The sequence below is a fragment of the Ralstonia sp. PBBBR1 genome (assembly GCF_002256165.1).
Classification (GTDB): Bacteria; Pseudomonadota; Gammaproteobacteria; order Burkholderiales; family Burkholderiaceae; genus Ralstonia; species Ralstonia thomasii.
This window is the reverse complement of sequence record NZ_NKIL01000006.1, coordinates 283404-479651: the sequence shown is the minus strand read 5'-3', so window position 1 is coordinate 479651 and position 196248 is coordinate 283404. Positions and strand designations below refer to the sequence as shown.

Here is a 196248-nt window from a genome sequence, read left to right as displayed (position 1 = left end):
GTGGCGCAGGCCGTGCATATCTACAACCACGAACGGCCTCATCTGGCCTTGAAATACAAAACGCCCGATGCGGTGCATCGGGCGCTCGGAGACTGAGCACAGTGTCAACCTATGGCAGGACTTGACAGCGATGGCGCTTCGGCCGATCAGCCCTTGGGCCGCTCCAGATACGCCAGCAGCATCTTGATATGCAGCTGTGCGAACGCCTCGTGCTCGTCGGCCGAGGCAATGTCGCGGCCCACCACGGCACTGATCGTGTAGCGGTTGGACAGCACGTAATAGCCGAGCGCCGAAATCGTGAGGTACAGGCGCGACACATCGATGTCGTCGCGAAAGATGCCGGCGCGCTGGCCGCGCTCCACCACACCTCGCAGCACCTCGATGACCGGGTTGACCAGCTCGCCCAAGTGCGGCGAGGTCTTCAGATGCCGCGCCTCGTGCAGGTTTTCGCTGTTGAGCAAACAGATGAACTCGGGGTTCTCGTAATAGAAATCCCAGACGAACCGCGCAAGCTGGATGACCGCTTCACGCGGGTCGGACGACTCGATCTGTACCTGCTCTTCCGCCTGTTTGAAGCGGAAATACATGTGCTCGAGCACGGTCAGGAAGAGTTTTTCCTTGCTGCCGTAGTAGTAATACAGCATGCGCTCGTTGGTCTCGGCGCGACGGGCGATGGCATCAACGCGCGCGCCTGCAAACCCACCGCGCGCAAACTCTTCGATCGCAGCAGCAAGGATGCGTCGGCGCGTGCCGGCGGGGTCGCGACGCGTGCGGGGTGCGGCGGATTCGCCGTGAGCATCGGCTTCGATGTCGGCGAGTGGCGCGGCTGGATGAGACGGCATGGCACGTCGGTCCGTTTAGAACGCAAGAATTATGTCATACGGTCAAGACATGCCCGCCGTATGCGATGTCAGGGCATGCACGCCTTGCGCGGGGGCCAAATCGGCGATAATGGCAGGCTATTCAAACGACAAGTCCCATCGTGGTTTCCTTGGTCCCCGCAGTGGCCGCATCCTTGGCCGACCGGCTCGAAAACCTCTTGCCGCAAACGCAATGCACCAAGTGCGGCTACAACGGCTGCCGCCCCTACGCTGAAGCCATGGCCAGCGGCGAGGCGCTACCCAACCGCTGCCCACCTGGCGGCGCTGAAGGTATTCGCCGGCTGTCCGACGCGCTCGGTCGCACGGGTGACCTGCTCCCGCTGGACCCTTCCAACGGCATAGAACAGCCTCGCGCCATCGCAGTCATCGACCCGGAACGCTGCATCGGCTGCACGCTGTGCATCCGGGCGTGCCCGGTCGACGCCATCGTGGGCGCGCCCAAGGCAATGCACACGGTGCTCGAAGAGTGGTGCACCGGCTGCGATCTCTGCGTGGCGCCCTGCCCTGTCGATTGCATCGACATGGTCCCTGTCACCGGCGACCGCACGGGCTGGGATGCCTGGAGCCAGCAACAGGCCGATGTCGCGCGGGACCGCTACGTGTTCCGCAACGCACGCCTCAAGCGCGAGCAAGCCGAGAACGAAGCGCGCCTCGCCGCGAAGGCCGCAGCCAAACTCGCTGCCGTCAGCGCCGAACAACCGGCCGATGACGCTGAACTCGCCGCGCAAGCGCGCAAGAAGGCGATCATCCAGGCCGCCATTGAACGGGCGCGCCAGAAACAGGCCGAGATGGCTGCGCGCGGGCAAGGCCCGCGCAACGTGACCGACGTATCGGCGGATGTGCAAGCCCAGATTGACGAGGCTGAAGCCCGCCGCAAGCGCATCGCCAGCCAGATCGAACACAGCGCCAAACCCGACGCAGAAAAACCCTGACCCCTGCCCCGACGATGAATCCCGCCAAGCGCCACGCCATCTTCGAGACCCTGCGCGAGAACAACCCGACGCCGACCACCGAGCTGGAATACACCACGCCGTTCGAGCTACTGATCGCAGTGCTGCTGTCCGCACAGGCGACCGACGTGGGCGTGAACAAGGCGACGCGCAAGCTGTTTCCGGTGGCCAACACGCCTGCCAAGCTGCTGGCGCTGGGCGAGGACGGCATCACCGAATACATCAAGACCATCGGGCTGTATCGCACCAAGTGCAAGCACATCCTGCAGACGTGCCGCATCCTGCTCGACCAGTACGGCGGTGAAGTGCCGCGTGAGCGCGCTGCGCTAGAAAAGTTACCCGGTGTGGGCCGCAAGACAGCCAACGTGGTGATGAACACGGCCTTCGGTGAGCCGACGATCGCGGTGGACACGCACATCTTTCGCGTGGCCAATCGCACCGGGCTGGCGCCGGGCAAGAACGTCCTTGAGGTCGAGCTGAAGCTGCTGAAGGTGGTGCCGGAAGCGTTTCGGCAGGACGCGCACCACTGGTTGATCCTGCATGGACGCTATGTGTGCAAGGCGCGCAAACCCGAGTGTTGGCATTGCGCCATCGAGCCGCTGTGTGAATTCAGGCCGAAGACGCCAGCGCCGAAGGAATAAAAAACGGGGACTGCACCGTCTGATGCGAGTCCCCGTTTTCTTTGCGCGACCGGTCGTCGATCAAACGATCTTGCACGCCTCTTCAAACGACAGGCGCGGGTTGCGCGGGTGCAGCTTCTCGGCGTCGCCGTAGCCGATGTTCATGATGAAGTTGACCTTCCACTGGCCATCGGGGAAGAACGTCTCGTTCACCTTGTTGGCATCGAAGCCGGCCATTGGGCCGCAGTCCAGGCCGAGCGCACGGGCGGCGAGCACCAGATAGCCGCCCTGCAGCGAGCCGTTCATCAGCGCGGCGGCATTGATCTTGGCTTGGTCGCCGGCGTACCACGAACGCGCATCGGTGTGCGGGAACAACTTGGGCAGTTGCTCGTGGAATTGCGTGTCGTACGCAACGATCACGGCCACGGGCGCCTGGCGGGTCTTTTCCTGATTGCCGGCCGACATGCACGGAATCAGGCGCTCCTTGGCGGCGGCGCTCTTGACGAACACGAAGCGGGCCGGCGTGCTGTTGGCTGCGGTCGGACCGTACTTCACGGTGTCGTACAACGTGTGCAGCAGTTCGTCATCGACCGGCTTATCCAGCCACACGTTATGCGTACGGGCTGCGTGGAACAGTTGGTCCAGCGCGGACGGTTCAAGCATCGGCATTGCAGGGTGCTCCGGAAAAAGTTGAGGACCGCATTGTAATGCGCCGTATCCGCATGCGCCGGACACCTGCCCCCCCGATGAGCACCCCCGCCCACCATCGGCAGTCCCGTGGCTTTAGAAAAAACGGCATGCCCTCTTTGTATTTAATCGCAATTGCCGCGATGCGCCTGCATCAACAAGGTCATTTTTACAGTGCATCGCGTACGATAAAAAAACAGCCGTTTACAACGGTTTGCTTACGAACTACTTTTTCGTTCGTCATTGCATTACCCGCAGAGTTGGACGTATCGGATTCGCGCCCGAGTTAAATCAGGCGCGTAACCGCATTCATCCCGACGCTTTTGCACGGACCGTTGCAGACTTTGCGCAAATTAGCTGCGGGCTTGACTCCAGAGCTGTTTTATTTTTGAAATCCGATCGGATTTCGGGGGCTTCTTTTGCCAAACAAAAACCGATTGCATTAATTTCCGCAAACAAGGCGGGAAATCAGAATATTAGTTTCGCGTCGTATAGAAATGACAAAACGCAAATCGAATATGGAGCCCACTTAAAACCACACGTTTTAAGTGATGGTGTTCGTCACCCTGAAGAAGGCCATTATCGCCATGAAAAAATCCAGGTTATCGACCAGTGATTTTGCAGGATTGTCCCGGACCCTCGGTGTATCGTTTGCGGCCGCAGCGCTGTCCGCGGTGCTGCTGGCGGGTTGCGGCGGCGGAGACTCGTCCGCCGCGGCAAACCAGAGCGGCGTTGCCACCAACGCCGGCAACGCAACCACGCAACCGGTGACGGCCGCCGTGCCGCCCGACCAGCCCTACGTCGACCCGAACGTCTACGGCACCGGGCCCAACGACGCGCTTGCCGCCGATCCGGGCGAAAGCGCGGCCATCACGCACCATACGGTGACAATCGGCGGCAAGAGCATCGCCTACACAGCTACCGCCGGCCACCTGACGACCATCGACCCAGTCACGTCGCAATCGAACGCGACGATGTTCTACGTGGCTTACACGCAAGACAACCTCGATCCGGCAAAGCCGCGTCCGGTAACGTTCTTCTATAACGGCGGCCCGGGCTCGTCGTCGGTGTTCCTGTTGCTGGGCTCGTTCGGGCCGAAACGGCTGCAGTCGTCGTTCCCGAACTTCACGCCGCCGGCGCCGTACAAACTGCCCGACAACCCGGACAGCCTGCTCGACCGCTCCGATCTCGTGTTCATCAACCCCGTGGGCACCGGATATTCGGCCGCGATCGCCCCGGCCAAGAACAAAGACTTCTGGGGCACGACCAGGACGCTCGCTCCATCGACCGCTTCATCCAGCGCTACCTGACGAAGAACTCGCGCTGGAATTCGCCCAAGTTCCTGTACGGCGAGTCGTATGGCACGGCGCGCAGTGCGGTGCTGTCGTGGGTGCTGCATGAAGACGGTATCGAGCTGAACGGGATCACGCTGCAATCGTCGATCCTCGACTACGCGAATGCTCTCTCGGCCGTCGGCACCTTCCCGACGCTGGCCGCCGACGCGTTCTACTGGAAGAAGACGACGCTCAACCCGGCACCGACCGACCTCGACGGCTACATGGTCCAGGCCCGCAACTACGCCGACAACACGCTCGCCCCGCTGGCACAAGCGCCGAGCGCCGCAGATGGCGGGTTCGTCAACGTGCGCCTGAACCTGAACCTGTCGACGGCGCAGACGATGGGCTCGTACATCGGCACCGATCCGGTCTCGCTGATCCAGACGTTCGGCAACCCGGCGGCGCTGGGCAACGTGCCGTCGCAGAACAACAACCCGCCGTACACGTTCTTCCTGACGCTCAACCCGGGCATCCAGATCGGCCAGTATGACGGCCGCGCCAACTACACGGGCCAGGGCATCGCGCCGTTCATCCTGCCGAACTCGGGCAGCAACGATCCGTCGATCTCGAATATCGGGGGCGCGTACACGGTGCTTTGGAACAGCTACCTGAACACCCAGCTCAAGTACACGTCGACCTCCTCGTTCCTGGACCTGAACGACGCCGTGTTCAACAACTGGGATTTCAGCCACGTCGACCCGACGGGCGCCAACAAGGGCGGCGGCAACACGCTGTACACCGCCGGCGATCTCGCCTCGACGATGAGCCTGAACCCCGACCTGAAGGTGCTGCAGGCCAGCGGCTATTTCGACGCGGTCACGCCGTTCCACCAGACCGAGCTGACGCTGGCGCAAATGCCGCTTGATCCGACGCTCAAGGCGAAAAACCTGACGACCAAGAATTACCCGTCGGGCCACATGATCTATCTGAACGATGCGTCGCGCACCGCGCTCAAGGGTGATCTGGCTTCGTTCTACGATGGCGTGATGGCCGATCGTCCGGCCCTGATGCGGGTGCAGAGCCTGCAACGCCTGCCGAGCGGCCCGAAGAAGTAATCGCCTCAAGGCCGAAAGCAAAACCGCCCAGTTCTTGCTGGGCGGTTTTTTGTGGGGCGTGAAGATTCCGCTTCAGGCCATTTCGTCCGCGCTGTGACCGGCAGGCTTGGCATCTGCGCGGGTCAACCACAGCACGCCCGCCAGGATCAATGCGCCGCCAGCCATCTGCATGGGCGCGATCGACTCGCCGAGCAGCAATGCCGCCAAGAGCACCGTCACCACCGGCTCCAGCGTAGACAGCATCGACGCCTGCGCGGCCCCCAACTTCTGCAAGCCGGCAAAGAACGTCAGGATCGCCACCACTGTCGACAAGCCTGCGATGGCCAGCGCCGCTGCCCAGCCGCTGAACGTGCCGGGCAGATGCGCAGGCGAGCCGAGCAACGCCATCCCCGTGTACACCACGGCCGCAGCGGTACAGATGACGGTCGTGCACGCCAATGGATCCAGCCCGCGCGTGACCCGTGCACCGACCGTGATGTAGATCGAGTAAATCACTGCGGAGGCCACCCCCAGCCCAATGCCGAGCAGGCTGCCGCCCGACAGGCCCGCGCCGCCCACCGTCAGCCCCGCCCCGACCGAGCACAGCACCAGCGCGATGATCGCCGTGGTGGTCAGCCGCTCGCGCAGGAAAATCGCCGCCAGTACCGTCACGAACATCGGATACAGATACAGCAGCAACGCCACCAGGCTGGCCGGCGCGTAGTTCAACGCCGTAAAAAACGCGAACGACTGCCCCGCGTAGCCGATGCCGCCCATTGCCGCCAGCCCCGCCACGCGCGACCACGGCGGTATGCCAATGCGACGAACACGCATCACGACCATTAGCGCCGCAGCCGCGATCACAAAGCGCACGATCAGCAGACCAACCACATTGGCACCGCTCGCATAAGCGTAATGCGTGAAGATGGCCATCGCACCGAATGAAGCGGCGGACACGGCGATCAGCATCACGCCGAGGAGCTTGTCGGCGGCGCGTGCGGCGAGGGAGGAATCGGCGGCTTGTCTCATGGCGTGCGGCGTTTTTGTTTGGGGTCGCCGTCTGCGGGTGCGGGGCGCCATTGTAGCGTTGCCGTCTCGCCAAGCTGCCCGGCAGGCATGAAGGCGCGCCGGTACAATGGCGAAATCATGTTCAATCCCTCCCGCGACGAAGTCCGTCAATTCTTCTGCGGCGCGTGGCGCAAGCACCGCCAGGCAGAAATCCTCACGCCGCTCGAAGCCATGGCGCTCGACTGGATGCTGCAGCATCCCGAATACCACGACACCCTGGAAGCCGGCGAAGAAGCGCTCGCCCGCGACTACACGCCGGAAAGCGGCCAGAGCAACCCGTTCCTGCACCTGTCGATGCACCTGTCGATCAGCGAGCAGGTGTCCGTGGATCAGCCGCGCGGCATTCGCGCTGCGTATGAAGCGCTGGCCCAGCGGCTCGACTCGCCGCACGAAGCGCACCATCAGGTGATGGAATGCCTGGGCCAGATGCTGTGGACGGCGCAGCGCACCGGCCTGCCGCCCGACGGCGACGCCTATATCGAATGCGTGCGCAAGCGCGCAACTGCCCGCTGAATCTGATGCTCGAACGCCAAAAAAAAACCGCTCCGAAGAGCGGTTTTTTTTTTGACCGGCGATGCCGCATCACTTCTTCAGCACCAGCGAGCCCGGCAGCGATTCGATGTACGCGGCAATATCCTTCAGCTCAGCCTGCGTGAAGGGACGCGGCTTACCGTCGGCACCGATCGTGGCAGGGTTGCTGTTGACCTGGCCCGCCATGATGGCGTTGCTGCGACCCACCAGCGGGTTGTTGCTGGTCTGATAGGCCAGCAGCGCGTGATAGATATAGTCGCCGTGCTGGCCGGCGAGCTTCGGATAGTCCGGCGAGATCGGCGCGTTCAGGCCGGCGCCATGGCAGGCCACGCAAGCGCCCTTCTCCACCAGTTGCTTGCCCTTTTCAATATCGGCAGCTTGCGCCGACATAGCGGCTGCCAGCATCAGCACGCCCAGATTGAACGAGATTGCGAGCGAGATCTTCTTCATGTTGTTCCTCGTCACTTCTGGGGATTGTTTTGGGTGGCCGGCGTCTGCGCCGCGTAATAGGCGGCCAGGTCGGCGATGTCCTGGTCAGTCAGCGACCCGGCGATGGCGCGCATGGTCGGGTGCTTGCGGTCACCCTTTTGATACGCATGCAGCGCGCTTTCAATGTATTTGGCGTTCTGGCCGCCCAGATAGGGCACGCGATACACCTCGGGGAACGACGTCTTGTAGTCGGGGATGGCATGGCAGCCGATACACATGGCGACCTTGTTCTCGGCGGCGGCCGCGTTGCCCTGAACGTCGGCAGCGGCGGCGCTGTTGGCTGCGGCGGACAGTGCGCCTAATGTGCCCAAGGCGGCCACCATGGTGAGGATCTTTTTCATCTCGTTCTTAAGCGTGGAGTTTCAGAATCCTGCTCGCCCTGCCGGCTTGGCTCGTCTCCGCCGGCTGTCTCGCTGGGCGCATTCACCCGCCGTTGGCAACAAGCCAGAAGACGGTCATTTGAGGTGCGTCAAACCGGCGCATTGTACCGCACCGCTTTTTTGCCAGTCCAGTTAGGGCTCCCGTGACTTGACAGCAAGGAATGGCACGACGCATCCGCCCCGCTGCCGCCCGGCGTCAAACGCCCAAATGCTCTTATACTGGCCGTTTCCAAATCTTTTACCGCTCAGTAGGCTTGCACGATGAACACCACCACCTCGCCTGCCCCATCCAACCAGCGCTCACGCTTCGAAGGCTCCGACCAGTACGTCGCCACCGATGACCTCAAGCTTGCCGTCAACGCGTCGATGACGCTCCAGCGCCCGCTGCTCATCAAGGGCGAGCCGGGCACGGGCAAGACCATGCTGGCTGAGGAAGTGGCCGCCGCGCTGGGCATGCCGCTGCTGCAGTGGCACGTGAAGTCGACCACCAAGGCGCAGCAGGGCCTGTACGAATACGACGCCGTCTCGCGCCTGCGCGACTCGCAGCTGGGCGACCAGGAAAGCAGCAACCGGGTCCACGACATCCGCAACTACATCGTCAAGGGCGTGCTCTGGCAGGCCTTCGAGGCGGACGAGCCGGTCGTGCTGCTGATCGACGAAATCGACAAGGCCGACATCGAATTCCCCAACGATCTGCTTCGCGAACTGGATCGTATGGAGTTCTACGTGTACGAAACGCGTGAAACCATCCGCGCCAGACACCGCCCGCTGGTGATCATCACGTCGAACAACGAGAAGGAGTTGCCCGACGCCTTCCTGCGCCGTTGCTTCTTCCACTACATCAAGTTTCCGGATGCCGAGACGATGCAGGCCATCGTCGACGTGCACTACCCCGGCATCAAGCCCGCGTTGGTCAAGGCCGCACTGGATGCGTTCTATGAGATGCGCAACCTGCCGGGGCTGAAGAAAAAGCCGTCGACATCCGAGCTGATCGACTGGCTCAAGCTGCTGCTGGCGGAAGACATTCCGCCGGAATCGCTGCGCAGCCAAGACAAGAACGCTGCGATTCCGCCGCTGCACGGGGCGTTGCTCAAGAACGAACAGGACGTGCACCTGTTCGAGCGCCTGGTGTTCATGAACCGCGCCAACCGCTGAGCCAGCCCACACCATGCCGCGCCTGATCGAGCCCGTCACGCTGTCCGGCCCGCACGCCTGGCTGGAGCCGCTCGGCCCAGAGCACGAGGACGAGGTGCGCGCCGCGGCCGCCGATGGCGAGCTGTGGAAGCTCTGGTACACCTCGGTGCCCTCGCCAGACAAGACCGGCGAGTGGCTGGCCATTGCCCTCGACATGCGCGAACGCCTGGGCGCCATGCCGTTCGTCGTGCGAGAGATGCACGATGGGCAGCCGGGCAAGGTGGTCGGTGCCACGCGCCTCTTCAACGTGGACGAAGCCAACCGCCGGCTCGAAATCGGCCACACGTGGTACGCCAAATCGGTACAGCGCACGGCCGTCAACACGGAATGCAAGTTGCTGCTGCTCACGCATGCATTCGAAACCCTGCACTGCATTGCCGTGGAATTCCGTACGCACTGGATGAACCACCAGAGCCGAGCCGCCATCGCCCGCCTCGGCGCCAAGCAGGACGGCGTGCTGCGCAACCACCAGCGCATGCCGGACGGCAGCTTCCGCGACACGGTCGTGTTTTCGATCATCGAATCGGAATGGCTGACCGTGAAACGCCATCTGCAATACAAGCTGGAGCGGCCCTCCATCTGAGCGCCGAAGGACACCATGCTGATCGACTTCTTCTTCACCCTGCGGCACGCCAAGCTGCCGGTTTCGGTCAAGGAATACCTGACGCTGCTTGAAGGGCTCAAGCAGCAGGTCATCGCGCCGTCGCTCGACGAGTTCTACTTCCTGGCGCGCATGACGCTGGTCAAGGACGAAAAGCACTTCGACAAGTTCGATCAGGCATTCGGCGCCTACTTCAAGGGCGTGGAAGGCGCGGTGGATTGGCGCGCGGACATCCCGCTGGATTGGCTGATCAAAAAGCTTGAGCGCGAACTGTCGCCAGAAGAGAAGGCCAAGATCGAAGCCATGGGCGGCCTCGACAAGCTGATGGAGCGGCTGAAAGAACTGCTGAACGAGCAGCACGAGCGCCACGAAGGCGGCAACAAGTGGATCGGCACCGGTGGCACGTCGCCGTTCGGGCACGGTGGCTACAACCCGGAAGGCATCCGCATCGGCGGGCCATCGAAGGGCAACCGCACCGCGGTCAAGGTGTGGGAAGCGCGCGCGTACAAGGACTACGACGACACCGTCGAACTCGGCACCCGCAACATCAAGGTGGCGCTGCGCCGCCTGCGCAAGTTCGCGCGCGATGGGGCCGATATCGAGCTGGACCTGGACGACACCATCCACTCCACCGCCGCCAACGCCGGCCTGCTCGACATCAAGATGCGCCCCGAGCGGCACAACAACGTCAAGGTGCTGATGCTGATGGATGTGGGCGGCTCGATGGACGACCACATCAAGCGCGTGGAAGAACTCTTCTCCGCCGCCAAAACCGAGTTCAAGCACCTCGAGTATTACTACTTCCACAACTGCGTCTACGAATGGCTGTGGAAGAACAACCGCCGCCGTCATGCGGAGCGGTTCTCCACCTGGGACGTCATCCGCAAATACCCGCCCGACTACAAACTGATCTTCGTGGGCGATGCGACCATGAGCCCGTACGAAATCCTGCAGGCGGGCGGCTCGGTCGAATACAACAACGCCGAAGCGGGCGCCACGTGGCTCAAGCGCCTGATCGAACAGTTCCCGAAGTTCGTCTGGCTCAACCCCGAGCCGGAGGGCCTGTGGGAGTACCGCCAGTCCATCTCGGTCATCAATCAGATCGTTAAGACGCGGATGTATCCGGTGACGATTGCCGGGTTGGAATCGGCGATGCGGTTGTTATCCAAGTAACGCGCCTCCTCTCGTTTCTCCGGGCATGGACGCGGCGATTACCTGACGCGTAATCGACACCATCCACGGTGGCGCCGAAGATGAAGCCATCCAGCGCATGATCCGTCACCGCGCTGGGCAAGCGCCCCACTTCGAACGGAGAAACGTCATGACATCCACCCAACTCGCCGCCAACGACACGCCCGCCGATACGCTGGTCGACCGTTACATCGCCGCATGGAACGCAACAGACGCTGCGCAACGCCGCACCCTCGTCGCGCAAACCTGGACTGAGAGCGCCACGTATGTCGATCCGCTGATGCAGGGCGCCGGCCATGACGGCGTGGAGGCGCTCATTGCGGGCGTGCAGGCCAAGTTCCCGGGTTTCCGCTTTGCGCGCGACGGCGGCGCGGATGTGGTGCAGGACACGATCCGCTTCCGATGGACGCTCGGCCCCGATGGACAGGCGCTGGTCAAGGGCACCGACTTCGTGCGCATTGAAGGTGGCCGCATGCAGGCGGTGACCGGCTTCATCGATCAAATGCCAGGCATGGGCGACGCCGCCTGAGTGCGCGCCTCCAAACAAAAGCAAACGCCCCGCAAATCGGGGCGTTTTGCATGGGACGGCGCGCAGCACCGATCAGATCGACAGCGCGTCCTCCTGGCCGGCGTTGGCACTGCGCAAACCGTCGGCCCAGCCCTTGGTCGGCAGCTTGAGCGAGGCCTGCAGCGCGGCAGCCCGCGTCTGCACATCTTCCCAACTGACGTGCAGCGGCGGCCCATTGAACGCCAGCGCGATCACATTGCCATCGTGCACTTCAGGGAAGACAAGCACGCGATTGTCGAACGCGTCACAAATGCGCTCGATATTGCGCGGAAAGCTGGTGTGATCGCCAAACAGGTTGATCGTCATCACACCCGGCGAGCGCAACACCTGGCGGCAAGCCTTGTAGAACGCGGGCGTATCGAGCACGGGGCCGCGCGCGGTGGCGTCGTACAGGTCGATCTGCAGCGCATCGACTGTGCCGTGGTGGCTGGCGTCCATCACCCAGTCGTAGGCGTCCTGTTCGAGCACGCTCAACCGCGCGTCGTCAAACGGCAGGCCGAACATGCTGCGCGCCGCGACGATCACGGACGGGTTCAGCTCCACCGCCGTGACCTGCGCAGGCGCGAGATGACGATGGCAGAACTTGGTGAGCGCGGCAGCCCCCAGACCGAGTTGCACGACGTGGAAGTCCGCTCGTGCGGCCGGGTCGAGAAACAGCAGCCACGCCATCATCTGCTGCGCATATTCCAGTTCGATGGCATCGGGCTTGGACAGGCGCATGGCGCCCTGCACCCATTCCGTACCAAAGTGCAGATAGCGCACACCGGCCAGTTCAGAGAACGTGACCGGCGCAAAGCGCGGGGCCATGCGCTTCGGTTCGTCATCGTGGCCCCGGCGGTCCTCACGCTTGGCGCGGGCCGGGCGGCGCGAGGCGACGGCCTCGATGGATTTACGTTTCAACAGCGTCATAAAGCGGATCAACGGGAAGAAGACTGAGCGGCTGCAGCGCGCTGCAGCCACTCGCGATTGTGATCTTTGGCATAGCGCGTCCAGTGCTTGGCGTCGCGCAGGATTTCTTCAAACAGGGCCTGCGCGCGCTGCTTGTCGGCATCGCTGTTCTGGGCGAGCAGCCATTCGCCGAAGAGGCAACGGGCAGCGGCATCGTTCGCGCAGGTCAGCGCTTGCTCGAAGGCTTCACGCGTATTCGGCGCGTTGGTTGCGGCCAATGCGCGTGCGTACAGCAATGTCGGCTCGGGCTGCTGGCGCGTCACCCGATGCGCTTCGAACAGTTTGTCGAGCGTGTCCCTGGCGAGTGCCGCGTCGCCGGTGGCAAACTGCGCGCGAGCCAGGCCGAGCAGCACGGCCGGGTCGCCAGCAAATGGGCCGGTGGCCGCCTGCTCGAAGTGCTGGCGTGCTTCCTTCGCGTCGCCGGCTTCCAGCAGTGCTTCGCCCAGACGCAGGCGGTGCTGCACGGTCGGCGCGCGGTCGAAATCGTTGCGGGCTTCGCGCACGGCGCGGTTCGGATCGATCAGTTGCGTCACAGCGCGGCTGGCAACGCGGGCGCCGCGCGAGTGGCGCATCTCCGGAAGATAGATCGCGAAGAAATACACCACGCTGCCCAGCAGCGGGAACGCAAACAGGATGAACAACCAGTACATGTTCTGGTTGTTGCGCACGACGTGCACCGCAAAGAACAGCGCGACGATGACGTGAAACCCGATTCCAAGAAACGGCATGTGAAGGCCCGATAGAGAAATGCACCGACGCCCCCCGCGTCGGCCTCGGGCGCGATTGTGACAGATGCGCTGCGGCGGGGGGATGCCGCGCCCTTGACGTTTGCGCCCTGCTCGCCCGGAAGCCGCATAGAGCCGGTCTTCAGGGTCGATGGGGCAATGGCCTGAGCGAAGCGAAGCTCAGGGATGACCCAGGAAGTCCAGCTTGCCGATTTCCACGCCGTTGTGGCGCAGCAGCGCATAAGCCGTGGTGACATGGAAATACAGGTTCGGCAGCACGAAACCGCGCAGGTAATCGATGCCCGTGAACTGCAGTTCGCGGGTCGGGCTCTTGAGCGTGATCTGGCGATCTTCGCTGCCGGCAAATGCCGCGGGGTCGATGCTGTTGACGAACTCCAGTGTCTTGGCAATGCGCGCCTTCAGCTCTGGAATGGTCGTCTCCACATCCGGGTACGACGGCACCTCGTTGCCAGACAGGCGCGCCGCGCCGCCCTTGGCCTGATCACAGGCAATCTGCACCTGCCGCGTGAACGGATGCATGTCTGGCGCCAGACGCGCGGTCATCAGATTGGCCGGGTCGAACTTCTTCGCTTCTGCGTGGGCAGCCGCCTTGTCGAGCAGGGCCGACAGGTTGCCGAGCATGCGGTTGGCAGTCGGTACGAGAAACTCGTACATCGAAGGTGTGGTCATGGGAGTGCTTTCCTTGGTATCCATCGTTGTGGCCGCCGACGATCTTCTGCGCGACCCTGCGGCAGCGCGCTCTTGCGCAGGGCACAGTGTAGGCCAGCGATTCGGCCGGTGCATGGCGCACGCGCATGCCTCGTCATGAGGCATCTGGCACGAGATTAGTGCGGCAGAACCTCTTGGCGTGTGCGGATCGACGGGCCCGCCGGCCTCTCTTGCGTGGCATGGCTATTGCATCGGCAAGGACAAGGCCAACGGCGGCCTTGATCTACCTTGGCACTTCGCGATAACGCGCTCCGCACAGGAGCGTCCGGGGCAACGGCGCTCCGAGGCGACACGGCACGTCCCCGGCAACCGGTGCGTCGCCGTCTCGCCTCGGGGCGTTTTTTTTGGCCGGCGCGACTCCATCAGCGCCGACACCACCTGCAAGGCATGACATGAACGCTTCCTCCTTCCCGGCTTCCGCGGCCGATGTGTCCGTCGAGACCATTGGTGAGCTGATCAACCTGTCCGGACGGCAGCGCATGCTGTCACAGCGGATCGTGCTGCAAATGGTATTGGCGGCTCAGGGTCATGCCGCCGCGCTCGACATCGCACGATCGTGCCTGGCGACATTCGCGTCGGCACACACCGAACTTGTGGACGGCAATGCGCGGTTGCCCGGCGCGTTCTCGGAGGCATTGCGTCAGTTGTACTCGGGCAAGCTGCGCGGCGATGCTCGCGTCCGCGAGTTCATCGCGCTGGCCAAAAGCGCCATCGATACCCTGTCGACCGGCACGACCCAGCGCAACCCGTCGCTCGATGCGCTCGTCGCACAGGCCACGCCCATGCTGGAATTGCTACAGACCATCACGCAGGCGTACCAGGAGGAAATGCACGTATGCGAAGTCGCACTGCGCAAGCGTCAGGCGGACATCGCCACGCACCTTGGCCGCATCTCGATGCAGGCCAACATCGTCGCCATGAACGCGCGCGTCTCCGCGGCGCGGGCGGGTCCTTACGGGCGCGAGTTCTCGGTCATCACGACGGTGCTCGCAGACATCATCCAGGAGATGGACCAACTGATCCGCAATGTCGTCGGCACGAACGACGCCGGCCAGTCCGGCGCCGGCACGCGCCGGCCATCGACGCCGGCATCGCAAACCTTCGGGCACATGTCGCTGCGCTGATCGCAACCAGCGAGCGCATTCTTCAGATGATGGATGACGTGACCGGCTTGTACGAAGGGCAGACCAGGTAGCAGGAGGCTACGACAGCCACTCACGCAGCGCTTGCCACGCCGCCAACTTCTGGGCATATGGCACGGCTGCATAGGCCGGACTGCTGGAAGGGAGTTTGAGGATGGTGTGGCGGTCGCCGATGTCGCCCAGCGCCTTTACGCCAATGCGCGACGCGGTGCCGCCGTTAAAGGCAATGAGCGCCAGTTCCGGCAACGAGGCGATCAAGCCGGCAAGGTCATTACCGGCATGGTCCCGGATCTTGCTGTCGAGACTGCCTTCGCGCTTGGCTTCGGCCACCACATCCCACAGGCCGATGCGATGCGCAAGCAGCACCTGCAAACGCGCGGCGTATTCCATGCCCGGCAAATCCTGGCCGATCACCTCGCCGGCCAGGCGCCAGAACTGGTTCTGCTTGTGTGCGTAGTACTGCGATTGCGCAAGCGATGCTTCACCGGGCAGGCTGCCCAGGATCAGCACGCGCGTGTGCGCGTCGACCACGGGCGGAAAGCATCGCTTGAGCGTCACGCTTGTCGTCAGGCCAGCAGGCGATTCACACGTTGCACGTAGGCTGCCGGGTCGGCCAATGCGCCACCCTCTGCCAACAGTGCCTGATCGAACAGCACATGCAGGCGATCTTCAAACGCGGCGCGGTCGGCTTCGTTGCCGGTCACGGTTTCCAGCAGCGCGAGCTTGCGCACAAGCGGGTGCGTCGGGTTCAGTTCCAGCACGGGTTTGCTGTCAGGCGCCTGTTGGCCGGCCTGCTTGAGCAGACGGGCCAGCGTGCCGCTGATGTCGCCTTCATCGGCCACCAGGCACGACGGCGAATCGGTCAGGCGATGCGTGATGCGCACTTCCTTGGCCCTGTCGCTGAGCACCGCCTTGGCGCGCTCGACCAGCGGCTTGAACTCGCCTTCCACCTTGGCGTGCTCGGCCTTCTCGGCTTCGTCTTCCAAGGCGCCCAGGTCGAGATCGCCACGCGCAACCGACACCAGTTCCTTCTCTTCGAAATCGTGCAGGAACGAGAGCATCCACTCGTCCACGCGGTCGGTCAGCAGCAGCACTTCCACACCCTTCTTGCGGAAGATTTCCAGATGCGGGCTCGACTTGGCCGCCGTCCAGTTTTCGGCGGTCACGTAGTAGATCTTGTCCTGACCTTCCTTCATGCGGCCGACGTAATCGGCCAGCGAGACGGTCTGGGCGCTGTCTTCGTTGTGCGTGGAAGCAAAGCGGAGCAGCTTGGCAATGCGGTCCTTGTTGGCGTGGTCCTCCCCGATGCCCTCCTTGAGCACCTGACCGAAGTTCTGCCAGAACGTGGCGTACTTCTCCTTCTCGGCTGCGTCATCCGACTCGGCCATCGATTCGAGCATGCCGAGCACGCGCTTGGTCGAACCCTCGCGGATGGCTTTCACGTCGCGGCTTTCCTGCAGGATTTCGCGCGAGACATTCAGCGGCAAATCGGCCGAATCGATCACGCCCTTCACGAAGCGCTGGTAGGCCGGCAGCAGTTGCTCGGCGTCGTCCATGATGAAGACGCGCTTGACGTACAGCTTCAGGCCGCTGCGGCGCTCGCGGTCCCACAGGTCGAACGGCGCGTTGGTCGGGATGTACAGCAGTTGCGTATATTCGCTGCGGCCTTCCACGCGGTTGTGCGTCCAGGCGAGCGGCTTGCCGTTTTCGTGGGCGATGTGCTGGTAGAAGGCAATGTACTGATCATCGGTCACGTCAGCGCGCGGGCGTGCCCACAGGGCGCTGCCCTGGTTGATGGTTTCCCATTCGTCCTGGGCCACCATCGCCTTCTTCTCTTCGTCCCACGCTTCCTTGCGCATCTGGATCGGCAGGGAGATGTGGTCCGAATACTTTTGCACGACCGACTTGATGCGCCAGGCGGAGAGGAAATCGTCCTCACCCTCGCGCAGGTGCAGCGTGATGGTGGTGCCTCGCTCGGCACGTTCGATGGTGTCGACAGTGAATTCGCCGTCGCCGGTGCTTTCCCAGCGCACGGCTTCATTGGCGGCCACACCGGCGCGGCGCGATTCCACCGTCACGCGGTCGGCCACGATGAATGCCGAGTAGAAGCCCACGCCAAACTGGCCGATCAGCGCAGCATCCTTCTGCTGGTCGCCCGAAAGCTGGCTGAAGAACTCGCGCGTGCCCGAGCGGGCGATGGTGCCGAGGTTGCGGATGGCCTCGTCGCGGCTCATGCCGATACCGTTGTCGGCGATCGTGATGGTGCGCGCGGCCGCATCAAAGCCGATGCGGATGCCAAGCTCGCCGGCGCCTTCCAGCAGCGACGGATTGGCGATGCCCTCAAAACGCAGCTTGTCCACCGCATCGGACGCATTGGAAACCAGTTCCCGCAGGAAGATTTCCTTGTTGCTGTACAGCGAGTGGATCATCAGGTGCAGAAGCTGCTTCACTTCTGCCTGGAAAGCCATCTTCTCGTGCGGTGCGCTCATGGTGTGCATAGAAAATCTGGAAAGTGGAAAGAGAAGCGGGCTACACCTTGCGCGCGCCCGCATGAATTTGTGAAGCTAGATAGGGCGTGGCGCCCGGTTTTCAAGCCCCGCGATCGAGCTGCTCCGCCAGGAACCGGAGCAACTCCGGATCGGCGCTGGTTGCGATGTTGAAGCGCATCCACGTCGACGGCATCTGCGACGGCGAAAACAGGCTCCCCGGCGCAAACACATAGCCCTGTTCGTGCCCGGCGCGGGCAATGGCGTTGGTGTCCTGCCCGGTATCGGCCCAGAGGAACATGCCCGCACCCTGCTGCGCAAACAGCTTCAGGCCCATGCGCTCGAGGCTGCGCTGCACGCCGTCGCGGGCGCGGTCCAGTCGGGCGCGTATGCGTTCGACATGCTTGCGGTAGTGGCCTTCAGTGAGGATCTTGTAGAGCACGCGCTCGTTGATCTCGGGCGTGACGAGGCCGGTCAGCAGTTTGCCGTCGACCAGGTTCTTGGCCAGCTCGGGGTGGCAGGCGATGAACCCCACACGCAGGTTGGCCGCGAGCGTCTTGGAGAAGCTGCTCAGGTAGATCACGCGGCGCAGTTGGTCGAGGCTCGCCAACCGCGTGCCGGGGTGTCCGGGCGGGGCGAGATCGCCGTAGATATCGTCTTCGACGATCAGGAAACCGTACTGCTCGGCCAGCCGCAGCAACTGAAACGCCTTGGCCGCCGACAGCGACGTGCCGGTCGGGTTGTGCAGGATCGAGTTGATGATCAGCAGCTTGGGCCGGCGCACCTGCACCAACCCTTCCAGCGCCACCAGATCCGGCCCCTCGGCGGTGTACGGCACACCGATCACCTGCGCCCCTTGCGCGGCAAAGCGGCCGAACATCAGGAACCACGCCGGATCGCCCACCAGCACCGTATCGCCGGGCTGCACGTACTGGCGCGCGATCAGGTCCAGCGACGAGGTGATGCCCGAGGTCATCACGATCTGGTCCGGCCGGGCGCCGATCTCCAGCTCCGCCAACCGCGTCTGCAACTGCTGGCGCAGCGGCAAAAAGCCCTGCGGCGATCCCCACGCCAGAAACTGGTTGCCGTTCTGCCGGCCGAGCGTGCGCAGCGCGTTGGCGATCAGCTCGCCGTCAAGCCAGCCGTTGGGCAGAAAGCCGATGCCCGGCGCCTTGCGTGGCTCGGCGGAATGGAACATGTTCCGCAGCAGCCACGTCACGTCGATCTTGCGCGCGGCGGTGGGCGGCGGCGCGACCGGCTCTTCGGGCAATGGCGCCTGGCGCTCCTTGACGTAGAAGCCCGATCCGCGGCGCGATTCCAGATACCCCTGCGCCACCAGCCGCTCGTACGCCTCCACCACGGTGAAGCGCGAAATGCTCTTCTCCTGTGCCAGTTGCCGGATCGACGGCATGCGCATGCCGGCACGAAACACGCGCTCGTCGATGCGCATGCGCGCCCATTCGGTGAGCTGATCCACCAGCGTCATCTGCGCCGACGGAATCGGGTCGGGCAACTGCTCCGCCGCCGGGCGGGCGGCCGCGCGGCGGGCATCCAGGCTGATGATGTGGGAGGTGGGATTCATGACGGGGTAGGCTTCAAGCGCGCCGAAAACTGTACAGAAAGCGCCACGACAAAGTGTACAGGTACTGTACAGACGCAGTTCGGTAGGATCAAGGTCAGAATTCCGCCCCCAGCGAACCCGGAGACGCCCCCATGCCAACGTTGAAACGTTTTGACGAAGACGCCTACCGCGCCACCTGCGACGCCACCGTCGTCGCCGTGCATTCGGAAGGCATTGAGTTGGACGCCACGGTGTTCTACGCACGCAGCGGCGGCCAGGCTGGCGACACCGGCACACTCGTCCTGGCCGATGGAACAACCATCAGGATTGCCGACACCGTCTACAGCCCGGATCGCCAAACCGTCCTGCATGTGCCCGCCGACAATGCTGGCCTCACGCTGCTCGCGCCCGGCACGGCCGTCACGGCCACCATCGACTGGGACCGCCGCCACCGGCTGATGCGGCTGCATACGTGCCTGCACCTGCTGGGCTCGCTGATTCCGGTGCCCGTCACGGGCTGCGGTATCTCGCCAGACGCCGGCCGCATCGATTTCGACCTGCCGGAATCAACGCTCGACCGCGACACGCTGACCACACAGCTCAACGAACTCATCGGCCGTAACACGCCGGTGCGCATCGACCTGATCACCCCGGAAGAACTGGCCGCCCAGCCCGAACTCGTGCGCACCATCGGCGCGGCGCCGCCGGCGGGCGCATCGGCCATCCGCATCATCCGCATCGACGGCATCGACCGGCAGCCGTGCGGTGGCACCCACGTGCGCGCCACCGGCGAAATCGGCCGCGTGATCGTCACCAAGATCGAAAAAAAGAGCCGCCAGAACCGACGCGTGGCCGTGGCGTTTGCAGATTGAGTGGCCACCATGAACAAGTCCGCCGCCCTCCCCATGCAACACACCGACCACGCCGAACGCCGGGGCTTGCTGCTCGGCCTCATCGGCGTGGCCATCTTTAGCCAGACGCTGCCGTTCACGCGCATGGCCGTGGCCGAGCTGGATGCGACCTTCGTGGCGCTGGCGCGCGCGGTGCTGGCGAGTGTGCTGGCGCTGGCGATGCTGGCGGCCACGGGCGCGTTTGCGGCCGGCAAGCGCCCGCGCGGCCATCAATGGTGGCAGCTGGCGGTGACGGCAATGGGCGTGGTGGTCGGCTTTCCGCTGTTCTCCTCGCTGGCGATGCGAGACGTACCGGCCGCCCATGGCGCCATCATCACCGGCCTGCTGCCGCTTGCGACCGCCATCTTCGCCGCCTGGTTCGGGCGCGAGCGGCCGTCTGCCGGGTTCTGGCTGTGTGCGCTGGCGGGCAGTGTGCTTGTCGTCTCCTTTGCGCTGCTGCAAGGCGCGGGGAGCCTGCATCGCGCCGATTGGCTCCTCTTCGCCGCCATGGTGACCGGCGCGCTCGGCTATGCCACCGGCGGCAAGCTCGCGCGAGAACTGGGCGGCACGCAGACGATTGCCTGGGCGCTGATCGTCTCCCCGCCTGTGCTTCTGCCCCTGGTGAGCGCGCTGGCGTGGCTGCCGTCGACCCATCAGGCCGAGGCGCTGGCGCATGCGTCGTCCCGCGCCTGGATGGGGCTGGCTTACGTGTCGGCCTTTTCCATGTTCATCGGCTTCCTGTTCTGGTACTCCGGCCTGGCCGCCGGCGGTGTTGCGCGGGTCGGGCAGATACAATTGCTGCAACCTTTCATGACGTTGATCGGCGGCTGGCTGCTGCTGGGTGAATCGCTTGACGCGCCCACCGTGTTGTTTGCGCTGGCTGTGATTGCCGTGGTCGGCATCGGCCGGCGCACGTCGGTACGCCGATAGCAACGTCTTCCCTCTTTTGTTGACCGCACTTACCAAGGAGTCTTCATGACCGCCTCGCACGACGCTCAGGCCAAGCTCAAGCAACTCGGCATCGAACTGCCTGCCGCTGGCGCCCCCGCTGCCGCCTACGTCATGGCCGCGCAAACCGGCAATCAGGTCTTCCTGTCCGGCCACATCGCCAAGAAAGACGGCAAGCCGTGGGTTGGCAAGCTGGGCGCCGACATGACCACCGAGCAAGGCAAGGCAGCGGCACGGGCCATCGCCATCGACCTGATCGCCACGCTGAACACGCACCTGGGCGGTGACCTCAGCCGCGTCAAGCGCATCGTCAAGGTGATGAGCCTGGTCAACTCCACGCAGGAGTTCACTGAGCAGCACCTGGTGACCAACGGCGCATCGGAACTGTTTGCCGACGTATTTGGCGACGCCGGCAAGCACGCCCGCAGCGCCTTCGGCGTCGCACAGATTCCGTTCGGCGCGTGCGTCGAGATCGAGCTGATTGCGGAAGTCGCCTGAGCGGCGCTTTTTCCCGCAGTCTCTAAGGTGGCGGCCCAATGTTGGACGGGCCGCTTGCCTGCTATTCTCATCGTTTTGCCCACCCACGGCGCCTGCTCACGAGGTGGGCGCCGCAACACTAGGACCACACCATGGACCACACCGCCTGTACCTTCTCCAGCCGCGCTCAGAAACTGACCAGCTCGGCGATCCGGGAAATCCTCAAGATCACCGAACGTCCTGAGGTCATTTCGTTTGCCGGCGGCCTGCCCGCCCCGGTCACCTTCCCGGTCGAAGCGATTCAGGCGGCGTGCGCCCGCATGTTTGCAGACAACCCGCAGGCTTCGCTGCAGTACACCCCCACCGAAGGCCTGTCGGTGCTGCGCGAGTGGATTGCCCAGCGTCATGGCACCACCGCCTCGCGCGTGCTGATCACCACGGGTTCGCAGCAGGGGCTGGACCTGCTCGGCAAGATCTTCATCGACCCGCAAAGCAAGGTGCTGGTCGAAACCCCGACATACCTCGGCGCGCTGCAGGCGTTCTCGCTGTTCGAGCCGACCTATACGTCCATCGCCACCGACGACAAGGGCCTGCTGCCCGACGCGCTCACGCCGGAACTGGCTGCCGGGGCGCGCTTCTTCTACACGATCCCGAACTTCCAGAACCCGACCGGCCGCCGCCTGCCGCTGGACCGCCGCCAGGCCCTGGTGGCCCGAGCGAAGGAACTGGGCGTGCTGCTCGTCGAAGACGATCCGTACGGTGAACTGAGCTACACCGGCGACGCGTTGCCGTCGCTGCGCTCGCTGAACCCGGACGGCGTGGTCTACATGGGCTCGTTCTCGAAGATCCTGGCACCGGGCATGCGCCTGGGCTACATCATCGCGCCCGAACACATCCACTTCAAACTCGTGCAGGCCAAGCAGGCATCGGATCTGCACACGCCGAGCTTCACGCAGCGTGTGGCGTACGAGGTGCTGAAGACCGGGCTGCTCGATACGCACATCCCGAGCATCCGAAACCTCTACGGCAAGCAATGCGAAGCGATGCTCGACTCGCTCACGCGCCATATGCCGGCCGGCGTGCACTGGAACCGTCCGGAAGGCGGCATGTTCATCTGGGTGGAAGTGCCGGAAGGCATCGACACGATGGCGCTGCTGGAGAAGGCCGTCGCGCGCAACGTGGCGTTCGTGCCGGGCGCGCCGTTCTATGCCAATGCGCCGCGCCGCAACACACTCCGCCTCGCGTTCGTGACAGTGGCGCCGGAGCGTATCGAGCAAGGCATTGCCGTGCTGGGCGAGTTGATGCGCGCGGAAATCGCAGCGCTCACGCCCAAGGCCGCCTAAATTACCTAACTAACCACTCCATCCATTCAAAAAAGGAGCCGTCGTCGATGCTGCGGATCTGGGGAAGACTCTCTTCGGTCAACGTTCAGAAGGTCGTCTGGTGCGCGCATGAGCTGTCGCTGGACCATGAGCGCATCGACGTCGGCGGCGCCTTCGGCGGCGTTGACACGCCGGAATTCAAGGCGATGAACCCGAACGGGATGATCCCTGTCATCGAAGATGGCCTGGACGATGCCGGCGACACGCGCTTCGTGCTGTGGGAGTCCAACGCCATCGTGCGCTATCTCTCGGCGCGCTACGGCCCGGGCAACCTCTACCCGCTCGAACTTCACGAGCGCGCCGATGCCGACCGCTGGATGGATTGGCAGACCACGTCCTACAGCCCGTCGATGGTGGATGCGTTCCTGCAGCTCGTGCGCACGCCGGAAGACCAGCGCGACGCCGCGCGCATTGAACGCTCGCGCCAGGCCGCGGAGCGCAGCACCGCCATCCTCGAAGCCGTGCTGGCCAAGCAGCCGTACGTGGCCGGCCGTCGCTTCACCATGGCCGACATCGTCTGCGGCTGCGCCACGCACCGCTGGCTGGGCCTGCCGATGGACCGTCCTGCGCGACCGAACCTCGAGCGCTGGATGGCCGAACTGCGCGACCGCCGCGCCGCGCGGGAAGTCCTGGCACTGCCCGTGGTCTAAGCCCGCCTGAAACCGATTGCGGTAGCATCATCAACCGCGCACGGCACCTACGCCGGCGCGGTTTTTTGTTTTCACCGAGGGAAACCCGGATGCCATTGAACCGACCTTCCACCACCGTCGCCACGGCCCTCTGGGGCGCGCTTTATCTGGTGGCCGCCATCGTGTCGCACCGGCTGAATGGGCCAATCGACATGACGGGCTACATCTGGCTGCCGGCGGGCGTGGCCATGGCCGCGTTCATGCTGCGGCCGTACCGCGAATGGCCCGGGCTGGGGGCAGCGTTTGCCGTGGCGCAGCTGGTGCTGGCGGCGATCGAGCGCACCAACCCCGCGCACGCGATGCTGTTCGTGCTGGACGAAGCAGGTAGCGCGGCGCTGGCCGTGGCACTGGTGCGACTGGCACGCGTCCCGCTCGAAGGGCTTTACTTCGTGCGCGCGATGCTGGTGGCGGGCGCGGTCAGTGCGCTGCTTGGGGCGTTGTTCGGCGCGGCATGGTTTGCGTGGTCGCAAGGCGGCTCGTTCGGGCACGTGCTGCGCATCTGGGCGGCATCGGATTTCCTGGGCGTGCTGATCGTCACGCCGGTGCTGGCGGCGTGGTCGCGCTTTCGCGCGTTCCGCTCGGGCGGCACCGACCGCACGGATTTCCTGCTCGGTCTGGCGGCCGTCGTTGCGCTGGCGCTGTCGTCGTACATCATTTTCGATGGCAACAGCGATGCCAAGTTTGGCGATGGAATCGGCTTTGCGCTGACGTACGTCCCGCTGTTCTTTGCCGTGGTGGTGGCGCTGATGTGGGGCGGCCGCGGTGGCTCGTTGGCGGTGCTGCTGCTCACGCTGGTGGCGCTCACGCAAACCGCCGAAGGCGACGGCCCGTTCGCCGTGCTGGATCACCACTATGGCCAGTCGCTGCTGGAAACGCAGCTGTACCTCGGCATTGCCGCGCTGCTGGTGCTGCTGGTGAGCGCACTCAAGACCACGCGCGAACAACTGCACGAGCAAAGCGCGCAGTGGCAGAACCGCGTCGAACTGGCGCTGGCGGCATCGGGCCAGCTTGTCTACACCATCGACCCAGCCAGCGGCCGCATTGACTGGGGCGGCGACGTCGCGCTCATGTTCGGACACGAACCGGCAAGCATGGCGTCGATCTCGACAGTACTGCAACTGGTGCATCCGGATGACCGCGACGCGCTGCGCGCGCGCTGGCTCGGGGCAGCCGTGCTGGAAGGCGATGCCGCAACGCCCGCACGCCGCCAGACGCTGCGCATCACCGCACGCGACGGCACGCTGCACACCGTGGTGGATACCGGTCGCCCACTGACGGATGCCGTTGGCAACACGGCGCTCGTGGCCGGGACCTGGTCGGTCGAGACCGCACTGTGACCCCATCGGTGCCCGGCAGCACGGCCGTGCTGCTGATCCATGGTCTGGGCGGCACGGCCTACGACGTGGGCGTGCTGCAGAAAGCGCTGCGCAACGCCGGCGCGGTCACGCACGTGCCGACCTTGCCCGGCCACGGCACGCGCCCGGAAGACCTGATCCACATGCCTGCCGAGGCGTGGCTTGAAACGCTTACGCAAGCGTATGAACGGCTTGCCGCCGAGCATGACACCGTGCATATCGCGGGGATGTGCATGGGCGCATTGCTGGCACTGGTGCTGGCGCACCGGGTTCGGCATGGCATTGCGCACCCGCAGGACAGGCTGGCGCTGCTCGCCACGCCCATCCATATCGATGGCTGGTCGACGCCGTGGTATCGGGATCTGCGCTACGCGGTGTATCGCATCCCGGGCATGGCGGCGCGCATGCGCGTGGAAGAGGACGAGCCGTTCGGCATCAAGAACCCCCTGTTGCGGCGGATCATCAAGGCGAAGCTCGCACGCGGTGACAGCTTCCACTATCCGTGGGTGCCGCTGGCGTGCATTCGGCAGGTAGACCGGCTGCGGCGCTGGGCACTGGCCGGGGCGCCCGATACGCAGTGCCAGACGCTGGTAATCCATTCCCGCGAAGACGAACTCACCAGCCTGCGTTCCGCCCAAACGCTGCAGGCCACCCTGCCCCATGCGCGCAGCGTGGTGCTGGAAAACAGCTACCACATGATCTGCGTGGACAACGACCGCGATCAGGTCGCAGCAGAGGTCCTTGGCTTTTTCGGCTTCGACCCGGCAGCGGCCAGGCGCAAAGGCCCAGCCGCCGCAGATTGATGACGACGCCGATCAGGCGGCCGGCCGGGCCGTCTCGTGCTCGTGCGCCGCATCCAGCCGGCGCTGCCGCTCGCTGCCCTTGAACACGCGCCGCACCACCACAAAGAACACCGGCACCAGAAACACCGCCAGCACCGTCGCTGCGATGATCCCGCCCAGCACGCCCGTGCCGATAGCGCGCTGGCTGGCCGATGCCGCGCCGCTTGCAATCGCCAGCGGCACGACGCCAAACGCAAACGCCAGCGACGTCATCACGATCGGCCGGAAACGCAGACGCGCGGCCTCGAGCGTGGCTTCAATCAGGCCCATCCCTTGCGCCACCAGATCCTTGGCCACTTCGATGATCAGGATCGCGTTCTTGGCCGACAGGCCGATGGTGGCAATCAGCCCGACCTTGAAGTAGATGTCGTTGGGCAGGAAGCGCAGCGTGGCGCCCAGCAGCGCGCCCAGCACGCCGAGCGGCACCACCAGCATGACCGCCAACGGAATCGACCAGCTCTCGTACAACGCCGCCAGGCACAGGAACACGACGAGAATCGACAACGCAAACAGCGCTGGCGCCTGCGCGCCCGACAGCCGCTCCTCGAACGACTGCCCCGTCCACTCGTAGCCGAAGCCTTCGGGCAGGCCGCGCGCAATCGACTCCATCGCCGCCATCGCCTCGCCCGAGCTGTGACCCGGCGCGGGCGAGCCGGTGATCGTCATGGCCGGAAAACCGTTGTAGCGATCCAGCTTGAGCGGCCCGACGATCCACTTGGTGATGGTGAATGCGGAAAGCGGCACCATGGCCCCTGCTGCATTGCGCACGTGCATGCGGCCAAGCTGCTCGACCGAGACACGCTGCTTGCCGTCGGCCTGCACGATCACGCGGCGCACCTGGTTGCGATAGACGAAATCGCCCGCGTAGTCGGAGCCGAACATCACGGCCAGCGTGCGGTTGATGTCCTCAATCGACACACCCATCGACAGCGCTTTCTTGCGGTCCACATCAATCAACACCTGCGGTGCATCGCCCTGGCCCGCAAACGTGACTTCCGACAGCGCGGGATGCTGCGCGGCCTCAGCAAGCATGCGGTCGCGTGCCTGCGCGAGGCGCTCGTAGCCGGCACCGCCGCGGTCCTGCAGACGCAGGTCGAAGCCGGGCTTGCTGCCCAGCTCCGGCAGCGCGGGGGAGTTCATCGCCATGACCATCGCACCCTTGATCCTGCCGAACGCTGCGTTGGCACGCTCGACCACGGCATCGACGTGCTGGTCAGCGCCCTTGCGTTCCTTCCAGTCCTTGAGCGTCAGAAACAGCATGGCCGCGTTCTGCCCGTTGCCGTACAGGCTGAAGCCCGTGATGGCCAGCGTCGACGCCACCGCCGGCTCCTGCGTCATGAAGTGCTGCTCGGCTTGCCGCACGACGTCGAGCGTCTGCGCCTGCGTGGCGCCGGTCGGCAGCATGACGACGGTCATGAACTCGCCGGTGTCCTCTTCCGGCAGGAAGGCCGTGGGCAGTTGCGTGAACAGCAGCACCACCACGCCGATGACGGCGCCGTACGCCACCAGCGCGCGGCCCGTGCGGTTCAGCAGCTTGGCAACGCCGCCTTGGTAGCGTGCCGTCAATCGCGCAAAGCCCCGGTTGAATGCGCCGAAGAAGCCCTTGCGCTCGGCACCGTGACCGGCCTGCACCGGCTTGAGCAGCGTCGCGCAAAGCGCCGGCGTAAGCGTCAGTGCCAGGAATGCCGAGAAGACCATCGACACCGCCAGCGACAGCGAAAACTGCCGGTAGATGTTGCCCACCGCGCCGCCAAAGAACGCCATCGGCACGAACACCGCCGTCAGCACCAGCGAGATGCCGACGATGGCCCCGCTGATCTGCCGCATCGCCTTGGCCGTCGCCTCGCGCGGCGACAGCCCTTCTTCGTGCATCACGCGTTCGACGTTTTCCACCACCACGATGGCATCGTCCACGAGGATGCCGATGGCGAGCACCAGGCCGAATAGCGTCAGCACGTTGATGGAAAAACCCATCGGCAGCATCACCGCAAACGTGCCCAGCAGGGCGATCGGCACGACCAGTGTCGGGATGAGCGTCGCGCGCAGGTTCTGCATGAACAGCATCATCACCAGGAACACCAGCACCACGGCTTCAAGCAGCGTCTTGACCACCTGCTCGATGGCGATGCCGACAAAGCGCGAGCTGTCGTACGCCACCTCGTAGCGCACGCCCGGCGGGAAATGCGCCTGCGCTTCGTCCAGCACCGCGCGCACGCGCTTGGCCACGCCCACGGCATTGGCGCCAGGGGCAAGTTTGATGCCGATGGTCGTAGCCGGCTTGCCGTTCATGCGCGAGAGGTACAGGTAATCGCTGCCGCCCAGCTCCACGCGCGCCACATCGCGCAGCAGCACCATGCGGCCCTGCGCGTCCGCACGCAGCGGGATCTGGCCGAATGCATCGGGCGTGGTGAGCCCATCGTCACCGGTGACGCTCGCGTTGATGGGTGCGTTGCCCGGCACGGCGCCGCTGCCGATTTCGCCCACGGTGATGCGTGCGTTGTAGCGGCGCACGGCGTCGCTCAGGTCGCCGGCGGTCAGGCCCAATGCGGTCAGCTTGTCGGCATCGGGCCAGATGCGCATGGCGTATTCCGCATCGAACAAATGCGCGGTGCCAACGCCCGGCACGCGGCGCAACTGCGGAATCAAATCCGACGAAGCGAGGTCGCCCAGGTCGATGCCGTCAAAGCGGCCGCGCTCGGCCGTCAGCGACAAATACATCATGTAGTTCTCGGCCGCCTTCTCGATGCGGATGCCGTTGCGGCGCACGACCTCGGGCAGGCGTTCCTCGACGATCTTCAGGCGGTTCTGCACTTCCACCGCCGCAAGATCGGGGCTCGTGCCCTGCGTGAACGACAGGTTGATCGACACGTTGCCCGCGGCATCGGACGACGACGACATGTACAGCAGCCCCGGCGCACCGTTCATCTCGCGCTCGATGATGGCGGTGACGGCGCTCTCCACCGTGCGCGCAGACGCGCCCGGATAGTTGGCCGAGATGCTGACGTTGGGCGGCGCGATGTTCGGGTACTGCGCCACCGGCAGCTTGGGCAGCGCGAGCACGCCGGCCAGGATGATGGCCAGCGCAATCACCCAGGCAAAGACCGGGCGGTCGATAAAGAAGCGCGCCATGGTCAGCCCTTCTTCGGCTTGGTGTCAGCACGCGGTGCTGCGGGCACCGGCTTGACCGCCATGCCCGCTTCCAGCGTCTGCATGCCCGGAATGGCGAGGCGCTCTCCGCCGGACAGCCCGCTGGTCACCAGCCATTGGTCGCCGGCCAACGTTTGCGCAGCCACGGGACGCACGGCCAGCGTATTGTCGGCCTGCACCACAAACACCGATGCCCCCTGGCGGTCGCGCTGCAACGCGCCCTTCGGAACCGTCACCGCGCCCTGCTGCACGGCGTGCGAAAGCTTCACGCGCACGTACATGCCGGGCAGCAGCAGGCCGTCGGGGTTGGGCAGCACGGCGCGCATCGAGACGTTGTCCGTCGCGCGGTCCACCGCCAAGTCCGAGAACAGCAGCCTGCCCGGGCGCTCGTACGCCACGCCATCGCTCAGGATGACCTGCACGCCGATGTCCTGGCCGCTCAATGCAGCGGCCTGGCCCTTCTTGAGCGTGCGCTGCAAGGCGAGCACTTCGGCAGCGGGCTGCGCGAAGTCGACGTAGATCGGGTCGATCTGTTCGACCGTGGTGAGCGTCGTCGCAGCGTCTTCCTTGACCAGCGCCCCTTCGGTGACCTGCGCGCGGCGCGAGCGGCCGGCAATCGGGGCCGTGACGGTGGCATAGCCCAAGCGCAGTTGCGCGGTTTCCAGCGCGGCACGGCTGGACACCACGTCTGCGGCGGCCTGACGCTCGGCGGATTGCGCTTCAGCGTATTCCAGCTCGCTCACGGCACGCGTGGCGGCCAGCCCCTTGTAGCGGGCAGCCTTGTCGCGCGCGATGGCGAGTTGTGCCTGCGCACGGGCAAGCGCGCCTTGCGCGGCGTCCACCTGTGCCTTGAGCGGCGCCGGATCGATGCGGAACAGCACCTGGCCGGCCTTGACCACCTGGCCTTCTTCATAGGCGCGCTTGAGGACGATGCCGTCGACGCGCGCGCGCACTTGCGCCGTGCGATACGGCTCCAGGCGGCCAGGCAGTTCGGTCACCAGCGGCGCATCGGAGCGCTGCGCAACGGCAAACTCGACTTCCGGCGGGCCGGCTGGCTTGGCAGCCTCATCAGCATGCTTGCCGCACGCCTGCAACACAGCCAAGGCGCACGCGCACAGCAACCACCGGAACGAGCGGTAACGACGGAACAACACGGAGAACATCATGGGAAAGGGGGCTGGGCGCGACCGCGCCCGAGGTCTTGAACGAAGCGAAGCGGAAGGCTAGCACGCACGTCCGCCGCTAGCTGACCGATTGATTTCCCCAGTCTGATCAAGACCTTACGAAGCAGGCGCTGACCGTACGCCAGGCAGGCCTGCTGCCCCTTGATGCGGTTTCAGAAGACGCGACCGAGCTGCAGGTACACGTTCCACACGCCCTGGGGCGCCACCGCAAAACCGAAGTACAGCGGCCCGATCGGGCTGGTGCCACCGACGAATACGCTGCCGCTCTTCAGGTAAGGGCCCTTGCCAAAGTTGTTGCGCAGCTGCCAGACATTGCCGGCCTCGGCGCTGGCGCCGAACACCGGCGCGCGCAGGCCCAGCAGATCGTCAACGCGCAGGTCGTACAGATAGGTCAGGCGGCCATACAGCATGTACTGGCCGTTGAACTGATCCTGCGCATACGCCGAAAGGTGCTGGAAGCCGCCCAGGAAGAAGCCTTCGTTGGCGCCGTTGCTCGTGTTGCCACCGTTTTCCCGCGTCGGGCTGTTGACGCCAAACAGGCCGGCCCCTTCCAACGCCACATTGAACGTGTGGCGGCCGTAGCTCGTCGCCCATAGGCCCTTGGCCTGGGCGGTGTTGAACTTCTTGTCGGGCGAACCGAAGCCCGCTTCCACGCTGCTGTAGAAGTAATAGCCGCTGCGCGGGAACAGCGGATCGTCGAGCTGGTCCAGCGTAAGTTGGGCGCGAAAGGCCGGCTGCTGGGTGCGCAAGGTGTCAACGGCCGTCGCATCCACGACATTCCCGGACTCGTCCGCGATCAATTGCAGGTAATTGAACGTTGCCGTCTTCCTGACGTAGTTCACGCCCAGGCGCAGCTCACCCTTGCGGCCCAACGGGATGCCCAGGTCAACGCCGGCGCGCGCCGTCTCGATGGTCAGGTTGTTGAACGGCTTGGCGTCCCGGGTGGGCGGCTGATCGTCAAAGTAGAGATCCGATCTGCGACGCGAGTACTCGGCATACGGCGCCACGTAAAACCCGCGCGCCTGCCACAGTGGCTGCCGCAGCTCGGTATGGATGCTCGCCCGGTTGCTGCCGAGGACGATGTCGTTGCGCCACTCCAGCCCGCTCTGCGTGAGCCACGGATACCGATGGCCAAGGTTGATGTTGAATGCGCCACGCCCGTCGAAGTTGGTCGACATGCCCAGCCCGAACAGGAAGAACTGGTTGCCCCACGACTTTTCGTGCGCGTCGATCTTCAGCGTATGCACACCGTTCTGTTCCACCAGTTGCTGCGTGACGGTTTCGAAGTCGCCCGTGGTGGCCAGCGCCGACAGTTCGCGGTTCAGCGCCTCGGCGTCATACGCATCGCCTTCACGCACCTTGATCAACTGACGCACGCGCGCGGGCGGCACGCGGCCGCTGGTGGTCACATCGATGGCGTCAATGCGTGCGCCCGCCACGAGCGTGCCCTGCGGCTCGTGGGTAGCGCGGTACGCGGCATACGCGTGCGGCGACAGCGACAACGTCGCGAGCTTCGCCTCGACGCCCTGCGCCGCGCGTTCACCCTGCCGCACACCCTGCGGGCCCTTGGCGAAATCGGTGAACGAAAGCTCCGAGAGCTGCGGCTCGATCAGCACATCCTGGCCGCGCAGCAGCGCCTTCTGCGCACGGACGTTCTGGCCAACGAGGATGGTGATCATCTGTTGCGTCACCGCCGCAGGCGAGGCCAGGTCTTCAGGCCGCTCCAAGTCCGACCCGATATTGACGGCGATGATGATGTCAGCCCCCATGTCGCGCGCAAGCTGCACGGGCAGGTTGCTCACCAGGCCGCCATCCACCAGCGTACGCCCGCCCACCTCGAAGGGCGCGAACAGCCCCGGCACCGCCATGCTGGCCCGCATCGCCAGCGGCAGCGAGCCGTGGTCGAGAATCACTCCGTCGCCCGTGGCCAGATCCGTCGCCATGGCCTTGAACGGAATGGGCAGGCGCGAGAAGTCGATGTTGTCGGGCCACTGCGCCGTCCAGTTCTTGAGGAGCGCGAGCAGGCGGTTGCCCTGCACCAGCCCGGCCGGCAGCTTGAGGTTGCCGTTGCCATAGCCGGCCGACAGGCCGATCGGATACTGGAAATCATCCTCGCGCAGCGACTGCGGCAGCTTGGCGCGATCGTTGCGATCGAAGGCGATGTCGCTCAGGTCCACCTGTGAGAGCTTCTGCTCCAACGCGTCCGCCCGCATACCGCTGGCGTAGAGCCCGCCCACCACGGCGCCCATGCTGGTGGCGGCAATCACATCCACAGGAATGCGCATGCGCTCCAGCATCTTCAGCACGCCAATATGCGCATAGCCGCGCGCCCCGCCGCCTGAGAGCACCAGACCGATTCGCGGCCGCGTCGATTCGGTGTTCGCCTGCACTGGCGCCGCCGCAGTCTGGCCATGCACGGCGGGCGGCAACGTCGTCAGTGCCACAAACGCGGTAAGCACGGCGGCAGCCAATCGGGAGCCGCGGCGGCGAAACAGGAAGGCCGTCAGAGAAGCCATGAATGGAGGGCGAATTGGAGTGGGTGGGCAGCGCAGCAGGCGCAATGATTCCACAACCCGGATTTACCCGGTGCAATTGCTTGCGCCACGCGAAACCACGCACCGGCGCCGATGAATACTTTTCAAGGCGAAAGTGACAGAATATTGCGGGGACCCGGACACGCTTGTTCCTACAATCCGTGGCTGCCCATTAAAAAAGGGGCGACAGAAGACGTTCGGTATCGAGAAGATACTGAAACGCCCAAACAGGAGGAGATCAAGATGTGGAATCAAGTCTATGACCCGCTCGGCAGTGCCGTGTGGTCAACCCTAGCGGCCGGGATACCGGTGGCGGTACTGCTGTGCTCGCTGGCGTTCTTCCATATGCAGGCGCATCTGGCAGCCGGCCTGGCGCTGATTGTCGGGGTGGGGATCGCCTCGTTTGTGTTTGGCATGCCGACCGCAATGGCTGGCAAGGCTGCGGGCCTCGGCATCGTCTCGGGCCTGTTCCCAATTGGCTGGATTGTTCTCAACATCATCTTCCTGCACCGGCTCACCACCTTGAACGGGTCGTTCAAGGTCTTGCAGAGCTCGATTTCCGGCATTACCGAAGACCGCCGCCTGCAGCTGCTGCTGGTAGCGTTCAGCTTTGGCGCGTTCTTTGAAGGCGCCGCGGGCTTCGGCACGCCGGTGGCCGTCACGGGCGCCATCCTGATCGGCCTGGGCTTCTCGCCACTGGCCGCGTCGGGCCTGGCCCTGATCGCCAACACCGCACCGGTGGCCTACGGCGCGCTGGGTGCCCCGCTCATCGGGCTGGCTTCGGTCACGGGGCTGGACCTGCTGCAGCTCTCTGCCATGGTTGGCCGCCAGTTGCCGTTCTTCTCGGTGCTGGTGCCGTTCTGGCTGATCTGGGCGTTCGCGGGCTTCCGCGGCATGCTGCAGATCTGGCCGGCAATCCTGGTGGCGGGCGTGTCGTTTGCGATTCCGCAGTTCCTGGTGTCGAACTTCCACGGCCCGTGGCTGGTGGACGTGATTGCGGCGCTGGTGTCGATGGGCACGCTCACGCTGTTCCTGAAGGTGTGGAAGCCCAAGACGATCTGGACCTCGACCGCCCTGCGCAACCGCGAAGACAACTCCCGCGTCGACCCCGAAGCTGCTGCCGAAGCCCGCGAAACCACCACGGCCACCAACGGCAAGATCACGCGCGTGCAGGCATGGTTGCCGTGGGTCATCCTGACCGTGTTCGTGTTCATCTGGGGCGTGCCGCAGTTCAAGGCGTTTGCCGACGGCCTCTGGGCATTCAAGTTCGCCATCCCGGGCCTCGACAAGATGGTGCTCAAGGGCCCGCCGGTGGTGCCCAAGGTGATTGCCGAAGGCGCAGTGTTCAACTTCAACGTCCTGTCGATGGCGGGTACGGGCATCCTGGTATCGGCCATCGTCGGCGGCCTGCTGATGGGCTACTCGCTGCCGCGCATGCTCAAGGAGTACTGGAACACCATCAAGCTCACGCGCTATTCGCTGCTGACGATCTGCGCGATGTTCGGCATCGGCTACCTGACGCGCTACTCCGGTCTGGACGCGACGCTGGGCCTGGCCTTCGCCCACACGGGCGTGCTGTACCCGCTGTTCGGCACGATGCTGGGCTGGCTGGGCGTGGCGCTCACCGGCTCCGATACGGCATCGAACGTGCTGTTCGGCGGCCTGCAGAAGACCACGGCCGAACAGCTTGGCCTGTCGCCGATCCTCATGTCGGCGGCCAACAGTTCGGGCGGCGTGATGGGCAAGATGATCGACGCGCAGTCCATCGTCGTGGCTTCCACCGCCACCAAGTGGTACGGCCACGAGGGCGACATCCTGCGCTACGTGTTCTTCCACTCGCTGGCGCTGGCCTTCCTGGTGGGGCTGATGATCACCCTGCAGGCTTATGTGGAGCCGTTCTCGCGGATGGTGGTGCACTGAGCCCCGCTCCCGACGGAACCCGAAAGCCGCTCAATCGAGCGGCTTTTTTCATGGCGCGATGCGTCTCGCGAACCGCCTGGCGCCTCCCACGGATCGCAGCTGACGCTCTGAACTGCAATCGCCGAGCAAAAAGCCTCACGTGCCGAGCTCTGAGCCCCAACCGACGAGCAAAAAGCCCCACGCGCCGAGCTCTGAGCTCCAACCACCGAGCAAAAAGCCCCACGCGTCGAGCTCTGAGCTCCAACCACCGAGCAAAAAAGCCGACGCGTCGAGCTCTGAGCACCAACCTCCGAGCAAAAAGGCCGACGCGTCGAGCTCTGAGCACCAACCTCCGAGTCCTGCTCTCCATAAGCCAGGCCGCCAGCAAGGGCACTTTCACGCGCGTATCATGGGCGGCTCTTCCGCGCACGTCCCGCCCTGGGGCGTCGGTCTCCTCTTCACCCCCGACCCGACATGCTGCTGCGCCGCCTAGAAAAGCTCATCGATCCGTTCCGCCCGCTGCCCGACACCCAGCCTCCGGCCAATGTCTGGCGCTTCTACGCCCACTTCCTGCGCGAGGTGCGCGGCGTCTTCGCGTTGCTGCTGCTCGTGGGGTTGCTGGGCGCGCTGATTGAAGTCGCGCTGTTCGACTTCCTCGGCCGCATCGTCGACATGATCCAGGCAACCCCCGGCGCGGAGTTCTTCGGCCGCCACCGCAGCGAACTGCTGTGGATGGCCTTTGTGGCGCTGATCGCGCGGCCGGTCATCTTCGGCTTGCACGACGTGCTCGTGCACCAGGTCATCAACCCCAACCTGTCGAACCTGATCCGCTGGCAGAACCACCGCTACGTGCTCAAGCAGAGCCTGACGTTTTTCCAGAACGACTTTGCGGGCCGCATTGCGCAGCGCATCATGCAGACCGGCTTTTCGCTGCGCGATTCCGCCGTGCAGGCCGTGGACGCGCTCTGGCATGTCGTCATCTACGCGCTCAGTGCGATGGTGCTGTTCGCCAGGGCCGACTGGTGGCTCGTTGTGCCGCTGCTGGTGTGGATTGGCTGCTACATCGCGGCACTGAGCTATTTCGTGCCGCGCGTGAAAGCGCGTTCGGTCATCGCCACGGAATCGCGCTCCAAACTGATGGGACGCATCGTGGACGGCTACACCAACATCACAACGCTCAAGCTGTTTGCGCATACGCAGCACGAAGAAAGCTATGCGCGCGACGCCATGGCCGAGCAGACGGACAAGACCCGCCTGTCGGGCCGCATGATCAGCGGCATGGATTTCACCATCACGGCCATGAACGGCCTGTTGATCGTGGGCACGTCGGCGCTCGCGCTGTGGTTGTGGAGCCAGGGCCGTGTGAGCGCCGGCACCATCGCGTTGACCACGGGGCTGGTCATCCGCATCAACAACATGTCGGGCTGGATCATGTGGGTGGTCAACGGCATCTTTGAAAACGTCGGTCAGGTGCAGGACGGCATGCAGACCATCGCGCTGCCGCGCGCCGTGATCGACCAGCCTGATGCCAAGCCGCTGCAAGTGACACGGGGCGAAGTGCGCTTCGAGCACGTCGGCTTTCACTACGGCAAGGGCAGCGGCGTGATCGAAGGGCTGGACCTCGTGGTGCGCCCCGGTGAACGCATCGGGCTCGTCGGCCCGTCGGGTGCGGGCAAATCGACGCTGGTCAATCTGCTGCTGCGGCTGTACGACGTGGAGCGCGGCCGGATTCTCGTCGACGGCCAGGACATTGCGGCCGTGACACAGGAGAGCCTGCGGGAGCAGATCGGCATGGTCACGCAAGACACGTCGCTGCTGCACCGCTCCATCCGCGATAACCTGCGCTACGGCAAACCCGACAGCACGGAGGCGGAGTTGATGCAAGCCGTGCGCCGGGCCCGCGCCGACGAGTTCATCCCGCAGTTGTCCGATGCGCAAGGGCGACGGGGCTTTGATGCGCTGGTGGGTGAACGCGGGGTGAAGCTCTCGGGCGGTCAGCGGCAGCGCATCGCGATTGCGCGCGTGCTGCTCAAGGACGCGCCGATCCTGATCCTGGACGAAGCCACGTCAGCGCTGGATTCGGAAGTGGAAGCGGCCATCCAGGAAAGCCTGGAAACGCTGATGCAGGGCAAGACCGTGATTGCCATTGCGCACCGGCTCTCGACCATCGCACGCATGGACCGGCTGGTCGTGCTGGATGGCGGGCGCATCGTCGAGAGCGGCACGCATGCGGAGTTGCTGGAACACGGCGGCCTGTATGCACGGCTGTGGGCGCACCAGACCGGCGGTTTCGTTGGGGTCGATTGAGCGTTACGACAGGCGGCGGCCGAGCGTCTCGGGCACCATGGCCAGCCCGATCAGCGAGACGAGGCCGCAGCCGATCACGTAGAAAGCCGGTGCGTTGGCATTGCCTGTGAGCTGGATCAGCTCGGTCGAGAAGAACTGCGCAAAGCCGCCAAAGATGGCGATGGCGACGCAGTAGGCAATCGACAGCCCCGTGGCGCGCAGCCGCTGCGGCAGCACCTCGCTCACGAGCACCATCGAGGCCGGCGAAGTCATCGACATCGGCACCGACAGGCAGCCGACCACGATCAGCAACCGGGCGAGCGATGGGTCTACGTTGATGAGCGCAAAGGCCGGATAGATCATCGCCAGCAGTGCAACGCGCGACCACAGCACCACCCTGCAGCGCCCCACGCGGTCGGCCAGCCGCCCCGCGAACGGCGACAGCACCACCTGCACCAGCGCAGCGATGCACGCCGCCCAGATGCCCAGCGACAGCGGCATGTGCAGCACGCTCACAGCGTAGTTGCTGAGGTAGTAGACGATGATGTACGTGGATGACGCCACCCCGATCATCAGCAGGATGCTGGCGACCAGCGCACGACGGTGTTCGCGCAGCAACGGCAGCATGGCATCGGCTTCGCGCGTGCTGGGCGGTGCGGCGGTTTCCTCCAGGCGGCGGCGGATGATCAGGCCGACGGGGATGACGAGAATGCCGATCACGAACGCCAACCGCCAGCCCCACGACTCCAGCGCCCCAGGCGCCAGCACGTTGCTCAGCAGCAGGCCGACCAGCGCGCCGAACAGCGCCGCCAGCCCCTGGCTGAATGGTTGCCAGCTCGTATAGAAGCCGCGCGAACGATCATCAGCGTATTCCAGCAGCAGCGCAGTCGAAGCACCCATCTCGCCACCGATGGCAAAGCCCTGCACAAGCCGCGCAAGCACGACGAGGATGGGCGCGAGGATGCCGATCTGGGCGTAAGTGGGCGTGACGACGAAGATCAGCGACGACAGACCCATCAGCCATAACGTGAGCGCCACCGCCGGCTTGCGGCCCGCCCGATCGGCGTACATGCCGATCAGCAAACCGCCGAGCGGCCGCATCAGGAAACCCACGCCAAACGTGGCGAACGACATCAGCAACTGGCCGGTCGCGTTGCCGACGGGAAAGTACAGCCGGCCGATCAGCGTGGCAAAGAAGCTGTAGACCACGAAGTCATAGAACTCCAGGCCGTTGCCGATGGTGATGGCGGCAATGGCCCTCGTGCGTGACAGCGGTTGCGCGTGGCCGGTCGCCTGTGCGTCGGCGAGGCCGGTGTAAGACGGCGCAGAGGTGTGGTTCGACATGGGGTGTCTCCGAAACTTGTCTGTTCTTGGCGGGGGCCGGGTTCAAACCCTGCTTGCCTCTTCGGCGAACACGGATGCTGCGTTGGGCTTCACGCGCAGATACCACGCCGCCGACATGAGCAGCACCCAGCCTGCGCCGACGTAAAGCGCCACACGGGTGTCTTCCATGGTGCCCAGCACGCCGATCACGAACAGCATGAACGCAATGGCGAGCGCCGGCCCGACGGGCCACAGCGGCACCTTGAACTTGAGCGCACGCACCTCTTCGGCCGACAGACGCCGGCGCATCGCCACCTGCGAGAGCAGGATCATCAGCCAGACCCAGACGGTCGCGAACGTGGCGATCGACGCGATGATCACGAAGACGTTTTCGGGGATCAGGTAGTTCAGCACCACGCCGCACAGCAGCGCGCCGGCCATGAACAGCACCGTCACCCAGGGCACACCGTGACGCGACGTGGCCGCAAAGATGCGCGGCGCCTGGCCCTGCTCGGCCATGCCGTACATCATCCGGCCCGCGCCGAAGATGTTGCTGTTGATGGCCGAGATGGCGGCCGAGATGACGATGAGGTTGAGGATTGCCGCCGCCGACTGGATACCCAGCCCTGAGAAGATCTGCACGAACGGGCTGCCCTGGCCGTCGATGCCTGTCCACGGGAAGATCGCCATCAGCACGCACATGGTCAGCACGTAGAACAGCAGGATGCGCGCCGGTACGGCGTTGATGGCCTTCGGGATGACCTTGTCGGGGTTCTGCGCCTCGCCGCCGGTGATGCCGATGATCTCGACGCCGCCATACGCGAACATCACCACGGCAAACGACGCCACGAGGCCGCCCACGCCGTGCGGCAGGAAACCGCCGTGCGACCAGAGATTGCTGAGGCCCGACGCGTGCTCGCCGTTCATCTTCACGCCGAGAAACAGGATGACGGTGCCGCCGACGATCATGGCGCCGATCGCCACGATCTTGATCAGTGCGAGCCAGAATTCCATCTCGCCGAACACCTTGACGTTGCAGAGGTTCAGGCCGCAGATGAGCATGACGATGCCGAGCACCCAGATCCATTGCGGCACCTCGGGAAACCAGAAGCCCATGTAGATGCCGAAGGCGGTCACGTCGGCCAGGCAGACGATCACCATTTCGAGGATGTACGTCCAGCCGGTGAGAAAGCCGGCGAGCGGACCGAGGTTGTCGCGCGCATAACGCCCGAAGGAGCCGGAAACCGGCTGGCGCACCGCCATCTCGCCGAGCGCGCGCATGACCATGTAGACGGCCGCGCCGCCGATGATGTACGCAAGGATCACGGCCGGCCCGGCCAACTGGATGGCCGAAGCGGACCCGTAGAAAAGGCCCGTGCCGATGGCCGAACCGAGCGCGAGAAAGCGGATATGCCGCGCGCGCAGGTTGCGTTGAAGGTGTTCCAAACTGTCTCCTCTTTATGTCGGCGAGGCTGTCGGCGCAATTCCGGGCGGGACGCAGGCGTCGAACGGACCGGAGTTCACATACAGACAACATCGCGTTGATCGATATGTTGTTGTATATACATTATGAACGGCATTGGGGTATTCCCGAGGGCTGTGCGCCCATCTCGGTGGCGAGCGGGCCAAGAAAAAAGGCGGACATGCGTCCGCCTTGGATTTCGCTGGCCCCGCAGTACGGGGCGCTATACCCAGCCCATGCCGCCAACCAATGCCCCAAGCCCCACCAGCACCAGCGGGTGCACACGGGTGAAGGTGCAGACCAGGACGGTGGCGACGGTCAGCGCGATGGTGCTGAAGCTGCTGTCTGCGCCCCGCGCCAGCACCCAGCCGGTGGAGAACAGCAGCCCGATGGTCAGTGGTGCGAGGCCACGGCGGACCAGCGCAATCCAGCGCGCGTCGGGCTTGCGGTCCATGACCCGCGCGATAACAGCAGCAATCACGCACGACGGCCCGCAGATGCCGACCAGCGAGGCAATCGCCCCACCCAGACCCGCCGCCTGCCAGCCGAACAACTCAACGAAGAGCACGTTGGGGCCCGGTGCGGCCTGCGAGATGGCATACATGGCGCTCAACTGCTCGCTCGTCATGTAGTGCCGGGTGTCGACCAGAAAGCGGTGCATGTCGGGCAGCGTCGAGCTGGCCCCGCCGATGGCGAGAAACGACAGCACAAGAAAGTGCCAGAACAGGTCGAAGACGGTGGTGAGGTAGCTCATCGCATCGCCCACCATTCGAGCACGAGCGCGAGCGGAATCAGCACCAGCATGACCGGCAGCAACGGCCACTGCAGGACGCCAATGGTCAGGAAAACCGCCAGGCCGATGCCGGCCGCACGCCAGGTGCGCGACTGGCCCTGCGCCAGCTTGACGGCCGTTGAGAGCACCAGCCCCGCTGCCACCGCCGCCATGCCCTTGAGCAGGTTCTGCACCACCGAGAGGGCGCTGAAGTGGTCGTACAGCATGACGATCAGCAACAGCAGCACCGCAGGCGTCAGCACCAGACCGGCCATGGCAGCAGTGGCGCCGCGCACCCCGTGAAAGCGGTAGCCGAGCATCACCGAAAGGTTGACCACATTCGGGCCGGGCAACACCTGGCCCAGGCTCAGCAACTCGGCGAACTCGGTGTTGGAGAGCCACCGGTTGCGATCGACAATGCCGGCGCGCGCAAAGGGCAGTACGCCGCCGAAGCCCGACAGGCCCATCCGCGCAAACTCGGTGAAGAGCTTGCTGCAGGACGGAATGTTTGCGTTTGCTGCGGCGTTGGCGTCAGGTGCGGCGCTCGGATCGCTCATGGGCTCAGGCGGCGTCCGGCGCGGGCTTGGGCAACGAGAGCTTCGGGTCGCGCAGCTTGGGCTCGAGCGTCTTGCCCTTGCGTGCGCGCTTGCCGGCGTACGGCTCTTGCGCGCGGGTCGTCATGGTCTGCTCGACCGCCTTGCCGCCGCGCGGGCCGGTGCCCGAGAGCACGAAGCCCGCTGCACCGAAGGCCACTGCCTGAAGCAGCGCTTCGTTCTTCTCCAGTTCCATCAGGATCACGCCACGACCACCGCTGGCGAGCGTCTTCAACTCGCTGATCTGGAACAGCAGCATGCGGCCGCCTTCGGACAGGCACGCCACGCCGTAAGCGTCCGCAGGCACCGGCGCCGGTTTGTTGGGCTGGTCGCCCTCATCCAGCGTCAGGAACGCCTTGCCAGCCTTCTGGCGGCCGACCATGTCACCCACCTTGGCCAGGAAGCCGTTGCCGCCGCGCGTGGAAATGACCAGACTCTGTTCGGCGTGACCCGCGAACGTGTGGGCGATATGCGTGCCCGGCGCGAGTTCGATCAGCGTCGTCAGCGGCACGCCGTCGCCACGGCCGCCCGGCAGGTTCGCCACGGCCACGGAATAGACGCGGCCCGTGCCCTTGTCGTCGCGCGTGCCGAAGATCAACAGCGCATCGGTGGTGCGGCATTCAAACGTGTCGTACAGCGTGTCGCCTGCCTTGAAGGTGAATTGCGTGGCGTCGTGGCCATGGCCCTGGCGCGTGCGTACCCAGCCCTTCTGCGAAACAATCACCGTGACGGGTTCGTCGACCACCTTCACTTCGGCAGCGGCGCGGCGCTCTTCCTGGATGAAGGTGCGGCGGTCGTCACCGTATTGCTTCGCGTCGGTCTCGATCTCCTTGATGATGCGACGGCGCATCATGGTCTCCGACTTCAGCAGCACGTCCAGCTCGCCCTGCTCTTCGCGCAGGTTCTTCAGCTCCTGCTCGATCTTGATCGCTTCCAGGCGAGCAAGCTGACGCAGGCGGATTTCCAGAATGTCTTCGGCCTGGCGATCGCTCAGGTTGAAGACCTGGATCAGCGCGGCCTTCGGGTCTTCGCTCTCGCGGATGATGCGGATCACGTCTTCGATGCGCAGCAGAACCAACTGCCGCCCTTCGAGGATGTGGATACGGTCTTCCACCTTGCCCAGACGATGGCGCGTGCGACGCGTGACCGTGGCGAAGCGGTAGACGATCCACTCTCGCAGGATCTCTGCCAGGCCCTTCTGGCGCGGACGGCCATCCGTGCCGATCATCACCAGGTTGATGGCCGCACCCGACTCCAGCGATGTGTGGGCCAGCAATGCATTGGCAAATTCCTGCTGGTCGATGTTCTTGCTCTTGGGCTCGAACACGAGGCGCACCGGAGCGTCCTTGCCGGACTCGTCGCGCACGGCATCAAGCAGGCCCAGCATGGTCTGCTTCATGGTGAGCTGATCCGGCGACAGCGACTTCTTGCCCGTGCGCACCTTCGGGTTCGTCAGCTCTTCAATCTCTTCCAGCACCTTCTGCGACGAGGTGTTCGGCGGCAATTCGTTCACCACGAGCTGCCACTGGCCGCGCGCGAGTTCTTCGATCTTCCAGCGCGCACGCACCTTCAGGCTGCCGCGACCGCTTTCATACACCTGCGCAATGTCGGCCGCCGACGAGATGATCTGCCCACCGCCCGGAAAGTCCGGCCCCGGCATGTACTGCATCAGGTCGGTGCTGGTGAGCTTGTCGTCGCGGATGAGCGCCACGGTGGCGGCCGCCACTTCGCGCAGGTTGTGCGACGGGATCTCCGTGGCCATCCCGACCGCAATGCCCGATGCGCCGTTGAGCAGCACGAACGGCAAGCGCGCTGGCAGCAGCTTCGGCTCTTCCATCGAGCCGTCGTAGTTTGGGATGAAATCGACGGTGCCCTGGTCCAGCTCTTCGAGCAGCAGACGCGAAATGGGCGTGAGGCGCGCTTCGGTATAGCGCATCGCCGCCGCACCGTCGCCGTCGCGCGAGCCGAAGTTGCCCTGCCCGTCGATCAGCGGGTAACGCAGCGAGAAATCCTGCGCCAGGCGCACGAGTGCGTCGTAGGCGGATTGATCGCCATGCGGGTGGAATTTGCCCAGCACGTCGCCGACCACGCGCGCCGATTTGACAGGCTTGGCATCGGAGCGCAGGCCCATCTCGTGCATCGCGAACAGGATGCGGCGCTGCACCGGCTTCTGGCCATCGGCCACCTCGGGCAGTGCGCGGCCCTTGACCACGCTGATGGCGTAGTCGAGGTAAGCGCGCTCGGCATAGGCGCCAAGCGTGAGCGCTTCGGCCGGCTCGCTGGGGTCGAAGAGGATGTCTTGTTGTTCCATGGAGGCTCAAGCGAAAGCGGCGCGCTTCAACGTTGCGGCGCCGCCGGGATCAATGTTGAGGTACGTTCGTGGCCACGCCGGTGGCCGGGTCCAATACGAGTTCGATGCGTGCGGGCCGGCCCGTGCGGCCCGGCTTGCGCGTGGCGATGACGCCGTTGGCGCTCACATTCATGAATCCGGGCACGGCGGCGACCGGGTTGTAGTAGCGATAGAACTGCAACACCGTCTTCACGTAGTTCTGCGTCTCGGCGTAGGGCGGAATGTCGTTGCCGTGCTTCTGCACGGCGCCCTCGCCCGCGTTGTAGGCGGCCAGCACAAGCTCAAGGTTGCCTGAGAACATGCGCAGCAGATCGCTCAGGTAGCGCACGCCGGTGGTGATGTTGGTCTTCGGGTCGGCCAGCTTCTGGGCGGCCGTGCGGCGGGCGTCGCCGGTCACGCCGTAGCGCGCGCCGGTGTCCGGAATCACCTGCATCAGCCCGATTGCCCCCTTAGGCGACACGGCCTGCGGGTTGAAACCGGATTCGGCGGCAATCACGGCTTTCACCAACGCGGGGTCGATACCGTGCTTGCTGGCGGCTTGGCGGATCAGCGGTTCCACCGTCGGCACGTTCGGATGCTGCAGCACCGCGCGCACCAGGCGCTGGCGCATGCCGGCTGCGTTGTCGAGTGCATCGCGCTTACTGGCGTTGAGATAGGCATCGGCATCGGGCAGCTCGGTTGCCGGCAGGGCGATGGCGCTGTCGTCCTTGGCCTTGTCGTCGCCCTTGCTCGCCACCGCCGCGCCCTTCATGAACAGCACGTAGCGATCGTCCAGCCGTTCGGCGGCGAAGTGCGCGAGACCGTTTTCATCGATGTAGCCGTAGACGTCCGCGCGCGCCGGCTGGCTGGCCAACAGGGCCAGCGCCGTCAATGCGAATGCGAAACGTACGAAAAGCTTCATCGTTGTCGGTTTGCGGTCAGATATCGGCTTCGACTTCGTTGCCGCGCGCTTCCAGCCACGTGCGGCGCGCGCCGGCTTCGCCCTTGCCCATCAGCATGTTCATCATGTTGATGGTCTGGTCTTGGCCCAGTTCGCCCAGCGCCACGGGCAGCAGACGGCGCGTGTCGGGGTTCATGGTGGTTTCCCAGAGCTGCTCGGCGCTCATTTCACCCAGGCCCTTGAAGCGGGAGATCTGCCAGGCGCCTTCCTTCACGCCATCCTTGCGCAGCTTGTCTTCAATGGCCTCCAACTCGCCATCGTCCAGCGCGTAGAGCTTCTGCGCAGGCTTCTTGCCGCGCGCCGGGGCATCGACACGATACAGCGGCGGACGGGCCACGCACACGTGCCCCCGATCGATCAGTTGCGGGAAGTGCTTGAAGAACAACGTGAGCAGCAGCACCTGGATGTGCGCCCCGTCCACGTCAGCATCGGACAGGATACAGATCTTGCCGTAGCGCAGGCCGGAGAGGTCGACCGTATCGTTCGGCCCGTGCGGGTCCACGCCGATGGCGACCGCAATGTCATGCACCTCGTTGTTGGCGAACAGGCGGTCGCGCTCGGTTTCCCAGGTGTTCAGCACCTTGCCGCGCAACGGCAGGATGGCCTGGAATTCCTTGTCGCGGCCCATCTTGGCCGAGCCGCCGGCGGAATCGCCTTCCACCAGGAAGAGTTCGTTGCGGGTGACGTCGTCGGATTCGCAGTCGGTCAGCTTGCCGGGCAGCACGGCCACACCGGAGCCCTTCTTCTTCTCGACCTTCTGCGCGGCACGTGTACGCGCCTGCGCCTGCTTGATGACGAGTTCGGCCAGCTTCTTGCCGTGCTCGACGTGCTGGTTCAGCCACAGTTCCAGCGCCGGGCGGCTGAAGGTGGACACCAGGCGCACCGCATCGCGGCTATTCAGACGTTCCTTGATCTGCCCCTGGAACTGCGGGTCGAGCACCTTGGCCGACAGCACGAACGACGCGCGCGCAAACACGTCTTCGGACATCAGCTTGACGCCCTTGGGCAGGAGCGCGTGCATCTCGACAAAGCTCTTCACGGCCTGAAACAGGCCTTCGCGCAAACCGGATTCGTGCGTGCCGCCGGCGGGCGTCGGGATGAGGTTGACGTATGACTCACGCACCGGCGAGCCCTCTTCCGTCCAGGCCACCACCCACGATGCGCCTTCGCCGAAGGCAAAACCTTCTTCGCCGGGCTTGTCAGGGTCGGCAAAGTGTTCGCCTTCAAACAGCGGGATCACCGGCTCGGCACCGCTGCCCTGCGCAAGCGATTCGACCAGATAGCCGCGCAGGCCATGGTCGTATTGCCATTCGAGCGTCTCGCCGGTTTTTTCCAGCGTGAGCGTGACCTTCACGCCCGGCAGCAGCACGGCCTTGCTGCGCAGCAAGCGCTGCAGCTCGGCCTGCGGGATGTTCTCGGAATCGAAATACTTGGCGTCCGGCCACGCGCGCACGCGGGTGCCGCTCTTCTTCTCGCCGCGTTCGGCCTTGCGGGTGGTCAACGGTTCGATCACGTCGCCACCGGAGAATGCGAGCGTCGACACGTTGCCGTCACGCCAGACCGTCACTTCCAGCCGCGTCGACAGCGCGTTCGTGACCGATACGCCCACGCCGTGCAAGCCGCCGGAGAACGCGTATGCGCCGCCGCGGCCCTTGTCGAACTTGCCGCCGGCATGCAGGCGCGTGTAGACGATCTCGACCACCGGCACGCCCTCTTCGGGGTGGATGCCGACAGGAATGCCGCGCGCATCGTCTTCCACGCTCACGCTGCCGTCCTTGTGCAACGTCACGGCAATCAGCTTGCCGTAGCCGCCCAACGCCTCGTCAGCGGAGTTGTCGATGACTTCCTGCACGATGTGCAGGGGATTGTCGGTGCGCGTGTACATGCCCGGCCGTTGCTTGACCGGTTCGAGGCCCTTGAGGACCTTGATCGACGATTCGCTGTATTGGGAGGTTTTGCTCATGGAAGGCGGAAAAACTGACCAGGCTTGGGTCTGTCCCCAAGCACCGGGAATGCAGCGCGCATTGTAAAGGAAGCTGTCCTCGACAATGCGGAGGGATCGTCAGCGCCGGGATGCGAGCCGAAACTCACATTCGGTCGACATCCCGCTGACATATTGCGTGGTTAATGCAGCGTCACACCGTGCCGGCGCGCTTGGCTTCGAGGGCTTCCCAACGTTCCAGCGCCTCCAGCAGCTCCAGTTCGATGGCCTCGTGGCGCTCGGCCAGCTTTTGCGCGCGCTCCGGGTCGCGGCCGTAGATCGTGCCGTCCTCCAGTTCGCCGCCGACCTGCTTCTGCTCGGCCTCCAACGCCTCGATGGTGGCGGGCAGCGCGTCGAGTTCGCGCTGCTCTTTGTAGCTGAGCTTGACCGTGGCGCGCTCGCGCGGCTTGGCGGCTTCGGGCTTCTTCTCTTCGGCAACGGGCTTGGCCGCTTGTGCCATCTGCGCCGAGCGTGCCGATTGCATCTGCCAATCCGAGAACCCGCCCACGTATTCGCGCCAACGGCCCTCGCCCTCTGCCGCAATCACCGAAGTGACGACGTTGTCGACGAACGCGCGGTCGTGCGAGACCAGGAATACGGTGCCACTGTATTCCTGCAGCAGTTCTTCCAGCAGTTCGAGCGTGTCGATGTCCAGATCGTTGGTCGGCTCGTCGAGCACCAGCACGTTGGCCGGACGGGCAAACAGGCGTGCCAGCAGCAGCCGGTTGCGCTCGCCGCCCGACAGCGAGGCCACCGGCGAGCGGGCACGCTCGGGCGGGAAGAGGAAGTCGCCCAGATAGCTCATCACGTGCTTGCGCTGACCGTTGACTTCGATCCAGTCACTGCCCGGGCTGATAGTGTCGGCAAGCGAGCGGTTCAGGTCCAATTGCGCGCGCATCTGGTCGAAGTACGCCACCTGCAGGTTGGTGCCGTTGCGCACCGTGCCGGAATCCGGTGCCAGTTCGCCGAGGATCAGCTTCAGCAGCGTGGTCTTGCCGACACCGTTGGCGCCGAGAATCCCGACCTTGTCGCCGCGCATGATGGTGGCGGTGAAGTTGTCGACGACGGTCTTGTCGCCATAGCGCTTGGTCACGTCGATCAGCTCGGCGACAATCTTGCCGGAGCGATCGCCCTGCGAGACTTCCAGCTTGACGTTGCCCTGCACCTCGCGGCGCGCCTGGCGCTCCACACGCATCTGTTCCAGCCGCGCCACGCGGCCGACGCTGCGTGTGCGCCGCGCTTCCACACCCTTGCGGATCCACACTTCTTCCTGCGCGAGCAGCTTGTCGAAGCGGGCGTTTTCCAGTGCTTCGGCGTCCAGCTCCTGCGCCTTGCGCGTCTGATACGCCGTGAAGTTGCCGGGGTACGATCGCAGCTTGCCGCGATCGAGTTCGATGATGCGTGTGGCCACGCGGTCGAGGAAGGCGCGATCGTGCGTGATGAACAACACGCTGCCGCGGAAGGCCAGCAGCAAGTCTTCGAGCCAGCGGATGGAGTCGTAGTCCAGGTGGTTGGTCGGCTCGTCCAGCAGGAGGATGTCAGGCGCGCCCACCAGCGCCTGCGCAAGCGCCACACGCTTGGTCAGGCCGCCCGACAGCGAACCGATGCGCGCGCCGGGCAGCAGGCCCAATTGGGCGATCGTCGTTTCCACGCGCGTGCGCAGTTGCCACGCGTCTGCCGCTTCCAACTGGGATTGCAGTGCCTGCAGCCTGTGCAGCGCGTCTTCATCGTGGGAGTCGCCCATCGACGTGATCAGCGCCTCGTATTCAGCCAGCAGGCCGGCAGCATGCGGCACGCCCATCGCCACGGCTTCGGCCACGGTCTGTTCGGGGTCGAATTCGGGCTCTTGCGGCACATACGCCGAGGTCACGCCGCTCTGGCGGGCGATCAGCCCATCATCCGGCGAGGTCGTCCCCGCCACGATCTTAAGCAGCGACGACTTGCCGGTGCCGTTGCGGCCGATCAGGCCGACGCGCTCGCCGGCTTCCAGCGAGAAATCGGTGTGGTCGAGCAGCGCCACGTGGCCGAACGCCAGTTGCGCATCGGTAATGGAAAACAGGGCCATGCTGGAGAGAAAAAGGGTGCTGGCCGCGTACGGCCGGAAGGCGCGTATTGTAGTCGCCCCGCGCGTCGCCCATCGGCGACATTGCGCTTGCAGATGCCGGTGCTATAACGCTTGTGCCGCCGGACTCGCTTTTTCCGGCCGCGCCATCCATACCGTTACGAAAGGGGAATGACGATGCGCGGACTCTTCGGGCTGTTGATCATCTTGGTCGTGGCAGGCATTCCGGTGCGGCAGATCTTGCTGCGGACCGGCTTTTCACCGTGGTGGACCCTGCTTGTGCTGGTGCCGGTGGCGAACCTGGTGGCGCTGTGGATTTTCGCGTTCTCGAACTGGCCGCGGCAGTCGTCTCAGCCGGGCAACGTGCTTCCGAATCAGAACTGACCTGGCCTCGAACGCGCAGGCGCCAAAGAAAACGGCCCGCTTTCGGCGGGCCGGAAGAGTCTCTCCTCGATGCCTTGCGAACAAGACATGGTCGGAGCATAGCGCCCCTCGTCCGTCTCGGGCAGTCGGGACAAACCCGGTAGGGAAAAACGCCTAACGCTAGGCCCGGTGCGGCTTCGCACCGCAGCAACGCATGCTGGGCCAGGTATGCACCGCGGGCGAGTCCGCTGCACCGGCTGGACGGCTGAGACGGTGCGTTGCGCACGCTGCATGTGCGTAACGCACCACTGCAAACCACGCGTCACGCATCGACTTTTAGAGGGCGAAATCCACTCTTGCAGCCTGCTTACAACACCAAAAAAGCACAGGCCTGCAGCTTGCTGCGGCGGGCCGTATCATGCGGCAGGCCCTCCGGCCACGAGCCGGGCATAACGATAAAGAGGGCCGCCGATTCTTTCCGGGGGATACAACCATGCCGTTCTTCACGCGCGCGCTGCCGGCTGCAGCGCTGCTCTTCGCTTCGCTGTCCAGTTTGCCGGGCCCTGTCCTGGCCTCCTCCACGCCGGTGCTCGACCGCATCCGCGACACCGGCACCGTCCGCGTCGCCTACCGCGAAAGCTCCGTGCCCTTCTCGTTCTACGACGCCGATAAAAAGCCCGTCGGCTATGCCGTCGATCTGTGCCTGCGCGTGGTCGACAAGCTGCGCACGGACCTCAAGCGGCCCGATCTGAAAGTGCAATATGTGCTGGTCACGCCCTCGACGCGGATGCCGGCCATCGCCGATGGCAAAGCCGACCTCGAATGCGGCTCGACCACCAACAACCGCGAACGCCGCGAGAAAGTGGCCTTCACGATTCCGCACTACATCGCGGGCATCCGCATGATCGTCAAGACGTCGTCGGGCATCCGCAGGTGGGATGACCTGCGCGGCAAGACCGTCGTCACCACCAAGGGCACCACCAGCGTGGCGGAGCTGCGCAAGATGAACGACGTGCGCGTGCTGAACATGAACTTCCTCGAAGCCAAGGACCACGCTGAATCCTTCGCGATGGTCGAAACCGGCAAGGCCGACGCTTTTGCAATGGACGACGTGCTGCTCTACGGCTTCCGCGCCAACACCAAGACCCCGGGCGACTACGCCGTCGTCGGTGACATGCTGACGGTCGAGCCCTACGCGATCATGCTGAGCAAGGACGACACCGAGTTCAAGCGCCTGGTGGATCGCGCGATGACCAACATCATCCTCGACTACGACGCCGAGAAGCTCTACAAGAAGTGGTTCCAGCAACCGATTCCGCCGCACAGCGCAAAGCTCGATATCCCGATGAGCTTCCTGCTGCGCGACTCGTTCAAGTACCCGAGCGACAAAGTCGCCGATTGAACAAAGCCGCACGCAGCATGAGCGCCGCCGTCACGCACGGCGGTGTTTTTGTTTGTGCATGACACAAACGGAAATAGGCTTTAAAGGAAGTGTTTGACGACCTGTTCTTCCAGGCCAACAAAGCGCACGAGCTGGCGTGAGCCGTCAGGGAACTGTTTGATGACGTGGCCGTCTGGCGTATCGGTGTGACGGAAATAGATCGGCCGATCAATCGACCCGGGCCGATGCTTGGGGAACAGGCTTTCCAGCGACGGCTCCACCGTCCACGGATCGTCCCGTTCTTCGGATGTCAGCATGTTGGTCGCCTAGGGGTTTCTGAAAGGGGGATGGTGAAGGATAACTTCCGTGAACAAACGTGGAAAGTTCGTAATACTTAAATCTGATTCTCCGACCGATCGTTCGTTCGCTTTAGCGTTTGCTTCATCACAAGAACGCCTGAACTGTGGGCGGCAACCCACAGAACACGTGGCGTCATCATCATTTCATATGTCGTCGGTACCGGGCGCCCGCGCGGCCCGCTGCTCCGGTGCCTCACTGGTCTTGGCCCTGCAAATTGCGTAGAATCGCGGCTCGCTCGGGCGGCCGTTTGCGTCACCCGGGGTCGGTCTCTCGCCGTAGCACAATGGATAGTGCACGCGCCTCCTAAGCGTGAGATACAGGTTCGATTCCTGTCGGCGGGACCAGCAGATACGACAAAGCCAGGCTGCACGCCTGGCTTTTTGTTCTCTTGCCCGCACAAAACAACGAGGCCCGCCACACGCGGGCGGGCCTATGGCTGCGGATGGCCCCGGGCCATCTAGGTCAGCACCGGCAGCGCTTCGAGCACGAGCAGCCCGATCAACACCCCAATGATCGTCAGAAGCACGCGGATCCCTACTCGCGCACCTCGAATCACCAGTGGCGCAGACGCCAGTCCGATCACGCCCGCAACGCAAACGGCGAGCAACAGGTACAGGTTGGAGAAGGCCATCGGGAATTCCATCATCCGCCCCTTTCCGGCCGTCAGCGTGGCCGGTCCTTCGAGTATAGGACGCGAGGCCAATCCGGCAAGCGGCGGCGGCGCGTACATCAGCGCCACCGGCAATTTTTTGCGCACTGCAAAAATTCATGCTATAGTCCGCGACTTGGCTGCTTACTGCCGTATTTTTCGGTCCGCGATTGGCCGATGTGCTGGTTCCAAACCGGCGCGCATCGTCCGAACCACCGCCCGTTGCAAGCATGCGCAGCCGATTGCCATTGTGCTTGGCATCGTCTCCGATCTCCCGCGTGGATTCACATCACGCCGAAGGGACCGCCGCCCCACCTCGCTGACCTGTTCAGCTTGAGGCCGGCCCACTCCCCCGCCTTGTCCGTTCTGCAGCCCGTCTGTCGAACCGGCCTTATCCGATTGGCGCCGACGCCCGTGATTAACCGGTCGCCGTATCCCATTTCCGTCGCCTGCATCCGTTGATGTAGCGACGCGGCAGCCTTACTACCTATTCGACATGACGCAGCCTCAAGACGGCAGCGGCGCCATTGCGCACGCTGAAACCATCAACACCAATACCGAAAACCTCATCGCCGAAACCGCGACCCGTGCAAGCGCCTTTGCTGCACTGGGCCTGGACGACCGCATCGTCCGCGCGCTTGGCGAAGTGAACTACACCACGCCCACGCCGGTGCAGGCGCAAGCCATTCCGGCCTGCCTGTCCGGCCGCGACCTGCTGGTCACGAGCCAGACTGGTTCGGGCAAGACCGCCGCTTTCATCCTGCCGGCCATCCAGCGCATCAGCGAACAGCCTGAGCCGCAGCGTCCGCGCATGGACGGCCCGCCGCAACGCATGAAAGGCCGCCGCCCACGCCCGGCACCGGCCAAGCCGTCGCTGCTGGTGCTCACGCCCACGCGTGAACTGGCCCTGCAAGTGACCACCGCCACCGCACAATACGGCCGCCATCTGCGCCGTATCGTCTGCGCGAGCATCCTGGGCGGGATGCCCTACCCGAAGCAGCTCGACATGCTGGCCCGCATGCCGGACATCATCATCGCCACGCCGGGCCGCCTGCTCGACCACATCGACTCGGGCCGCATCGACCTGTCGGCACTCGACATGCTCGTCTTTGACGAAGCCGACCGCATGCTGGACATGGGCTTCTCGGATGACATCGAAGCCATCGTCGGCGCTACGCCGGCGACGCGTCAGATGCTGATGTTCTCGGCCACCATGGACCGCCGCATCGAGCAACTGGCCGAGCGCATGATGCGCGAGCCGCAGCGCATCGAAATCGCCGCCGCCAAGGTCGACCAAAGCAACATCGAAGAGCGCCTGCACTTCACCGACGACATGTCGCACAAGCAGCAACTGCTGGATCACCTGCTGCGCGATGCATCGCTCAAGCAAGCCATCGTCTTCACGGCGACCAAGCGTGATGCCGATTCGCTGGCCGAACGCCTGACCGAGCACGGCTTCTCCGCCGGCGCCTTGCATGGCGACATGCACCAGGGCGCGCGCAACCGCACGCTGACGGCGCTGCGCCGCGGCCAGTTGCGCGTGCTGGTGGCCACCGACGTGGCAGCGCGCGGCATCGACGTGCCGGACATCACGCACGTGGTCAACTTCGACCTGCCCAAGCAAGCTGAAGACTATGTGCACCGCATCGGCCGTACGGGCCGCGCGGGCCGCAGCGGCATCGCCATCAACCTGGTGAACCACAACGACACGTTCCAATGGCGCCGTATCGAGCGCTTCGTTGATCGCCGCATCGATGCATCGGTGGTTGAGGGCCTGGAGCCGAAGCGCTCGGCCAAGCCCCGCACAGGTGGCCCGCGTGCCGGCGGCGACCGTGGCGGCTACCGCGGAAACGGTGGCAATGGCGGCGGTTATCGCGGCCAGCGTGAAGGCTACGGCGCACGCCAAGGCGGCAACGGTGGCAATAGCGGCAACAACGAAGGCCGCTTCCAACGCAGCTTCGCCGGCGACCGCGACGGCTTTGCTCCGCGCCGCGACGACCGCAACGGCAACAGCAATAGCAACAGCGGCGGCTACCAAGGCGCCCAACGCGAATGGAACCGCGACGACCGCGCCCCGCGTCCGTCGTATGGCCAAGGCCAGCAAAACCGTGGCGACTGGCAACAACGCCCCGCGCGCACGCAAGGCACGCAAGACGGCAACCGTGGCTACGGCAACAGCGCCGGCACCGGCACCGGTGGCGGTTATGGCAATCGCGATGGCAACCGTGAAGGCGCCGCCCCGCGTCGCTTCGGCGACAACAACGGCGGCAACCGCTTCGGCGACGCTGGCAACGGCGCGCAGCGTCGCAGCTATGGCAATCGCGACGGCAACCGCGACAGCTACGGCAGCAAGGGCCGTTCGCGCGACTTCGATCGTTGATCGATGAAGGGCCATTTCCTCCGGATGGCCTTAGCGGCAGCCAACAAAAAACCCCACGTCTAACAGCGTGGGGTTTTTTTCTTCTTGGGCAGCGCCGGTCAGTTGCAGTTCGACTTGCCGACCCTGCGCAAAACGCTTCCGTCAAAGCGCACAGGTTCGGAAGCCGACAAAGATGTCGTCGCGCTCCGGCAGCAGGAAGCCCCGGAAACGCGGATGACGCGCGCGCTGTGGAGTATGAGCGGCAGCACCGCGCACCGTCTGCATCGTTTGGAAGTGCGGCGCCGACAGGCTCGCCGCACGACCACGCGGCACGCCGGGCACGAAATCCGGATATGGCTCGAACGGCGATGACGTCCACTCCCACACCTGCCCCCAATGGAAGCCTGCGCGGCCTTGCACCGCGGCCATCTCCCATTCGTCTTCCGTCGGTAAGCGACGGCCGGCCCAGCGGCACCACGCCTGGGCTTCGTACAGGCTCACATGGCGCACGGGTTCGTCACGGTTGATCGTACGCGCCTGACCGTAGCGCAGTGCCTGCCAGCTGCGCGTGGTGGGATCGCGCTGCCAACCGAGCGGCGCCGAGCGCTCCTGCATCATCAGCCACTCCATGCCAGCCGGCGACCACCATTGCGGATGGTCGTAACCACGGTCCTCGATGAACTCCAGGTATTGGCCATTCGTGACGGGCTGTGCATCAATCTCGAACGCCGGCACGTATGTGCGATACGGCGGACATTCGTTGTCGAAGAAGAACCCATCGGCGTCGGGCCAGCCCATTTGGAAGCGGCCACCGGGCAACGACAATGTCTGCGCAGCCGGTACGGCCACGGCGGCCAGCGGCGGTTGCCCAGCGGGTTGCAGGCCCAATACCTGCAGCAGGCCGTGCAGATGTTCGGCGCGCAGGTCTTCGTGAAAGACCGCCCAGCGGAACGGCTCCAACGCCGCATCGTCATCGGTGCCAAGTGTGGCGAGCTTACGGAGCACACGGTCGAGCACGTCATGCGCGTACTGCTTGATCGTCGCGATGCCGGGCAGCGTCAGCTCCCAGCATGCCTCTGGTGGCATCCGGTCCATGTCGAAGAACGTGTCGGCGCCGTCGAGCGCGGCCGGCAGCGTGGCTTGCCAGCGCGCCAGTTCCCATTCGGTGCCGGCGCCGTCTTCGACGGTGTCGCTGCCGTTGCGGCGGGGCTCGCGCAGGCACCAGAACTCGGCAAACCAGGCCAGCTGGCCCAGCGTCCAAAGCGGCGGGGCGTGATGCTCGACGCGTTCAATCTGCCAGCCGCGCTGTGTGTCGCCAAACGCCGACAACAGCGCCAGCGTGCGATTGCGCGCGTCGACCAGGCTGTGCGCGATGCCCTGGCGCGGCAGGCGGCGGCCGTCGGTCCAGTCGGGAAGCGATCCGATGAAGGTCGGATCGGGGAGCATGAAGAATTCAGCCATCGCGGCAAACCTCGGGCGGGAGTCGATCCATTATCGCACCGGCCCGCCTGATGTTCTGCCGCCCTTCCTAACGGCCTACGCTGGCATGGCAGACGGCAAAGTCGCCGCCGACATCGGTCCAGGCATGCAGGTCCTCGAAACCGGCTTCGGCAAACATCATATGCAGGCTCGGCAGGTCGTATTTGACGGAGTTCTCGGTGTGCATGCGCTCGCCGGCAGCGAAGGCGCGCGCGTGCTTACCCCACCGAACCGTGACATCGCGACGCGCTTCCAGATGCATCTCAACGCGGTGCGCCTCTGCTCGGTACAGCGCGACATGACGCCAATCCCGCACGTCGAAATTCGCACCCAGGAGGCGATTCAGGTTGCGCAGCACGTTCAGATTGAAGGCCGCCGTCACCCCGAGCGGATCGTCGTAAGCGGCTTCGAGCCGTTGTGCGTCTTTGATGAGGTCGATGCCGATCAGCACGCTGTCGCCGGGGGTCGAAGCTTCGTGCAGGCGCGAGAGAAACGCCGCTGCCTCTTCCGGCGTGAAGTTGCCCAGGCTCGAACCGGGGTAAAACCACACGCGGCGCCCATCGCCGACGGCATCGGGCAACACCAGAGGCGCACACAGATCGGCGCCAATGCCGACCATCGGCAATTGCGGATGCTGACGCGCAAGCCCACGCAGCGTATCGCGGAGGAAATCCGCCGAAATATCGATCGCCACATATCGCGACGGTGCCAGCGTGCGGAACAGGCGCGCGGCCTTTTCACAGTTGCCGGCACCCAGGTCGATCAACGTGGCGCCGCGGCCCACGCGCATCGCGATCTCGGCCGCATGCAGGCTGAAGATGGCGGCTTCGGTGCGCGTCGGGTAGTACTCAGGCAGGTCGGTAATCGCTTCGAACAGACGCGAGCCGAGGGCATCGTAGAAAAACTTCGGGCTGATACTGGCCGCGGGTGCGAGCAGGCCTGCCTCCGCCTCGGCACGCAGCGCGGCGTCGTCTTCCGTAAAGAGCTGGTAGAAGGTCAAGCCCGCCCCAACGGCGTCGACCGTTGGCTGCGGCTGAATCAGACGGGCCAGCGCGCGGCGGGCATAGGCATCGGCGGACGGCTTGGTGGCCTGCATGGTGTCTCCCGTTGTGGGTGGAACGGCACGGTGCTGCATGGTCATGAAGGCCATCGACAGCGAGAAACGTGCCATCGCGCCTATGCCATCACCGCTCGCCGGTGGCGCGCGGATGAAATTGCAGCGTAGACGCCGCTTTGTGACAGCGCCACCGTTCTTTCGCCGGAGGGCGCCACAACGCGGCATCGCGCCAATCGTAAAAATCACCCACGCCGCTGAAAAAACCGCGCACAGCGCGTCATCGTACCGATGTTGCGTTTTTGCAGCGCACAATCGGCCTGCTGCGATACAATGCGGACTTCCTCAAAGGGGAGTAGCTCGGGGGTTCTTCAGCCCCAGGCACGATCGTCATGACGAAGCGCAAGCTTCCGGTCGTGTCGGCACCAGCAGGTTCACAACCTGCGCGTGTCGAGCAAGACCTTTGCAACCGGATTTCATGGTCTGCAAAGCGTCCCGCCCCAGCACTCCATGCAGTTCGGTCAACCGATTTTTATTGTTGTTTGACCTGGAGCCGCCATGGAATGGTTGTCTGACATCTTCACCATGCAGTTTGCTGCCGCGCTGGCATCGATCATCGTGATCGACCTCGTGCTTGCGGGCGATAACGCCATCCTCATCGCGCTGGCGGCGCGCAACCTGCCGCCCGAGTTGCAGAAGAAGGCCATCATGTGGGGCGCCGCGGGCGCCATCATCGTGCGGGCGCTGATGACGCTGGCAGTGGTGTGGCTGCTGAAGATTCCCGGCCTGATGTTGGTAGGTGGATTGGCACTGGTGTGGATTGCGTGGAAGCTTCTGGCTGACGACGGCCCGGGCGGCGATGAACACGGCGCGGGCAGCTCCACCCTGTTGGGCGCCATGAAGACGATCGTCATCGCCGATGCGGTGATGGGCATCGACAACGTGCTCGCCATCGCCGGCGCATCGCACGGCAGCTTCCTGCTGGTGGTGCTGGGTCTGTTGATCAGCGTGCCGGTGGTGGTGTGGGGCAGCGGCGTGGTACTTCGCCTGATCGAGCGGTTCCCGATCATCATCTACGGAGGCGCCACGGTGCTGGCTTACACGGCCGCGCACATGATCGTGGCCGAACCGGTCCTCAAGCCGTTCTTTTCTGCACAGCCGCCGTTCAAGTGGGCGGTGTATGTGCTGGTGCTCCTGATCGTGCTGGGTGGCGGCTGGCTGGTGCAGCGTCGCCGCCAACAACCCGCCTAAGCCAGGATTGGCTGACCGGCGAGCACGCGCGCCAGCTTGGCGCGATCAATGTTGCCACCGGTCAGCGGCAGGCCGATACTCTGGCCGGCAATCCGCTCGCGCTGCTGCCATGCCCCCGCCAGAGCTGCGGCGGCAGCGCCTTCGGCCACGTTGTGGGTGGTGGAGAAATACAGGCGAATAGCCTCTGCCACCTCGTCATCCGTCACCGCAATGATGTGGTCGACGCCAGCGCGGATCACCTCCAGCGCCTTCGCATCCGGTGTGCGACATGCAAGCCCGTCAGCCAGCAGCGTCGATACCGGCGCCGACACCACGGTCCCGCTTGCGAAAGATTGCTCATAGCATCGCGCATGTGCTGACACGACGCCGACAATGCGCGTCGACAGCCCCAGCGCATCGCGCGCCCGCACCGCCGCGCAAATTCCCGAACCCATGCCGATCGGCACATAGACAACATCCAGCGGCGTGGCCTCGAGGAACTCCAGCCAGTAGCTTGCTACGCCGACGACCAGGTCATCGTGATACGAGGGCACGAAGTGCAAGCGACGTTCATCGGCCAGTTGATCGGCCGCCTCGCGGCTGGCCTGGAAGTCATCGCCCGCTTCGATGAGCTCTGCGCCGAGCGCGCGTATGGCGGCGTTCTTCTCCACGCTGTTGCCATGCGGCACGACGATGTTGACAGCGATACCGTTACGACGCGCCGCCCATGCAATCGACTGGCCATGATTGCCGCGCGTCGCCGCTATCACACCACGCACCTGCGGCTCACGTTGGCGCAAGGCATGCAGATAAGTCAGCCCGCCGCGCACCTTGAACGCGCCCACTTCCGTGTGGTTCTCATGCTTCACGCACACCGCCGTGCCCATGGCTTGCGAGAGCACCGGCCAGCAGTACTGCGGGGTCGGTGGAATCACCGCATAAACGACGCTGGCCGCAGCGCGCAGATGGCGCAATTCAGCGGCACGGTCCAGCGATGCGGAGGTAGCTATGGGCGACATGATCATTCTCCGGCAGACAATTTGAAGCGATGAGGCCATCCTGCCCGCCCTGCCGCCCCTGGCACATCGACAATTCTGCGCTTTGTCAGTCCAGCCGTTCTGGCGATCCGACCGGGCCAGTTTCCAGACACTGCCGGTACAGTCGACACCGCACCGCTCAAGTTACAATGCGGCTCACCGGATTTCCGACGCCCCGCCTCTTCGCCCGCGCTCGCATGAAGCCTTATCTCGACCTGATGCGCCATGTCTACGAACATGGCACCGACAAAGCCGACCGCACCGGCACCGGCACGCGTTCCGTGTTCGGCCACCAGATGCGCTTCAACCTGCAGGACGGCTTCCCGCTGGTGACCACCAAGAAGGTGCACATCAAGTCCATCGTCTATGAACTGCTGTGGTTCCTCCAGGGCTCGACCAACGTGCGCTGGCTGCAAGACAACGGCGTGACGATCTGGGACGAATGGGCCGATGCCGATGGCGAACTGGGCCCCGTCTACGGCTCCCAATGGCGCTCGTGGCCGACGCCCAACGGCGAACATATCGACCAGATCGCCGAGCTGATTGCCCAGATCAAGCGCAACCCCGATTCGCGCCGGCTGATCGTGTCTGCCTGGAATGTGGCCGACATCCCGCGCATGAAGCTGCCGCCCTGCCATGCGTTCTTCCAGTTCTATGTGGCCGACGGCAAGCTGTCGTGCCAGCTTTACCAGCGCAGCGCCGATATCTTCCTCGGCGTGCCGTTCAACATTGCCAGCTACGCGCTGCTCGTGCACATGGTTGCGCAACAGACTGGCCTCGATGTGGGCGATTTCGTCTGGACTGGCGGCGATTGCCACCTCTATAACAACCATTTCGAACAGGTCCAAACGCAACTCGCGCGCGAACCGCTGCCGTTGCCGAAACTGATCATCAAGCGCAAGCCTGAAAGCATCTTCGACTACCAGTACGAGGACTTTGAGATCGTCGGCTACCAGAGCCACCCCGCGATCAAAGCACCGGTGGCCGTGTAACCGTATGACCATCCTGACGCTCATCGTCGCCCGCGCCCGCAATGGCGTGATCGGCCGCAACAACACGCTGCCCTGGCGCCTGCCAGAAGACCTCGCGCACTTCAAGCGCACCACAATGGGCGCGCCCATCGTAATGGGCCGCAAGACGTACGATTCGATCGGCCGCCCGCTGCCAGGTCGTCGCAACATTGTCGTCACGCGCAATGCCAAGCTCGAACTGCCCGGCTGCGAGATCGCGTATTCGATGGAAGACGCGCAGCGCCTGTGTGTGGGTGCCGAGCAGATCTTCCTGATCGGTGGCGCGCAGCTGTATGCGGATGCCTTGCCGAGCGCGGATCGACTGATCGTGACGGAGATCGACGCCGATTTCGAAGGCGATGCGCACTTCCCCGCGCCCGACCCAAAGGTCTGGCACGAAGTCTCCCGTGAGACGCACCACGCGGCAGCGCCCAACGATTTCGACTATGCGTTCGTTACCTATGAACGTCCGCCATCGAACGAGCAATAACCGCTGCAGGCAATAAAAAACGCGCTCAGTTTCGAGCGCGTTTTTTTATTTCCGCTGTGGCAATTTATTCGCCGGCAATTGTCATCTGTTCGATCAGGATCGAGCCGGTTTCCTTCGTGCCGCGCACTAGCGCATCCGCGCCGATGGCGACAATCTGGCGGAACATCTCGCCCAGGTTGCCGGCAATCGTGATCTCTTCCACCGGATACTGAATCACGCCGTTCTCCACCCAGTAGCCCGATGCGCCACGCGAGTAGTCGCCCGTCACGTAGTTCACGCCCTGCCCCATCAGTTCGGTCACCAGCAGACCCGTGCCCATGCGGCGCAGCATGCCGGCAAAGTCATCTTCGGGCGTGGTCTTGTTGGAGAACAGCGTCAGGTTATGCGAGCCGCCCGCGTTGCCAGTAGTCTGCATGCCGAGCTTGCGCGCGGAATACGTCGACAGGAAGTAGCCCTCCACCACGCCGTTCTTCACCACATCGCGGCGCTGCGTGCGTACGCCTTCCTCGTCGAAGGGCGCGCTGCCCATCCCGTTGAGAACATGCGGGTCTTCCTTGATCTGCACGTGCGGCGCGAACACTTCCTTGCCCAGCGTATCGAGCAGGAACGTCGACTTGCGGTACAAGGCGCCTCCCGACACGGCCTGCACGAACGCGCCCAGCAAACCCGCAGCCAGCGGCGCCTCAAACAACACCGGGCACTTGCGGGTCGTCAACCGGCGCGCGGACAAACGCGCCAGCGCGCGTTCCGCCGCGTACTTGCCGATCGCTTCCGGCGCGGCCAGATCGTCCGGCGAGCGCTTGGACGAGTACCAATCATCGCGCTGCATATGCGCGCCCGAACCGGCGATCGGCGCGGCGGAAATGAAGTGACGCGAATACGGGTAGCCCGCCATGAAACCGCGCGACGTGGCCAACACGAAGTGCGAATGCTGGGCAGAGATGCTGGAGCCATCGCTGTTGCGGATCTTTGGGCTCACGGCAAAGGCAGCGGCTTCAGCGGCGCGCGCGATCTCCACGGCGGCTTCGGCGTCGATCATCCATGGGTGATAGAGCTGCAAGTCTCGCGGGTGCTTCTCCAGCAGTTCTTCTTCTGCCAAGCCGGCGCAATCATCGTCGGCTGTGAAGCGCGCGATGTTGTAGGCGGCCTCGACGGTGGACCGCAGTGCTGCCGGCGAAAAGTCCGACGTGCTGGCGTTGCCGCGCTTCTTGCCCAGCATGACGGTCACGCCAACAATCTTGTCGCGGTTCTGCTCGATGGTCTCGATCTCGCCCTTGCGCACCGTGACCGACAGGCCCTGGCCTTCGGAGATTTCCGTTGCGGCGTCAGAGGCGCCGAGTTCGCGTGCAATGCGCAGCACATCGGAGGCCATCTCCTCGAGCTGTTCGCGGCGGTAGGCAAACACAGGGGCGGTCTTGGAATCGAGCGTTTGAGACATAGGCAATAAAGGGAGAAACGGGTGCCGCGATTTTGCCAAAAGCGGGCGGAAGCGCCCATCATAGCAAGATACAATGCGCGCCATGAGCCGAGCATCCCGACACAACCCTACGTATCTGCAACCTGTCGTGCGCACCGACATCGGTGACGAGGACGATCCGGATACGCCCAAGAGCAAATCGCAGCGCAAGCGCGAAGTGAACGCCTTGCAAGACCTGGGCACTGCCCTGGAAGCGCTGCCCAAGGACAAACTCGCGAAGGTGCCGCTGCCCGAAAAGCTGGTCGACGCCCTGCGCGAAGCCAAGCGCACCACCGCCCATGAAGGCAAGCGCCGCCAGATGCAGTACATCGGCAAGCTGATGCGCGCCCTGACCGACGACGAGGTCGAAGCCATCCGCCGCGTGCTGGCCACCTTCGTTGGCGCCTCCAAGGCGGAAACCGCGCGCCTGCATGCCATCGAGCGTTGGCGCGACCGCCTGATCGCCAGCGACGACGCCATCACCGAGTTCATTGCAGCGCACCCGGATGCCGACGTGCAGGCCTTGCGTACGCTCGTGCGCAATGCGCGCAAGGAAGCGCAGCTGGCGAAGCCGCCCAAGTCGTCGCGCGAGCTGTTCCAGATGGTCAAGCAGGCCCTGTCCGGCAACGACCGCGACGAAGATGACGCCGATCAACCCGAAGCCGAAGACGACGAAGCATGACAGCCCCTGCCTCCTCCGCGCCGATCACCCGCCGCCACCCCGACGAACTGATCGTTGGCTTTGTGTCGATTTCGGACCGCGCCTCGGCCGGCACCTATCAGGATGAAGGGATTCCGGCGCTGCGCGACTGGTTTGGTGCCGCGCTATCGTCGCCATGGCAATGCGTGGAGCGACTGATTCCGGACGAACAGGCGGCGATTGCCGAAACCCTGATCGACCTCGTCGACCATGCCGGCTGCGATCTGGTGCTCACCACGGGCGGCACCGGCCCCACGCGCCGCGATGTGACGCCCGAGGCCACGCTGGCTGTCGCCACCAAGGAGATGCCGGGTTTTGGCGAGCAGATGCGCCAGATCAGCCTGAACTTCGTGCCGACGGCGATTTTGTCGCGTCAGGTGGCGGTGATCCGTGAAACGCCGTCACGCGCCACCCTGATCATCAACCTGCCCGGTCAGCCGCGCGCCATCAAGGAAACGCTGGAGGGCTTGAGGGATGTGGAGGGCCTCGCCACGGTGCCAGGCATCTTTGCAGCCGTGCCCTACTGCATCGACCTGATCGGCGGCCCGTACGTCGAGACGCACGACAGCGTGGTCAAGGCCTGGCGGCCCAAGCACGCTGTGCGCGCAAAACCGCAGCAGGTTTAATGCTTACTTACGGGGCGACCGACGATGCCAGTGCTTCAGCGTCGGGCGTTTGCGGCACATCGCGGATGAAGTGCTCGCGGTAATAGCGCAGTTCTTCGATCGATTCGATGATGTCTGCAAACGCCGTGTGCCGCTGGTGCTTCGTAAAACCCTTGGCAATAGCCGGTTGCCAACGCTTGCAAAGTTCCTTGAGCGTGGAGACATCCAGATTGCGGTAATGGAAGTACGCCTCCAGCTTGGGCATGTAGCGGGCCATGAAACGGCGGTCCTGGCAGATGGAGTTGCCGCACATCGGCGACTTGCTCTTCGGCACCCACTTCTTGAGGAATGCCAGAAGTTCCGCTTCCGCTTCCGCTTCCGTCGTGGTCGACGCCTTGACCTTGTCGATCAGGCCCGAACGGCCGTGCGTGCCCTTGTTCCACGCGTCCATGCCGTCAAGCAGCTCGTCGGACTGATGGATCACCAGCACCGGGCCTTCAGCCAGGATGTTCAGCTCCGAATCCGTTACTACCACGGCCACTTCGATGATGCGATCGTTCTCGGGGCTCAGACCGGTCATCTCCATGTCGAGCCAGACCAGATTGTTGTCGCTCTTGGCGGCAACGCGGCTGGGGGTCGACAGGGATGTGGCGGACAGGGAAACAGGGGTACTCGCGGGGGTGCTCACTCAAGGGCCTTGAGAAAATGACTGAAGGCTATAATTTTCGCATATCTGATAGGTGTTTCCCCACATGCCCGCCTTTACCGCTGTCTTCCTGATCGCCCTTGTATTGATGTCCGCCACGCGCCTGTGGCTGGCCGCGCGGCAAGTCCGTCACGTGGCGCGTCACCGCGATGCCGTGCCTGCGCAGTTCGCCGAGTCGATCACACTGGACATGCACCGCAAGGCCGCCGACTACACCATCGCCCGCACCCGTCTGGCGATGCTCGAAGTACCGGTTCAAGCCGCCCTACTGATCGCGCTGACGTTGCTCGGGGGGCTGAACTGGATCAACCAGGCTTGGCTGGGCGTGTTCGGCCCCGGTTACGCGTATGGCGTGGCGCTGATCGCGTCGGTCATCGCGATCAGCAGCGTGGTCGAATTGCCGTTTTCGCTGTACGCCCAGTTCGTCGTCGAAGAGCGTTTTGGGTTCAACCGCATGACGTTCAAGCTGTGGCTGGCCGACAACCTCAAGGGCCTGGCCATCGGAACCGTGCTGGGTCTGCCGCTGCTGCTGGCAGTGCTCTGGCTGATGGACAAGATGGGCGCGTACTGGTGGCTGTACACCTGGATCGTGTGGATGGCGTTCATGCTGTTTGTTCAGGCCATCTACCCCAACGTCATCGCACCGCTCTACAACAAGTTCACCCCGCTGCAGGACGAGGAAATGCGCTCGCGTATCGAAAGCCTGCTCAAGCGCTGCGGCTTCGCCAGCAAGGGCCTGTTCGTGATGGACGGCAGCCGCCGCAGCGCCCACGGCAACGCCTACTTCAGCGGCTTTGGCGCAACCAAGCGCATCGTCTTCTTCGACACGCTGCTCGCCCGCCTGAATCCGTCCGAAATGGAAGCCGTGCTCGCGCATGAGCTGGGCCATTTCAAGCGCCATCACATCACCAAGCGCATCGCCGTGACGTTCGTGCTGAGCCTGGGTGCTCTGGCGCTGCTCGGCTGGCTTATGACGCGTACCTGGTTCTACCTGGGCCTGGGCGTCGCTCCGAACCTGTTCTCCGACAACCACGCGCTGGCGCTGATGCTGTTTTTCCTGGTACTGCCGGTGTTCACGTTCTTCGTCTCGCCGCTGGCGAGCCTGTCGTCGCGCAAGGACGAGTACGAAGCGGACGCCTTTGCCGCCGAGCACGCCGACGCCAATCAACTTGTCTCGGCGCTGGTCAAGCTGTTCCAGGACAACGCATCGACGCTTACGCCGGACCCGGTCTACTCAACGTTCTACTATTCGCACCCGACGGCATCGCAGCGCGTGGCGCGCCTCGTGCAGGCCCGCACAGCATGACGCGCGGCAAACTGGGCCGCGCCCATAAGCAGGCTGCCGCCGGCGAACACGGGCTGGTCATTGCCGCGCACGGGCGCCATTACCTGGTAGAGCGCGAGGGCGGCGGTTTCCTGCAATGCTTCCCACGCGGCAAGCGCAGCGAATGCGCCGTCGGCGATCGCGTGGTCTATGAAGCCGCCGCCGTTGACCAAGGCGTTGTCGTGCGCGTAGACGAGCGCCGCAACCTGCTCCACCGCTCCGACCAGTTCAAATCGAAGGTGCTGGCCGCGAACCTGGATCAGGTCATCATCATGCTTGGCACCGAGCCGAGTTTTTCGGAAGACCTGCTCGGCCGCGCGCTCGTCGCGGCAGAATCCCTGGGCATCACCCCGCTGATCCTGCTCAACAAGATCGACCTGACCGCACGGCTGGAGACGGCTCGCTCACGCCTGGCGCTCTATCGAGAGCTGGGTTACACCATCGTGGAACTGACCGTGCACGGCGCGCCAGAAGCCGCGCATGCCGCGCTCGAACCGCACGTGGCGGGGCGCGCATCGATCCTGATCGGGCAGTCGGGTATGGGCAAGTCGTCGCTGCTGAATTTGCTGATTCCGGGTGTGGATGCGCAAACGCGCGAGATCTCCGAGAAACTCGACTCCGGCAAGCACACGACCACGTTCACGCGGCTCTATCACCTCCCCGCCGAATGGGGCAAGGGCGGCGTGCTGATCGACTCGCCGGGCTTCCAGGAATTCGGCCTGCATCACTTGAGCGAAGGCATGCTGGAACGCGCCTTCCCCGAATTCCGCCCACGTCTGACCGAGTGCCGCTTTTATAACTGCCGTCACCTGCAGGAACCCGGCTGTGGCATTCTGGGCGCGATGGCCGAAGGCAAGATCGATCCGCGCCGACACCAGCTTTACGCGCAACTGCTGCACGAATCGGAGCAGCAGAAGCCTTGGTAACGGCTTTGTCATACGCTCAGGGAGGGTGGGATGAAGTTGATGATCAGCAGTCCATCGCTCGGCATGGCGGCGCACTGGCAGAACGTGCTGTCTGCCGCCGGCATCCGCACTGAGCTGCGCAACATCTACCTGAGCAGCGTCGCGGGTGACGTTCCGCCGCAGGATTGCGCTGCGCAGGTCTGGCTGGTGAACCCGGCACAGGAAGCGCAGGCCCGCGCACTGCTCGATCAGGCGCAGCACCCGCCGACCGGGCCGGCATGGCGTTGCGCACATTGCGGAGAGAGTCACGAGCCGCAGTTCGCCCAGTGCTGGCGCTGCGGCAACAACCGCGAGGATGCGGCGTGATTGATCGTTCGGCGACTAAGCGTCGTGCCGCATCAGCCGAGCCACACGGCAATCGACAGCATCGCCAGCAGCAGCATCCACAACACCACGGCGCGCCACACCAGCCCCACAGCTGACTGCAAGGTACGCACGTTCGGCTCCTGCCCCACTTCCATGGGATAGGCGCCATCCTCGTCGGCAATGCTATCGGCCGAATCGCGTTGCGGAATGGGCGTGCCAAGACGCACGCCGAGCGCGCCACCGCCGGCCGCCAATAGGATTCCATTCACTTCGTCATTCCACTTGGCAGCGCGGTTGCGCCAGGCGTACACGGCATCTTCGAAGTTGCCGACGATGGAAAAGCCGATCGCAGTGAGACGCGCAGGGACGTAGTCGATGATGAAAAACGCCTGACGGGCAAAGAGACCTAGCGCGGGGCTACGCTCCGTCGACGTATCGCTCCAGTGGCGAGCGAGGTATTCAGCGCCACGGTATAGCACCACACCCGCCGGCCCGATCGGCACCAGGAACCAGAAGAACACACCGAACACATGACGATGCGCCGCAACAATCGCGCACTCCAGCGTATGGCGGACGATCTCATTGACCGGCATGTCGGTCGTGTCCTGCCCCGACCATTCGTTGAGCAGCAGGCGCGCAGTGACAACGTCATCGCTGCGCAGTGCCTCATGGATATCGGTGAAGTAGTGACTGAACTGGCGGAAGCCGAGCGTCAGGTAAACCATCAGGACGTTCCACAGGAACGCCAGCCCAAGACTGATCGACGACAGCAGGTAGTGCACCAGTGCCACGACCACCACGGCCGGCAGCGTGACCACGCACCAAGCGAGGACGGCATCGCGACGAAGGCCGGTGTCGAACCATTCTTCTGCCCGCGCAGCCAGTGCGCGCACGACGTCGTAGATCGGGTTGTCCCGGCTGAGCGCACGGAACTGTTCGAGAATCAGCGCGCAGAGTACGGAGAAGAAAGTCATTGGAAGGGCGTTGCGAAGGCGTGGATCACACCGTGAATGCGATGTGCAAGACGATAGCACACAGCGTGCGCGCAACAGCGCACAGGGTGCCCATATTCGCGTCGGCGCTACGCTGCCAGCAGGTGATACAGGTTGCGCAGCATGCCCGCCGTCGCGCCCCAGATGAAGTGGTGGCCAGAGTCAGGCGCTTGGTCAGATCGCCCAGATCGCCGGTAAGGCATCGCATAGAAACGACGCACGCGGTCTTCCCACCGCAGCTCGCGCACTTCGTGGTTGGCCGGATCCATCAAAAAGGCCAGCGGCACTTCAAACACCTCGGCCACTTCACTTGGGTCGGGTTGCAGCGTGAAATCAGGCGCGAGCAATCCGACAATTGGGCTCACATGGAAACCGGTCCCGGTGATGTAGTCGGGCAAGCGACCGATCACTTCGATGTGTTCGGCACTAATGCCGACCTCTTCCATCGTCTCGCGCAGCGCCGTGTCGACCATGTCACGGTCAAATTCTTCGCGTCCACCGCCCGGAAAGCTGACCTGGCCGGCATGTTGGCTAAGCGATGCATTGCGTTGCGTCAGCAGCACCGTCAGACCCGCCTCGCGCTGCACCAGCGGCACCAGCACCGCCGCCTCGCGCAACTTGAGCGAAGCGTCGATCAGGCGGGATTCGTCCGTCTGTTCCGGTTGCCAGTCGGGCTGCGTCTGCAGCCGCTCGCGCACGAACTCGGCGGTCAGCCGCGGGAGCCCGAGCGCCGGCAATGATGCCTCGGTCGGCACCACCGGTAACTGCTCAGGGTCGAACACGGGACGGCGCATACGATGGGAATGAATGAGTCGAGGGCGGAAGACATAGATGGGGTCAATCTTCCGCCGCAGAAGAGAAAAAAGGCACCCGAAGGTGCCTTTTCGCAACGCGCGCAGATTACTCCGCAGCGGCTTCCTTGCGCTTGAAGGTCAGCTTCTCCTTGATGCGTGCCGACTTGCCCGAGCGTTGGCGCAGGTAGTACAGCTTCGCACGGCGCACATCACCGCGACGCTTCACTTCGATGCTGGCAAGCAGCGGCGAGTACAGCTGGAACGTACGCTCCACGCCTTCGCCAGAAGAGATCTTGCGAACGATGAACGACGAGTTCAGGCCACGATTGCGCTTGGCAATCACGACGCCTTCATACGCCTGCACACGCTTGCGGGTGCCTTCAACGACGTTCACGTTGACGATCACGGTGTCGCCAGGGGCGAACGGGGGGATCGTCTTGTTAGCCGTCAGGCGCTTGATTTCTTCCTGCTCGATTTGCTCGATGAGATTCATCTTTTTCTCCTTGACCATCATGCCGGCGTTTTGCCCAGTCGGTTGACCGTGGCCCCGGTAGAGGATGGGAACTTCACTTGGCCGAGCCTTCCGGTATGGAAGGCTCTGACCCCTTTGCCGTTATCGCCGCGGCAGCGAGGAAGACCTCATCGCTGCGGGACAACAAACCCTGCTTGCGCGCCGCCTCGATCAGATCGGGCCGCTTGCGCATCGTGTTCACCAGCGCCTGCTGGCGGCGCCATTTCTCGATCTCGGCATGGTGGCCACCCAGCAGCACATCGGGCACACGCACACCTTCATACTCTTCCGGCCGCGTGTAGTGCGGGCAGTCGAGCAAGCCGTTGACGAAACTGTCTTGCACCGCCGACTGCGCATCGCCCAGCACGCCGGGCAACTGCCGCACCACGGCGTCGATGATCGCCATTGCTGCAATCTCACCGCCGGAGAGGACGAAATCGCCAAGGCTGATTTCCTCATCCACGCGGCGGTCGACCAGACGTTGATCAATCGCTTCGTAGCGTCCGCACAGCAACGTGAGCGCCGGCAACTGCGCCAGTTCCATCACCCGCTTGTGCGTGAGCGGCTTGCCTTGCGGCGACAGCAACACCACATGCGAAGCCGCCGGCGCTTGCGCCGCTTGAATCGCATCCAGCGCGGCCTCTAGCGGCTTCGCCAACATCACCATGCCCGGGCCACCGCCGTACGGGCGGTCGTCCACGGTGCGGTAGTTGTCCGTCGTGAAATCGCGCGGGTTCCAGGTGCGCAACGTGTACACCTGCTGTTTGGCTGCGCGGCTGGTGATACCCCAGTCCGTCAGCGCCCGGAACATGTCCGGAAACAGCGAGACGACGTCGAACTGCATCGCCGAATTCTCCGGCCGCATGTTCAGTAATCCAGACCCCAGTCGACGACGATGCGCTTGCCTGCGACATCCACCGACTTCACGTAAACCTCGACAAACGGCACGAGCCGCTCGACCTCACCTTCACCGACGATACGCAGGATTTGATGCGCACCGTTGTCGATCAGGCCTCCCACCGTGCCAAGCGTTTCCTGTTGCTCGTTGACGACCGTAGCGCCGATCAGATCGACCCAGTAAAACTCGTCATCATCCGGCTCGGGAAAATCGGCCCGGCTGACCCACACGGCATAGCCGCGCAGAGCTTCGGCGACATTGCGATCGGGTGCGGCAGGCGAACCCGCCACCACCGTGCCGCTATGCTCACGCGACGTGCCAACGGGAAACACCCGCCAGTCCGCTGACGTTGCCAGTGCGCCAGCAGCCGGCTTGAGCCACCAGGTACGGGCATTCAGCAGCGCGTCGGCGTCGCCGTGCAACTGGACCTTGATCCAGCCGCGAATACCGTAGGCCCCACCCACATAACCCACCTCGACGAGATCGTCGGGGAGCGTCGGGTTGGTGCCCGTGCCCGGGCGCATGGCTTGCAGCCGTTCGGCAACCTTTTGCGAGGTTGCCTGCGTTGCAGCAGCCACAGGACCGGGCCGTGTCGATGCGGCGCGCGTCACAGCAGGAAGTACTCGGACGGCACCGTCGATCGACGCATGCTAAAACTTAGGCAGCCGCCTTCTTGGCGCCTTGCTTCACCAGACGGGCAACCGTCGGCGACAGCTGTGCGCCCACGCCTTCCCAGTAGGTCAGGCGGTCTTGCACGATGCGCAGACCTTCTTCGCCTTCACCGGCGAGCGGGTTGTAGAAACCGACGCGCTCGATGAAACGGCCATCACGGCGGTTACGCGAGTCGGTCGCAACGATATTGAAGAACGGGCGCTTCTTGGAGCCACCGCGGGCCAGACGGATCACGACCATGGATCTTTTCCTTGAAAAACTGGGTATGCGTACAGAGAAACACGCAAGTATAGCGCAGTTTCTCCGACCAAACAAACACTTAGGCGTCTCCAAACGATGTAGCCGTTGGCGCGCCTTGCGAGGACGATGCTTGTGGCCGGCGGTTGTGCTCGCCGCTTGGCTTGGCGCGGGGCCGGCAGCGCTCGCAAAGCTGCCCGTGGAGTCAGTGCGGGTACCGCCGGGCTTCCATGTCGAAGTGTTGACCGACGCAATGCCAGCAGCTCGCGAAATGGCACTCTCTCCAGCCGGCATTCTTTATGTAGGCAGCCGCGCGGGCAAGGTGTACACGATGTCGTTGCAAACGCCGGATGCGCCGATCCATGTGGTCGCCTCTGGGCTGCAATTGCCCGTCGGCGTGGCATGGCGTGACGGCAACCTTTATGTGTCGGCCGTTTCACGCGTGCTGAGGCTCGACGGCATTGACAGCCGGCTCGGCAATCCGCCGGACCCGGTGATCGTCAACGACAAGCTGCCGACGGAAACGCATCACGGGTGGAAATTCATTGCGTTCGGGCCGGACGGCAAGCTGTATGTGCCGGTGGGCGCACCTTGCCACATATGCCGCCCCGATGAGAACCGGTACGCCAACCTCATGCGCATGAACGCCGATGGAAGCAGACTGGAACTCGTGGCGCGAGGCATCCGCAATACGGTCGGCTTCGACTGGCACCCGAGTACGCACGAATTGTGGTTCACCGACAACGGCCGCGATCTCATGGGTGACGACGTGCCAGACGACGAACTGAACCGCATCACCAAGCCCAATCCGCACTTTGGCTATCCGTTCTGCCACGCCGGCGACATTCCGGACCCCGAGTTCGGTGCCGGACATCCGTGCTCAGACTACACACCACCGGCCGCGAGGCTCGGGGCCCACGTAGCGGCATTAGGCATGCGCTTTTATACGGGCAGCAGCTTTCCGCCGGAATACCGAAACAATGTCCTCATTGCGGAGCATGGTTCGTGGAACCGATCATCAAAGGTGGGCTACCGCGTCGTGCGCGTCGTTCTGGACGCCGCCGGCAATGTCACGAAGCAGGAGCCGTTCGCCCAGGGCTGGCTGCAAGGCGAGAGAGCCTGGGGACGCCCCGCAGATGTGCTCGTGGCACCGGACGGCAGCCTGCTGGTCTCCGACGACTTGGCGGACGCGGTGTATCGCATCCACTACACCGGAAAATGATCTTAACGTCGCTCACCGCTCGAGCAAAGCGTGCGCGAAACATCTCGTTACATGGGTAACGTTCGGACAGTGGATGCCCGCTGAGTGAAGCCTTACATTGACAGACATGAACACGCGCTGTCGATCTCTCTTGCAACTGCCGGAAGCACGCAGCGCGTGGCGCTTTCAAATCCTTGCCCGACAGGAGATAGCCATGCCGACCCGCGCATTGCTTCGCCCCCTGGCGGCAGGCGTTCTGATCGTCGCCTCTGCGGGCGCTGTGGCTGCCAACGCATCGGCGCGTCAAACCGCCGTCGCCTTTGCAGAATCCGCCATGCCCGCATGGACGCAAGCGGCACAGACCATCCCGCAGGAGCGTCCGCTCGTGGCGCAATTCTTCGCTGACAGCCGGGGCGAGCAGGCCGCCCGCATCCGCGCGCAGATGGAACGCATGGAAGCGCGCGCCCGGGCCGACGATCGCCTCAACGGTCGGATTCAGCCCCGCGACGGCGGCGGCCGCGGAGACTGGCAGCAGCAGGAACGCATGCGTCAGGAACGAGGAAACGGCGACCAAGGCAACTGGCACGGCTCGCGCCGGGGCTGACGAGCCGCTCCCATATTTCACATCCCGGAACCTGGCGGGAACGCCTGAGTCGGATTGGATGGCACGTGTACGCGGTTGATGCGACCGTGCCATCACACCAATCACAACGACAACAGGTGCTTCAATGTCATTCCCTCGCCGCCGCCATGTGCGGCTTATCCTCGGTCTGGTTTGGACCACGGCATTCATGCTGATGCTGGCTCACCTGCTTTACGGCGTGCGCGACCAAACGCCTCGACTGCAGCAGGATTCGACGGTTTCGATGAGCGTGCCGTCGCTGCGTCCGGTTCCGATTTAGCGACCCTGCCTCTCCCGCCGCAAACGCTACGCAGCGTTGCGCGCCTCCGGCCAAAACTGACGGCCAATTCCCCAAGTTGCTGATGCGTCTTTAAGACGCGCTCCCGGCGCCGCCGGTTGGCTGCGCCGCGGTTGACGTTGGGCGTAGAATGCGCGGCGCTGTGTTGTCTTGCCGTGTGTTCACCGCCCGCTATGCCTACGACCACTCTTCAAAAAAAATCCAAGCTGCTGACCGTGCTGCTCGCCTTCCTGTTCGGAAGCGTGGGCGCGCATCGTTTCTATCTCAAGGGCGGACGCGATTTCTGGGCATGGTCGCAGGTCTTTGCCATGGTGCTCGGTGTGGTCGGCGTGGGGTTGCTGTGGTCGACGCAGCGCGCGAGCGTCCCGGGCTGGGTCTGCGCGATGATCGGCGGATCTTCAGTGTTGGCCGGTTACCTGTCAGCCCTCGTCTACGGCCTGCGCCCCGACGACAAATGGGACGCACAATTCAATGCCGACGGCACGCCTACACATTCGGGCTGGCCTGTCGTACTGCTCAGCGTTCTCACGCTGATGATCGGCACGGGCCTGCTGATGGCCGGCTTGGCCATCACCTTCCAGACCTATTTCGAAACGCAGGTGCAGGCAGCGAAAGAGCTGTCGCAGTAGTCAAAACAAACTGCCCTGGCGCTCGTCGACCGGCTTTCGCGGTTTGAGGGCACGCGTGGGCGGCTTGAACTGCGAGGTGTCGAGCACCCGTTCGTTGTAGCGGTGGTAGCTGAAGCCGAGCCTGTCGGCGGCCTTGTAGAAACGCTGCCGCAACAAGTCGGCCCAGATGCCGGTGCCCCGCATGCGCGTGGCGAAATCCGCTTTGTAATCGTGCCCGCCGTGCAGATCGCGGATGCGATTCATCACGCGTTGCGCGCGGTCGGGGAAATGCGCCATCAGCCAGTCCTGAAACACCGCGTTCAGCTCGTTTGGCAAGCGCAGCACGATATAGCTCGCGTACGTGGCGCCTGCCTCGTGCGCGGCTTCCAGAATCTGCTCCATGTGGTCGTCGGTGATGAAAGGGACCATCGGGGCGACGCTGACACCCACCGGAATACCCGCCTCTGCCAGCGTGCGAATCGTGCGCAGGCGGCGCGATGGCGTGGCAGCGCGGGGCTCCAGCTTGCGCGCCAGATCAGCGTCGAGCGTGGTGATTGTGACGGCGGCTACGACGAGATTCTTCGCCGCCATCGGGGCGAGCAGATCGATGTCGCGCTCGATCAGTGTCGACTTGGTGATCAGCCCGACAGGGTGATCGCAATCGTGCAGCACCTGCAGCACGTCGCGCGTGATGTGCAACTCGCGCTCGATTGGCTGATACGCATCGGTGTTCACGCCCAGCGCAATCGCTTCGCAGCGGTAGCCGGGCTTGGCCAGCGTTTCGCGCAGCACCTCCGCGGCATTGGTCTTGGCGAACAGCTTGGTCTCGAAGTCCAGCCCGGGCGACAGCTCCAGATACGCATGCGTCGGCCGCGCAAAGCAATACACGCAACCATGCTCGCAGCCACGATACGGATTGAGCGAGACCCCAAACGGAATATCCGGCGACTGGTTATGGCTGAGGATGGAGCGCGCACGCTCGATGGAGACGCTGGTCTCGATGCGAGGCGGCGCGTCATCCGGATCGAGGTGCCCGACAAGCGGTTGCCAGCCGTCATCGACGCGCGTGCGCTCGTCGCGCTCGAAGCGGCCTTGCAGATTGGAAGTGGCGCCGCGTCCCTTGCGGGGGACGTGGCGATCGGACATATCGGACACAGCGGGCCAGAATGGATGCGGGGGCTCGCTGATCCTATCGCATACGCTCCCGCCGCGCTGCGGGTGACGCCTGCTACGCCTCGGGATCGAGCTTCACTTCCCAGAGCGATTTGCCGTCGAGATCGTGCAGCGATACGTGCATCGTGCGCGTGATCGGGTCGATCTTGGCGCGACCGTAATACTGCTGCAGCGCCGCGGGCGACTGGTTCTGCGGATTGTCCTTTGGAATGCTGACGTAGCGCAGGTCCGGCCCAAAGGTCTGGTCCACTTCGTTCGGCCCGAACGTGCCCGCGTTGATCGGCCCACCGACGAACTCCCAGAACGGTTTGAAATCCGTGAACTTGGCGCGCGACGGGTGGTAGCACGTAGCCTGCGCGTAGTGCACGTCAGCCGTTACCCAGACCACGTTCTGGATGTTTTCCTGCTTGATGAAGCGCAGGATCTCGGCCAACTCCAGTTCGCGGCCCGACGGCATGCCGTCATCCGCATTGGCCCACGCTTCATAGGTGCCCTTGGGCACATCGGGGTTCAGATCAGGCACCACCAGCGAGATCGGCATGTCGCTGGCAATCACCTTCCACGTCGCCTTTGACTGCTTGAGCGATTGCTTGAGCCACGCCGCCTGTGCCGGGCCGAGGAAGGCCGAATCGGCATCCAGCCCGGTCTGGCGGTTCGGCGAATTGCGCCCGCGATAGCTGCGCTCGTCCAGCATGAACACGTCGAGCAGCGGGCCGTACTGGAACGCGCGGTAGATCTGCTCTGGGTCGATCGGATTGAAGCGGAACGGGTTGTACTCGAACATCGCCTGCCTCGCGCGGGCCGCCAGCAGCGATGCGCTGCGCTCCTGATAGCGCTTCTCTTCCGGGCCGATCTGCTGGCCGGGGTACCAGTTGTTGCGCACCTCGTGGTCGTCCCACTGCACAAGGAACGGCACTTCGGCGGAAAACGCGCGCTTGTTCTTGTCGAGCTGGTTGTAGGCGAAGGCGCCGCGGTAGTCGTCGAGCGTCTGTGCAACGTGCGATTTGGCCTCGGTAACGAGGTTGGTCCACAGCGCGCCGTCGGGCAGTTTCACCTCGGCCTGGATCGGGCCGTCGGCATAGATCTGATCGCCGGAGTGGATGAAGAAGTCGGGCGATTCGCGGCGCATTGCCTCATACAGACGATAGCCGCCGAAGCGCTCGTTGATGCCCCAGCCTTGGCCGGCTTCATCGCCGGAGAAGACGAAGCAGATCGGGCGATTGGCCTGGACGGGCGCCGTGCGAAAGCGACCGGCAACCGGCTCGCTGAAGACCTTATCGTGCACGAGGTCCTGGAAGCGCACGCGGTAGAACAGGTCTGCGCCGGCAGGCAGGCCGGTCAGATCGACGCGGGCGGTCAGGCCGTTGCTTTCAAGGGCTGCGGGGCCGATGCGACGCGCGACGTTCTTGAAGGCGGCGTCCGTCGAGTATTCGACGATCATGCGTGCCGGACGATCGGATCGGCTCCAGACAATGGCGCTGTCGGCCGTGATGTCACCACTCATCACACCGCCGGGCACTTGCGGGCGCAGGCGCTCGGAGGTCACTGTGGCCGGTGCGGCGCCCTGGGCCAGCACGTCGCCGATACGCGAGCTGAGGAGCGCGGTGCCGCTGGCGGAAACGAGGCCTTTGATCAGCGTGCGGCGGGTCGGCTTGAAGATCGGCTGGTCGGACATGGGGGCTCAGGTGTCGGTGATGAACGTGCCGGCCAGCGTAAGGTGTTTCCGTGACAACGCTACGTCACCCGCCCGCTTCCGTCACATCGATGGCGAGCGTCTCCTTGATCTCCTCCATCACGATGTAGCTCTTGGACTGCACCGCGCCCGGCAACTGGAGCAGGATGTCGCCCAGCAAGCGCCGGTATTCACTCATCTCGCGAATGCGCGCCTTGATGAGGTAGTCGAAATCGCCGGAGACGAGGTGGCACTCCAGCACCTCGGGAATGCGCAGCACTTCGCGACGAAACTGTTCGAACATGTTGCCGGATTTGCTGCCCAGGCTGATCTCCACAAACACCAGCAGCGAAGCGCCCAGCATGGCGGGGTTGAGCCGCGCGTAGTAGCCGAGGATGAAGCCCTCGCGCTCCAGGCGCTTGACGCGCTCGATGCACGGCGTAATGGTCAGGCCGACCGCCTCGGAGAGTTCCTTCATCGACAGGCGCCCGTCCTTTTGCAGCAGGTCGAGAATCCGCCGATCGAGCTTGTCGAGTGCCCGGACGGGCTTACGCTGGGTTCGCATGGCCTAAAACACCCCAAAAATCAAAATTATTTCTGTTTCCGATAAATATACAGAAACAATTACTGGAGATGTGCGAATACGATAGCGACATCTATCGTAAATGCATCTCCGGGGAGTATCACCATGCGCGTGCTCGTTCTTGGCAGCGGCGTGATCGGCGTGACGAGCGCCTATTACCTGGCCCGTGCGGGCCATGAAGTCACTGTCGTCGACCGCGAAGCGGGTCCGGCGCTGGAGACGAGCTTCGCCAATGCTGGCCAGATCTCGCCGGGCTATGCGTCGCCGTGGGCCGCGCCGGGCGTCCCGCTCAAAGCCATCAAGTGGATGTTCCAGCAGCACGCACCGCTTTCCATCCGCCCGGACGGCACGCTCTTCCAGCTCAAGTGGATGTGGCAGATGCTGCGCAACTGCGACGCCGCCAGCTACGCGCAAAACAAGGAGCGCATGGTCCGCCTGGCCGAGTACAGCCGCGACTGCATCCGCGATCTGCGCGCCGACACCGGCATCGCCTACGAAGGCCGCCAGCAAGGCACGCTGCAAATTTTCCGCACCCAGCAACAGCTCGACGGCGCCGCGAACGACATCGCCGTGCTCGAGCGCGCCGGCGTGCCGTACGAACTGCTTTCGCGCGAAGACCTCGTGCGCAGTGAACCGGGCCTGGCCGCCACCCGCCACAAGCTGGCCGGTGGCTTGCGCCTTCCCAATGACGAAACGGGCGATTGCCAGCTCTTCACCACGCGCCTGGCCGCGATGGCGGAAAAGCTCGGCGTGCGCTTCCGTTTCAACAGCACGATCAACAGCCTCATCTTCAAGAACGACGCCGTCCGCGGGGCGCTGGTCGACGGCCAGCCGATCGACGCCGATCTCGTGGTCGTGGCGCTGGGCAGCTACAGCACACCGTTCCTGAAGAACCTGGTGAACGTGCCGGTCTACCCGCTCAAGGGTTTCTCGATCACCGTACCGATGACAGATGCGGGGAAGAGCCCCGTATCCACCATCCTGGACGAGACCTACAAAGTGGCCGTGACGCGCTTTGACGACCGCATCCGCGTGGGCGGCATGGCGCAGATTGTCGGCTACGACAAGCGCCTCGACCCAGGCAAGCGCAAGACGCTGGAGTTCGTGGTCAACGATCTGTTCCCGGGTGCCGGGGATGTCTCGCGCGCGACGTTCTGGACCGGCCTGCGCCCGATGACGCCGGACGGCACGCCCATCGTGGGCCAGACGCCCGTGCGTGGCCTGTGGCTCAACACTGGCCACGGCACGCTGGGTTGGACCATGGCCTGCGGCTCGGGCAAGCTGCTGTCGGATCTGGTGTCGGGCCGCTCGCCTGCCATCCGCTCGGATGACCTTTCTGTGTATCGCTACCTGGGCGGCACCCAGATGCCGGCAACCAAGCCTGCGCTGGCCTGATCGCATACGCTGCATGCGATAAAAAAGGGAGGCCGGAGCCTCCCTTTTTTTGTCCGGCTGATGCCGCTCAGAACAGGACTTCCGGCACCGCACCGATCGTCTCGCCGCCCGTCAGCACACTCTGCGCAATACCCGGTGCCTGCGTGAGCAGCACATCGGCAAACACGCGTGCCGTGGCGATCTTCGCGCCGTAGAAGTTCGGGTCTTCGCTCTCGCGGTCGATCGCCACCAGCAGCGCACGCGCCATCTGCCAGCCCGACAGCACGATGCCGCACAGGCGCAGATACGGTACGCTGCCTGCGAAGACGGCATTCGGCTGCGCCTTGGTCTCGGCGACCACAAAGCGCACCACCGATTCCAGCGCCTCGCGGCCCGCCGCCAGACGCGCACGCATCGCGTCGCAATGCGCACCGCCCTTCGCCGCCAGCGCCGCTTCCACCTTGGCGATTTCCGCGCAGATGCCCAAGGCTACCGCGCCCCCATCACGCACCGTCTTGCGGCCGATCAGGTCGTTGGCCTGGATGGCCGTGGTGCCTTCGTAGATCGGCAGGATGCGCGCATCACGATAGAACTGCGCGGCGCCCGTCTCTTCGATAAAGCCCATGCCGCCGTGCACCTGCACGCCCAGGCTCGTCACGTCGATCGACATCTCGGTGCTCCAGCCCTTCACGATCGGCACCAGGAATTCGTACAGCGCCGCGTTCTGCTTGCGTGCTGCGTCATCGGCAGCGTGATGGCCGGCATCGCACGCTGCGGCAGCCACATAGGCCAGCGCACGCGCGCCTTCGGTCATGGCGCGCATCGTCAGCAGCATGCGCTTCACATCCGGGTGGTGAATGATGGGCACAGCTTTGGCAGCAGAGCCATCCACCGGGCGGCTCTGCACGCGGTCACGCGCATAGGCCACGGCCTTTTGGTAAGCGCGCTCCGACACGCCAATGCCCTGCATGCCGACCGCATAACGCGCCGCGTTCATCATGATGAACATGTATTCCAGGCCGCGATTTTCTTCGCCGACCAACGTGCCGATCGCGCCTCCGTTGTCGCCAAACTGCAGCACGGCCGTCGGGCTCGCCTTGATGCCGAGCTTGTGTTCGATCGACACGCAGTGCGCATCGTTGCGCGCGCCCAGCGAGCCATCTTCATTGACCATGAACTTCGGCACCACAAACAGCGATATGCCCTTGACGCCTTCCGGCGCGCCCGGCGTACGCGCCAGCACGAGGTGGACGATGTTCTCGGCCATATCGTGCTCGCCCCAGGTGATGAAGATCTTCGTACCGAAGATCTTGAACGTGCCGTCGCCCACCGGCTCGGCGCGCGTGCGCACGAGTGCCAGGTCGGAGCCGGCCTGCGGCTCGGTCAGGTTCATCGTGCCCGTCCATTCGCCCGAGATGAGCTTGGGGACGAAAAGCTGCTTCTGTTCTTCGGTGCCGGCCGTCAGCAATGCCTCAATGGCGCCATCCGTCAGCAGCGGGCACAGGGCGAACGACAGGTTGGCCGCATTCAGCATTTCGATGCACGCCGTGGCAATCAGCTTAGGCAGGCCCTGGCCGCCGTATTCCAGCGGGTGCTGCACGCCCTGCCAGCCGCCTTGGCCGAACTGCGCGAACGCCTCCTTGAAACCCGCGGTGGCCGTAACGACGCCGTCCTTCCAACTGCTCGGGTTACGGTCGCCTTCCACATTCAGCGGCGCAACGACTTCACCGGTAAAGCGGGCGCTTTCTTCCAGCACGGCCTGCGCCGTATCGGCGGTGGCGTCCTCAAAGCCGGGCAGCTTGGCGACGTTGTTCAGGCCGGCCAGCTCGTTCATCACGAACAGCATGTCCTTGACGGGGGCTTGATAGGTCATGTCTCTCTCCAACTCTCGTTAAGCGCGATCAGGACAGTGCCTCATCGAGTGCGTGACGCGCTCTCCTGATGGCGCTCGCGTATAAAAAAGCCGTTTCCAAACAGGTCGGAAACGGCTTTGCGTCGGGCATTGCAGCGCACGTCAAACCAAGCGCGCTGCGCGATGCGATCAGCCCAGTGCGGCCACCAGCTCCGGCACGACGGCATTTAGGTCGCCCACGAGGCCGTAGTCCGCCACCTGGAAGATCGGCGCTTCCGGATCCTTGTTGATCGCGACGATCACCTTGGAATCCTTCATGCCGGCCAAGTGCTGGATTGCGCCCGAGATACCGACGGCGATGTACAGCTGCGGCGCGACGATCTTGCCGGTCTGGCCGACCTGGTAGTCGTTCGGCACGAAGCCGGCGTCCACTGCCGCGCGCGAGGCACCCAGCGCGGCGCCCAGCTTGTCGGCCAGCGGCGTCAGCACCTTGGTGTAGTTCTCGCCCGAGCCCACGCCACGGCCGCCCGACACGATGATCTTCGCGGCGGTCAGTTCCGGGCGGTCGCTCTTCGTCACTTCACGCGAGACGAATTGCGAGATGCCGGCATCAGCCACGGCGGTCAGGTTTTCGGTAGCAGCCGAGCCACCGGTAGCGGCAGCCGGGTCGAATGCCGTGCCGCGCACGGTGATTACCTTCACCTTGTCGGCCGATTGCACGGTGGCAATCGCGTTGCCGGCGTAGATCGGGCGCTCGAAAGTGTCCGGGCCGTCGACCTTGGTGATGTCGGACAACTGGGCCACGTCCAGCTTGGCGGCCACACGCGGCAGGATGTTCTTGCCGTAGGCGGTGGCGGGCGCCAGGATGTGGCTGTAGTTGCCGGCAATGGCCAGGGCCTGTTCGGCGACGTTCTCGGCCAGGCCATCGGCAAATTGGGGCGCGTCGGCCACCAGAACCTTGGCCACGCCGGCTATTTGCGCAGCGGCCTGTGCAGCGGCGCCGCAGCCAGCACCGGCCACCAACACGTGGACGTCACCGCCGCATTGGGCGGCTGCCGTCACGGTGTTCAGCGTCGCGGCCTTGATGGTTTGATTGTCGTGTTCAGCAATAACGAGTGAGGTCATCTTGATCTGCCTGTTCGGTGTGCTTGAAGTTGCTTGCAGTCAGGAGACCGCTTACAGCACCTTCGCTTCGGTCTTGAGCTTGGCGACCAGCGTGGCCACATCGGGCACCATCACGCCAGCGCTGCGCTTGGCGGGCTCGACCACCTTCAGCGTCTTCAGGCGCGGTGCAACGTCCACGCCCAGGTCTTCCGGCTTGACCGTGTCGAGTTGCTTCTTTTTCGCCTTCATGATGTTGGGCAGCGTCACGTAGCGCGGCTCGTTCAGGCGCAGGTCGGTGGTGACCACGGCCGGCAGCTTGACCGACAGGGTTTCCAGGCCACCGTCCACTTCACGCGTGACCGAAGCCTTACCGTCGGCAATCTGCACCTTCGAGGCAAACGTCGCTTGCGGCAGCCCCGCCAGCGCAGCCAGCATTTGGCCGGTCTGATTGGCGTCGTCGTCAATCGCCTGCTTGCCGAGGATGATCAGCTGAGGCTGCTCCTTGTCGACCAGCGCCTTGAGCAGCTTGGCGACAGCCAGCGGCTGCAGCTCTTCGGCAGTCTCGACCAGGATGCCGCGATCGGCGCCGATGGCCATGGCGGTGCGCAGAGTTTCCTGGCACTGCGTCACGCCGCACGACACGGCAATCACTTCGGTAGCGACGCCCGCTTCCTTCAGGCGAACCGCCTCTTCCACGGCGATCTCGTCGAACGGGTTCATGCTCATCTTGACGTTGGCCAGATCGACACCGCTGCCGTCCGTCTTCACGCGAACCTTCACGTTGTAATCGATCACGCGCTTGACTGCGACCAGGACTTTCATGCGCTCACTCCACTAATTGATAAGACGATTTTGCAAAACGCCGGCCATTATAAGGGGGGCCGGTCGCTCGCGTAATTTTTCCGAACGGTCGTGCTATTTTAACCGCGAAAATTTGCCGGACGCCAGTCAAACGTCCGGCAATCTGTTTGGTAGAACCCTCTACCGGATCACCTACGGATCACAAAAGTGGTTACCAAGCCACAATCACCGCATCTTTGTACTTCGCCTTGACGAAGGACTTCACGGCGTCGGAATGATACGCCTTCACGAGCTTGGCGACCCAGGGTTGATCCTTGTCGGCGGCGCGGATGGCAATCACGTTGGCGTAAGGACCCTTCGGGCTTTCGATGGCGATGCCGTCCTTGGTCGGGTCCAGGTTGGCCTTTTCAGCGTAATTGCCGTTGATGGCGGCGGCATCCAGATCATCGAGCGAGCGCGGCAGTTGCGCGGCGTCCAGCTCGACGAACTTCAGTTTCTTCGGGTTATCAGCCACATCGCGCGGCGAGGCCTTGAAACCGGCGTTCGGCTTGAGCTTGATCACGCCTTGCGATTGCAGCAGCAGGAGCGCGCGGCCGCCATTGGTCGGATCGTTTGGCAGACCGAAGCGCGCACCGTCCTTCAACTCCTTCAGCGACTTGATCTTCTTTGAGTAGATACCCATCGGGAAGGTGATGGTCTGGCCGACGCTCACGAACTTGTAGCCGCGCGTGGCAATCTGGTCGTCCAGATACGGCTGGTGCTGATAGCTGTTGGCGTCCAGATCGCCGGCAGCCAGGGCAGCGTTTGGCTGGATGTAATCGTTGAACTCGACGATCTGGAGTTTCAGGCCGTCCTTTTCGGCGACCTTCTTCACTTCTTCCATGATCTCGGCGTGCGGGCCGGCGGTCACGCCGATCTTGATCGGCTTGCTCTGCGCCAGGGCGCTGCCTGCGACCAGTGCCAATGCGGCACCAAGACTCGCGGACCATTGCAGCAGTTGACGGCGGTTCATTGTGTTTCCTCGCTTTGTCTGTCGATTGAGTAATTAACGGTGGCTCAGGCGGCGCACGAGCCAATCGCCCGTCGATTGCACCGCCTGCACGAAGACGATCAGGATGACGACAACCGCCAGCATGATGTCCGATTCATAGCGCTGATAGCCGTAGCGGATGCCCAAGTCGCCCAGGCCGCCGCCGCCGATGGTACCGGCCATGGCCGAGTAGCCGACCAGGCTGACAAAGGTGATCGTCAGGCCGGCGAGGATGCCGGGCATCGCCTCGGGCAGCAACACCTTGTAGACGAGTTGGCCCGTCGTCGCCCCCATCGATTGCGCGGCTTCGATCAGGCCGCGGTCCACTTCGCGCAGCGCAGTCTCGACCAGGCGCGCAACAAAGGGAATCGCAGCAATCGTCAGCGGCACGATGGCCGCGGCAGTGCCAATGGAAGAGCCGGCCAGCAAGCGCGTGAATGGAATTACCGCGACCAGCAGGATGATGAACGGCACCGAACGCACGGCATTGACGACGAGGCCGGCCACGCGGTTGAACACCGGTGCCGACAGCACGCCACCCGTGATCGTCAGATACAGCAGCACGCCCAGCGGCACGCCAAACAGCGCGCCAATGCCGCCTGACACGCCCACCATGGCCAGCGTTTCCCAGAAAGCCGGCAGGAACAGATCGGTCAGGTCAGACCACATGATTGATCTCCTCGACCACCACGCCTTGCTCGCGCAGGAAGTTCATCGCGTTGTTGATGTCAGCGGTTTCGCCCGACGCCAGGATAGCCAGCGAGCCGAACGCCTGGCCCTGAATCTCGTCGATGTGGCCATGGAGAATGTTGAAGTCGAGCCCATAGTTGCGGATCGCCTGCGCCAGCACCGGCTGGTCCACGCCTGCACCGGTAAAGGCCAAACGGAACAGGTGGTCACGGCCACCCTGCTCACGCGCGGTGAGGCGACTTTCCACGCGCGCCAGAACGGACGGCGGCAACTCCTGCGAGATCACCTCACCGATGAGCGCGCGCGTCACGTCATGCTCGGGCTTCAGAAACACGTCGATCACGCGGCCCAGTTCCACAACGCGGCCGGCGTCAAGCACCGCCACGCGGTCGCACACCTGCTTGATGACTTCCATCTGGTGTGTGATCAGCACGATGGTCAGACCGAGTTCGCGGTTGATCTTGCGCAGCAGGTCGAGAATCGAGCGCGTCGTCTCCGGGTCCAGCGCGGAAGTTGCCTCATCGGAGAGCAGCACATCGGGCTGGCTCGCCAGCGCGCGGGCAATGCCAACGCGCTGCTTCTGGCCACCGGAAATCTGCGCGGGGTAACGATCCTTGTGCGCGGACAGACCCACCAGTTCCAGCAGCGGCAACACGATCTCGCGGATGCGTTCGCGCGATGTGCCGGCCAGCTCCAGCGGCAGCGCCACGTTGTCGTACACGGTGCGCGACGACAGCAAATTGAAGTGCTGGAAGATCATGCCGATCTTGCGGCGCGCCTGGCGCAGCCCATCGGCATTCAGTGCGGTGAGCTCCTGCCCCGCCACGGTGACGGTGCCGGAGGTGGGCCGGTTCAGCAGATTGATGACGCGGACCAGCGTGCTTTTGCCCGCGCCGCTGCGGCCGATGATGCCGAAAATCTCGCCGCGGTTGATGGTCAGGTCGACGTCGCGCAGCGCGTGGACGTCATGGTCGCCCGCCCCCCGGAAGTGCTGCGATATCCCCTTGAGTTCGATCATGCGTACAGACAAAAACGGCAACCGCCTGCTTAGGCCGTTGCCGTCTCTTTTTTGTTTGAATGAGGCGCTAGTGTAAGGCAGGCCCCACATGCGAGGAACGATTCTTTCACGATGTCTTTATTACTTTTTCGAATGACATCAATGAATTGTCATCGTTGATAGCCTAAAGCTCGGCAAGCGCCTTGACGTGCGCCACCACGCTGCGGCCAAGCGCACTGAGGTTGTAGCCGCCCTCAAGACAACTGACGATGCGGCCCCTGGCGTGCGTGCGCGCCACTTGCATGAGCTGCTGCGTGATCCAGGTGTAGTCCGCCTCGACCAAGCCCATCTGGCCCAGATCATCTTCGCGGTGCGCATCGAAGCCCGCAGAGATGAACAGCATCTCGGGCTGGAACGCCTCCAGGCGTGGCAGCCAGATGGTTTCCACCACCTCCCGCACGGTCAGGCCATTGGTGTACGCCGGTAACGGGATGTTCACCATGTTGGCCGCCACCGCCTCGGTGCCGGAATACGGATAGAACGGGTGCTGGAAGATGCTGCACATCAGCACGCGGGGCTCATTGCGGAAGGCCGCTTCGGTGCCGTTGCCATGATGCACATCAAAGTCGACGATCGCCACGCGCTGCAGGCCGTGATGATCAAGCGCATGACGTGCGGCCACGGCCACGTTGTTGAAGAAGCAGAAGCCCATCGCACGGCCCGGCTCCGCATGATGGCCCGGTGGGCGCACGCTGCAGAAGGCGTTCTCCAGCTCGCCGGCGATGACCTTGTCGGTGGCGTCCACCGCGGCACCTGCGGCCAGCACTGCAGCCATATAGGTGTGCGGGTTCATCGAGGTGTCGGGATCAATCGGCATATAGCCGGCGATCGGCACACTGGCCACCAGTTCGCGCACGTATTCGGCGCGATGGACGCGGCACAGCTGCGCCTCGGTGGCGGGCGGCGCCTCGCAGGGAACGAGCAGGTCGTCGATGCGGCTGGCGATGAGCTGGTCTTCGATCGCGCGCAGGCGATCCGGACATTCGGGATGGTGCGGTCCCATCTCGTGCCGGAGGAATTCGGGATGCGTATAGAGGCCGGTCGCCATGTTGTTGTGATCCGGTGTGCTTCAGTGTCTCCAGCCGCTACGTTAGCACGGCTGTGCGACAACGCCGCGCGCCCCGGACGATCCAACAGACGCATCCGCTACAATGCCCCGATCCCGTATGAAGCCTGCCCATGAGCCAATCGCTTTCTTCCCGTCGTCCCGTATTGCGCGCCCTGGTGGCTGGCGCAGCGCTCTCCGCGCTCTCTTTCCCGGCGCTCTCGCTGGCTGCAAAGAAGACCGCCAAATCCCCCAAGCGCCGCGTCGCGGTGCATGAAGAAGAGATCGACCCCGATCGCTATCGCAACAACCCGCAAACGCAGGCCTTCATCGGCATGCTGGTCGCGCAGTACAACTTTGACCGGACATCGCTCGAAACGCTGTTTGCGGGCACGGCCTATTCCGCCACGGTGGCGCGCCTGATCCTGCCGCCGGCCACGCCCGCGCGTCGCAACTGGACGGCCTATCGCGCCCGCTTCATCGAACCGATCCGCATCGGCGCAGGCGTGCGGTTCTGGCAGCAATACGGCGACACACTGCGCCGCGCCAAGAACGAATTCGGCGTGCCGGCCGATGTGATCGTGGGCATCCTGGGCGTGGAGACCATCTACGGCCGCGACATGGGCAACTTCCGCGTAATGGACGCGCTGTCCACGCTGGCCTTCGACTACCCCGACACGCCCAACCGCGAAGACCGCAGCACGATGTTCCGCAACCAACTCAAGGACTTCCTGCTCTGGTGCCGTGACACGGGCACGGAGACGTTCTCGGTCCTGGGCTCGTACGCGGGCGCCGTCGGCATTCCGCAATTCATGCCGACCAGCATCCGCGAATACGCCATCGATTACGACCGCGACGGCCACATCGACCTGCGCAACAGCGCGGTGGATGCCATCGGCAGCGTCGCGCGCTTCCTGCAGATGCACGGCTGGGAGCCGAACCGCCCGGTGATGTGGAACATTGCCGGCGATGCCGACAGCCAGGGCATTGCGGCCGCCGCCGCAGATGGCCAGCCGTATCCCGGCATGACGTTGTCCAGGCTCACACGCGCTGGTCTGGCACTGGCTCCGGGTGTGGATACCGCACGCGAGCAGGAAACCGAAGTGCTGATGATCGATCTGCCCACGCCCGGCCAGCCGACCGAATATCGCGTCGGGCTGCGCAATTTCTACGTGCTCACGCGCTATAACCGCAGCTTCTTCTACGCCGCCGCGGTGTACGAGTTGGGCCAGGCCGTGCGGCAGGCGATGCAGGGTTGACCCGCCGTCCACACAAACAAAAAGCGCAGCCGAAGCTGCGCTTTTTTCATGGCGATGCGGCGAGCCGTCAGGCGGGGAAGACCCCCGTCGACAGGTAACGATCGCCCCGGTCGCACACCACGAAAGCGATCGTCGCGTTCTCGACCTCCTCGGCCACACGCAGCGCCACGCACAACGCACCGGCGGCAGAGATCCCGCAGAAGATGCCCTCTTCACGCGCCATTCGACGTGCCATGTGCTCGGCGTCGGACTGGCTGACCGCCTCGGTGCGGTCGATGTACTTCGGATCGTAGATCTTCGGCATGTACGCTTCGGGCCACTTCCGGATACCCGGAATGCGCGAGCCTTCTTCCGGCTGTGCGCCAACGATCTGGATGTCAGCGTTCTTCTCTTTCAGAAAGCGCGAGACACCGGTAATCGTGCCCGTCGTACCCATCGCCGAAACGAAATGCGTGATGCGGCCTTCGGTGTCGCGCCACAGTTCGGGGCCGGTGGTCTCGTAATGCGCAAGCGGGTTGTCCGGGTTGGCAAACTGATCGAGGATGACGCCCTTGCCTTCCTTTTCCATCGCGTCGGCCAGGTCGCGCGCGTATTCCATGCCGCCCTTGACGGGGGTGAGGATGATCTCAGCGCCGTAAGCGGCCATGCTCTGGCGGCGCTCCACCGACAGGTCTTCCGGCATGATCAGCACCATCTTGTAACCACGCACCGCAGCGGCCATGGCCAGGGCAATGCCGGTGTTGCCCGACGTGGATTCGATCAGCGTGTCGCCCGGCTTGATGCGGCCGCGCGCTTCGGCGTGCTTGATCATGGACAGCGCAGGGCGATCCTTGACCGAACCGGCCGGGTTGTTGCCTTCGAGTTTGCCGAGGATGACATTACCGCGGCGCGCGTTGCCTTCGCCGGGAATGCGCTGGAGCTGAACCAGCGGCGTGTTGCCGATGGTGTCTTCGATCGTGAGATAGGCCATGATGCGTGGGGGACGGGAATCCGGCCATTGTAATGCAGCCCAAAGCCCTTCCTCGCACATGGCAAAACGCCTCGCTCGGGGAGCGAGGCGTTGCCGGCAGCATGATCGGCGCGCTTACTTCTTCTTCGCGTCCTTACCGTCCTTCTTGGCGGCGGCCGGTGCCGGTGTAGGCGCCGCTGCTCCGAACGTCAGCCCCTCGTTTTCCAGCTTGGCGAGCGTCTTGCCGCCAATGCCGGACACGCGAGCCTTGAAGTCGGCGGAGTCCTTGTACGGACCGTTCTTGGTGCGCTCCTCAATGATCGACTTGGAACGCTTGGGGCCGATGCCGGATAGCGTCTCTAGCGCAGCGTGATCTGCGGTATTCACGTCGACGGCGGCCCAAGAGACCGACAGCATCGACAGCGACATCAACGCAGCAGCCAACAGCTTCTTCAACATGTGCTTCTCCTTGGTGTTGGGATGAAAAAACCGCCACATGAGGTGGCGGTTTCGACACATCTTAAAGAGCGATCTGGCAACGCCGCAGCGAACGGACAAAAAGTCACACGCTGTCTGGTTGTTGGAGCGCTGGGCGATCAGACCGGTTGCTTCAACAGCCACTGGCAGTAGCGCTCCACACCTTCCTGCACCGTGAGGAACGGCGCCGTGTAGCCCGCCGCACGCAGGCGCGATTGATCAGCCTGGGTGAAGCACTGGTACTTGCCACGCAACGCATCGGGAAATTTCACGTACTCGATCAGGCCTTCCTGAGCCAGTTCCTCGGTAGAAAGCGCCGGCTTGCCTTCGGCTCCGCGCAACGTGTTCACCACCGTCGTGGCGATGTCGTTGAACGGCTGCGCGCGGCCCGTGCCGAGATTGAAGATGCCCGACTTGTCCGGATTGTCGAAGAAGAAAAGGTTCACCTTCACCACATCTTCCACCGACACGAAATCGCGCATCTGGCCGCCTTGCGGGTAGCCGTTGTACTCGCCGAACAGCTTGACGGTACCTTCCGAGCGGAACTGGTTGAAGTTGTGGAACGCCACAGACGCCATGCGGCCCTTGTGCTGCTCGCGCGGGCCGTAGACGTTGAAGTAGCGGAAGCCGACGATCTGCGACAGCGCGGTCGGCATGACACGGCGCACGATCTGGTCGAACAGCAGCTTGGAGTAACCGTACACGTTGAGCGGCCGCTCGAACTCGGGCTCTTCGCGGAACGTTTCCGACGCGCCGTACGTGGCTGCCGACGAGGCATAGAGGAACTGCACGCCTTGGTCCAGACACGCGCGCATCACCGCCAGCGAGTAACGGTAATTGTTGTCCATCATGTAGCGGCCATCGGTCTCCATGGTGTCGGAGCAGGCCCCTTCGTGGAAGATGGCGCGGACCTTGCCGAACTCGCCGCGCGCAAAGCGTTCGACAAAATCGGTCTTGTCCAGGTAGTCGCTGATCTGGCAGTCGACGATGTTCTTGAACTTGTCGGCCCGCGTGAGGTTGTCGACGGCGATGATGTCGGTTTCGCCGCGCTCGTTCAGGCCCTTGACGATGTTGGCGCCGATAAAGCCGGCCGCGCCGGTGACGATGATGGTCATGATCCGTTGATCAGGTGATCAGTTGAAGAGTTCTGCGTGGGTGACGACAGCCGTGCCCAGCTTGCCGACCACGATGCCGCCTGCGCGATTCGCGTACTGCACGGCTTCCTTGATGTTGGCGCCTGCGCCCAGCAGCGTGGCCAGCGTCGCGATCACCGTATCGCCCGCGCCCGAGACGTCGAACACCTCTCGCGCCTGCGCTGACACGTGCAGCACCTCGTGCTCGGTGTAGAGCGTCATGCCTTCTTCGGAGCGTGTGAGCAGCAACGCTTCGAGCTGCAGCTCCCGGCGCAGATTCTGTGCCCGGATGGTCAGGTCCTGCTCCGACTTCCACGAGCCCACCACCTGGCGCATTTCAGCGCGATTGGGCGTGATCATGGTGGCGCCCCTGTAGCGCGAGTAGTCGTCGCCCTTCGGGTCGACCAGCACGCGGCGGCCTGCCTGGCGCGACGCCTCAATCATCTTGCCGACATGCGTGAGACCGCCCTTGCCGTAGTCCGACAGCACCACCACGTCGTGCTGCGGCACCAGCGTGGCGAAACGATCGAGCACCGACATCAGCACTTCGTGCGTGGGCGCGTTCTCGAAATCGACGCGAATCAATTGCTGCTGACGAGCCAGCACGCGCAGTTTGATCGTCGTGTTGACTGCCGGATCACGATGCAGGTGACCGGTGACGTGGCTTTCGCCGAGCAGCGTTTCGATGCTGCGGCCCGGCTCATCGTCGCCGACCACACCGAGCATGGCTGCCTGCGCACCGAGCGCCGCCACGTTGCGCGCCACGTTGGCGGCACCGCCGAGACGTTCGTCCTGGCGCTTGATCTGCACGACCGGTACCGGCGCTTCGGGCGAAATCCGATCGACGTCTCCAAACCAGTAGCGGTCGAGCATCATGTCGCCGACCACGAGGATACGGGCGGCGTGGATCTGTTCGGAAGCGAGCGTGGTCATGAGTCTGGGCGTCGGCAGCGGCCGGTGGGTCGGTGATTACGATTGGGTGGAGCGCCCGATGGCCTGATATTCAAAGCCCGCATCGCGCATGGCTTGCGGCTCGAACAGATTGCGGCCGTCGAACACCATCGGCGTCTTCAACAGGGCCTTCACGGCGTTGAAGTCCGGGCTGCGGAACGCCTTCCACTCGGTCACGATGACCAGTGCGTCGGCATCCTTAAGCGCGTCCATCTGACCGGCGCAGAACGCCACGCGTTCCAGTTGTTCCGAAGAAAGATCAAGCCCCAGCGCATGGCGGGCCTCTTCCATCGCAACCGGGTCATACACCTGCACGCGCGCGCCACGCGCCAGCAGCGCAGCAATCAGGTTGCGGCTCGGTGCTTCGCGCATGTCGTCGGTGTTCGGCTTGAACGCCAGACCCCAGATGGCGAACGTGCGGCCGGTCAGGTCGGCACCCATGCGGTCTTCGATCTTGCCGACCAGCACTTCCTTCTGCTTGTCGTTGACGGCCTCAACGGCTTCCAGCACGTGCAGCGTCTGACCGTACTCCTGCGCCGTGCGCACCAGCGCCTGCACGTCCTTCGGGAAACACGACCCGCCGTAGCCGGTGCCGGCGTAGAGGAAGCTGTAGCCGATACGCGGGTCGGAACCGATGCCCAGGCGAACGAGTTCAATGTCCGCGCCCACCTTGTCGGCCAGATTGGCCATCTCGTTCATGAACGAGATGCGCGTGGCCAGCATCGAATTGGCGGCGTACTTGGTGAATTCGGCGGAGCGCACGTCCATGTAGAACGTGCGCTCATGGTTGCGATTGAACGGCGCGTAAAGCGTACGCATGATGGCCTTGGCACGCAGGCCATTGTTATCGCCATACGTGCCAAGCACGATGCGGTCCGGGCGCATGAAGTCGTCCACCGCGGCGCCTTCTTTCAGGAATTCGGGGTTCGACACGACCGAGAAGCCGATGTCAGACTTGCCGCGCGTAGCAAGCACTTCACCCACTGCAGCGCGCACCTTGTCGCCCGTTCCCACCGGCACCGTCGATTTGTCGACAATCACCTTGAAGCCCGTCATGTGCTGGGCGATGTTGCGGGCGGCCGCCAACACGTACTTCAGGTCGGCCGAGCCGTCTTCATCGGGCGGCGTGCCCACAGCGATGAACTGCACGTCGCCGTGCGCCACGCTGGCAGCCACGTCGGTCGAAAACTGGATGCGGCCGGCCGCGCGGTTACGCTCGATCAACTCCTTCAGTCCCGGTTCGTAGATGGGCACGCCGCCGGCGTTGAGCAGGTCGATCTTCTTCTGGTCGACGTCGAGACAGAACACATCGTTGCCCAGCTCCGCCAGACATGCGCCGGTGACTAGTCCGACATAACCGCTACCGATGATGGTGATTTTCATACGAACACTTAAAGATTGAAGAAGCGCCAGCGCGGCCGTTGCACACACCTGCCGCGCCGGACTGAATTACATGCTGGCGCCGCCACTGCCGCCGAGCGTCTCGGTACGACGCGGAGCATACGTTTCCCAGCGGTTGCAGCCTGGGCACTGCCAATAGAACAGGCGCGCACGGAATCCGCACTCCTGGCAGGTATAGCGCGCCAGGTTGCGCGTACGGCTTTGCAGCAGATCGCGAATCGCGCCGAGATCCTGCGCGCGCTGGATGTCAGCATTGCTGCCCGCCTCAACCGGATCCGCCAACGCACTCTCGGCTACGTCGGCCGTCGCAGGTGCTTCATGGCCGACCGCCTCGGACGCGCGCGTCGCCTCGGCTTCCACCAGCCGCGTCAGCGCCACCAACGAGGGCTGACGGCGGATCTGGTCGCGCATCAGCGCCACGGCATCGTCGATACCGTGCACGTCCAGTTCGTATTTGTAGACTGTATCGAGCAGTTCGGGGCCCAGCCGTGCGTCCATCTTGGAGCGCAACCAGGCGAGCCCCTCTGCGGCACGACCAAGCTGCGTGTACGCCTTCATCAGCCGTTCGGCCACCAAGGGCAAGAACGCAGTGTTTTGCTGTTCGATGCTACGCCAACGCTTGATGGCGCCTTCAACATCGCCCTGCCCTTGCGACACATCGCCCAACTGAATGGTGGCTCGCACATTCTTGGGATTCTCCTGAAGGGCACGTTCCAACCATTCGATGGCGGTCGGCACGTCCTTGCGCTGCAGCGCTTCCTGCGCGACCTCGCAGCAGAACTGCGCGATTTGCACGGCGTAATCCTTGCCTTGCAGCTTCTGCAATTCACGCGCAGCTTCAATGGCTTTGCGCCACTCTTTCTCGACTTCGTACAACTCCAGCAGCACGCGCTTGGCTGGCTCGGCAAATGTGCCTTCCATCAGCATGCGCAGGGATTCCTCGGCGCGATCCAGCAAGCCCGCGCGCAGGAAATCCTGCCCCAGTTCAAACAACGCGTGATCGCGCTCATTGGGGGGCAGATCGGGGCGATTGACGAGATTTTGGTGAACGCGAATGGCGCGTTCGGTTTCGCCGCGCCGACGAAACAGGCTGCCGAGCGCAAAGTGCAACTCGGTAGTCTCCGGGTCCAGCCGCGCAACTTCAATGAAAGCGTCGATGGCCTTGTCCGGCTGCTCGTTGAGCAGGAAATTCAGGCCCTTGAAATACGAGCGCGGAAGCGACGATTGTTCGGTGCGCAACTGGCGGGCATCGAGTCGGGCAGCCGCCCAGCCCAAGCCAAACACCAGCGGGATGGCCAACAGCCACCAGAGATCAAAATCCATGCGTCAGACCTTGGGGCCGGGAACGTGATACGGAGAGTCGGCAACCACGGGCGTCGGCACCTCGGTCACCTCTTCGGCCTTCTTCATGCGACCGATCTGGCGACGCAGGCGGCTCGCCGTAAAGCGATGCCGCATCACACGCGGCGCCATCGCCAGCATGGCCAGCAAGATGCCGGCAACAAAGAACGCCAAGGCAATCAAGATCAACGGTGCGTGCCAGACCACGCCAAACGGCAGCACGAGCGAGACTTCCGCCGTGTTGTGCAGTGCCAGCACGAAGAGCAGCACAAACAACAAGATGCGGATGACCCAGACGAGAAATTTCATGCGGATTCGGAAACGGGCGGCGGTGCAGCAGCCGGATGCGGCACGATTGCCGAGTTGTGCCGCATTGTAGCGGATTCACATGGCGGCCAGCCACGCCAGGCTTGGCGGCAGACAAGCATTGCCTAAACAAAAAACGCCCCGGCAAGCGGGGCGTTCCTGAAACTACCAAGTGCTACCTGGCCTCAGCGCGACATGGCCAGCGGCACCGCCGTGTCTACCGGAAAACCGGCAGCCTGGCGGGAGCTGTCAACCTGTCGCGCAGCCTTTACAGCCGCGAGCGACACGGCAGACTCGCCCTCCGAAGAAGGCTCGCCTTGTCGCTCAAGGCTGCGGTCAACCCGTTCGCGCAACTCCTTGCCGGCCTTGAAATGCGGTACCCGCTTTTCGGGTACCAGCACCTTCTCGCCAGACTTGGGATTGCGACCGACACGCGGCGGACGACGATTCAGACCAAAACTGCCAAATCCGCGGATCTCGATGCGGTGGCCGTCCGCCAAGGCGTCGGACATCGCATCGAGGATCGTCTTGACCGCGATATCCGCATCCCGCAGCAGCAGCTGCGGAAAGCGAGCGGCCAGCTTTTCCACGAGTTCGGACTTGGTCATGGGCATCGTGCGCGCGTCCTCGTCGTTCTTTAGGGTCGACCCGGTGGATGCTTACTGGTTGGTCTCGTTCAGCTTGGCCTTCAGCAGCGCGCCGAGGTTCGTGGTACCAGCCGCGCCGGTATCCGCCGAGAACTTCTGCATCGCTTCCTGTTGGTCGGCGCTGTCCTTCGCCTTGATGGAGACGTTGATGTTGCGCGACTTACGATCGATGTTGACGATCATCGCGGTCATCGTTTCGCCTTCCTTCAGCACGTTGCGGGCATCTTCCACACGGTCGCTCGAGATTTCCGAGGCGCGCAGGTAGCCTTCCACGTCGTCAGCCAGCTGCACCACGGCACCCTTCGGATCAACGGCCTTGATCGTGACCTGCACGATCGAACCCTTGTCGTTGGTCGAGATGAAGTTGTTGAACGGATCGCCCGACAGTTGCTTGATACCCAGCGAGATGCGTTCCTTGTCGACATCGATGGCCAGCACAACGGCTTCCACTTCGTCGCCCTTCTTGTACTTGCGAACGGCTTCTTCGCCAGTCTCTTGCCACGACAGGTCCGACAGGTGCACCAGGCCGTCGATGCCGCCCGGCAGACCGATGAACACGCCGAAGTCGGTGATCGACTTGATCTGGCCAGCCAGCTTGTCGCCCTTCTTCTGGTTGCGTGCGAAATCGTCCCACGGGTTGGCCTTGCACTGCTTCATGCCCAGGCTGATACGACGTTTGTCTTCGTCGATATCCAGAACCATGACTTCCACTTCGTCGCCCAGCTGGACAACCTTCGACGGGGCCACGTTCTTGTTCGTCCAGTCCATTTCCGACACGTGGACCAGGCCTTCGATACCGGCTTCGATCTCGACAAACGCGCCGTAGTCGGTCAGGTTGGTGACCTTGCCGAACAGGCGGGTGCCTTGCGGGTAGCGGCGCGAGATGCCGACCCACGGATCTTCGCCCAACTGCTTGACGCCCAGCGAGACGCGGTTCTTCTCTTGGTCGAACTTGAGGATCTTGGCGGTGATTTCCTGGCCAACCGACAGCACTTCGCTCGGGTGACGGACACGACGCCATGCCAGGTCGGTGATGTGCAGCAGACCGTCGATGCCACCCAGATCCACGAACGCGCCGTAGTCGGTGATGTTCTTGACGATACCGTTGACGATCGCACCTTCCTTGAGCGTTTCCATCAGCTTCTGACGCTCTTCGCCCAGCGTGGCTTCAACCACGGCACGGCGCGACAGCACAACGTTGTTGCGCTTGCGGTCCAGCTTGATGACCTTGAATTCGAGGGTCTTGCCTTCGTACGGCGTGGTGTCCTTGATCGGACGCACGTCGACGAGCGAACCCGGCAGGAATGCACGAATACCGTTGACCATGACGGTCAGGCCGCCCTTGACCTTGCCGGTCACGGTACCGGAGATGATCTCGCCGGATTCCAGTGCCTTCTCAAGGTTCAGCCACGAAGCCAGACGCTTGGCCTTGTCGCGCGACAGGATGGTGTCGCCGTAGCCGTTTTCCAGCGCGTCGATTGCGACCGAAACGTAGTCGCCGACTTGCACTTCCAGCTCGCCCTGATCGTTCAGGAACTCTTCGACCGGAACAAAAGCTTCAGACTTCAGGCCCGCGTTCACAACGACGAAGTTGTGGTCAATACGCACAACTTCCGCAGAGATCACTTCGCCAGCCTTCATATTGGACTTGGCGATCGACTCTTCGAACAGGGCGGCAAAAGATTCGTTAGTTTGGGACATAAAAAATAGGCATCCGCAGAACATGCCTCGCATTGCTTTCGCACAGAATGGGCGAAGACACGCATGCGGGGTTACGAGTTGAACAACCGCCAGCAGCGATATGCCACCGGCACCGATCGAACCGGTTCAGCCGGGTCAGTTTGCCTTGTTGGCGCCCTGCACCTGACGGTACCAGTCCAGTACTTGCGCGACGACTTCATCGACAGTCATGTCGGACGAATCCAGTTGTCGCGCATCTTGCGCCGGACGCAACGGCGCGACACTGCGGGTGCGATCCCGCAAATCACGCGCCTCCAAGTCCTGCGAAAGACTTTCCACTGTAGCAGAAAAACCCTTTGCAATCAATTGTTTATAGCGCCGCTCGGCGCGTGCCTGCACGCTTGCCGTCAGAAACACCTTGAGCACTGCTTCGGGGAAAACCACCGTGCCCATGTCGCGGCCATCGGCCACGAGGCCGGGCGCCTCCAGGAACGCGCGCTGGCGTGCATGCAACGCCTCCCGCACCGCGCCATGCACGGCGATGGCCGAAGCTTGATTGCCAACGGACTCATGGCGCAGGGCCAAGCTCACATCTTCGCCCTTGAGCCAGATGCGATCCGCCTTAAAGCGCACATCCAGTTCGCGGGCAATACGCACGAGACTTTCAACGTCGTGGTCGTCGATGTTCTCGCGCATGCTGGCAAGCGCCACCAACCGGTACAGCGACCCGCTATCAAGCAAGTGAAAACCGAGCAGATCAGCGATCTGGTGAGCGACCGTGCCCTTGCCAGATGCGGTCGGACCGTCGATGGTGATGACCGGGTACGGCATGGAAGCAGCGGTGTCGGACATGATGAAGTGCGTGCAGTTAATTGCGGTTCAGGCGGTGATGCCGCCGAACGCCGTGAAATATTCCGGGAACGTCTTGGCGACGCAGCGCGGGTCGTTGATACGGACCGGCACCGGGCCGAACGCTGCCAGCGAGAAAGCCATCGCCATGCGATGGTCATCGTAGGTGTCGATGCCACCGGCCGGCGGCGTCCATTGCGACGGAGGCGTCACGCGAATGTAGTCCGCGCCCTCTTCAACCTCGGCGCCAAGCTTGCGCAGTTCGGTGGCCATGGCGCTCAGGCGGTCGGTTTCCTTGACGCGCCAGCTTGCGATGTTCGTCAAGGTAGTCGTGCCGTCAGCAAACAACGCAGCCACCGCCAGCGTCATGGCCGCATCTGGAATGTGGTTGCAATCCAACTCGACAGCGTGCAGCTTGCCGTCGTCGCGTTCGGCGCCGCGCACTTCGATCCAGTTGCCGCCGGCCATCACGTTGGCGCCCATGCGATTCAGCGCGTCGGCAAAGCGGACATCACCCTGGATGCTGGACATGCCGACGCCCTCCACACGCACCGGCCCGCCGCCGAGCGCACCAGCGGCCAGGAAGTACGACGCGGAGGAAGCATCGCCCTCCACAAAGATCTCTCCCGGCGCCGTGTAAGCCACGCCGGTCGGCACGGTGAACGACGACCAGCCATCTCGCGCGACCTGCACGCCGAAGCGCGCCATCAGGTTCAGCGTGATTTCGATGTAAGGCTTGGAAATCAATTCGCCAACCACTTCGATGGTGACGTTGCCGGCAGACTCGACGAGCGGCAGCGCCATCAGCAATGCCGTCAGGAACTGGCTCGACACATCGCCGCGCACGCGGATCGGTGCGTCGATCTTGACCGGCGCGGCGTGGATCGCCAGCGGCGGATAACCCTCATTGCCCGTGTAGTCGATGCGCGCACCGACCTGGCGCAGGCCGTCGACCAGATCGCCGATCGGACGCTCGTGCATGCGCGGCACGCCGTGCAGCGTGTACTCGCCACCTTGCAGCGCCAGCGCGGCTGTCAGCGGACGGATGGCTGTGCCGGCGTTGCCCATGAACAGATCGGCCGACGTGTTCGGGAAGCGGCCGCCGGTGCCGGTGACGCGGTATGTGTTCTCGCCCTGGCCTTCGACCGAGACGCCCAGCTTGCCAAGCGCGTCGAGCATGACGCGCGTGTCGTCGGAGTCAAGCAGGTCGCGCACCACCGTCTCGCCCTGCGCGAGTGCAGCCAGCAGCAGCACGCGGTTGGAGATGCTCTTCGAGCCCGGCAGCTTGATGGTGCCGCGCGCCGTCTTCAGCGGGCCAACGTCGAGATGTTCCATGAATCCACTCAGTTCAAAACAAAACGTTATTCGGATTGTGCGCCGGCGGCATTTCCTGGCGCCACGCGTTGCGGCCACGCCAGACGCGCTTCGCTGGCACGGCGGAACACGCGCTCGAGTGCATCGCCATCGCGCTCGGCAATCATTGTCTTCAGGCGGCCGATCACGGCTTCGTAGGTGGTGAGCTCGCGCAGCAGCGCCTCGCGATTCGACAGGCAGATGTCACGCCACATTTCGGGCGACGATGCCGCGATGCGCGTGAAATCGCGGAAGCCACCACCGGCGAAATCGAGTTTGAGCGCACCGTCTTCGGCATTGATGATCTGGGCGACCAGCGCGTACGACAGCACGTGTGGCAGGTGGCTCACGGCGGCGAACACGGCGTCGTGCTGCACGGCCGACATGATGCGGCAATGCGCGCCCGCCGCTTCCCACATGGCCTGCACACGTGCGACATCGCTGCGCCGGTTTTCCTGCAGTGGGCACAGCACGGTCTTCTTGCCGACATAGAGGTCAGCCAGCGCCGCCTCCACGCCATTCAACTCACGGCCGGCAATCGGATGCGCTGGCACGAACTGGCTGACCTGATCGCCCAGCGCCGTCTTGGCCGCCATGATGACGTCGGACTTGGTGCTGCCGGCATCCGTAACGATGGTGTCCGGCCCGAGATGCGGCTGCATGGCGAGCAGCAACGGCAACGTCTGCGCGACAGGCGCGCATAGCACGACCATGTCGGCGCCGCGCACGGCCTCTTCCATCGGCAAGGCTTCGTCGATCACGCCCAGACGGATCGCCGTCTCAAGCGACGCAGCCGATCGCCCGACGCCCACAACATGCTCGACTACCCCCGCACGACGCAAGCCCAGCGCCAGTGAACCGCCAATCAGGCCGACGCCAACAATCACCAACCGGGAACTGGAAAATGAAGAGGCCACAACACCGTCCTGCCAGAAAAAAGCAAAGCGGCATTGTAGCCCGATGTACGCGGCGCCCGATGCCTGATGCGGGGCGCTGTGGCGGTTGCGGCTGAAGTTACGCGGCGGCTTTTTCCCGCGCCAGCGCCGACTCCAGTGCGCCGATGAACGTGGCGTTCTCTTCCGGCAAGCCGATGCTGATGCGCAGCCATTGCGGCAAGCCGTAGTTGCCGACCGGGCGCACGATCACACCTTGCTTGAGCAACGCAACGTTCACGCGCGCACCGGCGCCGTTGTCGTCACCCACACGCACCAAGACAAAATTGCCCGATGACGGCACGTATTCAAGGCCCAGCCGATCGAACGCGTCCGTCAACTGCACGTAGCCGGCAGCGTTCAGTTCAGCCGATTGACACAGGAATTCCGCATCATTGAGCGCTGCCACCGCGGCCGCCTGCGCCAAGCTGTTGACGTTGAACGGCTGACGGATGCGGTTGAGCAGATCGGTCAACTGCGGTTGCGCAATGCCATAACCCACACGCAAGCCAGCCAGCCCGTACGCCTTGGAGAACGTCCGCGATACCAGCAGGTTCGGGTATTGGCGCACCCACGCGGTGGAGTCGTACTGCTGCTCCGGCTTGAGGAATTCGTTGTACGCCTCGTCCAGCACGACGACCACCGTCGGCGGCACCTTCGCCAGGAACGCCGCAATCGCATCGGCCGGCAGGAACGTGCCAGTCGGGTTGTTTGGGTTGGCGATGTAGATCAGGCGGGTGTCCGGCGTGATTGCAGCGGCCATCGCGTCAAGATCGTGGCCGTAATCGCGGGCCGGCACCTCGATCGCACGCGCGCCCACCTCCTGCGCGGCCAGCGCATACACGGCAAACGAGTGCTGCGCATACATCACAGCCTGCCCCGGCGACACCAGCGCGCGAGCGGCCAGTTCGAGGATGTCATTGCTGCCGTTGCCGAGCGTGATCCATGTTTCCGGCACGCCAAACTTGGCATGCAGCGCGGCCTTCAGGCTGAAGCCGTTGGCATCCGGATAGCGCGCCAGTTCATCAATGGCCGAGGCCATCGCGTTCTTGGCTGACTTCGGCATGCCCAGCGGGTTTTCGTTGGACGCCAGCTTGACGATGCGCGCGGCATCCAGGCCGAATTCGCGTGCCACTTCGGAAATCGGCTTGCCGACCACATAAGGGGCGATGGCGCGGACATACTCGGGGCCGAACTGCAAAGACATGGGGTGCTCCTCCGTTATCGACGCTCTGCCCGTGCAGAGCGCCTTGAATCCCTCAATGTGCTGAGGGATAGGACCCCAACACTTTGAAATACGCCGCGTCGTGACGCAGCTTTTCCAGCGCGCGCGCTACCTGCGGGTCACGCTGATGGCCTTCCACGTCGACGTAGAAGTAGTACTCCCACGCGCCGCTGCGCGCCGGGCGCGACTCGAAACGGCACATCGACACGCCGTTCTCGGCCAACGGCGCCAGCAACTTGTAGACCGCACCGGCCTCGTTGGGCACCGACAAAATCAAGGACGTCTGATCGCGCCCGCTCGGCTCCGTCTCGTAATTGCCGATCACGACAAAGCGCGTGCGGTTGTGCGGGTCGTCTTCCACATTGGCACGCACCACGTGCAGGCCGTAGCGGTTGGCCGCCTGCACGCTTGCCAGCGCAGCAACCGTTTCGTCCTCGCCCGCCATGCGCGCAGCCTCGGCGTTGCTCGACACGGCCTCGCGCGGCAGGTTCGGATAGTTCGTGTTCAACCACCGTTGGCACTGCGCCAGCGCCTGCGCATGCGCACGCACCACCTTCACCTGCGACATGTCGCCCGTCTTGTGCAGCAGGTTGTGGTGCACCCGCAGCGCAATCTCGCCGCTGATCTTCAGCGACGTCTGCAAGAACAGATCGAGCGTGCGCGACACCACGCCTTCCGTCGAATTTTCGACCGGCACTACACCACAATCGACCGTGCCGGACTCGGCCGCACGAAACACCTCGTCGATGCTCGGGCACGGCATTGGCTGGATCTCGTGACCGAAATGCGCGATCACCGCCTGCTCCGAGAACGTGCCCGCCGGGCCGAGGTAACCGATGCGCAGCGCCTGTTCCAGACCACGGCACGCCGACATCACCTCGCGCCAGATGGCGGCGATGCTTTCGTCGTGCAGGGGCCCTTGATTGCCCGACTGCATCTTACGGATGACCTGCAGCTCGCGGTCCGGCCGGAACGCCGGCGACGAATAGCGCTTCTTCACCTCGCCCACTTCCTGCGCCACCTTGGCGCGGTCGGAAAGCAGCGAAAGCAGCTGGTTGTCGATGGCGTCGATCTGCGTGCGCAACGGCGCAAGCTCGGCCGCCAACGCGGCGTCCTTGTTTTGCTTCGTATCGTCTGACTGACTGGTCATTGTAGGAATCGGGTTCGGCAACGGATTGCAAATTGCCGCGCGAAGCGGGCGCTTCACGCAATGTTCTGCCGTGATTGAGGGTCAGCCTTACGCGGACACTCTTTCAAACTCGCGCATGAAGTCGACCAGCGCCTCAACACCCTCCAGCGGCATCGCGTTGTAGATGCTCGCCCGCATGCCGCCCACGGACTTGTGGCCCTTGAGCTGCACCAGCCCCCGCTCGCGCGCCTGCGCGAGGAACGCCTCGCTGCGGGACTCGTCGTTGAGGAAGAACGGCACGTTCATGCGCGACCGGCACGTTGGATGGATTTCATTGCGGTAGAAGCTGCTGGCGTCGATGAAGTCGTACAGCATCTTCGACTTGATGATGTTGCGCGTCTCCAGCGCTTCCACGCCACCTTGGCGCTTGATCCACTGGAACACAAGCCCCGCGATGTAGATGGCGTAAGTGGGCGGCGTGTTGTACATCGAGCCGTTCTCGGCCACGAGGCGCCAGTTGAATGCCGACGGGCACAGAGGGTGCGCATGACCCAGAAGGTCCTTGCGGACGATGGCAATCGTCAGGCCGGCAGGGCCGATGTTTTTCTGCGCGCCGCCGTACAGGACCTGGTAGCCGTTCCAGTCGATCGGCCGCGAAAGGATGTGGCTCGACACGTCAGACACCACCACTCGCCCGTGCGCCTGACCGACGTCAGGCGTCTCCTGATATTCAACGCCGACAATGGTCTCGTTCGTGCACAGGTGCACGTAGGCCGCGTCCGAGGACAGCTTCCAGCTCGACACATCCGGGATCTTGTGGAAGCGCTCGGTCTCGCTGGTGGCGGCGATGTTCACCTCGCCGTACTTGCGCGCCTCCTGCTGCGACTTGACCGACCACGTACCGGTGACGACGTAGTCAGCCTTCGGAGCATCGGCCGAGAGCCGACGCATCAGGTTCAGCGGAACGATGGCGTTCTCGGCGATGGCGCCGCCTTGCAGGAAGAGGATTTCGTAGTTGTCCGGCACGGCCAGCAACTGCCGCAGATCGCTGAACGCTGCCGCCAGAATGCTTTCAAATTCCCGCCCGCGATGGCTCATTTCCATCACGCTCATGCCGCTGCCGTGCCAGGACACCATCTCCTCCTTCGCCTGTTCCAGCACCTCGAGCGGCAGCACTGCCGGCCCTGCCGAAAAGTTGTACACACGCGCCTGGCTGGCTTGGAGGGCTCGATCCGCTTGGTTCATAGGACGAAGGGCAAAAGAAAAATGGCTGTCTGGGCGCAAACCCAAACAGCCATTATCTACCAACTGACAGCCCGAGGGGGATTGTGCCCCGATCGTCTGCCTATGCCGGTCAATTACTTCGCAGCAGCGGCAACTTCCTTGTCAGCCATGTCGCGCATCTTCTTGCCGACTTGCGGACCGTACTTCTGCATCACGTTGCCCCACACTTCCTGCATGGCCTTGCCTTGGTTAGCCATGAACTTCTGGCCGCTCGGCGTTTTCAGGAACGTGGTCAGATCCTTGATTTCCTGGGTCGAGTAGTACTTGCCCAGCGAGTCATAGTGGGCTTGCAGGGCGTCCTTGCGGAAGGCTTCCGTGTCGAAGTCCTTGCCAGCGCCGTCGGTCATGCGCTGCACGGCGCCGTTCTTCTTCAGCTTGTCGACAGCGGCTTGCTTCTGCTTGTCGTTCAGAGTCTTGTTCTCGACCAGTGCCTGCTCCAGCACCAGCGGGGCTTCCTGCTTAGCGCCGCTGGCCAACACTTCACCCTGACCCTTGATGGCCGCGTCGACGTTCATCGTCGTCAGCAGGTCCTTGATGGCAGCCGTCTTGTCAGCGTCGCCAGCCTGCGCGAACGCAAACAGCGGAGCGAAACCAGCCACCACGATCAGATGTTTGAGTTTGAGACTCTTGTGCATTGTTGCTCCCTTGAGATAAGCGTTGCGTTTAGGCCGGGCGTGTGATTCAAAAGTTCCAGGCCCTTGCCGCGCACAGGTCCGGCATCATGACAGAACTGCGCCCAACGGCAAGCAAAAGATGTTTCTAATTATGTCTCGCTGCTGTCATCCGGCTGTGCATCGGCATCCGGGGCGGCATCCGTCGCATCAGCACCCTCGACACTCTCCGCGCCTTCAGCGTCGGATTCCATCACCCGTTGCAGCCCGGACAGCTTGTTGCCCTCGCCCACCGAGATGAGCGTGACGCCCTGCGTGGCGCGGCCCATTTCACGGATCTCATCCACGCGCGTGCGGATCAGCACCCCGCCCGTCGTGATCAGCATGATCTCGTCTTCCGGCGCCACCAGCGCGGCGGCCACGACCTTGCCGTTACGCTCGGAGGTCTGGATGGCGATCATGCCCTTCGTGCCGCGGCCGTGCCGGGTGTACTCCGAGATCGGTGTGCGCTTACCGTAGCCGTTCTCGGTGGCGGTGAGCACGCTACCGGCGACCGACTGAGCGCCCTCGCCCTCGGTTTCCGCGGGCGCCACCAGCATGGCAATCACTTGCTGCGTCTCTTCCAGGTTCATACCGCGAACGCCGCGTGCCTGGCGACCCATCGGGCGCACGTCGTTTTCATCGAAGCGCACCGCCTTGCCTGCGTCGGAGAACAACATGACGTCGTGCTGGCCGTCGGTAATGTCCGCGCCGATCAGGAAGTCGCCCTCGTCCAGATCGACCGCGATGATGCCGGCCTTGCGTGGGTTCGAGAATTCCGTCAGCCCCGTCTTCTTGACCGTCCCCTTGGAGGTCGCCATGAACACGAAGTGCTGCTCGTCGAACTGCTTCACCGGCAGGATCACGTTGATCTTCTCGCCCGGCGACAGCGGGAACATATTGACGATCGGGCGACCGCGCGAGTTACGGCTGCCCTGAGGCACCTCCCACACCTTCAGCCAATACAGACGGCCGCGGTTCGAGAAGCAGAGAATGTAATCGTGCGTGTTGGCGACGAATAGCGTGTCGATCCAATCGTCTTCCTTCGTCGCCGCAGCTTGCTTGCCGCGGCCGCCACGCTTTTGCGCCCGGTATTCGGAAATCGGCTGACTCTTCATGTAGCCGCTGTGGGACAGCGTCACCACCAGATCCTGCGGCGTAATGAGGTCTTCTGTATCCAACTCAGTGGCATTGTGCTCAATCTGCGAGCGACGCTCATCGCCGAACTCAGCGCGGATCGCGGTGAGTTCCTCGACGATGATGGCGGTAATGCGCTCCGGCCTAGCCAGGATGTCCAACAGATCGGCGATCTGCGCCATCACTTCGCGGTATTCCTGGACGATCTTGTCCTGCTCCAGCCCGGTGAGGCGTTGCAGGCGCATCTGCAGGATTTCCTGCGCTTGCGTATCCGACAGCTTGTACAAGCCGTCGCCCTGCATACCAAACACCGGCAGCAGACCTTCCGGACGATACGCAGCATTACCGCCGGAGGTTTCGCTCTCGGCGCGAACGAGCATGTCGCGCACGAGGCCCGAATCCCAACTGCGGTTCATCAGCTCAGCCTTGGCAACCGGCGGGGTCGGCGCGGCCTTGATGATGGCGATGAACTCATCGATATTGGCCAGTGCAACAGCCAGACCTTCAAGGATGTGGCCGCGCTCGCGTGCCTTGCGCAGGTCGAATACCGTGCGACGCGTCACCACCTCGCGGCGGTGCAGCAGGAAGCACTCAAGCATCTGGCGCAGGTTCAGCAGGCGTGGCTGGCCGTCGACAAGCGCGACCATGTTCATACCAAACGTGTCCTGCAGCTGCGTATTCTTATAGAGGTTGTTGAGCACGACCTCTGGCACCTCGCCGCGCTTGAGTTCGATCACCACGCGCATGCCGGACTTGTCCGACTCGTCGCGAATGTCGGAAATGCCTTCGATGCGCTTTTCGGTGACCAGCTCGGCGATGCGCTCGAGCAGCGTGCGCTTGTTAACCTGATACGGCAGCTCGTCGACGATGATCGCCTGGCGCTGGCCGCGGTCGATATCTTCAAAGTGCGTCTTGGCGCGCATCACCACACGGCCGCGGCCCGTGCGATAGCCCTCGCGAACACCCGAAATGCCGTAGATGATGCCTGCCGTTGGGAAGTCCGGCGCCGGGATCAGCTCGATCAGCTCGTCGACCGTCGCTTCCGGATTGCGCAGCAAGTGGAGGCAGCCATCGACGACTTCATTCAGGTTATGCGGCGGAATGTTCGTCGCCATACCCACCGCGATCCCGGACGAACCGTTGATCAGCAAGTTGGGGATGCGGGCCGGCAGAACGGACGGTTCAGTTTCGGAACCGTCGTAGTTCGGCTCAAAATTGACGGTTTCCTTGTCGAGGTCGGCCAGCAGTTCGTGGGCAATCTTCGACAGGCGGATTTCGGTGTAACGCATCGCCGCGGCGTTGTCGCCATCGACGGAGCCGAAGTTGCCTTGGCCGTCGACCAGCATGTAGCGCAGCGAGAAGTTCTGCGCCATCCGCACGATGGTGTCGTATACAGCAGTGTCGCCGTGGGGGTGATACTTACCGATCACATCCCCGACAATACGGGCAGACTTCTTATAGGGGCGATTCCAGTCGTTGTTCAGCTCGTGCATCGAGTAAAGCGCACGGCGATGCACCGGCTTGAGACCATCCCGCACATCTGGAAGCGCGCGGCCCACGATTACGCTCATGGCGTAAGCGAGATACGAGCTGCGCATTTCTTCTTCGAGCGATACCGGGAGTGTCTCTTTGGCGAATTGATCCATTGGGCGAACGGTGGGAGGTCCCTAGTGAGCACAGCAATGCGAACTGCAGGACGCTGCGGTTGCGCGAATAACAGAACATTTTACCATGCCGCAAGCCCCCTTCCCTCATACGCGCGAGCGACGCATCGTCAACCCCGGGCACGTTCCCTGCGAGCGGGGGCAAAACCGGGGAACCAGTCCCCATAAGGGTTTGCGAGGCATTTCCTGCCTTGTTGCGTACACACCACAAGGCCATGGCGCCCCGTTCGAATCGCTTATATTTGCTTTTTAGGAGTGCGTGCTTGTGGCACAATCCCCCAGCGAAGAGGCAGACATTGTTCGAAGTGGAGCCTTCACCACACCGAGAATGTTATACTCCGAAGAATGTATGACTTGTTTTCGTCCCATCTGCTCGCAGTCTTCTGCGGTGATCTCATCCTGAGAGGAGAAATATGAAAAAATTTGCCAAGCTCGCGTTCGCTGCAGCTGCGGTAGCCATGGCTGCGTCCGCTTACGCTCAGTCGGTGCCCTACGAAAAGAAGGCCGTCAACGACAACTGGGGTAACGGCACGAGCGAGTGGGTCTGGAAGAACGGCACGAACGAACTGTGCTGGCGCAATGGCTTCTGGACGCCGGCAACCGCCAACGCTCAGTGCGACGGCGCTCTGGCTCCGGCTGCTGCTCCGACCGCTGCTCCGGCTGCTCCGGCTGCTCCGGTTGTGTCGAGCGAAAAGGTTACGTTCGCTGCTGACACCCTGTTCGATTTCGACAAGGCTGTGCTGAAGCCGGAAGGCAAGGCCAAGCTGGACGACCTGGTCTCGAAGCTGAATGGCATCAACCTGGAAGTCGTGATCGCCGTTGGCCACACCGACTCGTTCGGTTCGGACAAGTACAACGACCGCCTGTCGGTCCGTCGTGCTGAAGCCGTCAAGGGCTACCTGGTCAGCAAGGGCATCGAAGCCAACCGTGTCTACACGGAAGGCAAGGGCAAGCGCCAGCTGAAGGTTGATCCGAAGTCGTGCAAGGGCGCTCGCAAGGCACAAATCGCCTGCCAGCAACCGAACCGCCGCGTGGACGTCGAAGTGGTCGGCACCCGCAAGGCTCAGTAATTCGGTTCACACCGGAAAAAAGCCCAGCTTTCGCTGGGCTTTTTTTCGCCTGTACATCTGCGTCGGCGGACGCCTTCCCCGAGGCCGCTGCGGAAATAGGCGCCAAAAAAAACGATGACGCAAAATGCGCCATCGCTTTTTCTGTTTGGGGCACCCGATGCCCCTTTTTCATGACCGCCCTTCTTATTGATAGGAAGGTGTCGCCTGGTCGTTAGCCACCATGGCGCGATCGCCCACGCGCAGATTGTTCGGGTTTCGCTGCGTGACCGTCGCGACGCGGCCATCATCGAGGCGGACAGTGATGCGGTACACGGTTTGGCCGCCCGCTCCTGCGCGCTGTTCGACTTGGTTGCCAGCATAGGCACCCAGTGCTGCGCCGCCAATGGTTGCGACTGTGTTGCCCGTACCGCCGCCAACTTGGTGACCCAGAATACCGCCGGCCACACCGCCGATGATCGTGCCTAAAATGCCCGGGCTATTTGCCGGGGCCTGCATCGGCTGGATCGATTCCACGCGGCCATAGAGGGCGCCCGTTTGCTGCGGTTGGCCGCCATAGGCCGGGGGCTGTTGAGCATACCCACCGTTATAGCCACTGCCGTAGCCCGGCGCGGCGCAGCCTGCCAGCACCGTCAGGCCCGCAACACCCAGCCCAATCAGAATTTGTTTGGATTTCATTGATCTCTCCTTGAACGAAGGTGACAGTTGGAGGAAATGCATGCGCGTTTGTTCACCTCTGTTTCAATGTGAAACCTTTTCGCAGCCCCCTTGATTTGGTTGGGGCGACGCTTTTTGGTACATTTCCTCACCTAGCCGATATGCCCTGGCGCAGCGCAACATGACGACCACTCACGCGAACGCCGATCCCGGCGAACTCGAAAAATTCAGCGAACTCGCCCACCGTTGGTGGGATCCGAACAGCGAGTTCAAACCCCTACACGAGATCAATCCACTGCGCCTCGGCTGGATTCAGTCGATCGCCCCGCTGGCCGGTAAACGCGTCGTCGACGTGGGCTGCGGCGGCGGCATCCTTTCAGAGAGCATGGCGCGTGCCGGCGCCGACGTCAAAGGCATCGACCTGTCCCGCAAAGCATTGCGTGTCGCCGACCTGCATAGTCTCGAGGCGGGCGTTACCGTCGATTACGAGGAGATTGCCGCAGAAGCCTTGGCCGCACGCGAGCCGGCCAGCTTCGATGTCGTCACTTGCATGGAGATGCTCGAACATGTGCCCGATCCGGCGTCTGTTGTGCGTGCGTGCGCGACGCTGGTAAAACCGGGCGGATACGTGTTTTTCTCGACCATCCACCGGAACGCCAAGGCCTATCTGCTGGCGGTCATTGGCGCGGAATACGTGCTCAACATGCTGCCGCGCGGCACGCACGACTACGCCAAGTTCATTCGCCCGTCGGAGCTGAGCGCGTTCGTACGGGGGGCCGGGCTCCAGGCTCAAGAGATGTGCGGGCTCGAATACAACCCGATCACCGGCCGCTATGCCCTCACGCAGGACACCAGCGTCAACTATCTGATGGCAACGCGCCGTCCGGCCGAGGCATGACGGTGCGCCAGTTTCCCGATCCGCTGGGCGCGGTGCTGTTCGACCTGGACGGCACACTTGCGGACACGGCCCCCGATCTGGCCGCCGCGGCCAACAAGGTGCGCACTGATCGTGGCCTCGAACCGGTGGACTACGAAGCGCTGCGCCCGGTCGCCTCGCATGGTGCCCGCGGACTGATCGGCGTGGCCTTCGGTGTTGGGCCAGGGGATGCGGAGTTCGAGTCGCTACGGCTGGCGTTTCTCGCCAACTACGAGGCGGAAATCTGCGTGCGTACGCAGCTGTTTCCGGGCATGGCCGACGTGCTGGTCGAACTGGGGAGGGCGGGCGTCCCCTGGGGGATCGTCACCAACAAGTCGGGCCGCCTGACGGTACCGCTGGTTGCACAGTTACCGTTTCCGGTGCCGCCGGCCTGCGTTGTTGCGGGCGATACCACGCCGCACGCCAAGCCCCACCCCGCCCCACTGCTGTATGCGGCCGAATCCATCGGCATCGACGCACGACAGATCGTCTACGTGGGCGATGACCTGCGCGATATCGAAGCCGGCCGCGCTGCCGGCATGCCTACCATTGCGGCCAGTTACGGCTATTGTGGTAATGGGCCATCGCCAGCGGAATGGCGCGCCGATGCGCTGATCGCCAGCGCAGCCGAGCTGATTCCGCTGCTGCTCGAGTCGCAACGCGCTTGACCACAATGCCCAGGTGAATGCCCGGGCGCCACACCTTTCAGGACCGCTGCCTCCCGTCGGGACGTGGCGGTCAATCGACTGACGAAGTAGGCCACGCCGTGGCCGGACCGACACCAGCATGAGCTCCTCCCCCGATTCGCGCCCCGATCTGCAATCGAATACCGCCGGCTGGCGCGCACGGCTTGATCGCCTGCGCGGTACGGCCGGCTGGCAACGCGCGGCGCAGGTCGGCACGTCGCGTCGCACCAAGCGCATCGGGATCGGCGTGCTGATCTTTCTGGTGATGTTCGGGCTACTGGGTGCATTCGGCGGCCCGCCGTTGCTGCACCACCTGGCGCAAACGCAGCTCAGCCAGCTCCTGGAACGGCCGGTTTCGGTCGGCAAGATCAGCATCAACCCGTACACGCTGCGGCTTGATGTCGACCAGCTCCACATTGCCGAGCGCGACGGCAAGACGCCGTTCGTCGATGTCGGCCATCTGCATGTGAACGCGTCGTGGAGTTCGATCTTCCGCCGCGCGCCCGTGATTGAAGAACTCAGCATCGATGCGCCGCACGTGCGTATCGTGCGCACCGCCGAACAGCGTTTCAACTTCTCCGACATCGTCGACAAGCTAAGCCAGCCGGAAACCGCGCCCAAGCCCAAGTCGAACGAGCCGGCACGTTTCGTCTTTGCCAATCTGCAGTTGACCAACGGCGCCATCGACTTTGTCGACCAGCCGCTCGGCGGGCAACACAAGGTGGAGGGCTTGCAGATCGGCGTGCCTTTCGTGGCGAGCCTGCCGGCAGACGTGGACATCTTCGTGCAGCCTTTGCTGGTTGCCCGCATCGACGGCGCGCCGCTGCATTTCGCGGGCAAGACAAAGCCGTTTGCCGATTCGCTCGAATCGAACCTCAACGTCAAGATCGACGGACTGGATCTGCCCCGCTATCTCGGCTACGTACCCGGCCCGCTGCCGGTGGCGGTTCCACAAGGCAAGCTGACGACCGACCTGACGATCGACTTCCAGAAGCCCAAGAGCGGCACACCAGTGCTGCGCGTGCATGGCACGACCGGCCTCGACCACCTGGAAGTTGTCGACGCCAGGAAAGCGCCACTGGTGGCCGCCAAGCAGGTGCGCGCAACGCTTGCCGACGTGCGCCCGCTCGACAACGTGTTCCACCTCGATGCGCTGACGCTGGATGGCGTGCGCGTTAATGCCACGCGCGGTGGGGATGGAGCGATCAATTTCGCGCAACTCGCCGGCAAGCCGGCACCTGCCAAAGCGAAAGCTGCCACGGCCGAGGCCGCGACCACCGCCAAGCCGAAACCGTTGGATGTGGCGGTCAACAAGCTGCAACTGACCAACAGCACCGTCCACTGGCGTGACGCGACCACGCAGCCGGCTGCCGACCTGATACTGGAAGACCTCCACGGCGACATTCGCGTGCGTACGTTGGGCGGTCCGACCTCGCTCGATGTGGGCGCCAAGCTGGCGCAAGGCGGCACGCTCAATGTCAAAGGCAACACATCGCTGGAGAAGAACACCGGCGAGCTGGAACTGAAGCTGGACGGCATGAAGCTGGTCGGCATCAGCCCGTATCTGCGCCAGGCGGGCGCACCGCAATTGCAGAGCGGTGCGCTATCGGCCGACGGCAAGGTGGCGCTCGAATTCGGGCCGGACAAATTCAACGTGCGCGCGGAACCGCTGACCGCAAGCCTGGCCGACCTGTCACTGGCGCCGGCCACGGGCAAGGACACCGCGCTGCGAGCCAAGCTGCTGCGCGCAGAGGTGAAGCGCTTTGACCTGAGCGCCCGCACCATCGCCCTGAACGAAGTGCGCGCCGATGGCCTGCAGATCGATGCGTTGCGCAAGAAGGACGGCACAACCACGTTGACGCTGCTCGATGGTCCGCAATCGGTGGCGGGCAAGTCGACAGCGCCGGCCAAGTCCAGCGCAAAGTCGAACGCGCCGGCCGAAAAACCCTGGGCAGTGACCGTACAAACGCTGAAGCTGGACAACAGCGCTGTCGGCTTTGAAGACCAATCGAACTCGCGCCCGGTCAAGGTGCGTGTCGAGCCGCTGAACGTGGTCGTGCAGAACGCCTCCTCCGATCTCGGCAAACCGGTCAGCGTGCAGATTGGCGCAGGGCTGGGTGCCAAGGGCAAGCTCGATGTGCGCGGCGAGGTCGTGCCGCAGCCGCTCAAGGCCGACCTGCGCGTGAACTCGCAGAACCTGTCGCTGGCAGGCTTCGATCCGTATCTGGACAAGTCGTTGAACGCGGCCATCACCAGCGCGCTGCTATCGATGGACGGGCGCCTCGTGCTCAACCAGGGCAAGGCGCTGACGGTGAACTACCAGGGCAACGCGACACTGGGCAACGTCCGCCTGCAAGACCGCGTGAGTTCGGATGACTTCCTGCGCTGGCGCTCGCTCGCGCTCAACCGCATCCAGGCCAACTACGACGGCACTACGCCGCGCGTGCGGGTGGGAGCGATGGCGCTGTCGACGTTCTACGCGCGGATCATCATCAACCCGAATGGGCGCCTGAACCTGCAGGACATCCGCGTGCAGCCGACCGAGGAGCGACGCTCGCTGACGCAAAGCGAACCTGCATCGGCATCGGCCGCAGCGGCTTCCGCCCCGGCAGCCGCGCCCGTGACGGCTTCGGCTCCGGTTGCAGCCCCTGCATCGGCCGTCACCGTAACGGCTACCGCACCTGCGCCCAAGGCCGGCGGCGCAGACCTGCGCGTTGACGCCATCACGCTGCAGGACGGCAACATCCGCTTCACCGACAACTTCGTCAAACCGAACTACACCGCCAACCTGACCGCCATCGGCGGCTCGATCGGCACGATCAGCACGGCCGCCGGCCAGACACCCGCCGACGTGACGCTGCGCGGCAGTGTCGACGGCACAGCACCGGTGGACATCCACGGCAAGGTGAACCCGCTCGCTCCCATGGCCTTTGTCGACCTGACGGCCAAGGCCGACGGCGTGGAACTGACCAACCTCACGCCCTACTCCGCCAAGTACGCCGGCTACCCGATCACCAAGGGCAAGCTGACGATGGATCTGCACTACCTGCTCGACCAGGGCAAGTTGACCGCCGACAACCACATCTTCATCGACCAGCTCACCTTCGGCGACCGCGTAGAAAGTAAGGACGCGACCAATCTGCCGGTGCGGCTGGCAGTGGCGCTGCTGAAGAATTCGCGCGGCGAGATCGACGTGCGCGTGCCGGTATCGGGCTCGCTCGATGACCCACAGTTCAGCATCGGCGGCGTCATCCTGCGTGCATTCGTCAACCTCATCGCGCGCGCCGTGACGGCGCCGTTCTCGCTGCTGGCCAGCGCGTTTGGCGGCAGCGGCGGCGAAGAACTCGGCTACATCGAGTTCGACCCCGGCACGTCGAACATCGGCCAGGCGTCCTTGGCCAAGCTCGACAAGCTCGGCACTGCGCTGAAGGACCGCCCGGCGCTGAAGGTCGACATCATCGGCCGCGTCGATCCGGAATTCGACCGCGACGGCCTGCGCCGGGAAGCCGTGAACCGTCAGATTCGCGAGCAGAAACTCAAGGACGCCGGCGACGCTGCTGAGGCAGACACCACCGTCAAGCCGGAAGAGGAGAACAAGTACCTTGAACGCGCGTACAAAGCCGCCAAATTCCCGAAACCGCGCAACGTGATCGGGCTGGCCAAATCCTTGCCGCCCGACGAGATGCGCAAGCTAATGGAAACCAGCGTGCAAGTGACGGATGCGGATTTGCGTGAGCTCGCGCAGCGTCGGGCGAATGCGGTGCATGTTGCACTTGCTGAACGCGTGGATCCGGAGCGCCTCTTTGTTGTCGCCCCAAAACTGAGCGCAGAGGGCATCAAGGACAAGGGCAAGACGACGCGGGTTGATTTCTCGCTGAAGTAGCCCATCTATGGGATAATCGACACTTCCTTACTGGGGCCGACCTGGTTTCGACGTGGGTTGCGAAGCAGCGGAGGGCATACCGAGGACCCGTCACCTCGTTAATCAATGGGAATGCAATAACTGCTAACGACGAACGTTACGCACTGGCAGCCTAAGGGCCGCCGTCCTCGCACTGGCTCGCTGACGGGCTAGGGTCGAAAGACTAGCGAGGTCATTTACGTCAGATAAGCTTTAGGTGAGTCACGGGCCTAGAGACGAAAACTTAGTGAATCGCCGTCGTAGAGCGTGTTCGTCCGCGATGCGGCGGTTAAATCAAATGACAGAACTAAGTATGTAGAACTCTCTGTGGAGGGCTTGCGGACGCGGGTTCGATTCCCGCCGGCTCCACCACTATTTGAAAAACCAACCGTTCTCGGTTGGTTTTTTTTCGTCTGTTCCCCCCAGTGTTGGCGTGGTTTCCAGGCCTGGTCTCACGAGCGCCACCTCTGCAAAGGCGGCCTTTCCGCCCCCGCCGACGCATCTCTGTTCTCCGTTTTCTCTGGTGGCCACGCGAGCGTTCTCGAGGTCATTTCCTTTGCTGGCGCGGGTTTAGATGCGGTCGGTTGTAGTCGGCAACTCCTGTAGGGGTGGCGACTGAGGGTGACGATATGCACCGCTACGCGGTAGGCTACTCCCGGCCAGAAGCAGGCATTCGTTTTGCTATTTATATTCTATTGAGCCTAAATCCGGAGAATGGAGAATCAAATCTGCAAGGCTTGCCACCGGACCGCTTAACGAAGTTTCTGAGCGATGTACGAGATAAAGATCTTTGTAAACATCTTCTTCAATCGGAATTGCATGTAACCATCCGCTTGCCTGTTCATGCTTGACCGCGCTTTCCATCACAAGCGAGATTCCTAGCCCTGCGTGGACCGCGTGTTTGACCGCCTCGGTGCTACCTAACTGCATACCCACTGTGAACTCTGCCGAGTCGGCACCGGCATATTGTTGTAGTAGGCGCCCAGTTCCGGTAGCCGCTTCGCCTCCAAGCAAGTTCTGGGATTTTAACCACTTAAGTGGAATGGTCGACTCGGCAGCCCAAGGATGGCCGGGGCGAACAATGACAACCATCCTCTCGCGCCGCCATACTGTTGAGACGAACCCAGGACGTGAGTCCCACCACTCCATTACCGCTACATCCACTTCAAGCGTTTCCAGCAAAGCGGCAATCTCGATATTTTTGCCGATCCTCACATCGATCTTGTTTGCTAATTTATCTTGGAGCGCCTTGATATAGGGTTGTAAAAGATAAATGCCGATATTGGAGCTTGCACCAACGACCAGGCTTTTATTGTGGAGGGCTGCCGTAGCCTTATGGCTAGTACGGAGCAATTGTTCCGCATAGGGGAAAAAAATCTTTCCCTCCAATGTCAGGCTTTGCGGCATTGTTGCGCGGTCAATCAGCCGGGCCTGCAAAGACTGCTCCAGCCGCTTGATATGCTGCGTTACTGTTGGCTGGGACAATCCAGTTTGCTTCGCCGCTTCGCGAAAGCCCCCGCATTTGACGACGGCAATGAACGTCGCCACACGCTCCAGATCTATCACGCCGCCTTTACTCCCGGATACGGCTGATTAATCGCGCCCATCGGTTTTTCACCAGCGAGTGCCTGGATGATGTTCATCGCTGCCTGCCGCTCGATTTCAAGCCGAACTTCCTTGACCGCCGATCCCAAATGCGGCGTAAAAAACGTTTGTGCCGTATTGTCGAGCAGCGCCTTGGGGATAGCCTGCGGGCGATCAGCGCGTATCCATTCTTCCATCTCGAAGACATCGGCTGCATATCCAGCTAGTTTTCCAGACGCCAGTGCTGCTATCACCGCATTCTCATCCACGACCGAGCCGCGACATGCATTGATCAGGTAGCTACCGGTTTTCATCTTGGCCAACGCGGTGGCATCGATCAGATGCAGTGTCTCTGCGGCCATCGGAACCATCGGCACGACATAATCACATTTTTCGAGCAGTTCATCGAGCGTGACGCGCTGTACGTGCCAAGCCTTTTCTTGTTCGGCATTGAGCGGAATCGGATCGCAATACAAGAGATTCATTTCAAAGCCAGCCAAGCGCTGGGCGATTGCACGGCCGACCGCCCCCATACCAATGATGCCAAGCGTTTTTCCTGTCAAACCAGAGCCATATAGTGTCGGCCGCCAGCCTTGGAAGTGTCCGCTACGGATTTGCCTATCGCCTTCCAGCATATGCCTTGTCAAACCGAGAAGAAGGCCGATAGTCAGTTCAGCGGTCGGGATCGTAAGCAAATCCGGCACAATCGTAAGCCATACACCGTGGCGTGTGCAGGCGTTGACATCGAAGTTATCATAGCCTTTAAGCGCGGCGCCGATGACACGCAGCCTTGGACATTCCTCGAGAAACGCGCTGTCGATGCTGTCCGGCATGAAAGCCATGAGTGCATCCGCATCTTTGGCTCGCGCAATTACCTCAGAACGCGGCAAGGTTTCCCGTGTGGTGTTGGGGATAACATCGGCGCTAGCGGACAACAATTCGATGATTTCCGGGTGCACCCAGTGGGTGAGGACGACTTTGGGCTTCATAAAAACCTTTGTAAGCTTTGGGAGTTATTTGAACTTGCGACGCAGGAAGGAGCTGAAGGCGTCGACGAGGGTAACCATGCCTAAAATAACCAGCAAAATAGCCGAGACATCCTGGTATTGCATGATGCGCAGAGAGCCCATCAGCTCGAACCCGATTCCACCGGCGCCGACCATGCCCATCACGGTCGAAGCACGGAAGTTGTATTCCCATCGATAGATCGCGGTATCGGCCATTTGCGGAAGCACTTGGGGAAAGATCCCATGAAAAATCACCTGCAATGGCGTGCAGCCCGCTGCATGCGCGGCTTCTACCGGTGCCGGATCGGCATGTTCGATCGATTCCGAAAAAAATTTGGCGATCATGCCAACCGAATGTAAGCCTAGGGCTAAAACACCCGGCAATGCGCCGAAGCCAACGGCTGCCACGAACAGGATGCCCATGATCAGTTCGGGTATCGATCGCAAAGCGTTTAACAGGCCGCGTGTGGCGTGATACACGAGTGGATGAGGGCTAGTATTCCGCGCGGCGAGCACTCCTAAGGGAATGGATAGCAATACCGCGATTGCCGTGCCGGCGATACTCATGGCCAAGGTATCCAGTACCGGTTTGACCCAGGTGCCAGCCTGCGAGAAGTTCGGTGGGAACATCTCGCCGGCAATTTTTACCAGGCTTGGCATGCCATCCTTCAATCGCTCGGCATCAAATAGGCCGACGTAATACCAGCAACCGATCACAATCGCCAGCACAACGGCAAACTGCAGTATCGTGCGGTTCCATACGCGCTGGCGCTCGGCCAGAATCAAACCAAAATCAGCTTGCATGCTGTCGCTCACTTAGAACTTCGACAGATCGAGCTTGAGCAGTGTGCCAAGGCTGCGCACCACGTCATAGTCTTTGTCGCTGATCGGGCCGAAACCATCGGCTTTGAAAGGTTTCAGGACTTCCGGATCTTTGAGATTCAAGAAGGCTGCACGGATCTTTTCCTTCAGTTCCGGCTTCAGATTGCTGCGCATGGTCCACGGGTATTGCGGATATGGCTTCGATTCGGCAAGAACTTTTACTTTGTTGGGATCGACCAGTCCGCGCTGAACCAGGGATTCAAAAATCGGCTTACTCAAGCCGCCAGCCTGCGCGTGACCGTTTTGCACGGCCATGGCCACCGCGTCATGCGCACCGGCAAAGTGTTCGCGATAGTTTTCGCCGGCTTTCAAACCGTTTTCCGCCAATATCGACTTCGGAATCAAATGGCTGGAGGTGGATGCCTTATCACCGTAAGCGACATTCTTGTTGACGATATCACTGATTTTGGCGATGCCGGCGCCAGTATTGGCGATCAATACGGACTGGTAGGTAGTGCTACCCTTTTGCTTCATCGCTGCGAATGGCTCGATGTCGCTCTTTTGCTTAGCCAGCACATACGACAAGGGGCCAAAATATGCCATGTCGATACGGCCGTGACGCATGGCTTCGATCATTGACGAGTAATCAGTGGTAACCACCAGCTCAATTTTCTTTCCCAGCTCTTTTTCCAGATAGATTTCGAGCGGCTTGTTGTTTTTAATTACGGTCGATGCGTTTTCGTCCGGCAGTAGCGCAACTTTGAGCGTTTCTGGATCGGGATTGGATGATGCATGGCCAATGCTGCAGACGGCGGCAAGCAAGACAGACATTAATGCGGATGCGAGTTTTTTCATAATCAATCCTTTACGGTAGCAAGTTGCATGGGAAATGAAGTATCGATAAGCCGTTCCTCTCGAGCGTCTTGTGGAACGCTCAAAGAAGAACGGGGTACTTGTTCATACAGCGTGTCGTAACTGGCTTGATCCAAAGTCTGCGGGGCGGCATCAAAAATGACTCGGCCATGGGACAGGCCAATAATACGGTCGGCATAACGTTGAGCGAGGTCTACCTGATGCAGGCTGACGACCGCCGAAATCCCGTCCTCTTTACAAATGCGGTGCAGCAGACTTAGCACTCGCTCTGCAGTAGCAGGATCGAGGCTGGCTACCGGTTCATCAGCCAACACCAGTTTAGGTTGCTGAGCCAGAGCCCGGGCAATACCGATGCGTTGCTGCTGGCCGCCGCTCAATGCGTCGACACGGCTTAAGGCTTTGTGCAATAAGCCGACTCGGTCCAGACTTTGCAGGCATATGGATTGATCCTTCGCCGGGAGGGGGAATAGACTGCGTAATGCCGTGTGGTAGCCCATTCGGCCCATCGAAACGTTTTGCAAAGCCGTCAGTCGGCCAATCAATTGATGCTGTTGAAACACCATGCCAGTCTGTCGGCGATGCATGCGCAATGCACGCGAGTTCGCCAAATTTCCTAAGCCGGCGACAATGGTGGTGCCGCGCTGCGACGCATGCAGCGAATTAATACAGCGAAGTAGCGTGGATTTTCCAGCGCCGGAAGATCCGAGCAATACGGTGAACTGTCCCTGATGGAGTTTGAGATTGGTGGGATACAGTGCAATCGCATCACCATAACTGACTGAGACATTCTGTAGTTCGATCATGACACCTCCGGCAGATTTGAATTCGTAATCAAAAATGATGACCTGATTACGAATCTGAATTGCAGCGATGGTAATGTCGTGATATGACACCCTGATGACTCGTTGATGTCATTTTTGTGGCATGGTCGCGGGTGCCTGTGAGGGAAATAAGTTGTGCTATCTATGCCAAATATAGACGTCTGCTATGGGTCGAAAGTGTTAGTTCAACTTTGGACAGTATCGTGCAGTACTAGTTTCTGGGCAGCCCAGCCGTTGGGCAAGGGGCGGCGCATCACCTTCTCCAGCACGGCATCGGGCGAGCCCACCAGCCGTTCCACGACCTCCGGGGCCAGGAGCGTCAGCCGCATGACCCGGCGCACCTGCGTCACGTCCATGCCTTCGGCCTCGGCGATCTCGGCTACTGATGCCGCCCGCTGCTCATCCAGAAGGCGTTGCCAGTGGTGCGCCAGTCCGAGCGCCCGCATCAACGCGGTGTCCTGCGCGGCCGACCGGGCTTCCCGCTCCCGGGTGGCCTCGGACAGGAATTCCTGTGGAGCGTCCAGGGGCGTGATGACCTGCTTCTTCAGCCCCCGCTTCACCAGCGTCCAGGGCACGAAGGTTTCCAGTTGCACGCCGCCTGCTGGACTCGGCAGTTGATAGGTGACCGGATCACCCTTGAACCGGCCCCGGTGCTTCTTGCTCATGCGTCCTCCTCAAAGCGCTTCACGATCTGGCGTTGCGCCTCCCAATCCACCGGCAGCGGGTTGCGCTGGAACCAGATCAGGTTCATCCGGCGAGGCTGCCGCCCGGCCATCAGCAGTTCGAGGATGTCGGGCGCGAGCAGGCTCAGGCGCATCAGTTCGTTGGTGACCGATGGGTGTAAGCCTTCGGCCCGGGCGATCTCCGAGCCACTCTTCATCTCGCCGGTGTCCACGAGGTGCTGCCAGTAGAAACCGCGTGCCACCCCCTCCAGCAACGTCACATCGTGAACATGGCGGTCGTCGGCGGCCACGCGCCGCGCGCCCCGGCGGCGGAATGTCAGTGGCACGAAGGTTTCCAGTGTGTCGTTCATCAGGCCTCCACCTCCACCAGTTCCGCGCCGATGCCTCTCCGGGCGAACTCGCCGATCAGGGCGTCCCAGCCCAGTTCCCGCCACTTCACCTTGATGCCCTGAACCTCGCCGATGTGGACGAGGTCGATGCGCTCGATCATCAGGTTGGCGATGCGGTGGCGCTCGAGCGGGAACAGTTGATCCCACACGTCGTTGAGCCGTCCCATCGCCATCACCGTGGTGGCTTCATCGACTTGTCCGCCATTGCGCTGGATATGACGCACCACCGATGCGATGGATTCCGGGCTGGTCAGCACGGTGCGGATCTGGGCCACCACTGCCGCCTCGATCTCCGGCGCAGGTAATCGCTCGTAGCTCTTGCCGGGTGCTCCGAACCTGCTTTCCGACTTGGACACGTAGTAGTGGTATTTGCGCCCGTTCTTGCGCGAGTAGGTCGGGTACATCCGTTCGCCCGAGGGGGCGTACAGCAGGCCGCGCAGCAAAGCGTCGGTGCGCGACCGGATCTTGGTTTCCACCGACCGGGCGTGCCCATCCCTGGCCAGCACCGTGTGAACCTTGTCCCAAAGCTCCTGGTCGATGATTGGCGGGTGAGCGCCGGGGTACCAGTTCCCCTTGTGCGACAGCTCCCCCAGGTAGATGCGGTTGCGCAACAACTTGTGCAGGTACTTCTTATCGATGCGCGTGCCGCTGCGGGTCTGGCCCTCCTGCGTCGTCCAGTCCTTGGTCGTGATGCCGTCGGCAGTCAGATTGACGGCGATCTGGGTTGGAGAACCAATGGTCAGCATCTCCTCGAAGATGCGACGCACCACCGCCGCCTCGGCCTCGTTGATGACCAACAGGCGGTTGTCGACGTCGTAACCCAGGGGCGGGACGCCGCCCATCCACATCCCCTTGCGCTTGGCGGCGGCGATCTTGTCGCGGATGCGCTCGCCGGTGACCTCGCGCTCAAACTGGGCGAAGGACAGCAGGACGTTGAGCATCAGCCGACCCATCGAGGTGGTGGTGTTGAACTGCTGGGTGACCGACACAAAGGACACCCCGTGGCGTTCGAATACTTCAACCATCTTGGAGAAGTCGGCCAAGCTGCGCGTCAGGCGGTCGATCTTGTAGACCACCACGATGTCGATCTGGCCGCGCTCGATGTCCGCCATCAGGCGTTTCAGCCCCGGCCGATCCGTGTTGCCGCCAGAGAAGCCGGGGTCGTCGTAGTCGTCGGCCACCGGAATCCAGCCCTCGGATCGCTGACTGGCGACGTAGGCGTGGCCCGCCTCCTTCTGCGCGTCGATGGAGTTGAACTCCTGGTCAAGTCGTTCATCCGAGGACACCCGGCAGTAGACGGCGCAGCGCTTGCGGGCCTTGGTGCTGGCAATCTCGCTCATCGCGCACCTCCCTTGCTCAGGCCAAAGAACAGCGGCCCCGACCAGTGCGCGCCCGTGATGTGGCGGGCCACCGCCGTCAGGCTCCTGAAGTTGCGCCCCTGGTACTCAAACAGCCCCTCGGCGGTGACTGTCACCCGATGTTCGCGCTCGCCCCATTCGCGCAGCAGGATCGTGCCCGGCGCGAAATCGAACTCGCGCGGCTTGGCCCGCAGCTTGATCTTGGAGTGTTTTGCGCCGATGGCTTCCAGGCGCTGCTTGGTCTCGGGCGCAAGGCCACCGAAGGCTTCCTCCTGCAGCTTGTAGGCGAGACGGGACTCGACGTGCGTGCGGTTGGGGTAGTCCGGGCGACGCGGGAAATACCGATCCCACACCGTCCAGAGCTCGGACATCGGCAGGCAAGCCAGCTCCGCAATCCGCGCGGCGACGGATGCTTGTTTTTCGTTCATCACAACTTCTCCTCTTGATAGGGGGTTGTATGAACGCGCTGGTCGGGCAGGAAGCCAAGGCCAACTTCTCTCTGTTTTGGTTCATCCGCAGCAAGGGTGCGGACGATGGCAGCCGCAAGGATGGCGGCGATTTCGCCAGCACGGGCGCTGGCGCTCATCTCTGGGGGAGATGCGAGTTCGAGGTTCTTCATGACGGCTCCGAGGAATTGCAACCGTCAGGGATAGTGAGCCCGATTTTCCGAAGTAAATCTCAACGCTGATTAATCGGCGCGGCTCGATGGCCGGGCGCTGGTCGCTACGCTTTGACGAATGGCGACAGCACCTGATGCAGAAGATGGCGTGGCGGCGCCTCAGCCAAAATCGGTGCAAGCAAGGCTGACAGTGGCTGCTGATCGACACCCGCCTGCGTGCTCGCCTGCTGCAAGGCATGGGCTGTGTCCAGGATGTCTGCGCCGGTGATCTCATAACCGTGGCCACGCGCAATCCAGCGCAGCGCTGACAGAGCGGCATGGATGGCGAACTGCGGTTGGTCGACTGCGAAGTCTCTGGCGGCGCGGGTCAAGGTCCGGGGATCAGTAGGACTTTGATTGGCGAGTTCAGCGGCGAGCGCAAACAGGCCCGCATCCTTGGCCGCAGCGAACCATTTGCCTTCTGTGCCGGGCGTGCTGGCGACCAGATCCCGCAGTATGAGCTCCGGTGGAACGTGGCTGTACTTCTTGGCGATGGCACGAAAGGTGGCCAGGGTCGTGGTGCCTTGGTTGGCCTCGATGGCATACCGCAGGTAGGCTTCATCGGCCAAGCCTGACGACAGCAGGATGGCCTCGCAGGCCTCAGCGATCTGCCAGCCCGGATCGTTGAGTCCGCGTGAGTCCTCGGCATAACGGATCGCCTCGGCTTTCTTGCCCATCGCGGCCAAGGCCTTCACCCCCCAGCGTCGGTCGTGCCACCACTTGAACCGCGCCTTGTCGATCAGGGCCAGCAACTCGTGATGACGACCTGCCGCGAACAGCGCGGACAGACAGGCGCTGGTGCCCTTGAAGTAGCCATGCCCAGATGCGCTCGGACTCCACACGCTTTCAACGACAGGGATGAACTCATCGGCCCAGCGCGAGGCCATGTCCGGCGTCACACACAGTTCACCCCAGTGGTCGCCCAGCAGTTCGATGTAGGGTATTTCATCGTCCTGCAACGCCTGCCACAACCGATCCAGCCAGCGTTGCCGCTGTTTGGGCTCGACGTTGGCCTTGACGATGAGGGGCACCAGGATCTCGATGGCTTTGTTCACGGCGGAGCCCAGCGCCCCGGAGGAGCTGTCTACCTGCTCCAGTGCGGGCGAGATCTTCTCCAGCAAGGTAACGGCACCCTCGGCGGCCAGCACCGGCTCCTTGCGGGCCACCTGCTTGATCTCGGCCAAGGCCTCCTTGATGCGCTGGATGGGCGTGTCCGAACGCCAGCCGAAGGCATGCCGCCGAAACCGTGATGCGAACTGCCATTTGTACGCGACGCCGGTCATGCATCCTCCATGACTTCGGAGGCGGCTTCTGGCTGGTCATCGTCCTCGACAGGGGCGTCAACGGTCGGCAGATTCAATTGCCAGGCATGCGAGCCTTTGACCCGAACGAGGTAGTTGCGCCACGGTGAGTTTTTACTGGTGAACAGGTTGGATGGCGAAGCGCAGCCCGTGTCCTCCATCAGCTTCTTGGTGTTCACGTGCGGCGAGCCCGCTGCATGGGCATCGACCAAACGCTGCAGCACCATGATCTTGGCTTTGTTCGTCACCTTCCACGGTGCTTGTCCAGGGAGGTATAGCGTGGCGGCATACCCATCCGGAGAGAGCTTCAGCGCAACCGAGGTGCCGCCCATGGCAGCCAGTTGCCCGTGGCGATAGGCCAGCTTCAACTGCGCCAAGTCGATGGCCGTCGTTGCACCAGCAGCAGACAGCACGTCCTCGATGGGTATCACCACGTTAGTTCCGGCAAACGGAAAGGGTTCCGATGCCGTGGTCAGCAGGATGCCGGGGACGCTGCGTGGACGCAGGCGCAAGGCGGTATCGACCTTGGCGTACTGGCGCTCGCTGGACATCTTGGCCGCGAAGTACAGCGCAATGTCATGGCCATCGATATCAAGCTCCCCCAGAAAAATCGGCTCTTCGTCCTGGTGCTTGCCACGCACACTCTGCAGTGCAGTGCCCAGCGCCGTGATGATCTCCTCGCGCAGCCAGTTCAGGTGCACCTTCCAGCGCCGGGCGTGCTTGGCGGGCAGCACCACATCCGCCCCCGTCAGTGGATCGCGGTAACGTACCTGATTGCCATCGGCACAGCGCTCCAGTTTGACGCTGGTGTGCTCACCGTTTGCCAGTTCGACGACCTTCTCGATGATCCGGTCACCCTCCGTGATGATGCCCTCGTCCTCGAAGCGGTCGATGTCGATACCAAGTTGCGCCAGGGCGAAGCCGTCCATCGTGTTGGTGGCGTACTCCAGCAGGCGTGCGACCTGCACCACCAGTTTCGGGTCATCGATTCCTGACCCCGGGTGCAGGGGCTTGAGCACGCCCAAGGCTTCGAGCAACTGCGTCCCAGCCTGCCGCAAGCGTGCGTCTTTCTCGCCTTGCAGACTGCATCGGCCGGGCTCGGCCAGCACGATGGACAGCGGCGTTTCAGCCGTTTCGCCATCGAACACCAAGTCGGCCACCAGGGTCACGCCAAGGATGGCACCGGGTTGCGAGAACGGGTGGTTGCTCCAATGTTCATGGATGACTTCGTGCAGTTCCGCGCAGCTGTCGATGTGCAGCGAGACGGTATCGGTCGCGTGCCCGAGCAAGGCCTTCGCTTCAGTGAGATAAAGGCGCTCGACGCGCACGCCATCGAGTTTGGGTTTCGTGTCTTTCAGTGGCAGCGCGAAGCGGGACAGGTCATACCGTGAGCGATTGAGCGGTCGGCTCGACAGCGGAGCCTTGAAACCGTGTTTGGACAGCACATTGGCCAGTGGGGCCCGTGTCGACAGGGTGTGCGCATAGACCTCCACCACCTTGCGGTCAGGGGCGTAGACAAGGGTCGCGTCCCGCGCAGGGAAGTAGCAGAAGCTCTTGCGGCTGCGGTTGAGCATCTGCACAGCCGTGACCTGGTCACCCGCAAAACGCACCACCAGGTAATGCGTCAGCTGGGTGTCGCCGTTTTTCTTTTCTTCGGCCATCTGCACATGGATGACCTCGCAGGGCTCGGCCAGCCGCATGGTGCTGGTGAGCTGCGACTCCAGATCCTTCTTGATGGCGTCGTTCCAGATGAACGGTGGTGCGTCATCGCAGGGGATGTCAAAGGCATCAAAAAGGCGCTTGTTGCCCCGGATGTCGCCGGTGTTCAGGATCGATTCGGCAACATCAAACAGTCGCGCCGCGTCATCGGAGTGGGTGCGCATCCAGACCGAACGACCGATTTCGCCGCCGTCTTCGGCCAGAAAGGCAGCGATCAGCTCGTTGTCGTGCAATTGGTCTGCGACGGTGGTGAGAATCTGCGCACCTCTGGGCGAAGCCAGGCGCAGGATGCGCAGTGCCTCGCGTTCGGCGGGGTCACGTTGCTCTTTGCGAAGGTGCCGGACGTGCTCGATCAGTGCGGTGGGGAGTGTCTCCGCGTCTTGCGACCAGTCAAATCCTCGGGCCAGTGCCTGACACTCCTGCAGACCGCTGAAGCGCTTGAGGTTGGTCACATGCGCCTTCTCGATCAGTTCGAGCAGGCAGTGCGCGTTGGTCAGGGTCTTCTTGCCCATTGATTCTCCCTTCGGCCGTTTACATGGCCACAGTCCATTGGCGCATGACCGCCACCGATTGAGTCAGGCCCTGCGCCTGCAGGGTGTCCAGGTATTCATCTGCTGTCTTGGGCGGGTTCTTGAGTGAGCGCCGATGGTGAGCTACGGTCTCCAACACACCCGCCGGGAACAGATCCAGCAAGTCGACGATGAAGTCGTCGGGGTGTTGGGCCACGAGGTTGTAGGGTTTGAGCGCCTCAGGCGGGAAGTCCTTGAGGTTGAAGGTCACGATCAGGCTCGCGCCCGAGTGAATCGCGGCGGCCACCACATGACGGTCGTCCGCGTCGGGCAGTTGGATCGACGGGATCAGGTACTCAAACCCGGTGACCAGGCTGTCGCGGACATGGCCGTTCATCAGCTGGCGTGTTCGGTTCAACTGCTCGGCTGTGAGATCGGGCCGACTGGCCAGCACGTTGCGCGTCCACTCGTCGTGGATCGTGTCACTCCAGCGCGCCCGGTACAGATCCGACAGCGCCAGATGCATCAACAGATCGCGCAACGGTGCCGGGTAGAGCACGCAGGCGTCATAGACGACGGTGAAGTGCGAACTCATCCAGTCAGTACCCCATGCCGAGTTCCTGAGCCTGGGCCGCCAACTCATCCAGCGCCTTGCGGCGTTCCGCATCGATGCGGTTCTTGTAGGCGATCACATCCTGGTAACGCACGCGGCGATGGGTGCCGATCTTGTGGAACGGGATGTCACCTTTCTCCAGCAACTGGACAAGGAAAGGCCGGGAGACGTTGAGCACGTCGGCGGCTTCCTGCGTCGTCAGCTCCGCATGGATCGGAATGATGGATACGGCGTTGCCCTGGCCGATCTCGGTCAGCACATCAAGCAGCAGGCGCAGGGCCGACGTCGGGATCGACACGGTGTGCACTGCGCCCTGGTCGTCATGGAAGTCGATCTGCTGGGTATCAGCACGGGTCTTGAGGACGGTCGACAGCGCCCGGCCGGACTCTCGGGCCAGGGCAATGTCTTCGGCAGAAGGCAGGGTTTTGGGGATGGCGGGAGCGTTCATAAGGGGTCTCCTCGTCGGGTCAAGGTACGCATTGAAGCCATTATAAACGAAATAATCGAAATCGCAACATCCGAAACAGAGGCGAAGATTCAATATAGATCAACAACTTACAAGAATTGCCGCACGGATCATGCGACGGCTGCTTGCCAGTCAAAGCCAAAAACGGACATGCGCAAGCCCAAGACATGGAGGAATTGAATAGGAACTCCCAAACAAAAGGAGTTCCACCATGCAAAAACACCCTGCACCTGTTCAATCCGCGCGGACCTTCTTTCCGCCGCTGCCAGAGGGTGAGCCACTGCTCGCGCTCAACGAGTTCGAACTCGCCGCCCGCTGGCGTCTGTCCGTCCACACCTTGCGTCGGTGGCGTCAAGACCAGCTGGGCCCGATCTTCTGCAAGGTCGGCTCGCGCGTCACCTACCTGATCTCCGAGATCGAGGCCTTCGAGCGGCGTGTTGCGCGCTACTCGACCTTCGCCCGTGCGTATCAGTGAGGAGGACGGCCATGAGCGATCTGACTATCTTCCCCGCCGACATCGCCGAGATGTCCGTCAGCCAACTGGCCGCACTGCCGCCCGAGCAGAAGCGCGAGATCGACAAGAACCTCGACGCGGCTATCGACTGGCTCAAGAAGGCGCGCACCAAGTTCGATGCGGCGCTCGACGCCGCCTACGGGGAGCAGGCCCGCGCCGCGCTGCGTGAATCCGGCCGCGATTTCGGCACCGCCCACATCAGCGATGGCCCGCTGCGGCTCAAGTTCGAGTTGCCCAAGAAGGTCAGCTGGAACCAGCAGCAATTGACCGAAATCGCCGAACGCATCGTGGCGTCAGGCGAGAAGGTCGAGGGCTACCTCGACATCAAGTTGTCCGTCTCCGAATCCCGCTTCACGAACTGGCCGCCTGCCTTGCAGCAGCAGTTCGCTGCCGCTCGCACCGTGGATTCCGGCAAGCCGTCTTTCACTCTTTCCCTTGATTCGGAGTAATGGCCATGAGTGCAATCATTCCCTTCCAGTTTGAAGCGCACGCTGTGCGCGTTCAGGTCGACGACGCGGGCCAGCCGTGGTTCAACGCCGCCGACGTCTGCGCAGCTTTGGAACTGTCGAATCCGCGCGATGCTCTCGCCAAACACGTCGATTCGGATGATGTCGCAAAACGCGACGTCATCGACAACCTTGGACGCACCCAGCGCGCCAACCACGTCAACGAGTCGGGCCTCTACGCCCTGATCCTCGGCAGCACCAAGGATGCCGCCAAGCGCTTCAAGCGCTGGGTCACCCACGAGGTATTGCCCGCGATCCGCAAGACCGGCAGCTATACCGCTCCCGCTGCGCTGGGGGCCTTGCCTGCACCGACCCATGACCGTGTATCCGCGATTCTGCTGATCGGCGAGGCTGTGGCGAAGGTGCCGGGCGTCAAGCCGGGCATCGCAGCGGCGGCAACGCTCACCTGCATTCAGGAGAACACGGGCATCACCATCGAGGTGCTGCGCCGCGCGCTGCCGTCGGCCAACGAACCGATCTGCGCGCTCAACGCCACCCAGCTCGGCAAGCTGCTCAACCGCTCGGCCAAAGCCACGAACCAGATGCTGGCAGCGGCTGGCCTGCAGTTCCGGAACGACCGTGACGAATGGGAACTGACCGAGGCGGGTGAAGCATGGGGCGAGGCCATGCCGTACTCGCGCAATGGCCACAGTGGCTACCAGATCCTCTGGAATCCCGCCGTCGCCGATGAGCTGAAGGAGGCCGCGTGATGAGTCTTCCCATCATCTCCGCGCAGCAGCGCATGGCCGAACGCAAGGGCGTGAAGCTGCTGATGCTCGGTAAATCCGGCATTGGCAAGACCACCCGGCTCAAGGATCTTGACCCGGCCACCACGCTGTTCCTCGACATAGAGGCTGGTGACTTGGCGGTGGCCGACTGGCCCGGCGACACCATCCGTCCGGCATCCTGGCCGGAGAGCCGCGACTTCTTCGTGTTTCTCGCGGGCCCGGACAAGTCGCTGCCGCCGGAGTCGGCGTTTTCGCAGGCGCACTTCGATCACGTCGTCGAGAAGTACGGTGACCCGGCGCAACTGGACCGCTACCAGACCTTCTTCCTCGACTCGATCACGCAGCTGTCGCGCCAGTGCTTCGCGTGGTGCAAGACGCAACCCGGCGCGGTCAGCGACCGTACCGGCAAGCCGGACATGCGCGGCGCCTACGGCCTGCTCGGGCAGGAAATGATCAGCGCCTTGACCCATCTGCAGCACGCACGCGGCAAGAACGTGGTGTTCGTGGCCATCCTCGACGAGCGGCTCGATGACTACAACCGCAAGGTGTTCGTGCCGCAGATCGAAGGCAGCAAGACCGCACTGGAACTGCCCGGCATCGTCGACGAGGTTGTGACGCTGGCCGAGATCAAGGCCCAGGAAGCAGACGGTAGTGGCAGCACCTACCGCGCCTTCGTCACGCACACCGTCAATCCCTACGGCTTCCCCGCCAAAGACCGCAGCGGTCGCCTCGATCCGCTCGAGCCGCCCAACTTGCGCGCACTGATCGACAAGTGCGCGGGTGAGTCCGCCACGCCCGTTCGCACTGCCACCACCCAATCCCACGAATCTCAGGAGTAATCGCCATGACCCAGCAATCCACCACCAGCAACAACTGGAACGACTTCAACGACGCCGAATCGCAGCAATCTGGCTTTGACCTGATCCCCAAGGGCACCGTTGTCCCTGTGCGCATGACCCTCAAGCCCGGTGGTTATGACGATCCCAGCCAAGGCTGGGGCGGCGGTTACGCCACCGAGTCCTTCGACACCGGTTCGATCTATCTGGCCGCCGAGTTCGTGGTCACCGCTGGCGACCACGCCAAACGCAAGATGTGGTCGAACATCGGCCTGCATTCGCAGAAGGGGCCGACCTGGGGTCAGATGGGGCGCAGCTTCATTCGCGCCGCGCTCAACAGCGCCCGCAACGTCCACCCGCAGGACAACAGTCCGCAGGCCGCCGCCGCGCGCCGCATTCAGGGCTTCCACGAACTGGATGGCCTGGAGTTCCTCGCCCGTGTCGACATCGAGAAGGACGGCAAGGGCCAGGACCGCAACGTGGTCAAGGTCGCGGTCGAACCCGATCACCCCGACTACGCCAAGTTGATGGGCGTGCCGCCCAAGACCACGGGTGGTGGCACCTCCGGTGCTCCGGCACAGCCAGCGGCACCCGCGTATCAGGCAGCGCCTACCCAACGCGCACCCGTGACGGGAAAACCGTCGTGGGCGCAGTGAGGGAGGCCGATGAAATGCTGGGTCTGCAAACGACAAGCACGCGGCTACGGCCACACGGACGGTCGATTCAAGACCGGCGATGCGCGCCGCTACGTGCTCGACTGGGTGTTCTGTTCCCGTCGCTGCCAGGACGCGTTCCACGCGCTGTACGGCAACTGGCAGCGGGCCAAGGAAGGTCGCATCGACAAGACGGAGGTCGCCATGATCGATCCGTCTGAAGTCGAACTGGCCGCCATGCGCCAATGCCTCAAGTCCTTCGGCGAGGCGGCAGGCGAGATCGGTTTCACCAAGCCTCTGGGCGACTACTCCGAGGCCGAAGCGCTGCGGGTGATCGATGCCATCGTCACTTGCTGGTCGGAGGCGATGGTCGCGCACCACGAGTCCAGCAAGTTTCCGCCCGTTCGGGGCTTGCCGCCCACGCCCGATCCGCTGGCACCCGATGCCGCCAATCCGTTCGCGGATCTGGAGGACGACCTGCCCTGGGAAGAACCGAAGGGGAAGAAGCCATGATGGACTTCAATTCCTCATCGAGCATCGCGGGCCGGGTCACCGCCCTGGTCGACGCCGGGTTGCAACAGGCCCGCGCCCGTCAATCCGAGCGCCAGTACCTCGGGGCCTCGCGCCTCGGGGTGGCTTGCGAGCGCGCGCTGCAATTCGAGTACGCCAAGGCTCCCATCGACCACGGGCGGGACACCCCGGGCCGGATGCTGCGCATCTTCGAGCGTGGCCATGTCATGGAGGACTGCATGGTCGCGTGGCTACGGGACGCAGGTTTTGACTTGCGCACCCGAAAGGCCGATGGCGAGCAGTTCGGCTTCTCGGTGGCCGATGGTCGCCTGCAGGGACACGTCGATGGCGTCATCGTCGGTGGCCCGGAGGGCTTTGCCTATCCCGCGCTGTGGGAATGCAAATGCCTGGGCAACAAGTCCTGGAGCGATCTGGAGAAGAAGGGCCTGGCCATCTCCAAGCCCGTCTACGCCGCGCAAGTGGCGATCTACCAAGCCTATCTCGAACTGCACGAGCACCCGGCGATCTTCACGGCGCTCAACGCCGACACGATGGAGATCTACACCGAGCTCGTGCCCTTTGAAGCAGCCCTTGCCCAGCGCATGTCAGATCGTGCGGTGAAGGTCATCTCGGCCACGGAAGCAGGCGAACTGCTGCCGCGTGGCTTCCATGAACCGACCCACTTCGAATGTCGGATGTGTGCATGGCAAGACCGCTGCTGGAGGACACAAGCATGACCGACAACACCCATTCAGCTACTGGCATTGAACCGATGATCGACGCCAAACAGGCGGCTGCCGCGCTGCGTCTGCCGTATTACTGGTTCGCTGATCACGCGATGCGCAGCAAATACCGGATTCCCCACTACCTGATGGGCGGACTGGTGCGCTATCGCCTGTCAGAGCTTTCTGCGTGGGCGGCACGCAATGCGGCAGCGCAAAGCCGCTTCGCGGGCGATACGGATACCGCTGTCGAGGAGGCCGAATGATCGACTTCAACGACACCGTCGCCCCCACCGAAAGCCAAGCACGCATCGTCAACGATGCCGAGAGGGAGGAACTGCGCGCAGAACTTCTCGCCCGGCTGGAATCGGTGCTGTTCACTCTGTGCCCGGCAGGCAAGAAGCGCCGGGGCAAGTTCCTGATCGGTGATGTGCTGGGTAGCCCTGGCGACAGCCTTGAGGTGGTGCTTGAGGGCGAAAAGGCAGGTCTATGGACGGATCGTGCCGACAACTCCGGCGGCGATGTGTACGCGCTGATCGGCAATCACTTCGGCATCGATGTGACCCGCGACTTTCCGCGCGTGCTCGATGCCGCCGCCGATCTGCTCGGTCGTGCGCGTTCCGCACCGGTGCGCAAAGGCAAAAAGCAAACCGCGCCGGTTGACGAACTCGGCCCCGCCACCGCCAAGTGGGACTATCTCGACGCCACCGGCAAGCTGATCGCAGTCGTCTACCGCTATGACCCGCCCGGTGAAAGGAAGCAGTTCCGCCCTTGGGATGCCAAGCGGCACAAGATGGCACCGCCCGATCCACGGCCGTTGTACAACCAGCCAGGAATGATCAGTGCCGCGCAGGTGGTGCTGGTCGAGGGCGAGAAATGCGCGCAGGCCTTGATCGACGCGGGCATCGTGGCCACCACAGCGATGCACGGCGCGAACGCTCCGGTCGATAAGACCGACTGGTCGCCGCTGTCCGGCAAGGCTGTTCTGATTTGGCCCGACCGCGACAAGCCGGGCTGGGAGTACGCCTCGCAGGCGGCACAGGCAATCCTGTCGGCGGGAGCCAAATCCTGCCACGTTCTTTATCCGCCCGAAGAGGCCGCAGAGGGCTGGGACGTGGCCGATGCCATCGCCGAGGGCTTTGATGTCGCCACCTTCCTCACCCACGGGCCGCGCCTTCAGATGCACGACGTGGCCGATGATGTTGATCCAGTCGTCAGCAGCGACGAATCTGTCTGGGGTACGGAGGACGCGCTGGCGCTGTCCTTCACGCGCCGCTACCACCGCGACTGGCGCTACGTGGCTGGCTGGGGCAAGTGGCTGGTCTGGGACGGGCAACGCTGGCGCACCGAGGACACGCTGGCGGCCACGGACTTGATCCGCAGCGTCTGCCGCCAGACGGCTGTGCGCGCCGACAACCCCAAGGTCGCCGCCAAATTGGCCAGCGCAGGAACGGTCGGCGGTGTGGAGCGCCTAGCGCGTGCTGATCGCAGGCACGCGGCCACCACCGACGAATGGGATGCAGATCCGTGGTTGCTCAACACGCCGGGCGGTGTGGTCGATCTCAAGACAGGCCGGATGCGCACGCACGAGCGCGCCGACCGGATGACCAAGATCACCACAGCCACGCCCAGTGGCGACTGCCCGACCTGGAGGCAGTTCATCGACGAGGTCACGGGTGGCGACCAGGAACTTCAGTCCTACCTGCAACGGATGGTCGGTTACGCGCTGACCGGGTCGACGCAAGAGCACGCGCTGTTTTTCCTGTACGGCACAGGCGCGAACGGCAAGTCGGTGTTCGTCAACACGCTGGCCACCATCCTGGGTGATTACGCGACCAACGCGCCGATGGACACCTTCATGGAAACGCGCACCGACCGGCACCCGACCGATATGGCGGGACTGCGCGGCGCGCGTTTCGTGGCGGCCATCGAAACTGAACAGGGCAAACGTTGGGCTGAGTCCAAGCTCAAGAACCTCACCGGTGGCGACAAGATCTCGGCGCGCTTCATGCGCCAGGACTTCTTCGAGTTCTTCCCACAGTTCAAGTTGTTCGTGGCGGGCAACCACAAGCCCGCCATTCGCAACATCGACGAGGCGATGAAACGCAGGCTACACCTGATCCCTTTCACGATCACCGTGCCGCCCGAGCGCCGCGACAAGATCCTGCAACAGAAGCTCCTGGCCGAACGTGACGGCATCCTCGCGTGGGCCGTGCAGGGCTGTCTCGACTGGCAGCGCCACGGACGACTCAGCCCGCCACAACGCGTGGTGGACGCCACCGAGGAGTATTTCGAAGCCGAGGACGCCCTGGGCCGCTGGCTCGATGAGCGCTGCGTGCGCGAGCCCAACGCCAAGTCATTGACCGCCGAGCTGTTCAACGACTGGAAGCTGTGGGCTGAGGCTGCCGGGGAATTCACGGGCTCCCAAAAGCGCTTTGCCGATCTGCTGCTCACCCGTGGCATAGACAAATGGCGCAACGGTATGGGACTGCGCGGGTTTCAGGGCGTGGGCCTCAAGTACCCGCCCGCACCGTCCTACACCCCTTACGCCGATGACTGAAACAACCGCGTCTGACGGATCGGACGGACTACGTCGTAACTCCTACACGTGCGCGTGCGTGCGCGCCTCATGGGATGTTTCGATAAGACCCGTCCGATCCGTCAGGCCAGAGAGAAAAGGACTGAAACCATGACCACGACCATCCTCGCCCTCGATCTGGGCACTACCACCGGCTGGGCGCTGCGCGGCAGCGACGGCCACATCACCAGCGGTTCCGAAAGCTTTCGTCCGCAGCGCTTCGAAGGCGGCGGAATGCGTTTCCTGCGCTTCAAGCGCTGGCTCACCGAGCTGAAGGCCATCACCAGTGGCATCGACTGCCTGCACTTCGAAGAGGTGCGTCGCCACGTCTCGACCGATGCTGCCCACGCCTACGGCGGTTTCCTTGCCACGCTCACCGCCTGGTGCGAACACCACCAGATCCCGTACCAAGGCGTGCCCGTCGGCACGATCAAGAAGCACGCCACGGGCAAGGGCAACGCTGGCAAGGACGATGTGATCGCTTCCATCACAGCGCGCGGGCACGCCCCGGTCGACGACAACGAGGCCGATGCCCTGGCGCTGCTCCACTGGGCGATCCAGCATCACGACGACGGCCAGGAGGTGTGACGTGAAAGTTCCCACACCGCAGTACCGCTGCCCCCTCGGGCGGCTGCAACCCCAGGCCACCGATCTGGACGCCATCAAGGAACGTGGCTGGCGTGATCAGCACATCCTGGTGGTCAACGCGTCCGACGAACGTCTGGACTTCATTGAGCGAGAGATCGTGCGTCGCATTGGCGAGCGCTTGTACGGGGGGGCGCGTCATGACTGAGTGGACGATTGAGGATGTGGCGGCCCGCTTCGAGGAAGCCGCCAGCACCGGACGACGCCTGCCCCCTGTGCGTGTGCAGGGCTACTTCAACACGTGGCCTGTCATCGTGCGCAAGGAGTGGGAAACGTTCGCAGCCGACGAGCACGTCTATCGACCGTTCCCACCCACACCCGAAGCCATCGACCGGATGCTGGAGACGATGAAGTGGGTGCAATGGCTGGAGATCGAGCAGCGCCACCTTGTGTGGATGCGTGCCAAGCGCTACGGCTGGCGAGACATCACGATCCGCTTTGCCTGCGACCGAACGACGGCGTGGCGTCGCTGGCAGTCGGCGCTGAGGACGGTGGCGGATCGGCTGAACGTCTCGTGCGATCAGTGAGCAGTCCAAAGCATTTCACAACGCTGATTAATGCTTGCCGCATTTGCTCGCGCTTTCGGGTCAGATACAAAATGGAGCTCGCTGCGAGGTGCAACAAAGCAGGCCGATCAGAGGTAGTATTTCGGCTATCTTCTGGACAGCGGTGACGATTCGGCGAGCGGCCCGAGGCAAAAGGGGTCCTTCCTCGCCAGAATCCAATGCGGGGGGCGCGAGCGCGACGCTTTTTTAGCGTCAGGGTACGGGCAAGGTTACCAGTCGGCCAGGTTACCGGCTCCGGTTACCACCCCCAGGCGCAGTTACCACCCCACCAGAATCTTCATTCAACCAACCCGCCCTGCGGTAACGCTCGGCGGGTTTTGCTTTTGGGATTCCCACTTTGAACACGCTCAACGTCGAGTACCGCAAGGTCGAGGCGCTGATTCCCTACGCCCGCAATCCGCGCACGCACGCCGAAAGCCAGATCGCCAAGATCGCGGCCAGCATCGTCGAGTACGGCTGGACGAATCCGATCCTGGTCGACGGCGACAACGGCATCATCGCCGGGCACGGGCGTTTGGCCGCTGCGCGCAAGCTCGGCCTGGATCAGGTGCCGGTGATCGAACTGGCCCACCTGACCGTCGCGCAAAAGCGGGCACTGGTGATTGCCGATAACCGGCTGGCACTGGATGCAGGCTGGGACGAAGAGATGCTGGCCTTGGAGCTGGCCGAGTTGTCCGACGCGGGATACGACCTCGCTCTGACCGGCTTCGACGAAGCCGAGATCGAGGCACTGCTCACCAGTGCGGTGGCGGTCGCAGATGATGAATCAGAGTCCGACGCCGACGAGCCTGACGCGGCTGACGACGTGCCAGAAGCACCCGTCGTGGCGGTGTCCCGGCCGGGCGATGTCTGGGCAATTGGCCTGCACCGCCTGATCTGTGGCGACGCCACCGACCGGAACGTGGTCGCTGCGCTGATGCAGGGTGAAGTCTCTCGCCTGTGCTTCACCTCGCCGCCCTACGGCAACCAGCGCGACTACACCTCGGGTGGCATCTCCGATTGGGATGGCCTGATGCGTGGGGTGTTCGCACACCTGCCGATGGCAGGCGACGGTCAGGTGCTGGTCAACCTGGGCCTGATCCACCGCGACAACGAGGTGATCCAGTATTGGGACGATTGGCTATCTTGGATGCGCCAGCAGGGCTGGCGGCGCTTTGCGTGGTACGTCTGGGATCAGGGGCCGGGGATGCCCGGCGACTGGGCAGGCCGCTTCGCGCCGAGCTTCGAGTTCGTCTTCCACTTCAACCGGGAGAGCCGCAAGCCGAACAAGATCGTCCCCTGCAAGCACGCAGGCCAGGAATCCCACCTGCGCGCCGACGGGTCGTCCACCGCGATGCGCGGCAAGGATGGCGAGGTGGGCGGCTGGACGCACAAGGGGCTGCCCACGCAAGACACCCGCATCCCCGACTCTGTGATCCGCGTGATGCGCCACAAGGGCAAGATCGGTCAGGACATCGATCACCCGGCTGTGTTCCCGGTGGCGCTGCCGGAATTCGTGATCGAGGCTTACACGGACGCGGGCGACATCGTGTTTGAGCCGTTCGGCGGCAGCGGCACGACGATGCTGGCGGCCGAGCGCACCGGTCGGATCTGCCGAAGCGTGGAGATCGCGCCGGAGTACGTGGACGTGGCCATCAAGCGCTTCCAGCAGAACCACCCCGGCGTGCCGGTCACCTTGATCGCCACCGGTCAGTCCTTCGAGCAGGTCGTCGCTGAGCGCGCCACCACCCCGGATGCCGAGGTGGTGGCATGAACTGGCTGGCCGACAAGATCGAACAGTGGCCGACCGCCAAGCTGCTGCCCTACGCCCGCAACGCGCGCACTCATTCCGAAGATCAGGTGGCGCAGATTGCTGCCAGCATTGCGGAGTTTGGATTCACCAATCCGATCCTGGCGGGCAGTGACGGGATCATCGTCGCAGGTCACGGTCGTCTTGCCGCTGCTCAGAAGCTGGGTCTGGAACAGGTACCGGTCGTGGTGCTCGACCATCTGAGTGCGACCCAGCGCCGCGCCCTGGTCATCGCGGACAACCGCATCGCAGAGAACGCAGGCTGGGACGACGCGATGCTGCGGATCGAACTGGAAGCCTTGCAGCTCGATGGTTTCGATCTGGACATCACCGGGTTCGACGCCGACGCACTGGCCGAACTGATCGCGGGCGACGAGCCGGACAACGAGGGTCAGACAGATGAGGATGCGGTGCCAGAGGTCAGCGAGACACCCATCTCGCGTCCGGGCGACGTCTGGATCATGGGCCAGCACCGACTGCTGTGCGGCGACTCGACCTTGGCCGAGAGCTACGAGCGGTTGATGCAGGGCGACCTGGCGGACATGGTCTTCACCGACCCGCCGTACAACGTGAACTACGCCAACAGCGCCAAGGACAAGATGCGCGGCAAGGATCGCGCGATCCTGAACGACAACCTGGGGGATGGCTTCTACGACTTCCTGCTGGAAGCGCTGACGCCCACGGTGGCGCATTGCCGGGGCGGGATTTACGTGGCGATGTCCTCCAGCGAACTGGATGTGCTGCAGGCTGCCTTCCGCGCCGCCGGTGGCAAATGGTCGACTTTCATTATCTGGGCCAAGAACACTTTCACCCTGGGGCGCGCCGACTACCAGCGCCAGTACGAGCCGATCCTCTACGGATGGCCCGAGGGGTCGACACGCCACTGGTGTGGTGACCGCGACCAGGGGGATGTCTGGAACATCAAGAAGCCGCAGAAGAACGACTTGCACCCGACGATGAAGCCGGTGGAGTTGGTCGAGCGCGCGATCCGCAATTCGAGCCGCCCTGGCAACGTGGTGCTCGATCCCTTCGGTGGCTCTGGCACGACGCTAATCGCAGCGGAAAAGTCAGGGCGCGTTGCGCGGCTGATCGAACTCGATCCGAAGTACGTGGATGTGATCGTGCGTCGGTGGGAAGAGTTCACCGGGAAGCAGGCCACCCGCGAGGCGGATGGCGCGTTGCTTGATCAAGCGACCAGCGATTCCTCGACGATCTCGCAGTGAATCACAAAGCCCGTCAGGTATGGCAGGCCGCGCGGGATGCCGTATTGCTTGCTGGTTTGGCGGCCAATCGGCCAGCCCATCCAACGCTGGGTAGCTGCGTTGATCGCGTCCGCCAGGGCCTTGCCCTCGTAAAGCCCGTTCTGGACGTCGTCGGCAAAGTGGCGACCGTGGCGACTGTCGAGGAAGGCCCGCACCGATTCGAGCGGCTGGCTGGTGGCGCCCGAGATGGCGGTCATCGCCAGGGGCCATGCGGCGCTGGCGTGTTCGTTCATCGTGCCCCAAAAGCCCCAGGCTTCGTTCTGGGTGGCGGGGATCTGCGTGGTGGTGTTCATCTCTGGCTCCTTCGGGATGATCGTTGCGACACCCGTAGTAACGCGCTGTTCGATTGAGAAGCCAAGCGCCGCTTGGCCTCTTTCTCGATCTTTCTGATCAGGCGATGCGGTACACCCGCTCGCCGCCCTGCGGTTTGTCCGACACGATGGTCAGGCCCAGCTTCTTCTTGAAAGTCCCGGCGAAGGTGCCGCGCACCGTGTGCGCCTGCCAGCCGGTGGCGGTGCAGATCTGGCCGATGGTTGCGCCTTCGGGGCGTTGCAGCATCCGGATCACTTCGGCTTGCTTGCTGTTGTCGCGGGTGCGCGGCTTGGCCTGCGCCGGTGCTGGCGTCCACGTCGCTTCGGCGGTGGCCACAGCGTGCTCCAGTTCGGCATCGACTTCCGGTATCGGCGGGGTGACGTCCGGGCGTTTCATGCCCAGTGCGTCGTAGCCCTCGGCGGCGACGAACCAGTCGGTGCCGTCGTTGGTGATCAGGGCACGGTTGAACATCCCGTCGAGGACCTTCTTGCGCGCGCCGCCTTTGATGTTGTCGGGGAACCAGTCGATCTTGCCGCTGCTGGTGTTGATGGCCTTGGCCAGGATGGCGTGCTGGGCCGGGGTCAGGTTGGTGGTGGTCATGGGCTGCTCCTTCGGGGGTGGTGGATGACGATGTGATGAACGCGCTGTCCGGGACTGAAGCCAAGCGCTTTCTGCTTGGCTTGGCGGCTTTCCCGTCAGTCCTTGGCGATTTCCCCTTCCGTGGCCTTCGGGCTCGATGCGCCAAATTCGACGCCCGCCTTGAAGGCCGCTTCCAACGCGTCCTTGAGGCACCACACCGCCGTGTCGTGGAAGTCGAGGCTGTCGGCGTTGCGGGTTTGCAGGGTTTCGATGCCGAGATGCTTCTGGGCGATGAGTGTGAGGATGGTGTCGATCTGGCTCATGGCGTTTTCCTTTCGGGGTTGGTTGGCGTGACGTGATGAACGCGCTGTTCTCGATGGAAGCCAAGCTCAATCTGCGGACATTACGAACAAATGATTGAAGGTGACGATGGGACTTTCCATTCGCGCCTACGCGCGCCACCGTGGCGTGTCGCACGTGGCCGTGAAGAAGGCCATCGACACCGGGCGGATCACACCGCTGCCAGACGGCACGATTGATCCGGATACCGCCGACGCGCAGTGGGCACAAAACACATTGCAACCCCGCAAGGCGGCAGCGCCGGAGAAGGTCAGTCCCTCGAAGGCGCGCGTACTGCCCGAGCGTGAGGTGCCCGAACCCGGCACCCCACCGTTGTCGACGGGCGGGACATCGCTGCTACAGGCACGCACCGTCAACGAAGTGCTCAAAGCCCAGCTCAATAAGGTGGAGCTGGCGCACCGCAAGAAGGAACTGGTGGATCGGGCGCAGGCCGTGGCCCACGTGTTCAAACTTGCGCGCATCGAGCGCGACGCGTGGTTGAACTGGCCCGCGCGTATCTCGGGGCAGATGGCATCCACGCTCGGTGTCGATGCGCACCAGATGCACGTGGCCCTGGAGGCTGCCGTGCGCGAGCACCTGATTGAGCTGGGCGAGCTGCGCCCGCGCGTGGATTGATGACGATGGACTACGAAGGCGCGCAGGAGATCGAACGGGCGTGGCGCGACGGGCTTACTCCCGACCCGCTGCTCACGGTATCGGAATGGTCAGATCGCCACCGGATGCTCTCCAGCAAGGCGTCTGCCGAGCCGGGGCGCTGGCGTACCAGCCGCACGCCGTACCTCAAGGCCATCATGGATTGCCTGTCGCCGACCTCGCCGGTCGAGCGTGTGGTGTTCATGAAGGCAGCGCAGCTCGGTGCGACCGAGATGGGGTCGAACTGGATCGGCTATGTCATCCACCACGCGCCGGGGCCGATGATGGCGGTCTGGCCGACGGTGGAGATGGCCAAGCGCAACTCCAAGCAGCGGATCGATCCGCTGATCGAGGAGTCAGCCGCGTTGGCCGAACTGATCGCACCGGCGCGCAGCCGCGACTCGGGCAACACGATCCTGGCCAAGGAGTTCCGGGGCGGCGTGCTGGTGATGACCGGTGCTAACAGTGCGGTGGGCTTGCGCTCGATGCCGGTGCGCTACCTGTTCCTCGACGAGGTGGACGGATACCCCCTGGACGTCGAGGGCGAAGGCGACGCGATCTCGCTGGCCGAGGCGCGCACGCGCACCTTTGCCCGGCGCAAGATCTTTATCGTGTCGACGCCGACGATCTCGGGGGCCTCGGCCATCGAACGCGAATACGAGGCCAGCGACCAGCGCCGCTACTTCGTGCCGTGCCCACACTGCAACCACCCGCAATGGTTGCGCTTCGAGCAACTGCGCTGGGACAGGGGGCAACCGGAAACCGCCGCATACATCTGCGAGTCCTGCGACACCGCGATTTCCGAGCATCACAAGACGTGGATGCTGGAGCGTGGCGAATGGCGTTCGATGGCACAGGGCAAGACGGCTGGCTTTCACCTGTCGTCGCTCTACAGCCCCGTTGGCTGGCGATCCTGGCGTGACATCGCTGCGGCGTGGGAAGCCGCCGTCAACAAGGAGTCGGGATCGGCCGCCGCGATCAAGACTTTCAAGAACACCGAGCTGGGCGAGACCTGGGTCGAGGAAGGCGAAGCGCCCGACTGGCAACGGCTGGTCGAGCGCCGCGAGGACTATTCCGTGGGCACCGTGCCACTGGGCGGCCTGCTGTTGGTGGGTGCGGCCGACGTCCAGAAGGATCGCATCGAGGCCTCGATCTGGGCCTTTGGGCGCGGGAAGGAGTCCTGGCTCATCGAGCACCGAGTCCTGATGGGCGATACCGCACGGGACGCGGTGTGGAAGGCGCTGGCCGCGATGCTGGCCGAGAACTGGACGCACGCCTCGGGGGTGGCGATGCCACTGGCGCGCTTCGCGCTGGACACCGGCTTTGCCACGCAGGAGGCTTACGCCTTCGTGCGAGCCTGCCACGATCCGCGCGTGATGGCGGTCAAGGGCGTGCCGCGCGGTGCCGCACTGATCGGCACACCGACAGCCATCGATGTGTCGCAGGGTGGCAAGAAACTGCGCCGAGGCATCAAGGTGTTTACGGTGGCGGTTGGGATCGCCAAGCTGGAGTTCTACAACAACCTGCGCAAGAGCGCGGATGTGGGCGAGGACGGCTCGACCCCGGTGTTTCCAGCCGGGTTCGTCCATTTGCCCAAGATCGACGCCGAGTTCATCCAGCAGCTCTGCGCCGAGCAACTGATCACGCGCCGCGACCGCAACGGATTCCCGGTGCGCGAATGGCAAAAGATGCGAGAGCGCAACGAAGCGCTCGACTGCTACGTCTACGCCCGCGCCGCCGCATCGGCGGCGGGACTGGACCGCTTCGAGGATCGCCACTGGCGGGAGTTGGAGCGTCAACTTGGGGTAGCGCCCCCACCGGATGCGCCACCGCCCATTCACAACATCGAATTGAACGAGGCCACCCCCAGCGGTGGCCTCGCTGCTTCTGGAACCCGCAATTCCGGTCGGCGCGTCATCCGAAGCCGTTGGCTTCGTTGACGGCGGCCGCTTCAAACCAAGGAGAACACATGAGTCTTGCCACCCGTATCGAGAGCCTGGTCATCCGGGTCGCCCAGGAGTTCAACGACGTCCGGGCGACGGCGGGAAACCTAGCCAGCCTGTCCACCACCGACAAGTCGAGTCTGGTCGCGGCGATAAACGAACTGAAGGCGGCGGTGCTCTCCGCAACCGCCATCGACGACAACCAGATCGCCACCTCAACCACCTACTCGTCGAACAAGATCGTGTCGCTGCTCGACGCGCTCAAGGCCGACATCCTCGGTGGAGCAGACGCCGCCTACGACACCCTGGTGGAGATCCAGCAGTTGCTGCAGAACGGCACTACGGGCCTGGACGCGCTCCTCGCTGCCGTCAATCTGCGGGTGCGGTACGACGCGGCGCAAACCCTGACCGTTGCCGAGCAACTTCAGGCGCGCACCAACATTGGCGCGGTTGCGGCCGTCGATGTTGGCAACACCGACACGGACTTCGTCGTGATCTTCGACGGGGCGCTGGCCTGATGAGCCTCGCGTCCAGCATCGCCGCCCTGGCTGCGCGCATCGGCTTCGAGGTCAAGACCAAGATCGACGCCACGCACCCTGGACTTGCTCGGGTGTGGGTGAGCTTTGGCTACGTGGGCGGTCAGATCGTGATCGGCAGCGCGCACAACGTGGCCAGCGTCGTGCGTACAGCGGCGGGCCGCTACCGCGTGCATTTTGCGCTGGCGATGCCGGATGCGAACTACTGCTGGACGGCGCTCGCACGCAGCAGCAGCAACAGCGGCCAGCAGCGTGTGGCTGTCGTTCGCGCCAGCTCCGACCTGAAAACGGCCCAGTACGTCGACATCTCCTGCGCGACGACAGCAACGTCGTTCGACGACTCGTCCGAAATCAACCTCGTGGTGTACCGCTGATGGCCTACACAGAAATCCAACTCCAGGCCTTGGAGAGCGCGCTCGCCAAGGGCGAACGGCGCGTGACCTTTGCCGACAAGACGGTCGAGTACCGCTCGGTCGACGAACTGATGGCCGCGATCCGCGAGGTTAGGCGCGGAATGCTGCAGCAGGCGGCTGAAACCGGGCTGCTGCCCGGTGCGCCGCGCCAGATCCGCGTCACCACGCGCAAGGGGTTCTGAGATGGCGTGGTTCTCCCAAACGGTGCGCCGGTTGTTCGGTGCCTCGCCAGTACACGAAGCCGCAGGTCGTGGCCGTCGCTCGCTGGCTTGGATGCCCGGCAACCCGGGCGCGGTCGCGGCGATGTTGACAACCAACGCCGAGTTGCGCGGCAAGAGCCGTGACCTCGTCCGCCGCAATGCTTGGGCGCAGGCCGGTATCGAAGCCTTCGTGGCCAACGCGGTCGGCACCGGCATCAAGCCGCAGAGCCTGTCTGGCGACGAACGGTTCAAGGCCGAGGTGCAAGCACTGTGGCGCGATTGGGTTGAGGAAGCAGACGCGGCGGGACAGACCGACTTCTATGGCCTGCAGGCCCTGGCGTGTCGGGCGATGCTCGAAGGTGGCGAATGCCTGATTCGCCTGCGGCCACGCCGTCCGGAGGATGGCCTGTCGGTGCCCCTGCAACTCCAGTTGCTGGAGCCCGAGCACCTGCCCATCAACCTGAACACCGATCTGCCGTCCGGCAACGTCGTGCGCTCCGGCATCGAGTTCGACAACCTTGGGCGGCGCGTGGCCTACCACCTGTACCGCTCGCACCCGGAGGACGGGCGACTGGCTCCGATGTCGGGCCAGGGCGGGATGGACACGGTGCGCATCGACGCCAAGGAGATCATTCACCTGTTCCGCGTGCTGCGCCCGGGGCAGATCCGGGGCGAGCCATGGTTGTCGCGGGCCCTGGTCAAGCTCAACGAGCTCGACCAGTACGACGACGCCGAGCTGGTGCGCAAGAAGACCGCCGCGATGTTCGCGGGTTTCGTCACGCGCGCCAACCCTGAGGACAACCTGTTGGGCGAAGGTGCAGCGGACGCCGACGGGATTGCGCTTGCCGGACTGGAGCCGGGCACGCTGCAGATCCTGGAGCCGGGCGAGGACATCAAGTTCTCCGATCCGGCTGATGTTGGTGGTTCGTACTCCGAATTCCTGCGCACCCAGTTCCGCGCGGTCGCCGCCGCCATTGGTATCACCTACGAGCAGTTGACCGGCGATCTGACCGGCGTGAACTACTCGTCTATCCGTGCCGGGCTGCTGGAGTTCCGGCGTCGCTGCGAGATGGTGCAGCACGGCGTGCTGGTGCATCAGATGTGCCGCCCGGTCTGGGCGGCCTGGATGAAGCAGGCGGTGCTCGCCGGGGCCCTGGATGCCCCGGGCTTCACTCGAGGCGGGCCAGCCCGTCGCCGCCAGTACCTCGCGGTGAAGTGGATTCCCCAGGGCTGGCAGTGGGTTGACCCGGAGAAGGAATTCAAAGCGATGTTGCTGGCTATCCGCGCCGGCCTGATGAGCCGCTCGGAAGCCATCTCGGCCAACGGCTACGACGCCGAAGACGTCGACCGTGAGATCGCCGCCGACAACCAGCGCGCCGACGACCTCGGCCTGATCTTCGACTCAGATCCTCGCTACACGTCGAAGGACGGCGGCGGCTCGGAACCCAACCGCAGCGCCAACGCGCCGGACATCACCGGTAGCCAATCGCTTCCCTGATTCGCTGCCTGACCGCTTTCCCGAAGGATTCCCATGACTTTGCTACCTCATCTGGCTGCGCGCCTGTTCGGCGTGCCGCTGGCGATTCATCGGCCGAAACTCGACATCATCCTCTCCGTGCTCGGTGCGCGCATCGGCCTCGCCGACCTCGCCGCGTCCGTGGGTTACACGCCTGCGGCCCGCGCGCCTGGGCCTCCGAGCGGCAAGGTTGCCGTCATCCCGATCCACGGCACGCTGGTGCGCCGAACCTCGGGCCTCGAGGCCGAATCGGGTCTCGCCAGCTACACCGGTATCGCCGCGCAACTGGACGCCGCGCTCACCAGCCCCGAGGTCGCTGCGATCCTGCTCGACATCGACTCGCCGGGTGGCGAGTCGGGCGGCGTGTTCGATCTGGCCGACCGTATCCGCGTGGCGTCGCAAGTGAAGCCCGTCTGGGCCGTGGCCAACGACATGGCGTTCTCGGCGGCCTATGCGCTGGCGTCCGCCGCCACCCGCGTGTTCGTCGCGCGCACCGGCGGTGTCGGCTCGATTGGCGTCATCGCCATGCACATCGATCAATCCGTCAAGGACGCCAAAGACGGTGTTCGTTACACCGCCGTGTTCGCGGGCGAGCGCAAGAACGACCTCAACCCGCACGAGCCGCTCTCCGACGCCGCGCACGCGGTTCTCAAGGCCGAGGTGGATCGCGTCTACGAGCTGTTCGTCGAGACGGTCGCTCGACATCGCGGCCTCGATGCGGACGCCGTGCGCGCCACCGAAGCGGGCCTGTTCTTCGGACCGGACGCCGTTGCCACCGGTCTTGCCGATGCCGTCGGCAGCCTCGACGACGCGCTCACGCAACTCACGCAATCGCTTTCCCCACTCCCGACTCAGGTGGCTCCGGCCAGCCAAGCGGGCTTTCTTCGCAACCACCAGATGGAGTCTTCCATGAATGATCGAACCGACCCCGCTGCTCCTGATCGGCCTCTTGCTGATCCTGCTGGCAGTCCTCCTCAACCGTCCGCCGCCTCCACCGCCACCGCGCTGAGCGTGGCCGACGCCGTCGAAATCGCCCAGACCTGCACGTTGGCCGGGCGAACCGACCTGATTGCGGGCTTCCTCGACGCCCAGTCCTCGCCCGCCAAGGTGCGCAGCCAACTGCTTGCGGCGCAGGCCGAAGCCAGTCCCGAAATCACCAGCCGCATCGCCCCCGATGCCGCGCGCCCTGTGGCCAGCAATCCGCTGATCGACGCCGCCAAGCAGATCGCAGCGCAATCCACCAAGAAGGAGATCTGAGATGCCCGCTCTCGCCGAACCTCTGAACCTGGGCGACCTGCTCAAGTACGAAGCCCCCAACCTTTACTCGCGCGACCGCGTCACGGTCGCTTCGGGCCAGAACCTGCCGCTGGGCACGGTGGTCGGCATCGTCACCGCAACGGCCAAGTTCAAACAGCTCGATCCGTCCGCAGAAGACGGCACGCAGGTCGCCGCTGGCGTGCTGCTACAGGCCTGCGACGCCACCTTGATCGACCGTGACGACGGTCTCGTCGTCGCGCGCCACGCCATCGTCGCCCACCATGCGCTCGCGTGGCCCGACGCCATCACCACCGCCGAAAAACTCACCGCCATTGCGCAGCTTAAGGCGCTGGGCGTGCTCGTTCGCCAAGGAGCCTGACCATGAACAACCCCTTCAGCAACCCCGCCTTCTCGATGACGGCGCTGACCGCCGCCATCAACATCCTGCCCAACCGCTACGGGCGTCTGGAAGAACTGAACCTGATGCCGTCCAAGCCGGTACGGCAGCGCCAGATCGTCGTCGAGGAAATGAACGGCGTGCTCAACTTGCTGCCTACGCTGCCACCGGGTTCACCCGGCACGGTTGGCGTGCGTGGAAAACGCAAGCTGCGCTCCTTCGTGGTGCCGCACATCCCGCACGACGACGTGGTGCTGCCGGAGGAAGTCCAAGGCATCCGTGCCTTCGGCTCGGAAACCGAAACCGAGACGGTGGCAGGCGTGATCGCGCGCCATCTGGAGACGATGCGCAACAAGCATGCGATCACGCTGGAGCACCTGCGCATGGGTGCGCTCAAGGGCGTGATCCTCGACGCGGACGGCTCGGTTCTCTACGACCTGTTCGATGCCTTCGATATCACCCAGCAGGCGGTGGCCTTCGAGCTGGGCACGGCGGGCACCAATGTGAAAGCCAAGTGCACCACGGTGCTGGCAACCATCGAGGAGAACCTCAAAGGCGAGTTCATGAATGGTGTCCATTGCCTGTGCTCGCCGGAGTTCTTCGCCGCGCTCACCGGCCACGCCAAGGTCGAGAAGGCCTTCGAGAACTGGCAGAACGGGGCAATCCTCATCAACGACGTGCGTCGCGGCTTCACCTACGGCGGTATCACCTTCGAGGAGTACCGGGGTCAGGCCACCGATGCCAGCGGAACCGCACGCCGTTTCATCGCCGCTGGCGAGGCTCATGCCTTCCCGCTGGGCACCATCGACACCTTCAGCACCTACTTCGCACCGGCGGATTTCAACGAAACCGTCAACACGGTCGGCCAGCCGCTGTACGCCAAGCAGGAGCCGCGCAAGTTCGACCGGGGCACCGATCTGCACACGCAGTCCAACCCGCTGCCGATGTGCCATCGTCCGGGTGTGCTGGTGAAGTTGACGGTGGCGTGATGAGTCTCGTCGAGCAGATCTACGAATCGGCCGCCAATGCCGGGCTCTTGAAGGACTGCCTCTGGTGTCCTTCGGACGGCACGACAGCGCAGCGCCACCCGGTTGGCTTCGCCGCTCCGGACGACACCGTGTTCGACGGCCTGGCCTCGACCACCGACTATCAGATGTCGTATCCGGCCTCGGTGTTCCTGGGGCTGGCTCCGCGCGACACGGTCGAGATCGATGGCGTGATCTATCAGGTGCGTAGCACCCGGGCCGTGGGCGACGGCTCGGAGATGCGCGCACAGCTCACCAGGGTGTAGCGCCGTGTCCGGCAACTCGATCCGCGAACAGATCCTGCTCGCGGTGATGGCGGCTGTCCGAACGCCGGTGGAATCGCTCGGTGCGACGCTACACCGCTCGCCCACGGTGGCCATCAGCCGGGAGCAATGCCCGGCACTGGTGGTGTTCCCCGAGTCCGAATCGATCACCGAGCGCGCCAACGACCGCGTCACACGCGAGCTCACGGTGCGCATCGTCGCGCTGGCCCGCGCGGTACCTCCCGCCATTCCGGAAACCGAGGCTGACCGGCTGCTCACTGCCGCCCATGCTGCGCTGCTGGTCGACCGGAATCTGGGTGGCCTTGCCTTGGGTATCCGCGAGCAGGAATGCGAGTGGGACGTCGAGGACGCCGATGCGGTGGCCGCCACGATTCCGGCGCGCTATGCGATCACTTACCGGACGCTCGACACCGATCTTTCAGCCAAAGGATGACCCCCATGACTTCCATCGTTCTGACTCAGCCGCACACCCACGCGGGCCAAGCCCACAAGGCGGGCGAACGGCTCGATGTGGATGGCAGCACCGCCGACTGGCTCATCGCCAACGGCACCGCCCGCCACGACCGCCAGCCCGTACCCGAGCCCCAGCCGCAAGGCGACGGCACACCCATTGAGCCCATCCGACCCATCACCACCCAACGCAAGGAATCCAAATCATGAGCACCTACGCCAGTTTTCAGGGCCGCGTATTCCTCGGCAAGCGCGACGAATCCGGCCTACCCATCGAAGTGCGCTCGCCCGGCAACGTCGCCGAGCTCAAGCTCTCGCTCAAGACCGACGTGCTGGAGCATTACGAGAGCCAGACCGGCCAGCGCTCGCTCGACCACCGGATGGTCAAGCAAAAGTCGGCCACCGTGAATCTCACCATTGAGGAATTCACCAAGGAAAACCTCGCCCTGGCGCTGTACGGCAACCACGTCACCGGCAGCACGGGCTCGGTGACCGCCGAAACCATCGGCGGCGCGGCTCCGGTGGTCGGCGACCGCTACTTCTTCGCCCATCCCAAGGTCTCGGCGCTGGTGGTGACCGACTCGGCGGGCACGCCCGCGACGCTGACCGCAGGCACGCACTTCACAGCAGACACCGACTTCGGTGCCCTCCAGTTTCTGGATACCACCGGCTTCACCGCGCCGTTCAAGGCGGCCTACAGCTACGGCGTCGCCACCGAGATCGGCATCTTCACGCAGGCACTGCCCGAGCGGTTCCTGCGCCTGGAAGGCGTCAACACCGCGCAGGGCAACGCCAAGGTGCTGGTGGAGCTGTACCGCGTGGCCTTCGACCCCTTGAAGGAGATCTCCTTCATCTCGGACGAATACAACAAGTTCGAGCTGGAAGGCTCGCTCCTGGCCGACACCACCAAGCCCTACGACGCGGTGCTCGGCCAGTTTGGCCGCATCGTGCAACTGTGATGGGGACTGCCATGAGCGATCTGGAAACCCTCATCCCGCAGGCGGCGGAGCTGGTCATCGATGGCGAGCCGCTGGCGATCAAGCCACTCAAGGTCGGCCAGATGCCCGCCTTCCTGCGCGCCATCACCCCGGTGATGCAGCAGATCGGCGGCGATGGCATTGACTGGCTGGCGCTGTTCGGCGAGCGCGGCGACGACTTGCTGACGGCGGTGTCGATTGCCGTCGGCAAGCCGCGCGCGTGGGTCGATGAGCTGGCCGCCGACGAGGCCATCCTGCTGGCGGCCAAGGTGATCGAGGTCAACGCCGATTTTTTTACCCGGACGGTGATGCCTCGGCTCGACGGGCTGATCGCGCGGACGGGCGCGACGGCAGCAATCGCCACGGGTGGTTCGACACCGTCCAGCACCTGATCGCCCACGGCCACCGGTTGCCGGACATCCTCGACTACACCCTGGCGCAGGTGCGCGGCTTCGCCGCCGCAACCGCGCGGGAGGACGTCGCACGCGATGCACGGCTTCTGTCGTTGATCGCCATCGGCGCACGCGGTGACGCCCGCCACATCGACCAGACCCTCGACAGGCTCCAAGACCATGCGCATCTCGGTTCGCATCGATAGCAAGGCCGCGCAGGCGCAGTTGCGCCGCTGGGGCGGCGAGTTCCGCGAGAAGGTGCAGAAGGCGGTCGCGCGCGGCATCGCCGGTGAGGCCGCCGAACTCAAAGAGGACGTGCGCAGCCACGTCGCAGGCCAGATGGCGGTGGTCAAGAAATCCTTCGTTAAGGGTTTCACCGCCAAGGTGCTCGACAAGGATCGGAGTCGGCTGCCCGCGCTCTACGTCGGCTCGCGCATCCCGTGGTCGGGCATCCACGAGCGTGGCGGCGTCATTGGTGGCCGGATGCTGATCCCGCTGCACGGGCGCGTGGGCCGCAAACGCTTCAAGGCGCAGATCGCTGAGCTGATGCGCGGTGGCAATGCCTATTTCATCAAGAACGCCAAGGGGAACATCGTGCTGATGGCCGAAAACATCAAGGAACACGACCGGCCACTGTCGGGCTTCAAGCGCCGCTATCGCAAGGCCGAGGGCGTCAAGCGCCTCAAGCGCGGCGCGGACGTGCCCATCGCCGTGTTGGTGCCCCGGGTGCAGCTCAAGAAGCGCCTAAACGTCGAACGCATCGTCGCCGCTCGCATCCCGCGCCTCTCCGCGCGCATCGAGAAGCAGTTGCGGCTGGTGGACTGAGATGGCGAACCGCATTTCCATCCTCGTCGCGCTCGAAGGAGCCGACGAGGGGCTCAAACGCGCCATCAACAATGCCGAGCGCAGCCTCGGCGGCTTCGGCATCAGTGCCAAGAGCGCCAGCGACAAGGCCGCCGCCGGGGTGGCCGAAGTCAAGGCGGGGATGAACGCCTTCGGCGATCAGGTCGCCAAGGCCAAGACGCAGTTGCTGGCCTTCCTCACCCTCAACTGGGCGGCGGGCAAGGTGCAGGAGATCGTCCAGATCGCCGACGCCTGGAACATGATGTCCGCGCGCCTGAAGCTCGCCACCGCCGGCCAGCGCGAATACACGGTCGCGCAGAAGGAGTTGTTCGCCATCGCGCAGCGCATCGGCGTGCCGATCCAGGAAACCGCCACGCTCTACGGCAAGCTCCAGCAGGCCGTGCGGATGCTGGGTGGCGAGCAGAAGGACGCGCTTTCGCTCACCGAGAGCATCTCGCAGGCGCTGCGCATCTCGGGCGCATCGGCCACCGAGGCGCAGTCCTCCCTGCTGCAGTTCGGGCAGGCGCTGGCCTCGGGCGTGCTGCGCGGCGAGGAATTCAACTCCGTCGTCGAGAACAGCCCGCGTCTGGCCAAGGCGCTCGCCGATGGTCTGAACGTGCCCATCGGACGGCTGAGGAAGCTCGCCGAAGAAGGGCGGCTCACCGCCGACGTTGTGGTCAACGCGCTGATGAGTCAGAAGGACAAGCTGGCCGCCGAGTACGCGCAGTTGCCGGTGACCGTCAGTCAGGCGTTCACGCGCCTGTCGAACGCCTTCGGCCAGTGGATCAGCAAACTTGACGAATCGACCGGCTTCACCAAGAAGCTCGCCGAGGCGCTGACGTGGCTGTCGGAGAACCTGGACACGGTGATGAAGTGGCTGGGGCGCATCGCCGAGGTCGGCCTCGCGGTGCTGGTCTACCGCCTGATCCCGGCGCTGATCATCGCGTGGCAGACGGCGGGGGCGGCAGCGGTGACATCCGCCAGCACCACGGCGGCGGCGTGGGCAACGGCCAACCTGTCGTTGTCGAACGCCATCGCCACGGTCGGCAAGCTGCGCGTGGCCTTCGGCGTGCTGGGCGCGGCCATCATCGGCTGGGAGATTGGGACGTGGCTGTCAGAGAAGTTCGAGATCGTCCGCAAGGCGGGCATCTTCATGGTCGAGGTGCTGATGAAGGGCATCGAGCACCTGCGCTTCCAGTGGGAGGTGTTCGCCGCCATCTTCACATCCGACACCATCGCCGAAGCCACCAAGCGCCACGAGCAGCGGCTCGCGGAGATGAATCGCATCTTCGCCGAGATGTACGCGGACGCCACCGAAGGCGCGAACGCCGCCAAGGGGGCGATGAACACCGCCGCGACCGCTGCCGAGGAGATCGCCAAGCGGCTCGAAGCCGTGCGCCAGGGCACGCAGGAAGCGGTCGGACGCGGCATTGAGGCCGTGCACGCCGCGCTGGAGAAGCTCAAGTCCCGGCTGGGCGAGGTCGAACAGGCCGTCGGCAAGGCCCAAGGCGTGGTCAACGATGCCACCGCCAAGATGGCCGAGGCCTACAAGGGGCTGACGTCCATCGTCGAGGCCAGCCTCGCCCAGCAGGTGCAGGCGGTGAAGAACCGCTACGACCAGGAGAAGGCGGAACTGGATCGCACCCAGCAATCCGAAACCGCCAGGATCACCAAGTCCACGCAGCTGCTCACCGAGGCGCTGACGCAACAGGCGACCCTGCGCCGTCAGGCCACGACCGAGACGCTCGGCCTGATCGATCAGGAAACGCAGGCGCGCAAGGACGCCGCCGCCCGGCAAGGCCAGACCGAGGAGGAGCGCCGCGCCAACGTGCAGCGGGTCGAGAACGACACCTACGTCGGTGTCGTGCCGCTGACGCAGACTGCCAATGTGGGCGACTTCACCATCAAGGGCGCGTCCATCTACACGCAGCTCGTGCCCAGCGCCCAGACCGAGACGCCAATCTCCTTCGTGCCCCCCTACGCCGCAGCAGGTTTGCCGGTGCCGGGCGCGGCATCCGTGAGCTACACGGCCAGCCACGCCTGGAACACCACCCTCAAGTTCAATCTGCCCGGCGGCTGCCTGCCCGGATCGCTGTCCATCGTCACCGACGGCGTCACGATTTTCGACGACGCGGGCCTGCTCAAGACCGCCAGCGGCACGCTGGGCACCATCGACTACGCCAACGGCATCCTGAGCCTGAACTCCGGCTCGATGTCGAACAGCAAGTCCATCACCTACACGCCCGCCGCGTCTTTGCAGCGCGCGCCGCAGAGCTCGGAGATCGCGGTCACGCCGGAGTCGCGCAGCCAGTCTTACGTCGGCACCGTAAACCCGGTGCCGCAGCCCGGCACGCTCTCCATCAGCTACATGGCGCAGGGCCGGTGGTACGTGCTGTCGGATGGCGGCAATGGCTCGCTCAAGGGGCTGGACGCCAGCTACGGCGCGGGCACTTTCAACAAGAACACCGGGGCCTTCGTGGTGACGCTGGGCGCGCTGCCCGACGTCGGCTCGTCCCTGATCCTGACGTGGAATGTGCCGACGCAGGAAACGCAGCAGCCGACCGCCGCCCTGAAGGCGTCGCAGGCCTTGCAGCTCGCCCCGCCCGAAGGCAAGAGCGTGCAGCCGGGAACGCTCACCATCACCTGGCCGCACGAGAGCGGCACCGGCACGCGCACGGCGTACGCCGCCACCTCCGGCACGCTCAGTGGGGCCGCCACCGGCAACCTGAACGTCGCGCAGAACCTCTTGAGCTTCGCACCGAACGTCTTGCCGCCGGTCGGCGCGCTGCTGACGGTGGACTACGTTGCGGGCCCCAAGCAGGAAGACAGCTTCGCGCACCCCTCGCGCGATGGCCAGGGCCACGTGCCGGTGACCGCGACTCTGGGCTCCATCGAGCCGGGTTCGCTGGAGATCGAGTGGAACACCCTGACCGACACGACGGTGCTGGGTGTCTACACGCAACAGCAGATCCAGGCGATGGGACTGGGTTTGTGGAATCTCGTCGATCCCTCGCAGTACGCCCGCGACGATGGCGCAGGCAATGTCCTTCGCTCCGGCGTCGTCATCGGCAGCGTCGACTACGCCACCGGCGCGGTGCAGTTTCAACCCGATGTCACTCTCAAGATTCCACGCCCCGTCTATGGCGCTCAACGCCTCGGCTGGGCTTCGGGCGTGGGCCAGATGTTCCGCCTCAACTACGGCGGCATTAGCTACGTGGACGCGCCGTCGATGTACCCGAACGACGAGTCCGGCTACGTCAAGCTGCGCTACAACAGCGCGGGCTCGACCAGCAACCACAGCGAGACGTTCGCGTTCAGCCCGTCGTTTCGGCTGGTGCCCGGCGTCAACGCGCAGGTGGTGACCGGAACGCTATTGCTGGCCATTGCGGGCAGCCAGCCCTGGGGCGACAACGGTCAGGGAACGCTCCGTGAATTCACGCCCAGCGGCTGGGTCACGCGCGGCAGCATCAACTACCTCTCGGGCGCGGTGACCCTCACCTCGTGGTCGGCGGGCGCGACCAACAGCATCACGCGCGCCAGTTGCGTGACCACTGTGGGCGAGAACATCTCCAGCGAGTACGTGTTCCGCACCGGTGCCGCGCCACTGCGCCCAGGATCGCTCTCCATCCAGTTCGCCCGCGCGGTGGGTGGAACCCAGACCGTGACGGCAGGCATCGACGGCACGATCAGCGCGTCCGGCGTCAGCGGCAATGTCGACTACGACACCGGCCTCGTGCGCGTGCGCTTTGGCACCGTGGTCACGGCGGCGGGCAACGAGACGGAGCCGTGGTTCGACGCCGAGAACGTCCGTCCGGACGGCAAGATCTTCCGGCCCGAGCCGGTGGCGGCATCCAGCCTGCGCTACAGCGCCGTGGCCTACAGCTATTTGCCCCTGGATGCGGCGCTGCTGGGAATCGATCCGGTGCGCCTGCCCAGCGACGGGCGTGTGCCGATCTTCCGGCCCGGCGGCTTTGCGGTGGTCGGCCACACCGGACGCATCACCGCGTCGGTCAGCAACGGCCAGACCATCGATACGGGCCGCGTGCGTCTGTCGCGCGTGCGCGTGGTCGGCCACGACGGCGTGGTGATCCACACCGGCTACATCACCGATCTGGAAGCAGGCACCGTCACCTTCACGAACGTGACCGGCTACAGCCAGCCCGTGACCATCGAGCACCGCATCGAGGACATGGCCGTGGTGCGCGACGTGCAGATCAACGGCGAGATCAGCTTCACGCGCCCGCTGACCCACGCCTATCCGCTGGCCAGCCCCGGCGATCCCGTCTCCGGTAGTTTCGTCTCGAGTGCGCTGGTGGCCGGTGATCTGTTCGCCCGCGTGAACCTCGTGTTCGATCAGAGCACCTGGAACGGCAGCTGGTCGGATGAACTGACCGGCAGCGCCGCGACCGCCACCTTCAACCACACGCAGTACCCGATCACGGTCACCAATCGCGGGGCGCTCACCGAGCGCTGGGTGGTGCGCATGACCAACAGCACCTCGTTCGAGGTCATCGGCGAGAACGTCGGCGTGATCGCCACCGGCAATACCAGCGCCGACTGCGCCCCCAACAACCCCGCGGCCGGCGTGCCGTACTTCCGTCTGCCCGCGCTCGGCTGGGGCAACGGCTGGGCCACCGGCAACGTGCTGCGCTTCAACACCATCGGCAGCCAGTTCCCGGTCTGGGTGGTGCGCACCGTCCAGCAGGGGCCGGAGTCCGTGCCCGACGACCACTTCACGTTGCTGATTCGCGGGGATGTCGACACACCCTGATGGCGTTGGGTGCCCCCTGATCTTTGAACCCTTCTCGCAGGAATTCCTATGACCGACCTGAGCGTCAAATACTTCAGCAGCGGCATGACCGGCGCGCCGCAGATCGCCAACAACTGGGGCGATCTGGTGACGATGCTCGATGCGTGCCTGATCAATGGCTTCGCCCTGAAGGCCATCGACACGTTGACCTTCGCCGACGGCATCGCCACGGCGACCATTTCCTCGGGCCATGCCTATCGGCCCTTTCAGGTGGTCGAAATCGCTGGCGCTGAGCAACCCGAGTACAACGGGCAGTTCCGCGTGCTGACGACGACGATGACCACGTTCACCTACGCGGTAACCGGCACGCCCGTATCGCCCGCCACGACGGCGACGAGTCTCTCGGCCAAGGTCGCCCCGCTGGGATGGGAGAAGCCGTTCTCGTCGACTCACAAGGCCGCCTACCGCAGCAAGAACCCACAGTCACCGCAAAACCTGCTGCTGATCGACAACAGCCTCAAGACACCCAACTACACGACAGGCTGGGCCAAGTGGGCCAACGTCGGCATCGTCGAAGACCTGTCGGACATCGACACCATCGTCGGCGCGCAGGCTCCCTATGATCCGAACAACCCGACGCAGAACTGGAAACAGGTCACCGCCAGCCAGTGGGGTTGGTACAAGTGGTTCCACGCGCGTGGCCCCCAGTACGAGAGCAATGGCGACAGCGGCGGCGGTGGGCGCAACTGGGTGTTAATCGGTGACGACCGCCTGTTCTTCCTCTTCTGCACCAACGCAGCGGGCTACGGCTGGTATGGCCGCAACAGCTACTGCTTTGGCGACCTCATCAGCTTCAAGCCGGGTGACAACTACGCCACGGTGCTGGCTGCCGATGACAACTACTCGGGGATGAGCAACTATTGGAGCTATCCCGGCCAGTTCAGCGGCTACGGGCTGGTCTCGTCCCTGGACTTCACGGGCAAGGTGCTGCTGCGCAACCACACCCAACTCGGCAACCCGGTGCGCTTTGGGCTCACGTCCCTGAACACGAACAACGGCCAGCAGATCTGCGGCCGGGGCCCAACGCCGTTCCCGAATGGGGCCGACTACAGCCTGTGGCTGCTGCCCACTTACGTGCGGCAGGAGGACGGCCATATGCGCGGCATCCTGCCAGGGATGCTGTGGATGCCGCAAGACCGGCCCTACAGCGACCAGACCATCGTGGACAACGTGGTCGGTCAGGCGGGCAAGCGCTTCCTGCTGGTCAGGACGCAGTACAGCTCGGAAGCCGAAGGCGCGCAGATCGCGTTCGACATCACTGGCCCGTGGAGGTAAGCCGTGAGCTATCCGCTGAGCGAAACCTTCGCCACGGCCCCTGCCACCGGATACACCGCAGTCCTGGGCGGGATGTCTGCGACGCATAACAGCACGCAGCAGTCCATCGACATATCGGCCCCGAACAGCCAATCCATCCTGCGCTTCAACGAAACCGCCCACGGCGATTTCTGGTTCGAGGCCGATGTCGAGTTGCTGACCGACCCGAGCGCCCGCAAACACATCGGCCTGTGGATGACCACCGGCAATGGCTCCGAAGGCTACCGGTTCGCCCATCTGGACGGTTCGTGGAGCGTGTCGCGCTGGAACAGCGGCTTCGGTGACGGCGCGGCGGTATCGGGCGGCATCAACGAGGGAGCCAAGCCCGTCGCTGGTGTTGCCGACGTGGCTCCGACCTTCAATGTCGGCCAGCGACTGATCTTGCGCTGCGAGGTGATCGTTGGAGCCTTCGACGCCAATGGTGTGCCGTGGGCGCGGCTGATTCAGTTCAAGGCTGGTGGGGTGCTGATGTTTCAGATTGGCGATGCCGCCTACCGGGGCAAGCTGATCCCGGGCGTGTTTCTCTACGGAGCGACAGCCCGCGTCCACGCCATTGCGGGTGACACGCCGTCTGGTCTGCCCGCGTATCCCGCGACGGTGGCCGTGAACGCCGCCGATGACCTGTTGCCGTTGGCCGGTGGATCGACCTCGGTGCTGCCTGATCCTGCCGCCAACATCGGCGTCAACGCCGACTGCGACCTGATGCGCTTGAACAGTCCCAACTCTGAGCTGTGGAACCGGGGCGGCGGATATGACTGGCACTTCCATTCGATTCCGAACGGTCGCAAGGACATCCACTTCAGTGGCCACGGCTTCATCGCCGGAACTGTCAAGGAGAAGGGCCAGCCCGACCAGCCCCTGGTGCGGCGGGTGCAACTGGTCAGCGAGAACACCCGCGTCCTGGTGGCCGAGACCTGGAGCGACACCACGGGCGCGTACCGGTTCGAGCTGATCGACCTGTCCCAGCGATACACCGTGGTCAGCTACGACTACAAGCAGATGTACCGCGCCGTGATCGCGGACAACCTACGCCCGGAGATGATGCCGTGACCGTTGCCATCACTGTCGAACACAACGAGGCGCGGCTGGCGGGCACCCTGGCATTCCTGGATGCCGGTAGCAACCCGGCGCGTCTGCGCATCTACGGCGGGACGCGACCCGCCACCCCGGCTTCGACGCCAGCGAGCACGATGCTGGTCGAGATCAGGTTGACCAAACCCGCAGGCACGATTGCAGGCGGACTGTTAACGCTGACGCAGCAAGAAGACGGGCTGATCACGGCGACCGGCATCGCCACCTGGGCGCGGCTGGTCAACGGCAACGAGGTGACTGCCCTGGATCTGGACTGCAGCGGCACCGACGGCAGCGGTGACGTGAAGCTGGCCAGCACCAATCTCTATCTGGGTGGCGATGCCCGGATGGTGTCTGCGATCCTGGGGTAGGCCGTGCCTGCCGTTCTCAACGAGGTGACCTTGGTCGCCGCGTTGCCTGCGCCTACCGCCAGCGTGGCGGTCGGCCCACCGCTGGTCGATCTGCTGTTTGACCAACCGGTTGCCACTGATGCCAATTTGGTGTTCGGGGCCAACTACATCGCGCCGCGCGACGATGTGACTGTGCGGGCCACGCTGCCGCTGCCTGTCATCGCGATCAAGTTCATTCCTCCGGCGCGGGCTGAACTGCTGGCCGAGTTGCCGGGGCTCACGGTGCGCTCGCTGGTCTTGCGGCCCAGCGTGCCGTTGAACGTGGGAGCTGGCTCTGGGGCGAGCCTGCCCGGCGTCGTGTTCTCAGGGGACGTCAGGTACTACTCACGCACCCAGCGTCCGACAGTCGGTCAGACCGCACACTCTTGGCAGGTGGCAGCGCAGACGGAAGGTGGTTCGACGCAGGGCCAGCAGGACGCCGCTGCCACGCCCGCAGGCTGGAACAGCTTTTGGCGGCGCACCTTGGCGCAGCCGCAAGGCATCCTGCACAGGTTGCCGCCGGTGCTGTCGACCGCACCAGAGCAGCGCCGCACGGGCCAGCAGCAGGCAACGCGACTGCACGATGTGACGTGGCTCGCCCATCAGGACGGCACGCACCTCGAACTGGCCCGACAAGGTCTGTTCCAGAACGCAGGCCCGATACGGGATGCCACGCGGTTCCGGCATCAGGACGGTGACCGCACTAAGCGCGCGGGGCGGGTGAGCTTCTGGCAGATTGCACGGCTGCTCACCCAGCTCCAGGGAAGTGATTTTCAGAGTGCCAGCCCGTCACTCAAGGGGTGGCGTGGCCGGTATCAGGACGCCGTGCCGCCACCGCCGGGGATCAGCGTCTGGGTGGTTCCACAACCGCCAGCGCCGACACCTTGCTACACGCCGAGCGCGCATCTGCTGTTCGCCGCTTTGGCCCCAGCGGACAGCCACTTGCTGTTCGTTTGTGAAAACCACATCAACCCACCGCCTCCCGATGGGGAGCCGGTGGTCGTTCCTGTTCGGAGGGTGTATTTCGTGATCAACAACGTGACCCTGTACCGCGTGTCCGATGGCGCGCCGGTGCCGGTGTTCAATCTCTCGCTGTCGCTCGATGCCGCATCGTGGGCGTGGGGCTTCGACGCGGTGCTGCCTGCGAAGGCCGAGGCGCTGGTCGCACCGGGCAATGCCTCCGGGCCGGTCGAACTCTTGGCCAGCGTCAACGGCACCACTTTCCGCGTGCTGGCAGAGAGCATCAGCCGCGAGCGCATTTTTGGCAACGCGAGCATCCGCATTTCTGGCCGGGGCCACAACGCCGTGCTGGCTGCACCCTACGCGCCGGTGATGACGTTCTCGAACACCGAGGGTAGAACCGCACGGCAGTTGATGGACGACGTGCTCACGGTCAATGGCATCCCGCTGGGCTGGACGGTCGATTGGGGCTTGACGGACTGGAACGTGCCAGCCGGTGCGTTTGCGCAGCAGGGGACGTGGATCGAGGCGTTGACCGCCATTGCCGGTGCTGCAGGTGGATACCTGATCCCGCACCCATCGGCACAGGCCATTCGCGTGCGTCACCGGTATCCGGCAGCGCCGTGGGACTGGGCTACCGTCACGCCCGACTTCGTGTTGCCCGTCGATGCCGTCGCCCGCGAGTCATTGCGCTGGCTGGAAAAGCCTGCGTACAACCGCGTGTTCGTTTCCGGGCAGGACGTCGGCGTGCTTGGGCAGGTGACCCGAGCCGGGACTGCCGGAGAGGTGCTTGCACCGATGGTCGTCGATCCGCTGATCACCGAGGCTGCGGCCGCACGGCAGCGTGGCATCGCCGTGCTGGCCGACACTGCTCAGCAGATCGAGGTCAGCCTGCGTCTGCCGGTGCTCGCCGAGACCGGGATCATCGAGCCCGGCGCGTTCGTGGAGTACCAGGATGGCAGCGTCACCCGGCTCGGCATCGTCCGCGCGACCCAAGTGGAAGCCGGGATGCCCGAGGTCTGGCAAACGCTGGGGGTGCAGGCCTATGCATAACCTCTACGAGCAGTTTCGCCAACTGATCCCCGACCCGCCGCTGCAGGCGGGCACCGTGATCGACGTCGGCTCCGGGGTGGTGACGGTCGCATTGCCCGGTGGTGGCCGAATCAAGGCGCGGGGCTCTGCGGCCATTGGTCAGAAGGTGTTCGTGCGCGACGACGCCATCGAAGGCATAGCTCCCAGCCTGACGCTGGAAATCATCGAGATCTGAAACCCAACTGATTCAACCCTGAAACCCGCTCTGATGCTCACGCATCGGGCGGGTTTCGCATTTCTGGAGAAAGCCAATGACCGAACCCGAACAACAACAGCCTGCGCTCGTCGAGAACATGCTGCTCTTGCGCCGCGAAGACTTCGACGATCTGCTCGACCGTGCCGCCGAACGTGGTGCCGAGCGTTGTCTCGCCCATCTTGGATTGGAGAACGGCCACGCTGCCCGCGACATCCGGGAGTTGCGCGATCTGCTGGAGGCTTGGCGCGATGCCCGCCGCACGGCTTGGCAGACGACCATCAAGGTGGCCACCACAGGCATCCTGGCCGCGTTGCTGGTCGGTGCCGCCATCAAGCTCAAGCTGATGGGAGGCCCCCAATGATCGAAACACTCCTCGGTGGCCTCCTGGGCGGGGCCTTCCGTCTTGCGCCCGAAATCCTCAAGTGGCTGGACCGCAAGGGCGAACGCGGCCACGAGTTGGCGATGCAGGACAAGGCGCTGGAGTTCGAGAAGTTGCGTGGCGCACAGCGGATGGCAGAGATCGGCGCGAGTGCTGAAGCCGCCTGGAATGTCGGTGCCGTCGATGCGCTGCGCGAGGCCGTCCGCACCCAAGGTGAAAGGACCGGTGTGCGCTGGGCTGACGCGTTGTCGATCAGCGTGCGCCCGGTAATCACCTACTGGTTCATGGCGCTGTACTGTGCGGCCAAGACTGCTGCTTTCGCGGCTGCCGTCACCGCTGGCGCTGGCTGGGGCACCGCGATCCTGCATGCCTGGACGGAAGCCGATCAGGCGCTGTGGGCCGGGGTGCTGAACTTCTGGTTCCTCGGGCGCGTGTTCGACCGGGTGCGCTCGTGACCGGGGTGCCGAAAACGGCCATCGAGCTGGCCAAGCGCTTCGAGGGGTTCCACCGGGTGCCGAGGACCGATCCGGGCCGCGCGCATCCGTACATCTGCCCAGCGGGCTTCTGGACGATTGGCTACGGCCACCTATGCGACGCCCAGCACCCGCCGATCACCGAGGCCGAGGCGGAAGCCTATCTGGCCCAAGACCTGAACACGGCGCTGGCCGCCACGCTACGCCACTGCCCTGTGCTGGCCACCGAAACCGAAGGGCGGCTGGCGGCCATAGTGGACTTCACCTTCAACCTCGGCGCGGGGCGCTTGCAGACCTCGACCCTGCGACGTCGGGTGAACCAGAGGGACTGGGCCGCCGTCAGCATGGAGCTGCGGCGCTGGGTATACGGGGGAGGCCGAGTCCTGCCAGGGCTGGTTGCTCGCAGGGAAGCGGAATGCTTGATCTTGAATGGGAGACTTGATCTATGAGTCCGAACCGTTCCCTACACGCCCATAGCCGTGTAAACTGCCCCTTATATCCAAAATCGACGCTAAGCACAAGTACCAAGAACGTGGCCCTTGCCTACAACAAAGAAAATGCGCTGAACGCAATTTGCCCTTACTTTACGATGTTTCCGCTCGAGTATCCGAACAGGGTCCTCAAGAAGCATCTAAAGGAAAAGCCAGTTGTTCTCGATCCATTTTGCGGTCGGGGAACAACCTTATTCTCTGCCCGACAATTTGGGTTCTCTTCCTGGGGTATTGACTCGTCGCCCGTCGCCGTTGCCATTGCGAAAGCCAAGTTAGCGAGCTGTGACATTGAGGCGCCTCTCGCGCTTGCTGCAAAGTTGATCTCAGAGGTTGTCCCAACCGAAATTCCAGATACGCCATTTTTTCGTTCGGCATATCACCAATCGACGCTCCGCGATATTTGCGCCTTGCGCGAAGGATTGCTTGGTCTCGATGAAGAAACAGATGCATCGTCCATTTTGCGCGCTGCGGCGCTTGGGTGTTTGCACGGCCCACTTCCCAAACACGTCGAGAATGCGGGCTACTTTTCCAATCAAATGCCGAGGACTTACGCGTCAAAGCCCGACTACGCCGTGAAGTTTTGGAAAGAGCGGGATCTTAAAGCGCCAAAGACCGATGTGCTCCGGGTGCTACGTCGGAAAATCGAACGCTTGGCGGGGCTTGAGCAAGCGTCGCCGTGTCCGACATCTCAGGTGTTACATGGCGATGCTCAGTCGGAAGGGCTGTTCAAGTCGATCAGCGTTGCGCCGTCGATTGTGATCACGTCCCCCCCTTATTACGGAATGCGGACGTATGTTCAGGATCAATGGCTAAGAAACTGGTTCCTGGGGGGGCCTGACTCCATAGACTACTCGGCTGGACCTCAACTCGATCATGGCGGACAGCCGGTCTTTGCCGCGTCGCTTGGCAAGGTCTGGAAAAATATCGCCAGCAGTGCAGAGTCGTCCGAGTCGCTTCACATGTACGTCCGATTCGGAATCATTCCATCCGCGCTGGTTGACGCAAAGAAACTCTTTAGAGCCTCGCTGGAGGAGTCCGGGGTCGATTGGCGCTTGGTGTCTACCCGTTCGGCGAAGTCAGCAGATGTCGGCAAGCGGCAAGCAGATCAGATGAAGGCTGAGTCTGCTGCCGCCGTCGAGTTTGATTTTCACGTCGAAAGAGTTTGATTGCGCTAGTTGCTATCGGTGGTAGCGCAGTTTCGCTTGCCGCGACGTTGATCCTAGCGAGATCTGGTTGCTGATTTCTTGGTTGCAGAATTCATCGACGTAGTCTTTGATCGCATGCGCAGTCTCGAGCGCCTTCTTGTCTTGTGGGACGTGCCCTGCGAGGGTCATCGGCATGACCACCAGACACTTGGCCATTGCGCGAGAGATGGCGACGTTGGTTCGCTCTAGTTGCATGAGGAACGCTTCCTCGCCCATGATCACATCGGCGTCCCCGACCCCGAAAGTCACGATGATCGTGTGACGCTGTCCCCCTTGGAATTTTTCAACAGTATCAACTGCTGAGTCGATCAAATCTGGTGGGTCAGATGGAAATATCGCTCTCAGTTCGCGGATCACCAACGCTCGCTGTGCACGGTGCGGCGTAACGATACCAATGCACCGTCCCCAAAACTGATCTGGTTGTGGCACCGCATGCGTAACCAGGCCGCGTCCATCTAGCTCAGCACTCACTGTTTGCCTGAGGCACCAAGTCAAGGCAGCGACGATCTTTGCCTCAACGGAATTGCTTTGTGACGAGAGGTCATCGTCATGGAGCAAAGTCAGCACCTTATTCTCGGGAGCCAGAATATGCGGCCAAAGGGGAGACCAAGGCATGCCTCCAGGAAATCCGGACGCGGGAGTTGGTGGCGCCGCCAATAAATGAAGCGCCGTAGCTGCGTTTGCGGCCTGTAGGGTTGCTCGATAGCCGATGGTGCGGGCGTAGGCAACGATGTCCTCAGCAGAACGGTAGTTCTCTTCCAACGGACATGGGGTGATCTGATTGCCAAACGGTCGTTCGAGCAGGTACTTCTGGATGCTGCCCACCAAGTATTCGGCACCCTTGGGTGGTTCCAGAGCCATGATGGGTGGCATCTGAAGATGGTCGCCTGCAATGATCAGTCGCGCATCTTCTTTCAGAGTAGCAAGCGGAGATATTGCCGTGGTGACCTGAACCTGTGAGCTTTCGTCAACGATCACAACGTCGAAAACAGGGCCAACGCAGCTACCGAACCCCCAGTCTGCGAGCTTGTAAGCCTGCATTGTCGAAGTGGCGACAATGGTGACTGATTCGGTATTCGCCACACTAGCGAGGCAGTCCTGCGTTTCCTGGTTGGCTAGGCTGAGATTGAATGATTCAACACGCAAATGAGGGTTGGACGCAGCGAAGGGCTTAGGAGTCTGCGACGAGGAATAGCCTACGAAGACATCTGCTGGGCAAGTTGAGTCGGCATCTAGCGCCTCAACTACGCGACCGATAATCTCTTCTACCGCTTTATAGGTCGGCCCAGCGACCAGCACTTTCAATGGCTGACTCCTCTGCACAGCGTCATGAACGAGCCCATGAATGCATCCGGCAAGCGTCTGGGTCTTTCCGGTTCCCGGCGGCCCCCAAATGATGGTCAAGCCTTTTTCTGCAGCGTGGGCAACGGCATCAGTCTGGCTGGTATTCAGGTTGTGCTTGGCTTTGGCGTAGGCGGCTACTGATGCAGCCTGAGGCGAGGCAACAGCATGGAGCTGCGGGAAAGGTGCCAAGCTTGCGAGCACCGCCGAATTGTCCACCGTTGTCGTCGCGGAAATGAGTGCATTCGCACGCGCTGGGATGCGACTGCGCTCCTTCTTGAGATGGCTGTGTTCCTGAAAAGCAGGATGCGCAGAAGGAGCCGCCGCAGCCCCTGCAGTGTCCTGAATAGCATTGATCTGGAGCGTTTTCCTCGCACCACGAGTCATGCCTGCAATTTGACTCAGATGACCAGTGAGCTTCGCCGCTGGATAGCAGTAATGGGTCGGCTGCGCCGCAATTCGCGCCTTATCCTTCGCATTCGCCCACTTCTCATGTCCCAGCCAGTCGCATGCACTGCAGCGACCATCCACGTGCCACTCGAGGTTCACCCAACCGTTGGGCAAGGCATCGCCGACGGTAATGACCCGGAGCAGGTCCTCCCGGAAGAAATGCAGCACGGTTGGCAGATAAAAGCGGAGATTGGCATCTTCGCTGTCGGCAATCAGTGCGTCCAGATACTGATTCGGTGTTGCCGTAGCAGCACCAGACATCAATCCATCGAGTGCCGATTGCCCCTGCTTGAAACGTGTCCACAAATAGCTGTGAGTTGTGACGAAGTAACTATTCTGCAGTCCCTGATCGGCAATCCAGTTCGAAAGAAAAAGCGCATAAAGTGCCACCTCAGCCGAGTAGCTTGGATTCGCTTCACTGGTGTGCTTCACATCAATGATGCTCAATGCGCATCGTGTCTCCGACACCAGATCAATCGGCTTTCTAGATCCGTTTGGACATACTTCTTCGTCATCGGCTCTTGCTTGGCGCGCAACGATGATGTCAGGTATGAGCCCGGCAATTGGCGGAACTTGGGCAACCTGCGCCGGTTGCAGTCCGATGTTTGCCATTACGCCGTTCTGGAAAGATGAGGGTTCGAACTTGGCTTGCAGGATGATCGAGGGAAGTGCCGTCACCTTCCCGAGTAGTGATGCCAGCGGGGCTTTGACGGGCTTGTGCGTGCCAGCCCTGTCAGGTTGATAGATGACAAGGTTGCCGAATGCCTGGATCAGCTGATCATTTCGCTCATCCTCAAAATCTCGCCCTGCGGTCTGCAGCACCCCAATTCCCGGCCGCGCTTGAAGCGGCACGGGCATCCCATGTGCATCAAGCTCAGAATCTTCATGCAGGGACAAATAGAGCTCCCGGTCGCACTTCGTGCGAAGGAACATTGAAAGCGTGCTCTTTGAGATTCTTTTTTTGGTCACTTGGTTTTCCCTGCATCTACGATTATGAAATCCACGGCAACTGATAGCCCTTACAGCAGCACTCGGAAATGCCGCTTGTCAGCATCGGACGACTTGAGAATGCGGTACTCCATCCCACTGGCCACCGCGATCTGCTGGGCGAAGTCCTTCTTGGCTTGCACCACCGCATCCTCGATCTGGTTGTCGGCCTTCACCTCGACGATCACGTACTTCAAGCTGCCATCCGGCTCTTCGCGCTGAAAGATGAAGTCAGGGTAGTAGCTGCGCACGGTGCGCGAGTCTGGGTCGATGTACTGGATGAAGAAGTCGGACTGGCCATGGGTCAGCATCCCGGTGAAGTAGATCTTCTTTACCCGCTGCTCACGCAGCAGATCCCAGAACAACCAGTTCTCCGAGCCGGAGTCAAAGCAGTAGGTGTCGAGGTGGAAGCTCTTGGCCCGCTCCTCGTCGTTGATCTGCGTGTCGCTCATCCTGACGATCTTGTCCTTCGCCGCCGACACCTCGTAGTAGCCGTTCGGGGGCAACTTGATCAGATCGACCTCGTGCTCCTCGGTTTGCTGCGACTCGTCGAGGTCGTAGAGCTGGCGGAACAGGCGCGGGATGATCTCGTCGTAGAGCAATTCGTTGAACTCGTTGGTGACGGCCACCAGTTCGTCGGTGCCTTCCTTCGTCGCGTCGAGCAGTTCCTCGATCTCCAGCGGGTTTCGGTTGAGATAGCGGGACACCTCGGCGACCAGTGACAGCCGTGAGAAGGCTCTCTTTTCCCGACGCGAGGTCAAATCGAAGGTACGACTACCGGATGCGCGCGCTGCGTCGACAGCGGTCAGCCCGTCTTGCTGCGTTTCGATCAAGCGGTACTTTTCGACCAGCGTGTTCCAGACTTCCTTGTCGGCGCGGTCGATTCCCAGCGTCTGGCCAGGAACCAGTGCCTTCTCGCGCATCTGGTACTGCTTGCGCACGCGCACCAGCTTGATCTTGACCGGGGGCTCGACCACCCGGATCTCAACGCGCTCCTTGTCCTTGCCAGTCTTCTGCAGTTCGTCCGCGCTGATACGGAAGTTCTGCTGCAGCTCGTCGTTCAGCGTGTTGAGGTTATCGTCCGAGAGGAATACGTGGCCGGTGTGCTGAGCCTGCCCGATGGCGCGTAGGCAGCGCATCGTGGCCTGCAGCACGAACACCTTGGACTTGGGCTCGCGGAACAGGCCTACACCGAACAGCGAGCGGCAGTTCCAGCCTTCTCGGCCTTTGTTGACCAACAGGATGAACTGCTTTTCCGATCCTTCGGTGTCCAGTCGATTGAACTCACGGATGTCGTCGTTGGTGGTGAGTTTGTCGTCGCCCACGTTCACCAGGATGCGCGAGGTCGGGATACCGTGCTTGAGCAGCGCACGCTCCACCGCAGGTCGCAATTCGCTGGTCAGCTCGTCGATGGTGGCCGCGAAGAAGGCCAGCTTGGGCAGCAGTCCCTCCGGGCGCAACTCGCCAGATTCCTTCAGGAAGCTCTCGATGGCGATGTCAACAAACTCATCGGTACGGGTGTTGGCGTAGAACTTCTCGATGCGCAGCTCCCCCTTCTTGATGGCAACCTTGGCCTGCGAGTCGCGTTTGAACTCCAGATCAGCCTTGTCGCGCAGGATGTCCACCACCTCCACGTCGATCTTGAAGGGCTTGGCGGCCAGCTCCAGTTGCGCGGCCAAGTCCGGCTCGTGGCCCATGCAGACAAGGGTGATCTTTTCGACCGGGCGGTTCGGGCTTTCGTTCTGCTTGCGCTCCCAGGACTTGTAGTCGAAGCCCGCGATCAGCTCGTTCAGGTCGGCGCGGGTGGCAATGCGATTGACGGGCATGATCTTGACCATGCGCCCATCCTTCTCGCCGTCGAACACGGTGCTGAACTCCAGCTTCTGCACCTCCAGGGCCTCAAGCAGCAACTCCCTGGCCTGTACAGGATTGCGGAAGACGTCGTAGTGGTTGACGTTATGGATCTCAAATCCAGTGAAGCGTCTTTCCTCGCCGCCAAGCGATTGTTGTCGAAGGCCATCTCCGATGCCGACCAAACGTTTCGTAGTAGTCTGAATAGCCCCTTGATTAATATCGGCGCCAATAAACCGACGACCAAGCTTCATCGCTACCGCTTGGGCTGTTCCCGAGCCCATGAAGCAGTCAAATACGATGTCACCCGGGTTGCTAGATGCCTTGATGATTCGTTCCACCAAGGCTTCTGGTTTTTGAGTGGGATAGTCCTGCTGTTCGATGCGCGCCACGATGTCGTCGAAGCGCGCGATGGTCTTGCCGATGGCGCGGTCGTCCTTGGTGAACGACACGTAGGGATTCCCGCCGTCCTCGCCGGTGTAGTACAGGTGCATTCGGCTGACCTTCTGGCCGGTGAGCTTGTCGCGCAGTTGCCCCAGCACCTCGGGGCGCTTTTCCAGTAGTTGCAGGGCCTCGTACTGGATGCCGGAGAAGTCCAGTGAGTTGTGCTCGTGCAGCAGCTCCTGGTACTTGGCAAAGCAGGTGGCCAGAGCTCGGATTTCCGGCTCAGGGGCTGCCGCCAGCGAGGTGGCATCAAGTGCCTCCTCGCCGACCTTGTTGAGCCACTTCAGCAGATTCTCCGACTGCGCCCAGCGGCCCGTCTGGTCATCGCCCATGACAAGCTCGGCGTCTGGTAGCTCGCGGAAGTCCTTGATGTGCTGGTAGAGGAAGTACTGCTGGTCGAACTGGTCGAACAGCGTGAAGCTGCGTTTGAGCCGTGTGAACTCGCGGTAGTCCTCCAGCAGCCGCAGGCAGATGGAGTGGAATGTGCCGAGGTACATCTCATTCAGGTTGAACTGGATGTCCAGCTCGGCGAGCCGGTTGGAGATGCGGGTGGTCAGCTCGCGCGCGGCCTTGTCGGTGAAGGTGACAACCAGCAGTGACTCGGGGGCGACTCCCTTGTGGGTGATGAGGTAAACGATGCGCTCAACCAGCGTGAAGGTCTTGCCCGATCCTGGACCGGCAATGATGAGCACCGGGCCATCGGTGGCCAGAATGGCTTCAAGCTGCTGAGGATTGGCCTTGGACTGAAGTGCGGTCGGGCTGGGGCTCATTCCGTCCCCTCGTCGTCATCCACCATCGCCTTGCCGACGCGGCTGGCGATCCATTGATCCAGATCCCTGCGTCTGAAGCGCCACGTGCCACCAAGCTTGAATGCGGGGAGCTTGCCGCTGGCGGCCAGACGATAGACCGTGCGTTTGCCTGCCTTCAGGTAAGCAGCAACCTCATCAATCGTGAGAATCTCGTCTGGCTGGTCGCTCATCGGCTTTCCCATGTCATTTGCACCGAGCTTGGTTTAGTGCCATATCTTGTCATAATATTTCGTAATTGGGCAAACTTGGGCAAACTTGGGCAAACTTGGCATCAGACAGATGCCTGACCGAGAGGGGAGCGGTGGTGGCATCGAACTACGAAGCGATCTGCGAAGAAAACCAGCGGCGCTATGGCACCGACATCGGCCGGATCGGTCCAATGTTGCTTGCTGACAGGTACGACGACCGGACGCATTTCATCTTTGAGTTGCTTCAGAACGCGGAGGACGCACTCGGTCGACGCGGCGACTCGTCCGGGCCGCGCAAGGTCACGTTCGAACTGGCCCCGTCCCGGCTGTCACTCTCACACTTCGGCAGGCCGTTCGACGAGGCAGATGTCCGGGGCGTGTGCGGCATCGCCGAAAGCACCAAGGACAAGTTCTCGATTGGCCGGTTCGGTATTGGCTTCAAGTCGGTCTACACCTTTACCGACCGCCCTGAGATTCATTCCGGCGACGAGGATTTCGCCATCAAGGACTACGTGCAGCCACAACGGGCGGGGCGCACGGAACGCGAGGCGGGTGAAACGCAGATCGTCCTCCCGCTAAAGGACGGCGACGACACCGCGCAGAAGGAGATCACCGCGGGGTTCCGGCATCTGGGCCCCGGCGCACTGCTGTTTTTGAGGCACATTGAAGAGATCAACTGGAGCGTCGAGGGTGGCGCGTCCGGGTTCTACTTGCGCAACAGCCCTGAAGCCTTCGGGAGCAATGTCCATCGCATCACGGTGATCGGTCAAGAGAGCGGAAAGGCGGAAGTCGATCAGAACTGGCTGGTGTTCCACCGTGAAATGTTCTCGGACACGCAGGATGCTGTCGGTCGCGTGGAGATCGCGTTCTCGCTGGTCGCGGTTAAGGACGCGCCGGGCCGCTGGTCGGTTCAGCCCGTGGCCTCATCGCCGCTGGTGGTGTTTTTCCCGACGGTGGTGCAGACCAATCTCGGCTTTCTGGTGCAGGGGCCGTATCGCACGACACCCAGCCGCGACAACATTCCGCGCGGAGAGCCGTGGAATCAGCATCTGGTCAAGGAGACGGCCAGCCTGCTGGTGGAAGCGATGCGCTGGATGCGGGACAATGCGATGCTGGACACGTCAGCCTTGCGTTGCTTGCCGCTCGACCGCGAGAAGTTTCCCTCTGGTGCGATGTTCGCACCCATCTTCGAGAGCGTTCGGCAGGCGCTGTGGAGTGAACCGCTGCTGCCTCGCTTCGACGGTGGTTTTGTCCCTGCCTCTCAAGCAAAGCTGGCGCGCACGCAGGAGTTGCGAGATCTGCTCAACCCGGAGCAGATCGAAGCAGTGTTTGGCTCCAAGGCCTCCGCGTGGCTGACGGGCGTTATCACCCCGGACAGGCAGCCAGAGATTCGCTCTTACCTGATGCAGGAGCTGAACGTCGCCGAGGTGACGCCAGCCACGCTGGTTCCGCGTCTGACAAAGTCTTTCCTCGAAGCCCAATCCGACGATTGGGTGAGGCGACTCTACGAGTTCCTGAACGGCCAAGAAGCCGCCTTGCGCCGCAGCCTCGACAAGATTCCCTTGATCCGCCTCGAAGATGGCACCCACGTCGTTGGACGCGAGAACGGGGCGGCGAAGGCCTTCCTGCCGAGTGCTATCAAAACCGGCTTCCCGACGATACGCCCCGCAGTGTGCGCGTCGGTCGATGCGCGCAGTTTTCTCATCGCACTCGGCATCACCGAACCCGATCAAGTCGATGATGTGGTGTTGAACCTGCTGCCGAAGTACCAGCGGGAGGCGGTCGATGTTGACGAAGAGGGCTACGCCGCTGACATTGAGCGCATCCGCAAAGCGTTCAACACCGACTCGAAAACCCAACGGGAAAAGCTCCTCACGGCGCTACGCGATACGTCCTTCGTGATGGTTGTCGACACCGGTGACGCCAAAGGCTACGTCGCCAAGCCGGTCAGCATCTACATCGCCACTGACCGTCTGAAGCAGCTCTTCGCCGGTGTTTCGGGCGTCTTCATCGTTGACGACGGGTACGACTGCCTGCGCGGCGAGGAGATGCGCGAATTGCTGGAGGCGTGCGGTGCATTGAGGTATCCGCGTCCCCTAGAAGCGCCGACTGCGCTGTCTTTCGAAGAGAAGAAGGAGCTCCGTCGAAAGACCGGCTACGTCGAGTTGGGGGCAAAAGAACGAGTCGTTGACTGGGTGCTGAATGGCCTCGACGCCTTGATTGACTTGCTGCCCAAGCTCACACCCGAACAACGCATTGAGCGCGCCCGCCTGATCTGGGAGAGCTTGGGCGACCTTGAAGAACGTCGTGGGCGTGGCATCTTCGATGGTTCTTACAGTTGGTCGCACTACGGGGAGCGCAGGACGCCGCCATTCCCGGCTGCCTTCGTTCGCCGCCTCAACACGGTAGCGTGGGTGCCTGACGGCAACGGCGACCTTTTGCCGCCAAACCTTGTGTTGTTCGATCCGCTCGGCTGGAAGACCAACCCCTTTTTGCTGACCAAGATCGCCTTCAAGCCGCCGATCATCGACCAACTGGCCAAAGAAGCTGGTATCGATCCTGCTGCCCTCGACTTGCTGCGAAAGCTCGGCATTACCAGCGTGGCAGATCTAACTTCCCGGCTTGGGATCACTGGCACCCCTCCAGAGGGCGGGGCTCCAGCCGAGGATGCGCCGTCTGACGAGGTTCCGGCCGAAGAAGGGGCGGACGACACCAAGCCATCTGGCGACGATGTTTACGACGACGCGAAAGACCTGTATGGCGACGGGATGCCGGACATTCCACCAGGAACGCCCGATCCGGACGGCGGCGACGGCGCAACGAGTGGCACAGGGCGCGGCGGTCACGGAGGAACTGGCACTGGGACGCCACGTGGCGGCGGTCAAGGCAACAGCGGGCCACACGGTGGCTCCGGTGGCCACACCGGTGGCGGCGGAAAGACGGGTGGAGCCAGCAGCGGTGGACCGGGAAAACGGGCCCCTGGTTCGGCTGGCGGAAGGCCGTTCATTTCCTACCTCGGCACCCACCCTGACGACGAGGAGGCCGATCCAGACGGCCTCGATCAGGCAACACGGATGAAGATCGAGGATCACGCCATCACGCTGATCATTTCGCTCGAACCCGGGTTGCAGCGCACACCGGAGGGCAATCCTGGTTTCGATCTATTCGAAGCCAACGGTGGTGGCCAGCCAGTTCGCTGGGTCGAGGTCAAGTCGATGACGGGCAGTCTGGAAAACCGACCCGTGGGTCTTTCCCGCACGCAGTTCGACCATGCCCACGCGAAGGGCGATGCGTACTGGCTGTACGTGGTCGAGCATGCGACCGACGCAGAGAAGGCACGGGTTCTCAGGATTCAGAACCCTGTTGGCCACGCGCGGACGTTCACGTTCGATAAAGGCTGGAGCCAGGTCGCGCGCACGGAACCACCGAAATCGTCTCAACCGAAAGCCTGATCCATGTCCACGCTCAAACCCATGACCGGAAGTTCGCTGGAGCACTCTGCACTCAAGCAGCGTCACCGGCTGGTGCGCGACGGCCATCCGACCAACCTGACGCTGCGCATCCACAGGGCCTTGAGCTGGCTGCATCGCTCCGAGCAGTCGGAGGACATGGACGGCAAATTCATCTTTCTGTGGATCGCCTTCAATGCTGCTTACGCGCAGGAACTTGACGACAGTGACCGCACGTCCGACAAGGTCACGTTCACAGCTTTTCTCCAAAAACTCTGCGACCTCGACGCCAGCAAACGCATCGACGACCTGATCTGGAAGGAGTTCTCCGGCAGCATCCGCACGCTGCTCGACAACCCCTACGTTTTCCACCTGTTTTGGGAGTTCCAGCGTGGCCGGATCGGTGAGGACGAATGGAGGGATCGGTTCTCCAGCGCGAAAAAGTCGGCGCAGTCCGCACTCGCCAGCGGCAATACGCCTGCGCTGCTCTCGGTCATGTTCAATCGCCTCTACACGTTGCGCAATCAACTGATCCACGGTGGTGCGACGTGGGGTGGCAAGGTCAACCGCGACCAGTTGCGTGATTGCACTCGTCTGCTGGGAAAACTCGTTCCCGTGATCATCGCGCTGATGATGGACAACCCGAACGCGCTGTGGGGCGACGCCGTCTATCCCGTCGTCGATCAGAACGCCTGACCCGGTTGCCAGGAAAACCGTCGATGCCACGCATGAGTCTGTGCATAGGGTTCTGGCGAAATTAGCGAAATCAGCGAAATTAGTGCTGTGGCAAGCACTTGCGGCTGATCCGTCGCGGCGAAATCAGCGAAAAAATCCCCGCGTTACGCCACTGCCAGTCGGTACACCCGCACCGGCGCGCCCGGAGCGCCGTCGGCGCGTTCGCCCCACTGCACCGTGATCTTGGGCGGCGTGCTGGCCAACAGGTGTTCCAGGCTTGCGTCGAGCCGCGCCTTCGGCACCTTGCCCCGAAAGCATTCGGCGCTGATCTGGCTGCGTGTGGCCTGACCGCGTTCGTGCAGGAAGGCCAACACGCGGTTTGAGAGTTCCTGCACCTGTACCAGCTTTGCCTCCTCGGCGGAACTGACAAACACGAATCGCACGGATGCTGTGGCGTGTCGAATCCACGCCATCGCGGCGTCGATATGTGGGACATCAATGCGGGTTTGCAGATCGGTCAGTGCCATCAGCATGGCCAGCCGGAGCAGCATCGGCGCACGACGCTCCAGCAACGACCCAATCGCACCATCGTCGATGCCATCATGCAGTTCACCCCGGTAGAGCTGGGCGTAGCGCCACTGTGCCTGCGGTGATAGTTCCATTCGCAGGTGTTCGCGCCCGTCGTGCTGGTCGGCGTGGACGAAGGTCAGAACCTCCAGCGTTCGGCGCGCCAGATGCTCGATCACCGCCTGCGGCGTTTCCTTCGGAAACGGCAGCATCCGGGACCGCTCGGCCCAGATCATCAGGAAACGGTTGGCGAAGCCGTTGGTGAGTTCGCGCGTGCTCATCAGGCCGGTCAGCTCACCGGGTGAGATCGCGCCGCTCAGGCAGACGTGCGGATCACTGGCGTAGAGCCGGTTCGACTTGGTGGCGGGCTTGAGATCGACGCCATCCCAACAGTCACGCAGTGCCGCCGACAGCGTGTTGCCGTCGCGTCGCCCCTGATGCAGCACATTGGCGAACTCGGATTCGACCACCCACAGCCGCTTGTCCTCGATGGCGGGCACGTCCTGTCGGCCTTGCCGATAGCCGTCGTGGATCAGCGCCGCCAGACCTTCGCGCGTGGACAGCCCGCCTCGGTGAACCTGAGGTGCGACGGCATCATCGATTGTCCGCAAAGCCGCGTCGATGCGCAGCACCAGTGACACCGCGTCGCCCTTGCGGCCACGACCCGAACGCCCGATGTGCAGGCAGAACAACCGCGCGTGGTGCCGCGTGTTACCAATGGGCAGGTACACCCCACGCCCGACCGCGCAGGACAAATACGCCATGAAATTCGCCGCTATGGCATGGGCGTTGGTCTCCGTGCCATCGCTGCCTGCGCGGGCGACGTCGCCGATCAAGCCATAGAGGCAGACGGCGTCAGGTTGTGGCGCGTTGCGGTGGGGAGTTGCTACGTCATCTTGGTGGTTATCTCCATCGAGGCCGGTCGCCGCGTCGGCCACTGGACGTGCCGCATGACCGCCGTCGGTGGATGTGGGTTGTCCATTCACTTGTCCAGCGTCACCATGCGGACGATGCTGTCGAACTCGTTCAGCACATCGGGATGCTTCTTCGTCAGGTGGCGCAGGATGGCTTCGTTGGCCATGAGTTTGGCCAGGTAGCCCTTGGCCAGCACCAGATTGAGGATGTCCTGGCCGTAGGACTGTTCGGCCAGCTTGAACTGTTCCTGGAGATTTCCCATTTCTCGCTCCATCTTGGCCATCTGATCCGCGCTGACACCAGTCATCTTCTTGGGCTTCACCTCGCCGACGAGCATGTTGCTGGGCGTGGCGGCCACCAGAGCCTGGGCGTAGGCGACCGTGATGTTGTTGGCGCTGACCATCAGTTCCACGCATTCGACCTGTCGAGTCGGTTTCATCTTGCGCAGAACCGCACCGAGGTTCGCCGAAAAGGTCTGGTCGCGCAGAAGCTCGGCGGCTTCCGGACAGATCCCGTCGAGCAGGTTCAGTTTTTTGATGATGTGGCTGATGTCCACGTCCAGGGCCTTGGCGAGCCGTTCTGGAGTGACTCCACGCTCGACGGCGCGCCGGATCATCAAGTGTTCTTGGATGCTGGAAAGTCGATTGACCCGGTTGTTGTAGGTGTAGCTCTCGTCATCCGTGGCAACGAGGCATGGAACCTGTTCGAAGCCCAGTTGCTTCAGAGCGACCAAACGTGTGTGGCCATCGAGCAGGATGTACTGGCCAGTTCGGTCGGGTTTGCCCACCGACAGGGGTTCGATCAAGCCGACAGCCTCGATGGACGCGATGATCTGCTTGAACTTGCGGGAGGTTGCCAGCCCTTCGGGCGTCTTGCGCGACGGCAGGACGGCCGACAGTGGCAGGAGCAGTGGCTCTGGGACGAAGCCCAGTGGTGGCTTGGTCACGCTCCGCTCCCGCGTGCCCAGACCCGATCCGCCAGGTACTGTGGCAGGGTGTCCAGGCCTTCGGCACGCAGCAGATTGGTGAAATTCTCATCGGCCAGCAGTTGCCGCAGCGCGCCGACGATGAACAGCAGATTGCGCTGGGCGGTTTCGGCCTTTCTGACCAGCAGCTTCTGGCGCTCGACCTCACGCTGGTAGTTGCGAACCAGGCTGGACGTGGTGACATCCTCGTTCGGCTTGCGGGACGGCATCCTGCCGCCGACTGACCGGCCTTGGGTCCGACGGCGTTCGATCACGCGACGGGCCTGGATCAGTTGGCTGCCGCGCAACTTACCGGATTCATAGGCTTCCTGCAGGGCGGCCTGGACCGATTTGTCATCGGTACCAGCGCCCGCAATGGTGATCGCCGCGTTGAGTGGGATGCGTCCGCTGCCGACGGCCATCAGGAGCCGTTCCTCCCCGTTCTTCAGCAGGTACAGAATGCCTTGGACATACTCGGGGCTCAGGCCGGTCTTCTGCGCGATGGCCTTCTTGTCGTAGCCCTGATCCCGCAGTTGCTCGATCCCGGCCAGCAGTTCCAGCGGGCTGAACTTGCGCCGTGCGATGTTCTCCGTCAGGCTCATGATGAAGGCTGACTCGTCATCGACGTTCATCACCATCGCCGGAATTTCCTGCTGGCCGATGGTCTTGAAGGCCTTGAACCGCCCCTCGCCACAAATGAGCAAGTAGTGCTCGCCATCGCTGCCGGGGCGCGGGGTCACGATGATGGGCTTTTTCAGGCCGATGCTCTGGATGTTGCCGACGATCTGCTCGAACACACGGCTGTTGCGTTCGCGCGGGTTGAGCACTTCGATGCGGTCGAGCGGGATCATCCGCAATTCCGAAGGGCGATGCTCTTTTTCGTTGCTCATGCGGCCCTCCTGATGCGGATGCGCCGGGCCATGCCGTACAAGTAGTCCAGGCTGTCGAAGTGGTAGCACTCGAACTCGATGCCGTTGTGATCGGCCAGATGGATGCGCGGCTGACCGAAATCCAGCCGAGGCAGGAGGTAGTAGTCCAGTGCGGCTTGGTTGCCATCGTCCAGACGCACGGCCACGGTGATGTCCGGGGCCAGGCTGGTGTCGAAGCGTACTTTCCAGCGCCGTCGCCCGTTGTCGAGCTGCTGGCAGCGGGCCAGCACCAGCGAGACGGTGAACTCACGGTTGACGGTGAGCAGATCGGTCGCCGGATCGCGCTCGACCACACCGCCGACCTCGGCGATCATTCTTTCGGTCTGGCCGACGATTTCCGGGTGCAATCTGCGCAGGAACTGGTTCACCTCCAGATACTGGTAGTCCCGATCCGGGGTGAAGCCGACTGTCTGGTACGCGCGGATCAGGCTGCCGAAACGGTGCGCGTAGGCCGCTGCCGAGGGCATCCCTTCGGTTTCGTCGATGATCAGGCCGGAGAGGTAGCCGTGCCGCTGGTACAGGCTGCGCAGCTTCTCGATCAGTTCGTCGTCGGTGTACCGGTGTGCCCGTGCGCGCAGGATGCCTTGTGCGGTGTAGAACAGTTCAGGTGGGACGATGCCCTCGAATGCGCCTTCCTTCTTGATCCACATGTCGGGGCCGTTGACCACCCGGTGCTTCTTGAGCTTGAAGGATCGGCGGTTGTAGACGTTGTTGCCGATGTACTTTTCGTTGGACAACACCTCTCGCACGGTGGCGCGCGTCCAGTCACGACCGAGGTCGGTGCGAATGCCCTGGGTGTTGAGCCGTTCGGCGATCTCCGATTCGGTCAGGTTGTCATCGACGAACCAACGATAGATCCGGTTGACGACGGCGACCTCCGCATCCGGTCCAGGCTGCAGGATGACGCGGTCGGTTTGCAAGCTCTTGTGCTCGCCGCGCGAGAGTTCACTCTTGACCGATCCGGACTGGTCGATCAGCACGCGACGAAGGCCATAGCCTGCGGGCCCGCCTTGCCGAAATCCCAGCTCGATCAGTCGGCATTGTCCGGCGAACACCTTGGCCGACAATTCCCGACTGTATTCACCGGCCATCGCGCGTTTGACGCCCTTGACGATGGTGGACACGGGCGAACCGTCGTTCTCGAACTGCTCGGCCACGTAGGTGACGTGGATGCCAGCGCGGCGGCAGATGTACTCGTAATAGGCGCTTTCGTCGGCATCCTGGAACCTGCCCCAGCGACTGACGTCGTACACCAGCACCAGCTTGAAATCGACGGCACCGGACTCCACGTCCTTGATCAATTGCTGGAGTGCCAGCCGCCCGCCGATGTTCAGACCGCTTTTGCCCTCGTCGGCGTAGGTGCGGACGATCTCGATGTTGCGCCGGTCGGCGTACTCGCGGATTTTGTCGCCCTGGTTCTCCGTCGAATACTGCTGGTGCTCGGTCGACATCCGCACGTATTGCGCGGCTCGAAGCACCGGGCCCGACCCCGGTGGGTGTTGAGGAGGTTCGATCTCTTGCATAGGCCCGGTCACTCTGTGATTGGTGCTCTCGGGTCCGCCACTCCTTTCAATGGACGCGATGCCGCACCAAGGCGGCAGCGCACACGGTCGGAATCGTTGCCATGCAGAACATTCGAGAGCCTGTTTGGGGTCGAAGTTACGGGCGTGTGGCCAGTATGTCGATCAAGTCCTCTCTTGACACGTCCATCTTGCACGGACACGTCATGCAGACCGGTGTGATCTCGACGATCCAGGAGTCGCCGTTTCCCCTCGGAAACGCTGGGTGTCGCGTGATGCGGTACAGGCCGGTCGGCAGGTCGCACACGTCCATCTTTGCAAGATCGACATCTGCCCCGTTGGCATCACGCAGTCGCTGCTGCTCGCGGTTGCGCTGCTCATACTCGGGCCGATCATCACGGTAGTTGCGCCAATAGTCCTGATGGCGCTGCGACCACGCCTGCTGGGCGGCGCGCTGGTTGATCCGGTAGTCTGGATCGGACTGGAGCTTGGACCGTTGCCACTGGCGCTTACGGGCGCGCTGGCAGTCAGGTGCAGAGCAGTAGGCTTGGTCGGGAACTTGAGGGCGGGGCACGAAGTGCAAGCCGCAGCAAGCGCAGTGCTTGGTCGTCATTGGCGGGCTCCATACAAAATTCGTATGGAAACCCGCGAGCAGATTGGCTATTTCTGATCGCCCACCTTATCCGGCAAATCTCCTGTCAGCCAGCCAGGCCACGAAGGTGGCCAGTTTCAGCGCACGCTGCAGGGGAGTCCTGGACATGTGCGTGGACGCGATCACGCGAAACGCAGGAATGCCGCGATCAGGCCCAGGAAAATGACGCCTTGCACTTGGGGACTCTGGGGCGTTTCACCCAACAGCCATGTAGCGTAGGTTTCGCAATTGCGGTCCAGCAGTCGGTAGGGGCCCCGGTGCTGCAGCGATAGGGTGAGCCGCTGCATGATTTGCGCCCGCTGCTCGGGTGCGGCGCGTCGGATTTCTTTGATGGGCCGACCTTGTGCGAACTCCGCGAAGGTCACGACGTGTTCGCCGTCCGGGGTCAGGTGCGCGACGTTACCGTCGGGCAGTTGAACGCCCCAGTGTTCCCCCAGGCCAGTCAGCTTGGGTCGAGAAACGATTCTGATCGGATGGATGTTGAAGAACAAGAGAGCCTCCTGATGTCGTCGTCTGCATTGACGCAGCGCCCCGGCCGACGCCCGCGCAGGGCGGGCATCGGGGGCAACAACGATTACTTGCCTTTTGACTTGCTGGGACTGGCCTTTTGGGTCAGTGCCGATGCCGCCACGGATTTGACGGATGCAGGTGTACGTGGATTGCTCAACAACTTGGCGGCTGTCGATGCCACGCGGGCGGAGGTCTGTTCGTTCGTAGGTTTCTTGGAGGACATGGGATTTTCCTTATCAGTTCGCGGAAAGAGGGAAAGACGGGAGTCAGGTCCTGCTGACTCCCGCCCGGGATGGATCAGGCAAACAATTGCATCTGACCCGGATGCGAGCGCCAGTGCTGGCACACAGCCTCCCGGCGTCCGAACCGGAACCGGGTGTATGCGCGCACGAAGACGCTCTTCCATCGGTGGTAGGCCATGGCCAACTCCTCATGAAAGTTGAGGGGGTTTGGGCTTGCCAGCACACCGCGAACTGGTAAAATCCGCTGTCCGTTCAAGACATGATGTGCATGGGTGGTTTGGTAGCCCCCTATTCACCTCACCAAAGGCTCTGGAGTGTTGGTAGCACTTCAGGGCCTTTTTCTTTGGTGTTGGCGGCTGGGCACTGGCCCAACTGCGGCAACACCGTGATGTCTGCCGGCACGGGCACTGACTCGATAGCGAGTTCGATTCCGTACTGGCAAGTGGATTCTATGATAATCCCGAAAAAGGATCAATGCAAATGGTCGATTCCCTTTTTGGGACTTTTGTTCATTGATCCAGTAGCTGACTGACCTGTCCCGTCTTGCCGATGAGGTGCGAGAGCAGGCGAAAGTTCTTCTCTTCGTGGCGCAGACGTCCTGCCACGATGGCCGGATGCACGCCGATCTCATCGGCGAAAGCAATGGCGTCTTCGGACAGAAGCGTTGTCCGCACTTTGGCCGTACGCCAGCTCTTTTCAGGGATCAATGCTTCCCCGGCCATGGCATCGGCTTCCGCTTCGACCTTTTGGGGATTGCTGCGATCCAAGTCGTCGATGAACACCGGTGCCTCGGCTGTCAGATGCTTGGCAACGTGCGCCAACTCGTGGAGCAAGGCAAACCAGAAGTTGTCGAATCGGTCATGTCGCAACGTCAGGGCGACGATCGGTCGATCGTTATCGAGCATTGCTGCGCCATCGAGGAACGTGCGTTTGAAGTGCTTTTCGATGACGAGCGTGATGCCGTGGCGCGCAAGGTACTCGCGCGCAAGTTTTGGCCCCTCATCGAATGTGGACAGCTTGGCCAGCTCACGCATCCAGGCCGGTGTGATGGTTCCGTGCTTGTACTCTCTGACGGCGTTGACGGCTCGCGCTTGTCGCAAGACGCACATACGCCAAGCCAAGAGGGCCATCTCATCGGCTTGGCGATCCCCGCGCTGATGCATCGGAGCGCGCAGAAAAGCCGGACTGACTTGCTTGGGCAGCAGGTCTTGCATGAATTTTCTGACCAGATCTTCGGCGTATTCTTTGAGACGCTGTGCATTCCCTTCGAAATCCCCGAAGCAGCCTCGCTCCAGCATTTCCTTGAGTGGGAACCGTGTGAAGTCCATCTCCGGCTCCTGATCGACGACCGAACTGTCCGTTTCGACGTCTTCGATCAGGATGTCTGCGGGGATGCCCAAGCCCTGGTTGAGTCGGCGGATCATGGGCAGGGACAGTGGTCGCTTGCGCGACAGCACCTCCGAGACCTTGGAGATCGAGCCGATGTAAGGGATCAGATCCTTGCGGGAGAGCTGCATCTGATCCATGCGGAAAAGAATCGACTCGATCGGGTCGGCCTTGACCGGGGGAACGGTTTGGCGTTCGAAGTCCTGGATGACCAAGGCCAGCAGCTCGAGCTCGTTTTCTTCTTTAGAGTTGGCCTTGGGGTCGAGCGACATGAGCGCAGACAAGCGCGCCATCGCTGCTTCGTAGTCTTCCGCACTCTTGATGATCTTCACATTCATCGCCATCTCCACCTGTCGTTTGCTTGCCTTACACACGTCTGCCTAGAACTTTTTCTTGTCGTACTCGGCATGTGTCCCGACCCACTCCACCACCACCAGTCCGTTCTGATATCGGACCTTGACCACAAGCCGATATGAGTTGCCCTTGATGTCAAAGATGACTCTGTTGTCGGCCAAGAAATCCGCGCTTCTGTATCTGCGCTTGATGTCATGCGACGTTTTCCAGTTCTCACGCTCGACATCCGTCTGCCACGCGTCCAGTGGCCCACGCGAGGCTGCATGATCTTTTTTGAACGCCTCGAGGATGGGCAAACCCAGAATTCGCATGTAGGGACGATGTGTTCATGGTCAGGCTTGCATTGTATTTCCCAAAAAGGGAAATGTCAATGAGGGACCTCGATGAAGCGAGGGAAGTCGGTGCAAACCATCGACCGGCGGACAGTCACCAGGGGCATGTTCGAGAGGCTGGCAGGAAGCTCGTGAGCCCGACACGGCGCTGCTCGACATCACGTAGTTGCTGGATGGCGGGGTAATTGGGCCAAATCGTCGAATCCACGCCCTCAAGACCCATGCAGTACTATCTGGTTCTGAAAGCGGACGCGGGTTCGGTTCCGTGTTCCACCACCAAACATCTTTCAAACGGCTTCAACGTTTGGCAAAAAACCCCGCTGGGCTTGGCTCTGCGGGGTTTTTTGCTGGTACACCAAGTACGCCGATCACTGAACTCGCACCGGCTGCCATGCTTGATGAAGCCGCCTGCACACCAAGCTACTCGTAGCTCATCACAAAAGTCAGCGAGCTATTCGCTGTGCCTGCTCCAACGACTGGAGCGGTTTGCCGATAGGCTGCTTTTAGCGGGATACTGAAATTTCCACCAGCCTTGTCGTACTCGCTGAAGGCGACCTTCTCGTTCAACACCGCCGGCTCTCCGTTCTGGTTAAGAACCTGCAGGCCGACGCCCTTGGCTACCGATTCAGCGTCGAGCGCGACGACCGACTGCGCGGCATCCAAGATTTGGGTGTTGGGCTTCAGTAGATAAGAAACCTTGCTGATGCCCGAGGGGCACCCGTTCAGATTGATCGAAAAATTGACAGGCGCCAACGAAGTGCCAACACCTTTGAATTGTCCGACACGATTCCGATCTCCCATCTGCACGATGACATCTGGCGTCTTGCAACTCTGGGCTGTAACGCTTGCCTTTGTGGACGTTCGAACGATAAAGGCGTTGAACTCGTTATTTATGTTGGCATACCCCAGGAGCCCCGCCTCAACGGCAGCGCCCGGCGCAACTGGGCCAATCTTTTTGATCCTTAACGAGAAGGACGTGCCCAAGAATGTGTAGGGGCCCGCTGCCTTTGAGGATGCCAGTGAAATTGCAGCTAGCTGTTCTGCAGTCATTCCAGGCTCCTCGCGCTTGTAGACCAGGCCCCACGCCAGTCCGGTATTTCCGATCGGCATATCGACTTTGGTAGCAGCAGGCGGAATCCCTCCGACCGAATTCACCAAACCCCAGCGGAAGGCGGCAGTACAGGTGAAGGACAGTGTGTCTTGTGCACTGTTCGTTATAGGTGCGCTTTCATAGATCACGGTACCGATGGGTGCATCGCGCGGTACGGTAAAGCTTGAAGGTATTTGAAACGCGAGTTGCTTGACGACGGCGCCTTGCCGAATTGTGCAGTTTGCGGCGTCAGCTGGCGAGGAGAGCAGAGCCGCCAAGAAAAACGCGGTCATACAGAAACCGCGGAGAAGATGATCCGACTCGAGGCGATATAGAGTTTTTTGCATCGACGATTCTTTCCAAGTTTTGCTTATATGCGATGGACCATGCATCCATGGCAGTTGCGCATTCGAGGGCCCGGTGGCTATCTACAACGCAGCGTCTGCCGCTGGTAGTTCCGGCCAGCTTCTGCTTTCGGCAACGCATAGGGTGCCTGGCATTGGCCTTCCTTCCATTTCACCGACAAGGTGCCTTGTTCCTGGCCAAGCAGCACAAAGGCACTGCCGTTCGGGTCTGCAATGCCCAACTGCCTGCCGGTTTGGGCGTCTTCCACGCTGGCGCCAAACGGTACGGGCTTGCCGTCTGCCTGCTGGAAGGTGAACTGCGCACGCTGGCCGCTGTAACCCTTGAAGGTCGCCTGCACAATGGCGCCACGACGCGGCACCACCTGTTTAACGGTGTCTGTCAGTTCAATGTCGGCGCCGAGGTTATGCGTGTCGGGGCGCAGTGCATTCAGGCGGTACGGCTGCGCATAGGACACGACGGCATATCCGTTACGACCGACTGAGGTACCTGCCTCGGTGCGAACATCCACACCCCGAAGGCCCTCCATCTTCATCAAAGCGAAGGTGTCGCCAACCGTGCGGCTCAGGTTGACACCGCCGCCATGGACCACGACCGCGCCCATGGCCCCGATGCTGGCCGATTGGTAGTCATTGGCGACGTTGACGTTGGCCGAGAGCTGGCCTGCATCGGCCTCGTGCGTAATGCTGGCACCGCCCGTTGCACCTCGCCCGCCGTTGGTATAACCGGCTTGCATGGCGTAAGACGTTTTTTCGCTGGCGAAACCGCTCAGGCCGCTCTGAATATTCGTGCCGCCGTTGCTGTCGTTGCTGACGTTGGTGTACGCGCGCTGGGAGTGCAGCTTGCCTCCAAGCGGGATCGACATCGTCAGCATGACCTGCGTATTGCTGCCGTTGTTGCCAAATCGGCTGTCTTTGGTCTGACTCAGGCTCAAGTTGTAGCTGAGCCGCTTCCAGGTGTTGCCGTAGCCGACGCTGATGCTGCGGCTGGAGCCCGGCTGATTCCAATACGTCTGCTGGCTGATGTTCAGATAGACGCTGCCATATTCACGTTGCGGCCCACCCAAGTCCTGACTGGTCGTCAAGTCGATGCGCGAGCGGCTACGGCCAGCTTGCACGCCCGCGTTGCCGAGATCGTTGACGTGATCGCTAAACGTGCGATAGCCCGACGTGGAATACCGATATGCCGCCAGCGTGAAGTTGGTGTTCGTCCGCGTGAAAGTCTTGGCATACAAAACACGCACACTTTGACCGGTATCGCGCTTGCCCTGCACACGGCTGCTCGATTGCGTGATGTCTACCGACAGCGCACCGATCGGTGTGTTGGTACCAACGCCCATGTTAAGGGCCTGGAAATCCCGCGACGCTTGGAAGCCGCCCGCCACGGTGCTGTTGTCCGTGACGCCATAAACAAGCGATCCGCTCACGAGCTTAGGTGAGGCCGTTTGGTCCCCATCGTACTTCCCGGCCGCAAATGCATACTTCAATCGCCCCTTGCGGAGCATCAGGGGCAAGCTGGAAAAGGCTTGGTGAGTAACGCGCTTGGTGCCATCGGCTTCGATGACGGTGATTTCAAGGTCGCCGTTTGAGCCGGTCGGGAAAATATCGGTCAGCTGGAATGGCCCCGGCGGCACGTTGGCGCGATATAGCACGTAGCCGCTCTGGCGAACCTCCACGACAGCATTCGTCGCAGCCTGCCCACGCACCACCGGTGCATAGCCGCGCTCGCTATCCGGCAGCATCGCGTCGTCCGAACTGACCTGCACACCGCGAAAGCGTACGCTGTCGAATAGCGTCGCGTCGGAGTATTGCTCGCCCAGCGTCAGTTGCCCCTTGATGGCGTCGACGTCGCGTTGCAACAACGTGCGATTGCTTTTGAAGCGGGTCTGGCCATCATTGCTTCCGCTCAACGCAGATTCGTTGCGCAGACGCCAACGGCCAATATTCACGCCATTCTGCAGGCCAAGATAATAGCTGCTGCTGTCATTGCCAACGCGGCCGTGGCCGTAGTTTCCGCTGAACTGGTAGTTGACGTAGCCAGCGGTGACGCCCTCGTCCCACAAGGCCGGATCCACATAGCCACGTGCAGCGCGCGACAGAAACGCCTGGGGAATGCTCAGGTTCAGTTGCAGCCGGCCAGCGTCGAAGTCGACGACCGCTTGGTCCATTAGCTGCGGCAAATCGAGACACGCTTGGCTGTTGAGATCAAGGGCCGGAGTAATGGCAGTCAGGTCGACGCCAAAGTCCTGGAGCATGTGCGCGGTGAGGCATGGACGCACCTTGCCCTTGCCACCCTCTTGATGGAAGTCGACGTCGCGCCGCCCCACCAAGTTTCCATTGACCTGCACCTCGACACGGTACGTGCCGGGCGGCACGCTGTTTCCGGAAGAAAGTACGGCGCTCAGATCTGCCGGACGGCCCTGGCCATGCAAAAAGTTCGTATTGAAAGCAAGCAGCGTCGGGGCAGCCTGTGCGACAAGGGTTTCCCCCTCCGCCGCGCGCGCACTATTGAAAACCGCCAGACACAAAGCCAAGTAAAGCGGGTTTGCTCGGGGACGAGCAGCGAAGGCTTTTCCATCAATCTTTCTGGGGACCGGTTTGGTGGTCGGGCGTTTAGACATCGCAATGCTCGCTTTGGGCCTTGAGAATCAGGGGTGTCACATGGGCAAGCTCCGCTTCGAAGGGGCGCGGGCTAATCCAACCACTGCAGGCTGGATAGAAGAACTCGACTAGGTCGATCAGTTACCGGCGGATACCGGCGCGCTCGGCTGATTGCCTTGCAGGGTGACGCGGTAGCTTTCGCGTCCGCCGAAGTCATTGATGACTTCGTAGCGCAGCTCCGGTGCGCCGGTGTGCCCGGCCGGCACATTGACGGGCAAGACCACCGTGGAACCTGGCGCGATCATCTTGGCGTCAACGACCGGTTCATCCTTGTTTCCGGTGTGGAGCTTGGCGTCCACTACGGTCACGTGATAGAGGCTCGGGTTGGTCAGCCGCAGCATTGCCTTACCGGCGTCTTGATTCAGTTGCCATTGCAGACTGGTGGCCGCTTTGAGAGGATCACCGCCCAAACCAACGGGCCGATAGAACACCTTGATGCGCTGGCGCACAGCGAGTTGCAGCACGTTGTCTTTGCTCGCTGCTTGTGGGATTTCCTGCACGTTCAGCCAGAAGGCGGACTCTCGGTCGGCGGGCATGCCCACGCCTTCATACAGTACGCGCAACAGTTGCTGCTGCTTGGCCCCGACCTTGGCCAACGGCGGTGTAATAGCAAATGGCAGTTGCGTATGGGCAACGTCATCGAGCGGATCCAGCCACGACTGGATCAGTGCATCGGCGCCATCGTTGATGACGACCACGGAGCTTTCCTTGTTCTTGCCATCAAAGATCACCCGCGTAGTACCTAAGGAAATACTGGCGTGACTCGCGGACGCAGCCAACGCGCACGCCAACGCCGCGCCAACGGCGAATCGTTTTGCTTTCATATCCGGAATTGCCTTGAAGAAAGAGGTGGCAGCGGACAAGCGCCGCTGCCGATTGAAGCCAGCCCTGGGTGGCTGGCGCTTGGCTTACTCGTAGCTCAGCGTGAACGGCAGACTTGCGTTCGCGATACCAGGCTTGACCTTGGCCGGGTCGGCAGCCACGTAAGCAGCGGCAAAGCGCACGTTCAGGGAACCGCCTGCTGCCGGCACCTCCGTCTGTGCCAGCAGATCGCCGTTGCTCAGGTCGAATGCGTTTGCGCTCGCGCCCGTGCCTTCGTACACAGCAATGCCGACACCTTGCGCGAAGCCGTCGGCGGTGTTGCCGTTGTTCACGCGCAGCGTCTTCTTGTCGGCGCTCAGTTCAGCAACCTTGCCTGCGAACTTCATGCTGACCTTGGCGCCCTTCTTGCACACCACGTCAAAGTTGGCCGAGCCGGCGCCGTTCGTCAGACGCTTGGGTGCAGCAACCGTGCCGATATCGTCGGCGGCGATGTTGCCCATGCTCACGTTGATGGTGCCTGCGTCACCCGTGGCCGAGGACACCTTGCACGTGTCGTTCAGAATCGCGCCCTGGAAGTTGATAACGCCATCTACCTTGTTGACGGTCTGGGCCATCGCGACGGAGGACAGAGCAGACATGGCGAAGCCCGCCAGGAACAGTTTTGCTTTCATTGACTTACCCTTAAATGAGACCGCAGCAGAAAGGTGCCGGGACTTGGTCGAGAAGAAATGCCTATCGAATGAGGCAGGCGCAAGTATTCCAAGCGAGGCGCCCGCGCCATATCAGACTGCTCTGAAAAGCACCCTGAATTGACGCATTTGGTCTGCGCGATTCAGATCGGCGCCCGCTACGTGAAGAGGCTTTCTCGTTGTAAATGCAGGGTTACGTCGATGAGGCTGCCGAGATGGAGGATTGGGACAACACGAGGCGCAGGCCGCCGCAGGTGGGGTCGACAGCGCGTATGCCGGGGGAGCGCGATCAGGTCGACACGGGGCCCTGAGCGAAAGAATCAGGCGTCGGGGGTCTCTGCTCCGTGCAAGGATTGGAGTGCAACGAGGAGCGCCTGAATCTCCGCATTGATGTGGCTGGACGGGGGCGAAAGACGTCTTTCCAGATCTCTGGCCAAGTGGCGCGTCTGCAGATCTTCCACAACGGCCGCAGCGCCAGAAATTCGATGAGCAGCTCGACGTGCCTGCTTGATATCCCGATGCGCGATGCCCTGGCTAAGCATTTCAAGATCGGTTTTCATGGTCTGTCGATAAATCGCAAGCACGTCCGCCGACGGCGTCACGTCGTGCTCCATAGGCTCCGCGTTGTGGGCGGAATCGCCATGGGCGCACCACAGTTCGATCAGCTCCCGCAATGCGGCAAGGCGCAGCGGTTTGCCGAGCACACCGTCCATGCCGCTGTCGAAGCACCGAATACGGTGCGCGTCGTCTGTCGCGGCGGAGATGGCGACAATCGGCGTACGCTCGCCTCCGCGCTGATGTTCGATGTCTCGCATGCGCTGCGCGACGGTATATCCGTCAATCCCGGGCAGATTGCAGTCGAGCAGCACCATGTCCAACGCTGCTGACGCAAACTGTTCGAGCGCGGCCTCGCCGGTGCCGGCAATGGCAGACCGACAGGCCAGTGCGTCCAGTTGATGCTGGATCGCGTGTTGCACCGCCTCGTGGTCATCGACCACCAGGACCAGCGGCCCCTCCTTCGATTCCGGCGACGGCGCCTTTGCCGCCCGAGGAGGCGATATTGCGTGAGGCGCAGACGCCCCCGCTGCTTCCGCAGCCTTTGGCAACGCCATCGCTGCGCGCGCCTCCCGTGCCGGCAACATGGCAGTGAACACTGTGCCGACCTCGGGGCTGCTGCTGACGGTGATCACGCCTCCCATCAACTCCACGAGTTCGTGGCAGATCGACAAGCCCAGCCCTGTTCCGCTGGCACCGCGATTGCCTGGACTTTCCACGCGTGCATACGGTTCGAAAATGTTCCGCTGGCGCTCCGGAGGAATGCCCATGCCCGTGTCTCTGACCTCGAGTACGAGCGTTCCGGTGCCACGCCGCTTTCCGGACAGATAGTCGACGCGGAGGACAACCTTGCCGACCGTCGTGAATTTGATCGCGTTCACCAACAGGTTCAAAACGATCTGCCGCACGCGCATGGCATCGATGTCCACGCTGAAATCCGGCGCGCAGGCAAGATCGAGCGACAACGCCAGCTTTTTCTCATCGGAGCGCCAACGGACCATGTCCAGAGCCTGCTCGGCCCACGGCCTGATCGCCGTAGGCTGAAGCACGAGTGTCACGCTGCGAGATTCGAGACGGGAGTATTCCAGGACATCGTCAAGCAGGGCCAAGAGCGTTTCCGACGCCGAGACAGCGGCATCCGCACGACTGGCTTGCTGGCCGGTCAATTGCGAGCGCTGCAACAGTTCCAGCGACGCAAGAATCGTGTGCATCGGCGTCCGGATTTCGTGGCTGATGAATGCGAGGAACATCGCCTTTTCACGCTCACTGCGAACGGCGGCCACACGCGCACGCCATAGCACATAGGCCAACACCGCAAACGCCAGAACAATGATCGCAACGAGAGCGACCTGGCGCCAGCGGTAATGCAGGATCGACGCCAGCGACGGCGCGCCGTAGTCGGTCGTTTCCTGCCACCGCTGCCGGATAGCGTCGGCCTCCGACGCCGAAATGGCGGTCAGCGATTTATCGAGAATCGACGCGAGCACGGGGTTGTCACCGCGCGTGACCATCGTCAACGCATAGGGCCGGTCCCAGAGGCTGCCCGAAAGGAAAAGTTGGCCCTTGAACTGCCGGTGCAGTTGCGGAACGATCGAAGCGTCTGTTCCGAGTGCGGCGTCGGCATCGCCGTCCACAACCGCCTGCAACGCGTCGGACTCGTTTTGAAACGTTACCAACTTCACGGGGACGGAGCTGCGGCGGATGGCCAGTTCAAGACCACCGCCGCCCTTGATCGCAAGCCGCTTGCCGGACAATTGCGAGAAACTGGCGAACAGGTTTTCCTGTTCCGCCGTAACGATTGCGATTGTCCCGACATAGTACGGCGTGCTCGCGATGTAACCGTCCCGGTAGGGTGCCACGGCTTCGTCCTTGCTCCAGTCGGGGAGCATGTCCACCTGCCCCAGCTTCAGTGCAGCCAGCGAGCCGTTCCAGCACGCACCGTCCACATATTCGAAACGCAGCCCACTCACATAGGCAACCGCGTCGAGGAACGATGGAACCATGCCGGCCACCTTGCCGGCTTTGACAAACTCGAACGGACGCCAATGCGCATCCACACAGGTGCGCACGATCGGATGCGCGGCGATCCAGGCATCCTCTTCGGGGGTGAACAGCGAAGTTGGGGCCGCATTGCTGCCGCCGGACATCAAGCCGAGCCAGAAGCCTAAGATCAGCGCGCGGACCGCCGCGGCTACATTGCTCACATCTCCCCCCGTCCCCATATCGGAATCGATTGCCTCGGCGCGTCGAGTTCGCGATGTTGCTGATCGCGCCAGTTCAGAAGCTTAATTCAGTCCCGAGCCGGATGGCCGGAAACGACCTTAAGGCTGTGTCGAACGGTCAGCGAACGCACGGATGCGATTCGACTGGTGATGGAGCTGCCGCGCGTCGCCCCAGGAAGAGCGCAGACGCTCAAGACCGACACGCACGACGCCGCGCCAAGGCTACCGCAGCGGCGGCCAGTGCGAGCCCGAGAATCGGGTCCACCGCACCGGCACCCCCCACCCCTGTGCTGCCCGTGGCCGCACCCGCCGCCGCATCGCCTTCCGGACTCGTGCCGCCACCTGCGGTCTGCGTATTGAGGGCGAGGTCGACCAGCACCGGGTCATGATCCGACGAGCGGTACGCGTCCGGTGCGTAGAACGTTTGTTGTTGCTCTGCGCTCTTGTGGCCGAACGCGTATTCGAGCGCGATCGGCTCGTCGGCATTGATATGCCACTCATGTACGGCACGCACCCGCTCTGCCAAGCCAGGGGTGGCGAGCGCGTGATCGATGTAGCCGGATTCGCCGCCGTAGACATAGCTGTACGCATCCCTGCCGACGAACTTCGCCACCATGTCGGCATACCCCTTCTGGGCGAACAGCACGACGGGGTCTTCCTTGGCATAGCTGTTGAGATCACCAATGAGGAGCTGGCCCACATCGGCCACGCCGGTCGGTGAGGTCGCCAGCCAGTCGGCGATCAGGCCGGCAGCACGCACGCGGGTTGGGTTCCAGCAGCTCTGGCCGTCGCCCTGGTCGGCGTCCTTGCCGGTCGCACCAGAACAGCCCTTGGACTTCAGGTGATTGACGACCACGGTGAAGTTCTGTGTGCCGCCGATGCGTCGGAAGCTGCGCGCGAGCGGCTGGCGGTTCTTGTCGTCAATGGCAAGCGTGGCCGGCGTGCCGACGGGCTCCACTGTGCGGCTGTTGTAGACGATCGCCACCGTAATCGCATCGCCGCCGAGCTTCGGCATGCCCGGGTCGACGTAGCGCCAGTCGGCGCCAAGCTGGGTCGTCAGGCGGCGGATGGCGCTAAGCTCGCCGTAGCCGTCGTTCTCGATTTCCATCAGGCCGACCACGTCGGCATTGAGGGCGCGGATGGAGGCGACGATCTTGGCTTCCTGGCGTTCGAACTCGGCCTGTGTCTTGGCACCTCGATTGGCCGGATCGTCAAAGCCGGCGCCTTTGCCGTCTCCGTTGAAGTAGTTCAGTACGTTGAACGAGGCGACGCGCACATCGGCCTGGGCGTGGCGCGCAGGGGCACCCGCACGCGGGTTCGCAGCAGCATTGAAAGCCGGCGCGGCCGCACCCGGCACGGGCTGCAGGCGCCAGGCGTTGTAGCGCAATTCAAGCACGCCCTGTACACCGCTCACGGTATAGCCGGCGCGCACCGGATTTGCCGCCGACAGGCCCGGTGCCGGGTAACGCACGCTGGCGGGATTCTGCTGATTGGAGCCATCGTCGAGCACGATGCGGTTCAGCGCATTGGCCGCGGCCTGCGCGGCTGCGCCATGCGCGGGCGGAGCCACGTTTGTCGGCAGTGGCAGGCGTCCGTTGCTGAGCAGGACGCTGCCGTAGCGCCCAAGCTCGTACGTTTCGCTCACCGTCAGCGTCTGCGGCAGGCGCACGAGCATCCCTTCATACGCCGACAACGCCTTGGCATCGGCCACGGGCAATGTCACGTCGACCGGCGTCACGCGGTTGCCGCTGGCACAGCTTGCGATGCCGCCGGTGGCCAGCGTCAGTTGCGTCTGGCCGTACTTCTCCTCGACCTTGCCGACCAGGTGGACGAGGTCACCAGCGCGGGCGCTGACGCCGGGTGCATAGACGAACAGGCCTTCCGACACGCCAGACAACCGGCGGCGCTGCGCGTCGGGTTGTTGCACGAAGAAGCCGTTAAAGCCGGTGGCGCCACTATAGTCGGCGGTCACGACGGCTTCGATCTCGACGTTCAGGCCGACCAGCGGCGAAGTGGCCCCGGCGCCCTGCACATCCGCAAGGTGCGTTGCCGGCGCGCCGCACATCGCAACGGCGGGTGGTGGCGTGACGGTGCCCTGCCCGTTGTACAGGCCAAGGTCGGAGAAGTCGTCGATATTGAAGGCATCCCACTGAAGGGATGGATTGAAGGCAGCTGTGCTGTCCGTGTCGCCCGCCTTCACCGTGCCTTGGCGGCGCAGCGTGTGGTCCTTGGTGCCAGCGCTGGCCGTACCCCAGAAGCCGGACGGCGGTTGATAGCCAACCTGGCCGATGCGGTCGACAACCACGCCGGAACGCGTGAGCGTCAGCGCATCGTCGCCATTGAAGGAGAACGCCGCAGTCTGGTTGACGCGGCTGCCGAGCACGCTGGCCAGTGTGCTGTGGGCCATCACATGGACGGCGCCTGGCGCCAGCTTGCCCGAGAGCGCAAACGACGCGGTGGGCGTGCTGGCGCCATTGTTGTACTGCTCGATCTTGTAGACCGACAGATCGGCTTCGGCGCCGTCCGGGTTGTAGATTTCGATGGCCTTGTTGTTCGAGCTGCCTTCTACGTACTCGCTGATGAGAAGCTCGGCTTGAGCAGGCAACGCCACGGACAGCACGGCGGCAAGGAGGAAATGCAGGCGCATGGGGACGGGGGGGTTGGGGAATAAAAGGATTTCGGCATACCCTCAGCAACGCCGATGACGCACGCATGGCGTGCCGTCACCGATCGTTCAGCATTCTGTAAGCCGTTCCTTCCTCGCAGCCCGCGCTCACCAAAAAATGAAACAAGCGTCGACGCTGCAGTCGGCGTGTTGTCTACGTGGGACCGATACAGAATCGCGAAAATTTATGGATTTCTGTACCTGTTGGCCGAATCGCGGCCAGTGCTAGCCTGCAAGCTCTTCGCCCTTTCCGCAGACAGCGATTTCGCCATGCCTACCCTCACCAATCTGCTCACCTTTGCCTTGGTTGCGCTCGGCATGGTGCTGACGCCGGGCCCGAACATGATCTACCTGATCTCGCGTTCGATCTGCCAGGGGCGCAACGCCGGGCTGGTGTCGCTGGCGGGCATCGCCACGGGCTTCGTTTTCTACATGCTGTGCGCCGCATTCGGCATCACCGCGTTGCTGATGGCCGTGCCGTTTGCCTACGATGCGCTGCGCTTTGGCGGCGCGATCTATCTTCTGTACCTCGCCTGGCAGGCAGTGCGGCCGGGCGGCCGGGCGCCGTTCCAGGTGCGCGAACTACCGGTGGACAGCCCGCGCAAGCTCTACACGATGGGCTTGCTGACCAGCCTGCTCAACCCGAAAGTGGCGGTGCTGTATCTGTCGCTGCTGCCGCAGTTCATCGAGCCGGCGCACGGCAGCGTGCTGGTGCAGTCGGTCTGCCTGGGCGTCACGCAGATCTGCGTCAGCGTGACCGTCAATTCGATGATCGCCGCGACGGCGGGCAGCATCGCCGCGTTTCTCTCGCGCAAGCCGAGCTGGCTGTCGGTTCAGCGCTACCTGATGGGCACCGTGCTGACGAGCCTGGCGCTGCGCATGGCGATGGAAGCGCGCAAGTAGCCGCACGCAGTCGATCAAAAGATCTGCCGCCAAATGAAAACGGGGCGATCCAGCCAAACCGGATCGCCCCGTTTTCATTGAACGCGCTGCCAGATCAGCGACGGCGCATATAGAACGTGAACACCTTGTCGTGCTCGCTGTGCTCGAGCAGCTCGTTGCCGGTCTGCTTGGCGAATGCCTGGAAGTCCCGCGTGGCGCCGGGGTCGGTGGCGAGAATCTTGAGCACGTCGCCGCTTTGCATGTCGGCAAGCGCCTTCTTCGTGCGCAGGATGGGCAGCGGGCAATTCAGGCCGCGCGCGTCGATTTCCTTCTGAAACTCCATGTCTTCCTCAGTGGTACGGGCAAGCGGCGCAGTGCCACTCGCGTCAGTCATTCCGGAATTGTAACGAGCCGCGTGGGTTGCCACTGGCGCGGCGGCGGCTCGGCCGGTTCGCCGGTACGGATGTCGATGTAGCTGACGGGCAGCCCGCGCGCGGTCAGGAAATCGGCGACGGCATAACCAGTGCCGGCCGTCCAGGGGCGGACTTTCTCGAACGGCTTCAGGCGGTATTCAACCAACTCTTCCGACAGCGCGATCTCGCCATCGGCCACCACGTGGTACGCGATGATCAGTTCGTTCTTGCGGATGAACTCATACACGCCGATCAGCGAGATCGATTGAGCGTCGAGGTTCGTCTCTTCCTTCAGCTCACGGGCGATGCCCTCTTCGGGCGTCTCGTCGCGTTCGAGAAAGCCCGTGACGAGCGCGAACATGCCCTCCGGCCACAGTGCATTGCGCGCCAGGAACATCTGCCCGCGATATTCGACAACCGCCGCCAGGACGGGCAACGGATTGTTCCAATGCACGAAGCCGCAGTCCTGCCCCGGGCACGCGATGCGCAGGCGGCCGGCATTGTGCTGCTCGACGAGCGGCGTGGCGCATTGCGGACAGAAACGGTAGTCGAAGCTCATGGCAGTCAGATGGATTAAACGGCCTGCGCGCAGGCTGCGCGAATATCGGCGGCAAAGGCTTCCACCGTCTCCGGTTGCACGTCCCACGAGCACATCAGGCGGCAGCCGCCCGCACCAATGAACGTGTAGAAGCGCCAGCCGCGTGCGCGCAACGCCTCGATGGCCGGCACCGGAAGCTCGGCGAACACGGCGTTCGATTCGGTCGGGAACATGATGCGCACGCCCGGCACATCGGCAATGCGCGCATGCAGCAGCTGCGCCATCGCATTGCCGTGACGCGCGTTGCGCAGCCACACATCGTTCTCGAGCAGACCCAGCCACGGCGCCGAGATGAAACGCATCTTCGACGCCAACTGCCCGGCCTGCTTGACGCGATATGCAAAGTCTTCCGCCAGGCGGCGATCGAAGAAGACCACGGCCTCGCCGACCGGCAGACCGTTCTTCGTGCCGCCAAAGCACAGCACATCCACGCCGGCGCGCCAGGTAATCTCCGACGGATGCACGCCGAGCGACGCCACCGCATTCGCAAAACGCGCGCCGTCCATATGCACGCGCAACTGGCGACGCTTGGCAATCGCGGCAATCGCGCGGACCTCGTCCACGGTATAGACGGTGCCGACTTCGGTCGATTGCGTCAGCGAAACCACTTTCGGTTTCGGGTAGTGGATATCGGAGCGCCGCGTGACGAGCGCTTCGACCGCATCCGGCGTGAGCTTGCCGTTCTCGCCCTTGGCGGTCAGCAGCTTGGAGCCGTTGGAGAAGAACTCCGGGCCGCCGCATTCGTCGGTTTCGATGTGCGCCAGCTCGTGGCAGATCACGGAGTGATACGACTGGCATAGCGACGAAAGCGCCAGCGAATTGGCGGCCGTGCCGTTGAAGACAAAGAAGACTTCGCAATCCGTCTCGAACAGGTCGCGAATGCGGTCGCACACGCGCTGCGTCCACGAATCATCGCCATAGGCCGGCTCATGGCCGCTGCCGTTGGCCTCCAGGAAATACTTCAGCGACTCCGGGCAGAAGCCCGCGTAGTTGTCTGAGGCGAAATGCTGCTTGGGCTGCATGGCGGGCCGGCAAATGTGTGTGGAAAAGAATGGGTTACTTCTGCTCGGACCACAGCACACCGCCGGTAGCCCAGTTCTCGCGCTTGATGTCGGTGATGATGATGTCGACGGCGCCCGGGGCGCAGCCCAGCGATTCGCAGGTGACGCGCGTCACCTCTTCGACGAGCTTGCGCTTCTGCTCAACGCTGCGGCCCTCGAACATCTCGATATGGAAAGTCGGCATGGTGTCTCCTGTTTAGTGCGTCGCTCTGATAGTCGCGGCGGTTATATCAGTCGCGTCAGTCGCGATACGAAGCGTCGATTTTATCCAGTTTGCGCAGCAGCGCCGGCCACTCGATCACGCCTTCGATGGCGCCGCCATCTTCGAGCTGTTCTGCCGCCCGATCTGCCACTTCCGGCGCGGGCGCGACGACCTCGCCGCCGGCAAGCGCGTGGATCTGGATCTCGCATGCCTTGATGAGCGTGGCCATCAGCACGTGCGCCTCGGCCACGGTACGGCCGATGGTCAGCGTTCCGTGATTGCGCAGCAACATGGCGAAACGGTTGCCCAACGATGCGGTAAGGCGGCTGCCCTCTTCCGGCGTGAACGCAAGGCCTTCGTAATCGTGATACGCGATGCGCCGGTGAAACCGCAGCGCATGCTGAGACAGCGGCAGCAGCCCGTGCTTCTGCGCCGACACGGCAATGCCCGCCGTGTTATGCAGATGGATCACGCACTGCGCGTCGGGCCGGGCGGCGTGCACGGCTGCGTGCAATGCGAAACCGGTCACGTTAACGGAGGGATGCGTGGCCGCATCGGGCCAGACGCCGACGAGCTGGCCGCGGCCATTGATCTTGACCAGGTTGGATGCGGTGATCTCGTCGAACGCGAGGCCGAAAGCGTTGATCAGGAAGTGATCGGGCTCGCCCGGCACGGACGCAGACAGATGGGTGTAGACCAGATCGTCCCAACCGTTGAGCGCGGCCAGTCGGTACGCGGCGGCAAGGTCGACCCGCACAGCGCGCTCGGCTTGGCTGATCTCGCCGCCGGGCACAACGGCATCGGGGCGCAAGGCAAAAGACATGAGGCTCCTCCAATGGAGGAGGCATTCTAGAACGGGCGCGTCGACCGCGTGGTGGGCGCCTTCACATGCCGCGCATCACGCACGCGCCGGGGCCACGCGCTTGACCACAAGAAAGATGACCACGCCGGCCACGAGCGACACGGCTGCCACGGCCAGCGATGCATTGAAGCCGCCCGTGGCCGCAAACAGCCGGTTCGCCAGCGGCGGCCCGGCGATCTGGCCGATGCCATACGCGGCCGTCATCAGCCCCATCAGACGCGGCGCGGCATGCGGCCAGAGCCGGCGGGCCTCGCGCATGGCGAACAGCGTGATCGCCGTGAATGGCAGGCCGAGCAGCGTGCTCGAAAGTGCAAGCCCCGCCACTGTCGGCCAGACGATGCTGATGGTCACGGCAACCGCTTGCATGCCGTAGGCCGTGGCCAGCAGCGAACGGTTGTCGCGCGCCAGGCTGATCCGCGTGGAAAGGAATGCACCGAGCGCCACGCCGGCACCGAACATCGGCCAGAACAGATCGGGCCAGAGCGAACCTGCAGGCAGCACCTTGCGGGCGATCACCGGCAGGAACGTGGCGGTGATGATGTAGCCGAACCCGGCCAGACCGTAGGCAATCGTGAGCGCGCTGGTGGGCGCATCCAGGCCGGGTGCCTTGCCGGACGCGGCTGGCGCCGGAGCGGCATGCGCAGGTGCCTCGGGCCGGATGGTCGACCACACCGCCGCCGAGAGCAGCGCCGACAGCACGCCAAACGCAATCCATGCCGACGTTGCATGCCAACCCAGCGCCACCATGCCGCTGGCCGCCAGCCCCGGAATGGCGATTCCAAGACCCGGCCCGCAGAAGATGATGCCGCCAAGCGCCGCATGCCCAAGTTCGGTCAGCCGATGCAGGCACCAGCCCGCCGTAAAGACGAACACCAGCGCGCTCGCCATGCCTGCCGCAAAGCGCAGCACAAGCCACGCCGGCTGCCCTTGCAGAACGCCCATTCCGGCGGTCAGCAGCACCGTCGCGACCAGACCGATTCGGATGAGCCGTGCCGCTTCGCCGCGCACCGCCATGCACGCCAGCGCGCCCACGAAATAGCCGAGGTAGTTGCCGGTGGCGAGCCAGCTACCCTGGGCCAGCGTCAAGCTGCCGTCGTGAAGCATCATCGGCAAGATCGGCGTAAAGGCGAAGCGGCCGATGCCCATCGCCACGGACAGCGCAACCATGCCCGCAACCGCCACGCGCCAGGCGGCGGCCCGCTGGGAATGCGCGGCGGACAAGGCTGGGGTGGACGACAGCGTGTGCTCCATGGAAGGGCCTGGATGGGGAAATCGGCACTTCATCGTACGCAAGGCCGTTCATCCTGAAAAATGAATTATATTGAACGAACCCATTAGCATTTGAGATACATCATGGATCTGTCCTCGCTAGAGATCTTCCGGACGGTCGTGCGGGAAGGCGGCGTCACGCGGGCGGCCCAGCAGTTGAATCGCGTGCAGTCGAATGTGACGACACGCATCCGCCAGCTC

General features: G+C 63.2%; 186 protein-coding genes, 1 tRNA gene, 1 other RNA gene and 2 pseudogenes (1 of these 190 cut by a window edge). 86 read left to right on the top strand and 104 right to left on the bottom strand.

What is annotated here, in order from left to right; genetic code table 11:
• A pseudogene (locus CFE42_RS13440) lies at window positions 1-84 on the top strand (integrase core domain-containing protein); the annotation flags it as partial.
• A gap of 62 nt (window positions 85-146) precedes the next feature.
• On the opposite strand, the gene CFE42_RS13435 reads toward CFE42_RS13440, so the two are convergent.
• Window positions 147-842 (bottom strand): TetR/AcrR family transcriptional regulator, encoded by a 696-nt coding sequence (locus CFE42_RS13435; protein WP_004629006.1) that lies wholly within the window; start codon window positions 840-842, stop codon window positions 147-149.
• Between the two features lie 140 nt (window positions 843-982).
• Between CFE42_RS13435 and rsxB the strand changes: the two genes are divergently transcribed.
• Together rsxB and nth are read left to right on the top strand one after the other, a co-directional pair.
• Entirely contained in the window at window positions 983-1813 is an 831-nt protein-coding gene (rsxB, locus tag CFE42_RS13430) for an electron transport complex subunit RsxB (RefSeq protein WP_004629008.1), read from the top strand.
• A gap of 14 nt (window positions 1814-1827) precedes the next feature.
• On the top strand, window positions 1828-2472 hold the full coding sequence (gene nth, locus CFE42_RS13425; protein ID WP_004629010.1) for an endonuclease III: 645 nt from the start codon (window positions 1828-1830) through the stop codon (window positions 2470-2472).
• Window positions 2473-2532: 60 nt separating this feature from the next.
• On the opposite strand, the gene CFE42_RS13420 is transcribed toward nth, so the two are convergent.
• Entirely contained in the window at window positions 2533-3120 is a 588-nt protein-coding gene (locus CFE42_RS13420; RefSeq protein WP_004629012.1) for a malonic semialdehyde reductase, read from the bottom strand.
• 232 nt (window positions 3121-3352) lie between these two features.
• On the opposite strand from CFE42_RS13420, the gene CFE42_RS13415 reads away from it, so the two are divergent.
• Both CFE42_RS13415 and CFE42_RS13410 read left to right on the top strand, forming a co-directional pair.
• On the top strand, window positions 3353-3754 hold the full coding sequence (locus CFE42_RS13415) for a hypothetical protein (protein WP_152458797.1): 402 nt from the start codon (window positions 3353-3355) through the stop codon (window positions 3752-3754).
• Window positions 3726-5530, top strand: a pseudogene (locus CFE42_RS13410) (peptidase S1). The gene CFE42_RS13415 and the pseudogene CFE42_RS13410 overlap by 29 nt, the downstream one beginning before the upstream one ends.
• Window positions 5531-5602: 72 nt before the next feature.
• Here CFE42_RS13410 and CFE42_RS13405 read toward each other — a convergent pair.
• Entirely contained in the window at window positions 5603-6538 is a 936-nt protein-coding gene (locus CFE42_RS13405) for a DMT family transporter (protein WP_004629020.1), read from the bottom strand.
• Between the two features lie 117 nt (window positions 6539-6655).
• Here CFE42_RS13405 and CFE42_RS13400 point away from each other — a divergent pair, with 117 nt between their 5' ends.
• Entirely contained in the window at window positions 6656-7090 is a 435-nt protein-coding gene (locus tag CFE42_RS13400; protein WP_012435197.1) for a DUF1841 family protein, read from the top strand.
• 69 nt (window positions 7091-7159) lie between these two features.
• Here the strand turns inward: CFE42_RS13400 and CFE42_RS13395 are convergent, their stop codons facing one another.
• The gene (locus CFE42_RS13395; RefSeq protein ID WP_004629025.1) at window positions 7160-7558 is read right to left on the bottom strand and encodes a cytochrome c; all 399 of its coding nucleotides are present in this window, start codon (window positions 7556-7558) and stop codon (window positions 7160-7162) included.
• Between the two features lie 11 nt (window positions 7559-7569).
• Entirely contained in the window at window positions 7570-7938 is a 369-nt protein-coding gene (locus tag CFE42_RS13390) for a cytochrome c (protein WP_004629027.1), read from the bottom strand.
• Between the two features lie 300 nt (window positions 7939-8238).
• On the opposite strand from CFE42_RS13390, the gene CFE42_RS13385 reads away from it, so the two are divergent.
• From CFE42_RS13385 to CFE42_RS13370, 4 genes are all read left to right on the top strand, one after another.
• Window positions 8239-9132 carry a MoxR family ATPase gene (locus CFE42_RS13385; protein WP_004629029.1) on the top strand — a complete coding sequence of 298 codons (894 nt, stop codon included), beginning with the start codon at window positions 8239-8241 and terminating at the stop codon, window positions 9130-9132.
• A gap of 13 nt (window positions 9133-9145) precedes the next feature.
• The gene (locus CFE42_RS13380) at window positions 9146-9754 is read left to right on the top strand and encodes a GNAT family protein (RefSeq protein ID WP_004629031.1); all 609 of its coding nucleotides are present in this window, start codon (window positions 9146-9148) and stop codon (window positions 9752-9754) included.
• Window positions 9755-9769: 15 nt separating this feature from the next.
• Complete coding sequence (locus CFE42_RS13375; RefSeq protein ID WP_004629032.1) at window positions 9770-10945, top strand: VWA domain-containing protein; 1176 nt, start codon at window positions 9770-9772, stop codon at window positions 10943-10945.
• A gap of 148 nt (window positions 10946-11093) precedes the next feature.
• A complete protein-coding gene (locus tag CFE42_RS13370; protein WP_004629035.1) occupies window positions 11094-11492 on the top strand; it encodes a nuclear transport factor 2 family protein in 399 nt (132 codons plus the stop codon).
• Between the two features lie 72 nt (window positions 11493-11564).
• Here the strand turns inward: CFE42_RS13370 and CFE42_RS13365 are convergent, their stop codons facing one another.
• From CFE42_RS13365 to CFE42_RS13355, 3 genes are all read right to left on the bottom strand, one after another.
• Complete coding sequence (locus tag CFE42_RS13365; RefSeq protein WP_004629037.1) at window positions 11565-12440, bottom strand: spermidine synthase; 876 nt, start codon at window positions 12438-12440, stop codon at window positions 11565-11567.
• A gap of 8 nt (window positions 12441-12448) precedes the next feature.
• Window positions 12449-13207: a tetratricopeptide repeat protein gene (locus tag CFE42_RS13360; protein WP_004629040.1), complete on the bottom strand. Its 759-nt coding sequence runs from the start codon at window positions 13205-13207 to the stop codon at window positions 12449-12451.
• A gap of 177 nt (window positions 13208-13384) precedes the next feature.
• The gene (locus CFE42_RS13355) at window positions 13385-13894 is read right to left on the bottom strand and encodes a DUF1993 family protein (RefSeq protein ID WP_004629041.1); all 510 of its coding nucleotides are present in this window, start codon (window positions 13892-13894) and stop codon (window positions 13385-13387) included.
• A 431-nt stretch (window positions 13895-14325) separates the two neighbouring features.
• On the opposite strand from CFE42_RS13355, the gene CFE42_RS13350 reads away from it, so the two are divergent.
• Window positions 14326-15057, top strand: a complete 732-nt coding sequence (locus CFE42_RS13350; RefSeq protein WP_004629044.1) for a type IV pili methyl-accepting chemotaxis transducer N-terminal domain-containing protein — start codon at window positions 14326-14328, stop codon at window positions 15055-15057.
• 78 nt (window positions 15058-15135) lie between these two features.
• On the opposite strand, the gene CFE42_RS13345 is transcribed toward CFE42_RS13350, so the two are convergent.
• The 3 genes from CFE42_RS13345 to CFE42_RS13335 form a co-directional block, all read right to left on the bottom strand.
• Window positions 15136-15633 (bottom strand): DNA-deoxyinosine glycosylase, encoded by a 498-nt coding sequence (locus CFE42_RS13345; RefSeq protein WP_004629045.1) that lies wholly within the window; start codon window positions 15631-15633, stop codon window positions 15136-15138.
• A gap of 8 nt (window positions 15634-15641) precedes the next feature.
• On the bottom strand, window positions 15642-17564 hold the full coding sequence (gene htpG / locus CFE42_RS13340) for a molecular chaperone HtpG (RefSeq protein ID WP_004629047.1): 1923 nt from the start codon (window positions 17562-17564) through the stop codon (window positions 15642-15644).
• Window positions 17565-17664: 100 nt separating this feature from the next.
• Entirely contained in the window at window positions 17665-19143 is a 1479-nt protein-coding gene (locus tag CFE42_RS13335) for a PLP-dependent aminotransferase family protein (protein ID WP_004629049.1), read from the bottom strand.
• A gap of 131 nt (window positions 19144-19274) precedes the next feature.
• Between CFE42_RS13335 and CFE42_RS13330 the strand changes: the two genes are divergently transcribed.
• The 7 genes from CFE42_RS13330 to CFE42_RS13300 all read left to right on the top strand — a co-directional run bounded on the left by CFE42_RS13330 (window position 19275) and on the right by CFE42_RS13300 (window position 25666).
• Window positions 19275-19994 (top strand): alanyl-tRNA editing protein, encoded by a 720-nt coding sequence (locus CFE42_RS13330; RefSeq protein ID WP_004629052.1) that lies wholly within the window; start codon window positions 19275-19277, stop codon window positions 19992-19994.
• A gap of 9 nt (window positions 19995-20003) precedes the next feature.
• Complete coding sequence (locus CFE42_RS13325) at window positions 20004-20942, top strand: DMT family transporter (RefSeq protein ID WP_004629054.1); 939 nt, start codon at window positions 20004-20006, stop codon at window positions 20940-20942.
• A 45-nt stretch (window positions 20943-20987) separates the two neighbouring features.
• Window positions 20988-21458 (top strand): RidA family protein, encoded by a 471-nt coding sequence (locus CFE42_RS13320; RefSeq protein ID WP_004629056.1) that lies wholly within the window; start codon window positions 20988-20990, stop codon window positions 21456-21458.
• 131 nt (window positions 21459-21589) lie between these two features.
• Window positions 21590-22780 carry a PLP-dependent aminotransferase family protein gene (locus CFE42_RS13315; protein ID WP_004629058.1) on the top strand — a complete coding sequence of 397 codons (1191 nt, stop codon included), beginning with the start codon at window positions 21590-21592 and terminating at the stop codon, window positions 22778-22780.
• A 47-nt stretch (window positions 22781-22827) separates the two neighbouring features.
• Window positions 22828-23469 (top strand): glutathione S-transferase, encoded by a 642-nt coding sequence (locus tag CFE42_RS13310; RefSeq protein WP_004629060.1) that lies wholly within the window; start codon window positions 22828-22830, stop codon window positions 23467-23469.
• Between the two features lie 89 nt (window positions 23470-23558).
• On the top strand, window positions 23559-24845 hold the full coding sequence (locus tag CFE42_RS13305) for an MASE1 domain-containing protein (RefSeq protein ID WP_004629063.1): 1287 nt from the start codon (window positions 23559-23561) through the stop codon (window positions 24843-24845).
• 8 nt (window positions 24846-24853) lie between these two features.
• The gene (locus CFE42_RS13300) at window positions 24854-25666 is read left to right on the top strand and encodes an alpha/beta fold hydrolase (RefSeq protein WP_024542241.1); all 813 of its coding nucleotides are present in this window, start codon (window positions 24854-24856) and stop codon (window positions 25664-25666) included.
• A gap of 12 nt (window positions 25667-25678) precedes the next feature.
• Here the strand turns inward: CFE42_RS13300 and CFE42_RS13295 are convergent, their stop codons facing one another.
• The 3 genes from CFE42_RS13295 to CFE42_RS13285 all read right to left on the bottom strand — a co-directional run bounded on the left by CFE42_RS13295 (window position 25679) and on the right by CFE42_RS13285 (window position 32552).
• Window positions 25679-28834, bottom strand: a complete 3156-nt coding sequence (locus CFE42_RS13295) for an efflux RND transporter permease subunit (protein WP_004629067.1) — start codon at window positions 28832-28834, stop codon at window positions 25679-25681.
• Window positions 28835-28836: 2 nt separating this feature from the next.
• Window positions 28837-30015 carry an efflux RND transporter periplasmic adaptor subunit gene (locus CFE42_RS13290; RefSeq protein WP_235202020.1) on the bottom strand — a complete coding sequence of 393 codons (1179 nt, stop codon included), beginning with the start codon at window positions 30013-30015 and terminating at the stop codon, window positions 28837-28839.
• Between the two features lie 173 nt (window positions 30016-30188).
• Entirely contained in the window at window positions 30189-32552 is a 2364-nt protein-coding gene (locus CFE42_RS13285) for a patatin-like phospholipase family protein (protein WP_024542243.1), read from the bottom strand.
• Between the two features lie 261 nt (window positions 32553-32813).
• On the opposite strand from CFE42_RS13285, the gene CFE42_RS13280 reads away from it, so the two are divergent.
• On the top strand, window positions 32814-34490 hold the full coding sequence (locus CFE42_RS13280) for an L-lactate permease (RefSeq protein ID WP_004629075.1): 1677 nt from the start codon (window positions 32814-32816) through the stop codon (window positions 34488-34490).
• A 453-nt stretch (window positions 34491-34943) separates the two neighbouring features.
• A complete protein-coding gene (locus CFE42_RS13275; RefSeq protein ID WP_004629076.1) occupies window positions 34944-36776 on the top strand; it encodes an ABC transporter ATP-binding protein in 1833 nt (610 codons plus the stop codon).
• A gap of 3 nt (window positions 36777-36779) precedes the next feature.
• Here CFE42_RS13275 and CFE42_RS13270 read toward each other — a convergent pair whose 3' ends face one another.
• The 8 genes from CFE42_RS13270 to CFE42_RS13235 all read right to left on the bottom strand — a co-directional run bounded on the left by CFE42_RS13270 (window position 36780) and on the right by CFE42_RS13235 (window position 48241).
• Window positions 36780-38099: an MFS transporter gene (locus CFE42_RS13270; RefSeq protein ID WP_004629078.1), complete on the bottom strand. Its 1320-nt coding sequence runs from the start codon at window positions 38097-38099 to the stop codon at window positions 36780-36782.
• A gap of 42 nt (window positions 38100-38141) precedes the next feature.
• Complete coding sequence (locus tag CFE42_RS13265) at window positions 38142-39524, bottom strand: amino acid permease (protein WP_004629080.1); 1383 nt, start codon at window positions 39522-39524, stop codon at window positions 38142-38144.
• 239 nt (window positions 39525-39763) lie between these two features.
• The gene (locus CFE42_RS13260) at window positions 39764-40309 is read right to left on the bottom strand and encodes a chromate transporter (RefSeq protein ID WP_179817509.1); all 546 of its coding nucleotides are present in this window, start codon (window positions 40307-40309) and stop codon (window positions 39764-39766) included.
• Window positions 40291-40869 (bottom strand): chromate transporter, encoded by a 579-nt coding sequence (locus tag CFE42_RS13255; RefSeq protein WP_004629085.1) that lies wholly within the window; start codon window positions 40867-40869, stop codon window positions 40291-40293. Before CFE42_RS13255 ends, CFE42_RS13260 begins: the two co-directional genes overlap by 19 nt.
• Before the next feature lie 4 nt (window positions 40870-40873).
• Window positions 40874-43216, bottom strand: coding sequence for a DNA topoisomerase IV subunit A (parC, locus tag CFE42_RS13250; RefSeq protein WP_251471207.1), 2343 nt, complete (start codon window positions 43214-43216; stop codon window positions 40874-40876).
• Window positions 43217-43265: 49 nt separating this feature from the next.
• The gene (locus tag CFE42_RS13245) at window positions 43266-44156 is read right to left on the bottom strand and encodes a lytic transglycosylase domain-containing protein (RefSeq protein WP_004629089.1); all 891 of its coding nucleotides are present in this window, start codon (window positions 44154-44156) and stop codon (window positions 43266-43268) included.
• A 16-nt stretch (window positions 44157-44172) separates the two neighbouring features.
• Window positions 44173-46158 (bottom strand): DNA topoisomerase IV subunit B, encoded by a 1986-nt coding sequence (locus tag CFE42_RS13240; protein WP_004629092.1) that lies wholly within the window; start codon window positions 46156-46158, stop codon window positions 44173-44175.
• A 172-nt stretch (window positions 46159-46330) separates the two neighbouring features.
• Complete coding sequence (locus tag CFE42_RS13235) at window positions 46331-48241, bottom strand: ATP-binding cassette domain-containing protein (RefSeq protein ID WP_004629094.1); 1911 nt, start codon at window positions 48239-48241, stop codon at window positions 46331-46333.
• 174 nt (window positions 48242-48415) lie between these two features.
• Between CFE42_RS13235 and CFE42_RS13230 the strand changes: the two genes are divergently transcribed.
• On the top strand, window positions 48416-48622 hold the full coding sequence (locus tag CFE42_RS13230; RefSeq protein WP_004629096.1) for a hypothetical protein: 207 nt from the start codon (window positions 48416-48418) through the stop codon (window positions 48620-48622).
• A 472-nt stretch (window positions 48623-49094) separates the two neighbouring features.
• Window positions 49095-50003: an amino acid ABC transporter substrate-binding protein gene (locus CFE42_RS13225; protein WP_004629099.1), complete on the top strand. Its 909-nt coding sequence runs from the start codon at window positions 49095-49097 to the stop codon at window positions 50001-50003.
• Window positions 50004-50083: 80 nt separating this feature from the next.
• Here the strand turns inward: CFE42_RS13225 and CFE42_RS13220 are convergent, their stop codons facing one another.
• Window positions 50084-50299 (bottom strand): hypothetical protein, encoded by a 216-nt coding sequence (locus tag CFE42_RS13220; RefSeq protein WP_004629101.1) that lies wholly within the window; start codon window positions 50297-50299, stop codon window positions 50084-50086.
• Window positions 50300-50611: 312 nt separating this feature from the next.
• Between CFE42_RS13220 and CFE42_RS13215 the strand changes: the two genes are divergently transcribed.
• A tRNA-Arg gene (locus tag CFE42_RS13215) sits at window positions 50612-50686 on the top strand.
• A 113-nt stretch (window positions 50687-50799) separates the two neighbouring features.
• On the opposite strand, the gene CFE42_RS23930 is transcribed toward CFE42_RS13215, so the two are convergent.
• Window positions 50800-50988 (bottom strand): hypothetical protein, encoded by a 189-nt coding sequence (locus CFE42_RS23930; RefSeq protein ID WP_012435166.1) that lies wholly within the window; start codon window positions 50986-50988, stop codon window positions 50800-50802.
• 499 nt (window positions 50989-51487) lie between these two features.
• Here CFE42_RS23930 and CFE42_RS13205 point away from each other — a divergent pair, with 499 nt between their 5' ends.
• The gene (locus CFE42_RS13205) at window positions 51488-53371 is read left to right on the top strand and encodes a DEAD/DEAH box helicase (RefSeq protein WP_004629105.1); all 1884 of its coding nucleotides are present in this window, start codon (window positions 51488-51490) and stop codon (window positions 53369-53371) included.
• Between the two features lie 141 nt (window positions 53372-53512).
• On the opposite strand, the gene CFE42_RS13200 is transcribed toward CFE42_RS13205, so the two are convergent.
• Window positions 53513-54811, bottom strand: a complete 1299-nt coding sequence (locus CFE42_RS13200) for an ergothioneine biosynthesis protein EgtB (RefSeq protein ID WP_004629107.1) — start codon at window positions 54809-54811, stop codon at window positions 53513-53515.
• Window positions 54812-54878: 67 nt separating this feature from the next.
• The gene (gene egtD / locus CFE42_RS13195; protein WP_004629109.1) at window positions 54879-55925 is read right to left on the bottom strand and encodes an L-histidine N(alpha)-methyltransferase; all 1047 of its coding nucleotides are present in this window, start codon (window positions 55923-55925) and stop codon (window positions 54879-54881) included.
• Window positions 55926-56441: 516 nt separating this feature from the next.
• Between egtD and CFE42_RS13190 the strand changes: the two genes are divergently transcribed.
• Entirely contained in the window at window positions 56442-57134 is a 693-nt protein-coding gene (locus CFE42_RS13190; protein WP_004629111.1) for a TerC family protein, read from the top strand.
• On the opposite strand, the gene CFE42_RS13185 is transcribed toward CFE42_RS13190, so the two are convergent.
• Complete coding sequence (locus tag CFE42_RS13185) at window positions 57131-58132, bottom strand: threonine dehydratase (protein WP_004629113.1); 1002 nt, start codon at window positions 58130-58132, stop codon at window positions 57131-57133. The genes CFE42_RS13190 and CFE42_RS13185 overlap by 4 nt on opposite strands.
• A gap of 215 nt (window positions 58133-58347) precedes the next feature.
• Here CFE42_RS13185 and CFE42_RS13180 point away from each other — a divergent pair, with 215 nt between their 5' ends.
• Both CFE42_RS13180 and CFE42_RS13175 read left to right on the top strand, forming a co-directional pair.
• On the top strand, window positions 58348-59142 hold the full coding sequence (locus tag CFE42_RS13180) for a thymidylate synthase (protein ID WP_037043885.1): 795 nt from the start codon (window positions 58348-58350) through the stop codon (window positions 59140-59142).
• A 4-nt stretch (window positions 59143-59146) separates the two neighbouring features.
• Window positions 59147-59650: a dihydrofolate reductase gene (locus CFE42_RS13175; RefSeq protein WP_004629118.1), complete on the top strand. Its 504-nt coding sequence runs from the start codon at window positions 59147-59149 to the stop codon at window positions 59648-59650.
• A gap of 64 nt (window positions 59651-59714) precedes the next feature.
• Here the strand turns inward: CFE42_RS13175 and pmbA are convergent, their stop codons facing one another.
• Window positions 59715-61088 (bottom strand): metalloprotease PmbA, encoded by a 1374-nt coding sequence (gene pmbA, locus CFE42_RS13170; RefSeq protein WP_004629121.1) that lies wholly within the window; start codon window positions 61086-61088, stop codon window positions 59715-59717.
• Window positions 61089-61170: 82 nt separating this feature from the next.
• On the opposite strand from pmbA, the gene yjgA reads away from it, so the two are divergent.
• Both yjgA and mog read left to right on the top strand, forming a co-directional pair.
• Window positions 61171-61788 (top strand): ribosome biogenesis factor YjgA, encoded by a 618-nt coding sequence (gene yjgA / locus CFE42_RS13165; protein ID WP_004629123.1) that lies wholly within the window; start codon window positions 61171-61173, stop codon window positions 61786-61788.
• Complete coding sequence (mog, locus tag CFE42_RS13160; protein WP_004629125.1) at window positions 61785-62432, top strand: molybdopterin adenylyltransferase; 648 nt, start codon at window positions 61785-61787, stop codon at window positions 62430-62432. Before yjgA ends, mog begins: the two co-directional genes overlap by 4 nt.
• Window positions 62433-62439: 7 nt before the next feature.
• Here mog and orn read toward each other — a convergent pair whose 3' ends face one another.
• Window positions 62440-63099, bottom strand: a complete 660-nt coding sequence (gene orn, locus CFE42_RS13155) for an oligoribonuclease (RefSeq protein ID WP_004629127.1) — start codon at window positions 63097-63099, stop codon at window positions 62440-62442.
• Window positions 63100-63163: 64 nt separating this feature from the next.
• On the opposite strand from orn, the gene CFE42_RS13150 reads away from it, so the two are divergent.
• From CFE42_RS13150 to CFE42_RS13140, 3 genes are read left to right on the top strand one after another with little or no spacing between them, the layout of a single operon-like run.
• Window positions 63164-64423 (top strand): M48 family metallopeptidase, encoded by a 1260-nt coding sequence (locus CFE42_RS13150; protein WP_004629129.1) that lies wholly within the window; start codon window positions 63164-63166, stop codon window positions 64421-64423.
• Entirely contained in the window at window positions 64420-65367 is a 948-nt protein-coding gene (gene rsgA, locus CFE42_RS13145; protein ID WP_004629131.1) for a ribosome small subunit-dependent GTPase A, read from the top strand. The genes CFE42_RS13150 and rsgA overlap by 4 nt, the downstream gene beginning before the upstream one ends.
• Window positions 65368-65397: 30 nt before the next feature.
• Window positions 65398-65712, top strand: a complete 315-nt coding sequence (locus CFE42_RS13140; protein ID WP_004629133.1) for a hypothetical protein — start codon at window positions 65398-65400, stop codon at window positions 65710-65712.
• A 32-nt stretch (window positions 65713-65744) separates the two neighbouring features.
• Here the strand turns inward: CFE42_RS13140 and CFE42_RS13135 are convergent, their stop codons facing one another.
• From CFE42_RS13135 to rpsP, 6 genes are all read right to left on the bottom strand, one after another.
• Window positions 65745-66686, bottom strand: coding sequence for a CobD/CbiB family protein (locus CFE42_RS13135; protein ID WP_004629134.1), 942 nt, complete (start codon window positions 66684-66686; stop codon window positions 65745-65747).
• A 107-nt stretch (window positions 66687-66793) separates the two neighbouring features.
• Complete coding sequence (locus CFE42_RS13130) at window positions 66794-67498, bottom strand: CoA pyrophosphatase (protein WP_004629136.1); 705 nt, start codon at window positions 67496-67498, stop codon at window positions 66794-66796.
• A 106-nt stretch (window positions 67499-67604) separates the two neighbouring features.
• The gene (gene rplS, locus CFE42_RS13125; RefSeq protein ID WP_004629138.1) at window positions 67605-67991 is read right to left on the bottom strand and encodes a 50S ribosomal protein L19; all 387 of its coding nucleotides are present in this window, start codon (window positions 67989-67991) and stop codon (window positions 67605-67607) included.
• 73 nt (window positions 67992-68064) lie between these two features.
• A complete protein-coding gene (gene trmD / locus CFE42_RS13120) occupies window positions 68065-68853 on the bottom strand; it encodes a tRNA (guanosine(37)-N1)-methyltransferase TrmD (protein ID WP_004629140.1) in 789 nt (262 codons plus the stop codon).
• Window positions 68854-68876: 23 nt separating this feature from the next.
• Entirely contained in the window at window positions 68877-69431 is a 555-nt protein-coding gene (gene rimM, locus CFE42_RS13115; RefSeq protein WP_004629143.1) for a ribosome maturation factor RimM, read from the bottom strand.
• A gap of 133 nt (window positions 69432-69564) precedes the next feature.
• A complete protein-coding gene (rpsP, locus tag CFE42_RS13110; RefSeq protein ID WP_004629147.1) occupies window positions 69565-69819 on the bottom strand; it encodes a 30S ribosomal protein S16 in 255 nt (84 codons plus the stop codon).
• Window positions 69820-69964: 145 nt separating this feature from the next.
• On the opposite strand from rpsP, the gene CFE42_RS13105 reads away from it, so the two are divergent.
• The 4 genes from CFE42_RS13105 (at window position 69965) to CFE42_RS13090 (ending at window position 72566) form a co-directional block, all read left to right on the top strand.
• Complete coding sequence (locus tag CFE42_RS13105) at window positions 69965-71038, top strand: PQQ-dependent sugar dehydrogenase (RefSeq protein WP_193747921.1); 1074 nt, start codon at window positions 69965-69967, stop codon at window positions 71036-71038.
• A gap of 193 nt (window positions 71039-71231) precedes the next feature.
• Window positions 71232-71621, top strand: a complete 390-nt coding sequence (locus CFE42_RS13100; RefSeq protein WP_004629152.1) for a hypothetical protein — start codon at window positions 71232-71234, stop codon at window positions 71619-71621.
• Between the two features lie 124 nt (window positions 71622-71745).
• Entirely contained in the window at window positions 71746-71919 is a 174-nt protein-coding gene (locus tag CFE42_RS13095) for a hypothetical protein (protein ID WP_004629154.1), read from the top strand.
• Window positions 71920-72110: 191 nt separating this feature from the next.
• Entirely contained in the window at window positions 72111-72566 is a 456-nt protein-coding gene (locus CFE42_RS13090) for a TM2 domain-containing protein (RefSeq protein WP_004629155.1), read from the top strand.
• Here the strand turns inward: CFE42_RS13090 and CFE42_RS13085 are convergent, their stop codons facing one another.
• The 3 genes from CFE42_RS13085 to CFE42_RS13075 form a co-directional block, all read right to left on the bottom strand.
• The gene (locus CFE42_RS13085) at window positions 72567-73691 is read right to left on the bottom strand and encodes a PA0069 family radical SAM protein (protein ID WP_004629157.1); all 1125 of its coding nucleotides are present in this window, start codon (window positions 73689-73691) and stop codon (window positions 72567-72569) included.
• Between the two features lie 82 nt (window positions 73692-73773).
• Entirely contained in the window at window positions 73774-75393 is a 1620-nt protein-coding gene (locus CFE42_RS13080) for an alkaline phosphatase D family protein (RefSeq protein ID WP_004629159.1), read from the bottom strand.
• Between the two features lie 64 nt (window positions 75394-75457).
• On the bottom strand, window positions 75458-75955 hold the full coding sequence (locus CFE42_RS13075; RefSeq protein WP_004629161.1) for an Lrp/AsnC ligand binding domain-containing protein: 498 nt from the start codon (window positions 75953-75955) through the stop codon (window positions 75458-75460).
• Between the two features lie 123 nt (window positions 75956-76078).
• On the opposite strand from CFE42_RS13075, the gene CFE42_RS13070 reads away from it, so the two are divergent.
• Window positions 76079-77368 (top strand): D-amino acid dehydrogenase, encoded by a 1290-nt coding sequence (locus CFE42_RS13070; RefSeq protein ID WP_251471209.1) that lies wholly within the window; start codon window positions 76079-76081, stop codon window positions 77366-77368.
• A 67-nt stretch (window positions 77369-77435) separates the two neighbouring features.
• On the opposite strand, the gene CFE42_RS13065 is transcribed toward CFE42_RS13070, so the two are convergent.
• The 7 genes from CFE42_RS13065 to CFE42_RS13035 form a co-directional block, all read right to left on the bottom strand.
• Window positions 77436-79220, bottom strand: coding sequence for an acyl-CoA dehydrogenase (locus CFE42_RS13065; protein WP_004629165.1), 1785 nt, complete (start codon window positions 79218-79220; stop codon window positions 77436-77438).
• A 168-nt stretch (window positions 79221-79388) separates the two neighbouring features.
• Entirely contained in the window at window positions 79389-80324 is a 936-nt protein-coding gene (locus CFE42_RS13060; RefSeq protein WP_004629168.1) for an FAD-binding protein, read from the bottom strand.
• 51 nt (window positions 80325-80375) lie between these two features.
• Complete coding sequence (locus tag CFE42_RS13055; RefSeq protein ID WP_004629169.1) at window positions 80376-81125, bottom strand: electron transfer flavoprotein subunit beta/FixA family protein; 750 nt, start codon at window positions 81123-81125, stop codon at window positions 80376-80378.
• A gap of 190 nt (window positions 81126-81315) precedes the next feature.
• On the bottom strand, window positions 81316-82116 hold the full coding sequence (locus CFE42_RS13050) for a MetQ/NlpA family ABC transporter substrate-binding protein (protein ID WP_004629171.1): 801 nt from the start codon (window positions 82114-82116) through the stop codon (window positions 81316-81318).
• Between the two features lie 33 nt (window positions 82117-82149).
• Window positions 82150-82803 (bottom strand): methionine ABC transporter permease, encoded by a 654-nt coding sequence (locus tag CFE42_RS13045; RefSeq protein WP_004629172.1) that lies wholly within the window; start codon window positions 82801-82803, stop codon window positions 82150-82152.
• Complete coding sequence (locus tag CFE42_RS13040; RefSeq protein ID WP_024973156.1) at window positions 82793-83842, bottom strand: methionine ABC transporter ATP-binding protein; 1050 nt, start codon at window positions 83840-83842, stop codon at window positions 82793-82795. Before CFE42_RS13040 ends, CFE42_RS13045 begins: the two co-directional genes overlap by 11 nt.
• Before the next feature lie 163 nt (window positions 83843-84005).
• On the bottom strand, window positions 84006-84929 hold the full coding sequence (locus tag CFE42_RS13035) for a histone deacetylase family protein (protein ID WP_004629176.1): 924 nt from the start codon (window positions 84927-84929) through the stop codon (window positions 84006-84008).
• A gap of 131 nt (window positions 84930-85060) precedes the next feature.
• On the opposite strand from CFE42_RS13035, the gene mltB reads away from it, so the two are divergent.
• Window positions 85061-86185 (top strand): lytic murein transglycosylase B, encoded by a 1125-nt coding sequence (gene mltB / locus CFE42_RS13030; protein WP_004629178.1) that lies wholly within the window; start codon window positions 85061-85063, stop codon window positions 86183-86185.
• 67 nt (window positions 86186-86252) lie between these two features.
• Here the strand turns inward: mltB and cysM are convergent, their stop codons facing one another.
• The 17 genes from cysM to gyrA form a co-directional block, all read right to left on the bottom strand.
• On the bottom strand, window positions 86253-87155 hold the full coding sequence (gene cysM, locus CFE42_RS13025) for a cysteine synthase CysM (RefSeq protein ID WP_012435143.1): 903 nt from the start codon (window positions 87153-87155) through the stop codon (window positions 86253-86255).
• Between the two features lie 114 nt (window positions 87156-87269).
• On the bottom strand, window positions 87270-87593 hold the full coding sequence (locus CFE42_RS13020; protein WP_004629183.1) for a helix-hairpin-helix domain-containing protein: 324 nt from the start codon (window positions 87591-87593) through the stop codon (window positions 87270-87272).
• Between the two features lie 137 nt (window positions 87594-87730).
• Complete coding sequence (rfaD, locus tag CFE42_RS13015) at window positions 87731-88726, bottom strand: ADP-glyceromanno-heptose 6-epimerase (protein ID WP_004629184.1); 996 nt, start codon at window positions 88724-88726, stop codon at window positions 87731-87733.
• A gap of 18 nt (window positions 88727-88744) precedes the next feature.
• Window positions 88745-89677, bottom strand: coding sequence for a D-glycero-beta-D-manno-heptose-7-phosphate kinase (rfaE1, locus tag CFE42_RS13010; RefSeq protein ID WP_004629186.1), 933 nt, complete (start codon window positions 89675-89677; stop codon window positions 88745-88747).
• A gap of 36 nt (window positions 89678-89713) precedes the next feature.
• The gene (locus tag CFE42_RS13005) at window positions 89714-91078 is read right to left on the bottom strand and encodes a UDP-glucose/GDP-mannose dehydrogenase family protein (protein WP_004629188.1); all 1365 of its coding nucleotides are present in this window, start codon (window positions 91076-91078) and stop codon (window positions 89714-89716) included.
• Window positions 91079-91144: 66 nt separating this feature from the next.
• On the bottom strand, window positions 91145-92419 hold the full coding sequence (gene lapB / locus CFE42_RS13000; protein WP_004629189.1) for a lipopolysaccharide assembly protein LapB: 1275 nt from the start codon (window positions 92417-92419) through the stop codon (window positions 91145-91147).
• Between the two features lie 3 nt (window positions 92420-92422).
• On the bottom strand, window positions 92423-92746 hold the full coding sequence (locus CFE42_RS12995; RefSeq protein ID WP_004629192.1) for a lipopolysaccharide assembly protein LapA domain-containing protein: 324 nt from the start codon (window positions 92744-92746) through the stop codon (window positions 92423-92425).
• A gap of 182 nt (window positions 92747-92928) precedes the next feature.
• The gene (locus CFE42_RS12990; protein ID WP_004629193.1) at window positions 92929-93357 is read right to left on the bottom strand and encodes an integration host factor subunit beta; all 429 of its coding nucleotides are present in this window, start codon (window positions 93355-93357) and stop codon (window positions 92929-92931) included.
• Window positions 93358-93402: 45 nt separating this feature from the next.
• Window positions 93403-95091 (bottom strand): 30S ribosomal protein S1, encoded by a 1689-nt coding sequence (gene rpsA / locus CFE42_RS12985; RefSeq protein ID WP_004629196.1) that lies wholly within the window; start codon window positions 95089-95091, stop codon window positions 93403-93405.
• 135 nt (window positions 95092-95226) lie between these two features.
• Window positions 95227-95922, bottom strand: a complete 696-nt coding sequence (gene cmk, locus CFE42_RS12980) for a (d)CMP kinase (protein WP_004629197.1) — start codon at window positions 95920-95922, stop codon at window positions 95227-95229.
• A 27-nt stretch (window positions 95923-95949) separates the two neighbouring features.
• Window positions 95950-97254: a 3-phosphoshikimate 1-carboxyvinyltransferase gene (aroA, locus tag CFE42_RS12975; protein WP_004629199.1), complete on the bottom strand. Its 1305-nt coding sequence runs from the start codon at window positions 97252-97254 to the stop codon at window positions 95950-95952.
• Window positions 97255-97280: 26 nt separating this feature from the next.
• Entirely contained in the window at window positions 97281-98189 is a 909-nt protein-coding gene (locus tag CFE42_RS12970; RefSeq protein ID WP_004629202.1) for a prephenate dehydrogenase, read from the bottom strand.
• A 97-nt stretch (window positions 98190-98286) separates the two neighbouring features.
• Complete coding sequence (gene hisC, locus CFE42_RS12965) at window positions 98287-99411, bottom strand: histidinol-phosphate transaminase (RefSeq protein ID WP_004629203.1); 1125 nt, start codon at window positions 99409-99411, stop codon at window positions 98287-98289.
• A gap of 52 nt (window positions 99412-99463) precedes the next feature.
• On the bottom strand, window positions 99464-100579 hold the full coding sequence (gene pheA / locus CFE42_RS12960) for a prephenate dehydratase (protein ID WP_004629206.1): 1116 nt from the start codon (window positions 100577-100579) through the stop codon (window positions 99464-99466).
• An 87-nt stretch (window positions 100580-100666) separates the two neighbouring features.
• Window positions 100667-101803, bottom strand: a complete 1137-nt coding sequence (serC, locus tag CFE42_RS12955; protein ID WP_004629207.1) for a 3-phosphoserine/phosphohydroxythreonine transaminase — start codon at window positions 101801-101803, stop codon at window positions 100667-100669.
• Window positions 101804-101916: 113 nt separating this feature from the next.
• The gene (locus tag CFE42_RS12950; protein WP_004629209.1) at window positions 101917-102477 is read right to left on the bottom strand and encodes a DUF2059 domain-containing protein; all 561 of its coding nucleotides are present in this window, start codon (window positions 102475-102477) and stop codon (window positions 101917-101919) included.
• A 128-nt stretch (window positions 102478-102605) separates the two neighbouring features.
• Window positions 102606-105275 (bottom strand): DNA gyrase subunit A, encoded by a 2670-nt coding sequence (gene gyrA, locus CFE42_RS12945; RefSeq protein ID WP_251471212.1) that lies wholly within the window; start codon window positions 105273-105275, stop codon window positions 102606-102608.
• A gap of 431 nt (window positions 105276-105706) precedes the next feature.
• Between gyrA and ompA the strand changes: the two genes are divergently transcribed.
• Window positions 105707-106363 (top strand): outer membrane protein OmpA, encoded by a 657-nt coding sequence (gene ompA / locus CFE42_RS12940; protein WP_004629211.1) that lies wholly within the window; start codon window positions 105707-105709, stop codon window positions 106361-106363.
• Window positions 106364-106546: 183 nt separating this feature from the next.
• On the opposite strand, the gene CFE42_RS12935 is transcribed toward ompA, so the two are convergent.
• On the bottom strand, window positions 106547-107038 hold the full coding sequence (locus tag CFE42_RS12935; RefSeq protein WP_004629214.1) for a glycine zipper 2TM domain-containing protein: 492 nt from the start codon (window positions 107036-107038) through the stop codon (window positions 106547-106549).
• A gap of 160 nt (window positions 107039-107198) precedes the next feature.
• On the opposite strand from CFE42_RS12935, the gene ubiG reads away from it, so the two are divergent.
• The 4 genes from ubiG (at window position 107199) to ssrA (ending at window position 112892) form a co-directional block, all read left to right on the top strand.
• Window positions 107199-107915, top strand: a complete 717-nt coding sequence (gene ubiG, locus CFE42_RS12930; RefSeq protein ID WP_004629215.1) for a bifunctional 2-polyprenyl-6-hydroxyphenol methylase/3-demethylubiquinol 3-O-methyltransferase UbiG — start codon at window positions 107199-107201, stop codon at window positions 107913-107915.
• Window positions 107912-108601, top strand: coding sequence for an HAD-IA family hydrolase (locus CFE42_RS12925; protein ID WP_004629218.1), 690 nt, complete (start codon window positions 107912-107914; stop codon window positions 108599-108601). Before ubiG ends, CFE42_RS12925 begins: the two co-directional genes overlap by 4 nt.
• 118 nt (window positions 108602-108719) lie before the next feature.
• A complete protein-coding gene (locus CFE42_RS12920) occupies window positions 108720-112502 on the top strand; it encodes a DUF748 domain-containing protein (protein WP_004629220.1) in 3783 nt (1260 codons plus the stop codon).
• 32 nt (window positions 112503-112534) lie between these two features.
• Window positions 112535-112892, top strand: a transfer-messenger RNA (tmRNA) gene (ssrA, locus tag CFE42_RS12915).
• 309 nt (window positions 112893-113201) lie between these two features.
• On the opposite strand, the gene CFE42_RS12910 is transcribed toward ssrA, so the two are convergent.
• The 14 genes from CFE42_RS12910 to CFE42_RS12845 form a co-directional block, all read right to left on the bottom strand.
• Window positions 113202-114068 (bottom strand): LysR family transcriptional regulator, encoded by an 867-nt coding sequence (locus CFE42_RS12910; RefSeq protein WP_231108837.1) that lies wholly within the window; start codon window positions 114066-114068, stop codon window positions 113202-113204.
• A 14-nt stretch (window positions 114069-114082) separates the two neighbouring features.
• Window positions 114083-115093 (bottom strand): phosphonate dehydrogenase, encoded by a 1011-nt coding sequence (locus CFE42_RS12905; protein ID WP_004629224.1) that lies wholly within the window; start codon window positions 115091-115093, stop codon window positions 114083-114085.
• Window positions 115094-115117: 24 nt separating this feature from the next.
• The gene (phnE, locus tag CFE42_RS12900) at window positions 115118-115915 is read right to left on the bottom strand and encodes a phosphonate ABC transporter, permease protein PhnE (RefSeq protein WP_004629226.1); all 798 of its coding nucleotides are present in this window, start codon (window positions 115913-115915) and stop codon (window positions 115118-115120) included.
• Window positions 115916-115927: 12 nt separating this feature from the next.
• Complete coding sequence (gene phnD / locus CFE42_RS12895) at window positions 115928-116788, bottom strand: phosphate/phosphite/phosphonate ABC transporter substrate-binding protein (protein ID WP_004629229.1); 861 nt, start codon at window positions 116786-116788, stop codon at window positions 115928-115930.
• A gap of 2 nt (window positions 116789-116790) precedes the next feature.
• Window positions 116791-117609, bottom strand: a complete 819-nt coding sequence (gene phnC / locus CFE42_RS12890; protein WP_004629231.1) for a phosphonate ABC transporter ATP-binding protein — start codon at window positions 117607-117609, stop codon at window positions 116791-116793.
• A 203-nt stretch (window positions 117610-117812) separates the two neighbouring features.
• On the bottom strand, window positions 117813-118292 hold the full coding sequence (locus tag CFE42_RS12885) for a hypothetical protein (protein WP_004629233.1): 480 nt from the start codon (window positions 118290-118292) through the stop codon (window positions 117813-117815).
• Entirely contained in the window at window positions 118289-118660 is a 372-nt protein-coding gene (locus CFE42_RS12880) for a hypothetical protein (protein ID WP_004629235.1), read from the bottom strand. Before CFE42_RS12880 ends, CFE42_RS12885 begins: the two co-directional genes overlap by 4 nt.
• The gene (locus CFE42_RS12875; RefSeq protein ID WP_004629236.1) at window positions 118660-120039 is read right to left on the bottom strand and encodes a recombinase family protein; all 1380 of its coding nucleotides are present in this window, start codon (window positions 120037-120039) and stop codon (window positions 118660-118662) included. The genes CFE42_RS12880 and CFE42_RS12875 overlap by 1 nt, the downstream gene beginning before the upstream one ends.
• The gene (locus CFE42_RS12870; protein WP_004629238.1) at window positions 120036-120485 is read right to left on the bottom strand and encodes a DUF2924 domain-containing protein; all 450 of its coding nucleotides are present in this window, start codon (window positions 120483-120485) and stop codon (window positions 120036-120038) included. Before CFE42_RS12870 ends, CFE42_RS12875 begins: the two co-directional genes overlap by 4 nt.
• The gene (locus tag CFE42_RS12865; RefSeq protein WP_037043893.1) at window positions 120485-120676 is read right to left on the bottom strand and encodes a hypothetical protein; all 192 of its coding nucleotides are present in this window, start codon (window positions 120674-120676) and stop codon (window positions 120485-120487) included. The genes CFE42_RS12870 and CFE42_RS12865 overlap by 1 nt, the downstream gene beginning before the upstream one ends.
• Window positions 120677-120780: 104 nt before the next feature.
• A complete protein-coding gene (locus CFE42_RS12860; protein WP_004629243.1) occupies window positions 120781-121998 on the bottom strand; it encodes a hypothetical protein in 1218 nt (405 codons plus the stop codon).
• On the bottom strand, window positions 121995-124247 hold the full coding sequence (locus CFE42_RS12855) for a hypothetical protein (protein ID WP_004629245.1): 2253 nt from the start codon (window positions 124245-124247) through the stop codon (window positions 121995-121997). Before CFE42_RS12855 ends, CFE42_RS12860 begins: the two co-directional genes overlap by 4 nt.
• 19 nt (window positions 124248-124266) lie before the next feature.
• Window positions 124267-124839 carry a PIN domain-containing protein gene (locus CFE42_RS12850; protein ID WP_004629248.1) on the bottom strand — a complete coding sequence of 191 codons (573 nt, stop codon included), beginning with the start codon at window positions 124837-124839 and terminating at the stop codon, window positions 124267-124269.
• A 4-nt stretch (window positions 124840-124843) separates the two neighbouring features.
• A complete protein-coding gene (locus CFE42_RS12845; protein ID WP_004629250.1) occupies window positions 124844-125305 on the bottom strand; it encodes a helix-turn-helix domain-containing protein in 462 nt (153 codons plus the stop codon).
• Window positions 125306-125534: 229 nt separating this feature from the next.
• On the opposite strand from CFE42_RS12845, the gene CFE42_RS12840 reads away from it, so the two are divergent.
• From CFE42_RS12840 to CFE42_RS12775, 14 genes are all read left to right on the top strand, one after another.
• A complete protein-coding gene (locus CFE42_RS12840) occupies window positions 125535-125798 on the top strand; it encodes a hypothetical protein (protein ID WP_004629251.1) in 264 nt (87 codons plus the stop codon).
• 11 nt (window positions 125799-125809) lie between these two features.
• Window positions 125810-126286 (top strand): hypothetical protein, encoded by a 477-nt coding sequence (locus CFE42_RS12835; protein WP_004629253.1) that lies wholly within the window; start codon window positions 125810-125812, stop codon window positions 126284-126286.
• Window positions 126287-126291: 5 nt separating this feature from the next.
• Window positions 126292-127053 (top strand): Bro-N domain-containing protein, encoded by a 762-nt coding sequence (locus tag CFE42_RS12830; RefSeq protein ID WP_004629254.1) that lies wholly within the window; start codon window positions 126292-126294, stop codon window positions 127051-127053.
• Window positions 127053-127910 (top strand): ATP-binding protein, encoded by an 858-nt coding sequence (locus CFE42_RS12825; RefSeq protein WP_004629257.1) that lies wholly within the window; start codon window positions 127053-127055, stop codon window positions 127908-127910. The genes CFE42_RS12830 and CFE42_RS12825 overlap by 1 nt, the downstream gene beginning before the upstream one ends.
• Before the next feature lie 5 nt (window positions 127911-127915).
• Window positions 127916-128563: a hypothetical protein gene (locus CFE42_RS12820; RefSeq protein ID WP_004629258.1), complete on the top strand. Its 648-nt coding sequence runs from the start codon at window positions 127916-127918 to the stop codon at window positions 128561-128563.
• Between the two features lie 9 nt (window positions 128564-128572).
• The gene (locus tag CFE42_RS12815; RefSeq protein WP_004629260.1) at window positions 128573-129073 is read left to right on the top strand and encodes a DUF6511 domain-containing protein; all 501 of its coding nucleotides are present in this window, start codon (window positions 128573-128575) and stop codon (window positions 129071-129073) included.
• Window positions 129070-129807, top strand: a complete 738-nt coding sequence (locus tag CFE42_RS12810) for a hypothetical protein (protein ID WP_004629262.1) — start codon at window positions 129070-129072, stop codon at window positions 129805-129807. Before CFE42_RS12815 ends, CFE42_RS12810 begins: the two co-directional genes overlap by 4 nt.
• The gene (locus CFE42_RS12805) at window positions 129804-130058 is read left to right on the top strand and encodes a hypothetical protein (RefSeq protein WP_004629264.1); all 255 of its coding nucleotides are present in this window, start codon (window positions 129804-129806) and stop codon (window positions 130056-130058) included. Before CFE42_RS12810 ends, CFE42_RS12805 begins: the two co-directional genes overlap by 4 nt.
• Complete coding sequence (locus tag CFE42_RS12800; RefSeq protein WP_004629265.1) at window positions 130055-132352, top strand: phage/plasmid primase, P4 family; 2298 nt, start codon at window positions 130055-130057, stop codon at window positions 132350-132352. The genes CFE42_RS12805 and CFE42_RS12800 overlap by 4 nt, the downstream gene beginning before the upstream one ends.
• Before the next feature lie 129 nt (window positions 132353-132481).
• On the top strand, window positions 132482-132958 hold the full coding sequence (locus tag CFE42_RS12795) for a hypothetical protein (RefSeq protein WP_004629266.1): 477 nt from the start codon (window positions 132482-132484) through the stop codon (window positions 132956-132958).
• A gap of 1 nt (window position 132959) precedes the next feature.
• Window positions 132960-133163: a hypothetical protein gene (locus tag CFE42_RS12790; RefSeq protein WP_004629267.1), complete on the top strand. Its 204-nt coding sequence runs from the start codon at window positions 132960-132962 to the stop codon at window positions 133161-133163.
• A complete protein-coding gene (locus tag CFE42_RS12785; RefSeq protein WP_004629268.1) occupies window positions 133156-133542 on the top strand; it encodes a DUF6362 family protein in 387 nt (128 codons plus the stop codon). Before CFE42_RS12790 ends, CFE42_RS12785 begins: the two co-directional genes overlap by 8 nt.
• A 376-nt stretch (window positions 133543-133918) precedes the next feature.
• Complete coding sequence (locus tag CFE42_RS12780; RefSeq protein WP_004629269.1) at window positions 133919-135334, top strand: site-specific DNA-methyltransferase; 1416 nt, start codon at window positions 133919-133921, stop codon at window positions 135332-135334.
• The gene (locus CFE42_RS12775; protein WP_004629270.1) at window positions 135331-136593 is read left to right on the top strand and encodes a site-specific DNA-methyltransferase; all 1263 of its coding nucleotides are present in this window, start codon (window positions 135331-135333) and stop codon (window positions 136591-136593) included. The genes CFE42_RS12780 and CFE42_RS12775 overlap by 4 nt, the downstream gene beginning before the upstream one ends.
• Here the strand turns inward: CFE42_RS12775 and CFE42_RS12770 are convergent.
• The 3 genes from CFE42_RS12770 to CFE42_RS12760 form a co-directional block, all read right to left on the bottom strand.
• Window positions 136557-136925, bottom strand: a complete 369-nt coding sequence (locus tag CFE42_RS12770; protein WP_004629272.1) for a hypothetical protein — start codon at window positions 136923-136925, stop codon at window positions 136557-136559. The genes CFE42_RS12775 and CFE42_RS12770 overlap by 37 nt on opposite strands.
• A 97-nt stretch (window positions 136926-137022) precedes the next feature.
• Window positions 137023-137544, bottom strand: coding sequence for a DUF3489 domain-containing protein (locus tag CFE42_RS12765; protein ID WP_004629273.1), 522 nt, complete (start codon window positions 137542-137544; stop codon window positions 137023-137025).
• Between the two features lie 95 nt (window positions 137545-137639).
• Window positions 137640-137846, bottom strand: a complete 207-nt coding sequence (locus tag CFE42_RS12760; protein WP_004629275.1) for a hypothetical protein — start codon at window positions 137844-137846, stop codon at window positions 137640-137642.
• 106 nt (window positions 137847-137952) lie between these two features.
• On the opposite strand from CFE42_RS12760, the gene CFE42_RS12755 reads away from it, so the two are divergent.
• The 25 genes from CFE42_RS12755 (at window position 137953) to CFE42_RS12635 (ending at window position 161090) form a co-directional block, all read left to right on the top strand.
• Window positions 137953-138498, top strand: coding sequence for a hypothetical protein (locus CFE42_RS12755; protein WP_004629278.1), 546 nt, complete (start codon window positions 137953-137955; stop codon window positions 138496-138498).
• On the top strand, window positions 138498-140456 hold the full coding sequence (locus CFE42_RS12750) for a phage terminase large subunit family protein (RefSeq protein WP_004629280.1): 1959 nt from the start codon (window positions 138498-138500) through the stop codon (window positions 140454-140456). The genes CFE42_RS12755 and CFE42_RS12750 overlap by 1 nt, the downstream gene beginning before the upstream one ends.
• A 29-nt stretch (window positions 140457-140485) precedes the next feature.
• On the top strand, window positions 140486-140977 hold the full coding sequence (locus CFE42_RS12745) for a hypothetical protein (RefSeq protein WP_004629282.1): 492 nt from the start codon (window positions 140486-140488) through the stop codon (window positions 140975-140977).
• The gene (locus tag CFE42_RS12740) at window positions 140977-141369 is read left to right on the top strand and encodes a hypothetical protein (RefSeq protein WP_004629284.1); all 393 of its coding nucleotides are present in this window, start codon (window positions 140977-140979) and stop codon (window positions 141367-141369) included. Before CFE42_RS12745 ends, CFE42_RS12740 begins: the two co-directional genes overlap by 1 nt.
• Window positions 141369-141590: a hypothetical protein gene (locus tag CFE42_RS12735; protein ID WP_004629285.1), complete on the top strand. Its 222-nt coding sequence runs from the start codon at window positions 141369-141371 to the stop codon at window positions 141588-141590. The genes CFE42_RS12740 and CFE42_RS12735 overlap by 1 nt, the downstream gene beginning before the upstream one ends.
• 1 nt (window position 141591) lies before the next feature.
• Window positions 141592-143106, top strand: a complete 1515-nt coding sequence (locus tag CFE42_RS12730; RefSeq protein ID WP_004629287.1) for a phage portal protein — start codon at window positions 141592-141594, stop codon at window positions 143104-143106.
• Window positions 143107-143139: 33 nt separating this feature from the next.
• Complete coding sequence (locus tag CFE42_RS12725) at window positions 143140-144381, top strand: S49 family peptidase (protein WP_004629289.1); 1242 nt, start codon at window positions 143140-143142, stop codon at window positions 144379-144381.
• A gap of 1 nt (window position 144382) precedes the next feature.
• A complete protein-coding gene (locus tag CFE42_RS12720; RefSeq protein ID WP_004629291.1) occupies window positions 144383-144760 on the top strand; it encodes a head decoration protein in 378 nt (125 codons plus the stop codon).
• Between the two features lie 2 nt (window positions 144761-144762).
• The gene (locus tag CFE42_RS12715) at window positions 144763-145767 is read left to right on the top strand and encodes a major capsid protein (RefSeq protein ID WP_004629292.1); all 1005 of its coding nucleotides are present in this window, start codon (window positions 144763-144765) and stop codon (window positions 145765-145767) included.
• Window positions 145767-146069 (top strand): hypothetical protein, encoded by a 303-nt coding sequence (locus tag CFE42_RS12710; RefSeq protein WP_004629294.1) that lies wholly within the window; start codon window positions 145767-145769, stop codon window positions 146067-146069. The genes CFE42_RS12715 and CFE42_RS12710 overlap by 1 nt, the downstream gene beginning before the upstream one ends.
• 4 nt (window positions 146070-146073) lie before the next feature.
• On the top strand, window positions 146074-146520 hold the full coding sequence (locus tag CFE42_RS12705) for a hypothetical protein (RefSeq protein ID WP_004629296.1): 447 nt from the start codon (window positions 146074-146076) through the stop codon (window positions 146518-146520).
• A gap of 5 nt (window positions 146521-146525) precedes the next feature.
• Window positions 146526-146747 (top strand): hypothetical protein, encoded by a 222-nt coding sequence (locus CFE42_RS12700; RefSeq protein ID WP_004629298.1) that lies wholly within the window; start codon window positions 146526-146528, stop codon window positions 146745-146747.
• Entirely contained in the window at window positions 146744-147496 is a 753-nt protein-coding gene (locus CFE42_RS12695) for a hypothetical protein (protein WP_004629300.1), read from the top strand. The genes CFE42_RS12700 and CFE42_RS12695 overlap by 4 nt, the downstream gene beginning before the upstream one ends.
• 11 nt (window positions 147497-147507) lie before the next feature.
• Window positions 147508-147906, top strand: coding sequence for a hypothetical protein (locus tag CFE42_RS12690; RefSeq protein ID WP_009238695.1), 399 nt, complete (start codon window positions 147508-147510; stop codon window positions 147904-147906).
• 180 nt (window positions 147907-148086) lie between these two features.
• Window positions 148087-148731: a DUF6441 family protein gene (locus CFE42_RS12685; protein WP_004629303.1), complete on the top strand. Its 645-nt coding sequence runs from the start codon at window positions 148087-148089 to the stop codon at window positions 148729-148731.
• A gap of 1 nt (window position 148732) precedes the next feature.
• Window positions 148733-153520, top strand: coding sequence for a tape measure protein (locus CFE42_RS12680; protein WP_004629305.1), 4788 nt, complete (start codon window positions 148733-148735; stop codon window positions 153518-153520).
• A gap of 48 nt (window positions 153521-153568) precedes the next feature.
• Window positions 153569-154834 carry a hypothetical protein gene (locus CFE42_RS12675; RefSeq protein ID WP_004629306.1) on the top strand — a complete coding sequence of 422 codons (1266 nt, stop codon included), beginning with the start codon at window positions 153569-153571 and terminating at the stop codon, window positions 154832-154834.
• A 3-nt stretch (window positions 154835-154837) separates the two neighbouring features.
• Window positions 154838-155923, top strand: a complete 1086-nt coding sequence (locus tag CFE42_RS12670) for a hypothetical protein (RefSeq protein WP_004629308.1) — start codon at window positions 154838-154840, stop codon at window positions 155921-155923.
• Window positions 155920-156315: a hypothetical protein gene (locus CFE42_RS12665; protein ID WP_004629310.1), complete on the top strand. Its 396-nt coding sequence runs from the start codon at window positions 155920-155922 to the stop codon at window positions 156313-156315. Before CFE42_RS12670 ends, CFE42_RS12665 begins: the two co-directional genes overlap by 4 nt.
• Before the next feature lie 3 nt (window positions 156316-156318).
• Window positions 156319-158346, top strand: coding sequence for a hypothetical protein (locus tag CFE42_RS12660; protein ID WP_037043897.1), 2028 nt, complete (start codon window positions 156319-156321; stop codon window positions 158344-158346).
• Window positions 158339-158560, top strand: coding sequence for a hypothetical protein (locus tag CFE42_RS12655; protein ID WP_004629314.1), 222 nt, complete (start codon window positions 158339-158341; stop codon window positions 158558-158560). The genes CFE42_RS12660 and CFE42_RS12655 overlap by 8 nt, the downstream gene beginning before the upstream one ends.
• A 76-nt stretch (window positions 158561-158636) precedes the next feature.
• A complete protein-coding gene (locus CFE42_RS12650; RefSeq protein WP_004629316.1) occupies window positions 158637-158942 on the top strand; it encodes a DUF6127 family protein in 306 nt (101 codons plus the stop codon).
• The gene (locus CFE42_RS12645) at window positions 158939-159415 is read left to right on the top strand and encodes a hypothetical protein (protein ID WP_004629318.1); all 477 of its coding nucleotides are present in this window, start codon (window positions 158939-158941) and stop codon (window positions 159413-159415) included. The genes CFE42_RS12650 and CFE42_RS12645 overlap by 4 nt, the downstream gene beginning before the upstream one ends.
• Window positions 159412-159882, top strand: coding sequence for a lysozyme (locus tag CFE42_RS12640; protein WP_004629320.1), 471 nt, complete (start codon window positions 159412-159414; stop codon window positions 159880-159882). The genes CFE42_RS12645 and CFE42_RS12640 overlap by 4 nt, the downstream gene beginning before the upstream one ends.
• A gap of 83 nt (window positions 159883-159965) precedes the next feature.
• On the top strand, window positions 159966-161090 hold the full coding sequence (locus CFE42_RS12635; protein WP_037043956.1) for a DNA methyltransferase: 1125 nt from the start codon (window positions 159966-159968) through the stop codon (window positions 161088-161090).
• 12 nt (window positions 161091-161102) lie between these two features.
• Here the strand turns inward: CFE42_RS12635 and CFE42_RS12630 are convergent, their stop codons facing one another.
• From CFE42_RS12630 to CFE42_RS12620, 3 genes are all read right to left on the bottom strand, one after another.
• Window positions 161103-163817 carry an AAA domain-containing protein gene (locus CFE42_RS12630; protein ID WP_202959018.1) on the bottom strand — a complete coding sequence of 905 codons (2715 nt, stop codon included), beginning with the start codon at window positions 163815-163817 and terminating at the stop codon, window positions 161103-161105.
• 122 nt (window positions 163818-163939) lie between these two features.
• Entirely contained in the window at window positions 163940-166972 is a 3033-nt protein-coding gene (locus CFE42_RS12625) for a UvrD-helicase domain-containing protein (protein WP_004629327.1), read from the bottom strand.
• Window positions 166969-167181 carry a helix-turn-helix domain-containing protein gene (locus CFE42_RS12620; protein ID WP_004629329.1) on the bottom strand — a complete coding sequence of 71 codons (213 nt, stop codon included), beginning with the start codon at window positions 167179-167181 and terminating at the stop codon, window positions 166969-166971. Before CFE42_RS12620 ends, CFE42_RS12625 begins: the two co-directional genes overlap by 4 nt.
• A 134-nt stretch (window positions 167182-167315) precedes the next feature.
• Between CFE42_RS12620 and CFE42_RS12615 the strand changes: the two genes are divergently transcribed.
• Window positions 167316-170651: a DUF3883 domain-containing protein gene (locus tag CFE42_RS12615; RefSeq protein ID WP_202959019.1), complete on the top strand. Its 3336-nt coding sequence runs from the start codon at window positions 167316-167318 to the stop codon at window positions 170649-170651.
• Between the two features lie 3 nt (window positions 170652-170654).
• The gene (locus CFE42_RS12610; protein ID WP_004629333.1) at window positions 170655-171344 is read left to right on the top strand and encodes a HEPN domain-containing protein; all 690 of its coding nucleotides are present in this window, start codon (window positions 170655-170657) and stop codon (window positions 171342-171344) included.
• Between the two features lie 143 nt (window positions 171345-171487).
• Here CFE42_RS12610 and CFE42_RS12605 read toward each other — a convergent pair whose 3' ends face one another.
• The 15 genes from CFE42_RS12605 to CFE42_RS12535 form a co-directional block, all read right to left on the bottom strand.
• On the bottom strand, window positions 171488-172726 hold the full coding sequence (locus tag CFE42_RS12605) for a hypothetical protein (RefSeq protein WP_285843965.1): 1239 nt from the start codon (window positions 172724-172726) through the stop codon (window positions 171488-171490).
• 146 nt (window positions 172727-172872) lie between these two features.
• Window positions 172873-173751 (bottom strand): plasmid partitioning protein RepB C-terminal domain-containing protein, encoded by an 879-nt coding sequence (locus CFE42_RS12600; protein WP_004629337.1) that lies wholly within the window; start codon window positions 173749-173751, stop codon window positions 172873-172875.
• Window positions 173748-174659: a ParB/RepB/Spo0J family partition protein gene (locus CFE42_RS12595; protein WP_004629340.1), complete on the bottom strand. Its 912-nt coding sequence runs from the start codon at window positions 174657-174659 to the stop codon at window positions 173748-173750. The genes CFE42_RS12600 and CFE42_RS12595 overlap by 4 nt, the downstream gene beginning before the upstream one ends.
• Complete coding sequence (locus CFE42_RS12590; RefSeq protein ID WP_004629342.1) at window positions 174656-176221, bottom strand: recombinase family protein; 1566 nt, start codon at window positions 176219-176221, stop codon at window positions 174656-174658. The genes CFE42_RS12595 and CFE42_RS12590 overlap by 4 nt, the downstream gene beginning before the upstream one ends.
• Before the next feature lie 136 nt (window positions 176222-176357).
• Entirely contained in the window at window positions 176358-176831 is a 474-nt protein-coding gene (locus CFE42_RS12585) for a hypothetical protein (RefSeq protein WP_004629343.1), read from the bottom strand.
• A gap of 161 nt (window positions 176832-176992) precedes the next feature.
• On the bottom strand, window positions 176993-177361 hold the full coding sequence (locus tag CFE42_RS12580) for a hypothetical protein (protein WP_004629345.1): 369 nt from the start codon (window positions 177359-177361) through the stop codon (window positions 176993-176995).
• Between the two features lie 83 nt (window positions 177362-177444).
• Window positions 177445-177603, bottom strand: a complete 159-nt coding sequence (locus CFE42_RS12575) for a hypothetical protein (RefSeq protein WP_004629348.1) — start codon at window positions 177601-177603, stop codon at window positions 177445-177447.
• Between the two features lie 528 nt (window positions 177604-178131).
• The gene (locus CFE42_RS12570) at window positions 178132-179346 is read right to left on the bottom strand and encodes an ImmA/IrrE family metallo-endopeptidase (protein ID WP_004629352.1); all 1215 of its coding nucleotides are present in this window, start codon (window positions 179344-179346) and stop codon (window positions 178132-178134) included.
• 42 nt (window positions 179347-179388) lie between these two features.
• Window positions 179389-179673, bottom strand: coding sequence for a type II toxin-antitoxin system HigB family toxin (locus tag CFE42_RS12565; RefSeq protein WP_004629355.1), 285 nt, complete (start codon window positions 179671-179673; stop codon window positions 179389-179391).
• Window positions 179674-180114: 441 nt separating this feature from the next.
• The gene (locus tag CFE42_RS12560) at window positions 180115-181077 is read right to left on the bottom strand and encodes a fimbrial protein (protein WP_238563734.1); all 963 of its coding nucleotides are present in this window, start codon (window positions 181075-181077) and stop codon (window positions 180115-180117) included.
• Between the two features lie 131 nt (window positions 181078-181208).
• Window positions 181209-183767, bottom strand: coding sequence for a fimbria/pilus outer membrane usher protein (locus CFE42_RS12555; RefSeq protein WP_004629357.1), 2559 nt, complete (start codon window positions 183765-183767; stop codon window positions 181209-181211).
• A 117-nt stretch (window positions 183768-183884) separates the two neighbouring features.
• Window positions 183885-184670 carry a fimbria/pilus periplasmic chaperone gene (locus CFE42_RS12550; RefSeq protein WP_238563735.1) on the bottom strand — a complete coding sequence of 262 codons (786 nt, stop codon included), beginning with the start codon at window positions 184668-184670 and terminating at the stop codon, window positions 183885-183887.
• A 45-nt stretch (window positions 184671-184715) separates the two neighbouring features.
• On the bottom strand, window positions 184716-185300 hold the full coding sequence (locus tag CFE42_RS12545; protein WP_004629361.1) for a fimbrial protein: 585 nt from the start codon (window positions 185298-185300) through the stop codon (window positions 184716-184718).
• A 338-nt stretch (window positions 185301-185638) separates the two neighbouring features.
• Window positions 185639-188077: an ATP-binding protein gene (locus CFE42_RS12540; protein ID WP_037043903.1), complete on the bottom strand. Its 2439-nt coding sequence runs from the start codon at window positions 188075-188077 to the stop codon at window positions 185639-185641.
• A gap of 208 nt (window positions 188078-188285) precedes the next feature.
• On the bottom strand, window positions 188286-190742 hold the full coding sequence (locus CFE42_RS12535) for an ExeM/NucH family extracellular endonuclease (RefSeq protein ID WP_004629365.1): 2457 nt from the start codon (window positions 190740-190742) through the stop codon (window positions 188286-188288).
• 288 nt (window positions 190743-191030) lie between these two features.
• On the opposite strand from CFE42_RS12535, the gene CFE42_RS12530 reads away from it, so the two are divergent.
• Entirely contained in the window at window positions 191031-191663 is a 633-nt protein-coding gene (locus CFE42_RS12530) for a LysE family translocator (RefSeq protein ID WP_024973328.1), read from the top strand.
• Between the two features lie 94 nt (window positions 191664-191757).
• On the opposite strand, the gene CFE42_RS12525 is transcribed toward CFE42_RS12530, so the two are convergent.
• The 6 genes from CFE42_RS12525 to CFE42_RS12500 form a co-directional block, all read right to left on the bottom strand.
• Window positions 191758-191985, bottom strand: coding sequence for a sulfurtransferase TusA family protein (locus CFE42_RS12525; RefSeq protein ID WP_004629370.1), 228 nt, complete (start codon window positions 191983-191985; stop codon window positions 191758-191760).
• A gap of 47 nt (window positions 191986-192032) precedes the next feature.
• On the bottom strand, window positions 192033-192614 hold the full coding sequence (locus CFE42_RS12520; protein ID WP_004629372.1) for an NUDIX hydrolase: 582 nt from the start codon (window positions 192612-192614) through the stop codon (window positions 192033-192035).
• A 14-nt stretch (window positions 192615-192628) separates the two neighbouring features.
• The gene (locus tag CFE42_RS12515) at window positions 192629-193675 is read right to left on the bottom strand and encodes a low specificity L-threonine aldolase (protein ID WP_004629373.1); all 1047 of its coding nucleotides are present in this window, start codon (window positions 193673-193675) and stop codon (window positions 192629-192631) included.
• 34 nt (window positions 193676-193709) lie between these two features.
• Window positions 193710-193898, bottom strand: a complete 189-nt coding sequence (locus tag CFE42_RS12510) for a 4-oxalocrotonate tautomerase (RefSeq protein ID WP_004629375.1) — start codon at window positions 193896-193898, stop codon at window positions 193710-193712.
• 55 nt (window positions 193899-193953) lie between these two features.
• The gene (locus CFE42_RS12505) at window positions 193954-194739 is read right to left on the bottom strand and encodes a class II aldolase/adducin family protein (protein ID WP_004629377.1); all 786 of its coding nucleotides are present in this window, start codon (window positions 194737-194739) and stop codon (window positions 193954-193956) included.
• Between the two features lie 75 nt (window positions 194740-194814).
• Entirely contained in the window at window positions 194815-196029 is a 1215-nt protein-coding gene (locus tag CFE42_RS12500) for a YbfB/YjiJ family MFS transporter (RefSeq protein ID WP_004629379.1), read from the bottom strand.
• Between the two features lie 102 nt (window positions 196030-196131).
• On the opposite strand from CFE42_RS12500, the gene CFE42_RS12495 reads away from it, so the two are divergent.
• On the top strand, window positions 196132-196248 hold the 5' end (the start) of the coding sequence (locus tag CFE42_RS12495; protein ID WP_004629381.1) for a LysR family transcriptional regulator. The gene runs 792 nt beyond the window's last position; only the first 117 of its 909 coding nucleotides appear in the window; the start codon lies at window positions 196132-196134; its stop codon lies off the right edge, out of view.

Excerpts from the sequence above, each read along its gene's own strand:
- CFE42_RS13140 (WP_004629133.1), top strand. The coding sequence starts at position 65,398 with ATGAAGTTGATGATCAGCAGTCCATCGCTCGGCATGGCGGCGCACTGG.
- CFE42_RS12840 (WP_004629251.1), top strand. The coding sequence starts at position 125,535 with ATGCAAAAACACCCTGCACCTGTTCAATCCGCGCGGACCTTCTTTCCG.
- CFE42_RS12800 (WP_004629265.1), top strand. The coding sequence starts at position 130,055 with ATGATCGACTTCAACGACACCGTCGCCCCCACCGAAAGCCAAGCACGC.
- CFE42_RS13240 (WP_004629092.1), bottom strand. The coding sequence starts at position 46,158 with ATGAGCAAAACCTCCCAATACAGCGAATCGTCGATCAAGGTCCTCAAG.
- CFE42_RS13090 (WP_004629155.1), top strand. The coding sequence starts at position 72,111 with ATGCCTACGACCACTCTTCAAAAAAAATCCAAGCTGCTGACCGTGCTG.
- CFE42_RS12555 (WP_004629357.1), bottom strand. The coding sequence starts at position 183,767 with ATGTCTAAACGCCCGACCACCAAACCGGTCCCCAGAAAGATTGATGGA.
- mog (WP_004629125.1), top strand. The coding sequence starts at position 61,785 with ATGACAGCCCCTGCCTCCTCCGCGCCGATCACCCGCCGCCACCCCGAC.
- CFE42_RS12695 (WP_004629300.1), top strand. The coding sequence starts at position 146,744 with ATGAGCACCTACGCCAGTTTTCAGGGCCGCGTATTCCTCGGCAAGCGC.
- CFE42_RS12860 (WP_004629243.1), bottom strand. The coding sequence starts at position 121,998 with ATGACCGGCGTCGCGTACAAATGGCAGTTCGCATCACGGTTTCGGCGG.
- CFE42_RS12515 (WP_004629373.1), bottom strand. The coding sequence starts at position 193,675 with ATGCAGCCCAAGCAGCATTTCGCCTCAGACAACTACGCGGGCTTCTGC.
- CFE42_RS12530 (WP_024973328.1), top strand. The coding sequence starts at position 191,031 with ATGCCTACCCTCACCAATCTGCTCACCTTTGCCTTGGTTGCGCTCGGC.
- CFE42_RS12525 (WP_004629370.1), bottom strand. The coding sequence starts at position 191,985 with ATGGAGTTTCAGAAGGAAATCGACGCGCGCGGCCTGAATTGCCCGCTG.
- pmbA (WP_004629121.1), bottom strand. The coding sequence starts at position 61,088 with ATGTCTCAAACGCTCGATTCCAAGACCGCCCCTGTGTTTGCCTACCGC.
- CFE42_RS13070 (WP_251471209.1), top strand. The coding sequence starts at position 76,079 with ATGCGCGTGCTCGTTCTTGGCAGCGGCGTGATCGGCGTGACGAGCGCC.
- CFE42_RS12760 (WP_004629275.1), bottom strand. The coding sequence starts at position 137,846 with ATGAGCCAGATCGACACCATCCTCACACTCATCGCCCAGAAGCATCTC.
- rpsP (WP_004629147.1), bottom strand. The coding sequence starts at position 69,819 with ATGGTCGTGATCCGTCTGGCCCGCGGTGGCTCCAAGAAGCGCCCGTTC.
- parC (WP_251471207.1), bottom strand. The coding sequence starts at position 43,216 with ATGGAACAACAAGACATCCTCTTCGACCCCAGCGAGCCGGCCGAAGCG.
- CFE42_RS13020 (WP_004629183.1), bottom strand. The coding sequence starts at position 87,593 with ATGTTGAAGAAGCTGTTGGCTGCTGCGTTGATGTCGCTGTCGATGCTG.
- phnE (WP_004629226.1), bottom strand. The coding sequence starts at position 115,915 with ATGCAAGCTGATTTTGGTTTGATTCTGGCCGAGCGCCAGCGCGTATGG.
- phnD (WP_004629229.1), bottom strand. The coding sequence starts at position 116,788 with ATGAAAAAACTCGCATCCGCATTAATGTCTGTCTTGCTTGCCGCCGTC.
- htpG (WP_004629047.1), bottom strand. The coding sequence starts at position 17,564 with ATGAGCGCACCGCACGAGAAGATGGCTTTCCAGGCAGAAGTGAAGCAG.
- CFE42_RS12520 (WP_004629372.1), bottom strand. The coding sequence starts at position 192,614 with ATGAGCTTCGACTACCGTTTCTGTCCGCAATGCGCCACGCCGCTCGTC.
- CFE42_RS13375 (WP_004629032.1), top strand. The coding sequence starts at position 9,770 with ATGCTGATCGACTTCTTCTTCACCCTGCGGCACGCCAAGCTGCCGGTT.
- CFE42_RS13275 (WP_004629076.1), top strand. The coding sequence starts at position 34,944 with ATGCTGCTGCGCCGCCTAGAAAAGCTCATCGATCCGTTCCGCCCGCTG.
- CFE42_RS13135 (WP_004629134.1), bottom strand. The coding sequence starts at position 66,686 with ATGACTTTCTTCTCCGTACTCTGCGCGCTGATTCTCGAACAGTTCCGT.
- CFE42_RS12805 (WP_004629264.1), top strand. The coding sequence starts at position 129,804 with ATGACCGACAACACCCATTCAGCTACTGGCATTGAACCGATGATCGAC.
- CFE42_RS12575 (WP_004629348.1), bottom strand. The coding sequence starts at position 177,603 with ATGTCCTCCAAGAAACCTACGAACGAACAGACCTCCGCCCGCGTGGCA.
- CFE42_RS12820 (WP_004629258.1), top strand. The coding sequence starts at position 127,916 with ATGACCCAGCAATCCACCACCAGCAACAACTGGAACGACTTCAACGAC.
- CFE42_RS12565 (WP_004629355.1), bottom strand. The coding sequence starts at position 179,673 with ATGCGAATTCTGGGTTTGCCCATCCTCGAGGCGTTCAAAAAAGATCAT.
- CFE42_RS12535 (WP_004629365.1), bottom strand. The coding sequence starts at position 190,742 with ATGCGCCTGCATTTCCTCCTTGCCGCCGTGCTGTCCGTGGCGTTGCCT.
- CFE42_RS13130 (WP_004629136.1), bottom strand. The coding sequence starts at position 67,498 with ATGCGCCGTCCCGTGTTCGACCCTGAGCAGTTACCGGTGGTGCCGACC.
- CFE42_RS12765 (WP_004629273.1), bottom strand. The coding sequence starts at position 137,544 with ATGACCACCACCAACCTGACCCCGGCCCAGCACGCCATCCTGGCCAAG.
- CFE42_RS12570 (WP_004629352.1), bottom strand. The coding sequence starts at position 179,346 with ATGAATGTGAAGATCATCAAGAGTGCGGAAGACTACGAAGCAGCGATG.
- CFE42_RS12845 (WP_004629250.1), bottom strand. The coding sequence starts at position 125,305 with ATGAACGCTCCCGCCATCCCCAAAACCCTGCCTTCTGCCGAAGACATT.
- CFE42_RS13385 (WP_004629029.1), top strand. The coding sequence starts at position 8,239 with ATGAACACCACCACCTCGCCTGCCCCATCCAACCAGCGCTCACGCTTC.
- rsgA (WP_004629131.1), top strand. The coding sequence starts at position 64,420 with ATGACGCGCGGCAAACTGGGCCGCGCCCATAAGCAGGCTGCCGCCGGC.
- CFE42_RS12935 (WP_004629214.1), bottom strand. The coding sequence starts at position 107,038 with ATGAAATCCAAACAAATTCTGATTGGGCTGGGTGTTGCGGGCCTGACG.
- CFE42_RS13370 (WP_004629035.1), top strand. The coding sequence starts at position 11,094 with ATGACATCCACCCAACTCGCCGCCAACGACACGCCCGCCGATACGCTG.
- CFE42_RS13380 (WP_004629031.1), top strand. The coding sequence starts at position 9,146 with ATGCCGCGCCTGATCGAGCCCGTCACGCTGTCCGGCCCGCACGCCTGG.
- CFE42_RS13095 (WP_004629154.1), top strand. The coding sequence starts at position 71,746 with ATGTCATTCCCTCGCCGCCGCCATGTGCGGCTTATCCTCGGTCTGGTT.
- CFE42_RS13175 (WP_004629118.1), top strand. The coding sequence starts at position 59,147 with ATGACCATCCTGACGCTCATCGTCGCCCGCGCCCGCAATGGCGTGATC.
- CFE42_RS13100 (WP_004629152.1), top strand. The coding sequence starts at position 71,232 with ATGCCGACCCGCGCATTGCTTCGCCCCCTGGCGGCAGGCGTTCTGATC.
- CFE42_RS12645 (WP_004629318.1), top strand. The coding sequence starts at position 158,939 with ATGATCGAAACACTCCTCGGTGGCCTCCTGGGCGGGGCCTTCCGTCTT.
- CFE42_RS12905 (WP_004629224.1), bottom strand. The coding sequence starts at position 115,093 with ATGAAGCCCAAAGTCGTCCTCACCCACTGGGTGCACCCGGAAATCATC.
- CFE42_RS12675 (WP_004629306.1), top strand. The coding sequence starts at position 153,569 with ATGACCGACCTGAGCGTCAAATACTTCAGCAGCGGCATGACCGGCGCG.
- CFE42_RS12710 (WP_004629294.1), top strand. The coding sequence starts at position 145,767 with ATGAGTCTCGTCGAGCAGATCTACGAATCGGCCGCCAATGCCGGGCTC.
- CFE42_RS13400 (WP_012435197.1), top strand. The coding sequence starts at position 6,656 with ATGTTCAATCCCTCCCGCGACGAAGTCCGTCAATTCTTCTGCGGCGCG.
- gyrA (WP_251471212.1), bottom strand. The coding sequence starts at position 105,275 with ATGGATCAATTCGCCAAAGAGACACTCCCGGTATCGCTCGAAGAAGAA.
- CFE42_RS12545 (WP_004629361.1), bottom strand. The coding sequence starts at position 185,300 with ATGAAAGCAAAACTGTTCCTGGCGGGCTTCGCCATGTCTGCTCTGTCC.
- CFE42_RS13330 (WP_004629052.1), top strand. The coding sequence starts at position 19,275 with ATGCCAACGTTGAAACGTTTTGACGAAGACGCCTACCGCGCCACCTGC.
- CFE42_RS12950 (WP_004629209.1), bottom strand. The coding sequence starts at position 102,477 with ATGCACAAGAGTCTCAAACTCAAACATCTGATCGTGGTGGCTGGTTTC.
- CFE42_RS13295 (WP_004629067.1), bottom strand. The coding sequence starts at position 28,834 with ATGGCGCGCTTCTTTATCGACCGCCCGGTCTTTGCCTGGGTGATTGCG.
- CFE42_RS13285 (WP_024542243.1), bottom strand. The coding sequence starts at position 32,552 with ATGGCTTCTCTGACGGCCTTCCTGTTTCGCCGCCGCGGCTCCCGATTG.
- CFE42_RS12730 (WP_004629287.1), top strand. The coding sequence starts at position 141,592 with ATGGCGTGGTTCTCCCAAACGGTGCGCCGGTTGTTCGGTGCCTCGCCA.
- rimM (WP_004629143.1), bottom strand. The coding sequence starts at position 69,431 with ATGCGCCCGGGCACGGGCACCAACCCGACGCTCCCCGACGATCTCGTC.
- ompA (WP_004629211.1), top strand. The coding sequence starts at position 105,707 with ATGAAAAAATTTGCCAAGCTCGCGTTCGCTGCAGCTGCGGTAGCCATG.
- CFE42_RS12585 (WP_004629343.1), bottom strand. The coding sequence starts at position 176,831 with ATGACGACCAAGCACTGCGCTTGCTGCGGCTTGCACTTCGTGCCCCGC.
- ubiG (WP_004629215.1), top strand. The coding sequence starts at position 107,199 with ATGACGACCACTCACGCGAACGCCGATCCCGGCGAACTCGAAAAATTC.
- CFE42_RS13040 (WP_024973156.1), bottom strand. The coding sequence starts at position 83,842 with ATGATCGAACTCAAGGGGATATCGCAGCACTTCCGGGGGGCGGGCGAC.
- CFE42_RS12700 (WP_004629298.1), top strand. The coding sequence starts at position 146,526 with ATGACTTCCATCGTTCTGACTCAGCCGCACACCCACGCGGGCCAAGCC.
- CFE42_RS12720 (WP_004629291.1), top strand. The coding sequence starts at position 144,383 with ATGCCCGCTCTCGCCGAACCTCTGAACCTGGGCGACCTGCTCAAGTAC.
- CFE42_RS12690 (WP_009238695.1), top strand. The coding sequence starts at position 147,508 with ATGAGCGATCTGGAAACCCTCATCCCGCAGGCGGCGGAGCTGGTCATC.
- CFE42_RS12740 (WP_004629284.1), top strand. The coding sequence starts at position 140,977 with ATGAGCCTCGCGTCCAGCATCGCCGCCCTGGCTGCGCGCATCGGCTTC.
- CFE42_RS12625 (WP_004629327.1), bottom strand. The coding sequence starts at position 166,972 with ATGAGCCCCAGCCCGACCGCACTTCAGTCCAAGGCCAATCCTCAGCAG.
- egtD (WP_004629109.1), bottom strand. The coding sequence starts at position 55,925 with ATGCAGGCCACCAAGCCGTCCGCCGATGCCTATGCCCGCCGCGCGCTG.
- rfaE1 (WP_004629186.1), bottom strand. The coding sequence starts at position 89,677 with ATGACCACGCTCGCTTCCGAACAGATCCACGCCGCCCGTATCCTCGTG.
- rplS (WP_004629138.1), bottom strand. The coding sequence starts at position 67,991 with ATGAATCTCATCGAGCAAATCGAGCAGGAAGAAATCAAGCGCCTGACG.
- CFE42_RS13035 (WP_004629176.1), bottom strand. The coding sequence starts at position 84,929 with ATGGCGACCGGCCTCTATACGCATCCCGAATTCCTCCGGCACGAGATG.
- cmk (WP_004629197.1), bottom strand. The coding sequence starts at position 95,922 with ATGTCCGACACCGCTGCTTCCATGCCGTACCCGGTCATCACCATCGAC.
- CFE42_RS12685 (WP_004629303.1), top strand. The coding sequence starts at position 148,087 with ATGCGCATCTCGGTTCGCATCGATAGCAAGGCCGCGCAGGCGCAGTTG.
- CFE42_RS13360 (WP_004629040.1), bottom strand. The coding sequence starts at position 13,207 with ATGCCGTTTCTTGGAATCGGGTTTCACGTCATCGTCGCGCTGTTCTTT.
- CFE42_RS13395 (WP_004629025.1), bottom strand. The coding sequence starts at position 7,558 with ATGAAGAAGATCTCGCTCGCAATCTCGTTCAATCTGGGCGTGCTGATG.
- phnC (WP_004629231.1), bottom strand. The coding sequence starts at position 117,609 with ATGATCGAACTACAGAATGTCTCAGTCAGTTATGGTGATGCGATTGCA.
- CFE42_RS13405 (WP_004629020.1), bottom strand. The coding sequence starts at position 6,538 with ATGAGACAAGCCGCCGATTCCTCCCTCGCCGCACGCGCCGCCGACAAG.
- CFE42_RS13150 (WP_004629129.1), top strand. The coding sequence starts at position 63,164 with ATGCCCGCCTTTACCGCTGTCTTCCTGATCGCCCTTGTATTGATGTCC.
- CFE42_RS13315 (WP_004629058.1), top strand. The coding sequence starts at position 21,590 with ATGGACCACACCGCCTGTACCTTCTCCAGCCGCGCTCAGAAACTGACC.
- CFE42_RS13180 (WP_037043885.1), top strand. The coding sequence starts at position 58,348 with ATGAAGCCTTATCTCGACCTGATGCGCCATGTCTACGAACATGGCACC.
- CFE42_RS13305 (WP_004629063.1), top strand. The coding sequence starts at position 23,559 with ATGCCATTGAACCGACCTTCCACCACCGTCGCCACGGCCCTCTGGGGC.
- CFE42_RS12775 (WP_004629270.1), top strand. The coding sequence starts at position 135,331 with ATGAACTGGCTGGCCGACAAGATCGAACAGTGGCCGACCGCCAAGCTG.
- CFE42_RS12865 (WP_037043893.1), bottom strand. The coding sequence starts at position 120,676 with ATGAAGAACCTCGAACTCGCATCTCCCCCAGAGATGAGCGCCAGCGCC.
- CFE42_RS13005 (WP_004629188.1), bottom strand. The coding sequence starts at position 91,078 with ATGAAAATCACCATCATCGGTAGCGGTTATGTCGGACTAGTCACCGGC.
- CFE42_RS13045 (WP_004629172.1), bottom strand. The coding sequence starts at position 82,803 with ATGTGGTCTGACCTGACCGATCTGTTCCTGCCGGCTTTCTGGGAAACG.
- CFE42_RS12715 (WP_004629292.1), top strand. The coding sequence starts at position 144,763 with ATGAACAACCCCTTCAGCAACCCCGCCTTCTCGATGACGGCGCTGACC.
- CFE42_RS13420 (WP_004629012.1), bottom strand. The coding sequence starts at position 3,120 with ATGCCGATGCTTGAACCGTCCGCGCTGGACCAACTGTTCCACGCAGCC.
- CFE42_RS13235 (WP_004629094.1), bottom strand. The coding sequence starts at position 48,241 with ATGGCCCTGTTTTCCATTACCGATGCGCAACTGGCGTTCGGCCACGTG.
- CFE42_RS13335 (WP_004629049.1), bottom strand. The coding sequence starts at position 19,143 with ATGAATCCCACCTCCCACATCATCAGCCTGGATGCCCGCCGCGCGGCC.
- CFE42_RS13185 (WP_004629113.1), bottom strand. The coding sequence starts at position 58,132 with ATGTCGCCCATAGCTACCTCCGCATCGCTGGACCGTGCCGCTGAATTG.
- CFE42_RS13270 (WP_004629078.1), bottom strand. The coding sequence starts at position 38,099 with ATGTCGAACCACACCTCTGCGCCGTCTTACACCGGCCTCGCCGACGCA.
- hisC (WP_004629203.1), bottom strand. The coding sequence starts at position 99,411 with ATGTCTTTGCAGTTCGGCCCCGAGTATGTCCGCGCCATCGCCCCTTAT.
- CFE42_RS13435 (WP_004629006.1), bottom strand. The coding sequence starts at position 842 with ATGCCGTCTCATCCAGCCGCGCCACTCGCCGACATCGAAGCCGATGCT.
- CFE42_RS12560 (WP_238563734.1), bottom strand. The coding sequence starts at position 181,077 with ATGACCGCGTTTTTCTTGGCGGCTCTGCTCTCCTCGCCAGCTGACGCC.
- CFE42_RS12925 (WP_004629218.1), top strand. The coding sequence starts at position 107,912 with ATGACGGTGCGCCAGTTTCCCGATCCGCTGGGCGCGGTGCTGTTCGAC.
- CFE42_RS13050 (WP_004629171.1), bottom strand. The coding sequence starts at position 82,116 with ATGAACCGCCGTCAACTGCTGCAATGGTCCGCGAGTCTTGGTGCCGCA.
- CFE42_RS13245 (WP_004629089.1), bottom strand. The coding sequence starts at position 44,156 with ATGAAGCTTTTCGTACGTTTCGCATTCGCATTGACGGCGCTGGCCCTG.
- CFE42_RS13255 (WP_004629085.1), bottom strand. The coding sequence starts at position 40,869 with ATGAGCGATCCGAGCGCCGCACCTGACGCCAACGCCGCAGCAAACGCA.
- trmD (WP_004629140.1), bottom strand. The coding sequence starts at position 68,853 with ATGCAGTTCGACGTCGTCTCGCTGTTTCCGGACATGTTCCGGGCGCTG.
- CFE42_RS13075 (WP_004629161.1), bottom strand. The coding sequence starts at position 75,955 with ATGCGAACCCAGCGTAAGCCCGTCCGGGCACTCGACAAGCTCGATCGG.
- CFE42_RS13190 (WP_004629111.1), top strand. The coding sequence starts at position 56,442 with ATGGAATGGTTGTCTGACATCTTCACCATGCAGTTTGCTGCCGCGCTG.
- CFE42_RS13290 (WP_235202020.1), bottom strand. The coding sequence starts at position 30,015 with ATGTTCTCCGTGTTGTTCCGTCGTTACCGCTCGTTCCGGTGGTTGCTG.
- CFE42_RS12590 (WP_004629342.1), bottom strand. The coding sequence starts at position 176,221 with ATGCAAGAGATCGAACCTCCTCAACACCCACCGGGGTCGGGCCCGGTG.
- CFE42_RS13390 (WP_004629027.1), bottom strand. The coding sequence starts at position 7,938 with ATGAAAAAGATCCTCACCATGGTGGCCGCCTTGGGCACATTAGGCGCA.
- CFE42_RS13280 (WP_004629075.1), top strand. The coding sequence starts at position 32,814 with ATGTGGAATCAAGTCTATGACCCGCTCGGCAGTGCCGTGTGGTCAACC.
- CFE42_RS12815 (WP_004629260.1), top strand. The coding sequence starts at position 128,573 with ATGAAATGCTGGGTCTGCAAACGACAAGCACGCGGCTACGGCCACACG.
- CFE42_RS12610 (WP_004629333.1), top strand. The coding sequence starts at position 170,655 with ATGTCCACGCTCAAACCCATGACCGGAAGTTCGCTGGAGCACTCTGCA.
- CFE42_RS13060 (WP_004629168.1), bottom strand. The coding sequence starts at position 80,324 with ATGACCTCACTCGTTATTGCTGAACACGACAATCAAACCATCAAGGCC.
- CFE42_RS12825 (WP_004629257.1), top strand. The coding sequence starts at position 127,053 with ATGAGTCTTCCCATCATCTCCGCGCAGCAGCGCATGGCCGAACGCAAG.
- CFE42_RS13355 (WP_004629041.1), bottom strand. The coding sequence starts at position 13,894 with ATGACCACACCTTCGATGTACGAGTTTCTCGTACCGACTGCCAACCGC.
- CFE42_RS13260 (WP_179817509.1), bottom strand. The coding sequence starts at position 40,309 with ATGGTGGGCGATGCGATGAGCTACCTCACCACCGTCTTCGACCTGTTC.
- CFE42_RS12870 (WP_004629238.1), bottom strand. The coding sequence starts at position 120,485 with ATGAACGAAAAACAAGCATCCGTCGCCGCGCGGATTGCGGAGCTGGCT.
- CFE42_RS12680 (WP_004629305.1), top strand. The coding sequence starts at position 148,733 with ATGGCGAACCGCATTTCCATCCTCGTCGCGCTCGAAGGAGCCGACGAG.
- nth (WP_004629010.1), top strand. The coding sequence starts at position 1,828 with ATGAATCCCGCCAAGCGCCACGCCATCTTCGAGACCCTGCGCGAGAAC.
- CFE42_RS13220 (WP_004629101.1), bottom strand. The coding sequence starts at position 50,299 with ATGCTGACATCCGAAGAACGGGACGATCCGTGGACGGTGGAGCCGTCG.
- CFE42_RS13365 (WP_004629037.1), bottom strand. The coding sequence starts at position 12,440 with ATGACGCTGTTGAAACGTAAATCCATCGAGGCCGTCGCCTCGCGCCGC.
- CFE42_RS13085 (WP_004629157.1), bottom strand. The coding sequence starts at position 73,691 with ATGTCCGATCGCCACGTCCCCCGCAAGGGACGCGGCGCCACTTCCAAT.
- cysM (WP_012435143.1), bottom strand. The coding sequence starts at position 87,155 with ATGGCCTATCTCACGATCGAAGACACCATCGGCAACACGCCGCTGGTT.
- CFE42_RS12620 (WP_004629329.1), bottom strand. The coding sequence starts at position 167,181 with ATGAGCGACCAGCCAGACGAGATTCTCACGATTGATGAGGTTGCTGCT.
- CFE42_RS23930 (WP_012435166.1), bottom strand. The coding sequence starts at position 50,988 with ATGATGGAATTCCCGATGGCCTTCTCCAACCTGTACCTGTTGCTCGCC.
- CFE42_RS13080 (WP_004629159.1), bottom strand. The coding sequence starts at position 75,393 with ATGTCCGACCAGCCGATCTTCAAGCCGACCCGCCGCACGCTGATCAAA.
- CFE42_RS12655 (WP_004629314.1), top strand. The coding sequence starts at position 158,339 with ATGCATAACCTCTACGAGCAGTTTCGCCAACTGATCCCCGACCCGCCG.
- CFE42_RS13320 (WP_004629056.1), top strand. The coding sequence starts at position 20,988 with ATGACCGCCTCGCACGACGCTCAGGCCAAGCTCAAGCAACTCGGCATC.
- CFE42_RS12880 (WP_004629235.1), bottom strand. The coding sequence starts at position 118,660 with ATGAACGACACACTGGAAACCTTCGTGCCACTGACATTCCGCCGCCGG.
- CFE42_RS12755 (WP_004629278.1), top strand. The coding sequence starts at position 137,953 with ATGGGACTTTCCATTCGCGCCTACGCGCGCCACCGTGGCGTGTCGCAC.
- CFE42_RS12855 (WP_004629245.1), bottom strand. The coding sequence starts at position 124,247 with ATGGGCAAGAAGACCCTGACCAACGCGCACTGCCTGCTCGAACTGATC.
- CFE42_RS12750 (WP_004629280.1), top strand. The coding sequence starts at position 138,498 with ATGACGATGGACTACGAAGGCGCGCAGGAGATCGAACGGGCGTGGCGC.
- CFE42_RS13310 (WP_004629060.1), top strand. The coding sequence starts at position 22,828 with ATGCTGCGGATCTGGGGAAGACTCTCTTCGGTCAACGTTCAGAAGGTC.
- CFE42_RS12795 (WP_004629266.1), top strand. The coding sequence starts at position 132,482 with ATGACCACGACCATCCTCGCCCTCGATCTGGGCACTACCACCGGCTGG.
- CFE42_RS12785 (WP_004629268.1), top strand. The coding sequence starts at position 133,156 with ATGACTGAGTGGACGATTGAGGATGTGGCGGCCCGCTTCGAGGAAGCC.
- aroA (WP_004629199.1), bottom strand. The coding sequence starts at position 97,254 with ATGGAACATCTCGACGTTGGCCCGCTGAAGACGGCGCGCGGCACCATC.
- yjgA (WP_004629123.1), top strand. The coding sequence starts at position 61,171 with ATGAGCCGAGCATCCCGACACAACCCTACGTATCTGCAACCTGTCGTG.
- CFE42_RS12725 (WP_004629289.1), top strand. The coding sequence starts at position 143,140 with ATGACTTTGCTACCTCATCTGGCTGCGCGCCTGTTCGGCGTGCCGCTG.
- CFE42_RS12995 (WP_004629192.1), bottom strand. The coding sequence starts at position 92,746 with ATGAAATTTCTCGTCTGGGTCATCCGCATCTTGTTGTTTGTGCTGCTC.
- CFE42_RS13065 (WP_004629165.1), bottom strand. The coding sequence starts at position 79,220 with ATGACCTATCAAGCCCCCGTCAAGGACATGCTGTTCGTGATGAACGAG.
- CFE42_RS13225 (WP_004629099.1), top strand. The coding sequence starts at position 49,095 with ATGCCGTTCTTCACGCGCGCGCTGCCGGCTGCAGCGCTGCTCTTCGCT.
- lapB (WP_004629189.1), bottom strand. The coding sequence starts at position 92,419 with ATGGATTTTGATCTCTGGTGGCTGTTGGCCATCCCGCTGGTGTTTGGC.
- CFE42_RS12770 (WP_004629272.1), bottom strand. The coding sequence starts at position 136,925 with ATGAACACCACCACGCAGATCCCCGCCACCCAGAACGAAGCCTGGGGC.
- CFE42_RS13230 (WP_004629096.1), top strand. The coding sequence starts at position 48,416 with ATGCGCGGACTCTTCGGGCTGTTGATCATCTTGGTCGTGGCAGGCATT.
- rfaD (WP_004629184.1), bottom strand. The coding sequence starts at position 88,726 with ATGACCATCATCGTCACCGGCGCGGCCGGCTTTATCGGCGCCAACATC.
- CFE42_RS12830 (WP_004629254.1), top strand. The coding sequence starts at position 126,292 with ATGAGTGCAATCATTCCCTTCCAGTTTGAAGCGCACGCTGTGCGCGTT.
- CFE42_RS12810 (WP_004629262.1), top strand. The coding sequence starts at position 129,070 with ATGATGGACTTCAATTCCTCATCGAGCATCGCGGGCCGGGTCACCGCC.
- CFE42_RS13205 (WP_004629105.1), top strand. The coding sequence starts at position 51,488 with ATGACGCAGCCTCAAGACGGCAGCGGCGCCATTGCGCACGCTGAAACC.
- mltB (WP_004629178.1), top strand. The coding sequence starts at position 85,061 with ATGAGCCAATCGCTTTCTTCCCGTCGTCCCGTATTGCGCGCCCTGGTG.
- CFE42_RS13055 (WP_004629169.1), bottom strand. The coding sequence starts at position 81,125 with ATGAAAGTCCTGGTCGCAGTCAAGCGCGTGATCGATTACAACGTGAAG.
- CFE42_RS12595 (WP_004629340.1), bottom strand. The coding sequence starts at position 174,659 with ATGAGCAACGAAAAAGAGCATCGCCCTTCGGAATTGCGGATGATCCCG.
- rpsA (WP_004629196.1), bottom strand. The coding sequence starts at position 95,091 with ATGTCCCAAACTAACGAATCTTTTGCCGCCCTGTTCGAAGAGTCGATC.
- CFE42_RS12850 (WP_004629248.1), bottom strand. The coding sequence starts at position 124,839 with ATGAGTTCGCACTTCACCGTCGTCTATGACGCCTGCGTGCTCTACCCG.
- CFE42_RS12745 (WP_004629282.1), top strand. The coding sequence starts at position 140,486 with ATGAGTCTTGCCACCCGTATCGAGAGCCTGGTCATCCGGGTCGCCCAG.
- CFE42_RS13325 (WP_004629054.1), top strand. The coding sequence starts at position 20,004 with ATGAACAAGTCCGCCGCCCTCCCCATGCAACACACCGACCACGCCGAA.
- CFE42_RS12650 (WP_004629316.1), top strand. The coding sequence starts at position 158,637 with ATGACCGAACCCGAACAACAACAGCCTGCGCTCGTCGAGAACATGCTG.
- CFE42_RS12510 (WP_004629375.1), bottom strand. The coding sequence starts at position 193,898 with ATGCCGACTTTCCATATCGAGATGTTCGAGGGCCGCAGCGTTGAGCAG.
- CFE42_RS12735 (WP_004629285.1), top strand. The coding sequence starts at position 141,369 with ATGGCCTACACAGAAATCCAACTCCAGGCCTTGGAGAGCGCGCTCGCC.
- CFE42_RS12920 (WP_004629220.1), top strand. The coding sequence starts at position 108,720 with ATGAGCTCCTCCCCCGATTCGCGCCCCGATCTGCAATCGAATACCGCC.
- serC (WP_004629207.1), bottom strand. The coding sequence starts at position 101,803 with ATGAACCAAGCGGATCGAGCCCTCCAAGCCAGCCAGGCGCGTGTGTAC.
- CFE42_RS13350 (WP_004629044.1), top strand. The coding sequence starts at position 14,326 with ATGAACGCTTCCTCCTTCCCGGCTTCCGCGGCCGATGTGTCCGTCGAG.
- pheA (WP_004629206.1), bottom strand. The coding sequence starts at position 100,579 with ATGACCAGTCAGTCAGACGATACGAAGCAAAACAAGGACGCCGCGTTG.
- CFE42_RS12835 (WP_004629253.1), top strand. The coding sequence starts at position 125,810 with ATGAGCGATCTGACTATCTTCCCCGCCGACATCGCCGAGATGTCCGTC.
- CFE42_RS12885 (WP_004629233.1), bottom strand. The coding sequence starts at position 118,292 with ATGAGCAAGAAGCACCGGGGCCGGTTCAAGGGTGATCCGGTCACCTAT.
- CFE42_RS12505 (WP_004629377.1), bottom strand. The coding sequence starts at position 194,739 with ATGTCTTTTGCCTTGCGCCCCGATGCCGTTGTGCCCGGCGGCGAGATC.
- CFE42_RS13200 (WP_004629107.1), bottom strand. The coding sequence starts at position 54,811 with ATGGCTGAATTCTTCATGCTCCCCGATCCGACCTTCATCGGATCGCTT.
- CFE42_RS12500 (WP_004629379.1), bottom strand. The coding sequence starts at position 196,029 with ATGGAGCACACGCTGTCGTCCACCCCAGCCTTGTCCGCCGCGCATTCC.
- CFE42_RS12990 (WP_004629193.1), bottom strand. The coding sequence starts at position 93,357 with ATGCCCATGACCAAGTCCGAACTCGTGGAAAAGCTGGCCGCTCGCTTT.
- CFE42_RS12875 (WP_004629236.1), bottom strand. The coding sequence starts at position 120,039 with ATGAGCGAGATTGCCAGCACCAAGGCCCGCAAGCGCTGCGCCGTCTAC.